Origin of the sequence: Bacillus sp. FSL K6-0268 (assembly GCF_038005425.1) — a bacterium.
Lineage (GTDB): Bacteria > Bacillota > Bacilli > Bacillales > Bacillaceae_G > Bacillus_A > Bacillus_A thuringiensis_S.
Map to the genome: position 1 here is coordinate 2421839 of NZ_JBBOTF010000001.1, position 230686 is coordinate 2652524.

Genomic DNA, 230686 nt, shown 5'->3' on the forward strand with positions numbered 1-230686 from the left:
TTAAAAGAGTTTATTATCACAAATACTTAACCTAGTAAAATGTTTCAAATCGAAGGAAGACACCTTACAGGTTGTCTTTTCTTTATAAGTAAAAAAAGCCCACCTATTTCCGTAGGCGGGCTTTATCTTTATTACACAATATGAAAGTATACTCTCTTTTTCTCTGAAATTTTATGTAATTTTACATATTCATGAACATACATGTCTTGATGGACTTTATCTATATACTCATGGCAGTAATCCATTGAAAATGTATCTTCTTGAAAGCAAAACTCTCTTTTAGAAAAAAAAGACACCCTAAAGTTCATTCCTCCGACTTGAACCTCTTTAATTTTAATAATATGTATTGGACTCTTATCTAAAAAATAATCTAATGTATTCCAATAAGAGAAAGATAATGATAAAATAAAAGTGCAACAAGATGTTGCTTAGTTTTTAAATTTTATGGGAATAACACAAAAGCTAGGTTTGGTCGCCAAGTTTTTTCATTCCTATCGGTCATGAAATACCCCGGTTGGTCGCTGGGGTATTTCTTTTTTATTAACGTATATATAGGTCTATTATGGACAAAATAAAATATAATCTTAGTAGAAGATAGAACACTGACATCTTTGCCGCTTCTAAATCACTTTGGTCTTGTGCGAAGAAAGTATGGTCAGTACTTTCAGCTCAGTGTTCGATCTACTTTAGTTTTTGAGTTGAGTGTTGCTAATCATAGCAGCACTTTTTTACATTCCAATTTGTTCTTTGATGAATTGAATTATATGTTTTACAAACTGGCTTTGCGTGAAGAAGTAATGAATATTTCTCAGTACTGTCGTCCACGATGCTAGATTACTTACGAAAGACTGGGATTCTGTCTTTTTGGTCGCCTTTTTTTACGTTTTTTCATTCCTGTCCCTCCCTTCATAAGGGAAGGGCAAAGATGGCACATTTTATATTTTAAAGAGTTATATAGAAGAGGACAAGCTATTCATTAGCAAAATAAAGAAAAGACACCCTAAGGTGCCTTCCTCCGACTTGAACCACTTTAATTTTAATAATATGTATTAGACTCCTATCCAACTATTATTTTACTATGTTAAGTTATTTTTTTTTATTGAGAAATACAATAATTTATTTATGTTGGTCGTCTGTATGGTCCATGCAGCGATTAACAAGAGGACAATAGCAGTGATGACACCTAAAAGTCATTGCTTGAGCCGATGGCTAGAAACATAAGCATTACTGTGTATTTATGAAATCTCATTATAAGCAACCTCCTAGTGGAACTACACATTGGTAGAAAAATATATATACTTCTACTTGATAAGTTCTTATTTTAATCATATATAAAAGGAAATGAAACCGGCTATAACAATCAATGGAAGGATTACTGCGAGTTTATTTTTTAGAGGGACACGCTTGTCTGGGACGCCGGGGATGGATAACAAAAGCTAGTAAAACAATTACCCCAATAATACCTAAAAGTGTATGAATGATGATCATCCTCCTAAGTAATATTATTATTAAAATTATATCACATTCAAATGTTTATAAAGTAAATATTTTACAATATAACCCAGATGTTGCATTTTAAAATTCAAAAAATCCCCTCAAAGCATCAGCTTTAAGAGACCCCATCCTATCATCTTCTCTCTTCATACAATCGATTTGCTTTATACGAGCAAACGAAATACATACATGTCACAACGGGGATAAATGTCAAAAAAAGTCCTCTCATTAATGCAAATGGCGTTTCAAATAACAATGACCATAGAAATGATACACCTTGCTTATCCCATAATCCTGGCGTCAAGTATAGTTCTTTCGGATTTACAAAGGCTCCTAAATTCATTGTATTACTATACATAAATAAAAATAATATCGGCAAATAACAGATCGCTAATTCTAAAAATGTTTTAGATAGACGCTTATACTTCCCTGCTCGTGACATTGGATCTGAAAAAATGTCATCTTCACTTTCTTCATCTACCTTTTTAAAATATTGCGTACCTGACCACCTATTACCAGCTATATGCTCCCAGCCACTATCTTCAAATAATGTGCAGTAATTAATAAAATCACTTTTTCTACTAAATACTCTATGGTCTATTTTAATCGTCGCATCTTCCGGTTCTGTATATCTAAATGTATAACCAAATGTATTGCTTTCTAGTTGATAGCCTTTCCAAGCCATCTCCTCTAACCATTTTTCCTCTTTCTCAAAGTCTAAAAAGAATTTCAATCTCCACATCATCGTTTCCCCCTAACTATACGTGTAATAAACTTTTTGTAACCGCAATAATGTGCTGCATTCTCATAAAGTCTAAGTGTAATACTTCTTTCCCTCGTTCCGTAATGACATACACTTTTCTTCGTTTATCTTCACTTTTTACCGATTCTATTAACCCTTGTTTTAATAAATTTTCAACCGCACCATACAATGTACCCGCTGCGATTTTTACTTGATGATTACTCAGTTCCTCCACCTTTTGCATAATTAAATATCCATGAGCTGGCTCTAATAAAGCTAAAAGAACGTAATACGTTGTTTCCGTTAATGGTAAATTTTTATCTCTATTCATAAAGACCTCCAATCTAACGATAACTATATAGCCAAACTATATAGTTGAACTGTATAGTTAAATTTTATACAGTCAGACTGTATATGTCAAATGTAGGAATAACTTTATAACCCAAAACAAAAACGCTACCTTTTTAAAAGATAGCGTTTTTGTTTTACCCTTGCTTATTCTTCGCCTTCATTTGCTCTTCATAAACAAACTTCGCGGTCATAAAGTCGTTAGAAAAATCTTTCAATGCATTCTTCATTACATTTAATTCTTCTTGTGATTTAATTTCAATACTGTTTAAGAAATCAAATGCTTTTGATTGTTCCTCCGCAACAAAGTTTTGTGTCATATAGTCATCTTGGAAGTCTTGCTTCGCCTTTTCTTTTACTTTATTCATTGCATCTGTTTTGTTTATGCTTTTCATAGGGTTTTCGAATGCTCCAGTAGGTTGTTCCGGTTTTGGCTCTTCTTTCTTTTCCGGCTGTTGCGCTGGTGCTGGTTGTTGTGGTTCTTGCTTTGGTTGTTCTTGTTGAACCGGCTGCTGCGCTACTTGTTGCTCTTTTTTCGCTAACTCATCTTTTAACTTCTTCACTTGCTCATCAAGAGATTTTTTTTCAGTTTCTAACACACTCATATCACTTTTCAACTTTTGCGTTTCTTCAAAATGTTCATCTACTAATTTATTATATTCTTTCTCAGAGTACATTTTTTCACTGGTTGATGTCGTTTTCTCTTTCATAACAACTACATTAATAATTATAAATAAGGCTACAATTCCTATTAACGCAGCGGAAATCTTCTTTTTGTTCATGATTAATCCTCCAAAATGTAAAATTTAAAAAATTATCATAACAGACCAATTCGCTTTCAACTGTCATATTTTGTCGAATCAATATAATAAAAAAAAGCATCTGAAACAGATGCTTTTTCTCATTCTTAATACGTAAACGTAATCGTCACTAAAGAATACCCTTCTTTCGCATTGTAAGGCTCCGCTTTATAAGAAACTCGGTTTGCCCCTTGCGGATAATCGATTTCGCCAATTACCTTTTTCACATCTTGCAGTGCACCATTCATTGATTGCTTGTACAGCACTTCAATTTTCTCTGGTTTTGCACTATAACGCTGCTGCATTTTATTTTTTAATTCGGTATAGTTATTTGCAATATATTCATTTCCTAAATAGTTTAACTTTGTATCTTTTAATATTTGCTGATATGCAGGCGTTTTCTTACTACCTGCCGCAATTTTATTTGTCAGTGTACTATAATAGTTTGTTGTAGCTTGCGGGTAATCTCCGCGGTTCCACTCATGATTTCTTGTTATTTGCTCATCTGATAAGTTAAAATACGAATACGTTACGCGGCCCTGCTCATCTGGCACCGGATCATCGAATGTTGTATCAAGGTGATACCATTTGTTTTCGATTTTCACTAAATTCCAAGCATGAGGTTGTCCGTCCCCAGTTCCTGTCACGAAATGATTTTCAATTCCTGCTTCTTTTAACAATTGATAAGTTAATAGTGCGTAACCTTGGCAAACCGCAGAACGATTTACAAGTGCCTCATATGCTGTGTAAGCTTTATAAGACGTATCATAAGAAACATGTTTTACTACGTAATCATGAATCGCCTTCACTTTTTCGTGATCATCCATTCCAACTTGAGTAATAGAAGAAACGATTGCTTTCGCTTGTTTCATGACATATTCCGTCTGTTCTTTCGTTTCACGATATGTAATCTTAAGCGTAAATGTATAATTTCCAGGTGATCCAGAAAGTCCATATGAAACATTCGATCTATTATAATTTGTATACTCATTTTTACTTGCAACTTCTTTATATGCGTTAAAAAGTGTATTCATCACTTCGTCTGTATTATTATTTTTCGTTTTATATGGAAGTGTAATAGTCGTTTCATACGTATTAATACGCTTTTGTACTTCCTCTTTAAACGCTGTTAATAATGCCGCATCTCCTGTATCTTTCACATCGGCATTTTTATATTTCAAAGTTTTATATAAAAACTGCGCATACTGTTCACGTGTTACTGTGCCATACGGTTCAAAATTCCCGTTCCCTGTGCCATCTGCGATTCCATTTGACTGCACCGCACTAATTGCATTTTCTGCCCAAAATGGATTTGGAACATCCTTAAATGTATGTTTTTGTTTAGCCGCAAGATGGAAAGCATTTGTAAGAATTTGTGCCATTTCCGCACGACTCACAGAAGCTTTCGGTCTAAACTGGCCGTTTTCATCACCTTTAAAAACTCCTAAATTCGTTAAAGTTAATACCTCTTCTGGGAACATTGTAGAACTTTGATTAATATCACCGTAAGGATTTTTAATCGTAGATCCATCCTTTAATACGTAACGAGTTCCATCATTACTAAACGAACCACCTTGTTTATTCGGTACTAACACTCGATAAATTAAAGCCGCAACTTGCTCCCTTGTCGCAACATCTCCAAAACCAAATATCCCATTTCCATAACCTGAAATAATATTTTTACTCGCTAAATCTTTAATCGCAGGATATGACCAATGTGATGTCGGCACATCAGAAAAAACACCCACTTCAGCAGCTTTTACATCGCTACCATTTGTATATAACAACGCACCACCAATAAGTGATAATGATGTAATTGATTTTAATAGTTTTGTATACATAATGTCTTCTCCCAATACATTCTCTATTTTTGTTGGTTTATGTCGAAAAATCTAAAAATATGACAAAATATATTATACAATTAAAAGTTTTTGATGGATATATTGAATTTTAAAATATGCAAAAATTCATATTAATATATTTTTCCGTATTAATATTATGTTGTTTTTCTTTTGAATATATAAGTAGTCAAACCAACACAAATAATAAAAAGACAGCTATCCGTAGATAACTGTCTTTTATTGAATCCAATTTAATTATTTTGAAAATCTAGCATACCCCAAGAAATGCTTTTGAGTGTATGGACTATTTATCTTACTTTTAATTACACCTGTTGTTTCGTCAGCAGCATGAATATATTCACCATTTCCTAAATATATTCCTAAATGAGAAGGACCAGCTTTATATGTATTCTGTAAGAATACTAAATCTCCTGGCTGAGGGTCATTTATTTTAGTAACCATGCCCCAGTATCCTGCAACACTTGTTCTCACAATGTTATATCCATTATTTTTAAATACGTAATAAATAAAGCCACTACAATCAAATCCATTTGGTCCTGTCCCAGCTTCAACATACGGCTTTCCAAGTTGTTTTAAAGCTAAATCAATTACTCCAGAAGAACCAGAATCTGTTTGGCTTAGATTCATCCACTTGTCGCCTTCCCATGTTTTAATCTTTAACCATCCACTAGGTGTCCCATCTATTACTCTAAAATTCTGCGGACTATATAATGCTCCGGCATTTGCTTTGCCTGAACTAAATGAAGGCTCGTTATACGCATAGAATGATTGATTTATGAATCTTTCTTCTCCATCTAGATTCAGCCATTTCTCGCCTTCCCATGTTTTAATCTTTAACCATCCACTAGGTGTCCCATCCACAACTCTAAAATTCTGTGGACTATATAATGCCCCAGCATTTGCTTTTGCTGCATTAAATGAAGCTTCATTATATGCATAGAATGATTTGTTTATAAATCTTTCTTCTCCATCTGGATTAATCCACTTATAACCTTCATAAGTACCTACCTTCATCCAACCATTTTCTTTTTTTTCTACTACTCCCCAGTTTTGTGGGTTAAATGGTGCTCCATAATTTGCTTTCTTTGCATTAAATGAAGGCTCATTATATGCATAAATCGTTTTGTTGACAGTAATTTGTTCAGCCGTAGGATTCAGCCATTTTTCGCCTTCCCACGTCTTAAATTTTAGCCAACCATCTGTTGTTCCATCTACTATTCTAAATGTTTGTCGCCCGTACTTCGCTCCAGCATTCGCAACCTTTGATGAGAAAGAAGGTTCATCATATGCATAGAAATCTCCCATAACACGTTCTTCCCCATTTAAGTTAATCCAAACTGGACCTTCCCATGTTTCAATCTTCCACCAGCCATTATCTCTTTTTTCCACGACTCCTACATTTTGAGCACCATACTCTGACCCACCATTTGTTTTAGCTGAATTAAAAGATGGTTCTTTATACCCATAGAATGATTGATTCACGTATTCTGAACTATTAGCAGCGTGAGTTACCATACCAAATGTCGAGATAGATAGAATAAAAAATAATAAGATTCCTATACTTTTCTTAAACATAAAAATATCCTCCCTTTTATTTTGTCTAATATATAATTTTCGAAGCAAAGAATGGATATATCCTATTTCATTATTTTAATCTTCACTTTTTTACGTCCCCATTCACGTGCTTGCTTTTCTGTAGGAAACAGAACATCAATTTTATTGCCTTTAATAGCCCCACCTGTATCTCCAGCAATTGCATCACCGTATCCTTCAACATGAACCTTTGTTCCTAGTTTAATAACTTTAGGATCAACTGCAATTAACTTAATGTTAGGATTTTTTCCTATATCTATTCCAAACGCTGTAATTCTTTCATGTGGTGGACTACCTTCTACGCTGTATGCAGTAGCTTCCACGTAGAATTCTATACCTGTATCTTCCGCACTTAAATTAACCCACTTGTCGCCTTCCCATGTTTTAATCTTTAACCATCCACTAGTTGTCCCATCTATTACTCTAAAATTCTGCGGACTATATAATGCTCCGGCGTTTGCTTTGCCTGAACTAAATGAAGGCTCGTTATAAGCATAGAATGATTGATTTATGAATCTTTCTTCTCCATCTAGATTCAGCCATTTCTCGCCTTCCCATGTTTTAACCTTTAACCATCCACTAGGTGTTCCATCTACAACTCTAAAATTCTGTGGATTATATAATGCTCCAGCGTTTGCTTTAGCTGCATTAAATGAAGCTTCGTTATACGCATAGAATGATTTGTTTATAAATCTTTCTTCTCCATCTGGATTAATCCACTTATAACCTTCATAAGTACCTACCTTCATCCAGCCATTTTCTTTTTTTTCTACTACTCCCCAATTTTGTGGGTTATATGGTGCTCCATAATTTGCTTTTGTTGCATTAAATGACGGCTCATTATACGCATAAATCGTTTTGTTGACAGTAATTTGTTCAGACGTAGGATTCATCCACTTGTCGCCTTCCCACGTCTTAAATTTTAGCCAACCATCTGTTGTTCCATCTACTATTCTAAATGTTTGTCGCCCATACTTCGCTCCAGCATTCGCAACCTTTGATGAGAAAGAAGGTTCATCATATGCATAGAAATCTCCCATGACACGTTCTTCCCCATTCAAGTTAATCCAAACTGGACCTTCCCATGTTTCAATCTTCCACCAGCCATTATCTCTTTTTTCTACGACTCCTACATTTTGAGCACCATACTCTGATCCGCCATTTGTTTTAGCTGAATTAAAAGATGGCTCCTTATACCCATAGAATGATTGATTCACATATTCTGAATTACTAGCAGCGTGAGTTACCATACTAAATGTAGAAATAGATAAAATGAGAATTAATAGCAATGATACGCCTTTTTTAAACATATAAATTTTTCACCTCTCCCTTTTTATAACAATATATCGCCATAAGTACATTAACATAAATTTCTTTATTTATCTATAATTTACCATATTGATTGGTAAGCAATTTAGATTACTATATTTCTTTTAAACCCTCTCCATTCAAGGCATGATTGGGTTCAATGTAATATGAAATACAAAATATGCAATATTGCATATTTTGTATTTTTTATATTAAATTATTAATCTATTCCTTTCTTATACATCAGTATCTAATTTTTGCTAGTTGCTCTTCTTTTTAAAATAACTATTTTGTTCACTTTTTTGATAAATCTACGAAACATTTCTCTGTTATCTTCATTAAGTTCTTTTCTTTTTATAATGTTGTGCGAGATATACCAACATAGGAAGCTCTAGCCCCCTAATCCTAGGGCTTCTTTTTTAATAAGGATTTTATGCATTTTATTATTCCCACCAACTTTTAAATTTTATATTCAATATATAATTATATTCGGTTTAAGATATATCGATGAAACGTCACGTTTTTCAAATACAACATTTTTTGATGACCTTTAATACATAAAATGTTGTTATCAAGTCGGAGTAAAGCAACTTTGGATGTCTTTTCTTTTGTACATTATATCCATTAGGACTCATTTATTTTTTACAAAACCCACCCTTTTGCTTACAACGGCGACGAGGAGCGGGGTTTTTGTTATCTTTTTCTAAAATTTGTTTCCTAAAAACATACGCAGAAATTTTACGTACAATGGTTTTCACAAATACTTTTAGAAGTTCAAACAAAACTCCATTAGAGATAGTTTTATTAAATTTTTCACTACTAGCCGTAAAAATATCTTATAATCTCTATATAACAAATTAATGTATTAGGGGTAGATAAAATGCCAGTTACACTCGAACTTATTCTTTTCATTCTTATAGCAATTAGTGCTGTTGGCTATTTAATAAAAGAATTTCAAAAAACTAGGAAACGAACACTTGGAATTTCACTAGAATTTTTAGTTCTTTTCTGGTCAATATGGAGAATATCAACTATTATAATCTAATTTATAAAACATAAATTCCTTCGAATGAAGTGAAACTCTAATCAGCGGGAGTTTTATGGGATAAATTTACCAGTATTTTCACCACAACATTCATGTTAAAATCCCTTGTGAGTACGACATAACTCGACCTTATGAAGCTCCGCAGCTTTTATCGCGGAGCTTTTTTTATTAAAATTAACGCTTTTGTTCACTTTTTTGATACATTTACGAAACATTCATATGTTACGTTATATAAGTCCTTTTTTAAATCATATTCATTCTAGAAAAAAGTCCTAGTCCCCCTAGGGCTTTTTTCATTCAAATAAAGAGTTTTATTGTTTCTCAATAACCGCAACTATTTAATGTGGTAAAATAATAATTGGATTGGCATCCAATACCATATTACGATGGATCAAATCGCAAGAAGGCACCTTAGGGTGTCTTTTTTATAGAAAATCAGTTTAAAAACTAAAAATAAAAGAACCTCAATAAATGAGGTTCAAAAAATCTACTATTTTAAATTACCTTCGTAAAAAGCAACTCCATTTTGAACATGTTTTAAATACCACGTAATCGTCCCGCCACAAACATTTTCATTAAAACTATTAGCATATACTCCATTTGAGTAATAAAGAGTTCTTTTGAACTTACCGTTAGAATACTCATAAGGAATTGAGCATGTTGCTTGTTTCGGAGAGCTCACAGCTTTTTGCGTATCAGCTGAAGCTGCCCCAATTCCTCCTGTTAATGCAATACCTGTTGCCAATAGCCCTACTACTAATTTCTTGAACATAATAAATCCCCCTTTAATAGTTTTTATAACTTACAACTTAAATGTACCACTTTTGTAATTTATGTAAATATATTGAATATGTAGAAATATTTATTTAATTATTGGTAATATTAGGATTTTATTTTATCAAATGGAAAATAGAGGGATTAGGAAGGTTTGTAAAAATCCATACTAAGTAAACTAAATATCACGATATATCATTTATGGGCTGATCCAAAATTTTTTCTGATTGGAAAACTATAGTCTCATATATCAATTGCGAGGATACCTTAAGGTATCTTTTTTGTACATATAAAAGTCTCAGCATCTTATTCCTTTAAAACAATAATTGCAACTATATTAATTTTACATTACATTAAGGTTAGGGAATATTCTTATATTAATAAAGTGAAAGTGCTAAATAGTAGGTGGAAGAATGGAATTTAACGATTTGGGTATTACCATTAAAGAACTTAGAATCAAAAAAAATATATCACAATCCGAATTATGTCATGGAATATGTTCACAAAGTCAAATTAGCAAGATTGAAAAAGGTATGATTTATCCATCTAGTATATTGCTATATCAATTATCAGAAAGACTTGGTATTGATCCAAATAATATATTTGCACTAACTCAAAATAAAAGATTAAAATATGTAGAAAATGTAAAATACGTAATAAAAGATTGCTTAAAGCAAAAACAATATAAAGAACTTTATGAAATAGTGAAAAAAGAGAAAAACTTAAATAATTTTCAAACAAAAGAAGAGAAACAATTTCTAATATGGCATGAAGCAATTGCTATATTTATAGTGGATAAATCATTAAAAACTGCTTTAGATTTTTTAAATAATGCATTAAAACTGACTTTAACTAATTCTGATTTTTTATCAGAAAGAGAAATAGATATTATGCAAACAATGGCTATATTTTATGCGGAAAATAAAGAATATGAAAAAAGTATTAATATATTAAAAAGATGTTTAAGTAATTTTAATAAGTTAGATTTTCCTAGAGATAAAGAAATTAAGTTGAAAATCATGTTAAATTTAGCAAAATCTTTGGACTTCACATATCAACATGAAGAGGCAATAAAATACATTGATAAGGGCATCAAATTAGCAATTAATCTAAATACGTTATACCTATTAGGTGAACTATTCTATTTAAAAGGTCAGTTGTTATTAAAAATTAAACAACATAATGTAGAAGATGTTATTTATAACTGGAAAAAAGCATTATTTATATTTGAACTAACAGAAAAAGAATATTATACAAAAATGCTACCAGATGAACTTATTGAATTACAAAATAAAAAACACTCATAATTTCGTAAAAACTACTTACAAATCCCACAGAAAAAATCCCTATAGCTTTTAAACTTAGAACGATAATATTAAAATAATTTAAGTCGGCAGAAGGCACCTTTTGGTGTCTTTTCTTTATTTTTACAAGGACCTGCTCAATTAATTCTTAAAAACATAATAGGAAACATTGTTTTATTTATCCCATTTTCATTCATGCTATATATAAAATTCGTTAATAAATCCACCTCAAACATACCTATATGCATAGGAGTATGTTTGAGGTGGAACTCCTTCAAATACTAGTTCCTTTTATAAGCCGTTTTTTTGATGTAGATGACATTATTCTCAATACAATAGAATGAATTATTGGAACATATTTAGCAATATATATCAAAAAACAATATTAAGAAACCCCCTCCACCTTAAGGTAGAAGGGATCTTTTAATTTCTATTTCAAACTACCTAAAATTTCCGTAAAGATAACCCCAAGCGCATGTGCACCTGCATCTGGATATCCTAAACTTCTTTCACCAACTACCGCTCCTCTGCCGAATGATCTTTCAACGATAGATTATATGCCTTGAAGTGCTACTTGCAACATTCAATTCAGATATACGACAGTAAAGAATACATCATCACGGTGTCAGCAAGCAAAAGTGTATTCTGCATTTCTGAAAACAGTAGATGGCAGATTATGCCCTACTGAATCTGCTAAGAAAGAATATACAAGAACATCCTTAACATCATCTTTATTTCCACTAATGATGACATCAAGGAAATCTTCTATTTGGAATTCTGGAGTAAACAACACAATCTTAGTTGTTCTGTTTGGTTCTAAAGAAACAAAAGTACGAGAGATTTCAACTAATTCATTTTGAGTTGGGAAAAAAGTGTTTCGGCTTCTCTTAACAGTTACCGTTACATTACTAGTATGGCAGCGTGAATCATTGTTTAACATAATGTTGAGAGCAGTTGGAATAATCCCATTTTCAGAAACTGGAACTCGAAACACCCCAGTAGATTTATGAGCCATATAATCACATCCTTTCAAAATAAAATATATTTACAATATATTAGATGCAAAAAACGTTCATTTTGATATGGACAAATTATATGATTAATATATCTATAATAACCCTCGGTATTACTAAGCTAATGTTTTAAAAGATTAACAAATATCGCGAGAACCAATCGAATGTATATTAAAATTAAAAAGAATAAGATGTCTAACCCACCCCTATTTTGTGCCAATAATGAGACATTATGTTAATCTTATATGTATAGCTGCACAAAATTGAGAAACTTAAGGAGACAGATAAATTTTATGAGAAAATTATCTATATTACTTACTTTCATTCTAGTATTAGTCAGTGTTACGGCTGCTTGCACACAAGATAAAACAGATAGTGCCGTTGAAAATGCTCCAATAGAAGAACCAAGCGCAAAAAATGTAAATGAAGAATTAATAAACTTTGAAGAAAAGGAAGATATGAGCCGCTTGGAACAAGGTATTTTATTAGTTGGCGAGAGTGTTAAGGGAGGCTATTACTTGGCCGCTGTTCAAAGTGCATATTTAAATGCTAGCAACGATTCCGTCATGGTTAATGTCTCTGTAAAAAATGTACGAGGTCAAACGATTGGACTATCAGAATTAAAATATAACTTAAAAGATGAAAAAGACGGAAAGATCTATAAAGGAAAGGTGCTTGATCAAAACCCTTCTGATATACAAGTTAAACCAAATGAAACGGTAGAATTGAAAATAGCTTTTGAAGCACCAGGTACCGTAGATGAATATATGTTTTATATTGAAAGCTCTTTAGACCCTCTACAAACATACTGGAAAATTGATAAGCTGCAATCACAAAAAAACTAAGTCTAAAATACAATTTGATTGAAGAAATCTCTCAAATAAGCAAAAAGTACCGGAAAATTTGATATAGATACAAATGAATAATATATAAAGTGAAACTTTAATCAGTGGGGCGTTTACGGGCAGGTGATCCTCCACCTAACTTCTTTGCTTCCGCTGAATTTTGAGGTGTGGGTCTTACTGCCCGTTAATGCGGGATAAACATAAAACCATCGATTTAATGAATCGTTGGTTTTTTTCAAAAAATGCTCCATTAAAAATTAAGAGACAAAAAAGAACTAATCCCTAGAAGAGATTAGCTCAATACATCAAAAGCTATTATAGTACATAGTTTTATGAGCAAACGTTATATAATGTTGTATGGGATACATAACCTGTCATCCTTTTATATGTAACTTTTAACCACTGTTTAGAATTACTGTAATGACCTTGAACATATTCACCGGTTACCCATGTTCCAGTAATTTTCGTACCATCATTAAATGTATGTAAGACAGGTGATCCAACAGTGTAACCACTGCGCATCTTTGCACCATATACACCTACCGTACCTCCCTTTGCACAAGCTGCTACTACCGTTTCATTTTCAGTAGCATTCGTAGCCGCGAAAGCAGAGCCGTTAAATGTAAACAAAGTAAACATAAAAGCTGTTAGTACTGTACAAATAGATAAACGACGTAACAAAATAAATTCCCCCTTTTTTTATAATATATTTCTTCATAAATGATCACCTTGAATATTCTAACTATTTTCAATATATTAATGTTGAGAAATATTAGTTGTAGTTTTGAAATAAGATTTTATCAAAAATAGTAACAAACTCATATTTTACAGAGAGAGCACCGAAAGAAGTCTTCTACATATCAACTATATAAAAATCCCTCCACCTTAAGGCAGAGGGACTTGCTAATTCCTATTTCAAACTACCCGCAATCTCCGTAAAGATAACTCCAAGCGTTTTATCACCAACTATCGCTCCTCTACCGAAAGATCTTTCACCGATAGATTGTATGCCTTGCAGTGCTACTTGCAGTATTTCAGTGAACTCTTTCACTGTTAGCTCACGTTTTTCGCTTACTACAAGATAATCAAATGAATAGAATGCTTTTCATTAAAAATCCCCTTATATTCTACAAACTATAGTTAATAATAAACTTATTTAAATTACAGCCGTTATACGGATTAAGGATTTTTAACATACCAAAAGGTACAGGAAATCAATTGAAATATGTCAAAAACTTGCCTAAATTGTGACACAAGGTACAATTTTATACTTTTGATGACGTGAACCCATGCCCATCAACTTAAGCATTTTTACTACCCCCAAATACAAAAAAACGTTATTCTTTCTTAATAGACTATAAGGAAGGGTGACGTTTTTTTATGAATCGCTCGATTCAAGAGGAGTTACAGCCATTTGCAGAAGAATTACAGCGCTATATCACACCTGATTTTTTGGAAAAACTCGCAAGAGAGATGAAATTTGTAAAGAGAAAACGCAAATTTTCAGGATCAGATTTAGCTACTATTTGTGTTTGGATTAGCCAAAGAGTGGCCAGTGATCCTTTAGTCCGATTATGTAGTAGGCTTCACGCAGTTACAGGTACTGTACTTAGCCCCGAGGGCTTAAATAAACGCTTTAATGAAAAATCAGTGTTATTTTTAAAGCATATTTTCTCTTTGTTGTTACAACAAAAAATCTGTGAGCAAACTCATATTTCTAATCATCTTTATAATTATTTTAAACGTATTCGTATCATGGATGCCACCATGTTTCAAGTGCCTAATACTTTAGAACATATCTATCCTGGTTCAGGTGGTTGTGCGCAAACAGCTGGGATTAAAATTCAATTAGAATATGATTTACATAGTGGACAATTTCTGAATTTCCAAGTGGGGCCTGGAAAAAATAATGATAAAACATTCGGAACGGAATGTTTAGATACGTTACGACCAGGAGATTTATGTATTCGTGATTTAGGGTATTTTTCATTAGAGGACTTAGATCAAATGGATCAACGTGGGACCTATTATATTTCTCGATTAAAGTTAAATACGAATGTATATGTAAAAAATCCAAACCCAGAATACTTTAAAAATGGGGACATCAAAAAACAAACAGAATATATGAAAGTCAATTTAGAAATGATGGTGGGACGCTTGTTACCTGGTGAAACTTATGAAGTAGGTAATGTTTATGTTGGAGATCAAAAAGTTTTGTTTGCCCGATTGGTCCTGTATCGTCTAACAGAACAGCAATTACGAGAACGACAGAAAAAACAAATAGAAAGTGAAAAGAAAAAAGGAAAACCGTATTCACAAAAAAGCAAAATATTATCTGGGCTAAATGTATATGTAACCAACACTCCGTGGGAGTGGGTTTCGATGAAGCAAGTCCATGAACTCTACTCCTTACGTTGGCAGATTGAAATTGTTTTTAAAACGTGGAAATCATTATTTGATATTGATCATTGTCGCACTGTCAAACGAGAACGAATAGAGTGCCATTTATATGGGAAACTGATTGCTATTTTCTTATGTTCTTCTACGATGTTTAAAATGCGTCAACTGTTGTTACAGAAGAAGCAAAAGGAATTAAGTGAATATAAAGCGATTGGAATGATTCAAGATCATCTATTTCTTCTCTATCAAGCTATACAGAAAGACACCCAAGAGATAACAAAGCTTTTAATCCGCCTGTTCCACCTTCTAGAGAAAAACGGGCGGAAATCTCATCGATACGAGAAGAAAACCGTCTTTGATATCATGGGTGTTATCTATGAGTATAGTGGATGTTGCAAGCAAAAGAAAGTTGCATAAGAAAAAAATGAAACCCGTTAGGGGTTATTTGGCGTGCTGAAATTTAATAACTGGCTCCCTTGTGGGGAAAGTTTAAGTTCAAATGAACAAAAGTTAATATTGTGTCTATCCTTAAGTTGATGGGCATGTGACGTGAACCCTATTTACTTTATATCGTTATTTCTATATATTCTAATAGAGCTCTTATAAGTCGTATCAAAATAATAACATCCAAATTTGGTTTGTATTTTTTATGAGGAGGAAAAAAATGAAAAACAAAAAAAGATTTGCATTAGGAAGTAGTGTATTCGTGGCATGTCTACTAGCAGGAAGTCTTGTAGCTTCAGCTAGCTCATATTCTTCAAGTTTAGATATAAGCTCAAACTCAACGGTAACCGGAGCAAAAAGAAGTTTTTCTGCAGGAACTCATAATATAAAAATGACACCAACTAGTTATAAAGAAGGTGGAAATCATACTAGTGTAAGCACTAGTGTTCGCACTGGTGGTTCATGGTCACATACTACACACGCTAGCGGCATAGTAAATCTAACTGGATATTACACTAATAATAAAAATTTAGGATATGTAAAAAGCGGCAAATACTTCTACCACTTTAGTACATCCGATAGAGAAGGATTGACAGCTGATCCTGTAGTAATGTCTTCAAGATAAAATAAACCAAAAACCAAGTATTTGTGTTTTAAATACAAATACTTGGTTTTTAATCTATACTAAGGAGTATTTTATGAGTAATACATTAATTTATGCAAATAACATCTATAAAGAGTATAAAGATAATTTAGTCATACTAGATAATGTGAATTTAGAAATTAAAAAAAATAATTTTTATTCTATAGTTGGGAAATCTGGCGCTGGAAAAAGTACATTGTTGCACTTATTAGGATTACTCGATATCCCAGACAAAGGAGAAATATATATAAATGGGAAACAAACTTCTAACTTAAAACCTAAAGAAGCAGCATTTTTAAGAATGTCTACTATAGGGTTTGTTTTTCAATCATATCACCTAAATAATTTATTGAAAGCTAATGAAAATGTAATGTTACCAATGTATGTTAATCCAAAATACAATTATCATGATATGGAAATAAGAGCTGATGAGTTATTAAAATTAGTTGGTTTAGAGCATAGAAAACATCATTTCCCAAATGAATTATCTGGAGGAGAACAGCAACGTATAGCAATCGCAAGAGCATTAGCTAACGATCCAGATTGTATTTTAGCAGATGAACCAACAGGTAATCTAGATAAAGAAAATGAATCAAATATATTTAATATATTCAAAGAATTAGTGAATATAGGAAAATCAGTTGTTGTTATATCTCATAATGAAAGCGTGAAAAATTATACCGATACAATTTACGAGTTAAAAAATGGGGAATTGGAGGAAAAGCATTGAAAATAAAGCTTTATATAAAATTAGCTACAGTTAACTTATTAAGAAGAAGAAAAAAAAATACAATCAATATATTAATTACAACAATTGCTTTAATATTATTAACATTAACCACTTGTATATCAAACGGACTCAACAACTTCATACAAACAAAATTACTTAATACTGTTGATTTCAAAACTTTAATTGTAGAAACAGGAACACGCGATGATAACAAAGAGAAAATTTATGAAAAATTCAATAACCATAAAGATATTATTAAAATTTATCCTTGGATTAGTAATAATGGCGGAGAAGTTCAGATTGAAAAAAATCAAAATCTAACCAAGGGAGAGATATTCCTTAAACCCGCATTAGATAAAATTTCACCCAATATAGTAAAAGGAAATGGAATATATGAAAACTCCAAGAACGTTGCCCTTATACCAACTGAATTTTCCTTAGATCCTCTAGGTTATGAAATAGGATTAACTAAAGAAAAAAACAATTTTTTAAATGGTGCAGATTTTATAGGGGAATATATTACATTAAAATATAAAATATACAATCAAACTGGTCATACATATGGGGAATATAAATTCAAAGTAGTAGGTGTATATGATCCAACAACTACATTTGATACACCTGACACATTCTATATTCCTTATTCTGATTTACTAAATCTAAATACTAGTTTCCAAAAAGAAACTAATGTACAAAATATGGCTGTAGTAGTTAACAAATATGAAAATTTGAACAACATAAAAAGCATAATTGAAAAAGAAAAATTTAACGTTATTTTAAAATCAGAGCTTGGAGACATAAAAGATATTCATTCTTATATAAAGATGATAGGTTTCTTGCTTTTGTCACTAACATTAATAATTTCTATATTTAATATAATTTCAAATACTTTAGAATCAATACGAGAAAGAATGAATGAAATTGGTATCTTAAAGACCGTAGGATATTTAAATTTAGATATTTTAAAATGTTTCTCGATAGAAACTCTATTTATTAGTGGTTTAAGTGTATTGTTAAATCTAATTATTTCTGGGTCACTACTACTAATAATAAAATTTCTCTCAAATAAATTTCTTACTATATATTTTGCTGATTTTAAAATTGATATAAACGATTTTATATTATCTAATATCATCTGTCTTATATTAGGTATAACAATACCAATTTTAAGCAGTCTGATTTCCTTGTTTAAAATCGCGAAAATTCAACCGACTAAATTAACTAAGACGTAAGATTATGACATACAAAAAAATGTTTACGCTTATCAATAAACAAATCAAAAATTCATTTATAATCTCTAACGAATACATTTGGATTATTATATATAATACAATTGGAACGATTGGATTATATTTCAATTTTAAATTTATTCTATTTATACAAAATTATTTTTATCGAATACGCCATGAAGAAATAACAAATTTATTCTTAATAATTTTTGTAACTACTCAGCTTCTTCAAATAAAAAAACAGGCCAAATACATGTTTCCGATTCGAAAACATGAAAAGAAAATACTCCAATCAGAGAAAGAATCTATGCCAAATAGAGAAATTCTCTTATGAAGTCGTGTTATTCCAAGGAACCGTTCTAGTTTCTATGACTTGGTTTATCGCTTGTAAGACCGATTGTTTTTGTTTTTTCATGGTACTCATAAAGCTTCGTATCTGACAAAAAGATTCTGCGCCTTTCTTACTTCGGAAAGTCCCAGACACTTTCTGTTTTACTTTCGTCATCCGAATATCCCGTTCTGCTTGATTGTTATCAAATGGAATGGCTGGATGTTCTAAAAACGCTAGAATTCTGTCAGAATACTTGACGAAGCGATTCCATAAATTTTGAGAAGGCGTCTGCTTTCCTTTCTTCTTTTGTTTCGTGGAAAGAATCTGTTGTTCTTTCAATATGGATTGATACATAATAAACAGATTCTTTTGCGTCGCTTTTGGCATGGTACCTTCGGATTGCTTTTTCATCGTCAACGCTTGCGTTAGAAATTTCTGCATCTGTTGTGCCCATTGTTCTCCAGTACTATCTATAATTCCTTGTAAATCTCGTAAGAGATGGGCATTACATAAAACGTGACGACAATCTGTATACGCATCATACGATTTCCAACCATCATGCATCGCAATTCCAGAAAAAGATGGCAAGATTTCTCCAGCATCCATTGCTTCTTTTCCACGTTTTTGATGAATATGTTGCAATGTCACCTCCGGTGTACTGGCAGTATGTAACCATTGTGTTTTGTTTTCTACACGCATACCAGTTTCATCAAAATGGACAACAGGAGACTGCAGAATCTTTTCCTTTACTTCTTTTATGAATGGCTGCAATTGAGAAGCGAAAGCCTGTGTATGATTTACCAGGGTTCCTTCGCTTATAGAATGTCCAAAACAATCCTGAAAGAATTCTTTTGTTCGCTTCAAAGAAATGCATTGATAATGCGTTAAATAGGGAATCAGTCTTTTTATATTTGGACCATATTGAACAGGACGAGATACTGTCGAAGGAAATTGGGCTTCTTGGATAGAATGGCAATGTGGGCATTCTTTCTGTTCTACTTTATGTTCTGTCACTTCGATCTGAATAGGTGGTAAGTCATACACTTGGCGAATGCGATACCCTTTTACAGGCTCGTGGTTCAAGGAAGTATGACAACAAGTACAATATGTAGGAGAATGTGTAATCGTATGATCTGGAGTCGCTGTCAAACCAAGAGTATGTCCCTTGTGGCCCAACTGGCCACCCGTTTGACGATGAGACGGTTTGCGCAAACTTTTTGTAACGGGCTTACCCAAACCATCTGTAGAAGGTGGCTTATGACTATTTTTGGAGTTTTTTTTTGAAGCATTTTCTAGTTCTTGTATACGTTTTTCTAACTTAGAAAATGTTTCTTCAAATAAAGAAATAACAGCTTCAGGTCCTTTTTTATATGTATCTAAAATAATTTTTCGATCGACCATAAGATTCACCTCCCCTGTTTGATATACTCAGTATTTACAAATGGGAGGCATATGAAACTAGTAAAATTTAAAAAAGACACCGAAAGGTGGCTGAGTAGTTACTAATTTTTATTATAGTTAAACTTTCAATAATCATAAGCTTATACTTTTTTATCCAAAGAAATATGCAAAAAAGAGTTAAAGAAATGATAATTTATTATATATCCGGGTTTATTTGGAAGGAAATATTTTTGACATTCTTAATTCAATATACCTTATTTGCAACTATCGGATTTCTTCTAGGAATTATTTTTTCAAACTTAATTATGAAATTAACAACAGTCTTTATCCCTATCACTTTGAAAATTATGAACTTAGGAACAATACCAACTTTTAATTTACCTCTATGGTTTAGTTTAACTTTAATACTAACAATCAATATTTTAGTACTGTTTATAATGGTATTCAGTAAAAAAAGAACAAAAATAATTGATCTATTAAAAAATTAATTAGCGAATGATCATTTTGGAGATGAAAATAATGGAATTAAAAAACACAGGTTTTATAACATTGTTTCTCATAATTTACTTTTTATTTATTAGTTATAAAATAATAAATAAAACTAAAATTGAACATAAAAAAGAGATTCTTAATTTCACTTTCTATAGTTCAATTATATTTATAATAAGTTTAACTATATTCCCAATAAAACTAGATCCAGAACTATATACTATAAATAGAATACATAACTATATACCTTTTTATAGTATGTTTGATTTTGTTGAAAACAAATCAATATTTATCTCTTTCAAAAATATAATAGGGAATATTGTTTTATTTATCCCATTTTCATTCATGCTATATATAAAATTCGTTAATAAATTAACCATAAACATACTTATATGCATGGGAGTAAGTTGTTCAATTGAACTTCTCCAAATACTAGTTCCTTTTATAGGTCGTTCTTTTGATGTAGATGATATTATTCTTAATACAATAGGATCAATTATTGGAACATATTTAGCAATATACATATCAAAAAACAATATTAAGAAGATCCCTTCTACCTTAAGGTAGAAGGGATCTTCTTAATCCTATCTCAAACTACCAGCAATCTCCGTAAAGATAACTCCAAGCGCATGTGCACCTGCATCAGGATATCCTAAACTTCTTTCACCAACTGTACCGGCGCGGCCCATGCGAGCTACGATTTCTTTCGTATACTCCGCTCCTTTAACTGCTGCTTCTGCTCCTTTTTCAAAAGCAGTTTTCATGTCTTCTTCGTTTGAAGCGCTATCTAACCAAGAATCTACACATGGAGCAAGCGCGTCAACAAGTGTTTTGTCACCAACTACCGCTCCTCTACCAAATGATCTTTCTCCGATAGATTGTATACCTTGAAGTGCTGCTTGCAACATTTCAGCGAATTCTTTCACTGTTAGCTCACGTTTTTCTCCTGCTGCTTTGCTAGCTGCGCGGAATGCACCACCCCAAATTGGACCAGATGCGCCGCCGCAATGTTCCATAATAATCATTGAACAACCGTCAAGGAATGACCCAATCGTTACGTTCTCTTGATCTACAATAGAATGCCACTCACGTTTTAATTGCTTAAATCCTTTTGCCACACTCATTCCGAAGTCGCCGTCACCTGCGTGTGTATCTAACTCACAGAACGGTACTTCGTTTTTAATAATAACGTCGCTCATTTTATCAACGAGATAAATCATGTTGTTTAATGTAATAACATTATCCTTAATAACAGCGTGCTCTTCCGCCGTTTCTATTTCAAAGGAAACTTCCTTCTCTTCTGTCTCTTCAAGCACATTCACGTACTCTACACTTTCAACTGGCCCATCTACTTTAAACGCTGGTGTATTACACTCTTTTGATAGTAATGTTTTTAACTCATCATCTAACTTCATCACTGTTAAAGACATGCCAGCCATATCGATACTTGTCATATAGTTACCGACGAATACTCTATTGATTTTAATGTTTCTAGCAGCTAATTCTCTCGTCACTGCGTTGTTAAATAAGTAAAGTTCTTGCAGTGGCGTTCCGCCAAAACCGTTAACTAGAAGTGCGATTTCCTCGCCATCTTTTACTCCTAAATCTTTTACAAGATCATTTGTCATACGGTTAGCTAGTTCATCTGCTGACAGCATTTTTTCACGCTTAATTCCTGGTTCGCCGTGAATACCTACGCCGTATTCCATTTCATCTTCCGCAAGTGTGAAAGTAGGTGATCCGCTCGCTGGAACTGTACAAGAAGTTAACGCTAAACCGATTGTGCGCACGTTAGCCGCTGCTTTTTCCGCTACAGCTTTCACCGCTCCTAAATCCATACCTTCTTCCGCTGCTGCGCCGGCAATTTTATGAACGAGAATAACTCCCGCAACGCCGCGGCGTCCTACTGTATATAGGCTATCTTCTACCGCAATATCATCATCCACTTTTACGTAGTCGACTTCAATTCCATCTTCCGTCGCTAAATGAGCTCCGTTTTTGAAATTCATAATATCGCCGCTGTAATTTTTAATAATTAATAACGTTCCTTTTTTACTAGCTGTCTCTTTAATCGCTTGATACACCTGAATTTGTGAAGGTGACGCAAACACATCTCCGCACACCGCCGCATCTAACATTCCTTTTCCGACTAATCCTGCATGTGCCGGCTCATGGCCACTACCGCCGCCACTAATTAACGTTACTTTGTTTTCGTTCATTTCTTTCTTCTTAATAACTTTATATTTTTTCAAAAGTTCAAGCTCTGGGTGAGCCATAACCATTCCGTTACACATTTCCATTACTAATGTTTCTGGTTTGTTTATAATCTTTTTCATTGTGATTATCCCTCAATTCCTTTAATATATTGTGATATATTTGAAATCTTCTTCTTACTACTCATGTTAAAATGAAAGCGTTTTATAGTAAACGGACAAAATGGACAATCTGTCTAAAGACACCGCTCTCATTTATAGATAGGATTTTTATATTACTAACATTCTAGGGATGATTCAGATGACCTCTTCTATAATTTCTAAAAAAATAATCGCGAACTCATTGAAATATTTAATGGAAACAGAGTCGTTTCATAAAATATCAGTGAGCGATATTATGTTACACTGTCAAATGCGTAGGCAAACTTTTTATTATCATTTTAAAGATAAATTTGAACTATTAAGCTGGATTTATAGAGAAGAAACGAAAGAAAACATTATCGACTTTCTCGATTATGAAACATGGGAAAACATTTTCGATTTATTATTTGATTACTTTTACGAAAATCAAAAATTTTACCGAAATGCTTTTAAAGTCATTGAACAAAACTCGTTTAATCACTATTTATTTGAGCACACGAAAAACTTATATATGAAGATTATTGATGAACTATCCGTGAACTGTGGCTTAACTCTTTCTATTGAAACGAAAAATACGATTGCCTCCTTTTATAGTCACGGCTTCGTTGGAACGATAAAAGATTGGATTGAAAGCAAGTGCGAAGTAAATCCATCCATTATGTCTTCTCTCATGAAAAATATGATAAACAATCAATTACTACTATTACTGGAGCAGTCAGCAAAGTAATTAAAGGGTGGCAAAAGCAATGAAAAAGATTATGAATGATGTACAAAATATTGTTCAAGATATGATGCATGGCTTTTATTTTGAACATAACGACAAAGTAAATTACGACGAAACAAATAACATCATTTATGTAAAAGATATTGAAAAACTGAAGCAAAACGTTGCTATAATAAGCGGCGGTGGTAGCGGACATGAACCCGCTGATATTGGCTATGTAGGAAAAGGAATGCTTACGGCAGCAGTAAACGGAAGCATCTTCACTCCGCCTACAGTGGAACAAATTGTGGCGGCAACTCGCCTCATGCCGAAAGATAAAAATATTTTATTCATCATTAAAAACTTTAAAGATGACGTTGAAAACTTTCTAGCGGCAAAGCAAATTGCTAAAGAAGAAGGAAGAAAAATTGACCACATCATCGTAAATGACGACGTTTCAATTAAAGATGATGCTTCTTTTAATAAAAGAAGACGCGGCGTAGCTGGCACTGTTTTCGTTCAAAAAATACTTGGTGCGGCCGCTCTTGAAGGACATTCTTTAGAAGAACTAACAGCACTCGGCCGTTCTATTACTGAAAACTTACACACATTAGGAGTTGCCCTTTCCCCTGCCAACGATCCAGTGAAAGGAAAAGCTTCATTCACATTAAACGATGATGAAGTGTTTTATGGCGTCGGCATTCACGGAGAAAAAGGTTACCGTAAAGAAGCACTATCCTCTTCTGAAATATTAGCGATTGAACTGATGAACAAACTAAAAAGTATTTACCGCTGGAGAAAAGGAGACAACTTCGCTATCCTTATTAATGGACTCGGCGCAACTCCATTAATGGAACAATACATTTTCGCAAATGACATTCGCCGTTTGTGTGAACTGGAAGGATTACATGTGGAGTTCGTAAAGGTTGGTACGCTGTTGACTTCTTTAGATATGAAGGGTGTTTCTCTCAGTTTGCTTAAGGTAGAGGATTTGGATTGGGTGAAGTGGTTGAAGGCGGATGTTAGAGTGGGTAATTGGTAAGTAAAAATTATGATGATAAAAGCCTTTAACTATAACAAGTTAAAGGCTTTTTACAAATTGAAATATCGCTCGAGCGTTCAAAAGAAATTCATACTCACCTGTTATGAAGTGACCTTTGTCAATAGTTTTTCACCCATAATATTTTTCTTGATGGCATACAAAAGCTTCAGAAATAAGATCTATCGACAGTTAACCACTCTGTTATTCGTGGATTGGTTACCTCAGGTTAATGGTTCGTCGTTAGGCTCTTATAATCTCACTGCGTGGATCACACCTTTTCAAATTCTAATAAATAGCTTGTTTATCAGAATTTCAGCCATGCCAGAAGAGGTGAGTCATAGATAGCCAGACCTGTAATTCACTATCTCTGAAGCTCATCTATGCCATCAATTGATACCTTTGATTTCTAACTATGAATCAATCAACTTCATATCCTTCCCTCTTTATTTTCGGTGAATTTTACCTGTTTCTAATCCCCATATAAAACACCCCAGTTCTCTTGCGATAGCTGTAACGGCAACATTTCTAGGCTTCCCTTGATATATCATGCGATAATATTTTCTTTGTAACCTTTCTACAGCCTGATCCGCATAAGCAATCACTTCGCTTCGTTGCCCTTTTTGTCTTGCTTTCACTCGCTTCGATTTTAATCCGATTGCTCCTTTTACCAACGCATTTGCACATTCTACAAGAGTAGACCTAACGGTCGAATTTCCTTGTTTTGTAATCGAACGTCGACTGATTTTCTCTCCACTTGAGCTTTCGCTTGGCGTCAATCCTACATAAGCCATAAATGCTTTAGCCGTGGGAAAACGAGTGAAGTCTGCAATTTCCACATGAACAGTCATTGCCGATGTTGTATCTATACCTTTTAAGCATCTTAACTTTGCGATTGGTTCTTCGTACCTTTCACGATGAGATAATTCTTCTAATCTCAAACTGAACCGCTCAATTTTATCGACTAGAACATCATACTGTAATAGGTATTCGCCTAACGTTTCTTTGAATAATCCTTGTAGATCAAGATTCTTTAACCATTTCATATAAGCGATTGTCCAGCTTGATTTCCCTTCATACACATAGCCATGTCTTAAAAGGAATGCTTTTATCTGTTGTTTTATTTTTTTCAAAGATGTTTTAAAATCACCTAACATGCGGATATACTCTTTCACGGCAACATCCTCTTCTTCTGGAACATATACTTCTTTATAGGTGCCATTTGCTAAATTAAGAGCAATCATTTTGGCATCGAATTTATCATTTTTCACCATTTTGTTTTTTGATGAACTGTACATTGTTGTGGGAGCTAAAATATCACAATCAATTCCATTTTGTTCAAGAAGATTATGAAGTGAATACCCTAAACAACCAGCCTCATATCCAGCTTTAATTTTTATATCTTCACCATATTTTGTTTTCAGTTTCTCAACGAATTTTTTTACGAGAGATACATTTGAAGCACATCGTGCTTCTCTTACAATTTCCCCAGTTGTTCCGTGTAGTGCACATAAGCTAAAACTTTCCTTGTGGACATCCATCCCAATATATATTATATTTTCCATAGTGGCCTCCTATTATCATAGGGTATAACCCCATTCATAATGTTTTCATTCATTATTATGGGTTAAAATCCCTGACTTGATAATCTAGGAGGTCACTTCATATTATCTCACTGAATGATTACAGGTCTTCCAAATAAAGCTGGATAATAAATGAACATCGCACCTACAAATGAACACACTAAACAAAAAACAGCCTCGTATTTTATGACTAGAGACGAGTTTGTATCAAGCTTTTTTTCCTCTCTTTTCAATATCAATTTAAATAACGCTGTATATAATACTTTATATAAGACATACCCAATAATTGCCCCAAGGGTATTCGTAAATAAATCATCAATATCTGTAATTCTATTATTTAGTAATTGATTTAACTCAATTGCCAATGAAAAAAAGAATCCCGCGCATACGGTGTTTTTTATCTTTCTAAACTGCGGCCAAATAGTCGGTAATAAAAAACCTAACGGCATAAACAGTACAATGTTCAAAAGATACGTAGTACTACCTACCGTATCAAATAGAGTCAAGTTGATTTGACTTACACGAATCCACGTTTCATATCTACTTATATCCCATACAGTCGCGATTTGCGTCACCTTATACACTAGCGAAAGGTAGAATAGAAAAACATACACCCATAAAAAATGCCGAATAGATATATTGTTTTTCGCTTTAAAATAAAATCCAATTTGAAACACAATACAAAAAATTATAGTAAAAAAATACGTATACAAATAACTAATCAAAACTCCTGTATGCATGTAGAATCCCCTAACTTTACATTTTCATCTATGACTTTGTCTTTTTTAGTCTCCTTCATGATGTAAGTCATTTATAGGATAGGAAAAACTTTTAAAATAAAGAGTGGGATAAACATAAAATTTTTCTTAAATCTTCAGTTGGGTTTTATTATTACTCTTCTTAGGAATCCGCCATTGATAGCTAGGCAACAACATGCTTAAACCTAACAATACTATCATTTTTACCTGTAATACTTTAACCGATGCAGCATATATAAACTCATGTGAATCGTTTGTTCAGTTAACACATGAAATTAAGAAATATATGACGTACTATAATCACTCTTGCTATCAATAGAATTTAAAGAAAATGACTCCTGTTTGCATACAGAAATCATCTTTTTTAGGTTGCCTAACTTTTTTTAGAATGTCCTTTACAAAAGGTACAGATCAAGAGCACCCTGTTCCTATTCGAGGGGATCAACTATACCTTCTTCCCTTAAAATCACACAAACCCATTTACAAATCTATAAAAGTAGATATAATATCCTTATGGAACCTTTATTAATTTATAAAGCATTGTCAAATGAAACAAGATGTCAAATTTTATCATGGTTGAAAAATCCAGAAAACCATTTCGATGAAAAAGCTTATCTAGAGCAAGGCCTTAGTTTTCAAGTTGGAGTGTGCGTAGGAGATATCCAGCTTAAAACTGGCTTAGCCCAATCGGTTATTTCTAGTTATTTATTAACTATGAAAAAAGCAGGTTTACTACAATCTGACCGAATTGGAAAATGGACCTACTATCGCCGAAATGAAAAAACAATACGAGAGTTTTCTGAATACGTTCAAAACGAATTATAAAATGAAAGCAAATAATCAACCTACCAATCGATTATTTGCTTTCACACATTCTACTTTTATATAGCTGTCCAATACATTCTTTTTAAAACTTCGCTACCTATAAAAGTAAGAAACATAGAAAGGAGCATTTTTTTAACATATCATATCTAGTTATTTAGATATCTGTCTTTGTATTTAACATTACATAATTCTAATACTATTGACATCCAATCATGCTCATTTCTTTTTTAATAAATCGATTTTACTTTCAAAATAATAATAAGAATGGAGAGTTTTACAAATGAAAAAAGTAAGTCTTTTACTTATTCTTACACTAGCAATAGGGGTGTTTGGAATTATTACTACCGAGATGGGTATTGTCGGCGTATTACCACAAATCACTCAGAAATTTGGCATTTCAACTGCACAAGCAGGATTTTTAGTAAGTATATTCGCACTAGTCGTTGCTATTTCTGGTCCGTTTTTAATTCTGCTCATTTCTAGTATTAATCGCAAAATAATTTTATTAACAGTCATCTTTGTTTTTGTTATTTCAAATATAATCTACGCTTATACAACACAATTTGAAATCATGCTTGTTTTTCGTATTTTACCAGCAGCACTTCACCCACTCTTCTTTTCAATCGCTCTTGTAACAGCTGCTAAACTTGCCCCTCCTGAAAAGAGTGGTCAAGCGGTTACAAAAGTTTTCATGGGAATTACGGTTGGCTTTGCACTAGGTGTACCATTAACCTCTTACCTTGCAGATCAATTTTCATTAGAAATTGCTTTCTTATTCGGAGCGCTTATTAACGCCCTTGCATTCATTGGAATGCTAATCTCACTTCCTTCTATGCCCGTTAAAGAAAAAATGTCTTTCGGCAAACAAATTCGTATACTCGGCAAACCAGGATTATGGTTAAATATTTTAACCATCACATTCCTTTTTGCAGCTATGTTTTCCGTATACAGCTACTTCGCCGAGTACCTTGCAAAAGTAACTTCCATGAATGGATCTCTCATCAGTGTCATGCTATTCATATTTGGTATAGTTATGATTTTAGGCAATCATTTATTTGGTAGTCTCTTGCAAAGAAGCATAGTAAATACAGTAATATCGTTCCCTATTTTATATTCTATTGTTTACATATTGGTTTATTATTTAGGTTCTTATCTTGTTCCAATGATTTTTATGGTATTCATTTGGGGAATCGTGCATGCTGGTGGATTAATTGTTGGTCAAACATGGTTAATAAGTGAAGCAAGAGAAGCACCCGAATTTGGTAATAGCCTATTCGTTTCATTCTCAAATCTCGGAATTACTCTAGGAACAACTATTGGAGGCTGGTTCATTTCAAACTTAGGTATTCATCAACTTATTTGGAGTGGATTTATATTTACACTACTTTCATTTCTATTAATTATAATAAAACTAAAATTTTTCACTTCTAATAACCTAGCTTCATTATCAAGCTAGTACATTTTCAATTCCAAATTGGATAAAAAACATTATAAAGTGAAACTTTAATCAGCTCTCACCACTTGGGCGTTTACAGGCAGCCCGGCAAATAGCGGGATAAATTCTATATAAAATACTGGTTATTCTTCTTATAAGATTTTATAAACTATAAAGTATGACACTTAGAGCCTTTAGCTATAATTACAAGTTAAAGGCTTTTTATATAAAAACAGCTTTAAAAGGTGCTAATCTTATGGAACATCATCAAAATAGAATACTAAAAAAAGGCTCCATTGCTGGAGCACTCAAAAAATAATATAACTAAACGAATTAAAACAAGGAACAGACAATTAAAATATACAAATAAAATATAAATAAATCTATATATATGTAATATTACATATAAAAACCCTATTTATCGCTGCTATAATAAACTTACTCGATGATTGTTATATTATTCATAGGTTATACCTTCTTAACACCAATTTTACAAAGAAAAAAGGACATCTTAATTGATGTCTTTTTTCTTATATGATAACGACGCAATACAATTAAGATGATTCCAATCGAAAGAAGGCACCTTAAAGTGTTTTTTCTTCATTACACAATACGAAAGCATACTCTCTTTCGCCTTCAACTTTATGTAATTATACATATTAACAAAAAATACACTTAATGAATATTAAATATAGTAAAATATAAACTGTGGACACGTTCTATAAAGCAGATTCTTTTGATAGGCGTAACATATCAATCATTTTAGGGGATGTGGCGTTACTCCGATACTAATCTCAAATTTCTTGTATTTTATGAACTAACAATCTGGTGTATATAGATGATTCTGTTTTATAGGGTGTGTTTACATTTATAACAAAGGGGTAATACGGATAGATTCGTATTAAATGAAAATGGTTCAAGTCGAAGGAAGGCACCTTAGGGTGTCTTTTCTTTACTCCTCCGCATCCCTCATACTGTAATACCCCAAATTAATAATAACCAAGAAATATCCCCCCATGATTCCAGCAGCAAATGTCCACATGAATTCATGGTGTTCTATTTCATACATAATAATCGCACCTAGTATTGCGGCTGCGAACCGATTCATCATTCCGAGCATCGGTGCTTTTTCTTTTTTTACAATGCTATCTCCGAACTTTTCAATACGCCTTCCTAAAATCCAGGCGCAGTACATACTCACCAAAAGGCCAATACTTATCCCTACAAACTGGGCTGAAAAAGGTGTCATCAACCATCCCAATAACATTACGCCTAGCAAACAATACATTTGTATGTTGAACGATCTTAGTGCCATACGAATCATGTTATTCTCCTTTATCTTTCTCATTGTAGTTCCGTATCATCAATCCAATCTTTCAGGCTTCAAGCTTTCAGCTATATCTTTTTTAAAATGAGGAAATTTGATTTTGCTCACCATTAAATAAGCGAGTACGCATGTACCAAATGCCACGGAAACTGGATTATTTAGGCGGCATAAAATGAGGATACACATCGCCGCAAATGGAATGGGCATTCCGATGAATGTTGGGAGTTTGCTTTGCCGTGTGTTAAACCTCGCAAGCCGAAGCATTCCACAAATACTATACGCGAGGGCACATATCATCCCGATAGACTGTAAATCTTTTAACGAAGCACTATATGCAAGAATAGACGGTGCCACACCAAAAGTAACTAAATCCGCAAATGAGTCTAGCTCTCCGCCTATTTCCGAAACAGAATCCAATTTCCGAGCGACCATGCCATCAAACAGATCAAAGACCATACCTGTAATAATGAACATAACTGCACCATACATATCGTGAACGAAAACAGCGTGAATAGCCAAAAGTCCACACACAAAATTTGCTATCGTAATCATATTTGGTATGTAACTCATAACACGCTTCTCCTCCTTTCTACTAAATGCTTCATCTCGAGTCTTACTCATTACAATCAATATCCTTCTGCTTTTCTTCTAATATCACTTTATTTATTTTCGTTAACGTATCGGTCATTTGCTCTAGGGCATTTATATCGATTTTGGAAAAGTATTTCTCAATTAATACATCATCTAACTCAGACAACCGCTCTATATACTTACTACCTTTTGGACCAAGTGTAAGAAAATACTCCCTTTTATTATTAGGGTTTACTTGTTTTGAAATCATCTGTTGTTTTTCCAATTTCGATAAAACTTGGCTCACAGCACTTTTCGTTATATTAAACGTACTCGCAATGTTATTTGCTGTCGTGTTTTCATTTAAATGAATATGAAATAACATGCTCTCTTGCTGCCCAGTAAGACCGAACTCATCCTTTAAATCTTGAAATAGTAAAATATAGAGTTCCGTATAGGCTCGATTCATTTCATTAATTACTTCTTTATACGTTCTAGTCATAGCATCCTCCATGCTTTTATTTCGTTTCACTTAATAGTTAAGTTTACTTAACTTAACTATATTATACCGTTATGTTCGTGTAAAGGGAAATATAACTCTACACTTTATCAGCTGTGCTTTTAATGTATGTAAAACTTTCTCTCTTCATAATCTTCTACATCAGCTTCTTCCCAAAGCTCACGATTTTCCCCTCGCTCGATTAATGCAAACCTCCCCTTTCTCCAGTTGTATTGCCGCAAGACCAATGTATAAGACATAGCACCTATATCAAGTTCATCTAAATACTCTTCTAAAACAAGCTTAGTTCCTTCATCTAACACTTAACAAATAGTTATGAATAATCAAAATTAAAATCAAATAAATTCCATATAGACCCATTACTGGTTAAAATGTTATAATGAAATCACCCTACATAGTTACTCATAGCCAGACTGAGGAACTAGCGTCTTATTAAGTAATGCGCATAACTAAAATAAAAAAGACACTTTTTTGAACTGACCCCAAAAAGTTAGACAAAGAAGTTAAGCGACTGATTGGATGTGAGTCCGGTATTGTACTGGACTCATTCCATTTAACTTCACTTTAATTCTTTTGTGATTATAATAATGAATATAATTCTCTAATTCTATCTTAAAATGCTCCATACTTTCAAAATCTTTAAGATAGAATAATTCAGATTTTAATAAGCCAAAGAAGTTTTCTATGACTGCATTGTCCAAACAGTTTCCCTTACGGGACATACTTTGGATAACCTTATGTTTTTTTAGTGATTGTTGATATATCTTCATCTGATAATGCCATCCTTGATCTGAATGAAGAATAGGAGTTTCTCCATCATTTAAGCGTGTAAAGGCTTTATTAAGCATTTTTGATACAAGTGAATACACAGGTTTATTTTCTATATTGTAAGCTATAATCTCCCCGTTATATAAGTCTAAAACAGGAGATAAATATAGTTTTTTACCATGGAGATGAAATTCAGTGACATCTGTTACCCACTTTTCATTAGGCTTAGATGCATTAAATTCACGCTTCAAAATATTCTTTGCGAATTTCCCTACTTCTCCCTTATATGAACGGTATTTTTTTATACGAACCATGCATTTTAATCCAATAATATTCATTAAACGACGAACTGTTTTATGGTTTAATATATATCCACGGTTACGTAATTCTAATGTGATACGACGATAACCGTATCTACCATAATTCTCTTCAAAAATCTCTTGGATTAATTCTTTAATGTTCTTATATTTATCTGGACGTTCCATTTGTTTAATCCAGTAATAGTACGTACTGCGGGCAATACCAGCGATTTTCACAAGATCGATGATTTTGTATTCGTGCCTTAATTCATAAATTACCTGTGCTCTGTCTTGATCTATGATTTGTTCTTTTTCTGAACTAAGGCATTTAACTTTTTTAAATAATCATTTTCCATACGTAAAAGTTCATTTTCTGCTTGTAGTGCTTCTATAGACCCCTCAACTAGCACTGTATCTTTTTTGGGTTGCACCTTAACCTTCTTATTTTTCATAGCTGGACGTCCCTTCCGCTTTGAACGTAGGGCATCCACACCATTTGAATCATAAGCTACTTTCCATCTACGAATTATTTCAGGAGAGGAAATATTAAAAATTGCCGCTGTTTCTCTAATAGATGTCCCTTGCGTATCCATATATTTAAGCACATCTAGTTTATACTGAAGCGAATAAGTTGTATAGCGTTTTTCAAAAGCTTTTTCTCCAAATGCCTCATATTGTTTGATCCACTGATAAATTACACTAGAATGAATCCCTAGAGATTTAGCAAGCCTTTTTCCACCATCTATTCCATTAAAATATTGTTTTACTATCTGTATCTTTTCTTTAGGAGAAAACTTTCCCATAAAAAAATACACCTCCAATTGTTAATTGTGTCTAACAATTGGGGTGCACATCATTTAAAGTGTCTTTTTTATTTATATTCTATTCCTAGGAATTATCTCTTTTATAAACAGAATCTATCAAACAGTAAAGGAGACTAACAGATGGAACATCCTGTTGCAAGAGAATTACGTTTTATACGTGTATGTCTTATCGTTTTGATTATTGTCATTGCATTCTGGGATCGTGAGAAAACTGTGGAAATCACTGATCACGGTAGTGAACCTATCGTAAACACGAGCAATATGACCCAAGTTGGTGAGAATACATTTGCATACAAAGACGAATCTAATCAAATTAAAATATTTAAGTTTAATCCAGATACAAATGAAATAAAATTAATAAAAGAGTTTTATGCTAACGAATATTAATGAAATTACATTGGACAAAAGGCACCTCAAGGTGTCTTTTTTATTTTCAAAAGGACCCGCTCATGTTTATACTTCAAAACATAAAGTAAATGGAATCCGTTAAAAAACACGAGTGACCCTTTGTTTTCCCCTCTTATTAAAGGAGGAACTATTATGGGATTTGGCGGTAGTTGCGGTGGAAGCTGCGGTTTTTCTGGAGGATTTGCACTATTAGTTGTATTGTTTATTTTATTAATCATCGTTGGAGCTTCTTGCTTCTGCTAAAAAACTATTGGAAAAGACACTCTTATATGGGTGTCTTTTCTTTGTAAACTAAAATGTATGTGAAATGAAAACATAGTAAGAATAGAATACTCACTTAAATTATTTTTCACTTCACAAACTACATCCAAAAAGTTGGATAATTTCTTTTACTACTCATATTATTAATGAATAAAGCAATAACTACAATAACAACGGAGCCAATTAAAACTGGTGTTACTAAATAACTCCAACTATTTGCCCCTAAAATAACGATAATCGGATCGGCGCCTGCTGGAGGGTGCGTCGTTCTCGTTAACATCATAACGGCTATTGCCATCCCCACCGCTAAAGCAATTGTCCAATATTCATTCCCAAACAAATGATATATTGATAGACCGATGAAAGTTGAAATCAAATGTCCTCCAATAATATTACGCGGCTGAGATAATGGCGCATTCCAAACTCCAAACGCTAATACACAACTCGCCCCAAATGGAGCCATTAATAATTCTGTAGAGGTTATGCTCGTTAAATATGTTAAGGTAAGAATTGTTAAAAATCCCCCTAGTAGTCCCGTTAAAGAGTCCTTTACATTTACTTGTAATGGGCTTCTTCCTTTCCCTTTCATTTTTGTAAAATATCGTACACTTATTGGTTGAGGATTTTTCTGCTTAGTTGCTGTTATATTATCCATCGTTCTCCTCCTTTATTTACCAACAATTATAACCTGACATAACTAACCTGTAAACGTTAATTTTAAGGGTTAGTTCAAGAATACAAAAAAAGAATCAACTGTTATAAGTTGATTCCCTAAACTTCTTCACATTTTCGATTCTGGAATTTTGCTACCTTTTTCCGGTTCCCACATATTTTCATAGAACACCATTTTCGTTTTCCACTCTTATCTATAAATAATAAAACACAGTCAGGGTTTGAACACCTTTTAAGGGAAATAAGCTTATTTTCTACTATTAAAGTTAAAGCATCAAATGCAATTAACGATGTGAGTACATCCTCGATTTCTCCAACCGGGATAGGTACTAGCTGCTGTTCAATGATTTTATATGTAAACGGTGCTTTCTCAATTTGTTTTTCTAAATACGTAATAAAATCATTGGAAATTTCGTGCTGATCAGCAATTGCCTCAAACTGCTTTCTCATTATATTTCTTATTTCTAATATACTAGATGTAACCAGCTTCATTCGCTCTTGAATCCCTATAAATGTTTTTCCATTCAAAAAAGGAAGATTAACCTTTATTACATATAGCCATTCTAATACATCTTCATCTGTTATTAATAAATCATAACGTTGTCCACGCTTAACTAACTCTGTATTTACTAAATCTAATGAGAGATTTCCCGATATAAGTGGGAATTGTTTTGTTTCCTGCATGTACTCATCACCTTCTCTTTAAATAATCATATTCCAAATTAATACAGAAGTACAACTTTTTTATAAACTACAAAGTATGAAGATTAAAGTCTTTAGCTATAATTACGACTAGAGGCTTTTGTATGTAAGTAAATGAAAAAGGAGCTAATTTTATGGAACATAATAAAAATGGAGTGCTTGCTTTAATTGTTTTATTTTTAGGATTAGTGTTTTTTGTTAGTGGAATGGTTTATCATTTATGGGGCTCATTTTAATTTCAACTTTTAGACAGATAAATAATTCGAATCAGAGAAATGCACAACATTTTCCCTTTTCCTTCCAAAATCAATATAATAAGATATAAAATGTAATACATATAAAGATAAATATATATAGCACTCATTAAAAGTGCTTCTATTTTGGAAGGAAGAAACAAACGATGAACAAAAAGTTATTAACATCATTATTATGTAGCACATTCTTGTTTGGAGTATCAGCTTGCAGTTCACATGATACATCTGCGAAAAACGAGCAAAAGACTTCAAAAAAACGGAGAATAACGAACTTAATCGCAAGGTTCCGCAAAAAGAACTTCCTACCAATGTAGATTCCTCTGATGTATACATGTCAATGGGATCTGCCGAGTCATTAGATGTTCTAGGGACTGGAGAAGTTAAAGCACAAGGTGTCTTTAAAGTATTAGATATCGCAGTTTATAATCACAAAGAAGAACCCATTACACTAGATATCAACAACTTTAAATTAATTGATGGATTTGGAAGAGAATATCACATTTCCAATGAATATCAGTCAGTACTTAAAGCTGCAAATATCTCCACATTCAAATTTAATATTGTTAATCCTAATGAAAGTTCGGAAGGAAACATTGTATTTGATGTACCGAAAAACACGCAAGGATTAACTTTAAAAATTAATAATGATAAGTTAGATAAAGAACTCCAATTAAAAGTGGAATAGGCCAAATAAATACGTCTACCTTAACATTCTCTACTGACATAAAAAAGTACAGTCTTTTCTACAGCAGACTGTACTTTTTTACTTATCATTTCACATAACATTCCCTAATTTTTTTGACTAGATGCTCTCCAATCACGAAAAGATGTTGGGCGTCCAGAAAAAGCTCTTTGCTTTGTAACAGATGGTTTTTCTTCAGGAGTCATTGTTTTTTCTTTAAGAGTCGCTGGTTTTTCTTTAAGCGTCACTGATTTTTCTTCAAGAATAGTCACAGCTGTTTGCATTTTTTCTAACTGTTCTTTCAACAATTGTTGTTCAATCTTTAAATCTGTAAGTAAACGTAAAATCATCTCAGAATTAGCCATAAGATCCTCCTTCCCCCAATACACAGAATAAAATACAATATGTAGAAGACAAAATACCGGTGACAAAAATAAGGTCGTCAACTCTTTTTAACTTCCAAAATCCTTTTATTTTTTTAAGGACCTGCTCCATTCATCCTTAAAAACATAAATTAAATTAAATCCATTAATAAATGGTCTTTATGGAAGGAGGAGTTAATATGGGCTATGGCGGTAGTTGTGGTGGAGGCTGTGGTTTCGGCGGCGGATTTGCCTTACTTGTTGTGCTCTTCATCTTATTAATCATCGTTGGCGCTAGCTGTTGGGGCGGCGGATTCGGCTGCTAAGGAGAGGCACTCTTGAGAGTGTCTTTTTTTTGATATGCGGCTCGTATACATATTGTTCAAATCTATATATTTTTTAAAAATATAGATTTAAAACATATTTCTCAATGAATAAAATAACTTAACATGGTAAAATAATATTTGGATGGGAGTCCAATATATTATTAAAATTAAGATGGTTCAAGTCGAAGGAAGGCACCTTAGGGTGTCTTTTCTTTTTTATAAATAATTATAAATTAAAATCGCAAAAGATACTTACTACTTATAAGGAACATTTTGTTTAGTCCAACTATCCCCATATTTATTTGAAACTAATTACTATCATAAATATAAAGAAGTTATGGATAAAATAGTGAGGTAAATAAAACAAAATATAGATTTGATTCATATTCCTCAACGAGGTACCACCAGCGTTTTTTTTAAAATAAGCTAAGCAAAAAAATAATCAGCTGCCCATATGGACAGCTGATTTACATCATTACATTTCTATTATTTATCTTACCACCTGAACAGATGCTGGTTTCCACCCCTGATTTTCTACCCAATCAATATTAACCTTATATTTTTTATTATTTTGCTTATCTCGTACATTACCGTAGGCTTTATTATTACCATTATTCCCAATAAAATCGAAAATCAATTGGCTCTCTGGAACATCAACAGCATAAGAAATTGCTTTTTTCATCTCACTCCAATCTACTGTTCCTTCTTTAAATTTCATTTCAGGTTTTGCTCCTTGCTCGGTACCAATTGGCTTCCAAGAAGGATTAGTTTGAGAACCCTTTTCTTGAGATGCCGCTTTTTCTTCCTCATTATTTTCATTTCCGTTTGTTTTTACCGATTTTTCTGCTTTTGATTTCTCTTCTAGCTGTGCTGCTTCTTTATCTTCAGTTTTCTTCTCTTCTATCTTTGCTGTTTCTTTATCTTCAGTTTTCTTCTCTTCTATCTTTGCTGTTTCTTTATCTTCAGTTTTCTTCTCTTCTATCTTTGTTGCTTTCTTTTCTTGAGCAATTGCTTTCTTTGATGTATTAGAAGCGGTAAATAACTGGTATGTCACTATACCAACTGTCACTAATATTAAAGTAAATGCAATATTAAAAATTGCCTTTTGACGACGATTCTGTTGTTTTTCTTGAAATCTACTTACTTGTCCCATTCTTCAAACCTCCGCGTTTACTTTCTCCTCTACTCTTTATGTATTATCTCTATAATTTTCTTAATATTTTATTAAATAATAGAAATAAACTACACTTTCCTACAGGATCTCATGTCATAATAAAATTTATTTTTTTCAAGCATCTGACATATGTCATTCAAAATAGTTTAATACATTAAAAATTGATAAGCTTCCGCACTTAAGAAACCTTCAATTTTATTCAAAGGTGATTCCGATTATGTCCACATTAGATCTCCTGTAGAAAGCTTTTTAACAATTAAACCTCTTCTTCCCTTATTTATAATTTTTAAATTAAATTTCCCTCTATAGTATAATAAAGATGTTTCGTTTTCTAATGGGGTATGTCGTAAAATCAAAAGGGATTTTATCTCTTTTACCTTCTTTTCAGAGTAAATTTCACCACTAGGAAATTCTATTATTCCTAATGTAATCTTTAATTCGCTCTCATCGAAAGGCCACTCCTTATTAAGTTCCCTTATCTTTTGTATAAAGCTTCTTTTGGTTTGTCCTATATATAGCAATGTTACATTCTTAGCACATACTCTAGAGATTGCAAATATCCCCTTCTTAGAAGCTTCTTCCCTATTATAAAAATCATTTATACTATACATTCCATACCATTTAATATTTACTGTTTCTATGAATCTCACCTCATTTTTAGACAATATTATAATTTCTGAATGTTCAAATTATAATAGACGCATAGTCCTGATTACTTGAATTATAAATTGTGCTTTTCAATAATACATTTTATTATTACTAATTTCAATAATACAAAAAAATACAATATTATAGTTTAATTACAAAACTTTATAAAAAAACAAAGTGATGTCGTACCAAATATTATATTTTTTCAATATCAGACTATCGTGAACAAAAGTTAGAGAGTTATGGAATAAAATATAATTTGTATGTACATACATTTCTTTAAAAAGAAGTTTTGTAGTTTGCAACTGAATTAAAAAAACATAGATTTTTATGACTCTTTTTGGGGATATAGCAAAGTGGGATCTTTTATATGCACGTTACTATACCGAACTAAATTTCGGTATAGTATTTTTTTGCAGCTCCTTGATTTTTCACCAAATACGCATAAAAATCAATAGTATGAAAATAAACTACTGGCTAAAAGTTTACTTTCGATAAAATAAAAAAGAACCTGCTCCATTCATTCTTAAAAACATAAGGTAAAGTGAACCCGTTAAAATACACGAATGAACCTTAGTTTTATCCTCTTACCTAAAGGAGAAACTATTATGGGCTATGGTGGTAGTTGCGGAGAAGGCTGTGGTTTTGCTGGTGGATTTGCTTTACTTGTTGTACTCTTTATACTATTAATCATTATCGGATGCAGTTGCTTCTGCTAAAAAACTATTAGAAAGGACACTCTGATATGGGTGTCTTTTCTTTATGGAAAATATCTACTATCAACCTAATTAATTTTGCCTTATAACTTCTATCATCAACAAAGGGTGATACAAACTATTACATATGTTTGTACCACCCTTTGTTGATGCGTTTAGACTTCACAAGTGTTGAAGTTTTAGACTTCTCCCTTAGTGCACCCATATTATTAGAACATCCTGTAATCTGTAGACAAAATGTAGCTAATAAAAACAATATTAATAATTTCTTCAATAAATCCTCCTACATACATAAAACACCATATGTTACAAAACAAACATAACATCAACTCTTTATAAAAACAATATAATCCTCGGTCCTTAAGCTATCTCTTAACATAGGAGTACCGTCACATATCCATCAAGCTAAGATTTTAAAATATCCCCTGCTTAAGGAATTTGTAAGTATCAAGTAAGAAAAACGAGAGCTTTGTTTCCTATAACCAAAATAGAAAGTGAAGAAAGATTATTACTGAAGTTTATATGCATGTGGAAAAGGAGAAATCTACGTTTGTTTAGAGTAATAATATAAATGTGTCCAAATTTTGGAGATTGCTTGCAAATATTTTGAAGTTTTCGCACCAGAATTCTAATTACCATACTTGTTTTTTGCCATCACATATTGGAGGTTAAAACATGATTAAAAAAAAGAAAATACAAAGATTAGCACTTACCTTTATCCTACTCTTTTCTTTAGGCATTTCATCTTTCTCGCTTACAACAACTATTCACGCAGATACAAGCGAGGAACAATCTGCTGAAAAGAAACTAGTCTCTTTAACGGAGCGTACATCATTATTTTTTGAATATCTCCAGCAAGGTAAGTATGCAGAGGCCCTACAGTTGACGTCTACTACTTTTCAATCCAAGTTTACAGCAACCACATTACAAAACTGGTGGACACAAAGTGGTTGGAGCGGGATAAAAAGCATGGGAATCCCCGTGATAAAAAAACGAAACTTGGTCCATCAGACGGTGGAAATTCCAGCAGATACCGAAGGAACTACCATACCGCTACTCCTTAAATTCACACCTGGCGGGAAAGTAGATGAAATTGGAGAAAGGCCACCCGAGGAATCTTATACCATCCCGCATCCTAGCTATGATCAACCTGACTCCTATCAAGAACGTGAAATCGTCATTGGAAATTCTACCTATCCGTTACCAGCGACATTAACAGTTCCGAAACATAAGCGTGGTGAAAAACTGCCCGTAGTTGTTCTTGTTCATGGTGCTGGCATCCATGATCGCGATAGCACATATATGGGAACAAAAATCTTACGAGACATTGCGGTGGGCCTTTCATCCAACGGAATTGCAGTGTTGCGCTATGAAAAGCGCACCTTAGAACATGCATTAAAGATGAGTGCAGAACCTGTTACATTAGACCGTGATACTACAGATGATGCCATATATGCAGCAAAATCAGTAGCGCAGCAGGAAGGCATTGATCCAAATAATATTTTCATTCTTGGACATAGCCTAGGAGCTGGCACAATGCCACGTATACTAAGCAAAGCACCTTCCTCACTTGTCCGAGGAAGCATCTTACTCGCACCACCTGCACGCCCTTTGACTGACATTGCCATTGATCAGTATGAATACCTTAGGAAACCAAAGGAAGAAATCGATGAACTAAAAAGACAGGTCGCTTTTATTCAGGATCCTACTTTCAATCCTGACCATCCTCCAGCTGGCTACAATTTTGGGTCACCTCATTTTATGTATGATGTTTCTAGGTGGCGTCCAGTTGAAGAGGCAAAATCACGAAAAGAGCCTTTACTCATTCTGCAAGGAGCACGTGATTATCAAGTAACAGTAAAAGATGAATATACAAAATGGCAGAAAGGACTTTCAAACCGCGGGAATGTTCAGTTCAAAAAATATCCGAAATTGAATCATTTCTTCACGGAGGGTGACGGAGAATTAAGCCTCCCTAGTGAATATGAAATCCCTGCTAACGTTCCCGAATACGTCATCCAGGACATTATTACATGGGTTAACGAGACAAAAAAATAAGCAAACATCAAAAGCCTTCATGCAATCATCATTGCGTGAAGGATTTTTGAAACTAGTGATTCAGACATATCTATTATAATTATATTTTTCTACGCACTAAATAAAACGCTAAGGACCCCATAATGACAGGTGCAGCGAAGTCAAAGAAATGTGAAAAAGTAAAAGTAAAAGTAAAAAGAAATGGTATAAGTGTATAGATAAATGCTAGTCCTATAAATAAAGGAATTCCAAATTGAAACTCTCGACATCGTTTAATTTTCCTATATAAAACTTCCCCAAGTAAACAAGCTATGAGAGCTGGTATACTACCATAAGTGACGATAGTTTTTATGAATCCATGTAAAACGTCCGGGTGAATAAAGCTAGGATTAAAAATATATGAAATTAAGAACCATCCAAAAATAAAAGCAAACAGACTTGCAGCATAACTAACTACAAATTTTATCAAAGTAAGCAACGTAATCATCCCCATAATTTCCTAATATTATCTTCATTGTATCATTTTCTCTTAAAAAGACTCCAAAAGGATATACTTGCCCTTCAGCTTTCTTTTTTAATACTTGTTCAAGACGTATTTTTTGATGTTATTTTGTATAAAAAACTTTTGGGAGCAACCTGTTCGAAAAATTGATAAAGAATAAGCGATTGAAGGATGAAAACAGAAGACTACAAGGAAAACTGTATGAACAAATATAATGAAACAAGGCTCTTATTTTGTAGCGGTATCCACGAAGTAAGAGCCTTGTTTTTTCTACTCATTTTTTATATCAGTCTTGATTTTCCAATGGAAAGGCACAGAAAATCTACTACAGAAGTTGTGATACCTCTAGGATTAACAAATTCTTTAAATTTCTGTGTACTACGTACAAGCCCTCTACTTTTGGCATGTGCCTCTAATTCAGCTCGAACTTGTATTGTATCCGGAGCCATGCTTTCTAAAGCATGCGCAGAATATTTACGATCATTAATTTCGAGTTTTTAAAACTCATTTATTGTAACTGTAAAATGTGGTTTGAATTTTACTTCGATTGTTTTGTTTTCTACGCCACCTTGGACATATAATGAGTCATTACGGGTATAGATTCGTTTCGCCGAATGCATCTTGGTTTCAAAGATGCGTTTATTTTTATAATACAAATTTAATTCAACAGTTTCCTCGTAATAACACATAATCATTACTAATTCAAAGCCTAATTTATCTATTTTATTATATCTATATGCACCTGCACCTGGAATAAAATAATCTTCTGGTTCACTCTCGAATATTTCTAATAATTCATATTCATCATATTGTATATTCAATTTAACAACTCCTTACGTGAATGGGCTCAATCCACTTTATTTATAATATTCACGATTTATTAGGTACAACGGATACAACATCGCCATTATCATTCAATACGACTCTAACATCTTTCCCATCGTATTGCCATAGACCAGGTTTATTTCCAGGTTGTTTAGTAGCATGCTTAATTGTTTCTTCTACTACACTTGGTGTTACACCACGTGGATCAACTTTTTTTAATTCCTCCATGTATTCTTTTGATCCGAATGTGTAACCATTCCTTTCAGCTCTTTCACGTGCACGCTTTGTAAGTTCTGCTCGAACCTGAATTGTATCAGGCGCCATTCTTTCAAGCGCATGTTCAGTATACTTACGCCCATCAATGACGCCGCCACCTCTTGGCATACTCCATCCAATTTCTTCTGTTACCTTTGATACTTTCCCTAAATCCTTCGCTTTTTGTTCTAGTTCTCCATATTTACCAAACACACGGCCAACAACTTTAGGAGACCCACCTACTAGTGTAGAAACAGTTCCCCAAACATAATCATCTGGACCATATTCTCTCTCTGTGAAAAATTCTCTTCCGTTAATGAGTTGTAACCCTTGTTTGATTTGTCCTACAATTGGAAAGAAATCAAGTGACATGGATCCAAGCTCATTAGTACGTTTCTGCTCTTCCAGATATTCTTTCATTTTTTCAGGTGGTACACCAAAATCCTTAAGACGGGTTGTTAAACCATCCATATTACCAACATTTTTAACAACATTAGACGTATCTATTTTGTAGCTTGAAATTTTATTAGCAGAATCCATCATATTATTAGCAGCATCTAATCCAGACATAATATCTGTATGTAGTGTTGGAAATGCTTGTTGAGCTTCTGCAACATGCGTTGAAACACTATTAATTAGTCCATTTTTGGTCATATGATAGATAAATTAGATTACAAAGATTGTCAAACCTTTGAATCCCTTGAGCTCAACATAAAGGATTATATAGAAGAGTATAATTATAATCGTTATCAGTGGACATTAAAAAAGATGGCCCCCGATCGAATATCGGAACCATCTTTTAAGTGCTTGATTTTTTAGAGCTTTTTTATTAAACTGCCCATTTTATAGGGTACAGTTCACAAAATACCGTAGCTATTTTAAAAGCAACATAAGAATATCGACAGTTCTAAAAACACTGATAGTTAGCTGCCTCATTAACCCGTACTTATAAATGGGAGAAATGATCATTATTATAGATAGGGTTGAAAACCTTATTAAAGTTCACATAAAAAAAGTAGGGGAAGCCCCTACTTTTTTCATTCACTCCTTATTCTAAAATCTCTTTCTTATTACCAATACGTACTTCACCTTCATGATAAAACTCTATTGCATATCCTAGATTTGGAGAATAGAGCCAAGTATCAAAACTTACTGCTGTAACATCATCAATTACCTGTAGTATTTGATGTAAATTCGTTTTTATGATTGGTAAGGATGCTTCATCCCAAATAATATAAATGATATAAGAGTCTAAACCGTATTGTTTATTTAGATATGCTTCTATATCATCCAAATAAACGATATTTTGGAAATCACTGAATTTATCCCAATCAATTCTGGCCCAACTTGTAATTGGAAATGAGTTTTCAAAGCTATCTAAGATTTTTTCTCTCTCTTCACCTTCAAAAACTACTATATTTTCTCCTAATGCCTCGATACATTCGTCTAACAAAGTTGCCATTATATTTATCACCTTACTTGTTTAAATGTTTTAATAGTGATTTAAATAACTCTTCATCACCTTCTATTGGAATTGCATATTTAGTAGATTTACTTCCTTTACCGTTTCTAAAATCGTCTACATTCATATGTAGACCTTTTTCAGGATCATAATCTAATCGCCATCTTGCTTTTTTATCAGCAGTTTGTCTTCCAATTACTTTACCATATCCTGCACTTTTTTTCATTGTTCCAACCATTGGAATAGAGTCGCTACCTAAATTCCCTAAAAGATCCATTGCTTGATTTCTAGCTTGTTCATAGGTTTTGACTTTATCAAGAACAATTTCACCCGATTGAGCACCTTTTGAAACCTTGCCTAGTTTCTGTGCATTTTTCTCAAGATCGCCAAGTTTACCAAATGTACGGCCAATTATTTTTGTTGTACCGCCAGTAACTGCAGCAAGTGTTCCTGTTACAAATTCACTTGGACCATATTTTTCATGAGTAAACATATCCTCGCCCGTAAAGAGCTGGATACCTTGTTTTAGTTCTCCAAATCCAGGAGTAATATCAAGCAGGAATGAAGTTTGTTGAGCAGAACGTTTTTCTTCTTCCAAATACTCCTTCATTTTTTCAGGTGGCACACCAAAATCACGTAACGTGTTTCTTAGTCCATCCATATTCCCTATGTTTTTGGATGCCGCAGGCACATCAATTTTATAACTCGCAATTTTATTAGCAGAATCCATCATATTATTAGCAGCATCTAATCCAGACATAATATCTGTATGTAGTGTTGGAAATGCTTGTTGAGCTTCTGCAACATGCGTTGAGACACTATTAATTAGTCCATCAGCCATTACTGCTTGTTTATGAAGTGATGCACCAGCTTTTTGTACAGAATCTCCAAACTTATGGAAACTTTGATTTACTACGCGTAAATCACTGGCCATTTGTTTATATTCAGGCAATCTGCTTTTAAAACCTTCATGCATAGCTGTAACTTGTTGTCCGTAGTCCCGAACCCCATCAGCAAATTTACTGATTTCATCTTTTGGTAATGTACCAACCCATTTTTCTGCTGGCTCAACAAATGTGTCATTGATTGTTAGCCAGTAAAGACTTGTTTGGTCAATAAGCGATACCGTTAGATCCGTTACTGCAGTCAAAGTATCAGCATACCATTCGACCAATTGTTTTTTATACGCCGTCATATCGTTAGCATAGTTTTGAAGCTTAATTTTATCTTGTTGTGCTAGGTTTTTACCATTCTGAATTTGTTGAATAATATTACCTGAATCCTGATTCGCTTTATCTAAAACCATTATGCTATCTTTTAGTAGCATTAATTTGTGGATCTTGCCAAAATCCTCATTCATCATCTCTAAAGTAGCGATGGTAGAATTGTATTTTTCTTTTATAGCTGGATCAGCTTCTTTTTCGTAGATTTTATTCACTAAATTCGTCATATCAGAATTTTTTATGGTAGTTAGAAATCCTGATAAGCTTGCTGCAAGTTCACTTGAATCTACTAGAGCCATATCATAATTTTTAGTTTCTTTTGCTTTTTTAAAGCGTTCGGAATATATTTTTACCAAATTTGCAGTAGTTTTTAAATCTGCAATGTCCTGACGAATTGTATCTATTTTATTAGATAGAGATTGATCAAACACGACTGCAAATAATTTTTGCACAACGTATGTTTGACCATTGTAGTTCACCTTAAACCATAGAGGACCGTCTTCCCCTACTACTTCAAGAATTTCATCCTTTCTAACTTTTATTGGGTCAAATCCCCTTACAACTGTTCTGGATTTGTAGATATTTTGGTCGAGGGATTGGATTGTTATCCACCCTTTTATCATTTTACCTGTTCTATCAAATTGGAATTGTTTTCCTTTGTAGGTTACATTGCCTTTTTGAATCACACCGTTATCGTCTGCATAATACCAATGGGTAGTTTGAGAGAACCATCCTTTTTGTGCAGCTCCACTTACCGTATCAAAATAGTAGTCCTTTCCGTCTACGGTATTCCATCCTGAAGCTAGATTACCATTTTTATCGAAGAAATAGGTATCCTCCCCTGAACGTAATAATCCAGTATGTTTCACGCCTGGTTTGTCATAATAGTATTTCTTTTCTCCATCTACAACCCAGCCAACCGATTCATTGTTTTTTATACCTGATGTTGCCATGATTGTCCTATATAAGAACACAGAAAATTGCTCTCTTGTGACAAGTCCATTTGGATTAAAATTGCCATCACCAGTACCATTTGTGATTTTATTCCCAGCTAATATTTTGACATATTCGTTAGCCCAATGACCTTTCATATCCGTAAAGTCAAAATTCCCTTTCGCTTTTAAATCGAATGTTCTGACCAGTACTGCAGCCATTTCAGCACGCGTCATATTATTTTTCGGATTGAATTGTTTCTCTACATTTACGCTAAATATGCCCCGTGCAGTAAGTGCCAAAATTTCCTTTTTAAAATTGCTATCACCAATATCAACAAATGGATTATTGGTACTATCTTGCGGTTTTAAATATCGATACAAGAATGCAGCAAGATGTTCGCGAATAATAGGATCCGTAGCACCGAAATATCCATTTCCGTATCCTGTTATAATCTTATTTTCAGCCATATACATCATTTCTTTATATGCCCAGTGGGTTTTAGGAACGTCAATAAAAGATGATGAATTCACTTGACCATTTTGTTCTGCATACGCTGTTCCTACTGTACTGAATAATAAAATACATATCACAGAACTTAAAAATAATTTCTTAATTGTATTCATAATAGATCTCCTATTCAATTTTTAAAAATATAATTGCAAAATCAGCACTTATTTTATCCTTCATTTACGGCGTTTTATATAATTATCAAATTTCTATTCATACTAATATTTCGCATAAGGACAACCTAAGTCATTCTGTCTAAACAATAATTAGTTCATAAGATGTTTCATGTTTTAAATGTAGTAGCCCGTTTATGGAACCTTCTTAATAAACAGTAAAACCAAGTTTTTTAATTTGAAAATCCCTTAGTCTAAAATTCGCATTATGTTGAAGAGATCCATAATAATACTAATCTCCTTTCTCTTTGACGCGGCCTATTTGATTTAAAACTTCGACTTCCTCTGTAAACATTGGTGCATAGGTAGAAAGTAATTAAAATAATGATAATATAAGTCCTATGGTTTTCTTCATACTCGCATCTCCTTATCAATTCGTAAAAAACTTTTTAATTATATATTAGGTTTAATTACTATTAAAATAAAAAAATATAAATATGCATAATTACATATTTACCTTCTCAATAGAGTGTACTTCGCGAAACACTTCCAAATCTTGAAGAGACTGCTTATGTAATTTAATAAAATTATATTGTCCAATTAACTCCTCATTCTCCGCTTTTACAAACGTTCTAGAAAGGATCTTATTTACAAACATAGAACCTAAGTAATGATTTTCCATAGGATCAAGTAGCCAAGCAATCATATTAGAATGTCTAATCTCAAACTTATCTACCTTCAATATTTTAAAAGGATTAAAACGATTAAACTTACTATGTAGCTTCTCAAACTCAATTGAATTATCTAACAATGATAAAATCTCAAAATTATAATCCATTCCACACACCGCCGTTTATAAATTTGTAAATCAATTCTCCTGAATAATCATTTTTATAAATTTTTATAAGTAAATTATAACTTATAATGTGGCATTATTTATGTCACATATCCTATTTCTTACAAATAAATATGCATTAATTACTAAACTTAACCATCCCCCCATACCAACCACTACTCTCCTCCAAAAACCTCCTCGTCTCCCCACTCCCCTTATAAAAACTCTCCCAACCCCGCTCCCTCAAAATCCCCTTCCAACTATCACTCTCCACCATTCTTTTAATCACATCATCCCAATAAGCAATCTCTTCCTCCTTCATATCTTTTGGGCCCATAATTCCTTTCCAGTGCTGGAAGATGACGTTGATTCCTTGTTCTTTCCATGTTGGGATTTCTGGTAGTCGATCTAGACGTTTTGGTGCGGATACGGCTAGTATTTTTATTTTGCCGGCTTTGTATTGTTTTTCGGCTTCGGATAGGGTCATGGTTGCGGCGCCTATTTGTTTGTTCGTTAGGGCGTTTATGATTTTTTCTTTGTTTTCGTAGACGAAGAATTGTAGTTCGGCAGGGTTTATGCCGAATGCTTTGCTTACTTGTACGAAGGATAGGTGATCGTCGTTTCCTAGGCCTGGGGCAACGCCGATTTTGAAGTTTTTCTTGTTTTGTTTTAGTTGTTCCATGAGTTGTTTTGCGTTTTCTATGTTTGAGTCTTTTGATACGACAACAACTTCCCAATCTGATGCAAGTGTTGCGAGCGGTGTGAAGTCTTTATATGTTAGTTTACTGTGGCCTAGTAGGTTGTTCGTTATGAGTAAGCTTGAGTTAATCGCCAGTACGTGACCGCCTTTTTGTTTCGTATATTTCCATCCGACATCACCGCTGCCACCTACTTTGTTTGTGACTGTGATTGGTTTTGTGAAGATTTTTTCTTCTGTTAGTGTTTTTTGCATTGCTCGTGCTGTTAAGTCCCATCCTGCTCCTTGAACGTTTGGCGCAACGATTTCTAATTTGTCGATGTTCACTTTATTCGTATGGGATTTTTCCGAGGAACAACCAGCTATTACTATTACTCCTGTCATGATCCATATACATAGTAATAATCGTTTTTTCATAGTCCTCTTCCTATTCGGTATTTTCGTTCTGGTCGTCCGATAATGCCGTATGTGTACTCTACTGTGCATTCGCCGGTCGCTACTAAGTATTCTAAATATCTTCTTGCGGTTGTTCTGGAGGCCCCCATTTGTTCTCCCATTTCTTCTATTGTAATTCCCTCTTCGAACCCTTTTATAATGCCTTTCACTTTTTGCAGTGTTAACGGATCCACACCTGTCGGTAAGTTTTTTATGTCTTGTGTTTGCGAAATGCCGAAGAAGTTATCGATGAGTGCTTGATTTATTTCATTGTTACTATGTAATAATTGCTTCTTTCTTTTATAGTCTTCAATTGTGCGAACAAATTTTTCTAACGTGACCGGTTTTATAAGGTAGTTGCTTACGCCGTTTCGAATTGCTTTTTCTAACATATGATTTTCATTCGCCGCAGTAACCATAATGACGTCAACGTTTGGAAAGTCAGCATGGATTTTCGGTAATAAGTCTGTTCCGATTCCGTCTGGTAAATAATTATCTAATAGAAGCAAATCGATTTCTTCCCTTTGTAGTAGTTCCATCGTTTCTTTCGCGTTCAATGCTTTTCCAATCACTTTTACGTCTTTTATTTTCGATAAAAACTCTTCTTGAATTTGCGCGACGCGGAAATCATCTTCTGCAATTGCAACCTTCAACATATGCCCATCCCCCTGTTTGTCATGTACTTTCTCTCAATGTTTTCGGAAGGTAAATTGTAAAAATAGCTCCCCCATTTTTCTCGTTTTGAATTTCAATTGTTCCCCCTAGTAGATCTACCATTTCTTTCACGTTTGCTAGTCCGTAACCACGATCATTTCCTTTCGTTGAAAATCCTTTTTGAAAAATGGTTTTGATTTTTTCAGCTGGTATTCCTGCTCCACTATCTATCACTTCAAACACAATGTCGTGCCCAATATCCGTAACAAAGAAAGAAACATTCTTTTCCTCTTGCTCACTCACCGCATCAAACGCATTGTCGATTATGTTTCCAAGTATTGTAATAAGGTGAGAAACTTTTATATGGTCTGGTAACGGATGAAGCGCACTATCTCCTTCAATATGAAAATCGATTTTCTTCTCAGACGCTGTTCCGATTTTTCCTAATAAAATAGCTTGTACTTTCGCATCATGAATTTGATGAAATAAAATTTGGTTTTGACTTTGATGAACATTAGATTCTTGTTGGATAAATTCAATCGCTTCTTTGTAATGTCCTAACTGAAGTAATCCTGATAAGACGAAAAGTTTATTTGTAAATTCATGCGTTTGAGCACGTAAATCCTCTGAATACTTTCTTACCTCAGATATCGTATTCACTAAGTTTTGCAGTTCTGTTTTATCTCTAAAACTACATACAACGCCTACCGTACTATTATTTTCAAGTATCGGTGTCATGTTTAAAATAAACACTTTATCTTGAAACGCGATTTCTTGATCGGTTTCTAGCACTCTTTCCATATTAAAATTCGGTAAAACTTTTGAAATGTGCTGCTGCATATAATCACCATTTACATGTAACATTTCTTCTGCTGATGTGTTCATCATCGTAATAAAACCGTTTTGATCGATAGCGATGATCCCTTCTTTTATAGATAGTAGTATTGCGCTTCGTTCCCGGTATAGCGCTGCGATTTCATTCGGTTCCAAACCGAGTGTATCTTTACGAATGCTACGTGCTAAAAGAATGCCGCCAATAATTCCGACTACTAATACAGCTAAGGAAAAGAGTATAATTTCTTTCGTTCTGCTCAGTATGTTAGATTCAATACCTTTTATTAAAAACTCTACTGTCACAACGCCTACGACTTGATCGTATTCTCCGTTATGAACAATAATGGGCGCCTTCGCCATTAAAGCAGGACCACTTTCACCATTTCCTTCGAGCGTATAATAGCCACCAAAAGTGAGTGCTTCATAGTTATATGGATTGTTACTCTTTGTGCCAATTAACTCCGAATGAGAATGGGAATACATCACCCCAAAGCGATCTTCTATAATGACATAATCTGCACCAGCTTGCTCACGAACTTGTTCCGCAATGGATTGAATCGTACTTTTATGTTCGTTATTTTGAAAAGCATCTTTTATAGCTGGCATAAAAGAAAGCGACTTCGCTGTTTGCAGTGCTAGTTGCTCCACTTGGCGCTTCGTATCAACGGACTGAATGTACACAAATATTCCCGCTAATAGGAGAACGACAAATAAAATTAACGCGATAATTAAGCTTACTATTTTCGTTTGTAATGACACTTTGCGTGATTTCTTCATACTTCATATCCTTTGATAAAATATTCAAAACTATCAATCTCCTTTTTTCTATTATTATGACAAAACGAATAATGAAGCAACTATTAAAACTCTCCGTGTACATAAAGTACAAAAAGAATAAAATTGTCATAATATTGAGATTTTATTCTACAGACAGTACAATTCAACTATAATGAACACGCTTTCATAATTATCATTTTATTTATAAGCAAGAGGAGGAATGATTATGGCTCAAGCAAAATCTAACCGAGTCGCCGGCAATATTTTCAAAGGTTCTGTTGGCAATTTAATTGAATGGTACGACTGGTACGTTTACTCTGCTTTCGCTGTTTACTTCTCAGCAGAGTTCTTTCCTAAAGGCGATCCAACGAGTCAGTTACTAAACACAGCGGCTATTTTCGCAGTTGGATTTTTAATGCGCCCTATCGGGAGTTTATTAATGGGACGTTATGCGGATCGGCACGGACGCCGGGCAGCATTAACGCTTTCCATTACGGTTATGGCCGGTGGTTCTTTAATTATTGCCTGTACACCGAGTTACGAAAGTATCGGTATTATGGCACCAATTATTTTAGTTCTTGCCCGTTTACTACAAGGATTATCACTCGGCGGAGAGTACGGAACTTCCGCAACGTATTTATCTGAAATGGCTAGTAGTGGACGCCGTGGCTTTTATTCAAGTTTCCAATATGTAACGCTCGTTGCTGGGCAAATGGTTGCGTTAGGCGTTCAAATTGTTCTTCAGCAATTACTAAGCGAACCAGATATGAAAGCTTGGGGATGGCGTATCCCGTTCATTATTGGAGCGATGGGCGCAGTAGCTGTATTATGGCTTCGCCGCACGATGGATGAGTCGGAGCAGTTCTCAAACATAAAATCACAAAAACGCGAAAGCGCAGGAACCGTTCGCGCGCTTATGAAACACCCGAAAGCAGTATTAACAGTAGTCGGCCTAACATTAGGAGGCACTGTTGCATTTTATACGTACACAACATATTTACAAAAGTTCATGGTAAACACAGTCGGTCTTCCGAAAGAAGTTGTAAGCTGGATTAACTTTGTCGCACTACTTATTTTCGTCGTACTTCAACCGATTGCAGGGCTACTATCCGATAAAATTGGACGCCGCCCACTATTAATGGCATTCGGTATTCTCGGAACATTACTAACAGCGCCGATCTTCTTCTTCATGGAAAAAACGACAGAACCAATCGTAGCATTTTTACTCATGATGGTCGGTCTCATTATCGTTACTGGTTACACATCAATTAACGCAATTGTAAAAGCAGAACTCTTCCCAACTGAAATCCGCGCACTCGGCGTAGGTTTACCATATGCACTAACCGTCGCGATATTCGGCGGAACAGCTGAGTTCATCGCTTTATGGCTAAAGAGTATCGGAATGGAATCACTATTCTACTTCTACGTAGCTGGCTGTATCGCGATAAGCTTTATTACGTATTGGCGTATGGATGAGTCATCGAAAACTTCGCAGATTGAGGCGGAGCTTGGTGGTGGGGACAATTTAGTTAATAATAAATCTAGTTAAAATGATGTATTCTATAATCTTCGTTTATCTGAACTCGATTTACTTTATCTAAGAAGGCATAATTCATTAAGATATAATTTAAAAACCTCTACTTATGAAGTGAACCCCGAAAACGGGACACCAATCAAAACACCTAAACCACTTGTTCCCTAAATTCTTTAGGGGATAGGTGGTTTAATTTTTCTTGAATTCGCACACAATTGTAGTAATGAATGTATTCTAGCACAATCTTTCGCACAGTTGTGTTGGATACTTTTGTTATCTTTTGTGAATAGAAAGCTTCACTTTTTAAATGACCAAAGAAGCTTTCCATGACGGCATTATCATGGCAATTTCCTCTCCGGGACATGCTGGTGATCATGCCGTTTTCTTTGGCATACGCTTGAAATTCTTTTGCTGTATAAATACTTCCTTGATCCGAGTGAAGAAGGACATCTTTTACTTTTCGCCCTCTCATTGCTTGTTTCAATGTTTTCATCGCTAATGTCAGTGTTTGTGATTCGCTGATGACACAACTAATCATTTCACGATTAAAGGCATCCATGATCGTTGATACATACAAGGTACGCTCTCCAAATAAGAGATACGTCACATCCGTAAACCACTTTTCATTTGGTTTGGATGCATCGAATTGGCGCTCCAATCGATGAGGGGCTACCATTGGTTCCGCACCATTGATATATTTCTTTTTCTTTCGACGCACTTTTGAAAGAATATGATTTTGTCTCATGATTCGTAATACTTTTTTATGATTGACACACAGTCCCATTTTTCGAAGAGTAGCGGTCACTCTTCGATATCCATACCGGAATTTATGCCTAAGACAGACGTCCTTTACTTTTTCTTCTATATCATCTTTCAGATCTTCCGTTCGTTGTAACCAACGATAAAATGTAGAACGGGGTAATTCTAATACGTTACACAAGTCTTTTACCGTTATTTTTGTTTGTACATTTCTCCATAAAGTAACTACAGTTTCTGGTTTCAGCCCCTTTCGATTTCCAGATACTTTCCCCATACAAGTAATTTTGTTTTTAGATGTTTATTTTCTAAACGTAGCTGTTCTAATTCACTGAGCTCTTTTGGTCCTTTTCCATAAGAATATTGTTTTCCTACAGGTTGTTGAAAACGGTACGTTTGATCGGTACGATACCACTTCATCCACGTCTTAATTTGGGAAACATTTTTAATTCCAAGCTTCTCCATAATTGTCCAATTGGAATATCCATCCTTTTTCATTTCAATCACTTTCCACTTTACTTCTTCTGGGTAATGAACTCTTGTCTTCAAACGAAAAACACCTCCAATGAATTTGCATACTTAGTATGCGAATTCAGGAGGTGTTTTTTTCATGTACCACTATTCGGGTTCACTTCATTATACATAAGCTTTTTTACTCATGATTAGATATTTTTCAAATGCTACACCTTAATGCAAGTCTTAAAAAGATTAAATATAATAGTCAGGATTTTCATCCATTTTAATTAAAAATTCTTCTAAAGAATCCGCTATTTTCTCATCTTCAGAGTAAGTAGGACATTGACCTAATTCATTTTCCTCTTTAAATTTAATTGTTAAAAAGTTAAGTTCTGTTACTTCAAAAAACACTAATGAATCATCATCTAGGTTTGGATTATATTCATAAATATCTTGCCTTAAACGGAAATCTGCAACTGAAATCGGGTCCATAAATCTGTTGAAAAACGTTCTTGTATCAGACTTAAAAAAAACACAACCTATTTCTTGATAAAAGCGTTTCAGTTCTTTTGGAAGTTCCATTTGTAATAAGCTTTCTGCCTCATCTATCTCATCTTGATATATAGGATAGAAAATAGGTTTTTGTTTAGAACGGACACTTCTGTCTGCTACAACATATTCTTTTAAAAAATTAAACATAATTTTTAATACCCCCTATTAAAGAAGGGTTATTTTTAACGCTTCCTCAAGCATTGTATTAAAATCATTATATGTGTTCATTACCGTACCAGATGGTTTATCAAGTTCTAAATAAGTACCGTCTGATAAGCTCTTACAAAACCACGCAATATTTGAATCGCCAAAGAAAAGATACTCTTTTTGAAATTCATTTTCATACCAAATCTCATTGGTTTCTATAAGCCCGCAAATTGATTCGTCCCTTTCTGTATCTAACAAATAAGAGTCAACTCCATAAAGTACTAGCCCGTTAAAATCTAATCCATTTACAGTTTTAAGAAACTCCTCATATTCACTCGGTAGGTCAACATTATAACTCTCTTTCATGCGTTCTCTTAATTTCTGAACTTCACTATCTGTTGCTGGTGTATTCAGTTTATCATTAAAACTTTTCTCTATTTTTTCAATTTCTAAAACCATATTTTTCTACATATAAATTTCACCATTGCTTCAGCTTGAATCAGTTCAAAAATTTCTTTTTCATTTCCCTCATAATTGTTTAACATTCTTAGAATTTTTAAATCCTTTACATCCATGTCACTAACTCCTATCAATTATTTTAGGACTTTCTTTTACATGTTTGCTTCTGAATCCCATACCTCGATAAATTCAAAACCTTTTAAATCACTTTCTAACACTGTATTTCTAAATTCATCTGATACAAAAACGGAAGGAATATGTAATATTTCATTTAAGTAAACTTTAAATATTGTTTGGTTCTTAACCATATTAGGTAAGAATGCGTATTTTTTGAAATCTATTACTAAGCCAGAACGTAGTTTCTTTAGTATAGCTTTCTCATAGTTAATAGCATCTAGTGCATTTAAAACGTTAATTATATAATACACTTCTCCCGTCACATCATGAATTAGGGGAAGAAATTCTACATTATCACCAAGTATAGACTCTAAAAATTTTTTAGCTTTCCCACTAACCATTGGCGTACCAACTTCTCCCCAAAAATGAGGCAAATCACTTTGATTTCCTTCTTCTACACATTTAATACGTATTTCTCCCCATGAATCAGATGCTTTTACTGCCGAGTCAATTTTCCCTTCAAAATACTTTTTAGAATCTTCTTCTAAGTTCAATAGTTGAAAGGATTCATAGTCATCAAATGAACTCTTTAATTCCCAAATTTTCATTTTTACTCTCCTTTGTTATTTTTCTATTATAAGATTACTCTTTCTTCGGTTTATTTAATTTTAATTCACCATTCAATAAACGTTCTCTTATATCATGTAAGGCGTCAACAGCATCTTCTTGAGTACCGCCCCGTTTCTTAACAAGACTTAATACTCTCTCTACTTCAAGTATATACTCTGAACTATGCTTTCCTATGTGTAAGACTTCAGTAGTCACGTATTTATTAACTTTATAAGGTAAAAATACTCCATTAGCCGCCGAATCATGGTCTATCCCAAATTCCTTTAATAATTTTTGTGCCTTTTCTGCCCTACTATCATTCCAAGGTGTTAGATGATGTGCTGCATTAGAATATGGGGGTGGTTCAATCCCTGCATCCTTAAGTTCTTCACGTAATATTTTAGATGCTGTATACGAATCAGGATACTCATTTTTCACTTCAACTCTATCAAGAACTTTATCCGCATAATCTTTTATTACTTCTTGTACACCTTTAACTCTACTTCTTCCACCAGTTTCAGAAAACATAAATGTATCACGGGCTTCTTGTAAAACTTCAAATGTTTTTATCTGATTGCTACCAAAGCCACTAGTACCTGCGAATGCAAATCGTTCTTTCAATGGTAAATGATTCGAAACAGACGAAATACCTTCTGAGAATTTTGTTAGATTTGCAGTAGTTGCTACCTTCGATACTTTACTTAATCCTTTATCACCAATAAGTCCTAATCCAACTTGTGTTAAAGCATAACTTCCCCATTTAGCACGACTTTCAGCATCTCCATTTATTACATCATTAATAAATGAATCTGACAATGCATTATACATCGTACTAAGGGTATCAATAGGGTGCAAAGCAGCGTTCCCCATGTTTTCCCACGTTTCCCAATCTCCTAAAGCTTTTATTCCGTCTATTGTATCGCTAACTGCTTGTCCCGTACCATCTACAATACCGTCCCATATTTTTTCACCAGTAGATTTTTCTGGTAGCTTACCACACATTTCACCTTCTTCAATTGAATTGGCAGCTTGTCGTGCCCTCTCTTCTGTAATCGCTTGAATTGAAGTTGTCCATTCCATATTCAACCCTTGCATACTAAATGTACCACTTGCAGGACTAAACCCTTTCCCACTTTGGACTTCCGCAAGACCTGCAGCAATACTCGCTGCTAATTGAATTGCTGTACTATAATTATTACTAGAGGTCTGATTGAATTGATACAAATGATCCAGCTTTTCTTGCAGTTTTTTCCTCATAACAATAAAAAGATTTACCATGGCATCCATACCCGGCATTGGCATAGCTTGATTGACAGCTTCCATACTTGTTTTCATTCGGTCAATTTCCCGAATTTGTTCTAATATCTCGTGTTCAATTACATCTGCCTGAGCTACCTGTGATTGAAAGTCACTTGGAAAAGCATCATTTTGACGGATTAATTCTTCACACAAATAAATGATTCCTTGTGCCAAAGGTCGAAAGGTTTGTACAAAAAATGCTTTTGCACTACTATATGTTTGCCCTTGTAAAACAGTATCAACTGCAAAAGCGTCAATCGACTGAATGGCTTGTTCCATACCTTGAATAGTAGCGGTACATACAGCATTCATGCTTTGAGTTTGGCTTCGTACCTCTCCCAAATACATATTTAAACTCATGCATTGACCTCCCTTGTTAATTGTTGTTGTTGATAGGAAAGGGCGTTTTCTAAATCATTAAGGTCTCGTCTTTCTTTAAGCAACGTTTCTTTTTTGTTTTCCAATTCAAATGTGACTTTTCGTTCAATATGTTGTGCATCTTGATACGTATTCATAAAAAACTGGGACATTTCTCTATCACCATGCCAAGTTCCTAAAATTCGATCAAACAAACGACGATTTCGACTTCTACATTCATAAAAATCTGCTTCCGCTTGTTCTTGAGCTTGAATCGCAGATTGATTTCGGTCTTGTTCTTCAAATACACTTCGTAACTTTTGATTTACTTGATTAATTTGTTTTTCAATATCTTGACTCATCTTTTTCCTCCTACTATTTTACTTTACGTAGGTTGTCACATTAGCGAAAAGTATTGTGAAGTTCGTTATCCATTCTCTCAAATTCATTAGATACCGAATGAATATTATCAACCGCTTGTTGAAAGGCAGCGGAAAATTGTTTCGTCAAGTCTAATATTTGTTGATTCGCTTCTTGTGCTTTGAAGTTAACAGATAATGTTGTACGCGTCGCCTTTGTTATAGAACGAGTTGTTACACTTTGAATCCTATCAGAGGCTGATTCCATTTTCGTAGCAATTTGCGTTGCTGTTTGTAAATTACTTTGAAATTGTCCCATTCTTTCAAACCCTTTCTATAAGTTTTCCAAACGCATCAAAGAAATCTCATAAAATATATATCCCTATCAATATCACTCGCTCTAGGCATGCAATCAAATGAGCCATACAATATAAGCTGTATGGCTCATTTGAAATGCTTGTTATATAGAGTATGACAATTTTTATTTCAAACCGAAATTACGTGATAATTCTTCATCATGAGAAGCAACAGCTTCTGCAGTTTTATTCAGCTGCATATTAATTTCTTGTAATAGCTGTGCAAAGTTTTGTACTTTTGGCTTTAATTCATTGAACTGTTGATCAAAACCTTCGAAAGCACGACCTTCCCATTCTCCTCTTAATTCATTTTGCAAGTTTTGTAGTTGACTTAAAATGTCCTCAATTTGATTTGCACCTTGTCCATATTGAGCCGCTTTTGATTTAAGCTCCTCTGGTGACATACGAATTTGTCCAGCCATTTTCATTTCCCCTTTAATACATAATAAGCAAAATATATTTTGGTTAATTTTACTAAATAGATTATAATGTATTATTTTGAACTTTTAAACACTTTATCTTTCTATTGAATATTAGAATATTAATATTCTACTTTTTCTTGCTTTACAAGATTTTATGCAAAAAAGACCACCAAAAGGCAGTCCCTCAAAACTCAATCCCATCCCTGAACTGACCCCATAAAGTTAGACAGGTCGTTTCATTAGGCAGCCTTTAGGGCATGAGTTCGATATTGTACCGGACTCATGCCTTTTAGTTTTGCCTTAATTCTTTTGTGATTATAATAATCGATATATTTTTCAAATTCTTGTTTAAAGTGTTCTATGCTTTCAAAATCTTTTAGATAAAGAAATTCAGTTTTCATAATACCAAAGAAACTTTCAATAACCGCATTATCGTAACAGTTCCCTTTACGAGATATACTTTGCGTAATCTTGCGTTCCTTTAGGGCGTGACGATACTTCTTCATTTGATAATGCCAGCCTTGATCAGAGTGAATAAGGAGTTCGTCTTCTTCTGTCAATTGTTGAAAAGACTTCTCCAACATCTTCGATACAAGTGAATAGGTTGGTCTTGAATCAATTGTATAAGCGATTATCTCTCCATTAAATAGATCTAACATCGGTGATAAGTAGAGCTTCTCGCCACATAATTTAAATTCTGTTATGTCTGTAACCCATTTTTCGTTCGGCTTTTCAGCTTTAAAATTACGTTCTAAAATATTTGGCGCAATCTTACCTACTTGTCCTTTATACGAGCGATATTTTTTCATACGAACTAGACTCTTTAAACCTAACTCTTTCATAATTCGTTGAACTTTTTTATGGTTGATTTTGTGTCCTTCGTTCATTAACTCATCGCGAATACGGCGATATCCATAACGACCTTGGTGTTCATCGTAAATGTTTTGAATTAAGGATCTTTAGCTCTTTATCTTTATCTGGTCGATTAGAATTCTGTATCCAGTAATAATATGTACTTCGTGGGAGTTCTGCTAATTTTAAAAGTGCCTGCACCGGAAATGCTTTCCTTAGTTCATAGATTACTTGCGCCTTATCTTGTTTGGTGATTTTTCCTTGTTTTGAACTAAGGCATTCAACTTTTTTAAATAAGCATTCTCCATACGCAAACGCTCCAATTCAGCTTGTAATGTTTCTACTGACTCTTCTGTTTGTGTTTGTTTCTTAATTGATTTTTGACTGTCCTTAGTCATAGATTGACGCCCCTTTTTCTTCGATTTAAGGGCGTCTACTCCTTTTTGATGTAGCTGAATACGCCATTTTCTAATAAGTCCAGGTGAAGAAATATTAAAAATGACTGCCGTTTCGTTTGGAGACGTCCCATTTTCGAACATATAATTTAGTACGTCTAGTTTATACTGTGCAGAATACGTTGTATAGCCTTTTTCAAAGGCCCGGATTCCATGATATTCAAATTGTTTTATCCACATGCGAACCACTTCGTGATTCGCTCCCAATGATTTCGCAATATCTTTTATACTCTCACTTCCATCTTGATAATGTATTACTGCATTCATTTTGTCTTCTGAAGTAAATTTAGTCATAAAAAAACTACACCTCCAATTGTTAGACTGTGTCTAACAATTGGGGTGCAGTTTTTTTATTGTTTCTTGCAAGTGAATTATTTATATTCCTGTCTATATAATTTAAACGAATAAATAGCTCCAATAAAAAATACAAAAGCTTCAAATAATATAAAGATTTGACGGAAATTCTCAATATCTTTACCAACTAAAGAAATAAATATAGCATTCATTAGAATTTGAGTAGTAAACATACGAGAAGTAATTTTTAAATAAATAGCATTTGTGCTTTCATCTGGTTTACCAATTTTTTTGTAAATAATAATAAGTGCAATTACTGAACCCAAAAATAGAAGTGCTGTAATTCCTACAACGATATTGAAATTGCCTGTACTTTCTAACATCCATTTATTTAATAGATCAATCATTATTATCTTCCTTTCCTACATAAGAGAATATTTCGTCCTTCTTTTTCACTATAATAAAAAAAGAAAAAGGAAAACATCGAACTTTCTTACAAACATTCGTGTATTCTTACAGTTTTGTCATTTTGTAAATGTATTCATCGCCTTGCCTTTCACTATTTTCTTTGGAAAACATAGTGAATTACGAGAAAGAGCGCTACAAGATCAACTTCCAAGGAGTAGTGCACTAAAACTCTTAATTAATGCAATTAGTTTGTTTTAAAGTAGTAAGTGGACAATACTTCTTAGTTGTAGAAAGTATCGAGATCCCTGTGCCAATTCCAGCGTTTGCTGCAGCTCTATTAATTGGTTTAGGAATAATCCTGCTTTGTTCTTAATTTAAGGAACTCCAAACAGCCCTACCTTTCAATTGATAAACCCTCAAGTGTATGAATGCTTGGAGGTTTCTTATAAAAAAAAGACGCCATAAGGTGCCCCCACAATTGGGTAGATAAGACTTTAGTTTTCCAATCTAAAGAAGTTTTGTATCAGCTCTTTGAGAGTATATCATAATATTCGGTTCATTTATTATGTATTTTTACATACCTATAAAAATCCCTCTATTTTCCACTTAATAAAATGAATTACCAATATTAATAAGATTCAAATAAACTTTTCTACAAATTCAAAACATTTACAAAATAAGAAAAGTGATATATTTAAGGTGCAAGTTATAAAAAATATTAAGGGGGATTTATTATGTTCAAGAAATTAGTAGTTGGAGCATTAGCAACTGGTATTAGCTTAATTGTTAGTGCATTTGGAACACCGTTTAATAATAGGATGCAGGTGTTAGCCATGTTACATAGTAAATTCGTTGAAGATTCGGTTCTGGTGCAAAAATGTTAGTTGAAAACATAGAATAGCAATTTTCTCTTCATTTCTATCTTATGAAGCTAAGCCAAACCATTTAGGAATAAATTCTTTCTGATTTTGGACAGACTTATCCGGTAAAACAAGTTGCCCGTTTTTTATCATATGCATAGATTCGACACCACTCAATATAGAGATTGCTGTTTTAGATGACTTGAATCTCTACAGGATAGGCAGGGTTCTTATCTACTGTTATCACACGAGGTTTAGAAACATGCGAAAAAGCCAAGGCTTTCTTGAAAAAGCGCTTGACTGCTGGTTTATCTCTTGATTTACTTAGATAAAAATCAATTGTATTACCCTCTGAATCAACTGCACAATATAACTATATCCATTGACCTTTTACTTTTCTTTCAACTTAGGTCTTATATCTTTCTGTAACGTTTGTGAGGGATTTAAGTGTCAATTCTTTGTACGATAAATTTCAATGTTAAAATCCGCTTTTTTCTTTTTTCTTTTTTCTTTTCTTCAGACCCTCTTATTGATTCTTCTAAACACTTCAATAATACGTCTTCACTTTTGCATCGAATAGCTTCATAAATTTTAGGTCCAATGTTCTCAGGCAATTGCCTAACTGCAACATAGAATCCACTAAACAACATTTCTAATTCACTTGCTGTAAACTCATACTTCTTTAACTCGCCTTCCGATTTGCGTACAGATTCATTCACCAGAGCATTCTGTGTTATATCTAACAAACATATTAAATAATCGTATAAACTTGCATTTTCTTATATATATTCAATAACTTGCAAACGTTCATTAGGAAATCTTCTCAACGCTTCCATTTTTATCTGTCTATAACTCGGAGTGTGCTCATGAATATCTGTTAAAAACTCTTCAGTGCTCATAACTCTTCCCCCTACATACTCATGTTATATATTTTAACATGTATAACTCGTCAGAAATAGAAACATTTATTTAGAATGCTAACGGATAACCATTTTTAATTTAATCCCATAGATGAGGTCTTTTTAAACCTAAAGCCCTCATATCTCTTAATAATTGCCCTGTATGTACGGCTTCATGATACGCCATTCTCATTAACATATCTCCAAGGTTTCTAGTATATCCTACATCTGAGCGATCTATTTTTATATTTTCAAGATCTTCCTCATTTAATCCCATTATAAAATCTAAGAAATTTTTTCGATAAGGTTTTGCAAAATCAACCTCATCTTGAATGGTTGTAAAATCGCGTGTATTGAAAGGATTTGGTTCATCATCGCTATAGGGCAAACTTTTTCTAGTCTTTAAAATTTCAAGATATAAATATTCAGCTTCTAAAACATGCCGTACTTGTTCTAATATAGTCATTGAAGATGAATCAACCCTATGAAATAAAACCTCACTGGGAATAGAACTCCATAAATTTAAACTTCTCCGGCGTACTTCATTAGAATTCATAATTATTAGTTCAATTTTGTTCATAAAATAACTCCCTTTACACTTAACTAATTACAATGCTGTATCATTTTGAATCTTATCTAATCTTTTTCTATCAAATAAACCAAGACTTACACCTACGATTGATGATACTATCGCGAAAGCACCTGCAACTAAGAAGATTGACAAAACATTTATTGACTCAGCCAAAAAGCCAGCTATCATAGCACTAAAAGGTAAAGCTAAAAATGCTACCATTCTAGTAGAACTGATAACTCTTCCGAGCAACTTGCTAGGTACAGTCTCTTGTCGCAATGTAAACCAATTAATAGCTAATAAAGTAACTGATCCTTTAATAAAAATTTGACAGAATACTAAAATTACTAAGCTGAATTGAGAGAAGTACAGGAGCATCTGGGCAAGTCCTATAACAATCCCTGAATAAATAATAACATTTCCTCTTGGAATATGTTTAAATTTACTTGCAAAATAAACAGCCAAAATTGGTCCAATTGCCTGTAATGAAAAAATTAATCCAATATTTATAGGACTCAAGCCTAGATAATCTTTCAAGTAATACATAAAAAGAGATTCTACAGCTCCAAATCCTATATTAATACCAAAAATAACTAGAGAACCAACTAAGATAATTTTCGTTCCAAAGACATATCTTAGTCCTTCAACAATAGGTTTTACTAATTCAGGGCGTTTCTTCTCTTCTTCAGCAAAATCTCTAAATTTTAAAAATAAAAATATTGTTCCTGATAAAAAGAAGGCCACACTTGTTATTAATAAAACATTCGAATTCCCAAAAAGCGCTATTGCAATCCCCGCTACGGCAGGTCCCAAGAATGTGATAATCGTTTCGCTTAGTCTAAAGAATGAGTTACCTTGAATAAGATCCTCTTTAGATAAGATTTCAGGAACTGCAGATTCAAAACTAGGATGATGAAAAGCTGCTAAAGCAGATAAGGTAAAAGCGGCAATATATATAACTATTATGCTGTTATAACCACTTAAAAAAAGTATAGGAACTACGAGTACAAAAAGCGCTGAAGCATAGTCTCCTATTATCATTATCTTCTTTTTAGACATTTGGTCTGCTAATGCCCCACCTATTAAACTAAAAATAACTTGGGCTCCAAGCTCTAATGCTAGTACGAAGGCCATTTTACTTGGAGAATGGGTTAAATCATAAACAATTAATGGAATTGCTATAGTGAAGAACCACATTCCTAATTTACTTATTGTCATCCCAGAAAAAAGTATTACATAATTCTTATTTAAAAAAACTTTAGGTAGCATATCAAATCACTTCACTTTTAACTACTTGACCACAGAGAGGACAATCTAACATTTTTTCCCACGAAGAAACAGTATTAGTTTCTAGGGTTAAAAAGTCCACTTCCATAACTTTCCCTAAAGAAATAGGTTGTGCAATCTGCGTTAAAATTTTTAATGCTTCATTAACAATTGTTCCAGCTACAATAGCTACGTTTGGACTTATAGCAGCATTGTTTCTAGTAAACTCCATGTTATTCATAGCTTCTAATTGCTCGTCTTGTTTATCGTTTAATTGTCTTGCATAATTAATGTGACATTGTACACAACCTGTCTTAGAAGGAATCATAGAAAAGAATCTACCACGAGTATTTAATACTCCACCATAAATCATTGGCAGATTACATTTAACCACACCTTCGTTTACCCAGTTTGCAATATGTAATGTTGGCTTATCTGCAACACATATCACAAGCTCAGTTCCTTCAATATGTTCAATCACATCTTGAGGTGACTCTATTTTCTTATTTATAATTTGAAGATCCACATTAGGGTTGAATTGGGATATTCGCTTTTTAGCCATTTCAACCTTACTATTCCCTATATCTGATTCCGAATAAAGCAACTGTCTATTAAAATTACTTAATTCAATATTATCAAAGTCCAGAGCTTTTATATTATGAAATCCTAATGCTGCCAAATGATACAGTACTTGTGTTCCAAGTCCTCCTACACCAAGAAGTGCAATAGGCGTTTCTAAAATCTTTTCTTGAATTTTATATTTATCTTCTCCGAATTTCGTGAATAGTGAAAAATAATTTATATTCGCTTTATATCTTTCTAAGGTGTAATCATTGAGTTCTGGTACAATTGAATTATCTTCTAAATAACCTTCATTTCCTAAAACTTTTATAGCCTCAATAATTTCATTTGAACTAATATCAGGAAATTCTTTTTGTACTTCTTGAACGATGTTTGGAATGTTTCTCTGGCCATCTAATTTATTTATTAGAAATGAGATGCTACCAGTAGGGTCTGGAATTATACCTGCTAAACCTTCTTCTTCACCAATTTGAATTTCTTTATTTAGGAAAAAATAAGGGATAGTTTCTTTAAATTTTGGTTTCATTTTATAACATCTCCTTAATTAATTGATTAATTAAAAAATTAAGAAGAACCGGAAATCCGGTTCTTCTTAATGACTTAACCTGGTACATTAGTAAGTGCATTAGCAGCAACTACTTTTTTAGAAGCTTTTTTTACTTTAACGATCATATGTAATCACCTCCTACATTTGATAAATCTAGCATAACACACAAAAAAGAGAAATTACATAATAGTCTGATAGTTTCAGGTTGAGAAACTTTTTTTTGAAAATTATAGAAATAACTATTTTTAGTAGTTTATTCACCTGTAAAAAATCAATCCATAAGCAAGTTTAAGTCTTGATAGGTTAAGTTTCCATTTGAATGTAATAATTTCCCCTGTTTAAAGGTGCTGCTTATCTTATCAAGGTTTGTTAGAATATTCCTAAAAGCTGAAGATCCAAGACTCACTCTCTCAATTTTTAGTGTCTTTATGTTTTGCATGGAATTTAAGTTTTCACTTTGAAGCAAATTTATAGGTAACTCTATATTTTCTCTAAGTACTTTTATTGTCTCAATATCCTTAACTCCAGGAATAAAAATACAATCTGCTCCGGATTTTTTATATTCTTCTGCACGAACGATTACATCCTTAATACGATCTTTTAAATCGCCAATATCTAGCCAAAAACTATCAATTCTTGCATTTATGAAAAGATGAGGCGAATAAGCTTTAATAAAGTCTAAAATGACCTTTTGCTCATTAATTTCTCTTAAATACGTACCTCTCCCATCCTCTATATTTATACCTACCACTTCAAATTTTTCTAACTCATTTAATATTTTTCGTAAATCAAAAATATTAGCGGCATATCCTCCTTCAATATCAGCTGAAACAGGAAGTTTGGTATTTTTCGAGATATTACTAATGGAATTTAACATTAACTCTAAAGGAATCTTCTCGCCATCTGGATAACCTAAGGTTGCTGCGATACCAGCACTAGTAGTCCCAATCGCTTGAAAATCGTTTCTCTCAAAAATCTTAGCACTTGATGCATCCCATGCATTTGGAAGCATTAATGGATTGTTTTGATCATGTAACGTTCGAAATAACTTAATTTTCTCTTTAAATTCCAATTTAAACACCCTTTAGTAAATTATTTTTTTAGTTTTACACTTGACTTTTTTTGCACCTACTAGTTATGTTGTTTTACATAACGGATTAAATTAGATCTTGCAGAAAGGATAGGTGTGAGTATATGAAAATTGCGATAGTAGGTTTAGGACCAAGAGGTATATCAGTATTTGAAAGAATAGTCTCTAATATTTTATCTGAATTAAAATCAGAATCTTATGAAATTTCCTTGGTTGATCCACATCCTCCAGGTGGAGCTGTATGGAGAACAGACCAGTCACCTCAACTTTTAATGAATACAGTGGCTTCGCAAATCACTTTATTTACTGATGATAGCGTCCAGTGTCGGGGTCCTATCGTTAATGGGCCTAGTCTATTAGAATGGGCAAATGAATTAAGGGATAAAATTGACACTTTGGATATGCCCACCGTTATTACAGAAGAAATTTATTCCTTAGAACCTAACTCTTACCCTACAAGAGCTCTATACGGCTATTATCTTAAAGATTCATTTAATACTATTCTTGAAGAATTACCCTCAAATATTAAGATTAACTTAATTCAAGACACATTAATTAATCTCTATCCGAACAATGAAGATTATACTTTATTTCTTAATAAGTCTTTAACACCAATTAAAGCTGAAAAGGTTATCTTTACAACTGGGCACTCAGATCAGAAATTAACTTCAGCTGAAGAACATTTCTTTGAGTTTGCTAATAGTAACAACCTAAATTACTTCCCACCATCCAATCCAGCAGATGTTAATTTAGATTCAATAGAACCTAAAACTCCCGTAATAATAAGGGGATTAGGCCTTAATTTTTTTGATTACATGTCACTTTTAACAAGTGGGAGAGATGGAAAGTTTGAAGAAATTAATGACAAATTAAATTACATTCCCTCTGGTAAAGAACCTTTATTAATTGCAGGTTCTAGGCGAGGCTTACCTTATCACTCTAGGGGACAAAATCAAAAAGGTTCTTCAGAAAGACATATCCCACTATTTCTAAAAAATGAAGTTATCGAGCAGTTAAAACATAAAAATAACCTAAGCTTTAAAAAAGAGATATGGCCTTTCGTAAAATTGGAAGTTGAAAGTATCTATTATACAACTTTAATTCGCAATCTCTATGAAATAGAAAAATCTTGTCAGTTCCTTTACGAGTTTGTTAATTGTGCCATAGAATACCATAAGGATCTTTTAATCAACTTTGGAGTAAAATCAGAACTATTTTTTGATTGGCACAAAATTAGTTGTCCTTATGGTGATAAAAAATTTAATTCAATAACAGACTTTCATAATTGGTTAGATACTTACTTACATAATGATATTAACGAAGCAAACCTGGGTAATAAAAACAGTCCACTAAAAGCCGCATTAGATGTTTTAAGGGATATCCGAAACGAAATAAGAATACTTGTTGATCATGGAGGAATAAATGCTGAATCTTATAAAGAAGAGTTACGCAATTGGTATACACCTTTAAACGCATTTCTTTCAATTGGCCCTCCTGTTCAAAGAATCAAAGAATTGAGGGCATTAATAAGAGCCGGAATTTTAGTTTTAGTTGGACCTGAAGCAACTGTAGCTACTTCACCTATAAATAAAGATTTTAAAATTAGCTCTAACCGTGTTAAGGATTCGATATTTCATGCAAAGAACCTAATTGATGCTAGACTACCCTCAGTTAATATAAATCAAAGTAAAAATATTTTAATCTCAAATATGTTAAAAGCAGGTCTAGCCTCAGAATTTAAGATTGCAACGAACAATAATTATATTTTTGAAAGTGGAGGTTTAGCAGTGACTCCCCCCCAAATAGATTAATAGATAAAAACGGTAAAGTTAATCCTAATTTATACTCCTTTGGAATTCCAACAGAAGGCGTTCATTGGGTAACTGCTGCGGGAGCGCGACCAGGGGTTAATTCTGTAACACTCCTTGAATCCGATTCAATTGCAAGAGATGTTCTAGGCTGCAATATTACAATTAATAATGTGTATAAGCAGACCATTAGCTGAGGAATTATTCCTCAGCTAATGGTCTTAAATTGGTTTTATGTATAACTCAACCACTTGTTATAAACATCATCAACAAACTTTTCACTCAACCCTGTGTATGATTCTGGATTAGTAAGGGAATTTATCTCTTCATCGCTAAAATACTTCTTAATTTCATTGTCTTCTAATAAAATATCTTTTAAATCTTTGTCTTCTTCAAAAGCTCTCATTGTTAATTCGTACAATAAATCATGGGCAGTAGTTCTACCAATTATCTTCCCCAATTCTAACATTACGTTCTCAGATACTATTAAACCTTTGGTAAGAAAAAGATTCTTTTTCATTTGTTCTTCATTTACTATTAAGTTTGTTAAGACATTTTTAAGTTGTTCTAATGCGCCGCTTAAAGTTATGCAAATTTCCGAAATATAAGACCATTCAGATTGCCAAAATGTAACATCTCTTTCGTGTTTCTGAATCATACTGTCAATAGCTAAAGTTGATTTTCTATTGACTATTTTAGTTAATCCCACAATATAAGAGCAAGTCATAGGATTTCTTTTATGCGGCATAGTGCTACTTCCTACTTTACCAGAATGGTACCCCTCTTCTACTTCTCTAATCTCTGTTCCTTGAAGGCTTATTATTTCTTCTGCAACTTTAGCTGTAGTTGCTCCAATCATATTTAAAATCATGCTAAATTCTGCAAATCGGTCTCTAGACGTGTGCCAAGATACTAAGGGTTCAATTAGGTTTAAATTTTTTACATACTCTTTTCTAACAGCTAACCCTTGCGCTCCTAATGAAGCTAAAGTACCAACTGCACCTCCCAGTTGCCCCACTAAATATCGGTCTGCACCTTGTTGTAACCTTTCTAAGTGACGACCAAGTTCATCTGACCATATAGATATCTTATATCCAAAAGTAATCGGTAAGGCATGCTGACCTAACGTTCTGCCTGGCATTACTGTTGACTTATATTGCTGGCTTAATCTCAAACATATCTTTAATATTTCTTGAGTTTGATTATAAATAAGTTCATGAGCACCTTTAATTTGCAGGTAAGTCCCGTGTCAATTATATCTTGTGTTGTTGCTCCCCAATGAATGTACTTACGTGATTCTTCATCACATAAACTCTCGAACTCATGTAGGAATGCTACAAAGGGGTGTCCAGTTTTTTTCATTCCTTCTCTAATCTTATTAAAATCAAGTTTATTTTGGTCAGCTGCATTTGCAATATTAGTCGCTGCATTTTGAGGTATAATACCTAATTTAGCTTCAGCTTTTGCTAAGGCAACTTCTGAATTAAGCCACAATTGTATTAAATTCTCGTCTGAAAAATTTGTTCTCATTTGTTTTGTACCAAACTGGTCCTTAAAGATTTCAGAATCAATTGGTGTCGAATTCATTAGTATCACCTTTCTTTTTCATTAATTTAAGATAAAATATCTACTATTGATATTAGCATATTAATGTAAGTAATTTGTCTTAAAATTGATTTTATATATTTTTGAAACCTAAAATGAAAAGGAATACGGGAACAAAAGAACAAAAAAACACAACAGATAAAAGATTCTTTTCGTAACAAACGAAGGGATCTTTTATCTGTTGTAAGAACCATGGGTTCCCAAGAATACTTCACCTATCATTTATTCATTTCCTGTTCCCAATTATCAACTTAAATATCCGCTACTCCCTGTTCCAATGGCTACACATCTCCTTTTGTTACTGTAGCTTGTTCATATAACGTGTTTAACGATGTTATTCCCCATAAAGAAAAAGATAATCCACTTAAAATTGTAATCTCGATGACAGTTTTCCCCTTACCTTATATAACGTAGAAAGCTGAAAAAGTACTTGTTATATTGTTATTATTCCTTCATACTCGTCTCTACATAGTCTAAATTCAATTCATTAAATTCTTCTAATGTATCTAACGCTCTAACGTATTCTATGGGGGTATTTCTTTCTTTGTTGGATAATAGCTTGTTGTATTTTCCCATCTGTTTGCAATTTTTCGACAGCAATGTCTCATACGATATGAAAAACTCTACTAGGGTGTCTTTTACCCAATATTCAAAAGGTTACATGTGTTTGCTGATTAAAAATTATTTCCTTATAAAGGATAGAATCACAATAATTATGCATATAATTCCGCCTAAAAGCTTGTCCTATTTCAGTGATTTTGTCTAAAAAATTTTGCGTATTTTTTTAACTGTGTTCCTTTAAAATTTCTCATTTCTCATGAGTCTGTTCAGTTTTTTAAAGTGTAACTTTGTTTAAAAAGCTTTGCAACAGAATTACTACCAGTAACACTCGTCATATAATTAATAATTTGTTGTATATATTCACTATTAATAATAGGCCATTGAATACCTAATAATTTTAGTGTTTTTTGAGTTTCAGTCGAATCAAGATTTATTGGTTTATAACAATTATCTTTTGGTTCTTCAAATGTCATGAGGTTTTGAATATCTTCCTGTTTCTTTTTATCTTTAGAAAGTTCTAAAATAAATTGTTGATACTCTGTTTCAGAAATTACTTTAATTGGATATCCCATTGAATTTAGTAATTTTACAAGTACATTTAAATTTAACGTAAGATGATTGTATATATGATTTACGCAATTTTTGCTATTTTCATGTATTTCATTTGAAGTTACAAACCCTGTGATAATTTTGCTGCAATAATCTACAGGTGTAAACTCAACTTCACTTGATAATAATACATCTGTCACGATACCATATTGTAATATAAATTTTAATTTGCTCATAAATGCATTTTCGGTGAAGTTATATTGATGTTGTCCATCGATATATCTATTTGTAAGATTTCCTACTCTATAAATAGTAGCATCTGTTCCCGTTAATATTGCCTTGAATATTTCATATTCCGCCAAAAATTTACTTTTCACATACACATTATCTTTGTAATTTTGTTTTACATAAAAATCGCTTTCTTTAAATATTGTTTCCGTTTCATTTAATGCAAATTGTCCGGCTACACCAGTTGTAGATATATGATGTAAATCCTTAGTATCACCAACAAATGCAAGAAGTTCTTTTACCGCCTGGACATTTGCTCTTTCAAATTCACTATACTCGCCAAAATGTTTTGTTAAAGCTGCAGCATGAATAACAGTTGATATTTGTTGATGAAGCTCCTTATATAATTCGTTTTCTAATCCCATATTTTGTTTAGCTAAATCACCTTGTACAATAAAGATACGTTGATTTACTAAAGATTGATAGCTTACAAATTTATTTTTAAAATAAAATTTTAACATGTGTAATAAACGATTATTTGCCTCTTGTTTATTTTCCCCACGAACTAAACAATATATCTTACATTCTGTAGTATCCAATAGTTGTTCTAGTAGGTGAATACCTAAGAATCCTGTAGCACCTGTTAAAAGTATTTTGCTATTATTACTAAATTCGTGTCTTTTTGTTTTCTTTAGCTTCTTTGGAGGAGTTGTCAATTTAATATCTAATGTATCTGAATGTGAATTTACTTTATATCCATATTGAATTTTTTTAGCTATATTATTAATTGTTTTTAATTCAAAGTAATCTTTAATAGTTACATTCCAACCTTCAGAAAATGTTTTTACTAAAGTACTCATAATTTTTAAAGAGTGCCCACCTAGATCAAAAAAATTATCATTTATCCCAATGACAGAGGAGTCAATCCCTAATACCTCTGACCAAATTTCTACCATTTTTTGCTCTACTCTATTCCGAGGTGCTATATATCCCTCGTTCGTTTGTATAATAGAGGCCCATGCAGGTAAAGCATCTTTATCTACCTTCCCATTAACAGTTAATGGCAATGATTCTATCTTGATAAAATGAGCCGGGACCATATAATTTGGAAGATGTACCCCTACATGTTTTCTCCACTCTTGTGTATCTCCTTCGCCCACAATATAGGCTACTAAGATGTTATCTCCAAATGAATCTTCTTGCGCTACCACAGTAACTTCTTTAATGTCTGGATGATTTCCTAATATTGTTTCAATTTCACCTAACTCAATTCGAAATCCTCTAATCTTAACTTGTTTATCAGCTCTTCCTATATATTCTATATTTCCATCAGGTAAATATTTAACTAAATCACCAGTCCGATATAATCTATCATTAGAGCTATTCTTGAATGGGTGTGGGATAAATGAGGCCTTTGTTAATTCAGGTTGATTCAAATATCCTCGTGCTAATGCGATACCTCCTATATAAAGTTCACCTACTGTCCCAATAGGGACAAGTTTTTTAGCTTCATTTAATACATATACCTCTACATTGGGAATAGATCGACCAATAGGTGGTGTCCCTTTGCCGCTATAAATGTCTATAGTAGCAACCGATGCTTCTGTTGGACCATATGCATTTATAAAGAGGTGATTTTTCACCCATCGTTTTGCCACTTGTTCACTACAGACTGAACCCGCAGAAATAACAGTTTGTAATTCCTCAAATTTAGATTCATCTAACAGATTTAGTACCGTAGGTGGTAAAAATGCATGCGTAATTTTTTTTTCTAGCAAAAACTGGGTAAGTGGCTCGACTGGCATAATATCTTGTTGACCACATACATATAAAGTTCCACCAGACACCAGAGTTGCGAAGATATCATATAGTGAAACATCAAATGCAATTGAAGAAAACTGAACTACCTTACTACCCGTATTTAATTTTGTAAAATTAATGCTGGCATTAATAAAATTACATAGACCTTTTTGTTCATAAAGGACACCCTTTGGATTTCCTGTGGATCCAGATGTATAAATTACATATGCCAAATTATCTGGTTTAACTTCAATTGTAGGATTTATATTTTTTTCTCTCGAAATATTCATTTCATGTTCTTTTATATCAATACAGTCTATTTCTTTAGGTATCCACTGTGTTAGATGACTTTGTGTCAGCAATACTTGTATGTTGGCATCTTTCAAGATATATTCAAGCCTCTTTGTTGGATATGCAGGATCTAGTGGGACATATGCGCCACCAGCTTTTATTATTCCTAATATACTTACAATCATCTCTAAAGAACGTTCTATATAAACCCCTACCATACTTTCAGGGCCTATGTTTCGTTTTTGTAGATAAAAAGCTAATTGATTTACTTTTTCATTTAATTCCTTATAAGTTAACTGTTGATCTTTATATACCAACGCAACAGAATCTGGATTCTGAATTACTTGCTGTTCAAATAACTCTTGAATCACCACATCTTTTTGATAATTGCCCTCTATGTTAGTCCATTCATGTAATAATTGCTTTTCTTCGTTCTTAGTGAGTATTCTTAGATTCTCAATAGGTTCCTCCGGAAATTGTAAAATTTCATCTAGCCAAATTTCAAAAGATTGAGCCATTCTTTTTATTGTAGAAACCTTAAATAAGTCTGTATTATATTCAAAATCCACTTGTAATCCTGTTGGTATCTCTTCCATTGCTATAGTTATATCAAACTTTGCACCATTCATATGTCTAGGGATTTTTTCTACGCTATGATCTAATAATTTTGGTAACTCTTTTAATTGATTGTGAAAAACAAACATTGTCTGAAATAATGGAGAATAACTCATATCACGTTCTGGTTGTATAGCTTCTATAACTTTTTCAAAAGGAACGTCCTGGTTTTCTTGTGCATCTAACATTTTTTTCTTTATTTGTTGGACCAATTCTTTAAATGTTATATTATTTGAGCAATCTGCACGATAGACTACAGTATTTGCAAAGAATCCAATAAGATCTTCAACTCCTGGATAATTCCTATTTGCAATCGGGCTGCCTACTAAAATATCTTTTTGATTGGTATAACGAGAAAGAAACCCTTGATAACTTGCTAATAATGTGGCGAATAATGTAACGCCTTCCTTAGAATTGAATACTTTTATTTTTTCTAACAATTTATTGGGTATGACAATTTGATACGTATCTCCATTATAGCTTTGTATTATTGGACGAGGATAATCCAATGGGAGTTCCAATATAGGAAGTAAACCGCGTAATTCTTTCCCCCAATATGCTATTTGTTTTTGTATAATATCTTCTGTTAACCAACTTTTTTGCCATTTTGTAAAATCAATATACTGAACAGGTAAAGGGGGAAGCTTTTCAGTTTCGTTTTCTAAAAATGCCTGATAAAAACTCATCCATTCATTGATAAAGGTATCTAATGACCAGCGATCAAAAATAATATGATGGATGGTACAAAGAAGTACTAACTCTTTATTGTCCATTATTATTAAATGAGTACGTAATAAAGGTCCTTGGCTTAAATCAAATGGCTTTTTAGCTTCTATTTTTGATATATTTTCTATTTTAGATGTTTTATCTTCAGGAGAAAGATAACGCAAATCAATTACTGATAAGGGAACTGTTATATCTTGTTGAACAATTTGCACTGGTTTTCCGTCAACTTCATGAAATACTGTCCGTAGAATTTCATGGCGATGTATTATTGCATTATATCCTTTTTTTAACATCTCAATGTTCCATTTTCCTTTTAAACGCCATGCAATCGGGACATTGTAAAGCGCACTATTTGTTACAATTTTATCCATTATCCATAAACGCTGTTGAGCGAAAGATAATGGTTCGTATTGTTCACGTTTAACTGATTGTAATGGTGTAAAAACATCGATCTCCCCCATTTTTCCCAATAAAAATGTTAAACGTTTTGAGAAATGTTTAATGGTAGGGTATTCAAATATATCACGTATTTGTACTAGAATCGAAAAATCAACACCTAAACGTGAAGTTATTTTAGTTGCTAGGAGAGAGTGTCCACCTAACTCAAAAAAATTATCGTTTATTCCAATGGCAGAGGAGTCAATCCCTAATACCTCTGACCAAATTTCTACCATTTTTTGATCTACTCTATTCCGAGGTGCTATATATCCCTCGTTCGTTTGTATAATAGAGGCCCATGCAGGTAAAGCATCTTTATCTACTTTCCCATTAACAGTTAATGGCAATGATTCTATCTTGATAAAATGAGCCGGGACCATATAATTTGGAAGATGTACCCCTACATGTTTTCTCCACTCTTGTGTATCTCCTTCGCCCACAATATAGGCTACTAAGATGTTATCTCCAAATGAATCTTCTTGCGCTACCACAGTAACTTCTTTAATGTCTGGATGATTTCCTAATATTGTTTCAATTTCACCTAACTCAATTCGAAACCCTCTAATCTTAACTTGTTTATCAGCTCTTCCTATATATTCTATATTTCCATCAGGTAAATATTTAACTAAATCACCAGTCCGATATAATCTATCATTAGAGCTATTCTTGAATGGGTGTGGGATAAATGAGGCCTTTGTTAATTCAGGTTGATTCAAATATCCTCGTGCTAATGCGATACCTCCTATATAAAGTTCACCTACTGTCCCAATAGGGACAAGTTTTTTAGCTTCATTTAATACATATACCTCTACATTGGGAATGGACCGACCAATAGGAGGTGCTCCATCTCCTTTGTATATTCCCGCAACGGTATAAACTGTAGTTTCTGTTGGACCATACGCATTAATAAAAAGGTGATTTTGCATCCATCGTTTTGCCACTTGTTCACTACAGGCTGATCCCGCAGAAATAACAACCTGTAAATCTTTAAATACAGATTCATCTAACAAATTAAGTACCGTAGGGGGTAAAAGTGCATGTGTAATTTTATTTTTTTGCAAGAACTGAGTAAGTGGTTCAACTGGCATAATATCGTGTTGACTACATACATATAAAGTTCCACCTGAAACTAGGCTAGTAAATATCTCAAATACTGAAGCATCAAATGATAATGAGGCAAATTGAATATTTCTACTGTCTGAATTCATTTTTGTTAAATTAATACTAGAAATAATAAAGTTACATAAGCTTTTTTGTTCAATTAATACCCCTTTGGGTTTTCCTGTAGATCCAGATGTATAGATTACATATGCCAAATTATCTGGTTTAACTTCAATTGTAGGATTTATATTTTTTTCTCTCGAAATATTCATTTCATGTTCTTTTATATTAATACAGTCTATTTCTTTAGGTATCCACTGTGTTGGATGGTTTTGGGTTAGCAATACTTGTATGTTGGCATCTTTCAAGATATATTCAAGCCTCTTTGTTGGATATGCGGGATCTAGTGGGACATATGCGCCACCAGCTTTTATTATTCCTAATATACTTACAATCATCTCTAAAGAACGTTCTATATAAACCCCTACCATACTTTCAGGGCCTATGTTTCGTTTTTGTAGATAAAAAGCTAATTGATTTACTTTTTCATTTAATTCCTTATAAGTTAACTGTTGATCTTTATATACCAACGCAACAGAATCTGGATTCTGAATTACTTGCTGTTCAAATAATTTTTGAACAGTGTGTTCTGGTCTGTTTGATAATTTAAGATTAGTATTCATTATATCACTCCTTGAATATTATATTTAACAGTACTCATAGCGGTCCCAACAACAAAGCGCGAATTTCATACGCTCAGGAATTATAAAGATTATAGCCTTAGCGTACAGAATCTATGAAATGTTGGTGCTACCCCATAAGGAAAACGTAAACAATCTCATTAGGCATATTAACTTTTAGGGGCAATGCCTTAATAAGTCAATTATATAACAAGTATTAACATTTGAAGGTTTAAATTTTAAAAATTTAGTCAATTAAGAAAACAGAATGATTCATTGTATTTGCATCCCTAAAAAAATCCCATCTGTTCATTTTGTACAAAAAACTTTAAATCAACATTGATATTATAATGAATTAGTTAAATTATAAATATAAGTAAATAGCGAAGAATATTGCATTCTTACTGAAAGATATATATATTTATCTAAAAATAATATATGCATTAAATATATACATATAGTTATACGCATCTATTAATAAATCCATCATCATCTTTTCTTTTTAAAGTGTTCCAAATATAAATTAATGTATAATTTATATATAACAAAGAAAAAAGTACCTACTCTTATAGGTACTTTTTTCTATTTTGATTAATTGTGCATCTAGTTACAATTGCGACTTCATTTCTATTTGAACAAAGGTTAACTAAAATGAGTGGGTCTATAAAAGATTACTATTTAAATAATATAAAAATAGATTGTTCAAATTAAGAATTCTAAAGATCCTAGATTATGCCTAAACAGATAAGTAGCTAACCATCTCTACACTCGATACCACAGAAAGACTGCCAGTAATGGTGGTCTTTTTAAATTGGTGAGATTGTACTAGGTTGAGCAAAAAAATGGAACCGAAAAAGTTATTTCTAATGAGGATAGCCTTCTTATGATGAAGTTTAATTCAGTGGATCTGCAAGCAAACATAAAAGAAGGAAAAAATTACAATTTTACTTTACGTGGATATAGAGTACCTATACTTTCATGGTTTCCAAATTTAGATGGTGCCGAACCACAAAATTAGCACTATTCTTTAATAAAAAATCCTACTCATTTTTTACTGAGTAGGATTTTTTATTAAAGAGCTATTTCGTATTAATTTGTGCCATCATTTAATATGCTATTTTTAAATGATTTCCAAATTTAATAACTAATTATCTAAATTTCTAAATTCTATACAGCACTATCAATTAAAAAATTATTAAATATATCTTCTATCTAAAACATCGTATTATCATTAGCTGCTTCACTTGGAATCTCTTGAATTACATCCCAGTGTTCGACAATCTTTCCATCCTTGATACGAAATATATCCACTATAGCAACTCCCTTATCTTGAGAATTAGTACGAGAATGTACATGAAGAGCAACCGTATCCCCTTCAGCTACTACACGTTTAATCTCTGCAGAGGAATTAGGATTTTTAACAAAATCCTCCTTAAAGAAATCCATGAAGGCTTTTCGTCCATCAGCAACAAAAGGATTATGTTGCTTATACTCTTCACCTACATATTTAGGGATAATATCGATATTATGTTTGTTAAAAACTTCATTATAGAAATCAACTACCATCTTTTTATTCTTTTCATTTTCTTTTACTTCTTTTGATACAGAAGCAACATTTTCGCTCTTAATTGAGTTCCCTTTGTTATTACCGGTGGAAGCTTGATATACCAAAGTCGAAACTACTCCTAAAATAAATACAGAAATAATTGTTATGATTAAACTTTTCTCTAATTTCATATATACCTACCTCTTCTACTTAAATAAGTTTTCTTCTATAAAAAGTTTGAAGAAGGAGAAACCTTCCCAAAAATGTAATGTCAGGGGTAATGTTAGGAATTTCATTTATCCTCCCCCTATACAAGGCATATTAGAAACGATTAACTCTAACTTAATACCTCATTAACAGTTGCACTGTCCACAATTTGTATAAACTTCTTAACCTTATCGTTCTCATCAAACTTATAAAGATGACAAAAATCTGCTACAAATGACTTCCCTGTAGCTTTATATGTTCCACTATATTTTCCATACACAATAACAGTATTGTTATTAAAAGCATAAATTTCATCTTTTGCACTATAGTTATCCCATTCCGTACCAAGACGTTCATGTACGTTCTTCACTACTTCATCTGGACCAATATAAGTACCCGCATATGGAAACCCAGCAGCTTCTGTCCAAGATACATTTTCACTTAAATACGTTTTGAACGCATCCAATTTCCCTTCGCCAGTTAACACATACGTTTCATGTAATAGCTTTTGATATTTATTCATATCATTAACCCCAAGGCATTTCTTTTGTTACAACTTTTGCACTTAATTCTAATACACCTTTATTTGCATAGCCTGGATATGCTGCATCAAGTCTTGCTACAAAATCTTTTGAAGTTTTACTTTCCTCAGAAGCTTGAATCGCAGTTCTTAGATAATCCATTGTCGCAGTAAGTGCTTGATTATTTAAGGATTTTTCAATTGATCCATGGCTAGGTACAATGATGTCAGCATGTAATGCTTGTAACACTTTCAAGTTTTCAATCCAAGCCTCCATTGCCGCTTTTGAGCTAGTATCAGCTAAGAATACATGGATTTCGTTAAATACATCAATACCACCAATTAATACTTTCAGCTCTTTATTAAATAAGCTAGTTCTGTAATGATCTAAGCCTACTAGTTCAAATGTTAACCCCTGAAAATCAATTGTTTTTTCTTTAAACACTTGAGGTAATACCACGTTATTCGGTGCATTTTCTCCAAGGGCGTCTTTCCAAACTTTTAATTTCCCTAAGACAGAATGAACGATATGTTCAACAGTAGACTCTGTTGCATACGCTATAGCTTCTGGGTAAACGGCTTTAATGCTCTCTAATCCAAAGTAGTAGTCTGGATCCCCATGAATAATAAAGATTTTATCTAAAGATAAGTCGTTTTTTTTCAGATACTCAACAATTTCTTTCGAATCAGATTGAGTAAATTTTGAGTTTATTAAAAATGCATGTCCTGCTTTCTCAACTAATGTTGCTGTGACCATAAAGCTTTTTTCGTCCGAACTAAACACCGTTAATTTCACATCTTTTTGATTTGTATCGATTGTTTTAAACATAGTATGTTATTCTCCTTTTGTTAAAGTTATTAACTAATCATCATATTTTTATCTTGTTCCGATAAAGTGAAACTTTAATCAGTGGGGGTTTTGTTCATCCCCCACTGATTATTAGTTGAACCAATCGGACTTTTACGGACAGTTGATCCCCCACCTAACTTCTTTGCTTCCACTGAATTTTGAGGTGGGGGTCTTACCGCCCGTTAAAGCGGGATAAAATCTCCCACTCCCATTTATCTGAAAGTGTAATAGTACTGGCGAATATTCCGGAGATGAATGTCAGGTGGCCTAAGATAACATGTTTGCTACTATATCCTAAATTTTCTTAATATAAATTTTTAAAACGCGCTTCAATTTTACCTGGCGTCATTACGCCACCACCAATAGGAATAATTTGAGTATCCTTTTGTAAAAGTAATGAAGGATAGCTATTAACACCAAGCTGTCGAACTTTATTGAAATCATTTTGGACATCTAATATTGTTTCTTGAGCGTTTAAACGTTTTAATACTTGTTCAGGGTCCAAACCATGCTCGATTGCAATTTTGCGATATGTTTCAGGATCACTCAGACTTTGGCCCTCATAATAAAACGCTTTTTGCATAGCCGAAGTGAATTCTAATAAACGGTCTGGCGCTAATGAGCGTAAAGCTGAAAAACCAATTGCAGCATCTTTCGAATTCATTTTAAAAGTCCCTTCCTCCACCAATTTTTGATAGGAAGGACCAAATTCAGCACCTGTAAGTTGATTAATTCTTTTATTTCCCTCTTCTATATATGAGAAGTTTTTCATTGGTAAATTATCTAAAAATAACCCTCCACATAAAACTGTTAATGGCACTTCAGTGTGGTTTTTGTAAAATCCTTTAATACTTTCTGAAAAACCATAGCACCATCCACAATATGCATCCCATACGTAAATAAGGTTATCTTGTTTCGTCTCCATTTAAATCTCCTACCTTTTTTTTATTATCCAGCTCAACTAAATTTTTGGTTTATATAAGTACATCTTTTTATACCTTGTTCTTTTTTAGATACCTTACTATATTTCCCCAAAACTAATATTTCCAAAGAAAGATCTACCAAGGTTTTTAACAAAAGATAACGTTGCACCTTATTGCCCCGTAACAGAAAATACTAAAGCTTGGAATATGCATTGATTTGAATGTGTTAGTAACTTTCTACACCGGGTGGCAACGTATGGACCACCATCCTTAATTAAATATATAAATCATATTTTTAGCAGATATTAGTTGTAACTAAATTGATTACATCTTTATGTAACTATTTTAGTTACAACTAATATAGAAGTCAATTCTTTTTTTCAAAAACATTAAATTTCTACATTAAGTTACAACCAATCCCACTCTTTACAAAAATATATCAACGTTTATTCAATTATATCAATCGTAACTCCGAATATATCAACGTTTCGACACAACATATCGATTTACCGACAAATTTCGAGCGCGCTATCTCCTAAACTAACAACCAATCCCACACCACGTCCACCTACAAAGAAAAAAGCACCAGGTCCCCCCTAGTGCTCTCCCTCTAAAACAAATGACAAGCCACCTCATGCCCCTTCTCAATCTCCACCATCTTCGGTACTTCCTGTGCACATTTTTCAGTGGCGAATTTGCAGCGCGTTCTGAATTTGCAGCCGGATGGTGAGTTTAGTGGACTTGGTACTTCTCCCTCTAGGATGATCCGTTCTTTGCCTGTGTTTGTTGGATCTGGTTCTGGCATAGATGAAAGTAGTGCTTGTGTGTATGGATGTGCCGGTTTTGTGTATAGGTCTTCACTGTCGGCAATTTCTACTATGTTTCCTAAGTACATGACTCCGATTCGGTCTGATATGTGCCTTACCATAGATAGGTCATGTGCGATGAATAAGTATGTGACGCCTGTTTCTTCTTGAATGTCTTGCAGCATGTTTACGACTTGTGCTTGGACTGAGACATCGAGTGCTGAGATTGGTTCGTCACATAAGATAAAGTCTGGTTTTACAGATAGTGCCCGCGCGATGCTAATGCGCTGGCGCTGGCCTCCGCTAAATTCGTGCGGATAGCGATATAAATGTTCTTCTTTTAAACCTACCTTTTTCAGAAGGTCTAAAATGATTTCTTTTTGTTCTTCTTTTTCGTAGGAACCGTGAATGTTCATTGGCTCGCTAATAATTTGGAATACATTCATTGCCGGGTTTAATGATGCGTATGGATCTTGGAAAATGATTTGCATTCTTTTTCGATATTCTTTTAGTTCACTTTCCTTTAAACTTGCGATATCTTTTCCGTCAAACAAAACGTTACCTGAAGTGACATCATGTAAGCGAATGATACTTCTTCCTGTCGTTGATTTTCCACAGCCAGATTCCCCTACTAACCCGAATGTTTCACCCTTTTTAATAGTGAAGCTTAAGTCATCGACTGCTTTTAATTGCTCTGTTTTTCTGCCGAATAGTCCTTTTTTAATAGGAAAATACTTTTTTAAGTTCCGAACTTCAATTAAGTTTTCTTCATGCATGTGAATCACCTACTGTCTTATCGTTTAACCAGCACATGGAACGTCTTTCGTTTCCGATTTCAAAATATGGCGGACGTTCTTTTTCACAAATGTCCATCGCATGCGGGCAACGCTCTGCGAATGGGCAACCTTGTGGCGGGTTTAATAAGTTTGGCGTTACACCTTGAATAGGAGCGAGTCTTTCTTTTACGCCGTTCGCTATTTTTGGCAAAGAGTTTAATAGCCCTTTCGTATATGGATGATTCGGCGATTGGAAAATATCAAGTACAGGTCCTTCTTCCATAATAAGCCCGCCGTACATAACGATAACGCGCGTACAGTTTTGCGCGACGATTCCTAAGTCATGCGTAATAAGAAGTAACGCCATATTCGTTTCGTTCTTTAAGTTTTTCATTAAATCTAGTATTTGCGCCTGTATCGTTACATCAAGTGCAGTCGTCGGTTCGTCAGCAATAAGAAGGTCCGGATTACAAGACATCGCCATTGCGATCATAACCCGCTGCTTCATACCACCGCTTAGTTCATGCGGATATTGTTTTACCCTTTCTTCTGGTGACGAAAGGCCGACTTGTTTTAACAAGTTGATCGCAATCTGCTCTGCTTCTTTCTTTTTCACTTTTTGATGACGTATAATTACTTCCGTCATTTGTTTCCCAATTTTCACGACTGGATTTAGCGCTGACATTGGGTCTTGAGAGATAAGTGAAATTTGATTTCCTCTAATAGAACGTAATTCTTTTTCAGATTTAGAAAGTATGTTTTCATTATGAAAAAGGATTTCCCCTTCTTTCACTTTTCCTGGTGACGTAACGAGAGACATAACAGACTTCGCCATTACACTCTTCCCGCTTCCAGATTCCCCAACGATACCAACTACTTCTCCTTTATGTAAACGAAATGTAACGCCGCGAACCGCTTCTACTTCTCCGCTTTCTATGAAAAAAGAAGTCTTTAAATTATTCACTTCTAATAGTTTTTCAGACACGTTTCTCACTCCTTTCACGTAACACTTTAGTTTTCATTTCCAGCTCCTTTTGGCGCGAAAGCTTTCTTCAATGCTTCACCAATTACGTTAAAACTAAGTACCGTTAAAAGGATAAGGAATCCTGGGAAGAGCGTTAAATACCAAGCTTCGCCAATATACCCTTGCGCATTGTTTAGCATGCTGCCCCAAGAAGAATCTGGTTCTCTAATACCTAATCCTAAGAAGCTAAGTGATGATTCCATTAAAATCGATGTCGCAATTGTTAATGTCGCAGCGATAATAATGGTTGATAAAATGTTTGGAATGATATGTCTTACAATAATTGCAAGTGATTTCTGTCCAGATACTTTTGCATACAAAACGTACTCACGCTCTTTTACAGATAGCGTTTCTGCCCTTACAATACGAGCGGTGTCCATCCATGTTAGTAATCCAATAATAAGAACTAACGTCGTAATCCCTGGTTTTAAATAAGCATTTAATAACAGCATTAAGAAGAATGATGGAATTGACATAAGTACTTCTACAATTCGCATTAAGAAGTTGTCTAACTTTCCGCCATAATATCCACTAATTGTTCCAACTGCGGTTCCGATTGTAATAGATACAACCATTGCAAGAAAACCGACCGCAAGCGAAACGCGTCCGCCATATAATGCCCTCGTTAAGTAATCCCTTCCGTAATCATCCGTGCCGAAAGGATGACTCATACTCGGTTCTTGTAAACGATCTGGAATCGACATTTTGCTAGGATCGTATGGCGATACGAATGCAAAAATGGATGCGATCGTTAAAACCGCAAGTATAATAACTCCCATTAGTACAAACTTATTTTTCGTAAAACTACTTTTTATCGTTTGAAATCTCCTATTATTCATTCCAAATCACCCCCTCATTCGAATGCGCGGATCTACTACGCCATATAAAATATCAGCAATTAAGTTACCGAGAATTAACATGAATGATGATAATAATGTAATTGCCATGATAATCGGATAATCAAATCTAAAAATAGCATTTACCCCGAGCGAACCAAGTCCTGGCCATGAGAATACTGTTTCCGTAATAAACGCCCCGCCTACTAAACTTGGAATAGATAACCCGAAAATTGTAATGATCGGTATTAATACATTTCGAAGTACGTGATTAAATAAAACGGTCTTCTTTGAAGCACCGTACGCATATTGAATTTGTACGTAGTCTTCTTCTAATTGCTGAATCGTACTTGAACGAATATATCTCATATAAACAGAGACGTTTTGGAACGCAAGCACCATACAAGGTAAAATGCCGTGTTGGACAATATCCCAGACGGAATCTTGACCGACTGTGCGCATACCCATGCTCGGAAGAAGGTTCAACTTTAAAGAGAATAAGTAAATTAATAGTAAAGCGAACCAAAAGACTGGCATTGAAATTCCCACATAAGAGATAAAGTTCACAATGCGATCAAAGATAGAATTCTTTTTCACACCTGTAAGTAGTCCAAGCGGGATTGCGATTACAAATGAGACGAGTAAAGACGATCCCATTAAGCCGATTGTCGCAGGTAACCTTTCTACAATAAGATCTAGAACAGGACGATGGTTTTGAAGTGAATAACCAAAGTTCCCTGTTAAAATATTTTTTAACCATAAAATATACTGCATATAAATTGGTTGATCTAGCCCTAAACTTGTGCGAATACGCTCAACATCAATTGGACTCATATTCGGCGTGACAAAGTTTCGAACCGGATCGCCCGGTGCTAGTTTTATTAATAGAAAAGAAATAATAGAAATAACAAATAAAAGCGGAATTGCATTTAAAAGCCTCTTCCCAATTACTTTATACACAAACTTCCCCCCTCAAGGTAAAGTGAAACTTTCATTAGCCTACATCAATTAGGCTTTAACTTGATAAAGAAGCTGATTTCCACCAGCTTCTTTATTGTTTCTTATTTCACTTCATAAATCTTAGATAGATCTTCAAACATTGTGACAGGAATTGCTTTCGCTTCTTTTAATCCGTCAAACTTTTTATCTACTGCAATAACTGCTTTCGGATACGCGATTGGTAGATAAGGTACGTCTTCTCTAGCTGTCTCTTGAATTTTATGGTATAGCTCTGCGCGTTTTGTTTTATCTGTCTCAACTGCAGCTTCTTCCCATAACTTATCGAAATCAGCGTTTTTATATCGTGCATAATTGTATTCAGCATTGCTTAAGAATAAGCTCTTATATGAATCTGGCTCAGGTCCCATTATGTAACCACCAAATGTAATGTCATATTCTTTATTCTCTTTATCTAAGCCTTTTTCACTTGCCGCACTAGCATCTAATGCATTTAGTTCAACTTCTAAGCCAACTTCTTTTAATTTTTGTTGTGTATAAAGCGCTAAGCTTTCCATAATTTTATTATTCGTTACATACATCACACGTACTTTTTCCTTATCTTTCACGCCAGCTTTTGCTAATAAATCTTTCGCTTCTTTTTTATCATACTTATAGTCTTTAATATCTTTCGCATAATACATAGCGTCTGGCGTTAAGATTGAATTTGCTGGTTCTGCAAATTCACCCGAAACGAATGCTGAGTTAATCATTTCTTTCTTATCTAACGCATGTGCAATTGCTTGGCGCACTTCTTTTTTCTTCATAAGATCAGTATTCATGTTATAAGATAAGTAGAATAATCTACCTTCAGGGAATGTCACCATTGAGAAGTTCCCAGTGCTATCTAGTTTCTTAAAGTCTTGCGGCTCAATCATCTTCATGTTGATTTGACCATTTTGCAGTGAAACATTTGCTGTATTACGGTCTTTTACAACGCGGTATACGATAGAGTCTAATTTAGCTTTCCCACCTACATAATCATCAAATCGATCTAATGCAACGTACTCATCTGATTTATACTCTTTAAACTTAAACGGCCCTGATCCTACAGGCTGTAAGTTTTTCTTACTCTTCGCTAAATCTGCTTCCCCTTCAAATACATGTTTCGGAATTGGGAAGAAATCATTCATCACACCTTCGAAAGATGCGCTTACTTGTGGTAAAACGAATTGAGTTGTTAACTCATCTACCTTTTTCACCTCAAGCGGCTTTCCTTTAAAAATAAAGTTTTCACGACTTGAGCTATTTTGCTTCTCATCCAAAATAGATTGGAATGTAAATGCTATATCGTCTGATGTAATTTTCTTACCATCATGCCATTTCAAATTATCTTTTAATTTCAATGTCCACGTTAATTGATCTTCTGAAGGCGTAAAGCTCTCAGCAAGGACAAACTTTTTCTTACCGTCTTCCATATGATATAGCGGCGCATATAAAGCTTGCTGCACAGTTAATGACACACGATCATTCGCATAAAGCGGATTCATCGTATCTGGGTTATCGCTAACACCAATCGTTAACGTTCCTCCATCTTTCGGAGTCCCTGATTTACTAGTGCCCGCTTGCTTCGAAGAATCTTTTTCCCCAGAACAAGCCGCTAATGCAATAAGTAGTATTAGAACAAATGGTAATGCAAATAACTTCTGTTTCATCTTTCGGCCCCCTCGAACTGTTTATACCCATAAGAAAACTCGGAATTAATCCCGAGTTTTCTTATAAGTTTTAAATTACCACTACCTGTATGTAAAGTCAAACTTTTTTGTAAATGTGGAAAGTTTGCAATCTACTAATACATTCTTGCCATAAAATATATTTATAAGGATGATAAAATAAAAAGACCACCAAAAGGCAGTCTCAAAACTCAATCTTACTCCCTACTCCTTGCTCCACCGCTCTCTCATACAAATACTTCGCAACGATAATATCCACTACTGCCAAACCAACTGATTTGAAAATAGTAATCTCTTCATCGCTTTCGCGGCCTGCTTTTTCCTCGCTTATAATTTGACCAAGTTCAGCGTGAATGGCGTTCGCTTTGAATAGACCTTCTTTTATCGGAACTTGGAGATCGCCTGTTTCGTCTAGTGCTGCTTCTTTTGATTCGACTACTACTTTGTTTGCGCTTGTGATGGCGTGAGATGGTAGTTCTTGCATGCTCGGTCTGAATGAGCCGACGGCGTTTACGTGGACGCCTTTTTGTAGTGTTTCTGAGAAGACTGGTGTGGATGCGTTCGTAGTTGTGACGATGATGTCTGCTTCGCTTATTGCTTCATTTGGATCTCTATAAACGTATGCTGGTTTACCTAATTTCTCTTGTATATATTGCGCAAATGCATACGCTTTTTCTTCTGTTCGATTGTATAAAATGACCTTTTCGATATCTCTAACTGCAAATATTGCTTCGGCAATCCCCTTTGCTTGTTCACCCGTGCCGATAATGCATAAAGTTTTTGCGTTATGACGAGCTAAATATTTTGTCGCTACTCCTGATAAGGCACCTGTTCGAATCATCGTTAAGTACGATCCTTCTAAAAGTGCGAGTGGTTCTCCCGTTTGAAAGTCTGATAGCATCACAATCCCATTGATTGTTTTCTTTCCTATCTGTTTATTTTGCGGGACTACCGTTACTATTTTTACTCCAAGTGCCTCAAGCCCTTCCGCTACTGAAGGCATAATTAATGCCGTATTTTGCTCATTCGCAAATGGTAATGAGCCTCTTATTGGTGTAATCGTTCTTTCTGCGGAAAATTCTTTTAAAGCAAGCGCCGCGTATTCAATAACTTCATTCATATTTACTAAGTTTCTTTGTTCGTTCGCGCTTATAACTAGCATATCTTTCCACCCCCTCCTTCTACCCTAACAAAAATCCCCGTTTCAAATCATCTCTCGGATCTACAACGAACTGATGAAACCCTGTAATAAATGCATGCCCCGTTACTTTCGGAACGACAGCTTCATATGTACCTACCGCTGTTACGGATAATACTTCTCCCTGGAATTTCCCATCAGTAATGCATTCATGGACGAAGATTTCTCCTTTTTGTAAGGCATCTTTTTCAAAAAGAGTTGCGATTCTCGCTGAAGTTCCTGTACCGCAAGGAGAACGGTCTACTTGCCCATCAGCAAAAATCGTTACATTTCGTAGCGTAGCACCTTTGTCTTTCGGTTCATCTGAAAAGATAACGCCGTATATTCCTTTCAATCCTTCTTCAAGTGGATGTTTCACTTCTATTTTGCTCTCTATATAATGTTTAATTTTACCGCCCCACGTTTGAATAGCGGGCAAGTCTTTAAAATCAACTTTCAAACCAAATTCTTTACAGTCTACAACAGCATAAAATGCTCCTCCAAACGCGATATCTACTTGAAATTCATAGTTATCTATTTTAATAGGAACGTCTTTTTTGTATACAAATGAAGGAACATTTTCAAATGATACAGATTCTACTTCACTCCCGTTATATTTTGCATACGCAACAACTTCTCCGGCCGGGCTATCAATAATGAACTTTTGTTTTTCACCCTTTACTTCAAACATGCCTGTTTCAATTCCAACTGTAATGACAGCAATAATGCCATGACCACACATCGTACTCCATCCTTCATTGTGCATAAATAACACGCCAAAATCAGCATGAGCACTTGCTGGCGGTGTAATGATACAACCGTACATTCCGTGATGCCCTCTCGGTTCATACATCAGAACTTCACGAAGGTAATCCAAATGTTTCATACAGTATGCGCGTCTTTCCAACTGCGTTTCCCCTTTTATTTCTGGCACTCCGCCCGTAATAATTCGAAGCGGTTCCCCAGCTACGTGTGCATCAATCGTTGTATATATTTTACTAACCTTCATTTCTATCTCTCCCCTATACGTTGATACTATTTCCAACGCAAGTATCATGCCAAATCGTATAGCATTCCTTTTTTCAAATCCCCTGGACAATGTGTATTCTTTTTTCAACAAATTCATATACAACTGTCTACTTTTTTATACACGGCTTGGACGTTACGCTATAAAACACCTCGATAACTTTGCAATTTCACTGGTACACACATGTAGGATTCCTTTTATCATTATTATTTTCAATGTAAAGTTACTTCGCTCCCAAACATATACTGTTCAAAAGCAAAAAGGAAGTGATCCAATGTACTACGGAACAAAAGGCTGGTACGTAGCTGAACTAAAAAAATTAGGCGTACGCTATCATGAAGGACGAAAACTAGAAAGTTACCGCGGGCACATATTACGCAATTTATTAATTGCACAACAAGAGAAATTAAAAGAACAGTAATAGATTCTCCTATCACAATATCAACTTATCGCCGCCTACAAACTGCCAATCAATCACACATTAAACTACACTAAAAAGGTCACCCAAACGGGTGACCTTCCTTTCTTATTCACAAACAAGAATTTGTCTAGTAAATGACCCTTTTCTTGTAATACAGCGATCTGTAATTTCAAATCCTGCTTCATGGATCATGTCATCCATTGTCTCCATCGTTACAACGACTACCTTTTTAGCAATGCGGCGCGCACTTGAAAGAATGGAGAGCTGGTCTTCTGGTGTGGCATGCGTAAATAAGTCATACGGCATATCGATAATTGCAACGTCGTAGTTCTCAGTAATTTCTTCAATTGGTCCTTTTGTTACTGTTCCTTCAAATCCAAAATGTGCGATGTTTTTTCTCGTTCCAAGAACTACAAGTGGATTAATATCTCTACCAACGATATTAATCCCCATAGAAAGTGCTTCTACTACTACTGTTCCAATACCGCAGCACGGGTCAATTGCTCGTACTCCCTCTGGATTTGGTACAGCGATATTTGCAACTGATCTCGCAACACGTGTGCTAAGTGATGTCGAATAGCTATGCGGTTTTTTTATGTGATGATACCAAACTGGTTCGCTTTCTACATAGTGCCCGAAGTACCAGCGTCCTCCAAGAGGAACAATCCCGAATACACGCTCTGGATTACGAACATCCGCTTCTCCTTCGATATGCATGCCAAGGTCTCGTTCAATAAGACGTCTTTCTCCATATTCAATTTTATTCTCCCCAACGAGGTCATTGATTTTAACGAAAATAACTTTAAATGTCACTCCCGCCAAATCAATTTGTTCCACTTGTTTTAAAATGCTTTCTAAGTCGTCCCCTTCATACATAACCTCAACGCGCTCTTTCATAAACGCACTTCTACTCGGGTCAATTTTTACATCACTTTTTAAAATATTAACGTGGGACTCCATTCCAAAGAACGAGCGCATTTCCAAGTAACATAAAGCACGCTCCTCCTCACGAAATGCATACGTATATATACAGGCAGGTGTTTTACTATGATTATTCAATCTATTATCATCCTCTATCGTTTAAAATTGTTATGATTACAATTACTCAATACTTTTCTTTTGTATATAAAATTAAATGATATCATATGCCGGAAATAAAGAGAAACGTTAATAAATAAAAGAGACTGCCAATGGCAATCTCTTATTATTTATTAACGGAAAGAAGACACGTTGTTACCCATTTCTTCATAGTAATCTAAAATACCTTGATAAATAGCTTCCGCTGCATTTTGTCTTTGCGCTGGTGTAGCTATTTTATCTGCATCACTTTTATTATCTACAAATGCTAATTCTGCTAATACAGCTGGCATTGTATTTTCTCTAATTACGTATAAATCGCCTTTTTTCACACCACGATCTTTTGTTCCCAGTGCATCTACAAGACGCTCTTGAATTTTTTCTGCTAGTAAACGACTTTCTGATACGTTAGGATTTGTTCCTCTTGCTGTCGCTGATTCATAGTAGAACGTTTCTGTACCTTGTCCATTTTTCTCTTCCGTGCCATTACCATGAATGCTTACAAAAATATCCCCATTATTTTTTTGAGCAAATTCTACACGTTTCTTTAAAGAATCAGAAGCACTTGTTCCTGGACGTGTATCATCTGTACGAGTGAATAACACAGTAAATGGTGTCTTTTTCTCAAATATCTTCTGTAATCGCAATGATACATCTAATACAGTTTCACTTTCTTTCTCATAATAACCTGGATTACCTGAATCAACTCCGCCATGACCTGGGTCAATGATAATCGCTTTTCCTTCTAAGAAGTTACCCTGCTTCACTGGATTTAATTGATTTTTATTAACCCATTGGAAACCAGCGCCCATGCGGATACGAATCCAGCTGCCGTTCTCTTCAATAACAGTTACTTGTTGTGCGCTATGTGTTCCCATTACTTTTGAAGAAGAAGAAGCTTCTGCATAAGTAGTGAATCCTTCATTAATAACTTCTGTTTTCTCTACTAAAGGTGTCCATTTATCACCTTTACTTGTTGCAATTTTGATCCATCTATCTCGTTCTTCTTTAATTTCAACCATTTGTGGATTATGCTGATTTGCACTAATCCCAGAACTTAATGATGGTGCGTGATATGTAATGAATTTTCTATCTATGTACATTTTCTTTGTTTCTACTGGACGATCACTATTCTTGCTAAATTTATCTGTTTGCGCAGTAAGCTGAGCTGCTTGTTCACGCGTAATAGAATCATTCGGTTTCCAGCCATTCTCTGTACCTAAAGAAAGTTTTAATTCTACTAAAATATTAACTTCTTCTTTACCCCAATGATTCTCTAAATCAGCGAATTTTGTAGGAACTGGTCCTGTTACTTTGCTCTTCAGATTATATGCTCTTACAAGCATAGCTGCCATTTCAGCACGAGTTACTTTTCCTTCAGGATCAAATACTCCTGGTTCTCGCCCTTTAATAATATTCTCTTTTTCCATGGCTGCAATAAATGAAGCTGCCCAACTATTTTTTGCATCATTATAAGACGGCTTTGCATTTGGATCTACTTTAGCCCCAATTGCTGTTGCGATAATCTTTGCTGCCTGGGCACGTGTTAAATTTCCGTATGGCATAAAGTTACCATCTGGCATACCGTTAATTACATTTCTCTCTACTAAATAATAAATTGCGTCTTTCGACCACGCACTATCTGAAACATCAGGAAATTTCTTCGTTTCTGCTAAACTACTAATTGGATGTGCTAGTAAATTTGCTGCTAATAAACCTGCGGCTATTGCTTTGTACTTCATGAAAAATAAATCTCCTCTCAAAACTTCATATTCATACATTTTTTTTAATCAAGCTAACTAAAACATATTAACTATTAATTAATTCCTTTCATAGTGTATAACATTATATATCTATAGTAAACACGTTTCCGGCCGTATAACAAAAATCGCATATATATAACTTATAATGAATGTATATAAAATAAAACTTTAATCAGCCCACAAATAGCGGGCTAAAAAAGCGATTAGAACATGTCTCCTAATCGCTTCGCCAAATAAAAAGCTGATTAAAAATAATATTTTTAATCAGCTCTCTATTATCTATGAAATTATTCTTCAATTAAATTAGACATTACATATGCATACACTAATGATTCTGTATGCGCAATAGAACTTTCATGTGTACGTTCAAATGCGTGAGAAGAATCAATACCCGCTCCAATTAACGCATGTTTCACGTCAAATCCCGCACGAATCGCAGCTGATGCATCAGATCCGTAGTACGGATAAATATCTACTTTATATTCAATATGATTCGTTTTCGCAAGCTCTACTAAATGTTTACGTAAAGCGTAATGGTACGGGCCGCTAGAGTCTTTTGCACAAATAGATACTGTATATTCATCAGATGTTTGTCCATCACCTAACGCTCCCATATCAACTGCTAAGTATTCAACAGTTTCTTCTGGAATATTAGAATTACCACCGTATCCAATCTCTTCATTATTAGAAATTAAGAAATGCGTCGTATATGGTAATGTTACGTTTTCATCTTGTAATCTTTTAATTAATTTTAATAAAATCGCAACACTTACTTTGTCATCTAAATGACGTGATTTTATGTATCCACTCTCTGTAATTTGAACGCGCGGATCAAATGAAACGAAGTCTCCTACTTCAATTCCTAATTCGCGTACTTCATCAGCTGAAAATACGCGCTCATCAATACGAACTTCAATATTTTTCTCATCGCGTTTTGCTTCACCTGCATCTTTATATACATGTACAGATGTTTGATGCATTAAAATCGTTCCTGTATACGTCTTGCCACTTGATGTTTCAATTTCGCAATATTCTCCTTCTACAGAGTTCCAGCGAAATCCACCAATCATAGAAAGACTCAGGCGACCATCAGGCTTAATTTCTTTTACCATCGCACCTAACGTATCAACGTGTGCCGTTAATAAGCGGTGCTGCGCATCATTCTTCCCTTTTACCGTTAAAATAAGAGCGCCTTTATTATTACGTTTCGTTTCTACGTTCCACTCACTGACATAGTTTTCAATGAAATTAATAATTTTTGCTGTATTTCCAGACGGACTCGGAATAGAGACAAGCTCCTTAATAAGTTCCATCGTTTCTCTCGCATGATGTGCCATTGTCGTTTCCTCCTCATTTTCTCTACTATTCAGTATACAAAATTCACCAGAAAACCTCTACTTATATAGCTTAATTTTCTAAATTGTAGTAAAATTCTTTTTAGTATACAAAAGGAGTCCTGAAATATGAATATATCAAAAAAATATATACACATTGCACTCATTTGGTTTTTAGCATCATTATTTTGTTTACAAGTTTCTTATGCCGTTCATACTACTACTTCTATTACAATCGGCTGGATATTAACAGCTATTTTCTTCATTATTAGCTTCATTGCAACAAAAAAGCATAGCGTTACTCATTAACGCTATGCTTTTCCTATTAAACTATTCTTCCGAGACATCTAATAAATAAATCCCTCTTTCAAATCCACCGCGCTCTACTTCTTTTTTCTTACGAAGGCGTTCCACATCTTCAATTGATGCACCTTCCGCACGTGCTAATGAAATGATTACTTCTAGTGCATCCGCAAGAGAATCTAGCGCATGTTCGCGTTCTTTCATAGAAGCAAATTCACGAATTTCTTCCGTTCCAATTTTCGCTAAAGCTTGTATGTATGCTTGACCTGTTAATTTTTGTGCGGTATACGTTTTTCCAGACATTAAAATCTTCTCTGGAACACGATCTCTTACTAACTTGTTATATGCTGACATCATTCATCCTCCTATATTTAATAACACCCGAGCTCTGCTTTATAGAAAAACCATTTTTTCTTCACGCATGCACTTAACATATCAATTCCTGATTCATGTGCTCTTACATGCGGAAAGAAATAGTGCTCTGAGTTTTCTTCCTTACCATATAGAGTTTGGTACTCATCTGGAATCGCTTCTTTTTTCACATCTTTTTCTTTCGTCACCCCACCAGAAAACGCAACACTTGGATGTCCCTCAAAAAATAACGCAGTCCGAACTGCCAAAGATGGTGTACTATGCAAAGCAGAATATGTAAGCAAAATAATAGTGATAACACCGATCATTCTCTTCATGTATTACTCCTTAAAAAAAAGTGCTAACACAATTATACTAAAATGTGTTAGCACTTTCTCCCCTTTATCCCGAATTAACGAGCTACTCATGAGGAATGGACAAACTTTATTCCCCTTTAAATGCTGGTAAACGTTTCTCTAAAAACGCAGCAATTCCTTCTTTATGATCCGCTGTTTGTCTCATTGCATATTGACCACGCTTTTCTAATTGCAATGTTTGCTCTAAATTAGAGCGATTTACTTCACATAAAATTTGCTTCGTTTGAATCATTGCTTTAATCGGTTTTTGTGACCATTCATTAATTTTTTGCTTCACAGCCGTTTGGAAATCTTCGCCGATTACTTCATCAATTAAGCCGATATCAAGCGCTTCTGTCGCTGATAATTTCTTACCTTCCCAAATAATTTGCTTCGTCATATTTTCACCGACGCGCTTTTGAAGGAAGAAATGACCGCCTCCATCTGGAATTAAAGCGATTCCAATAAAGTTCATCGCAATAACAGATGATATATCCGCCATTACATAATCAGCTGTTAACGCAATACTTAACCCAAGACCTGCAGTTGGTCCATGAATTGCACTAATAACAAGCTTTGGCATCGTATATAACGTCACGACAACTTCAGAAATGGTATTCATAATGCCATCAAACTTACTTTCATCATTACTTGAAAGCATCGATTTAATATCCCCACCCGCAGAAAAACCACGGCCGTTTCCGCATAACACAACGATATGCGCAGAACTTTCCGCTACTTCTTTCAACTTTTGTAATAACTCTTTTAATGTCGGCTCATCTAACGCATTTAACACCTCTGGGCGATTGACCATAACCGTTGCAACGTGGCCTTCATATTTCACAACGACAGATTCTGTTTTACTTGTTATTTCCATTATATATACCCCTCTCGTATATTAATATTTAAGCCCTATCTCAGGCTTAGTTTTTCTCTCTAATAAGAGTCCAGTAATAAAGAAAATACTTGGACGTCTCAAGATATTTCTAGATAATGGTCTTAGGATCATTTGGGACAATTCTGTATTCCCCTGTGGATTTACCACACGAAAAGAGTGTTTCTCAGTGAACGCGCGGGGCTCCCTACTCGCAGGCTGAGCAGCCTGATCCTCGAACCTAGATGTTAGTAGCTCTAGGGCGGCTTTCGATTCAGGACTAGCTCTTATACACGAGGTTGTTGGTCGGCGTACACACTAGAGATATCTCGAGACGTCCAAGCAATGATTCTAAATCGAAAGGAGGTCTCTTACGTGAGATTATTTGTTGGTCTAGATGTAAGTTCGTTTGATATGAAAGTTTGCTTTTTAAATGGTGAAGGAGAAAAGCTAGATTCTTTTTCAGTCAGTAATGACTTACCAGGTGCACAGGTACTTAAAGAACGATTATTACAGTGCACAACCAATCAAGAGGTTGAAACTTTAAAAATCGGCTTAGAATCTACATCTGTTTACAGTTTTCACCCATCCATGTTTCTCCATCATGACGAAGACTTAAAAAGATTTGGCACAAAGGTATTTCTTCTAAATCCAAAACAAGTCGCAAACTTCAAGAAAAGTTATTCAGACATGAATAAGACTGACGAAATTGATGCCTTTGTCATCGCTGATTATTTACGATTTGGGCGAAATCAAATGTCCATCGTGAAAGAAAGTCAATACGTGGCATTACAGCAATTAACAAGAGCTCGTTATCAACTCGTTAGAATGTTGACAAAGGAGAAACAACATTTTCTACAACACCTAAGTTATAAATGTAATACGTTCTCACAAGAAGTCGATTCTTCTATATTTGGTAACGCCATGATGGAATTGTTCCTTGAAAAATTCAGTCTAGAAGAGCTAGCTGACATGCCTTTAGAGGAACTCGCTGAGTTCCTACAGGAAAAGAGTAAAAATCGATTTGGTGACCCGAAATGTGTCGCATCAACCATTCAAAAGGCTGTTCGCACGTCGTACCGTTTAGATAAGGTGGTAGAAGACTCAATCGATATTCTTTTAGGAACATCAATCGAAATCATTCGTACCTATCAAAGACAAATTAAAGAACTAGAAAAATCTATTAAGCGGATCATGGCTGGATTAACGCAAACATTAGAATCCATTCCTGGAATCGGGCCTATATATGCCGCTGGTATTATCGCTGAAATTGGCCAAATCGAAAGATTTGACGATGAAACCAAAATCGCAAAATATGCCGGGTTATATTGGCGTACATACCAGTCTGGCCGGTTCACCGCTGAAAATACTTCATTATCTCGTAATGGGAATCATTACTTGCGGTATTACTTAGTTGAAGCCGCCAACTCTGTAAGAAAGCATGTATTGGAATACCAAGAATATTACGCAAAAAAGTATAATGAAGTACCAAAACATCAACACAAACGTGCACTCGTTCTAACCGCAAGAAAATTTGTGCGATTGGTGGATGCGCTACTACGTAATCACCAACTCTTTACGCCTGAAAGGTGTGTGAAAGTGTGACATAAAACTTGTCATCGCTACCTTTCAATCAATTCCAGTATTTTACATGCGGTGCTGGTCTAGTTTCGTGATGTCTTTTTTAAGCAATTTGTCCTTTGATAACTTCAAAATATATTATTTTTCAGTTGACATACTACCGCAGGTCTTTTCTCCATAAAGATTATACTTATATAATTATAGAAAACCATTGAAAAATCCTTCTTTTTTCTCAATTTTCTGTCTAATAATCTCGCAATTTGTACATATACCGTATAAAACATACAATTCCGTTGAAAAATATAGAAATTAAAGTCGGTTTATCCATGCTTTTCATCTATTTACCATTACAATGAAATGGTGTATTCTTAAGTTTGATAAAAAACAAATATTGAAATTCATTCGCCTTACTATGTAAAAAAGGCTTTATACCCATCTTTTGGGTGTTGTAATAAAGGAATGAAGAACTGGAGGAACATATGGTTACTAAGTTGAAACAAACGGATAACTACTTCCCACATTTCCTATTGCTATTCATTGTGTTTCAACCAATTTTAGATTTATTAACATCTTTTTCAATCTATATATTACACATGAACGCAACAGTTGGAGTTGTAGTCCGTTTCGCCTTTATGCTTCTTGCATTAGGATACCTACTTCTTCATCACAAACAACAAGATGCGAAAAAGTACATCCTCTATTTATGTTTACTCGGAATCGCACTCGCAATCGGTCTTGTAAATAATATGATGGTTAAATCTCCAGTTTCATTTGGAGAAGAAGTTAAATTCATCTTAAAGAGCATATATCCAATTGTGCTACTGTTTGGATATATTATCGCCTTTAAAGAGCTAAAAAATAAAGAGTATGTATTTCATAAAATCATTACATATTTCTTATATGCAACTTTAATTTTAAGCATTACAATGATTGTCGCAATGCAAACTGGAACAGATTTCCCAAGCTATCCTCACTCAAAAATCGGTTCAAGAGGTTGGTTCTTCGCTGGAAATGATTTAAGTTCTCTTTTCGCCATTATGTTCCCAATCATTGTCTTATATTCGATACATAAAACAACTTCTTTCTCGAAAATATATTACTGGATTCCAACAATACTTGCGATGTATGCAAGTATTATGGTCGGAACGAAAGTCGGATATGGCGCAATTGTTATTACATTAGGCGTAGCACTTTTCTTCTCATTCATTGAATACATGATAAATCGTAAAAAAGAAGGAAAGGGATTTACACATATTGTAAATACCATTATTGCCGCAGTTATACTAGGAGGTTTAATTGCTCTTACACCGCATACTCCTATCGCAAAAAATATGGGCATTCACATGCAAATATACGAATACAAAAAATCAGTACAAGAAGAGAAAGATCGAAAAGAAGGAAAAGTAATTAAAGAAGATCCAGAAGATGCAAAAAAACATGCAAAAGGTGAACTTACAGATTCTGAAGTGAAAAGTTTAATTTATAGTGATCGCGACAAATTCTTAAAAACATACAAACAATACTATAAAGACGCACCGCTTTCACAAAAACTATTCGGAATGGGTTACGCTGGTAACTACACAGATAAAATTAAATTAATTGAAATGGACTTCCATGACCTATTTTTCGCCTTTGGCATTGTCGGTTTCCTTCTTTACTTACTACCACTTCTATACTTTGGTATTAAATTATTCATCAGCATGATCACAAACTTTAAGAAAATCATGAAAGTAAAGTATATGCTATTAGCGAGCACACTCGTTCTATCACTTGGCATTGGTTTTATGTCTGGCCACGTATTAACAGCGCCAGCCGTTAGTATTTTCTTCGTTGTTATACTCGCTTATATCATTGTTGATTTTGAAATTGAATAGAAAGAAGGTGCTACGAAATGTCAGTAGCACCTTCTTTTTTATTTAATTAATGTTTTACGTACTCTAAGCTTTCTTTTGCGATATAGGCTTCAGTTACAGTAGGATTATCTGAAATAACTTTAATCCACGCTTTTCCATTTATTATTTCTTCACCAGTAACTGTGACAACTACATTTGTATTTAAACGATACAGTCGCTCATTTGATATACTAGGATTCTTTTTCACTTCTACGTTATTCATCACACGTGCAAGTTTATACTTGTTGTATTCTTTTTTACCTAAATAAGAATCAAAACGGTTCATATGCCCCGCTACTTTTTTACCCCAGTTCGCATCAGATGCATATTTCGCATTTAAACCAGCAGCTTTATCACCTGTATATGTTGCTGTATAACGCCAATGTCCTGGATTTAAATATCCTTCATTCATGTATAATTTTGCTGCATGTTCAATACAATCTTCTTTTGAATTAAATGCTTCCCCGTTACCATATGGACTATCGTCTGTTGCTTTTAAACCAAATAAATTATTTTTATCTTTTGCAAGAGCGCTTGTTCCATAATAACTTTCATGGATTGCTAATGAATATAAGAATAATGCATTTACATTATACTTGCTTTCTACTTCTTTAAATTTCTTTCCTAAACCAATTAATGGAGAGTCTGGCTTAATCGATTTCACATAACTATCTAGTTGTTCAGCTGTATAATTTGTTTTCGAACGTAATGATAAATAATTGAAATATTGATAGAAAGTTTCATCTCCAAATGTTTTTCCATCTACACTATACATTTGCTGTCCTTGCTTCATGAAAGAAGGTGCCACACCATATCTAAATTCTGTATATCCAGGTGAACTTGTATTATATGTATAATATTTATGGTATAAATATCCATCTGATTTCACATAATAAGACGACTGTTTCATTTCATTTGTAGGAATTAAAGTGATTTCATTCTTCTTCACATAACCTGTCAAACCAGAAAGTTGAACTTTCACACGATCTTCGCCAACTTCTAACACTTTCAATTCTGTTCCATACTGAATATACGTATATACTGTTGACAAATTCTCATCATAAATATTAATGATGTTTTGCCCAGTTATTCTTTTCGCACTTGCAAAACCATCTTTAATCCATAAGAATTCGTTCTCGTATTTTACCGCATTCATACCTTTATTTTGAGCAGCCGTAACTGCCTCTTTATACGTATTATAGCGCTCTACTTCTTGCTCTGTTCCGTTTTCTCTTACATTTGTCACAACATATTTCTTAGTTTCTACAGGATTGCTATTTCCGTTTTTTTCAATCGTCTGAAGCATACGATCCAACATAGCTGAAGCCATCCCTCTTGTAGCTGATAAATGTGGTCTAAATGTATTATCTTCTGGATACCCTTTAATAATTTGAGTAGCCACCATAACTTGTACATGCTCTTTATAGTTAATACTATCTTTATCAGTAAAGGTAAGCGGACTTACAGCTACTTTAATATTTTTATAGTCTAACGCTCGCTTTACCATTATCGACATTTCTTCACGTGTAATCACATCATTTGGTGAGAACGTCTCGTTCGTACGACCATTAATAATTTTCGCTCCATATGCTCTACTTACACCATCATATAAACCGTAAGTCTTCGGCACATCCTCGAAATTCGAATCAGCTTTCGGTAAATTTAAAGACCTTGCTATGAATGTAGCAAACTCTGCTCTTGTTACTAATTTATCAGGCGCATATACATTGTCTCCATACCCCATTAAAACTCCTTTAGTAATAAGTGAGCGCATATGCGTCTCAAACATATGTCCTGTAATATCATCATTTGCTGCATAACTTGAAATAGGAGTTAAAAGTAATGATCCCGTTAATGCCACTGCTGTTATACCTTTTGAAAAAGTCTTCAAGGTTATCCTCCTCGTAATCTACGAATTTATTATCACAAATTTGATTATATAATAATCACAATCATTTTAGCATAATAAATAGGAATTAAAATAAAACGTTTTTTAATTAGAATTTTCATTACATTCAAAACAAAATAAAAGACACTTTACTTTTTTAATAAAGTGCCTTTTTCCATATGATCAATGAGTTTCTTTGTTGCCTGTTTGCCTTGCAACCGAAGCTCATCTATTGTCAATTGTAACTCTTGCTGCACAGTTCCTTGTTGCATTAATTGCTTTTTCGCAATTTCATATAAATATTCAGCACTCCATTCGCCATCCACACTTCCTATAACTGGCTGATTCACTTGACTTAAAAACGAATCAATTTTCGGATCGTATGAAATCCCGACCATTGGAGTTTTGGCTACAGCAGAAAAAACAAGTGCATGAAGACGCATACCAATTAATAATGAACATTGTGATAAAATGAATATTTTCTCGTCGATATCCATTTTATATGGAAGCATATACGTCTCTTCTCCCATTAAGTCTACTACTTCACGCGAAGCTTTTTGATCAAATGGCTCATGCATTGGAACAAATAGAATTTGGTATCCTTCTTGCTTTAATTTTTTTAATGCCGTAGCTAATTTTTTTACATAATCTTCTTTTGAATTCCAATAACGCACACTAACCGCGATTACTTTTCCATGTATCGAATGCTTTTGCAACCAATCCGATTGTTTTGTCCGTTTCCATGTTAAAACAGGGTCTGGAACAATTTCAATATCGTTTTTTATGCCAAGTTCTTTTAAATATAAAAACGAATCTTCATCTCGAACTGATACATAGGAAGCTTTTGACAAGTTCCATTTTACTAATAGACGATTATATCCTTTTGTAATTGGACCTATTCCTTGTGAATAAATATAATACGGCTTTTTTAATAATCGAGCGAGTCCCATAATACCCGTATAATATAGAATACTCTTCGTACTTGTCTGATCTTGAAGAAGGCTCCCGCCACCGCTAATAACTCCATCACTGTTTTTGATTGCATGATAAACAGCTTTTATATTCCAGCGATCTACCGATTCTACACCATACCTTTCCTTTGTATATTTAGAATCATTTGATAGTACTACTAGTTCTATATCCGGGTTCTCTTTACTTAACGATTCAATAATTGATTGTAGAATCGCCTCGTCTCCAACATTATAAAAACCATAATATCCTGATAAGACTAAACGCACCCTAAATCTCCTCCAAAACTAGGTAACCGTTTATTTCATCTAACATAAACTGGTACCCATTCCTTACCTAAACACTTAATACCCTACATAGTTTCCTCTTTATCAGCTCATATGAATTTTAATAAAAAATTAAATTTTTATATTTATCTTTTCAAAAATGGTATTTTTTTTATTGATATCCATTTTAATTTCAAAGCACATACACCATACAAAATGGTTGTAATACTTAATGCTATACCACTGAATAATAACGTCATAATTCTTGAAGATGTAACATCTATCACATTACATAGTTCATACAATCCTAGTCCGAAAATACATGCTATTGCTAGCACACCGAAAAAGTTTTTGAAATGAATAGAATAGGCAATATAGCTTCGAATATACAAATGATTTACAATACAAATCAATACGTAAGTAATGAATGTACTATACGCCGCTCCATCTATGCCAAACTTCTGCACTAACATAATGTTTAACACGACTTTCACACAACTCGCGCCAATAACAATCCATGCAGCTTGTGCAGAACGATTAATCCCCTGTAAAACACCTATTGATAATACCATAACCGCAGTAAAATACGAACTGCCAATCATAACTGTTAACATACTACTGCCTTTTACGTCTGTGAACAATCCGACATTTAACGGTACTGTTAATGCCATCAACCATACTGTTAATGGTGCTGTCAAAACATGCGCTAGTCGATTTGTATTTTGAATTGTTATTTTCGCCAAATTTATATCTCTTTTGGCCAATGCGGAAGTTAAGAGTGGTATTAACGGAAATACAATTGCACTTGCAAAAATAACAATTATTTGCGTGAATGCAAAACCGCGACTGTATATTCCAAATTGTTCTTGAATTTCTGTTGATGATCCTTGTAATACATGCGGTATTGTAAGCGAGTCTACTAAATTTAAAAGCGGCATTGATAAAGCTCCGATAGCGATTGGGATCGATACCCGCAATATCTTTTTGCCGTTTTCTCTTAAATCTCGGAGCGAATAGGAATTGCTTTTATTGTAGTATGGACTTCTATTATATTTTATACGCAAATATATAAGCGAACTAATGACTCCAAGAAAAGAGCCAACCATCGCACCACTAGTAATAACAGTATTACTCTTATCCCACGATACTAGTATGTAAGCAATTATTAACATAAAAAACACACGGACAAATTGCTCAATGACTTGTGATACTCCTGTTGGTTTCATATCACCGAAACCTTGGAAATACCCTCTATACACCGCCATGTATGGCGCAATGAGTAATGCTAATGAAGTAATAAGCAACGGCATTCTAGTTTCTTGTCCACCGAGCATATTTGCAATTTCAATAGAAAATAATACAATGACTAAACAGCCGAAAACGCCAAATGCTATCCCTATAATTGACGCTGATTTAAATAATTTCGCAATTTCCTTTTGCTTATTTTTTTCGTTCAACTCTGCAATTAGTTTCGAAATTGCAAGTGGAACTCCGGCTACCGATAATGTAAGAGCAATCATATATACAGGAAAAACAAGGCGGAAAATACCTAGCACTTCATCTCCTGCAATATTTTGTAATGGAATTTGAAAAAAACTACCAAGCAATTTCGACAAAAAAGTTGTAATGGTTAAAATTGCTGCTCCTTTTACAAATGTTTTATTCATATTTTTTCTCTTTTCTTTTATACATATACTCTCAAACATATTGTTTTAAACGATAGGGATTCACTTTATCCCATTGGTTATCATAACAAATTTATTATAGGTTGAATACTTGGTTTTTTTTTCAAAATAGAAAACAGAACCAATTCAAACCTATCTCTTCACAATTTTTTCTAATTCCTTCCATTATATATGTACACATTATAACCGTTTCTGTTACGCAAAAAGAGCTCTTCCTCTCTATCACTGCGATACATATTACTAAAAACATTATAAGAATATCCCACAACTCTACATTATAATTTATGTAAAGTTGTGAGATATTCTAATTGCCATCTAAACACTTAAGATTTTCAATTGCTCTTTCTGTTCATCGCTTGCCATTACTACAATTGTTTTTTCAATACTTGGATGTACTTGCTCAAGCTTTACACTTGCCCCTACTTTATTTGATTGCTCAACAAAATTTAATAATGCCATAGCTCCTGATACATCCATATAACGCACATCTTTCATACGTAATACAACTGGTGACTTCACATCTTGTAAAGTAGAGAAAATACGATCTACTGATAGGAAAGAGAGCGGTCCTTGAATTGTATACGTTTCTTCTCTTTCTTTTACGATAGAAGTTTTACGTTCTTTACATTTCACCATATATATGATGAACGAAAGAATAATACCGAATGCAACGGCAATCATTAAATCGAACTTCACCGTTACAATCATCGTTACGAGCATAACAACGACATCACCTTTAGGAGCGACATGCATCTTTTTCATGCTTTCCCAATCGAACATTCCAATACCAGTTAAAATTAAAATACCTGATAATACAGCAAGTGGAATATATTGTACGACCGAACCAAGACCCATAATAAAAATAAATAAGATAACACTATGCATACATGCCGAAAGTGCCGTTTTACCACCACTTCTTATATTCACGATAGATCTTACAGTCGCACCTGCACCTGCTAATCCGCCAAACAATCCGCTCATCATATTACCGATACCTTGTCCAACAAGCTCTTTATTACTTTTATGACGCGTACCTGTCACATTATCCATTACGACCGATGTTAACAACGAGTCAATCGATCCTAATAAAGCAATACTAAGCGCTGGTAAAATAAGTGCTGCTATTCCTGTTCCACTTAAAGATGGAATATGAAGCGTAGGCATCGCTTCTGGAATGGTTCCAATCTTTTCAATTACTTTATTTAGTGAAAGATTTCCGATAATCGGTAACTTTACTGCAAGTCCTTCGAGTAGAGAAGAAAATAAAGGAAGCAAAGCTGTCACACCGACTAGTGCTACTAAACTAGACGGAATCGCCTTAATCCATTTGCCAGAAACAATCATTACAATAATCGTTAACACAACAAGTAGAAAACTATTTTGTACATGCTTTATTTCACCTAAAATAATGATTAATGCAATACCATTCATAAATCCTGAAACGACAGGATACGGAATATATCGAACGTAAGAACCGAGCTTACATACACCGAATAAAATTTGAAATAATCCTGCCATCATAAAGGCAATAAAACTTGCCTCTAACCCGTGCGTCGCAATAACTCCAGTTGCGATAACGGTAATTGGTCCAGTTGGCCCCGTTACTTGCCCAGGTGTCCCGCCAAATAACGCTGCGAATAAACCTGCAAAAATCGCACCATATAATCCAACAAGCGCTCCCTCAGACGTTCCTGTCGCAGCAATACCAAATGCAATCGCAAGTGGTAACGCAACAATCGCAACAGTAAATCCTGCTAAACATTCCTTTGCTATTTTTTGAAACATAAAAAACCCACCTTTGTATAAAGTCCATGTTCCATTGTACACCTAAAAAGATACATTCGTTAGCTCACTTTTTACATTCTCGTGACGTAAACGGATTTAATGAAAAGTTTCCCCCTTATCTTTGGAAACAATTGCAACTATGCTATAATGAACAAATTAAATCTTTTACTATATACTTGGAGGCACTATGCTAACTTTTGAAGAAAAATTATCGATTATTGAATCTTTCCCAGAACTAGAAAGAAAGAACGTATCATTAAAACGTGTAAACTTCCACTTTGAAGAAAGTCGTTTAGATAAAAAGAACGTTGTATTTCATTTACACCCAAATGGAAATGGATTTGTGTATGCAAGCGGTATTAAAGGTTACAAAACGGATGATAAAGGTATGGTTAACATCCGCGAGTTTTCAGCAGAAGAGTTACGTTCAGTAATTGAGAAATCAATTGACCTTCTATCACAAGAAGAAGTAGTAGCACCTGTAGAACCTGCGAAAGAAGAAGAATGGCAGAACGAAGATGGTCATATTCTTACTCTTATTTCAGAGGATGACATGTGGAACGTGTACGCTGGTGTAAACTTAGACGGTACATTCAACTCTTATCCAGAAGCTGCGGAATACCTTGATGAAGAAGGTTTTTCACGCAAATAAAAATAGAAAGTGGGTATCCCCCACTTTCTATTTTTTTGTCCCTTTCAATGACTCCCTCAGCACAAACTTCTGCAACTTCCCGCTCGCATTACGCGGAAGTTCATCTACAAATAAATAATGACGCGGACGCTTATAATCTGCTAATTCGTCACTTTCTTTGCAATACGTTTCTAAATCAGCTTCTGTTATTGTTTCATCTTTCTTCACAATAACTGCCACCACACGCTCTCCCCATAATTCATCTGGCTCACCAAGTACCGCCACATCTAATATACCGTGATGACTATGAAGGAAATCTTCAATTTCACGAGGGTAAATATTTACACCACCGCTAATTACCATATCATCAACGCGATCTGCAACGAATAAATAACCATCTTTATTGAAGTATCCTAAATCACCAGAATGATACCATCCTTTATACATCGATTTTTTATTTGCCTCTTCGCGATTATGATAGCCAGCCATCATAGTTGGGCCACGTAAAATAATTTCTCCCACCTCATAAGGAGGTAATACATCATCTGGTTCTGCCGGTGCCTCCTCGTTCGGTTTCACAATACGAACTTCGTGGCTAAAGCATGGCGTGCCTGCTGAACCAGCTTTCGTAATTTGATCCTCCTCTACGAGAAACGCAACAACTGGTCCCATTTCTGTCATTCCGTATATTTGAACAAGGTCAATATAAAGACGTTCTTTACATTCCTTCACTAACGCCGGCGCCATTGCCGCTCCGCCATATATACCAATTTTCATTGAAGTTAAATCATACTGAGTTAAATCTTTTTGCAACAACATATTCCACATCGTCGGTGCTGCAAAGAACGTCGTAATCTTTTCTTCTTGAATCGTATGTAATACTGTTTCTGTATCAAAATGATGCAAAATAACATTCTTCCCGCCAACTTGAATGCGTGGTATGATTCCGGCATTTAATTCACCACAGTGATATAAAGGCGCAACAACAAGCCCCACACTATCTCTATTATATTTTAGGAAATACGTACAAATCATACTATGCTCAGCCATTTCACGATGACGATGTAACACACCTTTCGGATGACCTGTCGTACCGCTCGTATAAAGCATAGAACAAAAGTCCATTTCATCAATTTCGATATTTACTTTCTCAGAAGATGCTGCATTCACTTTTTCATGGTAGGAACTTGCATAGGAAGGTTTATCGTTTTCTATAGACCAAAAAGATGTATTTGGAAAATCTCGTTCAATGATAGCAACAGTTGACTCAACTGCTTTTTCAAAGACAACGACTTTCGAGGATGCGTCCTGAAGAATATAAGATACTTCTTTCGCCTTTAAACGAAAGTTAATTGGGTTAAAAATCGCACCAATTTTCGCACAAGCTAAGTAAACGTTTACAAATTCATGGCAGTTATATAAGTAAACAGATACCGTATCTCCCTTTCTTACTCCGTCTTCTAATAAAGCGTGTGCCGTTTTATTTATTTGTTCGTCCCACTGTTTATATGTCCAGCGAATATTTTTTTCAGGTTCCACTAACGCCTCTTTATTCGGATACTTACCAACAGATAAATCAAAAATTCTCCCTATCGTCATGTACATGCCAACAATTTCCCCCTTTTCTCTTTCATAAATCTATCATTTCGTCCATAAGTAGACATTGTCCTTCAATGTTTTGACTAATTTTTCTGATTATTATCGACATAGTTTTACAACACGTGCAAACCTTTGATACATGAAATTATATTGGCGATTTTTCAAATATATCGACCGCAATTCAATTTATAGCAGCGATTTTTCGAATATATCGCCTTACTGACAAAAGCTGACAATATAAAAAAGAGAGTGTTCCGATTTGGAACACTCTCCCTCTTATACAAATAGCTCTTCTAAAATTTTCAGTTTATCTTCTGTATATTTTACAAAGCCATCGTTATATGATTTTGGATCTTTCGGATTTGCGAAGTGCGTAATTGCCCCCGTCTTCGGATGAACAAATTTACTTGATGCACCGCAACCAAGTCCGATAATTGATTGTACTTCTTCCATAATGACAATGTTGTAAATACTCTCTTGCGTCGGCATTGCATAACCAACGTTCTCTAAGTTACCTAAAATATTCTTTTGACGATATAGGTAATATGGTACGTAATTATGCTTTTGCGTCCACTCTTCTGCTTCGTGCATCATCGCTGTAATCTCTTCGCGACCTGCTACTTTATATTTACGTTTGTTTTGCGTCATTTCAGAAGCACGTTTAAATGATAACGTATGAACTGTTAATGATTCTGGCATTAACTTTTCTGTTTCATCTAACGTATGCTTGAAGATATCTAACCCTTCACCAGGAAGACCAATAATTAAGTCCATATTAATATTGTTCATTCCCATTTCACGAGCTAAATGGTATTTCTCAATTGTTTCTTCTACAGTATGGTGACGTCCAATTGCTTTTAGTGTCTCTTGATGATATGACTGCGGATTAATACTAATACGGTCAATGTTCCATTTATTTAACACTTCTAGCTTTGCTGGCGTGATCGTATCTGGACGACCTGCCTCAACTGTTACTTCACGTACATTTTTCACGTCTGGGAACGCTTCGTACATTTCTTCATACAGCATATCCATCTCTTCTGCTGTAATACTTGTAGGTGTACCGCCGCCATAATAAATCGTCGTAACTTTCACACCTTTTTCTTTTAAAAACTTACCAATTTCACGAACTTCATAATGTAAACCACCTAAGAACGAATCAACAGACCCTTGGCGTCCATTAATCGCATAAGCCGGGAATGTACAGTATGCACATTTCGTTGGGCAGAACGGAATACCGATATAAATACTTACTTCTTCTTTCAAACGGTATAAATCCGGAACAACTGCTAATTGGCAATCAACAATGCGCTGAAGAAGTTCAATTTTCTCTTCATGAATTAAATAACTTTCACGAAGTTCTTGATGCGCTTCTTCCTTTGACATACCATTTTGAAGCATTTTATGAAGAAGTTTCGTCGGACGTACTCCCGTTAAAATACCCCAGCTTTGTTCAAGTCCAGTTAACTGCTGAAGAACAGAAAGATATACATAAGAAACAACGTGCTTCACTTGCTTCATACGCTCTTTTTCATCTGTGAAAGCAGATAAATCTTTCGAGAATGTTTCTTCATACACATTTCCTGTGCTAACATCCGTTAATCGAGCGGATGCTTTCACATTATCCTCAATGTGTATATCAACGATCAGATTCGCTTCCTCTTGTTCAAATCCAATCGTACTATCTTCAAAAAATAAGCCGCCAATATTTTGTAGCGGACGTAAAAAACGATCATCTTGTAACGTTTTAATTGAAATTAACACATTATCACCTTTTCATTTGCAAACTCTCTTTAGTTTACTTGAAGGGCGTTTACAGGTCAATACAGAAGGTTTTACCTGTTTCTCTTACATTTTTTCAAATAATTCTTTTTATGAATATCGCTCATGTATATAGACATCCTGATTTTCTCTTGTTAAAATTTATTAGTACAAAAAATCGTTACATAGCGAAAATACAATATATAAAGGAGGAATGTTAACACTAGATTCCATAATCTAATGTGTTAAAAAAAATATGAAAAAGAAATTTTATAGTGTATTAACTCTCTCTCTTGCATTACAAACTGTTCTTGCACCTACTTATTCATTTGCAGAGAGTGCTGAAAAATCCGCCGAAGTATATACGGAGGATCAAGTTTTTAAAAGTATTAAAGAGCATGTTAATGAGCATAGTACTCATGAAGAAGATATCGAGGTTACTGGTCAATTCCTACTATACACTTCAAAAAAACATTCATTATATACCGCGAATGATTTAAAAAACAAATCGAATATGGAGATTACAGAACAAGTCGTAACGGCGACAAAGAAAAAAGGAAATGCTTACTACATAACGACGTCAACTGGCGCTGGATGGATAGATAACAATGATAATAGCTTAGAAGTTCAAGAGATTCATAAACTATCTAACCAAAAATTAATCGTAAAAGAAGAAGCTTCCATACATGCACTTCCGTTCCAATCGTTTAACGAAGAAGGGAAACTACAGCCACAAGTCATTACTCCTACTGAACAAGCTGGAAATTGGTTTAAAGTCCAAATAAATGAAACAGCAAAATGGATTTATGCACCTTCTGCTACATTTGAAGGTACAAAAGCTTCATTACTAAAAAACGTTCGTTCTGCTAAAAATAGTTTATTAAGAGCTCCAGATGCTCTACAAACAAACAATATTTATGGCGTTACATTTAAAGAAATGATTGTCCCTAAAGGAAATGACGATATTCGCCCTGGCTACCCGATGGTACCTAAATATATTACGATTCACGAAACGGCTAATACAGCGAAAGGTGCTAATGCTCTAAATCATGCAAAATTCTTAGATAATCAAGCACGCGGAACAGCTGATCGCGCCGCATCTTGGCATTTCACAGTAGATGATAAAGAAATTTATCAACATCTTCCAGTAAATGAAGTTGGATGGCATGCTGGAAATAAAACTGGAAACTATGAATCTATCGGAATTGAAATTGCCGTTAATCAAGATGGAAACTATGAAAAAGCGGTAGAAAATGCCCGTAAATTGGCAGCTTATTTAATGAACGACTTAAATATTTCTCTAGATAAGGTCCAAAAACATCAATTTTGGTCAGGGAAAAACTGCCCTGCGTTTATGATTCAACGCGGACAATGGAATGCTTTCTTAAAAGGAACTGAAACATACTATAAGGAAAACCAAAAAGATCCAGTAACTGATGACATTACAGGTGGATGGTATGAACAAGACATTCGTCAATTAGCAGCTAGAGGCATTATGCAAGGAGAAGGGAACGGCAAGTACTTCCCAGAACGTCTTGTAACGCGTGCTGAATTCGCTACACTAATTACTCGTGCTTTACAATTACCAAGTGGAAATGCTAAGTTCACAGACTTAGAACAAGTACACCCATCTTTAAGAGACGGTATTAATCGTGCAGCAAGCGCAGGCATAATCCGCGGACGTGGTGATAATACATTTGATCCAAATACCACAATTACACGTGAAGAAGCTGTTATTATGATTGATCGTTCTCTAAAACACGCTGGTATTTTTGCAAAACAAGTTGAACTACCATTTGTAGACCAAAACTTAATTTACGCTAAACAAGAAGTACAAAGAGTGTATGGATTTGGAATTGTAAAAGGTAATGAATTCAATCAATTCGTACCAAAAGGACCATCACAACGCGCTCACGCAGCTGCATTTATAAACAGAATGCTTAGCGTAATTGAAGCTTAAAATATTTATCATTCCATATAGATATTTACATTTTATCTGTATTCACTTAAAAGGCATCAGAGACTATATATCTCTGATGCCTTTTATACATCTGTTAGCTATTTTTAGCCATGAATCTTAATCGTATTCCTAATAACAGAAGCATAAAACCGATGAATGGAACGTAATTCGTATTGTGTCCTGTAGCTGGAAGTTGTTGATTATTAGAAGAACCTTGTCCTTTTTCTGGTAAATTAGGTTTTTCTACTCCCTCACCTGGTTTTTCTGTTCCTTCACCCGGCTTCTCTGTTCCTTCATCTGGCTTTTCTGTTCCTTCACCCGGCTTTTCTGTTCCTTCACCCGGCTTTTCTGTTCCTTCACCCGGCTTTTCTGTTCCTTCACCTGGTTTTTCCGGACCTTTTTCTGTATCTTTTTTATTTGTAATTTGAAGCTTTACAACTTCAATTTTTTCATTAGAAATCGTAAATTTCATTTCCTTATTGGATAAAGTGTATCCTTCTGGCGCTTGGATTTCTTTTAAAGTGTAATCTCCTGGTTCTAACTTCTTAGAAGTCGCTTTACCGCTCTTGTTTGTTGTTAATGTGTCGATTTTTGTTCCGTCTTTCCAAATTTCAAACACTGCGCCTGCTAAAGTTTTATTTGTATTATTGGCATCTACCTTTGTAATTTCTAATTGACCTGTAATTTCTTCTTTCACTTTTTCATTCATAACTTCTTGTTTTACTACTTCGTTCGCTATAACATTTACTTCTACTGTTACTTCTAACGCCTTATAACCTTCTGGCGCTTTTGTTTCCTCTAACGTGTACTTTCCTGGCACTAAGTTTTCGAATTTCACAACACCTTCTTTATTCGTTGTTTTCGCTTCTTCAACTACTTGACCAGCTTCGTTCTTTAATTTAAATTCTGCACCCGCTAGAACTTTTCCACTCTCTGCATCCTTTTTGATTACTTGTAAGCTTCCTAGTTCTTTTGCGTTTTCTACTTGTACTTCTACTACTTTGTTTGCTTCCACAACGACTTCAATTTCTTCTTTTAACAACTTATATCCTAGTGGTGCTTTCGTTTCTTTTAATGTGTACTTTCCTGGTTCTAATTTCTGTGAAACTACTTTACCAGTTTTATCTGTTCGTAACGTATCTACTTTTTTACCATCTTTATACACTTCGAATTCTGCACCTGATAACAATTTCGTTTTATCATTCGCATCTACTTTCATGATTTCGAATTGACCCATTACTTTTTCATTCATGACTTCTTGTTTTACTACTTCGTTCGCTACAACGTTCACTTCTACTGTCACTTCTAGCGCTTTATAACCTTCCGGCGTTTTCGTTTCCTCTAACGTGTACTTTCCTGGCACTAAGTTTTCGAATTTCACAACACCGTCTTTATTCGTTGTTTTCGCTTCTCCAACTACTTGACCAGCTTCGTTCTTTAATTTAAATTCTGCACCTGCTAGAACTTTTCCACTCTCTGCATCCTTTTTGATTACTTGTAAGCTTCCTAGTTCTTTCGCATTTTCTATTTGTACCTCTACTACTTTGTCTGCTTCCACAACGACTTCAATTTCTTCTTTTAACAATTTATATCCTTGTGGTGCTTTCGTTTCTTTTAATGTGTATGTTCCTGGTTCTAATTTCTGAGAAAATACTTTACCAGTTTTATCTGTTCGTAACGTATCTACTTTTTTACCATTTTTATACACTTCGAATTCTGCATCTGATAATACTTTCGTTTTATCTTCCGCATCTACTTTCACGATTTCAAATTGACCCGTTACTTTTTCGGAGATCTTTTTATTCACCACATCTACAGTCACTACTTTATTAGCCTCTACATCAACAGAAACTGAACTAGATGATAATTCATATCCTTTCGGTGCTTCTACTTCTTTTAATGTATAGCTTCCAACTGGAAGTTGTTTCGATAAGGCTTCACCTTTATCATCTGTAACAATTGTTTCCACAACTTTCCCATCTTTATCGATAACATCAAATTTTGCACCTGGTAGAAGTTGACCAGATTCACTATCTTTTTTCAATAATTTAAATTGGCCATTCTCTACTTTTCTCGTATTCTTCATAACAAGTTCAATTACGTTTGTATTATCAATTGTTACTTTGACTGGTGTATCAACTTTTATATATCCTTCTGGTGCATTTATTTCTTTTACAAAATAGTCACCAAGTGGTAAATCTTTAACTTCCGCAATACCCTTTTCGTTTGTTGTAACAGTAGCCACAACGTTATTATCTTTGTCTATAACATCAAATTTTGCGTCTTTTAAAACAATGTTTTCATCGTTTTCATCAACTTTTTTAATTTGTAAATGTCCTTTTTCAGTTGCTGGCTTATTCCACTTTGGCCAGTTAAATTTAAAGTTATGAACCTCAAAACCATCTCTTTGGTGTAATCCTCCAACATAGGCTTGTCCATTAATAGAACCACCTTTTGTTTCTACAACTGCATTAGGTGCAAACACACTACCTACTACACCATAACCTTTAGTTGTTATCTTTGTAGCATTAGGAAATACCCAAATTACCTTACTAGCTAACTCAGTAAAAGATGAATTAGGATCGTATGCTTGAGATGTATTAATTAAATCCGTCGCCATCCCAGTATTTCTTGTATCATACAAAATTGCACCGCCACCAAAACTCACTTCTTCTGCATCTGAATAAATAACAATAAAGTCTTTATTCTCTACATTCGGAAGAAAAACGTCTTTTACATCAAATGTTTTCTTTCCAGTTTGGCCTGAAGAGACATAAATATTAGGGTTATTTACATCTTCACCGATGCCAAAGCTCATATTAAGTTTTGGCTTATCAGTCTGTAGTTTACTTGCATCCCCGATTACACCATCAACGTCTTTTCTAAATTCTTTAAACTTAGCATCAATCTCCGCTTGCTCTTTATAAGAGATACGGTCATATGATGTTTTCATTGCTCCATCTGGGTCACCGTCTTTTGTCATCGCCACTGTTCCATCTTGAATAATTACCTGTCCTGCTCCCGCTTTCGTAAATTGACCGCCTAGTAATAATGATGGATATCCTTCATCTACCCAAGTTGCTCCAGCTAAGTTATTTGCTCCAGTTGCAGCCGCTACGACTGTATAACTTGATGCGTTCATATTTTTCTGAACAGCCATCGCACCTTCAATATCCGCACTCGTTGCACTATGATCTCCAAAAATGATGGCGTTGTAATAAGATACATCACCTAAACCCTTTAATTCTTTTGTAGCTGCCTCTGCTTTAAATGGTAAGTGGATTAAAAAATTCATACATATTAGTAATACAACTATTAAACTACTACTTAACTTTTTAATTTTTTGATTAAATGATTTCCTCAAGAAATTCATTCCCCCTTTTAAACTTCCTAAAACCACAAAAAGAAGTACATATCATATGTACCAAACCTTACTCACATTAACTTAAAATAATCCATTTAAATAAAACAAAGAAACACTACAACTACTTAATAAGATTGCTACAATTCATTTTTGAAATAATACGTGAACTAAACTGTCATGCGGAAATACTTTTACGTATGGGAGCCCAATAAAATTAATCTGAAGAATATTTCATGTGGTGTAACTATTTTGGCAACATCATTCACTTTACATTAGTTTTCTAAAGGATTCAAGTGAATTGTATAGATTTCATACACAATTCATATTTTAAAACGCTTTCACTGTTTTTAATAAGATAAACAAAAAAACGTAGCCAAAAAGCTACGTTTTTCTGTCATCGTTTCGGTGTATTTTTATGATTCTTCAAAAACGGAAGCGGGAATTGCTTACGGAAATGCTCTTTAATCATATACTCTACACCGTTTTCACTATTTGAACGTGTGATCCAATCTGCTGCTTGCTTTAATTCTACAGGCGCGTTCCCCATCGCTACCCCAAGTCCCACGTTTTCAATAACCTCTAAATCTTCCATACTATCTCCAATCGCAACCATTTCATTTAGCGAAATATTTAAATGCTCTCCAAGCAATTGTAATCCGCGTAACTTTGATACATTTTGCGGCAAGATTTCTATTCGTTTTGAATCACATTCAACATACTCTACATCTTGGAATGCTTTTCTTAATGTGTTTAGCCCGCGTTCTTTTTCACCTTTAGTTTGGAAAAGAACATCAATTTTTGGCGCCGCCACCGGATGATCACGAAGCGCGTCACCTAACGAATCTACAAATTGAACTGGATAAAATAACGGATCTGCGCTTGATAATACAGTGCGCGCAATTAAGTTTGGTGTAGTTCTCTCACGATTTCCTATCGAAAACCGTTCATGAGAAATACGTACGTTACAATCAAAGTGCTCTAACACTTGCACAATGTTAAAAGTCTTCTCTTCGGACAATCTTCTTTGAACGTACGGCTTATCTAACGTTGCTGAAACGAAAGCACCACCATGTGTCACTAATATAGAATCTAATTTTAAAGCCTTTGCTACTTTATGAGCGGATTGAAAATTACGGCTCGTAAATAACGTAACGTATACATCTTTTCTTTTCACAAATTCAATTGTTTCTCTTAATCCTTTTGCAATTTTTCCATTGTTGTATAGTAGTGTCCCATCTATATTAAGAGCTAGTAAGCGATAAATCATGTCGCACTCCCCCTCTTCGCTGTTGTACTCTATCCATAATTTATGAAATAAATGTAGCAAATAGAACGAGTTAGAATTACTACTGAAAATTTGGTTTACTATATACATATACACTTAGTAAAGGAGATAGTACAATGCAGGCACCTCCTTCTTTTTATGAAGGCGATACGTTAGAAGTCGCAAAAAAATTACTCGGGCAAAAACTTGTTCATATTGTAGACGGAATAAAGCGAAGCGGAATCATTGTAGAAGTAGAAGCATATAAAGGCCCAGATGATAAGGCCGCACATAGTTACGGCGGCAGACGGACAGATCGCACAGAAGTTATGTTTGGCGCACCAGGGCATGCTTACGTATATTTAATTTACGGTATGTACCATTGTTTTAACGTTATTACAGCACCAGTTGGCACCCCGCAAGGTGTTCTCATTCGAGCCCTTGAGCCGGTAAATGGGATAGAAGAAATAAAACTAGCGCGCTACAATAAGACCGAAATTACAAAAGCACAGTATAAAAATTTAACGAACGGTCCTGGCAAACTATGCCGTGCCCTCGGAATTACTTTAGAAGAACGTGGCGTATCATTACAAAGTGACACATTGCATATTGAACTCGTCCCAGAAGATGAACACATATCATCACAATATAAAATAACAGCAGGACCTCGTATTAATATCGACTATGCAGAAGAAGCTGTACATTATCCGTGGCGTTTTTATTATAAGGGGCATCCGTTTGTTTCAAAGAAATAAACGATATCAATGATCTTTCAAATATATCTATCGTAACTTACAATATATCAACGATTTTTCAAATATATCTATCATAACTTACAATATATCAACGGTTCGACAAGAAATATCGATTTATCGACAAATAATAACATTACGAATAAAAGAAGACTGTTCCAAAATGGAACAGTCTTTCCCTCTTACTCTGCACCTTCCGCAGTTGCAATATTATCCTCTAAGTTTTCTCTTGATAATTCAGCCGCCATAAAATCTGCTGTTTCTGGAAGTGCTAAATGCATATGAGCTTTTTGACAAATTTGGATCGTACAGTTTTCTATAACATAGTCGAAAACATGTCCACCCCCGCTTCTTTCATCATCAATATAATGTAAGTGGAATCCAGCTACACCAATACCTTGCGCATAATCTGGTGTCCAAAATCCAGCAAGCGTACCTTCTGTATTTTCAAATGAAAAGATTGGTTGTGATTTCGTCACTTCAACGAGCGGTGTATACGGTTTTTCTTGTCTTGGAACAGTTCTCGTTCTTACTTCACGGAACGTACCGTCCATTCGAATAGCGTAAAATAAGTTTTTACTTGGCATTAATTCATGTAATAACGCTTCAACTTCTTCACGATTCATCGGATGCTCTACCGTATAACTCATTTCTTTTTCAAAAAACGTTACAGTAGCAAATGGTGTTGTTTCTTCTGGTTCTACTTTTTCTGCTGAACCGTCTGAACGTAAATGATAAAATTCATTATCAAATGCAATCATTTCACCATCTAATTGATCAAATGTGCCGATGCCAAAATCACCATGTTTTTTCAAATCTTCAAAGCTAATCACACCATCATATATACCATCTAATAGCGCAAGCATTGTAGATGTTTGATATACTTCATTACTCGTTTTCGTTTTTTTTGCATCAATATCAATTAATTGCGCAACAGTCATCTCAAATCTGCCTCCATTAGTTTAATTGGTTTGGTAATAATTTTTCGCTTAATTTAATATTGTCACGATAGTCAATTGGAATATCAATAATGACAGGACCATCTGCTTCTAATGCTTCTTTTAATACCCCTTCTAATTCATCAGGCGTGTTAACACGAAGACCTAACGCTCCGAAACTTTCTGCATATTTCACAAGATCAACATCACCAAACTCTGTAGCTGATGTTCTACCGTATTTCATCATTTGTTGGAATGCAACCATATCATATGTGCCGTCTCTCCAAACAAGATGGACGATTGGAGAATTTAAACGTACCGCCGTTTCTAACTCCATCGCTGAGAATAAGAAACCACCGTCACCTGATACGGAAACTACTTTTTTACCTGGTTCTACTAAAGTAGCTGCGATTGCCCAAGGAAGTGCAACACCTAACGTTTGCATGCCGTTACTAAATAATAATCTACGTGGTTCATAAGAACGGAAACATCTCGCCATCCAAATAGAATGGGAACCGATGTCACATGTAACAGTTGTATCGTCACTAATTAAAGAACGAAGTGTACGAATCACTTGAAGTGGATGCGTAACACCCTCCGAAGCACGGTTCGGAACTTCTGCTTGTTCTGATAATTTCGCGCGTAATCGTTCTAATACCGCTTCTGATTTCGTACTTAATACAAGTTTCGGTAATTTCTCCGCGATGCTATTTACCGTTAAGGCAATATCACCAATTAATTCACGCTCTGGTTGGTAATCATGGTCGATATCTGCTTGATGGTCGTCAAGATGAATAATCGTTCTGTCGCCAAGTTTATTCCAGAATTTTGGATCATACTCGATTGGATCATAACCGATAGAAATAACAAGGTCTGCTTCTTCTAGTAAAATATCACCTGGTTGGTTACGGAATAATCCAACGCGGCCGAAGAAATGATCTTCTAACTCACGTGAAATCGCACCAGCTGCTTGATATGTTTCAACGACAGGAAGTTCTGTATCCGCAATTAATTTACGAACAGCTTTCGTCACTTCATTTGTGCTTGCTCTCATACCGAGTAAAATAACTGGTAATTTCGCTGATTTTATTTTTTCTACTACATATGTAATATCATTTGTGGGAGCGATTCCAAGCTGTGGCTTAGAAAGCGCACCGATAGACTCTACAGTTGTTTCCGCAGTCATAACGTCTTGCGGAAGACTTACTAAAGTAGCTCCCGGATTTGTGGAAGTCGCACTTCGAAATGCATTACTAAGTGCTTCTGGCACATTATCAGGATGCTCTACTTCTACGCTATATTTTGTGATTGGTTCGAATAGTGCAGCATTATCATTCCACACCAGATAATAGATGATAAAAAAATTAAAACATTTATATAATAAGCTCCGAGTTTCACCTACATTTTTTCTTTATTGATACAAAACGATATAAAAAGAAAAATATGTGGGCGAATTGTGGGCACAAACAGCAAATATAACAAAAGAGCACAGCGTGCATATAAAGTGCGTCAACACTGTATATACCGTCCACCTGAAATGCCCAGGTAAACACTTGCCATACTCTCTTGAATTATTGTACATCATGTAGGGTTTCTTTAGCAACGTTTACCAAATGATTGGTGACGTTGCTTTTTTGTTTCCAAAAAGGGAGACATAGAATATGAGAAAGAAACACATAGATGTAATAGCAACGAAAGAAGCCTTTCACAATCTTTCTACGTTTAAAAAAGTGGAAGAACTAAATAAAACTGTACGTACATACAGAGACACGATCCGTATGTCTATTAAGCGTACCGATGTACAATCTAAACTAATTGAATTACTTGAAATTTTAAAGCGCCACAGCTGCAAATATGTAGGCGTTAGTTTCCTTTGCAAAAATTCAATTGCTGACATGATAGGAGTTTCATATAAAACTGTACAACGTTTAATGAAGAAACTTGTGGATCTAGAGATGATTCAGCAAGTAGCGATGAAACGTAAAAAAGATATGCTTCAAACTTCTAACGCTATTATCATTCAACCAATTGTGGAAGAAGTGTCCAACAAGGTAGATGCAAAAAGTCCTACAAAGTGTCCTACCATTAAAACAAAACCTGTTTCCTTAAAACAAAATATAAAAGATATAAACAAACGTAATAGTAATGAGAATAGCAATGCTCTAGGAGAGAATATTGAACAAGCTGATTTCGTTGCCCACTGGGTACCCGAACGTTTTGTTTCTTTCACTCGCTCTTTTTATCACGATTCAAAAACCATTCAAGAACTGTGGAAGGTCGTAAGACAGTGTAATAGGACCGTGAACTATACAACAGGTGAACAAGCCTTTACGAAAGACCAAGAACTAGTCATCGGCTTACAAGCAATAAAAGAATTTGTGATGAAAGTAAAATCGGGTATACATATGAAAAAAGGTCCATTTGCGTATTTCAATGGCATTGTCAATAACCTCATGGACAAGTTGTATTTTGATGAAACTTTCACGCACAAAGCGTTCCTATGAAAAAGCCTGTCCTACTCGTGGAGCGAATTAACCCTTTTTCTTATGTTGGGATATCAAAAAATAACTTGCACCACGCATATCGATTCTACATAGGATTGTCTATTTGCCGGACACTGTTTCGTTTTCGTACAGATAACATATGCAACTTACGATACAATGTGGATTGAGATATTTGTGTCTGTGCACAAATTTGATGAATGGTCATCTTTCTCTGTGCATAAAGAGCAAGGGCTTGCTCCAAATTAGGATGCTTTTCATGGTACTTTTCTACTCGCCCCACATACTTCCCTTTTTGTTTGGCAAGCTCAATGCCCTCTCGCTGCCGCATGCGAATGAGGTCTCGCTCTAACTGATTGACGCCGCCCATCACAGTCAGTAAAAATTGACTATACGGATTTTCAGATGTTAAATCCAACCATGTATCTTTTACGGATTGTAAGTTGGCCCCCTTCTTTTGGATGTACGCGACCAATTCAAACAACTCCGCCGTACTTCTTGTAATGCGAGTTAAGTCTGTTACCCAAATCGTATCCCCCTTCTGTACATGTTGTAATAGCTGCTGGAGGATAGGCCGATGGCGGTCCGCCCCGGACGCCTTTTCTTGATATAAGATATCCATTCCTATTTGCTGTAACTGCTCGATTTGCCTCGCTAGATTTTGATCAACGCTACTCACTCGTACATATCCTATTTTTCTCATTTGTTTCTCCCCCTTACTCCGTAGCAAATGAAATTCGTGCTACGCAAGATCCTCTGCTGATTGCCTCTTCTATCGGGTTCTCTGTATACCCCATTCACTTTTCACATGATATGTCATCTATACAACAATCTGTTTTTGATGTTGTTTGACGTACGAACGGTTCTTGATATTCCCTCTATCCCCACCCTTTATAAGTAACCTTGACTGTTCCTCCGAAAAGAATCTCCCTATACACCCCTATCCCCATCAAGTTCTCATCCGAACCAATCACGCATGAATGTGCCGATATAACGTAGATTGAGATATCTGCGTATCTTTATAATGCCCTCTCGCAATAGTCTGAATGGTCATCCTTCTTGCATGAAAAAGAAATTTTTATGTATTCAACTTTGAATCTCTATATTTTTTTACAATATCCTCCCAAATATGTAAAAATCTAATCACGCTTACTTAGCTAACAGGTCGCCTCTTTATAAAAGTGTCTAAAAATCAATTCTAAACGATTACTTTTTACATATAGTAGACGTAACTACAACGATATAATTTGAGAAAAGGGTGAATGGTTTGGTTACAATTAGTTTATGCATGATTGTAAAGAATGAAGAAAAAGTATTAGAACGATGTTTACAGTCCATCAAAGGCATTCCAGATGAAATTATTATTGTAGATACAGGATCAACGGATTGTACAAAGGAAATTGCAAAAAAATGGACACCCCATGTGTATGATTTTAAATGGATAGATGATTTTTCAGCTGCGCGTAATGAATCCTTTCGACATGCGACGAAAGACTACATTCTATGGCTAGATGCAGACGATGTTTTACTAGAACAGGATAAGACCGCATTACAAAGTTTAAAACATTCTTTACACGCCCAAATTGATGCCGTATCTATGAAATATCATGCTCATTTTGATAAACAAGGGAACGTAATTAGTAGTGCCTTTCGTTTCCGTCTTCTGAAACGAGAGCGGCAGTATCGTTGGATAGGGGTTGTCCATGAACATATTCCAGTGACCGAACAAGATCAAACCTATCAAAGTAATATTGTTGTGACACATCAAAAAGAAAATCCGCAACGTTCCGTTCGAAATGTAACCATTTATGAAAAATATATAGCACGGGGCGGTACACTAACGTCACATGATTTATTTCATTATGGAAGAGAATTAATTTCCAATCATAGATATGAAGAAGCAGTGGATGTATTTCACAAATTTTTAGATTCTCCGGATGTATCAGATGAGATGCGGCTCTTTATTTTTAATGAGCTTGCCTCATGCTACTATTTCTTACAGAATATAGAGCAAGAGCATCAAATCACACTCCAATCTTTATCCTATGATATGCCGCAACCTGTATTTTGTTGTCGACTGGGCGAACATTTTTTACGTCAAGGGAAAGTGGAGGGAGCCATTTTTTGGTACAAACAGGCGACACAGCTACCCGTTTCGTATTCTTGGACCGTGGATAAAAAGCCGTTTTATACGTGGTTACCCCATAAGCAATTGGGGGTTTGCTATGAAATGAAGAAAGAAAATCGACAAGCACTGAAGTATTATCAAAAATCCTTAACATTCCTTCCAGACGATACCGAAGTACAACAAAAGATTCAGCATCTAAAAAAACAAATGAAAAAAAAGTAATTCGTTATCTTTCATTCACTTGGTCATACCTATTATTGCATACAGCGTATGCTAGGACATGAGATTTTTGATACGAGGAAAAATAATATCGTCTTAGAATTTTTACTTACAATTGAACAAGTATAAATTCCGGCTATTGTTTTAACATTCTATTATTCACATGCAAATTGTATACTTTTCACACTCGTTTACCATGTTTTCTACTGGGGTTTTGTATGTTTGTAAAAGAAAACATGAAATGAAACGGAAAAACCCCACTACATTTGTGCCGTTGAACGGTAAATTGTAGTGGGGTTCTTTTTCCATGTATCCGTTGCAATTACATAGATAATTTCTATCTTCTTGTCTGTAAAGGATTACTAAAATCTTTCTTGCTTAAATGAATTATTGGGAAATAGAGACGCCTAAAGGCTGTGTACCTACAGGGATCGTTGCGATGATTGTATCTGTAACTGTATCAATGACATTAACTGAAGCAGCACCCATTCTAGCAATATATGCTCGATTTAAGTCCACATTTACAGCTATTCCACGAGGGTTAGAGGTAACAGGAATCGTACCAATTACAGTATTAGATTCTGTATTAATTACTGATACATTGTTACCAGCATTATTTGAGACATATAACTTATTGTGAACAGGATCTAACCCCATGTTTACTGGATTTGTACCTACAGGAATCGTAGTAATCGAAGTGTTTGTGATCGTATCGATGACAGAAACATTATTATTACCCACATTGGCCACATATAATTGATTGTGTTCAGAATCGATCGTCACACCTTCTGGCCTAGTACCAACAATAATCGTCCCGATAACAAGATGCTCGTCAGTATCAATGATAGTTACGGCATTGGCGTCAAAACCTGATACATATAAACGCTTCGTAACTGCGTTTATATCCATTCCTAACGGATTTTGGCCCACAGGGATGGTCGCAATTACAATGTTCGTTGCCGCATCGATAACGGAAACGGTAGCATTGCCGTTAGCAACGTAAACTTGATTCGTAATTTGATCCACTAAGACGTAACGGGGATTTGTAATACCAACGGTAATCGTAGTAATGACGACATTGAAAGAGCCGCTTATAACGGATACATTGTTGGCCGATTGATTCGCGACATAAATACGATCGAGACTAGGATTTGAATCTAGATAACGTGGGTTATTTCCTGTTTGAATCGTGGCGATAACTGCATCTAAATCACTGTTAATAACGGATGCGTTAGCAGATCCATAATTAGAAACATAAATATTCCCAATTTGTGAAAGAGAAGGCGTACCTGGACCCGTCGGTCCACGAGCACCCGTAGCTCCTGTTGCACCAGTAGCACCGGCTGGTCCTGTTGCTCCTGTCGCTCCATTGTCACCCTCCACACCTTGAATCCCTTGCGGTCCTTGCGGCCCTTGTAATCCTTGGATCCCTTGCGGTCCTTGGTCCCCCTCTGGTCCTTCCATTCCCTGCGGCCCGGCTGGACCTTGCAACCCTTGCGGTCCAGGAATGCCCTGTGCTCCAGGCGTACCTGGGGGTCCCGTCGGTCCCGTTACACCCGTGCTTGGTCCTGTTGCTCCTGTCGCTCCCTGAGGCCCTGCTGGTCCCGTCGGTCCTGTTGCTCCCGCACCACTACTAGGAACAGCTGCTGTTCTTGTCACTAAAGTAGATAAAATATTGAGGATTTGGTTGCGTGTGACATTGTCCATAATAAATTCTGCTATTAAAATTGATAAAGTAGTATACAGTGATTGTAGCATCGTCGCGATTTGACCAACTTGTGCTGCAGTAGCTGAGGGTAAACGATTGTTAACAAATAAGAGAAGAAATAAACTATTCCGTGTAGCGTTTCTTCCTGTTACAGTAGGAAATTCGTTGAGTAAAAAATTATATAAATTCATTAGACTATTCTGTAAAGCTGTATTATTGATTTGATCAGGATTATTCAAATACGTATTAATAGCAATTTGTAATTGTTGGATTAAGGCTAAAAGTGCTGCTTCTTGCGCTGGGGTAATAGGAACCGTAGGTACTAGCTGGGGGGCGATGAGATTATCAAATACATTTTCGTCCTTACTCATATAGATACTCCTCCTTGTTGTAACGTACCATACATCTGATGAGAAACTCGTAAGTTATTCATCATACACGTCCTCCTTTTTTAAGTGCGTGCACACACTGCAGCCACGGCTTATGCCCGCCCAGTGCTTCCTCGAGCCACGCTAGGCGCTGGCGGTCAGGTGTGAAATAATACATCTGCGGAACGGGCGTTCCTCGTTTTTCCGCCTGTTTAACCAGCCCCTCATAGCGGCGCAGGTTGCCAAGCGTTGTATACAAATTCTCCCCCGTATCGATTTCCACGACATGTAGACGCTGCCGATTATACCAATAGGCTGCCGGCACAAGCGGTTCCCGTTTACCAGCAGGTAATAATCCCTCGTGCCACCGCCACTCGGGATACCCGCACCATTCCCAAATGTCATTGCGGTAGAGGACATCGTAGATGTCATGCAAATCACTGAGCATCGTAACATGAGGTGTGCCAAGTAACGACCCGCCTTTACTATTGATTCCAAAAATATGACGAGACGGTTCGACAATACTGTGAAGATACGGACGCAGGTGCTCGAGCTTACGCAGAATACTGCGCCTACTATACGATCCCAAATAGGCAACGAGTTGGCCTGTCGTCGTCCATCCAAACTTCTGAATAACCCCCAACAATTCCAAATCTGTCACCATTTGTTTCACAATCACCTTTTTCGTCATGATCCAACCTCCTTTTTTACAAAATAGAAACAAACGAACAAAAAAGAATCCAATACACACAAGGATTTCTACGAAAAAGTTCCCAATAGGGTGTACCCTAATGAATAAACTGTAAAACGTTAAGAATAGGGATATATTAGAATTATATAGAATATATTGGATATCTCTCTTGTTCGCTGCGCACACAACGCGTGATAAAAAGAAATACCTATCTTGTTCCAAGAAAAGTAAAACCTCTCTATCTCGTTGCTTACTGTATTCTATACAACCCCCAAGCACTTCGTGCTAGTTTTTTTGATTATTTCACCAAAAAAATGTGGTAATATCCAGAGAATATAAGAAAAATCCCCGAATATATGGTGAATTAAGCCAATCGCTCTATTCCCCAGTCAATGGAAAAGGGACTACTTTATATTTACAAACAAAAATATTATGTATAATAAACATTATGATTATGTATCTCCCGTTTCGTTTTACGAGATGCACACGAATATACCGATACAAACCATTTTTTATGCTTCTCATTGAGGTACACCCTATTGGGAACTTTACACCTCATATCAGCAGAAATACATGATACATATACCCAGAAAACGCATGATAGATTCCTATTTTCCTAGCTTTCAAACCATACAAACTCCCCTTCTGCTAATCTCCCTTTTTCAGTACCCCCATCCACCAAAACAGACACAACCTGCCCCTTACACCCGTACATAGCCACTCCCCTCTCACCCATTCCTCTACATCGGCCAATGCTTGCCCCACCTACGTTTTCCTCCCGACCTATTTCTTGTCATACAATAAGAATGGCCACCAGTTCTCTCCACTGCGCCATGATTTTCCCATCATTTCCTAACAAAGAGAAATTCTTCTTTTCCAACCCATCTATCGCCCCTAGTTTCCTATCTTGCAAGATTTCCTAACAGTGATAACGGCTACTGTGGAAGATTTTTTATGTGATAGCATATATTGCTTCTATCTTACATAATATAAAGTGCTCCTGGTTTATGATATGCCTGACAAAAAAACACGTCCATCAAAAAAGCAAGCCAGACCACTCCCCTGGCTTGCTTCTTCCTGTTCCACAGACTTGTTTCCTCCTGTTTTACCTGCATGGTGATTGAAACCAACATATAAACATACATTTACACGTATTCTTATTTGTAAGGAAGTGTCATACCTGCAAATTTGGTCACATATACTAAAAATGATTCAGCATCGCTTCACATAGATGGTTCTTCCATAAAACAGCGTACTCCAGTCAAGAATGCTCTTTTTTTATTTTTATCGTTCATATTCATTTCTACTGTTACATATAATACTATTGGTAAACCAACAATGGGAGATAATATATCTTTATAATGTCAAAAAAGAGCGTTCCTCACACTCGCCAGAGGAATGCTCTGCTTTTGCTTACCTCACATACACGTAGGCTTCACTTGCTGTTACATAGTATGTTTTTCCTTTGCTATTGTGTACTTTATATTGTGGTGAACTATTTACATTTACTTTCGCCTCAATTGTAAATCCTAACCCCTCATCCACAGTTCCCGCAACATCTCTATCTAACCAGGAAGGCTTTGAATAGAATCGTAAGTCATTCACTTTAGAAACTACACGTTTACCTTCCACAGATGACGATTCTTCTTTATAGCGAATGTATGAGGAATCGTTATAAATCCACTGATTTCCTCCAAGATTCAACCAGTTGCCTACTTTACCGCAGACTTTATATGCTTCACCTTTTTGTAATTTACGAATAACACTATTTATTGTGGATGGACCAGAACGAAGGTTTATATTGTATCCATCAATATACGCTACTCCCACTTCATTCATAACACCAGGTACTTCACTTGGTTGCTTTGGTTTCGCTTCAACTGAAATAGAATTTCCATTATATGCTTTTAATACATCAGTACGAAACTTTGATTCTGATACACCATGACTGAGAAGATAATCAATCGGATCTTCGTGATCTGTGCCACCAAGCTTATACGTAATGTCTTTATGCGTCCACAATCCAATGGATGGATCAATGTTTCTATCACGTAAAATCTTAGCGAGTAGCTTCACATATCTCTCATAGGATTTTTTAAATTTAATAGAGTCACTCGTTTCAGAGAGCTCTACATGAACAAATCGTTTATTGGCTGCTAAGCCCGCTCCCCATGCTTGATATTTTGTGGAAGCAATTTGAACTGTTTCATCCCAGTCTGTTACATAATGTACAAATGCCGAACGCCATGTTCTTGCTTCATAGTTTCGAATATTAATAGCAGGCGCTTCAGGAGTTGCTGTAGAATGTGCTATTACACCTTCATATGCTCCATATCCATTGCGATATTCGACTTTAGGTAACCCAGGAATAATCATTTCTCGATCAGCAAAGACACTACCTATTGAAGTAAATGCAATGATAGCTGCAGTAGAAATTGAGGCTAATAATTTAATAGATTTTTTCATTTGTCGTCACCATTCCCCATAATTTTTTGTTTAATATCTGATACATCCTTTGAAAGTGAACCAAATGCTTTTGCCTGTTCTTCGATGACTGCTTGGTTTTTTTCGATTACTTTTTGATACTGTTCTTCACGCTGTTCATTCTTTTTTTGCGTAGTAAAAAGCATCCACACAAATAACGCTGCGAATGCTCCTTGTTGAATCATTGAATTGAAGATTTGTTCCTCCACTGTTCTCATCCCCTTGAGCAAAATAAATAAGCCTGCTTATGCACGCTTAACTTGTACGATTTAAATTAAAAAGTTCATTGCAATATGAACCGTACTCCCGCTCGGAACACCATTCACGAAAATCCCCCCATCAGGTTTTATTGTCACTTCACACGCTGCGGGTGTATATCCATATGCCAGCGCTGGAAAAGCAATGTGTTGTACCGGTCTAAATCCAACTGGTAATGTAGCGAATACTGCCTCATTTTGAGGATTTCGAACTGAACCAATTACACTCATGTTTTCACCACTTCTCTTGTATTTCATATCTCTGTTAGCAACATTTTCCACCCCAGTTGTAGCAAGCTTAATCCATCCTGTATCATTTTCAGCGGTTGCTATCTTTTTACCTTTCAAGGTTGCTGATCCATCAGGTCGAACTATTAACCCACTTTGAGAATCCCAGGGAGTAGCACCGAATCCCATGTACAGATATTCTTCACCGTTGTTAGCCCCTTTGAAACGTCCCATTCCGCCACGATTAACGCTTCCGTCTGTGTCTTTATCCGCGTAGTGTAACCCACGAGCAGAAGGACCTGTCGCTGAATCAGGTTGAGTCATCAACATTTGACCCAGAGCATGGAACTTTAAAAGCCCTGTTATAATATCTCCTGTTTTCTTTAAGAGGTTCGTGTTAGATATAACTGTGAAAGTATCCGTGTCACTGAAGTAATCCCAAATAAACTTATTTGACGTGATATCTGAGAGTACTAGCTTATTCTGTCCCGCTTGACCTCTAAGAACATAATTATTATTAGTACTTCCACTTGATTTAAACTGAACTGATTTACCTGGGTCCATCCCTAGGTCACCTGTCATGGTGTCTCCGCTTTTCTTAACAACATCCATAGCATTTAATTTCTTCTGCAGCTCGTCTAACGTTTTCTTAATAATCTCAAACTCAGAAATATAGTTTTCGATTTTAATATTTCCTTCTTTCACATCACGTCTTAATGTAATACGAATATCTGGTGTACTCATTCGTTCTGTACTTTTTTCCATCACAAAATAAGCTGTCCAATCATCCGATGTGGAAACAGCTTGAGATGTAAACGTATAGGAAAACACACCATTCTTTGCATCAACTATTTGAGCATCATCTCGAATGAATACTCCTGTGTGATTTGTCGCCTCATATTTAACCACATATCCTGTTAAATCCACCTTCTCCCCTTTTTCTCTTACGTACACCGTAAGCTTCAACCCATTTTTGTCATTCTGCCGAGAACGAATTGTTTTTGTAAACACAGGATCTGCTAAATCTATAATAATTTCCTCATTTCGCATGACTACACCTCTCTCTAACTATTCCTTTTCACACGTCTAGGCGGTCTTCTTTGACGTTTTACTTTGTTCCTATGTTTTATATTCCCTTTAGGCTTTATCGGCTCTATTTCCTCGAATTTAGCCCTAGTTTTAGTTACATACTCTTGAAATGCACTTGTTAATTGTGAAAGCATTCCGTATAAGCCTACACCATTTTCCTCTGATTCTTTTGGAATAACTAAACCATAATGTGTAGGAATTGCATCTGTAGTAATTGTTGGCTCTCCTTCCTTACGATTCATACGCATTTCATACAGTTTTGGAATGTCGGTTTTCAAATTGTATTGTTTAATTTCCCATTCCATTACCTTTTCCAGTGCGCTGAATGCAACAGGACGGATATTGGTTTTATAGGTTTCTTTTGAAGAAACTTTGAAGTCTGAAGCAATTACTCCTTGATAATATGTCCCAAGAGCGGTTTTCACTTGGATATACCCATTGTCCCAACTCGAATTTCGTATTATCGCATTTGGGAGCATGATATCTGTATCCCCTCCAGATGCAACCCCGATACTTGCAATCCAATTGTCATTACGATAAAAGCGGAATTGATCTTTAACCTTAAATCTCATCTCACTTTGGGCATCTAGGACAATCATTTTATCAGCGTCAAGCATTGCGTTACCTGTTTGTGAAAAGTATAAAGATGCTGCATTCAAGTATCCATTGCCCTCGAGTCCTTTTGTAATTCCGATTCCACCAGACTTAACGCTCGTATCTGAGAATTGGTACACCATAATAGCACCATTTGCCCCTGTGGAATCTGAATCTCCGCCTAAAATAAGAGTTGGTTGTATTTCATTTCTACTATTTTTGTAATACCCTACAAACACCCTTGTTTTAGATGACTCATACAAGCGTATGAATTGCTTTGAAATATTTACATAGTTGACACTATCTGAAGTTCGTAATGTTGCACCTGTTATTTCTCCACCTTGCACAAGATTTCCACTCAACGTACCTGCAGTAATAAAATCAGCAACAATTCTTCCGTCACTTGTAATGGCAGTTCCATATGGGCCATTCACACCTGTGGAAGAATACCCTAATCCATTCAAGTTCCATTGCCAAACCTTTTTCGCACTCTTTTCATCTTTCGTATCCATAATTAAAATACGATCTGGATAAACACGGACATGCCCTCCGAACCCAGAATTAATAAGGCTTGTAGCATTTGTTTTTGCTGCATCCAAAATAGAGCCTGGCATATTGGACAACTCTTCTTGTACCAAATCAACCTTACCGGAAACGTCTGTAAAGGATTCTTTGAAGTTACCAATGGTTATATCCAGATACTCTTTTTTTATTGGATCATATTTATATGCAATTACCTTCGCCTTTATATCAATACCATCTTCTTGATGTTCGACCGTAACCGTATCCGCCATATAAACACTTTGTAAATGCTTATAATCCTTATACTCTTCCGTTTGTGATAACTCCTGAAACTTAACGTTATAAGTTGCTTTAGGCTGGTCAATTTTTTGAATCGTAAACATATCTTTTGCGGCCTGACGTAATAATTTATACGCTTCTTCTAACGGAACTGCATCTTCATCGTCAGCATTTTCACCAATAGCTGCTTTAATATGTTTAAACTCAATCACTCTAATTTTCGGATGAGGATACTTATTTATAAGTGGGCTATCCACATACTTTTCAGGAAGAAATAATTCCTCAAAACCTTGTGGCATGATTCTAGTTATGGGACTTTTCCAATCAACATTTCCCTCGTATCCAAGCAAATCTTTTTTATGCCGAATCACTACTCCACGATCCATACCGCGATTTAGTAGCATCTTCACATCAAAATTATCTCGTTTTAATTCGCCGCCCCAACGATTAACAAATGAATTGTCTTGACTAGAATCCAATAATGCTTCCACAGGATTTTTACGGACAATACGTGCACTGGCTATCTTTGGTACATCTGAATAAAACTGAAAAGGATGCTTGTATTGGCATCCTGCTGACATACGATTCATAGCTCCATTGCCATTTGTTGTTTCAGCAAAAATATCTTCAATCAGATTTTCTGTTAAATCATAAAAGATGTGATAACATTGCGCTGTAATCTCACCCATGCTGACTTTAGGAGCTGCTACTCGAAATAGTTGTTCACCATCAGGAGTTGGAACTTTAATGATGCTCATTCCCTCTATTTCCAGACCGTGCGGCGCAAACAATGGATAACGAAATGAAAATAAAAATAAACCATTAAGTTCTTCCTCAACAGTCGCGTTATACATATTTTTATCTAAAGCTCCTATACCATTGTGTGTAAAATCAGTCTCATTTGGTTTATATAAAGTAATCATGCATATCTCCACCTAGGCCTAATTTCCATAAATTGAATTGCTCCTGACCACTCTATTGTATTTTCCCCCACGCCCAATATAGGGAACTGCCCAACCATTTTATGATTCATTGATATGGTATCGGTATATGCTTCAAGTACTTCTGAGTCTATAACAACAGAACCATTCACATCTTTTATTTGGAAAGAGACGTCATTGATTGTTATACGGAAAGTACCATTTCCCACAATCCAAAACTTAGGATCAGATTCAATTGTACCTGGATTATAAATGACACCAGGTTCGGTGAGCTTTAGGTTTACATCTTCTGTATATTCAAAGGGGCCTAGCGTAAAATCTACCTCGAATTCACCATGCTCCTCAATCTCAGTTATGATGTCTCCCATTTCAACATGCTTAATCTTCCGATACACATCTTCATCTGTGAAAAAGAGTGTTTTCCCTTGTAATAACCAAGGTTTTGCACGTCTTATGAAAGGTTTAATATTTTCTCTTTCCAACATATTAAATTTCACCTTAAAAGAAACATTTTCATATGTCCCTTTCTTTGTAAGTGAACCATGTCGTCCTGGTATTTCTATATGTTCTACCTTTTGTTTTGCGGTAGAAATCACAGGACGACCTACTACACCTAATCCGTAACTGCTTGCTAATTCATTATCGATTCCTATATCCAACAATTAAGTCGTCCTCCCTATTCCTATTTTTGAATTACGCCCTTTTTGAGCAAGTGCATCATCTATTTTTCCGACCATGCGGTCAACATCACGATCATCCCTCACTGAAGGATTATAAATATTAATTACAGTTGGTTCAGTAGACATCGTTGCTGCAATCCCTTCACCAATCTCACCTAATGTCTTTTTATTCAACGGTAAAACTGCTTCTCGCCCCGCTTCACCTGCACCTTGCAACTGACCATTACTCATACCGAAAATGGTAGGTCTAGTAAAGATACCTCCTTTTGCACGCCATTGCACATCAATCCCAGATGGGAAAGTAATGTCTTTACCCAAAATATTTTTCGTACTAGTCTGCAGACTGAAGTGTGGCATTTTAGGCATTTCCGGTTTCGGAATCTTTAATTTCAAATCGCTAAAGAAACTTTTAATTTTATCAATAAATCCCTTTACTTTGTCTACCGCATCTTTTATCGGATCAACGATAAATCTCTTTGCTGCATCAAACTTTTCTTGCGCTGCATTTTTTACAGAATCAAATTTTTCTTGTGCTGAATTATATAAGTCAGTAAATTTTTGCTTAGCTGAATTGTAAGCCTCTGTTACTGGATCAATCACGTATTTTTTTATCAAATTCCAAGCTGTTAGCGTATAGGATTTTATAGTATCCCAGTTTGTTAATATCCAATTTGCTAAATCTGACAGTTTTTGTTTCGTTGTATTCCACAATTCCTGAACTGGTTGGATAACATACTGTTTTACCAAATTCCAAGCTGCAAATGTATAAGATTTCGCTGTTTCCCACTGTGAATTTAACCAGAAAACGAGATCACCAAGCTGATTTTTACACCAGTTGTACGCTTCAGTAATCGGATCAATAATATATTTACTTATTAAAGCCCAGGCAATTTGTGTACCTGCCTGTATGAATAACCAACCTGCTTCTAAAACGACAGATATCGCCGAAATAATTGGATCTAAGACGGTAAGTATCGTATTCCAAGTTTCTTGCCAGGCTTGAGTCAGTTGACTCCACAATTCAGATGCAGTCGTAACAAGATTCGACCACCAGGAAGATACTGTTTCGACAATTTCCGACCATAAATCGCTAAAAAACTGACCTATCGGATCAAAAAATTCATGCATCATCTCAATAAATGAAGACCACGCTTCCGAAAAATATGCAACTGTGGCAGACCATCCATCGCTACATGCCTGAACTATACTAGACCACAATCCACCAAACCAGGATGAAAATTGTGACCACTTTTCAGAAAGCCAGTCAGTTATGGCACCCCAGTTTCTTATTAACATGATAATACCAGTTATCACCAAGGAAACTGCTACAATGGTAGCTATCACAGGTAAAAACGACAGATTCAACGCACCAAATGAAACAGCGAGAGCAGCTACAATTGGAGTTAGAATAATAAACGCAGCACTCAATGCACCCATCACGATTAAAAGCGTTTGATCAGCTTCAGACAATTTACTAAACCAATCCATTACAGCTTTAACTCCATCGACAATTGGAGGTAACATGTCTTTCGCTAATTCTGCAAATTTCTTTCCAAGTGGTTCTAACGCAGCCTGCGTTTCTCTTACTGCTTTTTGGAATTGCTGCCCCAAAGATTCTTCCTGAAGTTTCTTCATTTCATCCATACGTCCAGTTACATCACCAAGACCACCATGTACATGATTTAGACTAAGTACAGCTTCAGCGCCCATGTCTTCCCATTTAGTACCAAATAAAGCGACACCAATCTGGTTTGCCTTTACTTTATCATCCATTTTACGTAAATCACCTAATACAGCATTGAATACATCAGCTGCCGTTCCCTTACCTTCATTAAATGATTTCCACACTTTTTGTGTCTCTTCAGATAAATCGCCAAATCCTTCTGATACACCTTTCGAACCATCTTGTACACGTATACCAAATTCCTTCACCAGGTCATTGATATAGTCTAAGTTATACGAACCGCTTTTTGTTCCATTTGCTAAAATTGTAAACATTTCTTGCGCACGAAAACCACCTTGTTTGAATAAAGGCGCATATTCAGATAAATTATCAAATAATTCATCCGAATAATTTAAACCTTCTTGAGCACCGGCAGCAAGTAAATCAAATGTTTCTTGTGTCGATAGACCAAACTGTGACATTAATTGCCCTGCGCCACGTGTTGCTTCGTTTAAATCCACATCATAAACTTTAGCTAGTGTTAGAACATCTTCCGACGCCATTTGAAGCTCGTCATACGGAACATCACGCATATTTTGATAGACTTTTATCAATGCATTATCTACCTCTTCAAGATTTTCACCAAAGCCTTTTTTCCATGTATCGACTGCAATCTTTTGAAGATTTTCGGCACCTTTCCCAGTCAATCCTAATGACGCCTGGATTTTCCGCTGTGATCCATCAAACTCTATTGCTGTATTTACAATCGACTTTCCCATTTCAATCAATTTTTCGGATATTCCTTGTAGAACTTCAGCGGCTTCCATTACATTGTTCATATCAAGTTTCTTATTGATTTCCGCCATTCCATCCGCCGCTTGTGAACCACTTCGCCCAACACTCTGTAATGAGTTTTCAAATTGCTTTAATGTCGTTTTTGCTTGGTTTAATTTAGCTTCAAGTTGCTGCACTTCAGTAGAGTTTTCACCATACACACGCTTTGCTGCACTTAATTGTTGTTCTAAGTTGTGAACGACCCTATCCGTCATTTCCATTTGCTGACGTAGTTGTTTCTGCGCTAATTCCAACTTATCCGCTTCACTAGCATTTTGACCTAATTCAGCATTTTGAAGTTTGAATGAGCTTGTCAAACGTTTCTGTTCAGCTTCAAGTTTCTTAGAATTCTCTTGTAAATCCAGTAAAGTTCCACGTGCTTCCCTAGCTTCCATTGCTTGTTCGGAAAGACCTTCGTTCACTCTTTTCATTGCGTTATCAAGAGAAGTCTCAGCACGTTCTGCATCAAGCAACTTCCCGTACATCTTATTGAGTTGTTCGGCGGTTGTACTTGTGTCCTTAGACATCGCTTGATATTCAGCACGTAACATAGCTGTACGTTTCTTGGCTGCTTCCATTTGAATTTCAAGCTTCTTCTTTTCAGCAAGAAGTTTATCAGTCATTGTCGCATCTTGGCCCATTGCTGCAATATGATTTTTATATTCTTTCGCTGCATTATTCATAACCATATTGATTTGTTTCAATGTATTTGCATACTGAACTTGGCCATCCATTTTAAAATGAAGAACAACATTTCTTTCTTTACTATTCCCAGGCATTTTTTCACCTCATTTCTTATAGGAATGGTGTTTGATCTAGCGTGTAAATTTGTTTCGGTTTCTGCTCATGTAATGCATCTGGATTGTTGTATCTGAGATGCATAATGAATTGTTTTAGAAAATGTGCCGGTGTGATTTTCCAAAAGTCATCCATACTTAAACCAAGCAACGTATTACCGACATAAAAATAAAAATCCCAGTCCAATTCGGACTGAGATTCCTCGTTTTTAGTCAGTATGTTTTTTACTTTTTTTCTTGCTTCAACTTCTCCATATCAGAATGTTGGAAAGTTTGACCACTGAAAATTTCGTATACAACGATGAAAATATCAGGTAATTCATTCATAGGAATAGCACCTTTCAATTCATCTACTGTACATTCCGTACCACCACTACGTACCATCGCATAAATTAATGCACGCATCAATTTCGCTTCATTTTCTCCCAGGCTAAATTGACCTTTTCTTAACATATCATTCATTTCTTTTTCAAATTCATGATAAGGTGTTCCAAATGCTTCTTCCACATAAGGAAAAGATTCAAAAGTAAAAATAACAGGGATTGAGACACCCTGTATCTTAATGCTATTTCTAGTTATATTTACATTTACTAAATCACTTAAACGTGCCATATTACCACTCCTTATTTCCCTGGTGTCGATGTTCCACCAAGTTGCGTTAATTGAGATTCATCACAAATGACTTGTTTTAGGAAATCTTCAGCTTTCATTCCTTTTGCCTCTGGATCGCCAGTATCCAATTCAGCTTGTGTTACATCGTTACATAACAATGGATCTGCTGTAATTGTGTAAGCAATGTCATCCACAGTCATTTCATCACCTTGTGTTTTCCAAGATTCTTCTACTGGAGCAACCGTACATTTTGGATACCAACGTACTATTTTTGTTCCATCATTTAAAGGGAATACAACACCTACTGCGAACTTTGGATACGCCTTCGCCTTCGCTGTTTCAAAAGACACACCTTTTTTACGTGTTTTAGCAAAGATTTTATCTTTCACTTCACGATTTAGACCAGCAAGATTAAAAGCTAATCCAAATGCTGTATTTTTGACAATATTTATGATTTTTTTATTAGACGCCCATTTTGTAAAGTTGGTAGATGTCGTCGAAATTGTTAAATCTGTAATGTTTGTTTGCTTATAAGTTATGTCCTCATAGGTTGGTAAGGCATTTGTCGATTCATTACCTTTCATCATACATAGATATAAATCTTCGATACCTACCGTGTATTGAATTTCTTTATTTTCAATTGGCATGTCTATCATCCTCACATTCTATCAATTATTTTTTGTGCCATCATATCAGCAATTTTGTCACCTTCTGCATCAAAGGTATTCTGGACAAAGTGTTTTCCTTTCACACGCCCCTTACCTTTTGCTTTTTTATGACCATGTTCAACTAAATACCAATACCAAGCTTCCTCTTTAAATTCCACAGATACACGATCATCTTTCACAACAACCTTTAGGCTATCACTTAAATGTGTCCGCTTGTTTTTATTGGATGCTTTGATTTTTGGTTTTAATTTACTCGCAAAATACTTGGCTGCTTCGTCCAATACATCCAGTTCGACCTTTTTATTCACACGTAATAGCGTATTAATATCTTCTAAAGCTTCAGAAAAGCCATTGTTATTGGAAGCCATTACTGGATACACCTCACATACGTGATAAACTGCGTGATAGTGTCGTCATTCTCGTCATAACCCATTCCATCAAACTGAGAATAAGACACGCCTACTGCATTAAAAACAGCCTTTAACGGCTCATAATCTTTTTCAGTTCCATTTGTAATAACAGAAATTTGATAAAGTGGCATATCTTTTAGAACCTTATTTGAAGCCCGTTTATGCTGTTCATTCACAAATTCATACACAATGTAAGGATATTTTGCTGTTGTAGGTGCACTATCACGATAAACTGGTATACCAGATTTCCTCATGATATCTCGTAACTCTTGAAAGCTAATTTGCATAGGACAATGACACCTCCATTAATCGATCTTCTTCACGTACATAAATACGCTCAATATTATAGATACGGCCACCAACTTTTACACGATAATCCTTTTGATTATTTTCAATGTCACGATCGATACGGACTTCAATTTTCTTTACAATTTCATTCGTATCTTTCGTTGTAAATTTATCAGTGGCTGTAACCCCAATATTATTATAACGAATGTTACGTTCTAACGGATATCCCATCACAACACGGTCATTTTCCGAATCAATGGTTTCTCCTAATTTAAGTAGCTCACCCATCCATTTGAGTTTATTCGTCTTTCTCTTCATCAGCATAAACCTCCTGGACAAACATCGGCGTTAAAGCATCAAGAGCTTGTTCTAATTCTTTTTCAGCAATCCTGTAATCATAGTAAATACCGGCGACCATAATAATTAAATACTCGGTCTGCTTGCCTGTCGCATTTCTTACATAAGTCTTTGCTTGATTGATATAAAAAGAGAGCATAGAATCATCCATGCCCTCTTCCCAATGAATATGCGATTTTAATTTCTCAGTTAAATCACCCATATTAAGCGCCCACACTAGTTATTTATAGCAATAGCATTCGATTTATCATCCGTTCCAATCCATGTTCCACCTGTTAATTTTCCAGCACCATCAACAGTTAAAGAAATAGATTTCACACCAACACCATTGGCACCGTTCGTTCCATTTTTTCCATCAGCGCCTTTCGCACCAGTATCACCTTTGTCTCCTTTCAGACCTGGGCTTCCCGTTTCGCCTTTATCTCCTTTAGGCCCTTGGACTCCTGCTACATCAATTAAATCTGTAAAATCTTGTTGCGTCGGCTTATATCCCGTCACAAATAACATTTTTAATTCTTCTTTTGTTTTTCCCATTTTGTCATCCCCCCTATGAAAGTATCAAACTCTTCTCAATTACCGCTTCTCCAATCGGAAGCGGTTCATCAGGGTTTCGTCGGCGTACCATCCTGCAAGACGTACTTATAAACTGGTACTTCAAATGGAGAATAAATTAATTGAGCATCTAGTAAGTTCCAGATGCGGAAACCTACTCGGTTTGTACGCGAGAATAACTCAACTAATTTTTGTACTTCTAATGATCCAATGACATCTTGAATATAGAACTTAGAGAAGTCACCGAAATAGAATACTGGTGTATCTGGTGAATCAGGAATATCAATTGCATCTTCTTCCTCAACAGGGAAGCCTAACAATGTATAACCAATGCCGCCCTCTGCTTGATTAAATGGACGAAGTAATGGGAAACCATCATCAGTTTTCATTGTTTCAATTTTTGTTAGTGCTGCTGTATTTAATACCCATCGTGCTTTTTTACGTACTTCTTTAACAGGTGTATTTTTCATTTTCACTAATGCATCATAAAGATTCTTTTCATCAGTTTTAAACTCGACAGCTTTCTTTGCTAATGCACCATCATTGATGTTATTCGCTTCATCACCATTCACCATATATTGCGTTTCCTTACGAACATAAGCTTTTTTCAACTCGTCCATAACAATTTGTTCAATTGGTAAACCTGTACGCGCTAATAATTTTTTCGTTACAGTTGCAAGTGCATCGAACTCCGTTGGTGATAATTCGATTTCATCAAATTCAATATCCGTTTCCGGAATTTCGTTATTTGTTCGCTCGTTTTTATGACCCTGAGCTTCTGCCTTTTTAACTAAAACAGGGTACTTAATGTTCTCTTTTGTTTTTACCCCTGTCCCTAATCGGCGTAAGAAGTTTTCTTCTTGAGCATACGTAATAATTTCTTTACTTAAGAAATCTGGAATCGTAACAGAACCATTTCCAGTAACTAATCCTAATGCACGAGCTTCTCTTTCATCAATATTACCCACAATATAATTAGCAAAGGCTGAACGAGTTTCCTTTTCTTTGTTTTTAGTAGATTTATGACCTTTAGTAGAAAGACCTGTTGCAATAGCTGCCATGATTTCAGAACGTTCTTCTTTTGGAATTTCATTTGTTTGATTTGGATCTTCTTTTACTTCTGGATCTTCTTTTTTATCTGGATCGTCATCTTTCTTTTTGTCTGGATCTTCTTCCTTTTCGTCTGCTTCTAATTTTGCTAATTCATCAGCAAGAGTTTTCGCTTCTTCTGTTAATGCTTCCACTTCAGCCTTAACTGCTGCTAATTCTTCCGAACGAACTTCATTTTTTTCTACTTTTCCTTGTAATTCTGCTAATCGAGCTTTATTTCGTGCTTGAGATGCTTTTAAGATTTCTTTTAAGTTCATTTTAATTTTCCTCCAGGACTTTTTTTATTTGTTTAATAATGTTGTTTCTTTCCTCTGTATCATCTTCCACAACTGTTTTTATAGCTGCTTCTTCACTTCTCATTTCAATCACGGCAGTATTTTCGCCCCTAGTTTCAATAGAAGTTGCAACATAAGCTGGCGTCATGTCCAAAATAGAAACTTCTAAAAGCTCTAATTCTTCAATAGATCGTTTTTGAACACCAGATTCACCTTCTTCCCATGAATCTTTTTCAGAAACAAAACCAAATGACCAACCACGTAATTCTTTATTCCTTGCCTTCTTAATCACTTGTTCATCTGTAACCGTAGCAATGGCTCTTAAACCAATATTGTCTTCATATAATTCCAGATTTCCGTTTTCAATAGAGCCAAGCTTTCTATTTTTATCGTGGTTAAAAAGTAAATCCACATTCTTTGCTTTCTTTAATGCCCTTTCAAATGTTTTAGGAACAATTCTCTCTTTGAAATATCCCCTTGGAGAAGGCAACATGCGACTTTCTCTGTCCACAACATTCACATAACCATCAAGTATGACTTGATTCCCTCGGACCTCAATTTTCATTCTCTTCACCTCCTCCCAATGAACCATCGTTCGCTTCTTTCTTACCGATTTCAGTTACATCATTTGAAATATAAATAGCTTGTGATTCCTTTGTATTTTGTTTAGGGAATCCAAGCATATCAGCGACATTATCAGGTGAAGTAATAGCTGTACGCACAAGGTTGTAACCAATATTCGTTTTGTTGCTATACGTAACAAAATCAAGAATATTAATCTTGAATTTAATTCGTTTCCCCGAATTTTGACCATAAAAAAGAAGACTCAAATGGTCTTCAAAATTTTTCATTATTGGTCTAACTGCCTTGTTGTGGATATACATCATTGCTTTCTCAATATCTTCTTTGATTAGCTCTGTGTATGTATCCACATTTATGCCTAAATACTTACCTAAATCTTTTTTATATACATTTAGGTATGCTAGGGTCTTTTCGTCGTCTAACGGGCTTTTAAGTGTGTCTATTAATACCCTTTTCCAAGAGGAATCATTTTTACAGACCTTGCTTCATCGATTGATTCCAGTTGATCTAAAATGGCATTGATTAATTTTGACTGCGCTCCATTCTGTGGATTGATATGGGCATCTAAATGTAACAAGAATGCTAATAGTCCACCCTTTTTATATTTGTCAGTTAAAGTTTTCTCGGCTGACATAACACCCTCAAGTGTATCTCTTCCCAAATCAAGAAGGCCTTTTCCTCTTAAATGATCTGCGCCAATATTTTTCACATGACGAATCATAAACGGAGGAATTTCGTGACCACCAATATTAAAATGCTCTACTAAATTATCATCTAACTCTGTAAATACATTTGAAGCTACATGTATTTGAGCACCATTTAATACAGGGAACGTTTCTCCCTCGAGTAAATAAGTATTCGTCATTAATTTAATGAATTCAGATTGTGTAAGATAATCATTCGGATTCTTTAAAATACGAAGTGCAATATCATCTTTAGTTTCATTCCCGAATTCATCTTCCACAACGATATCAGCCAATACCATTTGATTACTGATATCTTGTAACAACTCGTAAACATCGCTAGATTGTAAGATGTTTGAATCTGTAACATACACACCACCATAACGAATACTCTTTCCTAAAACATCATCAAGATAACCACGCTTTTCAGCCTTTTTAAATAAGTAATTTGAAAATCTATCCCTTAAACCCAATTTTTCACCGCCTCTCTATCGATAAATATCACCAATCAATTCATCCATACCTTCTTCAGTTATGCTATCCATAACCATCATTGTTTCTTTATGAGCAACTAAAAAAGCCACAAATCCATCAATCTTCTTTTTGGACTGTCGCTTACTTGGGGCTTTCATTCCGTTAATATTCGTTACTACTACAACATTAAGGGCGCAATAAACAAATAAAGGATTGTCTGTAATTAAACGCTTTTCATAAATTAGTATTTCTGAATCATCAATCATCGCATTCATAACATTAGGGAATTGATTTACAGCAATACATTCAAGACCCATGTTCTCAAGTTTTTCAATTAATTTTTGTGACATTGCTGGATCATAGTTTATTTGTCGTACGTCATATACATTCATACATTCCACAATGTAGTCCATAACCTGGTCTTGGTTTATCATCTTGCCATCACAAAATGTAACGAAACCACGTTCAACCATATCGGTATAGGGAACATTATCTTCTTTTTCTCTAAATTCAATATTATCAGTGGGAATAAAGTACATTTGTTTCACTTTTAAAATTGAATTGCCTTCCTTATCATGAGTAGGAAAATTCAAACTTACACAAGTTAAATCCGTTGTTTTCGATAAATCCAATCCTACATAACATATTTCTCCTGTGAGATCATCCAAATCTTCCACAAGCACATGTTGAACTTGATCATGTTCAAAATAATTGTCTGCACTATTTACAAAGACATTTAGATGCTTGGAAAGAAATTCCGCTTTTGAATGTGCGGATTGTTGCGCTTTTTTATACTCATTCTCGAGTTGCTCCATCGTAACAGAAACACCAATATTCGGATTCACCATCTTCCATACTGTTCTATCCGTCCAGTCATACCCTTTGTTTGGCTCCCAAATTGCAACAAATAAAGGATCATCATTATCTTTTTCCAACGCTTCTTTTGCAAGTTTATATACACGCATTCCGACGCTCGATGAGCCTTTACCTGCCGTTGAAATATTCAGCATCATGGGCTGTTCACGAGATACCTGGGCAGATTTTAAATTATCGTACATGTCCATGTTTTCTTGTGCATGTAATTCATCGTTCAATACAAAATAAGGGTTCTTTCCCTCAAGACCCTTCGTGTTTTTCGTTAATACCTTAAATTTATTCTGATAAGCAATACCATTTTTATGATATCGGTACATGGCACCACTCACTGTACCATTGATTCCTTTATACACCTGTGTATGTCGTGCCAACGGTTCCGAGTTTTCTATTGCTTGCGCAATAGGTTCCGCTGCATTTTGTGCTTGTTCATAATCAGATGCTGCACAATAACAATCCGCTCCCAGTTCCAGTTCTCCATACATCGCATAGAGCAGTGCACCTGCGGCAATAATTGTTTTCCCATTCTTTTTTGGCACTTGCACATAGGCCTCTCGAACAACACGGACATCTTTCCCTTTTTCATTTTTACGATACCAACCATACATATTAGCAAAGACAAACATTTCCCACAATTCTAATTCCATCAATTGACCGGCCAGTGGTCCTTTCACATGGCGGATGAAAGATTGAACGAAATCTAACATTTCATTTGCTCGATCTACTTCAAACCAAATATCTTTTCTTTTTTTCCACTTCTTATATCGCTCTACCGCAAGAATGATCGATTTCGGGTATTTCTTTTTATGCTCCATGACGTGACTTGCATACTGATCCGCATAGTTCACGCCTAGTTTAATCATCATGTAGATTTCCGCCATTTGGCTCGATGAACTGCTAATTCATCTTTTGGTTCATTAGATTGCATATTTTCATTGTTTCTTGGTGTTTTTTGTAAACTTTTCCCCTTATTCGTCATTCCGAGAGCTTCTAACATTTTATTCTTCTTATCATTCCAAGTTTCAACTTGTTGAGCGAGCGGATGTTTCATTTCATTTACTGCTCCAGCCTTGTTTTTATGCGTTTTTGTAGGAGCAAAACCATCAGCTTTCCATTCTTCAAACATCGTTTTATAAATGATAAAAGCATCTAAATAATTATCAATTAATGGTTCTAAGGAAGGTGTGAAATTGTCATCTTCAGTCAATAATTTTATGATTCTATTTCGTTCTTCATCCCTTGCAACATCTAGCATTTCCAACTTTTTCTTCTTTGACATGCGAGCCATTTTCACACCCCCCTTCATTTTAAAAAAATGGCGCAACTATTAATATGCCCCCCAAGCTACCTATCCTCCCCAAAGAGGAAATTTTAATTTTTGATAGGGGGGCTTCCAAAATAACTCGGAAAAACTTTTTTCGGTTTATCTTCATTTTCTTCGATTGTATGACAAACTGGACAAAGTAATCTGAGGTTATCCTCTTCTAATTTAAGAGTTGGATCTTTTTTGATTGGTATTACGTGGTGAACATGAGCACTTCGACCAAAGACGAACCTTCCACATCGTTGACAGCAACCATTCTCTCTTTCGTAAACTTGAGACCTGACAAGCTTCCATGCATCCGTACGATAGAATGGTTTGTTCTCATGATGGTAGATGTTCTTCTTATCCTTCTTCTTCCTCGGCTTGTTACGCTTATGTTCTTCGCAGTAACGCCCTTTGCTTATCTTGTTATGGCAGCCATTGAAGTCACAATATTTCATTCAGTATCATTCGTTAATTGCTCAACGACATAGTTACGAATTGTTTCTTCTTTCTTTAACTTGCCTGGTACATCGATGCCATTATCTTTAGCAAAGGATAGTAACTGTTCAGCATTCATATCATTCAAGTTAATTTCAGTATTGGCATCAATTACTTCCACACCAATTACTTTATTATCAGCATGCTTAATGATCATACTCTCTGGATTAACAGTTACTTCGAATCCTTGTTCTTCACCAGTTGGTACAAATAGACTTCGTTTTTCTTTGTTATCCCAATACTCTATACCCGATATTGTTTTTCTATTTTCAATAATCATTTACTTGCACTCTCCTTTTCAAAGATATAATCTTTTGTCACCCACCATGAAATTGATACTGTCCTGTGAAGTATCTCTTGCCAACTTATTCAAATCTCCACTATGCAACGTTAAAGGCATCTCTACAACACCTATATAATTTTTGTATAATAAAAGAGCAACCGTGCACCAGTTACCCTTTCGTCAATTTCTTATGTTATTACTATAATCGATATTTTCAAGAGTTTCGATTCACTTTAGGAGTGAATCTAAATGATACCTTCGCGCTCTACGAATTTAATCAAACGAACTATTTCAGCATGTTTCTTTTTAATATGGCTAGAGCTATAACTAATTTCTTCAGCTATTTGTTCCAACGTCATACCATCCACATATTTCATTTTAAGTATTTTATTATCCAACCCGCTAAACCTACTAATTAATTTTTTCAGTTTGTACATATCATTCATCTTATGTGCTAACTCATATTCAATTGCTTCAATACGTTCTTCTACCTTTGCACCTTCCGATTCAGCAGTTAAACGGACGTCTTGTAAATCACCATGAATCCAGCGTTTTAATTCTGTTTTTGTTTTATCTAGATTATATTCTAAATAGGCAATCTCCTCTTCTAACCTTTGATATTCTTTCAGCCAATTGAACAATGACGATACACCTACTCTCGTTCCTGTTATTTCTACCTCACCACATCTACACTTTTATAATTTTGTAATTCTATACACACATCGGTTTCATGTTTACTTTAGCCCTCTTTTTTTAAGGTGATGATACAAACTGTTCCGACTACACCCTAATTGCTGACAGATTGCTTGATAAGTAAGTCCTTTTTCACGAACATGACAGCTTGTTTACATCGTTCATCCCATCTTTTATGAGCATTTTCTTGTATTTGTTTTCTGCTTGTTGACTGCCATAATCCCATTTTTTTGAGTTGCTTCTGCAACGTGTTCACTTCACAGTTTACTTCTATAGCAATTACATACATCGGTAGTTCTCTTTGTAACATTTCTAAAATTTTCGGCATCAATTCTTCCCAATTTTTCCGTTTCGGATTTTCTCTGACTTGTCCTACACAAGGAGCTAATTTTTTTCCTAATCTATACAATTCTTCTCCAACCTTACAATTCTTCAAACAATACTTCGGAGACTGATTTGCCCGATATTCACACGTTGCGCAATGCTTGTCTTGCAAATCTAATATATACATTCTTATTTCTTTTGCATTCATGGTGTGGACTCCTCAAATTTCTCTATTTTTCATGATGACAAGGTAGGTTACAGATAAGCCCTTCAAAAACACACCTTGCATTCTCAAAACTCATTAAACATACTTAGCATCCATTTACAGATACTTTACCCTTCTAGATACCTATGGTATTCAGAAAGAATTCAACCCCCGATTTCCTAGGTTTCTGTCAGTCTTTTTTCTTCAAAACATACTTTTGTTTCACTTTATACTCGTATACATGATGTACCTAGCCTGCTATATGCTTTCATGTTTTCCTTCCTGCATAAAATTCTAATTTCTGCTCATACTATCCATAAGCTGGTGAATAGCTGAATCTATTGAAAACTGAGACCTGATTTAACGAAATTTCTCTTATCAACTGGGCAGTTAGCATTTGCTAGCTGCTTTGTTGTATATATTTTTATACTTTGGATATACTATTCATACGCCAATTTTTTGAATTTGCGATTCACCTAATTTCCTCTCAGGGCTCTCATATAAGAGTCCTCTTTTTTATCTCCTAAAAAGCCCCCAATTTAAAGTAATGTTTCGCTTGATAATAAAAATGATGATAAATCCAATTCCCACTGAATTTCTTATCCAAATACACGATTTCAAAACCGTATTTTGCTTTAAATGTATTTAGCCTTCCCAGTAACGCTAGTGGATTGTATTTGGAATGATACTTCCCTTGCAACATCTTCTCATATCCATGTAGGTCCTCCACAATTAAGGTGAAGGGAATCTCTTTTGATCGAATTAATTCATTCTCAAATGCTGTTTGCGTATTTTTTTGTAAATTTCCTGTGATTTCATCCATATGGGCTTTCCGTTCTACTCGGCTATCTAAATAGATATCACGAAATATGCCCAGCTCTTCATTTTTCGGTATCATACAGCCGTAATCGCCAGTATCTAATTTTTGATTTTTTATCGATATTCCCTTTTGATGTAAATAATCTCGAATATGAGTATTATCTTTCTCTCTCGTATCCATCACGATGGTGAGTGTTTTAAGAATGTTATTTATTTCCGTATCGGTATAACGATAACTGATCATGCTCCTACTCCTTTCTTCGCATGCATAACTGCACGTTCATATATCTTCCTTGCCATCGCATTCGATTCATCATTTTCAAATGGTCGATAATCTTCATACACGTCTGTCCATCCATTCTTCGCAAGCACAATCGTCCAGTCATAGAACATTTGTAATGAATCTGTATCAGCAAGCAACCAATCATGTAACTTTCGGGTATGTTTCCAACCAGAAAATTCATAAAAAATCTTCAAGATTGTAATCTTTTCGTTGTTTGCATCCTTCCAGGACTTAAACCAAGTATCAATACCATTGAAATTTTTCTCCGCAGCTTGCATTACTTCCACAGGAATTAAGTTCTGTCGTTTTATTCCGATTCGTCCATCACTTGGATCAAGATAGATATTTGCACCCGATTTCCAAATTAAACTTATAATTTCTAATACTTGCATGGAAGTAATCTCACTCCCCACCTAGCTGATTTACCTTTTGATTTATGCAATACTCCAATTCGATTTTTAGTAAATCTATAAGTAAATCCATTCCTACCAATAGGTTTCAAATTATGAGCTTTGCAATATATTAAATAACGCTTATATAAGTTTTCTAATAGCTCAAAACTCTTACTATCTCGTTCAATATTTTCCTCAATAAATTTTTCAAACATTTTCATTCATCCATTCTTGTTATCAAAAGTTATTTTAAAGTGTTACTGAAAAACACCTAAAATAAGCGATGTGTTACTTTTTGAAATCAACACGAGCCTTACAGCCCCAAGGGATTCGAGAATTTTGTTACCCATGTTACCGTATGAGACCTTTAGCGCTCCTAATAAAGAATATATATATATTTATTTTTTGTTTATGGTTGTACTTAGTAACAAAAGTAACAAAAAGAGTATAAAAAGCACCTTGAACCATTGGTACATAAGGGTTTTAAGAGATTTTAAATGTGTTACTTTTAGTAACACTTTCGCTATTTTCATCGTTTTTCAGTAACTCTGACTGCTTAAAAGTATTTTTTCGGTCTGCTAAAGTAACACCTTTGATGTAATACTTATTTCGGTTGCCACGTTCTCTCTTGAAACCTTGCGTTTCTAAAATTCGATAAAACGCCCTGTTTTTCAATTGATGCTCACCATTTCTGAAACACCAATTAGCGTAAACTTCGTACAATTCTTTTGCTTCAATCTGATAATCTTCTCTTTTGAAACAACATTCGAACATGAACGTACCAAGAATATCCATTTCCTCTTTATAATCACCTGTTGCTTTCCTAACAATCGCTGGATCGCTTAATCCTGACTGCTGCCACTTCAGACAACCTTCAATCGCCCAGTTCAGAATACCCGGCATTTCCAAGCTAAGTTTCTCTGGCAATTTCTTATCACGTTTTTCTTTAGGTAGCTGTAGATTGAATGGAATCAAACGAATACGTCTCCAAATCCCTTCATCCACACCTTTTATAACCGGCTTATGATTTGTAGTGAAGAAAACTTTAAATTCAGGTATGAACTCGAAAAACTCTTGTCTTAAGAACCTTGCTAATACAGGCTCACCACCTGTTATTTGCTTGACAAAGGTCTCTGAGAGTTGCTCCCCATCTTCACTTTCGATGGCGGATACAAACCGGGCCCCAGCCAACCTAGCAATATCATTATTCGCTCCTGTTTCTTTCTTCTTGATAAAAGTATCGGACTTCGCTTGTCTTCCATAATCACCCATAAGGTCCTTAATGATATTGATAAAAGTTGATTTTCCGTTGGAACCTCCACCGATTAAGAAGACCATGATTTGCTCTGTAATTTCTCCAGTAAGAGAATAACCAATTAGTCGTTGCATATAATCCGTCAACTCTTGATTTCCTTGGAAAATTTGTTCTAAAAACTTCTGCCACTCTGGGCATTTTGCTTGCTCATCAAATGTAACATTGGTGATTTTTGATAGATATACCTCCCGATTATGTGGACGAAGCTGACCCGTCTGTAAGTCTACCATTCCATTTGCAACATTGAATAAATATTTATGGCTATCAAAATCTTCACGCGCTCCTGGGACCAATGGCATAAGATCTTTGATACTATTCATTCTTACATTTCTACGCTCACACATACGTGCCCATTTTATTTCTGATTCATCTTCTGATTTAGAAAGACTACGGAGAACTTTTGCTGTAATTCTTTCAATTTCTTTCTTCGTATCCACTCTCCATCGTTTTCCACCCCATATATACCAACCGATATCATGAACAAATTTAATTACATGGCCGTATTCGTAAGCAATACGTTCCGCATTTCCAAGTTCCGTTAGTTTAAATTTCCTTTTTGGTTTGTCTTCCACAACTTCAGCTACATCTTCACTTATAAAATCAAATGAAAATTCATCGAATGGTTGCTTATAATCTAGAATTGTGGAAGAAGTAGATGAAATAGCCGTTGCTATCGTTCTTTCCCCATATGTTTCGTTTGTATCTCTGAAATGGATAACGTCCCATTTATCACGTATTAAGCTCGTCTCACGAAACATGGAATCCATTCGTGTTGCTGATTTCCCTGTCCAAAATGCTAAATGGTTACATAGAGAAAGGTCACTTGCCGAATGATCTTTATTAATTAGGCTTCCATTGTATAATGAGCGAATTTCATCGCCATTTTTACTACGGAACATTTTCTCCCATAAAGCATCATTTGAAATTTTGATTTCATCTTTTTCAAATTCTGCTAAATTCACGCGACCTTGTATGTCACTATCATCGAAATACTGTTCAAACACTTCTGCTAATTCATCCGTACGATCATACACATTATTAGAATTTTCTCGATTTCCAGTGAATGTGAAGAATCGTCCGTATGAGTAAATTTCTAAACCATGCTTGGTATTCTTCCTACCAGTACCTAAAACAGATTGTGGAAGGTTCCCTTTGATAATGATGTGGATACCTTTTCCTGATGGTGAAAACTCTGTATAACTGTCTACTGTATCGATAATTTCTGTTGCAAAAGTATTTGTTTTTCCGGCCACAACACACTTATCAATGTCTATTCCTATATAGTTATCCTGCCTGCTGAACACGAACCCTATTCCGTCATAATCGCCTTCTAAATAAAACTTGACCGCTGTTGCAAATGTCGACCATGTACGCCTATTATTTGCTTGCGCCATTTCGCCGTTGGCTTGATACGGTATCTTCGTCGGTTTTCCATTTCTCTCTTCTTTGCGCCAAAGCACCCACTGCGGTAAGTTTTTCAGCTCTGTTGGTATCTCATTAAAATTGTATGGATTCTTTTTCATTACAACCTCCGGTTAGCCTTTTAAGATATAAAAAAGAGAAGTCGGTACAAACCAACCTCTCTATGTAGTTATTTAAAACGGTAACATATCATCACCGACTGTTACTGCTGGACCACTTATTATCGGATTTACGTCTGACACATCATAATATTTTGCCTTGGCTACCGTACGTTTTTGTTTTTGACCATCCACAATCTTATCGTACTCTTCATGTTTTACTGTGATTTGTAGATTCTTATTGAGAAGTTGTTTCCCCATATCTTCAGCAGATACGAAAGCATGATGATTTCCAAAACCACATGCTTTTAATAAAGAATTGACGATTCTAACCGAAACCTCATGTTCGAACGTAAACATGTTATACAGCACTTTTGCTCCTTGATGATGTTGTGTTACATCACTTCGAATTTCAAAATCTATTGATAATTTCTCTTTACCAGCTTGTGTTTTGCCAGCTTCCGCATTTACAATTACCGCTTCATATTTACCTTCAGCAACTAATTCAAAACCTGTATTTACGTTTGTTTCATCAAATTTAAAGAAACTCATTATTTATTTCCCCCTGTTTATTAGTTTGCGGATGACATGATTAATTCTTCTTGTATACAGCCTTTCCGCACATCAAGATGGTTCTTAGCAAAAACACTTTGATTACCTTCTAAAACAAATCCTCTTGTACCATCTGTCTTTTTAACCAATTGACCAACCACATGAACAATTCCCATAATATGATTGACGATTTTATCCCGAATATCTGGAATGAATTGTGTATATTGCTGCCCATCATCATGAATGATATTTCTTGTTGTTTCCCAAGCTGTAAAAATAACATTTGCATCTAATGAGTTAAACGTTTCTACTACCTTTAGAAGATGGTTATCTAGTAAAGCGTAATCCTTTAATTCCGGCATACCACTTTTCGTATTTTCACCTTTTTTAAGTAACCATAACTTTTGGTAATGCGTTAAATTATCAACAAAGATGTTATCGTATTTAGCGATATTTGCTTTTGCTAATGCATAAAATTGTAGGATGCTATCATGTGGATTTTCACCATCAATTTTAGCTACATCTACATTTTCATATCCTTCTAAAACTTGGCTTGTCCCATCAATATCCAAGACTAATGTTTTGCCTGGTAACAATCCAGCAACCGTTGTTTTACCGTTACCTGGCTTTGAATAGATAATGATTTTTGCTTTTTTACTTTTAGTAATGGCAGCACCGTTTGTGATTTCCAATTGATTCACTCCTTCGCCATGCTTTTCAAAACAAAAATAGAAGCTTCCAAATCAAAAATTTTACTTTCTGTGTTCCAAATACTTTGTTCCACAATCGGTTTCTTTTCTATTAACCTTTCTAACTCTCTTTTGTGTTCACTTAACCTTCGTTGTTCCACACTTAATGACTTTTCTAGTTCTTCAATTCCACCATTCAAAACGGCAGCACCTCTTTTTGTTTACTCATTTCATATACTTCTATCAACATCTGCAATCCATATTCATAGGCAATCACCATACAAATGGATTCCGAATCATCACAAAGTTTGTATCGATCAATTAGACGCCTTAAAATGGATATCTCACTTTCAATCTTTTGTTGTAAGTTCATTTCATTCACCTGCTATCTTTTGGGTAGAATGTACAACAACGTATTCCTTAACGCATTCTGTTGAATTGTGTATACAATCACCTTCAAAATCCAAGTACTCTTCACCGCAGTAGATTTCCTTATTGCAACTCGCACAATGCCCCATAACATTCGTTATCGCTGAATCATTTGGATTTCCTATAATCATTGGATTTTCAATTATGATCGTTCACTCCTTTACATGCATTCATTTCATGCTATAATGACGTTGAAAATTGATTTTATCTGGATCACCTGTTGGCGCAGGTGATTTTTCTTTTTATCCAACTCGAAAACATACAACGTTTTGTTGCTCAATTAGGTATTCTGTTACATTTTCTTTCAGTACAAGATCCTGTCCAAACATAAAATACTTATCATCTTGCTGAATTTCACAGCCATAGAAATCTTCGATTGGATGATCCGGTTCTTTAATCGATTCCTCTTCAGCAATGTCTTCCACAAATATTGCATCGATACTACTAATCCCAATATGTAATGGAATCTTTCCAACAGCACCTTCCCATTCAATTGTTGATAAAAAACCAAAGCTATTTTTAAATGTTTTAAATTGTTCTCCTGTAAAACTTGCTGTTTTGCCTGATTTAAAAATTAGTGTTACTTCCTTCAATAAACTCACTTCCAATCTATTATTCTGATATAATCCTTCACAGGAGATGTTACGTTTGCTAACTTATAAAGAATGGTTATTAAAATTTAATAGTCTTGATACTTTCTACGACCAGTACTTAGATTCGCAAGACCATCTTGATAAGGCACATTTCTTTCTTTTAATCTTTGAGATGCTTCTTTCGCTACTGCCGCCAACAGTTCTGAACGTTGTATCTCGTCTACGTTGCATGCACTCATACTATTTATCACTGTATATTCAACAGCTTCTTCAAAAGCTTGCTCTACATGTGTAAATACATCGTTTCCATCTTTCAATTCATCTCACTATTAGCATTATTAATAAATCCTGTTTTTGTTCAACTGATATAGACATCCATGTTTTCACTTTGATTGTCATTTCTTTTCCTCCTACTGAACTTCCACCATATTTATTTGTGAGTTTACAAACGTGATTTCTTCACTTAATACAATTGGTAGTGTATATTCTTCAACAATTTTTGATGCTAACTCCAAATGACCACGTTTAATTGCTTTATGACTTGTCACTCCAAATTGTCTATATAACTGTCGGTAAATGTCTTTATAAACTTTCGATCTCAATCCACGATTTTGATAGGCATTAGAATTTTTACCACCCATTAATACAACGCCATAACGTTTTACTGCATTAGAAATTTCATCACACTCAACAGCGAATAGTGGTACATTCTCCCGCAAGTCTTCCACATCTGATTTGATGTGCTGGATTTCTTGTTTTTGTCCTTCTAACACAACAAATGTTAGTTTTAAAATACTCATTGGATCTGTAGGAATTTGTTTCTGTTCTCTCATGTTGAAATACCCGTCCACAAACTGATCGTATAATTCCCATGCTGTATCATCTTCAAGGATTTTTAATAGCTTGGCGTATCCTCGTTCGGATAGAAGGTAGATGCTATTTGCCTTTGCAATTTGCATATTTGAAAAACCAATATTTAATAATTGTGGTTCGTTAAAAGCACCACTTTTTAAATCGATAATATCAACGCCTTTTTTAAATCGAGTGCAATTTTCATTAATACGACGATTGATTTGTTTTAATGGTTGCCCATGAATTTCAGCAATTTCTTTCACTAACATCGCTTTCTTACCTTCACCAAAACCACCCTCAATTCCAGTGAATTCACATCCTGCAATATTTCGTTTCCCTAAAATATGTAATTCGTTTGCTACTGTTAATTTATCCATGTTATTTCCCTCCGTTTATGCATTTGGAATTACTTTTATTTTATTTGTATAACGATGTAATAAATGTAATTTATTACTTAACTTTTTAAAGATTAACCAATTATCAGAATTTAAATTATATGACTCAATATGAATCCTTTCTTTTTTGGTTGGCTGTTTACCATTTTTCATTAACATATTATCTCCCTATAATTCATCAAAATACTTTTCAAGAAATTCTTTCATTTCTTTTGCTTTAAATAACCATCGATTATTTTTTTGTTTCGCAAATACTTGAACACGTGGATCGGCAACTACATATTCCATTAACCAGTCGTAACTTCTACTTGTTTCATATTGAAGTCTTTTCATATCCCACCAAGTACCGACTCCCATATCTACTAATCGTTCATTGACTTGACGAACAACTTCTTTTTGCAAGTAGTTATCATCTATGATGATTTGTACTGTCGCTGTCATTAGGACACCTTCTCACTTTCTAAAATCCCTTTAATTTTTTCTTTCACTTTTTTTCCTTCACGCTTTCCTAGAAGAATATCTGATAAGTATGGACCTGATATATTTAGCATTTTCGCTAGTTCTCCTTGCTTCATATCATTAACGAAAAGCCAAACTTTCACTCTTTTTCCAAATGTTTTATCCATAAAGAAAACTCCTTTTAAAATTTATAAGCTAAATTTTTAGCTTTTTATTGACTTTTACTAACTTATTGAATAAAATAAGGTCATAGCTAAATAAATCTAAACTTGTAGCACTTAAACGTTGTGGAACTTGATTTCCCTTCTTTTCTTTGTAGTGTTGCAACGGCTAAATAAGTAGCTCATGTACAAAGTATATTATTCAATTAGTTAGTTGTCAACGTTTTTATCTAACTCATTGAATAAAACGACTTTGTGCTAGTTGGAAGGGTTGATTTAATGGAAATCACAGAAATCATAAAGCAACTTTGTCAAAAGAGAGGTATAACTGTATCTAAATTAGAAGAAGAGCTAGGATTTGGGCAAAACACCCTTTATCAATGGAAAAGAAGAACTCCTTCTGTTGAACGTGTACAAAAGGTTGCTGACTACTTCGACGTTTCAATAGACTATTTAATAGGTAGAACCAAAAAACAATATTGGGAGCTTACCGAACAAGATGAAAAAGACATCCAAAAGAAATTAGAAGAACTAATAGAAGATATGAGTAGCGCTGACGCTCTTGCATTCTCTAAAGAGTCTGAACCAATGTCAGAGGAAACGAGACAATTATTAATTATATCGTTAGAAAATTCTCTTAGATTAGGAAAACAAATGGCTAAGAAAAAATTTACACCTAAAAAATATAGAAACGAAGAGTGATTGGAGTGGATCTGGTTGGTTTCAAAACAACAAATCAATTTAAAAATAGACGAACTACTTAGACGATACAACACCAGAGATCCGTTTATTATCGCTGAAGCAAAGGGTATAGTCATTATCACAGAAGCCTTAGGGGATATTTATGGATACTACCACAAAGTATCTCGTATCCCTTTTATACATATTAACGAACGACTTTCATATCAAAACCAAATCTTTACTTGTTTTCACGAATTGGGCCATGCTATATTTCATCCAGATGAAAATACTCCTAAATTATCCAAGGTGTCTCTTTGTTCTGAAATCCGTATAGAAGCTGAAGCAAACTATTTTGCAACAAGATTTCTTATCGATGGAAGTCATCATGATTACTACATACAAACAAAGAAAGAATTATTACAGTTTTATGGAATACCTAAACAAATGGATAGATTCATTTAAAATCCACAATATATTTTCAAGCAAAAACAAAAAAACATTCATATAAAATATAGAATGGAGTGATTGAAAGTGGCTAGTTTTAGAAAACGTAATGATAAATGGGAATATCGGATTCGATATAAAGACATGGGGAAATACAAAGAAACTTCCAAAGGTGGGTTCAAAACAAAGAAAGAGGCACAATTAGCGGCAGCTAAAGTCGAAGCGCAACTTGCGAAAGGTACGAATGTAAGTAACAAACAGCTCACATTTAATGATTATATGTATGATTGGCTTGAAACGTATAAAAAAGACATCGTCTCGCCTCGAACATATAAAGCATACGAAAAGAACATAAGGCTGTATATATTACCGACATTCGGCAGCATCAAACTCCAAGATTTGACTAGAGTCCATTATCAAAAATTCATCAATACCTTATTACAAAAGTTTAGTAAAAAAACTGTCGAATTAATCCATATTACTATGCATAACGCGGTGGAAACTGCAATAACTGAGCTAGAGATTTTAAGCAAAAATCCAACAACTAAAGTACGAATGAAAGAAAAACAAATAACAAACAAATCTGAGAATATAAAATGCTATGACATAGATGAATTGGAATCAGTTTTAAATTATATTCTAAATAAAAGAGGCAGTATTAAATATTACTCACTATTTACTATCTTATCTCGAACAGGCTTACGAATAGGTGAATGTTTAGCATTACAATGGAGCGATATAAACTTTGAAAAAAAGAATCTTCATATCAACAAAACCTTGCTTTCAATCAAAAGAAATGAGAGTATTAAATTTGGGCCTCCTAAAAATAAAAGTAGCATCCGAATCATTAGTTTAGACGATTCTACATTAACCCTTTTACAAAAAATGAGAATGGCACAAACAAAGAACATTTTAAGAAGCGGAAAATACTATAAGGATTATGATTTTGTATTTACCAATGAAGACGCCTCTTGCATACTACAATCAGCAGCGTTATCTTTTTTTAAACAAATATGTAAAGATAGTGGATTCAAATACATCACATTACATGGATTTAGACACACACACGCTGTACATTTGCTGCAGAGTGGGGCAAATATTAAATATGTTTCTGAACGTTTAGGACACTCTTCCATTAATATGACCGCAGATGTTTATTTACATGTAACCAGATCCATGGAAGAAACAGCTGTAAACCAATACAATGAATTTTTAAATGCACGTGGGCAAATTGTGGGCGAAATATTTTAAACGCTCCTAAACCCCTTTAAAATACAACATTTTAGCATGTTTTTTAAATAATGCAGCATTATCCATAGATTGATGCGTACGTTTTAATCGATCCGTACGCGGTACTGCACCAGCTAAAGCAACAACGGGATCACTCTCCGCATTCGCAGTAACAAGACCTGTCGCTAAATTTGATGTCCCTGGTCCTGAAGTTACAAGACATACGCCCGGTTTCCCTGTTAATCTACCAATAGCAGCTGCCATAAATGCTGCATTTTGTTCATGACGACAAACGATTAACTCTGGTCCTCTTTCTTGCAATACATCAAATACAGAGTCAATCTTTGCTCCTGGAATACCGAAAACATGTGTAACGCCTTGTTTAATTAAACAATCAACAACAAGATCTGCTCCTTTTGTTTTTGTCTTCACGTCGTTTGCTTTTACACCTGTACTCAAACTAATCATCCCTTTATTTCATAATGTGTGTAATAAAGATTTTAATTTCACCTAGTTAATTAAGCTGGTGAAGTATCTTTATCATTATATTACAAATGCATTATTTTTCCAACAATATGAATTTGAAATTATTTTGACAAGTTTTAAAGAATGCGCTTACAACCTTTTGTTTATCTTAAAATAACATTTTTATATCTCTTCTAAAAATACGCAAAAATATTTTCACCCATTTATAATATTAACAATCTTATAGTACCTTGCAAAGAACAATAGTAAGTGATATATTTGTAAATAATGGAATAACCATTATTTGGAATGTTATTCGCAATTAGTATATCTCCTTTCAAAAAGTAGATATAGATTGTGTGTGCTGTTTAGAAAAAAGATAGGATTTTCAGCCATAATTCATCATTTTATAAAGGAAAGTGATCGTTATGAACAAAAGTGAATTTTTAGAACAACTTAGTTCTTCCCTACGGAATATGCCTAATTCAGAAAAGGAGGATATTATCTCGGAGTACGAAACTCATTTTATTAGTGGTAAACAAGATGGAATATCTGAAGAGGAAATTTCTAAAAAGCTAGGAAATCCTAAAACTATCGCTAAAGAACTTAATATTTCATATGTAATAAGTAAAGCTGACAAGAAACGCAGCCTAAAAAATATTATGACAGCACTGTTTTCTGTTATGAGCTTAAGTGTTTTAAACTTTATATTTATCATTATCGCCTTTTTCGTATTACTCTTTCTATTACCGCTTCTTCTAGCACTTATAATTGCTACACCATTATTAATTATTTCACCTATCTTATTAATAGGATTAGGATTCTTTAAAGGGTTTCATCAAATCAGTTATTCCGATGTTTATAATGTATTTATAGCTTTTTGCATCGGCTTACTAATATCCGTCATATCTTATCAATTAATAAAACATATATACTCACTTTTAGTTAAGTATTTAAAATGGAATTTAGCTATTTTACAAAGATACTAATGAATATAAAAGGAGATTAATATGAAAAAGTATATTTTATATCCACTCATGTTACTTACAATGTTATTTCTATCAGCTTGTTCAAACAGTGTACAACCTAAGGAAGAAAACGATGTCCAATCTATTAAAGATGTTGCTATTAAAGTTCCAGAAAATATATTTAGTTCCTCAAAGAAAAATGAAAATATTAGTGAAGACGAAATGAAACAAAATATAAAAAGTTATTTAAATTATAGCGGAGAGTTAGACGAAAATATCGTTCCACTTTCATCCACTACATCCGATGAAAATATCACTGAATCTGACCGAGAAAAATTACAAAAACTAATAGAATTAGCGAAACAAAATGATACAAACTTCCATAATTTTATTAGTAACAATACAATCCCTGATGATTACAAAAAGCCTTCAAAAGAAATATATGAATTTATTTCATCATCTACAGCACTTTCAGTAGAACTAGATCAAGAATTAGACAAACTCGCTCAAGATCGTAACTTATTCAAAACTGATTTCTCTTTTACAAAGCGCTTTGAGAAAGCTAATGGTAGGAAGCAAAAAGAAATTGAAAAGTTTTTGAAGGAAAAGAACATTAAAACTGAGTATTTCAGTAAGTGATAATACATGTTAGATCATACATTCCTCTTTAAAATATTCACCAACATATAGGGATTTTAAAGAGGCTTTATTATGTGTAAGGATGCACTTCATCCGTTTCCCATAAAAAAAGGCCTCCTTAAAGGAGGCCAAAGCAAAAACAACAAACGCAAAATAACAACAAATAATGGACGATAAAATCACTATATTGACAAAGTATAGGATTTTTATCAATTGGAGTAACTCAACCCTAAATTACTCTTTTAACAATGCAATACTAATAACTTATTACAGCAATTTTTTACCGTGTCTTAAAATAATTGACTGTCTTTCAAGTAATTTTCTTTATATTGATTGTTATTAATTAGTATATACTTGAATACGACTATACACCCTAATAAAAGGCAATATATTAAGCTGCTAGTCCTCGCGAGTTTATTTTGCCTTTAATGTAACTATACTATATTCTTCCATTTATATCACCGAACATTCCTCTCGCATTCACGCATTTTTTCTTGCGTGAATACCGCGTTATATCGGCACATCTGCTAACACCCACTCTAACTTTCCTTTATATTCCATACCAACTTTAATAAGCGGACTAGGCTCAATAAATAATCGGATACCATTCGTTTCTTCATTCCAAGCTACTTCAGTCGGTTCGTTATTCCTTGAAATAGACGCAGCCACTTCTACAGCCGTTTCACCTAACGTATATTGTTGACTGCCCTTTACATACCTCATAGCATTAATTAGCGGTTCTTTTACACCTCAACCGCTAGTACATTGAGATTAGAAAATAATAAAGAAATATTAATAATTGCTATTATCATAACAATTATCACCTTTTTTCCAATTCGCATCTTGTATCGCCCTCTTTTCCCATTCATAACGCAGTGCACATTTTAAAAATCATATAATAATATTGTTATATTACATACCCTTCTCTTTCACACCCATATATTATACACACTTTCCAAAATCACGTAATTTTCAAACCTGTTAATTTACGACCTTGCGAATCTATAAATTGGCCATTCTGACTAATATTCTCTTTCTTTCAAATACTTTATAAAAAAATACAAAACACTATTTCTTAACAGTGTTTTGTATCATGCTATCATTCTCTTAATAGTACTTACATCATCAATATATATCGTTTACTATTCTTGTTCGCCATCTTTTTTCTTAGAGCGTCTTCCTAGCAAGAATACTAAAACTAGTAGTGCTACAAGTAATAAAATTCCACCGATAATATAGTACAGAGTATAATCCTTTTTGGCCTCTACAGCTGTATCATTTAACTTCTGTGCTTCTTTTCCTTCAATCGTAAATTTTTTGGTCCACTCCCATTTCTGGTCACCGTCCGTTGCTTTCATTTCTAGACGGTATGTTCCTGGCTCTAAAGCTTTATTGTCCCAACTAATTGCATAATCGAAGTTAGAATTTGGTGCCATTCTTAAATTTTCTTTTTTCGTTTCATGTAGTATATCTTTACCTTTTTCAGTGTATACCTTTGCATCTACGCTTAAATTCTTTAACATTGCTGGTTTTATATTTTGTAAATTCGCTGTCACTACATTACGCGCATTCACTTGACCTGGTTTTACTTCATTTAATTTCATATCTGGTTTTACTTCTGCATCCGTTTCTCTTAATACAACACCGATAGCATATGCATACTTATTTTTGATTTGCACACCTTCTGATTTTTTCTTATCTTCTTCATCTTCTTTTTCTTTAAAGTATAAACCACCTAAAATCACACCATCATATGATTCTGTAGGCATTTCAATATTCACATTTACTACTACTGTACTTTTCGCTGGAATTTTTGTCTCCTTTTGTACTTTAGCAATTTTTGAAAATGGTGTCTTTAATGTAGTATCAAACTCTGGATTCACTACACTGTAATCAGTGATTCCATTATTATTTGTAATTGCGGTATTCGCATTTGTCTCTACTTCTACTTCTTTATCTGTATCATTTTTCATTTGTACTTGCAGCGTTTGTTTTTGTCCTGGTTCCATCTTCAAATCAAAATATGTTTGGTTTTTATCCACTTGATTTTCTGGAATGACCGCGGTTACCGCAAATTTCATTTCAGCTGCTTCTACTTTCACATTAAAAACAGTTATACAAATCGCTACAGCCAATAAAAAACTCATAATTTTCTTTACATATTTCATACTATATTCCTCACATATTCCATAGTTTAATATACAAACGAAAGAGATAAAGACTGAAAAACAGCTTTATCTCTTTCGTTATCTCTCTTAAATGCTTCTATTACATTGGTGCGTCTTTTAATTCCCAAGTTAGAGAAGTTGTGTACTGAGCTTGTTCTTTTTTCGTTTTACCCGGTACACTTAACTCAACGCTCTTCTCGCCATCTTTTACTGATTCACCGAACGAATTCGTCCATGTTCCCATACCTTCTTCTTCTTGGGCTGTCGCAACATCAAAAGCTTGACCTGGAGTTAAAGCGATATTTTGTGCAGCTGTTGGTGCCTTACTACCAGCTGCGGAATTTAACGTACCGTTCTTCAGCGTTAAAGTAGCTCCCGTTAACTCTTTAGCATCTGCAGTTGTAAATTGATCGTTTTGTTTTACTGTTAATTTCCACCCTGCATTTGTACCACGATTATCTGTTACTTGTACAAAGTTTGGAACTTCACTTTCAGCACCTGTTTTTTTATTTTTCACATTATCTAATTTTGCATAGTACACCTCGTTATTACCAGATGCTTTTTGTTTGTCAAAATTAAAGTTAGATACATAGTCTATACTTAACGGGCCGTTGGTTCCTGGCTCATGTGTATCATCTGGATTTTCTGGATCTACAATTGGCTCTACTACTTCATCCGGATTAATTGGATTAATTGGATCTACCGTATCTGTATTTTTTTCAAACTGAATAAAAGCTTTTGAATTTAACGTTCCACCATCTTTTTCTGCGAAAGCTGATGTTCCTCCCGCTAATGTTGTTAATGCGAATGCTCCTACTACTGCTACTTTTGTAAATTTCATATTAGTTCTCCTTTTATGTTATTTTTCTTTTTCAATATTCAGAAATTATTTCGGTGTATCCTCTAAAGTCCAAGTTAATGTCGTTTTATACTTTGCATCTTTTACCTTTTCTGTTGTACCTGGTACAGATAAACTAACACTGTTTTTAGCTTGTTCAATATCTTGACCATATGCAGTTGTCCATGTTCCCATACCTTGACCTTGTTGTGCACTCGTTACATCTTGTGCTGATCCGTCTGGATTTAACGTTACAGGTTTTGCCGTTGGCGCGTATTTTTTATCTGTTGCAGAGTTTACAACTGAATTCATTAATTTAATCTCAGCACCATCCAACTTTTTACCGTCTGCAGTTGTAAATTGATCATCTTGTTTTACCGTCAGTTTCCACCCTACGTTTGTACCACGGTTATCTGTGATTTGTACATAATTTGGCACTTTTTTTGTTTGTCCTGATGCTGTTTTTACATTTTCTAACTCAGCATAGTAAACTTTATCATGACCAGAAATCGATTGTTTTCCGAAATGGAAATTAGATACATAATCAATACTTAACGGTCCATTGGTTCCTGGCTCATGTGTATCGTCTGGATTTTCTGGATCTTCAATCGGCTCAACTACTTCATCTGGGTTCGTTGGATCAACCGGTCCCGTAATACCTTCATTTTCTGTAAAGATTACATCCGTTACAGACTTCATTGAAGCTGCTTCTTCTGCAAATGCTTGTGTTCCCCCTGCAAGCGCTGCAAGTGATACCGCTCCTGCTAATGCTAATTTTGTTAATTTCATCATTTACCTCCACTAAATTAATTTATTTAATAGAAACTTTTGTTTCTATTTTCCTAGTTTGAAATAATGTTATACAGGCTGCTATCAATAAACCTACCCCTGCATACTGCAAAATAAGTGAGGTTTGTCCGCCTGTTTTTGGCAACACCTTATTAGTAATCCGGTCGTCTGATATATTGACGACTATTTTAGATCCATCTGGAATCAATGGATCCTCAATTTCTGACGGATTATAACTATTTGAAAAAGTAATTCCTGCTTTTGAATTCATACTATTTGCCAATACTTCTTCATAAAAGAGAAACACCGGTACTACTAGTATCATCAGTAATAGGACGTATTTCTTCACCATTACACTATCTCCTTTCTAAATTTAATATCTACATTCTAGCTTCTAGATATTTCACTTTAAATTGGAGCATTCGTTAACGTCCATTCAAGCTCACCTTTATAGCTCTTATTTACTTTTATATTTGGACCTGAAGTAACCCGTAAGCGAATCCCTTCGTCATCCTTCCAATCAAACGAAACATCTTCATTATTCGTTGAAGTATGAGTAGTAACTAAGTAAGACTGTTCATTTAATACGGTATCAATACCATTTGTACTATATACAATCGAATCAGGTAATATATCATTGTCCGTATTCATTAATGGGCTTGTTTGCTTTACATAAACTTGCCACTCAGTCTTATCTTTACGTTTATCAGAAACAATTAATTTTCCTTTCATACCGTTACGGTTAAAGACTTTCTCCCTTGATTGAACTTTTACATTACCAAACGAAATACTTTGTGGCACATCAATTAGCTCAAGATTCCCACCAATTACACTTACTTTAATCTTTCTTTCAACATCTTTAACTTTTAAAGTTACAGTGTAATCACCAATTTGATTTGTTAAACCACCTATATCTACAATTTGAACTTCCTTCGTAACATCAGCTCCGCCTGGAAGTTCCCACGCCTTCACTTCTGCTTCTTTCAATATAAACTGCTTTAACTGTTCCACATCTGTCGGCACATCATCTACAACAGATACAAAATCCCTCGCCTGTATGGCAGCTTCATTTCCAATCGTAACCTGATCATCTTTTATGAATACAGGAACAATCACTTTCGTTGCGTTTCCAGCCGCATCCGTTATTGTAACTTCAGCTTCAACATATCCTATTTTCGATACATCTGGTTTTTTCGTAACTTTGTAAGAAAGATTACTATCAGAAATACCTGCATTATCATTTACATTCGTTACATAATCTTTCGCATTATCCGATAAATCATCCCCAATTTTGATTACTTGAGTAACCGGACTAGCTGTCGGTGGCATTGTATCTTTCACGCTAACGAGATCAGATTTCTCACTTACGTTTCCTGCTGCATCTGTAGCTGTTGCATAATATTTAGTTCCAGGAACTAAAGGTCTTTTCTCTTCTGGTATTACAAATGTATATATTCCGTTAGCATCTGCTTTCACCGATCCAATTAGCACATCCTCACTATAAATATGTACGAATGAATTTGGTTCAGCTTTTCCTTGAAACTTTTCGGATATATCTTTAATTGGTTCCTCAAGAATAGGCTTTTCTGGAGCTGTTTCATCCTTAACAATTGTTTTTGACTCAGCAAATTTACCATTTAAATACGAGAAAGCTTTTACTGTATTTCCAGCCGTTAAATATTTCCCTTTAGGCAAAGTAAATGAATATTTCCCTTCACTATCAGCAACTACGTGATACTTTTCAGAAATATTTATATCAGAAGAATCAATTGTTGGACTTGGAATTGCATCGTCTCCTGATAAACGCACTAACGCACCTGGATTTGTAACACCCGTAATAATATGACTGTTTTCTTTATTCTGATTATCTGTTAATTCATCAATAGAAACTGCTACATTTGGAATATATTCAAATAGTACTCTTTTAAAGTTTTGCGTTCGGAAGTTTTCTCGGAAATCATTTTGTACTTTTTCAGTTAATGAATTCCCTACTGCTTCTCTAACGTCACTATAATTATATTTAACCTGCATTCCATACATCGGATTCCAGATGTAACTTGGTTTATCATCATCATCGATTGACACACCATTTTTCCAAGCTTTTACACGCTGTACATCTACATCTAATACTCCACTTACACCATACATATAAATTAGCCTACTTGATGCATGAGAATTATCTAATGCCAAATTTACTCTTTCAGCATTTGCGAATTGGAACTTTGCATTTGTACCAATATAAATAAGGTTTTTTGATCCAGTTCCATCGGAATGTACATCGAACGTTGATTTTTCACCAATTATAAAAGAGCTTCCATTCCCTGCATATACACTTGCTTGCGTAGAAGTTGATGTGTTTTCTGATTTCACAGTTAATTTCGCACTATCAGCAACTTTAAGATTTGCACTTGGTCCTAGATAAAGCGCATTGTAACCTAGATTACCTTTTGTATTAATGTTCAACTCTGCATTCTTTTTTACAGTAATCCCCGAATTTGTTCCTTCAACACGTATTCCGCCTCGATTGCTAGTTGAAGTTGTATTCACGTTAACTTTTGCACCGTCATGGATTATAAACTGCCCTTGCGTTACAATTACTGCCTGCGGATTTTCTCCGCCAGTATCAGATGCTGAAACATCAATAATGGCATCTTTCCCTACATCTACTGTTCCACCATTAAATAGCCCAAATACTGCTGATTTTTTAGTACTACCAGTATAATGAGTACCTTCAAGAAATTTCACATTTGTCGCTTCAACATTTTGCTGTGTATCTGTACCGATAGTTGGAATAGATTTTCCGTCTAATGACGTGTATTTTTCAACCGATTGAACATTCAGCTTACCAGCAAATATAACATCCGCATTATAAGAACACGTTAACTGCGGTCCTATATAACTCAAGTTTTCATATTTTATAAAAGCAGAGTTAGAATTCGGAGGTGCATCCATCCGAAACGGTCCATAATAGTTACTTCCAAGAATGTTTATATTTCGTATAGTAAGATTCATTTTATTCGCCACAGTAGCTGTGAAAACCCCACATAGCCCTCCAAAGTCAACAGTATGACCATTTCCTTCAATCACCAAATCTGATCTAACTGGAAAAGTGAGAAAACCATATGCAGGGTGATTTACAGTAAAGTCGTTTTTGATGTTAATCTTTGAAACACTCTTATCATTCAACGCTTCTCTAAATGTTTTATCATCATAAACATCTACTGTGCCATTTACTACAGCATGTTTAACTTCCTGATTCTCTAAGCGCTCTTCTACCTTTTCTATAGTCGCTTTTTCATTAGACGCTTTTTCTTCATTTTTCACTTCTTCAACATGTGTTTTTTCTGAATCAATTATTTTTTCTATTTCTGCTTGAGTTGTTTCTTTCTGTTTCACGACATTTTCTTTGCTTTCTTCAGAGCTTACTTCTTTTAGCCCAGTGCCTTCTTCATTATGGATTTCTACATTTTTTTCGCTTTTTTCTTCTTTATCACTTTGATGAATGATGTCAGACTTCTTCTCTTCAGAAATCCCTTTCACCATTGGATTTTCAGTAATATATACTATTGGATTTATTTTCGATTGAACTTCTTGATTCCCTTGCTTTAGCTTCGTCTCGAATTTATAAGTTCCAGGCCTTTTTCCTTTCACCGACAAACGTACTACATCTAAAGCTTTACTTTGTGAATTTTTCTCAATTTGAATTACCGCATTTTCTATTAAACGAATTCTTTCAGACGTGCCATTTCGTTCATTCAATAGTTTAGTCGCCTCTTCATCAAATTCCATACCTTCTGGCACTACAATCTCAACTTTGTCACCAGTTTTTTTCAATTCCATTATTCTTAATACTATTTCTTCATCTACCTGCGCTTTATTCTTTTCAGATTGTAACAATAATTTTATTTCTTGATTATCTTCAATTGCATAAGCTGTACTTGATAAAGCATCTAATGTACTTAATTGTGTAAAAATAATCGTACTTGCTAAACAAATACGCCCTATTTTTTTTCTTTTATTCAATATCTTCATTTTCCTCCTTTCTTTATTCACTAAAGTACTTAAAACACATATAATTAAATACTTCAATTTATCTTTTTTTAGTCTATATCCATTAAGTAAGACAACTAAGTTTTCAACTCTACATATAATGTTAACCATTTTCTTGAAATACATAAACGAAAAGTACGCACGGGGGAACGCATTTATTTTTGCGGGAAACCGTGTGAAAAACCAAAATTATCCATATAACATAAATAAAAAAGGCATAAACCAATATTATATTGAGCTTATGCCTAGCGAAATAAACCTTATTTTGTTTTATATAAATCTTTCTCTTTCATAAACAAGTTACACTTATACACATATAACCAATCCTAATTGCTTCATATTGTTAAAGTATAAATAATCCCTAGTTCTTGCGCCTTTTGTACTGCTTCCATCCTTGATGACACCTGTAACTTATGAAATATGTCAGTTAATTTATATTCTACCGACCTTTGACTTAAATTTAATATTTCGGCAAGCTCTCTATTTGTTTTCCCCTTACTTACTTCAACTAGGATTTTTTTCTCTTCTTCATTTAAAGATACTGCCCTTTCGGGTCCATCTTCTATGCTTATATTTGATATATTTTCTGTTATTCTCAATTGCCTAACTAATTGATAAGGTAAAACAACTTCTTTTTTCACTGCATGGTGTATTGCATTTATCACTTGCTCCTCAGAAGAAGTTTTACTCAATACACCAAGAATCCCATTATCTATTAGCAAATTATAATGTGCAAATACATCAAATCCTGTAAAAATAAGGATCGATGCCTCTGAATGTATCTTTAATATTTTCTTAGATAACTCTAAACCGTTTATATTCGGCATTTGTAAATCAATTAAGTAAACATCATATTTTTGATTCTTAATTATTTTTTCTACTTCTATACTATTATGAACTACATCTACATTCATCTCATCGTATTTTTCAATTAACGCCTTCGTCCCTAATCCTACTGCAACATGATCATCTACTACAAGTATTGAAATCATATTCTCATCCTTTCAATATCATTACACACAAAATCACCCTATCATCTGATGACTCATCAAAAGCTAATTATCTTTAAATTTAATAAGTATTTGCAAACCAAGATTAGGTTTTGATTCAACAGACATCTCTCCATTCAAACTTTGTATCCTAGTAACAATCCCAGACAAACCTAATGTGTTATAAGAATAGTTTACTTCATCTAACTTAATACCGATCCCATTATCTACATAAGTTAAATATAGATAATCATCTTTTTGAAATAATCTTATCGTTACATTTGTCGCTTTTGAATGTTTCATCGCGTTACTTAATAGCTCCTGTACAATTCGATAAATCGCTTGTTCATGTTCAATACTAGGCACAACAATTCTTTCAGGAATATCATAATAGAAGAAAAAGGTCGCTTTTAAATTAATCTGCTTAAATAAATTCAGTAGTGCTTGTTTTAAACCTACTTCATATAAAAATGGCGGCCTCAAATTATTACACGTTTCACGAATTGTATAAATATGATCTAATAGCTCTTCATGTATTTCATTAAGTATATCTTTCATTTCCTCATCTTTAACAAGTTCATTATAACTCTCAAATTTTCTAGTTAAACGTATTTGATCTTGCAAAACTCCATCATGTATATCACTTGCAAGATTTGTTCGTTCTTTTTCCGATAGTTTGAACATAAGTCTCGCCAACCACATGGGTGGGTGCTCTAAACTTTTTATTTCCTGTAATTGCTTTAATAAATCTTCAATTTGATTAGAACACTCTAATAACAAATCTGCATAATTACATAATGTTTCAATCCAAACTACTTCATCTACATTTAAATTTTCTTTTCCATTATAATTACACAATAAAATAAGCATTTTATCTGCTGAAGCAGATAAAACAAATCCAAAGTGTTTTTCTAACTGTACGATGGAACCAACCTTGTACGTATCTAGTTGATGATTAAATAACGTTTCTATCGTCCGGTGAGGAACATATTCACTATCCAAAACAAGGACAGACTTCTCAATTTTATTTATTTCTACGCAGCACGTCTCTTCAAGTTTTAAAATATCCGCTATTTCTCTTCGCATACTATAAATTAAATTTGATAGTTTATATTCATTTTTTGCTTGATGTAAAAACCGATGCAAACTGAATTGATAATTTTTTTGATGATGATATAAACTTTTTCTCAACTTAAAATCTATATAATCCTTAATATATAAAAAACAAATACAGATAATAATAGCAATAATTCTAAATTTTATCCACTCTAATAGACTTGCCTCACTCTCTTCAAAAATTACCATAGTTAATACTGCCAAAAATATGTTAATCCCTACAGATAAAATAATATAATGCGGTAGTCGCTGAATAATAAATCTAAAATTAAACAACTTCCCTGCAATTACTAAATAAAACAAGCACACTGGGATAAATAAAAAGAAAATCCCCGTTGTTTCACTGCTTATAAACTCTTCTCCATAATATAAATTTGGAATTAAATATAAACAAACAAATGGGGTTGCCGACACAAAAAAACTAATAATAATAATTTTTAAATATTTAATGTAACTACTATTTTTACTTTTAAAATAAAATCTTACTAAAAGGTATACTGTACAACAAAATAATATCAAACTTAAAATGATCGTAAACAAATTAGCCCATTCATTATGTTCTATATATACGAAAATACTCACTATAATAAGGAATATCGATATTGCATTTAAAACTTTTGATTGCTTTGGTATCAAAAACTTTATTTGATTATTCAAAAAATACAACATCATGAACCGAATAAAGAAAGTAAATGAACATACTAATGAAATTGAAGCCACAATAAAAGAGAATATATCATCTCTTTCAACAGCCATAATACTAATAAAGTTCACACCAAGAGAAATTAAAAAATATACTAGATTAGTGGTACTACGATTCATTTCAGGAACAAACATTAAAAGATAGAATGCCATCAAAAAACATACTACATAAAACCCAACTGGAATGAACAAATGATAAAATAATTGCTTACTATAAGGTGTATATTTTATCTCATACTCTTTTATTTCCCCATTCCTATTTAATGTGATTTTTTTCGCTTGTTCAATTGAATGATACGATCCAACTGTAAAATGTTTAGATGGTGACTCGTCATCAATTTTTTCTATAATATCTCCTATTTGGAAATCTCTTTTTCCTGCCCAACTATATTTTGATAAGTCATATATAACATATTGGTTAGAATCTTTTTTTACAGATATACCCATCTCAGGATATTCTTTTATTAAACTAGCGAAATAAACACTAACTATAAGTGAAAATAATAGAATCAACAACTGCCACTTAGATTTCCACATTCTTGCTATCATTGCATAAATCCTTTTGCAAACGCAACCATATACATTGCCCCCCCTAGGTATTATCCAAGGAAATTTTTTTGTTTTTCATTCCTCAATAAATATAGAATTATTTACCTTATACTTTCACATTGAAAATAAATCCGCATTTTTTCAAAGGTAAATAAAATATATATTGCCCTCCCTAGGTATTCTTAAAATTTTTTTGTTTTTCATTCCTCAATAAATATAGAATTATTTATCTTACACCTAAAACATTAAAAATGGCTCTATATTTTTCAAAAGCACATAGATTAAACACACTTCTAAAAAATCAGAATCCCATAAAAATATATACTCACCATCGTTAGATTAGGAAAAAATTATAACACAAATTTTTGAGAATTATAAGCTACTTTCCCACTATATATACTATATTAATATAATATTACTTTAGTACTATCTGGCTGACGTGTTAAATAAAATTCATTATTCTTTTTATAAATCTCAATACCTTTTGTAAGTATCTTTACGTTATTTATAAAAATAGTTGAATCATTTACCCAAATATTTTCAACCAATTGCGATCCTTGATAAAAGAAATCATTTTCTATCATCATATGAAGTACATGTTTCGCTAATATTTCCGTTTTAAAACTATGTAAATCTATAAGGGTCTCCATCTATTCTAACCTCTTCCATTTATCTCTATTAATTTTCTCCGCAGCACATACATTATATGTAAAAATTACAATTGTTTCACCGAAATACTAATGCGCCTCTACGAAATAGATAGGAGATGGCTGAAAGAGAATTCCCTCAATATGCTCTATATTCATATAAATTTCAAATAATAAACAGTGAGTGGCGATGAAAAAACACTGATTATTAGCTGAATCAATCGAGCGTTTATAGACACCGCAATACAAATGCGTGTAAACGAAAATATAAAATCGCACCTTTTATATACGTAAAAGATGCGATTCTCTGTGTCATAAACAATAAAAAGACGCCCCTTTAGGAGCGTCTTCCACTATTACGCTTGTTGTTGCGCGCTATATAATTCTTCAAGTGGCTTCATGATAATTTTGTTAACGTCACCGATTACAACGTTTAGGCGTTGCTCAGTTTCCATTAATTTTGTAATTTTAGCATCTTGTTGAATGCGAGCTACAACTTCTTGTGCTTGTTGGTTGTCTTCTTCAGTGATTTCTTGGCCTTGCATCATTTTTTGTTGTAGGCTAAGTTGCATTGTACGGAACTCATCAAATAAGTTCTTTGAAGCCGCATCGGCTTGAACTGCTGCGTAGCTCTCTTTTAAAGTTTTGAAGTCTTCGTTTTCAGCGATTGCTTTTTGTAATTCATATGCAACATCATGAATGTTCTTTGTCATTTTATTTTTCCTCCTTAGAAGGCTAGCGCTTTTCATACGCACTGCCTTTTCAGTGCATTTACATACGCACCTCTTCTTACCATATCAAACTATGCAAGAGATGTGAAGAAATTTCACTTTTATTTCTATGTACTCACCTTATTATCTAAGAAACAATAGTAACAATCCTTGTACGAGTCCGATTATTCCACCTAATAATGCTCCTAAATACGTAATCATTTTCAATTCATTTTTCGTAATAGACAGAACTAAGTCTTCTAATCTTTCTGTTGAGAATGTAGACACTTCTTGCTGGACAATTTCCGCAAGATGTAGATTGTTTAGTATACTCTCTACGTTTTCTGTTCCCCACTTCAAGCCTTTCGTTACTGTGCTTGGAACCACTTTTTCAATAATTGTTTCTCGAACTGGCTCACATACTTGCTGAACAGATTGATTTAAAAACTTACTCACTGTTTCCTCTACTTTAACTGCTGACAACACGGAGCTTACAATCATTTCTTTCTCTACAAACGATTCTAATTCTTTTACATCTCTTCCTTTTAACTTTTCCCACTCTTTTTGCAGTACGTCAGTTAAAAGCTGCTTTGTACCATCTTGCCCTAAAAACTTAATAACTTCTGGCTGCACACGATCCACTACACTTACATTTCCTAAAAACATTCCGACTAAGTTAAGTAGCGTTCCGCGAGAAGCAAAGAAATCATCAATCATTTTTGAAAGACGGCCTTTCCCTTCTTCACTTTCAAAAAAGCTAATTCCTCGCTCTAAAATAAACGCCGAGACATTCGGAATCGCATTCTCTACTTTTTCATTTACAGAATGAGGTAAAGCCTGTTCCCATGTATATGTATAATACTCAGCTAAAAATGCCTGTATTTTTTCTGTAATCACATGTTCAATTTTTTGAGTCACTTCTTCTTCTACATGCGCTACATTCCATTTTTCTAACATATGTCGCAGTGATTGTTCATTCTTAATTACTTTATCCACTTCCACTTGCGCCCAGTGGATTAAACCTTTTTGAAACTCTTCATTTGTTAGCTTTTTTCCGATTCCTTCCGGTGTTAACAAATGTTCTACGACCATTTTCCCTAATTGAACAGCAAGTTCATCACGACGTTTCGGAATTAATCCTGGTGTAAATGGAACTTGAAACTTTCCGATATAAATAGGGCGATGAGGACGAAATAACATTTTTATCGCTAAATGATTCGTGTATCCCCCAATAATTGCTCCGAGTCCTGTCGTCGTTAACATATTTAACCATATATTCATTACAATCAACCTTTCACTTCTCCAAAACTATAGCATATCATCATACGGACAAAAGTATAATGGTATAAAAACGTATTTGCAATATATAGCTTCGCCTATTATGCAAATAGTAGTAAAGGAGTGATTTCGTTGGTTCTCGGTCTTTTAGCTTCTAAACTTCATTATGAGCAAACATATTACACCGAAATCGCTAAACGCGCTCGGCTTTATCATAATGTCGTTGCCCAGTTTACGCCATTTTGTATTGATCCTAAAACAGACCTTGTTTCTGGTCTTATTTACGATACAGATACAGGAAAATGGAAAGAGCAAACATTCCCTATTCCTTCTTATATATATGATCGTTATTCTTTTCACGAGGAAACAGACTTTGAAAAAGCAAAATCAATTATTCACTCTTTGCACAATCGTCCTTCCACTACCTTTTTAAATAACACACTTATTAACTTAAGTGAACTACATGATTTATTTCTCACTAATAAGAAACTGTCTCCTTATATACCAAAATTTGAAATAGCAACGATACAAAACATTTTCAAACTGTTGTTAAAAACTAAAGATATTATTATACGCCCCACTAATATACATTCTAAGGATAACTTATATCGAATTGCTTACAAAAATAAAATGTTTCATATCGATACAGTAAATGAAAAATACCATACTTCTATTACAATCAAACGGACAGACGAATTTATATCTTGGTGTAAATCTAACATACGTTCATCCCGTTACATAGCGCACACTATGCTACAACCACCAAATCAATTAACATATCCACTCCACATTCGAACCATTTTGCAAAAAAACAAAGAACAAACTTGGAATGTTATCGGTCAATTTATACAAAAAAGCTCATTTCCTAATCAGCTTTTACCCTCAACAACGGACGATGATTCATTACATTCATTTTCAAAAATTAAATACGTACTATCTAGTACGGGTGTGCAACTATTGCAAGATGCTTTACACGACATTGTAAATGAAGTATTCCAAACACTAGATCAGTCTTATTCTTCGTTATTTGAACTAGAACTTTCCACCATTATGGATCAAAAAGGCGCAATTTGGCTTATGTATGTCAACACGATTCCCCCTTACGAACAATACATTCGTCATAGTGATTCATTAGCTGAAAAGATATTTCACGGACCACTTAAATTCAGTCGCTTTACACCATAATGAAAGGAGGTAAACCTATTTTGAAAGAACATATATATACATTAAACATTTCAGATGAACATCCAAATAGTATTACTTTACCTTACGTTTTTTCTATTACGCCACCTATTACATCCCTCTCCTTCGGTATACGTCACATTGCAAGTGAAGAGGTGAAAATTCATTATTCCTTTACTCGCGAAATTATTATCGGAAAACATATTGCTGAAAAACTTTTACTACCTCAATCAACCACTATTCATGCATTCACACAAAACCAAACAATTATTTTCGGACCATTAATCGGCATTTTCACAACTGGCTTTAACGATGATTCTTCTATCCCTTTAGGAAATCGTTCAATTGCCCTCAGTGAGTTGTTAACACCACCATTCTCATTACGACCGTTCGTATTCGTCTTTGGCGTTCAACATATAAACTGGGAAGAAGAAACGATTGAAGGATATTTCTTTCAAGAGAAACAATGGATAAAGAAAAAGGTTCCTTTACCAAATGTCATTTACGATCGATTACCAAATCGACAAGCAGAAAATTACAAACCAATCGTCAGAGCAAAAAGAAAGTTAGAACAAGACTACTCCATTCCATGGTTTAATCCAGGTTTTTTCAATAAATGGGAAGTTCATCAACTTCTTATGAAAGACGAATCAATTAGACCCTTATTACCAAACACAGAAGCATTTCAGCATTTTGAACAAGTAGAACGGTTTCTTGGCACGTATAAATCAGTGTACATGAAACCAATACACGGGAGCTTTGGTAGAAATATTCATCAAATATTTTATTCTCAAACAGAGAATTGCTACTACTGTCGTTATCGCGAAAATGAAGAAAATAAACTGAGAAAGTATCAATCATTAGAAACTCTTCTAAACCACGTATTAAAGGGACATGATTTAAAAAAGTTTATCGTACAGCAAGGTATTTCGTTACTTCGCTTCGATGGGCAACCTGTTGATTTCCGCATTCATACAAATAAAAATCATTTCGGTAATTGGATAGTTAGTGCAATCGTCGCCAAAATCGCCGGCAAAGGCAGTTTAACAACGCACGTAAATAGCGGCGGTGATACAAAATTGCTACAAGAGCTTTTTCCAGATTCAACGAAACAAGTTCAAATTGAAAACAAATTAAAACATACTGCCTTACAAATAAGTTACGCGCTCGATGAACAAGTAACCGGAAATATTGGAGAAATCGGTTTTGATATCGGTTTAGACACAAAGGAAAATCCGTGGCTCTTTGAAGCCAACTCTAAACCTGGGCGAACTGTATTCCAAGATGAAAAATTAAAAGAGCAAAGTGAAATGACGCGCCAGTTATTTTACGAATATGCCGTCTACTTAACTGAACATTCTTTACGTGATACAAAAGAAAAAATGTCTCAAATAAAATCAGGGGCTTCATCAAATACCGAACATATCCCTTCCCCTATGATTCACTCACAAATACAAAAACAAAAACTTCCACCTAGATAATAAGGTGGAAGTTTTCTATTTACACAAGTTTTACTACAACCTCTGTTTCCACGTTACATACTCCGCAATAAAAAATATGATTGCAATATTCATTTGAATTATTATGCGTTAAACCATCTACTGCATTTAATAATTCTTGATCCATATAGGCACTATAATCGTCTATGTAATCTACAGACTTCCCATAATCTTGGAGTATACTTTGGCAATTTTGACAAGAATATGTTTGTGATTCTAATGCGTTGCAAAGCGGGCAAATCCCCATCATGATTCCTCCATACGTTATCGTTTAAAGCCTCTCTTTTTTAGATTGAAGAGAGCACCTACCCATGCATAGGAGCGGTCACTCCATCCCTACTTAAAAATAGAACTATGAAGTTGCTACCGATTTCATTTCAATAAATCATAAATAAGAAGCTAATGATTAGCCTACAAGTAGCAGGCTACAATGAGAAAATTATATTTAATATCCTCCTTAGTTTGGCCTGTTTTCTTAAAAATACAACGATTACTCTTATTTCATAATTTACGAAATCAATAAGTTTTTTTGACAAAATTTACAAATTATTATTTTGTATATCTTTCTAGGTAACATCCATACTATGAGTACAAACTTAATTACCGATGGATTAGCGCCAACCGGGGCGATAATCTGGTTCAACTCCAGCTAGTCCAACCAAAAAAACTTTTATAACTCTAAGGAGGATATATTCCTATGGCAAACCAAAATTCTTCAAATCAATTAGTAGTACCAGGTGCAACAGCTGCAATCGATCAAATGAAGTACGAAATCGCTCAAGAATTTGGTGTACAATTAGGAGCAGATTCTACGGCTCGTGCTAACGGTTCAGTTGGTGGAGAAATTACAAAACGTCTAGTTGCAATGGCTGAGCAAAGCCTTGGCGGATTCCACAAATAAATATATATGGCAAAAAGGTCTCAAGGCATATGCCTTGAGACCTTCCTTAATTTATTGCAACATTTGTAAAAACTTCTTCGTACGTTCTTCTTTTGGATTTGTAAATACATCTTCTGGTGTACCTTGTTCAACAACGACACCGCCATCCATGAAAATAACACGGTTCGCAATTTGATGTGCAAAACGCATTTCGTGCGTTACAATGACCATCGTCATACCTTCTTTAGCAAGTTCTTTCATTACTTTCAGAACTTCTTGAACAAGTTCAGGATCAAGTGCTGACGTCGGCTCATCAAATAGTAACACTTCCGGCTCCATCGCAAGCGCGCGCGCAATTCCAACACGCTGTTGTTGTCCGCCTGATAATTGAAATGGATATAAATCCACTTTATCTGCTAAACCAACTTTTTCAAGGAAGTAGTTTGCTTTTTTCTTCGCTTCTTCTTTCCCTACTTTTTTCACTGTAATGAGTCCTTCCATTACGTTTTGAAGTGCTGTCAAATGAGGGAATAAGTTATGGTGCTGGAATACCATACCTGTTTGCGTACGAAGATTTACAATATCTTTCTTCGATACTTTTTGAGCAAAATTAAGCTCTTTATTGCCGATGCGAATGCTACCGGCGTTTGGTGTTTCTAGTACGTTAAGACAACGTAAGAATGTCGTTTTACCAGATCCAGACGGTCCAATAATAACAACAACCTCGCCTTTCTCAACTGTTAAATCTATATGCTTTAGTACGGTATTATCTCCGAAACTTTTTTGTAAGTGCTGAATTGAAATCATAAAAACAAAAACTCCTTTTGTAAAAGGATTATTTTAATGTGTAGCGTTCTGAACGCTTCTCTAACATCTGTTGTACGATTGATAATAAGAAACAAATAACCCAATAAATAAGACCTGCTTCAAAATAAACAATTAAAAACTCGTAGTTCATCGCCGCAATCTCCTGCGCTTTTCGGAACATTTCTGTTACTAAAATTAATGATGCTAATGAAGTATCCTTCACTAAGCTAATAAATGTATTCGAAAGCGGTGGAATTGATACGCGCGTTGCTTGTGGTAAAATAACACGTTTTAATGCTTGTGGATATGTCATCCCAATTGTGTAAGCTGCTTCCCACTGCCCTTTCGGAATGGAAAGGATAGAAGCACGAATAATTTCAGATGCATATGCACCGACATTTAATGAAAATCCAACAACTGCTGCTGTATATGGCTCAACTTCAATATTAAGAGTTGGAAGACCATAGAAAATAATAAATAACTGTACAAGAAGTGGCGTTCCGCGAATGATAGATACATAGATACGAGCAATCCATTGTAAAATACGACTACCAGAAATACGTGCGAGCGCTGTTAACGTTGCCAGTATAATCCCGATAATAAATGTAATAAGCGTTAATGGAATTGTCGTAAAAACAGCTTCCTTCAGCATAGGCATGAAGGAAGACTGCATAATATCTATCCAAGTAGACAATCGATCTGAAACCAATGCACTACTTAGATACATTTTCACCGAACCATTTTTTCGTTATTTTGTCATACGTACCGTCTTTTTTCATATCTTCTAACGCTTTATCTACTTCTTGTACAAGCTTAGTGCTACCTTTACGGAATAAGAATCCACTTTCTGAAGCTTCTTTTTCAGTATCTACAATTTTAATTTTCGCATCTTTTTTCGTTTCTAAGTAGTTTAGTACTGATAACTTATCATTGATTGTGAAGTCAACGCGTCCTGAAGCTAATAATTCTGCTGCTTGGCTAAATCCTTCTACACCAATAATTTCCGCACCATTTTTCTTAGCGATATCTGCATAGTTACTCGTTAAAGATTGTGCTCCTTTTAGTCCTTTTACATCAGCAAATGTAGCAGGCTTATCTTTATCTTTTGCAATAACTAATGCCGCTGAAGATGAAACGTATGGCTTAGAGAAATCGTATTTCTTTTGACGATCTTCACGAATACCAACTTCGTTTGCAACCATATCGAAACGTTTTGCATCTAGGCCAGCCAGTAAGCTATCCCATTGTGTTTCTTTAAATACAGGTTTTACACCTAAACGTTTTGCAACTTCTTCTGCTAATTCAACATCAAATCCAGTTAATTTATTGCTTGAATCGTGGAACGTAAATGGTGGGTATGTACCTTCTGTACCAATTACAAGTTCACCGCTTTGTTTAATCTTTTGTAACGCGTCTTGACTAGCTGTATCTTTTTTCTCTTCTTTACCGCAGCCGGCTACAATCCCGATCGCTAATGTAGTTACTGCAAGCACTGAAAATAATTTCTTCATGATTGTAATCCTCCAAGTATTCTGATAGGAATTTAAAAACTATATTGATTGTATGCAATCTTGAACAATTTTTCAATGAAAATGTTCTTATTTAGTTTATCCTTTTTCTTCATAATCAAACAAAAGGGAAAAATAACGCCACATACAAAAAATAAGTAACATTTTTTAATATAGCATTTATAAAGAAAAAGGTAAAACAATACTTCTTATTTAACTGTCGTAATTCGCTAAAGAGTCGACATGTTCATCAATAAAAAAGAACTTGTGAAAATCACAAGTTCTCCTCCATACCTATTAAGCACTCTGATTGCCTTCCATTTGCGTTTTATACATATCATAATAACGCCCACGCTTTTTCATGAGTTCATCATGAGACCCTTTTTCCAAAATTGTTCCTCTATCGAGTACAATAATTTGATCCGCACTTTTAATCGTTGAAAGACGGTGAGCAATAATAAACGTCGTTCTTCCTTTTTTCACAACTTCCAGCGCTTGTTGAATCATCGCCTCTGTTTCTGTATCAATACTAGATGTTGCTTCATCTAAAATTAAGATAGCTGGATCAAAAGCAAGCGCCCTAGCAAACGAAATAAGCTGACGTTCTCCAGTGGAAAGCGTACTTCCCTTTTCTGTAATTTCTTCATTTATATTGTTTGCAAATCTTTCAGCACCAACATCACGTAGCGCCTTTACAATGCGCTCTTTTGAAATTTTTTCGTTTTCTAAGCTTACGTTGGAAGCGACCGTCCCGCTAAAAAGAAACGGGTCTTGCAGTACGATTCCCATATGCTCACGAGTTGCTTGCTTCGGCATTTCTCTTACATCATGACCATCAATCGTAAGCTTTCCTTTTTCAAACTCATAAAATTGAAAGAGTACATTCATGATAGAACTTTTTCCTGATCCAGTATGACCGACAAGTGCCACTGTCTCGCCTTGTTTCGCTTCAAAAGAAATATTTTTTAACACTTCATCTTTTCCATTATAAGAAAATGATACATTATCAAATTTTACATTTCCTTTTAAACGAGGCATACGTTCTTCTTCTACCGCTTCTCCTTTTTCCTCTAACAATTCAAAGACACGTTCTGATGCAACGCGCGCTTGCTCTAAGTTTGCAAGCTGGTTCACCATATTCGTAATTGGCGAGAATAATCGTGTTAAATAATCGACGAACGCATACAGTACCCCAAGTGAAATAATACCTGTAGCACTTAATGACGCACCGCCGAAATACCAAATCACTCCTGTGAAAGCGATATTTCTTAATACAGCTACTAAGTTATGCGAAGTTGCTGCATTTAAATTTAAAATTTTATTTTGATACTTAAAATAATCGCCGTTTAATTCTTCAAATTCTTTTTTCGTTTCACGCTCTTGACGGAACGCTTGAATAATTGGCATCCCTTGAATGGATTCATTCACTGTTCCGTTAATATCGGATAAACGTGAACGCATTTTATGATTATATACAGACGCATATTTTCTATAAAGAATCGCCCAAACAATTAAAATTGGGATAATTAATAAACATAATGAAGCGAGCTTCACATCTAATAAAAATAGCGCAGCGAATATCCCAATAATATAAATGATACTAGAAACGAATGTTGCAAGTACAGTTACATATAAATCACGAATGGCCTCTGTATCATTCGTCACACGCGAAACAATTTTCCCCGCCGGTAAATGATCGAAATAACGAATCGGCAACGTTTGAATATGAGAAAACACATCTTCCCTCATAATTTGAATAATTTTGTTCGCTGCCTTCTGCAAGAAGAACTGCTTTCCGTATGCAAATAATGATACGACTACTAATAAAGCGAAATAGCCACCACCAAGTAATAATAGACGGTTTATTTCTGGTTTATAAAATGCAAACACTTCTTCTTTCGTTAATGCCTTCGCTTTATACACTTGCACCGCCTTACCATTTTGAACGGTAATCATATCACCTTTTACAGTACGTGACCCTTCAATATTCACTTTATTCGGTACAAAATAATATTGAAAACCGACTTGCATCACACGTACTTCTTTACCTTTTGTCTCGCCTTGTTCAAAGCGATCACTTCGCTTATAAAAAGCGCCATTATATGAAACAGCTTCTTCACTCTTTTCTGTTTCATACCAAGGTTTCTCTATCCCGACGATATGATCATCAATCATCGTTTTAGCGACGAAAGGACCAGCAAGCTCTGCAATGACGAAAATAAATAACATTAGCATCGCTGCAAAAATCGTCCCCTTCACTTTCATCGCATATTGAAACAATCGTTTTGAAACGCTCATATTTTCACCCCACTATCCGCACTTTCACTTTCACCTTGTTGTCTTTCAAACTGCTCAGCATACCAGCCTCCGCTCTGGATAAGCTGAGCATGTGTACCTTCTTCCATTACTTGCCCCTCATCCATAACGAGAATCCAATCCGCATGTTGCACTGCAGATAAACGGTGCGTCGTAATAATCGTCGTCTTTCCGCTTCTTTCTGTTCTTATATTTTCAATGATCGCTGCTTCCGTACGAGCATCTACAGCTGATAAAGAATCGTCCAAAATTAAAATTTCTGGATTTTGAATAACAGCTCGCGCAATCGAGATCCTTTGTTTTTGCCCTCCTGATAAAGAAACACCTTTCTCTCCAACGAGCGTTTCTAATCCTTCTGGTAAAAACTCTAAGTCTTTTTTAAACGCAGCAATTTCAATTGCTTTCTCAAGTTCTTCTTCCGTCGCTTCCCTATTTCCGAATAAAATATTTTCTCTCGCTGTTTTTGAGAACAAAATATGTTCCTGAGGTACATACCCAATCCATCCGAGTACATTTTCATTTGTTATTTTATCTAATGTCACATCAGAGACCGCAATATCTCCATCTCCAAGCGGATATTGACGAAGAAGCTGACGTACAAGCGTCGTTTTCCCGCTTCCTGTTTTTCCGACAACCCCTAGCGTTTCTCCTTGCTTTAATGTGAAAGAAACCTTCTTTAAATTTTCTTCAGTTGATGAAGGGTATGAGAAAGACACATCATCAAACTGAATATAATCCGGATCTTGCACAAGCTTTGGATGTTTTGGATTCTTTACATCTGGCTCATACGCTAACGTTTCATTCACACGGTCAAGCGAAGCATTTCCTCTTTGCATAACATTGATTAATTCACCAATTGCAAACATCGGCCAAATCATCATCCCTAAATACACGTTAAAAGAAACGAGTTCACCAAGCGTCACCTTTGACTGGAACACAAGGTATGCACCGTACACTAAGCCGATTAAATAACTAAGACCGACAAGCATTTTCACAGTTGGTTGGAATAATGCATCAATCCTTGCTACCTTCATATTTTTTTCGTAGACGTCATCTCCTAAATGATGAAATCTTTCCTCGTCTGCATTCTCTTGTACGTATGCACGAATAACACGCACACCAGCAATCGATTCAAGTACTTTATCATTCATATCTCCGAACGCATCTTGCGCGACTGTAAATCTCTCATGCAATTTCTTTCCATATATGTTCATCGCATACGCCATAATCGGAAGCGGTATAAGCGCCGCAAATGTAAGCTCCCAACTAATTGTAAATCCCATCATAAAGACAATCGTAAGCATATATAAACTCGAATCCACGAGCGTTAATATACCGAAACCAGCTGTCATAGCAATTGCTTTTAAATCATTTGTCGCTCTCGCCATTAAATCACCCGTACGATTTTTATGATAAAACGTCGGTGTCATTTTAAGTAAGTGCCCCATAAATTTAGAGCGCATCGTTTTCTCCAGTACGAATGCTCCCCCAAACAGCTGGTGTTGCCAAACGAAAGTAAGACCATATCCAATTACCGTAACCCCTATTAAAATGAGAATAAATTGCATAATCTCCGCATTCGTTAACGTTCCTGTTTTTATATTATCTATCGTAACCCCTAACACTTTCGGGGGAATGACTTCAACTATATTTACAATTAAAAGAGCTCCAATAGCGATACTATATCTCTTCCAATGCTCTTTAAAAAACCATTTTAGCTTTAGTAATACTGATAACAATGTAACCTCTCCCTTCTCGTTCTCGTTTAACTCTCACTTCTTTATCCACTATCCAGACCCATCACATTTACATTTCGTAACCCATACAATCTCATCACATTTTTCCACCTTCCAAAATTTTCATCGTAACCATACAAGGAAAAATAAACAAAAAAAAGCATACCGCCGCTTGACGATATGCACAAAAATGCATAAAAAGCGTACGTTACGATATACGCAACGTACGCTTCTTATAAGACAGAGAATGCCTTATATATCCGCACGGGTTGCGTAATGATATGAATGTTTTCTGCCATTTAACAGAGCTAAGCCCATTACATTTACGATTACAATCATTACGCACACCCCTTTCATTTATTTTCCATTTATAATCTTACAACTTTATTGAGTATTCTGTCAATTATTTTTTTACAAACTGAATAAAAATATACGCTACATCATTTTGAAATAAGAGAATATTCCGTAAGAAAGGGCATACAAAATAAAAAAAGAATAAGAAATCGTTTTCACAAACATTTCATTTGAAAAATGTTATCAAACCCCCTACAATCACCTTATACTCACTCTTACAAGTTGCTATTTTAGGAGGACTAATCATGACAACTAGCAATACGTACAAATTTTATTTAAACGGAGAATGGAGAGAAAGCTCTTCAGGAGAAACAATCGAAATTCCATCTCCATATTTACACGAAGTAATTGGACAAGTACAAGCAATTACTCGCGGAGAAGTAGATGAAGCAATTGCATCTGCAAAAGAAGCTCAAAAATCATGGGCTGAAGCTTCCCTACAAGATCGCGCAAAATACTTATATAAATGGGCTGATGAGCTCGTAAATATGCAGGATGAAATTGCCGATATCATTATGAAAGAAGTCGGTAAAGGCTATAAAGATGCGAAGAAAGAAGTTGTTCGTACAGCTGACTTCATTCGTTACACGATCGAAGAAGCTTTACATATGCACGGAGAAAGCATGATGGGCGATAGCTTCCCGGGCGGAACGAAATCGAAACTTGCGATTATCCAACGTGCACCACTTGGTGTTGTATTAGCAATCGCACCATTTAACTACCCAGTAAACTTATCTGCTGCAAAACTTGCACCAGCATTAATTATGGGTAACGCTGTTATTTTCAAACCAGCAACTCAAGGTGCAATTAGTGGTATTAAAATGGTGGAAGCACTTCACAAAGCTGGCCTTCCAAAAGGTCTTGTAAACGTAGCTACAGGACGCGGTTCTGTAATTGGTGACTACTTAGTAGAACACGAAGGTATCAATATGGTATCGTTCACAGGTGGTACAAACACAGGTAAACATTTAGCGAAAAAAGCTTCAATGATTCCACTTGTATTAGAACTTGGTGGTAAAGATCCTGGTATCGTTCGTGAAGATGCTGACTTACAAGATGCTGCAAACCATATCGTAAGCGGTGCATTCTCTTACTCTGGTCAACGTTGTACAGCTATTAAACGTGTACTTGTACACGAAAACGTAGCGGACGAGCTTGTTAGCTTATTAAAAGCGCAAGTAGCTGAACTATCAGTTGGATCTCCAGAACAAGACAGCACAATCGTTCCATTAATTGACGACAAGTCTGCTGACTTCGTTCAAGGTTTAGTTGACGACGCTGTAGAAAAAGGTGCTACAATCGTTATCGGTAACAAACGTGAGCGTAACTTAATTTACCCAACATTAATCGATCACGTAACAGAAGAGATGAAAGTTGCTTGGGAAGAGCCATTCGGCCCAATCCTTCCAATCATCCGTGTTTCTTCAGATGAACAAGCAATTGAAATTGCTAACAAATCAGAGTTCGGTCTGCAAGCAAGTGTCTTCACTAAAGACATTAACAAAGCATTTGCAATTGCTAACAAAATCGAAACTGGTTCTGTACAAATTAACGGACGCACAGAGCGCGGCCCTGACCACTTCCCATTCATTGGTGTAAAAGGTTCAGGTATGGGCGCACAAGGTATTCGTAAGAGCCTTGAGTCTATGACACGTGAAAAAGTAACTGTATTAAACTTAGTTTAATCTTATAAAAAGAAGCTGATCTATAAATAGATCAGCTTCTTTTCTATATAAATACTTCCAAAAACGGAGTATTTCGTTCTACTTCTGATTTGGTTTTCCAAATCGAACTAAAACATGCCATAATAATTTTAATTCCTGAAGCACTTCTTCATAAGTTCCACGATCACTCCAAGATAATGGATTGCGTTTCAAATCCACTACAGCAGAGCCAATTATATTTGCATCGATACAATGATTCCGTGCAATACGTCTTGCTAAAGATGGCATTTTTGAACCTCTAAAATCCATCGGAACTTCGTCTACCGCAAGTACAAAACCGATGTGCCAATACAAATCAATAGCATACTTCAGGCAAATTTCTTCTAAAACTCTTCCTACATCCGTACCCTTAAATGAAGGATCTGCAACAAGCACCTCTACGTCTTCTTTAAGAGAAATCTCTCCATGAATCTGCGCTTCAATATAATGATTAAGATTACGGGCTGGCTCTTTGCTTACTAAATCTATAAACGGCCTTTTCAGATTAGCCAATAAATGATTAATTATTATTGTTGGAGTCAAATTTCCTTCACCAATTGCAAAATCTCTTACGAATGCCTCTTCCAAAAGAGCAGCTAAAATCATATCAAACTCCTCATAAGTCCCCTTTTCTTTCGGATCTTGATGTGAATCTAAATATGTATATGTAGAGCGCGAAGAAACTTTTGGAGATAAGAGAAAATAACAGGATCCAAAACGCGGAGCCGGCCCATCTGGATGTAACATCAAATTTAGCGCTCCGTATTTTGGACGTTGATCATTCGTTACGCCTTCTAATTGATATGCCCCTCCAAATATTCTCTTTTCCCAAAGGTCACGTTCACCACCAGGGTAAGCAGATACGCTTCCATTAGATAGCAACGTTTCAAATTGACTTTTATATACTCCTTGTTCAAACAATGCTTCAGCAACACTTTTCATACTCGAATCTAGTCTGTCTGGATGAAAGTGTAAAGCGATCCTTGCATGAGATTTTAAATTAGCGACAGCTTCTTCAAATATTTCATCTGTAATATTAGACATTTTAAGTATATGATTAATCGTTGCTTTAGCCCCACGTTTTTCGTTCTCTGCATATTTTGAAATATACTCTAAAGCAAATAATTGAGATCTTGATAATTCCATAATCAAACCTCTCCTTTAATTAAAATGACCTTAATCATTTCAATTAAAAGCTTATTCTTTCCTTCTTATGAAACGAACCTGATTTATTTAAAAAAGTAATTTACTAAATCTTAATTATGCATACACGCATTTTTCATAGGCAAATGTACACATTCTACAGAAATTTGATACCCTAGCCATCGCTCAGCAATATGTTCAAATGATAAAACAGATCCCGTTGTAAAAAAGCGATGCTTCGGATTCAGATTGTCAGACAAAATTCCTTTGTGCTGTAAAATGGTACTTAACTCTATCGCTGTTTCTTCTGCAGAACTAATAATCGTTACATCTTCTCCTAACCCCCTTTTTAATCACAAACTCTTCTCTATAATCTGATTATTACTATATCCATTGACGTATAAAAATACATTTGTTACTCTTAAAGACGTTAATTTAATATTTAAATCCTCATTCGTATCTCGGTGAGGTAGAGGTTGCAATCATTAAGAGTATCATTTCAGGAGATGTAGTGGCATTGATGAAGGAATGAGAAAGGAATGGTTGCCGAAGTAAGTCGTGTCCACCATGCACGCTTGCTGGGTCTGCATTTAATAAGTGCAGAACTGTCACAAACGTTTCGTTTGTGGAGAGCTATCGAGAGGTATGTCGTGGGTTTCTTATAAGATAGAAAGCATGTAGCGGCAGATTACGTGCTTTTTTTGTTTTGTTTGGGACTTCTCTTCTCTACTAAGAAGACATACATATCTCCTCGCTTGACTTGGTTATACTAACTTTGGAGGTATTTTCTATGCAACAAAAAAAATGGGGCTTTTGGGTACTAACAGCTTTCGTTGTCGGTAACATGGTTGGCGCCGGTATTTTCATGGTGCCAAGTACGTTGGCACAAACAGCAAGCCCACTCGGTGTCACTTTAGCTTGGTTAACAACAGGGTTTGGTGTTTTAATGCTAGCTCTTGTTTTCGGTAATTTAGCAATTCGTCGTCCTGATTTAACGACAGGACCACAAAGTCATGCATATGCTTTATTCTCAACACCAAAAAAGAAAAAAATGGCTGGATTCAGTATGGTATGGGGATATTGGGTTGCAAACTGGGCAAGTAACGTTGCCATCATTACATCATTTGCGGGATATTTATCACTCTTCTTCCCAATTATGAAAGATACGCGACTACTATTTTCAATCGGTTCTTTTAACATAGAAGTCGGAAAACTAATTACATTTACGATTTGTTCCATCTTACTTTGGGGAACTCATATTATATTAACAAATGGTGTAAGCGGAGCTGGAAAACTAAACTTCTTAGCAACAACAACGAAAGTAACTGGATTCCTTTTATTCATCGTCGTTACGTTATTTGCATTCGAAGCTTCTAAGTTTGGACAATGGTACACGCCGATGATTGATAAATCAGGTGTATCACATGGTCTTCTTTCACAAGTAAATTTAGCTGCTCTTACAACGCTTTGGGCGTTTATCGGAATTGAATCAGCCGTTCTTTTATCAAACCGTGCTGTTTCTCCAAAAACGGTAAAACGTGCAACAGTTGCGGGATTACTTATTACAGTTGCGATTTACTTAGGAATTACAATTTTAACAATGGGTGTACTTCACGTTGATAAATTACAAACTTCTGAACGTCCATTAGCAGATGCACTAAACGCTGCAATGGGTCATGGCGGCGGGAAACTGATGGCATTACTTGCTCTTACTTCCCTGTTCGGTTCTATCTTAGGCTGGATTTTATTAAGCTCAGAAGTACCATATCAAGCAGCAAAAGAAGGTTTCTTCCCTTCCTTCTTCACGAAAACAAATAAAAAAGGAAGTCCAATTTACTCATTACGATTAACAAACATTATGTCGCAAGTATTCCTATTCTCAACATTATCAGGAACCATTGCGGAAGCTTATACATTCGTTATTACCGTATCGACACTGGCCTACCTCATTCCATATCTCGTTTCACCAATCTTCCAGTTAAAACTAGTCGCAACTGGTGAAACATATAAAAATGAAATGCGGGCAAGAATTACAGATGGCATAGTCGCAGTTATCGCACTTTGCTACGCACTGTGGGTTATTAAAACCGGCGCATCCGATATAAAAACGTTCCTTCTCGGAATTGGTTTATTCGTAATCGGATTTGCTTTCTATCCATTAATGAATCGTGATCAGAAAAAAAATAACGAAAAGAAAAACGGGCAAGTTGCATAACGCAATTTGCTCGTTTTTTCTTTTGTAAAACATATATAATAGAACAAAGAGGTGAAAAACATGTCAATCGAATCGCTATGGAGCAGTCGCTTCCAACAACATATTCAAAATATCATTACATACTTTGCACGTATGATTAACGGTTTACTATATAGCTTTATCTTTATTTCATGCGTTGGCGCATACTACTATGCTCAGTTTCTAAAAACATCTCCTTCTAAAGGAATATCTTTACTACTCATCACGATTGTACTTACATTCATTATAACGAGATGCCCTATCCGTACATTTATTCAAAAACCTGATGCTGTCTATTTACTAGCACTAGAAGAGAAATTAACATCTTATTTCAAAAAATCTCTTCTATACAATTACATCATTCAGCTTTTCCCATTGTTATTTACGTTCCTTATTCTCGTTCCACTTGCTATGCAATCATTGCAATTAACGGTTCCTTTTTTATGTACAATCTTTATCATGTTAATGATTACGAAAGCCTGGAACATGTACATACATTGGATGTGGCGTGATAGTCACGAAAAAAACATATGGCTAATCATTCGTATTACTTGTAACGCCCTAATCATTTTCATGCTGTTTTATTCCGCAAATGTTCTCATATTGGGCGGACTACTCTTACTACTTGCTTTCCTACTTCTATATACGAAAAAACAGCCTACAAAACGAATACCTTGGGATTACATAATCGAGCAAGAAGAAAAAATGAACGTTCGTTTTTATCAATTTGCTAGCATTTTCACAGATGTTCCGCAACTGAATAAACAAGTAAATAAAAGAAAATGGCTTACAAATTGGATTGAACCTTTATTACATAAAAAACGAGCAACTTTCTTCTACTTACATACACTAGCATTTTTACGTGGAAATGATTATTTCGGCATATATATTCGCTTAGGATTGATCGGTGCTTTCGCCTTATATTTCATACCAAATATATACGTAAAAGGCGCTATCGCTTACATCGTTCTATATATGATTTCTCTGCAGCTCCGTTCACTGTGGAAATATTTTTCAGGAAATATTATTGTAGCATTATATCCGATTGGTACTGAAGAAAGAATGAAGCAATTTCTTCGCTTAATCTTTATATTGCTAAGTATTCAACTCATTGTATTTTCAATTGTTATACTCATTGCTACAGGTCAATTTTTACATAGCCTTATCATTATGATTGTCGGGTTACTCTGGATCAAATTTATTATTGTACCAAAAACGAAGCAACGCGTTTCTTCGTTTTAACGAAAAGAAATATCTTAAAAGCCAAGGAGCAAATAAATTATCTCCTTGGCTTTTTTATTTTTTAATTTTAAACCTATCGTTCATACTTAATTAAAAACTTTAGGTATGTTACTCCTGTTTTTCTTAAGCATAGAGTGCTATACAAACTCCCTGTCTTCCCCTTGATGTTTTAGGGTTTAATTATGATTTTTACATACAAAAATCATAATACATGTTTACATACTAATAAAAAGGGTATCTATTAATTAACAGAGTAAAGGAGGGGCCTATATTGTGAATAAAAAAACGGAACAATTGAAGCATCACGTTACTGACAATCAATGCAAACATGCTTTAACAACAAATCAAGGGGTAAAAATAGCTGAAGATGAATTTTCTTTAAAGATGGGCTTAAGAGGCCCAACCTTAATGGAGGATTTCCACTTTCGCGAGAAAATGACCCATTTTGATCACGAACGAATTCCCGAAAGGATTGTTCATGCACGCGGAGTTGGTGCTCATGGTTATTTTCAGCTTTATGAATCGTTAGAAGCATATACGAAAGCAGATTTTCTTACTAATCCTTCAAAGAAAACACCTGTATTTGTACGGTTCTCAACCGTTCAAGGTTCTAAAGGATCCAATGACACAGTAAGAGATGTACGCGGATTCGCCACAAAATTTTATACAGATGAAGGAAACTATGATTTAGTGGGTAATAATATGCCAGTATTCTTTATCCAAGATGCTATTAAATTTCCTGATTTTGTCCATGCAGTTAAACCAGAACCACATAATGATATTCCTCAAGGAGCTAGCGCTCATGATACCTTTTGGGACTTTGTCGCGCATAATCCTGAGTCCACTCATATGGTCATGTGGCAAATGAGCGACCGAGCTATTCCGCGTAGTTTACGAATGATGGAAGGTTTTGGAGTTCACACATTTCGACTCATTAACGCAGAAGGAAAAGCCCATTTCGTAAAGTTTCACTGGAAACCTACCCTCGGGGTTCATTCATTAGTATGGGATGAAGCTCAAAAGATTGCTGGGAAAAATCCTGATTTTCATCGTCAAGATTTATACGAAGCAATTGAAAAAGGAGATTATCCTGAATGGGAACTTGGATTACAGTTAATTCCAGAAGAAGATGAACATAAATTTGATTTTGATATTTTAGATCCAACGAAATTATGGCCAGAAGAAAAAGTTCCCGTAAAATTAGTTGGTAAAATGACATTGAACAAAAATGTTGATAACTTCTTTGCTGAAACAGAGCAGGTAGCTTTTCACCCTGGTCATGTCGTACCAGGTATTGATTTTTCAAATGACCCTCTTCTGCAAGGAAGATTATTCTCCTATACAGATACACAATTATCTCGTTTAGGGGGCCCTAATTTCCATCAAATCCCTATCAATCAGCCCGTATGTCCTTTTCATAATAATCAACGTGATGGTATGCATCAAATGCAGATTCATCGCGGTCAAACAAGCTATCATCCTAATGGATTAAATAACAATCAACCTGCAACCGTCCAAGCCGAACAAGGAGGATATGAACATTATCAAGAAAAGATTGATGGGCATAAAATTAGAGGTCGCAGTAAAAGCTTTCTTAACTTTTATTCTCAGGCTAAACTTTTCTACAATAGTATGAGCCCTATTGAAAAGCAGCACATAAAAGAAGCTTTTTGCTTTGAAGTTGGGAAGTGTAAATCAGACATGGTGAAGGCAAATGTAATTGCTCTCTTAAACCACGTCGATCGTCAATTAGCACAAGAAGTCGCTAACATTATTGGAGCTCCTTTACCTAAGGAAAATCACGAAGTAAATTCAGATGCAAAATCACCTGCACTAAGTATGTCCAATACTATTTTTAAATCTGATTCCAAAAATGTTGCAATTCTATTAAATGGTGACCCAAGCGTCTCACTTCTGTCCGAATGGATTCAAGCTTTTGTACAACACCGAATTAACTATAGCATCATAGATAATAAAATTTATCAGTTCAATGATTCCATTAAAGTAACTGATACTTATACAACAACAGACTCCTCCCTTTTTGATGCAGTATTAGTGTTTAGTAGTGAGTCTGTCATTCACCCCCCTGTTTTAGAATTTGCAGAAACTACTTTTAAACATTTTAAACCGATAGCTCATGTTCTTAGTAATCCTCATGCTTTGGACCATAGTAAGATTAAACTGGATGGAGCAGGAATTTACAACTTAACAAACACTTCAATTGAGTCATTTATAGAAGGCATTGCCCAAGGACGATTCTGGAACCGATAATATAATGTAAGGAGCGGATTAGAATGAGTAAAAAAATTGCTATTTTAATAACGGATTATTTCGAGGACACAGAATACACAGAGCCAGTAGAAGCTTTTAAACAGAAGGGATATGAATTAACAACTATTGAAATGGAAAAAGGTAAAACGGTACACGGTAAACAAGAAAAAAGCGAAATCGTAATTGATAAAAATATTGATGGTGTTTCTCCAGAAAACTTTGATGCACTCTTCATACCCGGTGGATTTTCTCCAGATATACTTCGTGCAGATGAGCGTTTCGTTCGCTTTAGTAAAGCATTTATGGATGCAAAAAAACCTGTTTTCGCTATTTGTCACGGACCTCAGCTACTCATCACTGCACAAACACTTGAAGGACGTGATGTCACTGGATATAAATCTATTGAAGTCGATTTAAAAAACGCCGGCGGAAACTTTCATGACACAGAGGTTGTCGTATGCCAAAACCAGCTAGTCACAAGTAGACAACCAGAAGATATACCGGCGTTTATTAAAGAATCATTGCGTATATTAGGATAACTACTTTGGTTAACTAACCTCCTTTTATTTACATGAAAATAATGAATCAGTGGGGTTTTATTCATCCCCCCACTGATTCATTAGCCCTCACCAACTGGTCGTTTGCAGGAAATCCGACCACCACAAATAGCAAGATAAATAAAAAGAGGGGAATCCAAAAGTTCAGTTTTAATAATCTTTTGGATTCCCCTCTTTTCTCGCCCAAAAATTCCTTATCACTTTTCATAGGCAGTTCTCATATAGTGAAAATGACTATATAATTCCTATCCATAAGTTAAATAATGATTTCGCACATATATAAATACAAAAGATGGGAGCCCTATTTATGAATAACAATCCACCTTCAACGCCCCAAGACAACTCCGAAAACAATAGCCGTGATATCACACTGCAAACATTAAGGGTCATCGGACTCGTCGTCCTTATTAGTGGTTATATCCTCGTTGCGCTCTCTGAAGTAGGTGAGCTGAAAGTCTTATTAACAAACCCAAATAGCAATCCTGATTTAGCTGAAGTTGATCCGTTTTAAAAAGAATAACATATCACCCTTCCTAAAAAAACGTAACAACTGATTCATTCGGCTGGGCAAATTTTGCGAAGTTATGGATAGAGTCATCCCCGCATTAAATACGGGGATGACTCTAATTATTGAATGACTTCTTCTAAATGATTCTTCAAGTTCCCTAAATACTTCTCTATATCCGGATTCTTCACCACATCATAACAAGCAAAACTCTTTAACGGACTCATACCGAGAAACTTCTGCACGCGGTGTAAATGACTAAGCGCTGATTCTAAACTTTCTCCTTCAAAGAACTTCGTCTTATCTCCAAATGCTTTTTCAGGTGCATTCCAAGTTGTAGAGAACATATACTCTTTCTCTTTTAATAAACCACCTGTTCCATATTCATCTGCACCTTTAAAGAACAAACCGTATTCATATACTTCATCCATATACGTTTTAAATAAGCCTGGAACACTAAACCAGTAAATTGGTGTTTGATAAATAACAACATCGGCCCATAAAAATTTATCCTGTTCTTCTTTAATATTGTAACCATCTTGAATCGTTGTTGTTTTCACATAATGATTCTCGCCTAATACAGTAACCATATAATCTACTAACGTTTTATTTAATCGTCCTTCCTTTGTACCGTATTTTTCATGTCCATTTATAATAAATATATTTTTCATCGCTTTCCTCTCCCTTATATGATCTACTCTTCAGCTATTAAGCCGAGTTGCTGCTGTAGTGTAAGATTATCTTCTAAATGCCAATCTTCTGTTATCTTTCCGTCTTTCACATGTAAAATATCAATTGCAAAAAAATTAATTTTCTTACCATTATGCGTTCCTGTAAAAGAAAGACGGGCCGTTACTTTATCACCAACAACTAATAAGTCTTCAATCTCGCAATGTATATCAGGCACAACTTTACGAAAATTTTGCGCTGCAAACTTTAATCCTTCAATACCTTGTGGTCGCCCTTTCGGCAATGTATTATCGAAGAAATCTTTAGTAACAGTCTGCGGAATAAGTTCCTCCTTACCTGTATCCCAAAATGCATAAAAACGCTGCGCCGCATGAACCATTTCTGTCGCTTCTTTTTTACTTAGTGAGGGATCAATTGTCATTGCTTTTGGCTTTGGCATTTCTTTTAATAACTGAACTTCAGTTTTTTGTTCCACACCACATGCTACAAGCACAATACAAATAACAAACAAACTAAGAAACCCAAATAACTTTTTTATCCCCATGGAAATCACCACCTCCTTATATAAATCCTTTTTGTTTCGTATTGCTATTGTATATGCACTAACTTCCTTTATGGAAGTAGTGATATTTTTTTCATATAGTTACCAAAAGTATAGTTTTGTGATACTATAAAGCAAATTCATCCAAAAAAATTTTATGGAGGCTAGTTCCATGAACGATATAAATCCAGTTGAATTAACGAAAGGTTTACCTGGCATACCTTGTCCCATCGCTAAAACGCTTGATGTAATTAGTACAAAATGGACGTTTTTAATCATTCGTGATCTTCTTATCGAAGGAACATTACGCTTTAGTGATTTACAAAAATCAATGGATGGTATTAGTCCAAAAACATTATCGCTTCGACTAAAAGAATTAGAGTCTCAAGGCATTATAACGAGAAAAGTATATCCAGAAGTTCCGCCTCGTGTAGAGTACACATTAACGGATAAAGGAAAGCAATTAGAGGGGATTTTTATTGAATTAAAACGGTTTGGGTTAAGTTTATAAAATGAAACTTTAATCAGGATAAAACAAAAACCCCTTACCGTCGTAAGGGGTTTTATTACTTCGCAAAACTTTCAGCCAACTGTTTCTCTCTCCACATAAATGTAATGCCGAGACCAACTATTAAAACAACGCCTGAAAATGCATATGGATAATGAATATTCATATCAAATAATATTCCGCCCATCGCTGGTCCTGCGATATTTCCTAAACTCGTATAAGTCGAGTTCATACCAGCAACGAATCCTTGCTCTTTTCCAGCTGCTTTTGATAAAAACGTCGTTAAAGCTGGACGAAGTAAATCAAATGCTAAGAAAATGAAGCAAGTAACGAGAAGTACAATCCAATAATTAAAGACTACAGTCGAGACGAATGCTAATACTGCCCCTACAATTAAACATATTTGGATTAATACTTTCTCACCGAACATGTCTACCAATTTGCCAAACATAAATACCTGTACAACTACCCCAAAGATTGAACTAATTGTAATAATCGCTGCAATATCTTTCGGCGAGAAACCAAATTTATGATCAGAGAACAAGCTAAACACTGTTTCATACGCTGATAATCCGAATGCGAGTACAAATACAATAATAAATGCAATTGCATACATTGGATGTAATGATTTCTTTAAATCACCAATAAAACTTGATTCTTTCGTATTAGAAGAAATCTCTGCAAGTTCTTCTTTCGTTAACGGTTCTTTTAAAATAAAGATCGAAATCACACATGCTATAAAAGCAATTACTGCTGCAACGAAAAACGGCACACGTATACCGTATTCTGCAATAAATCCGCCGATTCCAGGCCCTATAATGAATCCAGTACTAATAGCCGCAGATAAGTATCCCATCGCCTTTGGACGTTCCTGAATAGATGTAATATCCGCAACATATGCCGTAACACCAGGCATAATAAACGCAGCACTAATTCCGCCTAATACCCTTGCTACATAAAGCATCCATACATCTTTTCCTAATCCAAAAAGAAGTTCTGAAACACCAAAAATAAATAATCCAATGATGATCATTTTCTTCCTACCGTAAAGGTCAACCCATCGGCCTGTAATAGGTGAAGTAATGAGCTGGGCCATTGCAAACACTGCAACGAGATATCCCATCGTCTTCCCTGTTAAACCCATATCATTCATAAAGGACGGCATAACCGGAATGATTAATCCAATCCCTAAAAAAGCGATAAATATATTACTCAAAAGAATGACCAATACCATCTTTTGTTCTTTTATCGGTTTCTTCACTTTTTAACACCTCTTCCCGTAAGCTCCTCTCAAAAAATAATGCCCAAGAAGCTTTTTCTTTATCCTGCTATTTGTGGGCTAATCATGAGTAGAGATGCCTCCACTCATTAGAATTTCACTCTATCCTTCCACACATACATAAATATTAGGTGAATGACTATCATTCATTTCCCCTCAAAAATAAACCTACCTTTTCAGACAGGTTCATCTCACTATTTCTTTATATGTAGTGCATGTGTTAAAAAATCTAGTACTTCTGCCTTTTGTAGCTCGACCTGCTCATCATCTTTATGATCATATAAATAAACTTGTTCCGCTGCTGATTCAACAAGAGCAATAAATAACTTCGCTGTTCGCTCTGCGTGAACTGAATCACGAATTTCACCGGCTTCTTTCGCCCCACTTAAAAATTCACTTAGCCACATATAAAGAGGCTCATACACAGCTTCCCATTCTTTTATATGTTCCGTAGATGCAAGACCTGCATACATTAAAGCTTGTATTTCACGATATTCCTCTATAAAGTGAAACACCGCATCGATTACTTGTGCCACTTTATTTGAAAAAGGTACATCTTTTTGTACTTTTTCTTTCACTGCAAGTATCATCTTTTCAACCATCACTTCTGCTATTGCAGGCATAACAGATAGCTTAGAAGGAAAATATAAATAGAAAGTTCCTTGCGCAATGCCAGCTAATTTCACGATATCAGAAATCTTCGTTTTTTCGACGCCCTTTTCCTGAAACACTTCAATAGCTGCATAGACAATTTTCTCTTTTTTATTCATCATCTAAACCCTTTCACACGCGTATTGAATGACTGTCACTCATTTTATAAAATAACTAGCTGTACTGTCAATTATCGTGCACTTTTTATAATAAAAATCTCCTAACGACTTGTTAGGAGATACAGTATATCTTTAAGAAAGTGCCTTTAATCCTGTCACTCCACATACAATAAGAAACACACTAATGATACGCGCTTTACTTTTCGACTCACCAAACAAGAACATGTTTAACAAAACTGCACCTGCTGTTCCGATACCAATCCAAACCGCATATGCGACACTTACTTGTAAAAATAAGAAGGAAGTATACAAAAATGCGAAGGATGTAGCAAACCCACCTATATAAATCGCACCATTGGCTAATGTCTTATCTTTACTATACATTTTAAGTCCTATCACACCGACTATTTCACTAATTGCAGCACAAAATACGAAAAACCAACCCATTTTTAAGCAACTCCTTCCACAGTTTCTTCTTTATTGTCAGCTAACTTTAAACCGATAACGCCGGCTACTACCATAAGAATGAAGAATAGTTTGCCTGCGCTGAAACTTCCACCGAAAAGAAATACATCCATTAAGAAAGTACCTACCGTACCAGCTCCAGCGAAAATAGCATATACAGTTCCTGTTGCAAGATGTTCACACGCTTTAGAAAGGAAGTGAAAATCAACAGCGATAACTCCTAAAATAATAATCCAATGCCACCAAGTATTAGCCGTATTAAAACCAAACACCCAAAAAATTTCAAAGATACATGTTAATATGACATATAACCAAGCTCTATTTTTCATACCTCTCACCTCTTATGACTGACTATCAGTCATTTTTGTTTTAAAAAAATATACTCTTTCATCAATACTATATAAAAACAACTATCATCCTCATTTACCATTGTATTTGTTCCATTTCTAAGCTAAATGCATCCTGTCACATAAAAATGACTGAATGTCATTCATATGTATTGTACATGAACATTTTAAAAATTGTCAATGCCGAAAGTTTATTTAAAATTTCTATCATCAGATTTGTATATTTCCTAATAATCTGTCAATAATGCTAGTAACATAATATTTTCTCCACTCCCCCTTGGAGAGATCCCTTGAATGGAGCAGTTAGCTTTTGCTAGCTGCTCTTTTTTATTTATCCGCACACTATGATGAAATACTCATAGATCAAATCCATTTTTCATCACATAATAACATCTATTTATTTTCCAATGAGCCTTTGTATGCACTAATTTTATTCTCGAGCATCTTCTCTGTAACTTCTAAGTTTTCTCTTTGAATCTGAATAGATTTCCTATGATCTTCTAGAAGCTGTAAACGAGCTTCTGTTGTATGCTCCCCTTCTGTATATAGTCTAGCGTATTCTCTTATTTTCGCTATTGGCATTTGCGTTTGTTTTAATTTCATTACAAACTGCAACCACTTTATATGTGACTCTTCGTAAAGTCGATTTCCATTTGTATCACGATTTGCAATTAATATACTTTCCTTTTCATAATAGCGTAGTGTATGTGTGCTCACTCCTAATAATTTTGCTACCTCGCTAATTGTGTACATACTCAAACTCCCTCCATATGCTTACCCTCATATATCTTATGACCGAATCAAATTTATAAAAAACATTTGACTTAGAGTATACTCTAACAAATACAATCTAACCATAAATGAATTTGAATTTAGGGGGATTTTATATGAAATACACGGTTATTACTGGCGCAAGTTCCGGAATTGGTTATGAAGCAGCTTTAGCATTTGCATCTCGCGGAAAAAATTTAGTACTTGTAGCTCGAAGACAAGAAGAATTAAACGGATTAAAATTGAAAATTAACGAAATGCATCCTGAGTTGGATGTTGTCATTCGAAAAACTGATTTATCTGTGACTGAAGATGTTTATAAACTTTATGAAAGCCTACAAGCTTTTCAAATTGAAACGTGGATTAACAACGCAGGTTTTGGTAATTTCGCCTCAATTGCTGAACAAAATTTAAATAAAATAGAGACGATGTTGCATGTCAATATAGAAGCACTAACAATACTCTCTTCTCTTTTCGTTCGAGATTATTCAATGGTTGATGGAACACAGCTTATTAACGTTTCATCTGGCGGCGGATACACGATTGTTGCTGATGCTGTTACGTATTGCGCTACGAAATTTTATGTAAGTGCCTTTACAGAAGGGCTGTCTCACGAACTGAAAGAACAAGGCGCAAAACTGCAAGCAAAAGTTTTAGCTCCTGCTGCAACTGAAACAGAATTTGCGAAACGTTCATTTGATATTGATGAATTCCAATACGATAATGTTGTACCAAAATTCCACACTGCAAAACAAATGGCACAATTTATGCTCGATCTTTATGATAATGATAAAGTTGTAGGGCTTGTCGATGGTTCTACTTATAACTATGAGCTTAAAAATCCCATTTTTAATTTTGCAGTACGAAAAACGAATTCAAGTTCTTAATTCCCCTAAAATATAGATGCCCACTATTACATAAATAATAGTGGGACTTTTCTCTCTCTGAAACTTTCACCCAACATACCGAACCATCGCCACTTCATCACAATAATCAACCTTTGGACAATGTCTACAATCAATCCATACTTTCTCTGGTAACGCCTCTCTATTCACAAAATCAAACCCGCACTTTTGAAAAAATTCCGTTTCATATGTTAAAGAAATGACTCTATTCACTTTTATTTTCGCTGCTTCATTTATTACATGGTTCACTAACATACGCCCTATCCCTTTTCCTGCATATGTATGCGAAACTACTAACGATCGTATTTCTGCAAGATCTTCCCCCAATACATGCAATCCAGCAACTCCAACAATTTTCTCGTCCTCTTTCATAACATATAAACATTGCAAATATTGATAAAGAGACAAAAGAGATCGCGGTAAAACAACTCCCTCTTTTGCATAAACCTCAATAAGACTATAAATTTCTTTCACATCACTCGTCACCGCATTACAGATTTTCATATTACATCCCCTTGCCCTCGATATTAATATTTATAACTTCAAATGAATTTTAATTCATAATTTTATATAATAATACATCTCTCTTTTCTCCTCGTCAATCAATTTATACAAACAAAAAACCAAGCAATCTAATCGATGCTCGGTTCCTCATTTCGTATCGGCAATACTGTCGAATATTTAATTTCACGAAGTGCTAAACTTGTCTGTATCCTTGTAATACCAAGCTTATTCAGCTTTCTAATAAACTGCTCTAGTTCTTTACGATCACGATTTGCAACCTTTAATAAATAATCGTACTCTCCTGTTAAACAGTGACATTCTAACACTTCCGGCATCGATTCTAATTCTTTCTCCAACACTTCCAACTTGTCAAATTGATGAATATTCGTACTCATAAAAATAAAACATAATAAATCAAACCCAAGCTTTTCTTGATTTAAAATCGCGACTTGCTTATCGATGAAACCTTCCCCATCCAATCTTTTTATTCTTGCATGCATCGCAGCCGGTGATAAATTAACGCGACGTGCCAGCTCTGCATTACTTACTTGTGACTCCTTCTGCAATATATCTAAAATTTGTACATCCAAATCATCCAACACTTTAATAACAGACGACTCCATTACAATTCCCCCTTTTTTCTTACCGATGATTATTCGAAAAAACACCTTATACCTTACACGAAACTGAATATCATTCCGTAAATATCACTCATCACTAAAGATTTTATCGAGTTTTCACCATTATACAAAATAATATATTACACAATAAAGAAAAATGCTAAAATTATTTACAATAAGTATTGATTACAAAAAAGGGGATTTTATCATGCCTTATTTTTACGTCTTTTTACTATTACTAACGAGCTTATTATGGGGAGGAAATTTCGTCGTTGGAAAATCACTCGTCGATCATGCATCGCCGATGACACTGACAAATTTAAGATGGATGATTGCGATTGTTTGTTTATTACCAATGGTATGGTTTAAAGAAAAGAAAATCCTTCCACCACGTACCGCAATACTTCCGTTAATATTGATGGGAATTTCAGGGGTCGCTCTTTTTAACATCTTTCAATTTTTAGCATTAGAAAAAACATCCGCTACGAATGTAGGTCTTATCTCTACTTTGAATGCAATTTCAATTGCATTATTTTCAGTATTATTTCTAAAAGAAAAAGTAAATACACTTCAAATCCTATCCATGATTCTTTCATTCTTCGGGGTTATCCTCGTCCTATTAAAAGGTGATTTCTCGCTTTTATTTTCACTACATTTTAATAGTGGCGATTTATGGATGATTGCAGCAGTTTGTATTTGGGGAATCTATTCTGTTTGTAGTAAATGGGCAACAAAAACAACTACACCACTTATGGCAACGTTGTACTCTGGTATTTTCGGCGTTATTTTATTACTACCGTTTAACATAGGTAGCTTCACTGTTTCAAATATAAATACTTCTTTCATCACATCACTTTTATATACTGGGCTTATTTCGACAGTTCTTTGTATGGTATTTTGGAATATTGGCGTACAAAAATTAGGCGCAACTACATCAGGTATTTTTCTAAACTTCAATCCAATTTTCACAGCCATTTTAGCATTCATATTCCTCGGAGAAGAATTAACGTGGATACAAATTTTAGGAACAATTGTCGTTGTAACAGGATGTTATTTATTTTCTCATTTCAAAACTGTCGCTGTTCAGCCTGTTAGACCTTTAATGCGAAAACATCCTTAATGAAAAAACATCGTCATCTGGGTTGGCGATGTTTTTATTTACTCTTCATTTCTTTTATATACTGCTTTTCCTCTTCTGGCGATAAACGTTCCGTCGCCTTGCCAGTATCTCCACCTTGAAGGCTCCATAAAAAGTTATGCTCCTCAACAGTTTGAGAAAAATCTCCTTTTTCCCATCTATTTATAATAGAAAATAACTTCATTTTATATTGAAAACCTGTACTATTTTCAATATCTCTTTTTACATTAGAAATTTCCTTTTTTGTCATCTCTACAAATCCCCATTTTTCAGAGGATTTTACCTTTTGGTGCACCATTTTATGCATGGTAGAAATAATTTCACCTTCACTAATTTGCGGGGCTTCTTCTGCAGCTTTTTTCTCTTTTTCGTTTGCCGCTCGCTCGGTTTGAATATTTGTATTTTCTTTTTCCACATATGCAAGCAATTTCTTTCCGCCAACTATAGAAGAGATGATTACCATAATGGTAATACATATACCTACAATCCATTTAAAAAGCATTAGCTCTTCATCGCTTCCCTAACAATATGACTATCTACATATTGCTTAAACTTCACGATTTTTCCATCTTCAAGCTGCCATACATGAACAAATTCTGCTTCAAATGATTTTCCTGTTTCTTTATAAACTCCAGAATACATACCTTCTGCAATAATTACATCTTTTCCGTCTACCTCATGATATGTATTTACACTTGCTTTATAATCATCCCAGTCTGATCCTAAACGGCTAAATACATTTTCCATTATAGCTTCTACGCCTTTATATGTTCCGCCGTATGGGAAACCTTCTGCCTCTGTCCATTCCACTTTTTCAGAGAAGGCTTCTGCTAAATGCTTTGCATTCGAAGAAGCTGATCCTTCATACGTGCTTTGAATAATTTCTAAATTTGATTTAGGCATATTACTTCCTCCCGTTTATTTATTTTTACACAAGACGTAACCAATGTAGTTACACCTTGTGTAAAAAAATATTTAAATTGTTTCATTCGTAATTCATTAGTTGTAATCATTATAGTTACAATAATTCTTCAAGTCAACAATTTATAAATAAAATTTACTTCGTTTTCATTACTTTCTCTTTTAAGAAACGATCTACATATCCTTCTGCTTTTACTACGAATAAATACGCACCCATTGATAATAATGCAAGATCTAATTCATATCCTGGATTCTTTCCATCTCCTAATAAACCTGCTGCTCCATTTACCTTTACGATAGCTGCAGCTAAAATAAGAGCGAATAACAATCCTACATATCGTACACCTAAACCGATAATTAATAATATACCACCAACTAATTCTACAGTTGCTACGCCGTATGCAAGGCCACCTGGTAAACCGATGCTTGTAAACCATCCTGCTACATTATCGATACCTGATTGAAACTTTGCTAAACCGTGTGCAAAGAACGTAACTCCTAACACGATACGAATAATTAAATTCCCAATATATTGATTCATTTTGAACTCTCCTTTTTGTTTTGTTATGGTGAACTTTTATTTACAAGTCAAAACAATACGGTATTTTATTTCATTCGTCAAATACTTTTTTAAAGAAAATAAAAAACATTATCCGTTTTACGGATAATGTTTTCCTACAAAATAGCGCTAATTCAAGCTTTTATTCTATCGCATAGAAAAAGTTGAAACATTTTTCCAGCGCCAATATAAGGCAGTAAAGACACGTCCTCTTCCACAACCATTCCCACAACATTCACTTTCTCATCTACAGGTAAATCATGTGTAGCAACTTGCATCTCCCCTGCATATCTACCGTACAATTCATTATCAATTGTAATGCTGCCTTTCTTTCTTACAATTGTATGCATCGGCTGTAAAACCACTCTATTTCCTTCCCTTGATTCTACAGATCGAATAACATCACGAGCCGGATCTAGTCTATTTGTATGCACTTGCTCCACCACTTTTAATACTTCTTTATCAGTTATAAATGATTTGTAACGCAATGGAATAATCCCCCTACTCGCACTAGCTACTTCTTGCATACTTTCCAAACTTGCGCTTATATCTCCAATCAATACTTTATCAACACCACAATCTTGAACAAGTTCTAAGTACGCTTCAAGCGGGCGCATATTGCGATGTTTTTCTAACGTTGGTAACCCTTCATATAACGGACCACGTTTTTCCGCGTCTCCTGGAATAAATGCCATCGTTTTTATTCCGCACTCCTGTAAATATTGATTTTGTTTTTGTAAGAAGGACTTTGCTAGTCCTGTCTCTGGACGTGGGTAAAAATTATGCAACGCTTCTACATTCTCTACTCGTATATGTTCTGTAAGTAACTCTTTCCAAAATGGCTTTGTAATCGTACTCGCATTTAAAGCTACTTTCATCTTATGAGATACGCTTGCAATTTCTTTTGGCGCAATGCCGTAATCCATTCTTAAACCGGTAATGCCCCAGTCCAATAGTTCTTCCACATTTTCATATGTTAGCCCTAAATGATGTAACGATTTTGGAGAAACATCAACCATTAACTCCATTTCATTTTCAAGAGCCTGCTTCCCAAGTATCTGAATTAACTCTTTATACGTACCAGGATCATCCTCTGGTATATGAAGTGATGTAAAAATAGACAAAAATCCATTTTCCTTCGCCACTTTTAGCCACTCTTCTTGTTTCTCTACTCGTTCTTTTGAAAGATAAATGGAAACTCCGATCATATAAATCTCCCTTTCTATTAATAGAAAAAGAGAAAGGAATCCCTTTCTCTATATGTTTTCTGCCATTTCTTCTTTAAATCCGAAGAAGTACGTAAAGATAAATCCGAAAGTATATGCAATTACTAAACCTAAGAAATATAGTAAATATTTATTGTCAGCAATTAACGGAATTAAAGATAGCCCTGATACGCCAATTCCAAGTGAAGCCGTTTGCATAACTGCTTGGAATGCACCACCGACAGCCGCTCCTAAACAAGCAGTAATAAACGGTTTCCCAAGTGGTAATGTAACCCCGTATAATAACGGCTCACCAATTCCTAAAAAGCCAACTGGCAATCCACCTTTAATTACATTTCGAAGTCGTTTGTTTTTTGTTTTCACATAAATCGCAATTGCTGCGCCCACTTGGCCAGCACCAGCCATTGCGAGCACTGGTAATAAAGGTGTTACGTGTGTTTGATTAATAAATTCCATATGAATTGGTGTTAAACCGTGATGCAATCCGACCATAACGAGAGGTAAAAATGTTCCCGCAAGTACTGCGCCAGCAAATGCTCCGCCAATATTTAAAATAGCATTAATTCCGCTCGTAATACCATCTGATAAGAAACCTGCTAATGGCTGAATGGCTAACATCGTTACGATACTTACAACTAATACAGTAATGAGTGGTGTCACGATAATATCAACTGCATTTGGCACTGCTTTTCGAACTTGTCTTTCCACTACAACCATAAGCCATGCTGCAAAAATAACTGCAAACAATCCGCCCCGTCCGGGCACTAATGCTTCACCAAACAATTTTACGTTTGCCATCGCCGGGTTGAAAATTAAAATACCAGCAATTGCCCCAAGAACCGGTGTCCCGCCAAATTCTTTCGCTGTATTCCAGCCGACTAAAATTCCTAAGAATGTAAAGATACCGCCGCCAATGAGTAGTAACATTTGTAACCACGTTGCATTTGGATCAGCACCAGCATTTTTCGCAAAGTTAGCAACCCCGTTTATAATTCCTGACGCAACAAGCCCCGGAATTAATGGGATGAAAATACTTCCTATTTTTCGTAAAAAGTTTTTCACCGGTGTATTATTTTTCTTCTTAATCTCTGATTTCATCTCTTGCCCAATATCTTCAAGGTGATGATCTGCTACCTCACCAATTCGTAGTCCTGTCAAACCTTCCATTTCAGCTGCTACTTTATTTACTGTTCCTGGACCAACGACAACTTGAAGCGTCTCATCTTCTATAACACCCATAACGCCTTCAACTTTTTTCAAAAGGTCCATATTTACTTTACTTTCATCATGAAGCGTTAAACGTAGTCTCGTCATACAATGAGCAATACTACGAATATTTTTTATTCCCCCAAGTTGCTCCGAAATTTCCTTGGCCATTCTCTCTTCTTTCTTCATAATAGAATCCCCCTTCCTATTACTTTATAGTGCTTTCTTCACAAACCCTTTTGCGTATTTTAGTTTCTCCAGTGCTTCCCCATACTCACACTGCAACAACACCATAACAATGGCAGCTTTTACGTTACGTTCTGCCTTTTCATAATACTCTGCCGCTACTTCATAACTAGCGCCTGTTGCTTCCATAATAATTCGTTTTGACCGTTCTACTAACTTTTCATTTGTGGATTGAACATCTACCATTAAGTTTTTATATACTTTTCCTACACCAATCATCGAAGCTGTTGAAATCATATTCAGCACTAATTTTTGTGCTGTACCAGCTTTTAAACGCGTTGATCCTGTTAATATTTCTGCACCTGTCTCTACTTCTACATTTAACTTTGCATATTTACTTATTTCAGCATTTTTATTACAAGAAATACTCGCTGTACTCGCTCCTACGCTCTGTGCGTATTTCAAGCCGCCAATTACGTAAGGAGTTCTGCCACTTGCAGCAATTCCAATCACTGTATCTTTCTCATTTAATCCAATACTTTTTAAATCTTCTTCTGCTAACTCTTCGCGATCTTCGGCACCTTCCACCGCTTTAGTAAACGCTTTCAACCCACCTGCTATAAATCCTTGCACCATTTTATCATCCGTGCCAAATGTCGGCGGACATTCCACTGCATCTAGAATACCTAAACGACCACTCGTACCAGCACCAATGTAAATTAAACGTCCCTCTTCTTCAAAAGATTTAATAACAGTCTGTACAACCTTTTCAATTTGTTCTATCTCTTTTTCAACTGCTAACGCAACAGTTCGATCTTCTTCATTCATACTTTGCAATACTTCTTTTATGCTCATTTCATCCAGATTCATTGTTTTCTCATTACGATGTTCTGTCGATAAATTTTCTAACATATTGTCACCCTCTTTGAAATTATATTTCACACTTTTATTATAACTTTAAGAAACTAAAAATCAATATCCCTTTCTTATTTTATGAAATAAAATTTCACAACATGACATATTTGTGTCAAAGATAATAAAAAAGATGAGTCTCCTCATCTTTTCTTCTACTTTAACTTCCGTAACCGCAACGCTTCTTCTCGCGTCTCCATAAATTGATCCAATACTTTATTACCAATTCGGTTGAAAGTAATCACATATAAAGCATCAATCATATTCAGTTGCGTCATTCTCGACGCAATACTTGCAATACGATGATCTTGTTCTACATCTGGCATACAAAGACGAATGTCCGCTTCTTTATATAAGGGGGATGATTGATCTAGCTTCGTAATTCCAATAACAGTTGCACCTTGTCTCTTTGCATACTGCGCCATTTCAAGCACATCTCTCGTTCGACCAGATGTTGAAATCGCAACAAATATATCGCCTTCTTTTAAATTCGTCACAAGCGGCAACATCATATGAAAATCAGATAGCATCATCGCTGTAAATCCAAGCCGTGTAAATTTATACGCCCCATCCATTGCTGGCGTAGCTGATCCACCTACGCCGTAAAATATAATTTTGCCCGCATTGACAATACGATCTGCAGCTTTCTCAAGTTCCTTCTTATCTATCGCAGTAACGCTCGCCTCAATTGCAGCTTTATTCACATAAGTGACTTTATTAAACAAATCGTACGGTCCATCTTCCGTATTCATCACTGAAAAATCGTTAATATTATAATCAGCAATCGTTAATTCACGAACGAGTGCTATCTTAAATGCTTTAAAACTTCCGATCCCAATCGACTTACAAAAACGAACGACACTCGCCTCACTTGCGCCTGCATTCGTTGACACTTCTTTCGTCGTTAAGTTCGGAACAATCTCTGCATTCTCCATTATGTACATGGCAACCTTCTTTTCAGCTGGTGAAAATTGATCCATATTACTTTCAATTTTAAATAGTAATGTTGAAGCTTTCACTATTTAACCTCCACTTCTTACGGTTGCGTTCACTTATTTTCTCTTGCTTCAAGAAGGTAAAAACCATCATCGCCAGGAGGATGAAACACATTTACAATGCGATTCCCTTTTTGATAAACAGTTCTTTCTCCTTCTGTCCACTTCTCTTTCCAACCGTTCATCCAAATCGCAACATCAGGTAAAAAAGCAGTATATTTCAGCTTCTGACCGTACTCACCATCTGCTTCTTCCGAAAAAATAGAAACCGGAAAATCTTTCACTTTTGATTCTTTCCATGCAGTAAATGGTATACATACTGCAATAAGTACGATTACACCGATAACCTTCTCCTTCGTAATCTTCACACTTCCCTCTCCTTGTCATATCACATACATAGATTTTACCATAATTACAAACCCTTCATGCTATATGACCATTGCTTTTTGGAATAAAAAAAGAGCTTACCTACATCAGATAAGCCCTTCCTCTCTATACAAAATATTTCTTCAAAAGTGGCGGTGTAATAATCGTCGTCAATATAACAACAATAACAATCGCTGTGAAATTTTCTTTCGCTAATAAATTCGCCGTAAGTCCATTTGCTGCGATGATAAGTGCTACTTCACCACGTGATACCATCCCCGCGCCAATACTAATAGAAGATTGGAGATTAAAACCTGTCAATCTCGCTCCTAAACCTGATCCAATTAACTTTGTGAAAATCGCAATGAGGGTCATAATAATAATGAACCAAAGCTGGCTTCCAATGCCTTGAAATGTAATTTCCATTCCGATACTTACGAAGAATACTGGAACAAATATTGCATAAGCAATCGGTTCAATTTTATGTTCCACTTCATGCTTATACTCTGTTTGAGAAATAGCAATTCCTGCTGCAAATGCTCCAATAATGCCTGCAATTCCCATCATTTCACTGTAATAAGAAAAAGAGCAGCAAATAATAAGAGCCGCGCTAATTAACGCTTCTGTTACACGAAGCGGGACAAGCATTTTCATAATCCAAGGAACGACTTTCCAAGCAATAAAAACAATACTTACAAAGAAAATAATTTTCTTTGCAATGACAAGTGTTATATTTACATCTTGTGTTCCTAAAAAACTCATTACAAATGCCAATAAAATAACGACAATGACATCATCAAATACGGCAGCACCTAAAATTGTTGTACTTTCTCTCGTATTCATTTTTCCTAAATCACGTAGCGTCTGCACCGTAATACTAACCGATGTTGCGCAAAGTAATAATCCTAAAAAAATGGCATGGGACTGCATTAATCCAAACAGCAATCCTGTTACATAACCACCGATGAAAGGAAAAATAATTCCACCAGCCGCTACTGCAAATGACGATTTCAAATTCCGATTTAACTCTTCTAAATCTGTTTCAAGTCCCGCCATAAACATAAGTAACAAAACACCAATCTCACTCAGTTCATCAATTAGTTCAGAACTATTAATAATACCGAGTACAGCTGGACCGATAATAATACCGACAATTAACTTACCAAGTACAGAAGGCTGACCAAGTCTCACGCTAATGTCACCAGCTAATTTCGTACAAAGTAAAATGACGACAAGTTCAAAATAAAATAACATAGCATCTGCTCCTACTTTAACTTTAATCAGTGGGTCGTTAACCCCCGTTCATTTCTGCAAGTAGTTTCCCCTATTGATCCGAATTTTATTTTTCATATTTTTATTTGACAAAATATTCTGAATTATATTAAGATTAATCCAGCAATTTTAAAAAACTACATACCATAACTGTACCTCCATTTCCTTACATACTCTTTTTTAATGGGCTCATACTATAGTCGCAGTTATGGAAATGAAAAAACGGGGGGAGAGTCCAAAGTGAAGTCATTATTACGAAAAAAAGCGCTTAGTACTGAATCACCAAAGCAGCTAGATAGAACATTAACTGCACTCGATTTAACGTTTTTAGGGATCGGCGCCGTAATTGGGACAGGGATCTTTGTATTAACAGGTATTGTTGCAGCAAAACATTCTGGTCCTGGTATTATGCTATCATTCCTTATTGCTGCATTTACTTGTGCTTGTGTAGCCTTTTGTTATGCTGAATTTGCTTCTTCTATTCCTGTCTCAGGAAGTGTGTATACTTACGCATACATGACAGTCGGAGAAGTCGTCGCCTTCATCGTCGGATGGTGTTTAATGCTCGAATATTTACTTGCCGTTGCAGCAGTAGCTGTCGGTTGGTCTGGTTATTTGCAATCATTACTACAAGGGTTCAATATACACCTACCCGCCATAATCGCCTCGGCCCCCGGCGTAGGAAAAGGTGGTCTCATCGATTTACCAGCTGTCTGCATTTTACTTCTTATTACTGGTCTTTTAAGTTTTGGTATACGTGAAAGTGCACGCATTAATAATATTATGGTTCTTATTAAACTAGCTGTTATCATTGCCTTTATCGTAGCAGGCGCAAAATATGTAAAACCTGAAAACTGGACACCGTTCATTCCATTCGGATACGACGGTATTATTACCGGAGCTGCCACTGTATTCTTCGCCTTTTTAGGTTTTGATGCAATCGCAACCGCTGCAGAAGAAACGAAAAAACCGCAGCGTGACTTACCAATTGGTATTATCGGTTCTCTTCTTATTTGTACTGTTTTATATATGATCGTATCTTTCGTTTTAACAGGTATGGTTCCTTATACGCAATTAGACGTTTCTGATCCAGTTGCATTTGCATTGCATTTCGTTGGTGAGGATGCAATTGCAGGACTACTCGCTGTTGGAGCGATGACTGGAATGACAACCGTTCTCTTAGTCGTTATGTATGGACAAGTTCGAGTTTCGTATGCGATGAGCCGTGACGGTCTACTTCCAAAAGCGTTAGCACGTGTAAATAAAAGAGTAAAAATCCCTTTATTAAATACGTGGATTACTGGCGTTATTGCCGCTTTATTAGCAGGACTTTTAGATTTACATTTGCTAGCAAATTTAGTAAACATCGGTACGTTAACAGCCTTTACATTCGTTTGCTGCGCGGTACTTATTTTACGAAAAACACATCCTGATTTAAAACGTGGATTCCGTACACCTTTCGTACCTGTATTACCAGTTGTCGCGATTCTTTGCTGTTTATATTTGATGGCTAATTTATCTAAAACGACATGGATTAGCTTTATAGCTTGGCTTATAGTCGGTTTATGCTTCTATTTCTTCTACTCTAGAAAGCATAGCCATTTAGCTACCGAAAAAACGAATGATGAACAGAAAAAAGCATAACAAAATAGCTCGCCGTTTTAGCGGCGAGCTATCTTTCTGTACAATTATATTTTTTCGTTAACGATTGTAAAATGAAAAATATGCCGATGCAAGCTGTAAACCACGCCCAATTTCCTATTGGTGTAGAATATTTAAAAACGCCAATACCTACAAGCACTATGAAAATGATTACTTGATATATGAGCTTCCACTTTTGCATATATTCCCTCCTTTACTTCGTTCCCTTCTTTTTATTCTTCCAGGCATTCAAACTATCAAAGAAAAAGTTAATAAATAACGTTCCTAGTCCTGCTAATAAGAAAGTCATTAAAAATAAAACCCAAATACTTTTCTCTTTTAAGAAATAATATCCTACAAGGAGCACAACCGCGATCCATACATATTCAAGAATTCTTTTTAGCTTTTTCTGTTCCAAATTATTCGCTCCTTCTTTCTATGCTACTTTTAGTATAACAAAAAAGAAGCCTATCATGATAAGCTTCTTTTCTTCTCTCTTATTTGTTCATACTTTTTTCAACGAGTGAAATCGCATATTCTAATGTACGATTCATCGTTTCTACCTGTGCATCTTTTACCTTCGCATCTTTTAATACAGCTTCTGCAACTGTAATTTTTTGTTGCAATGATTTCACTGAACCATCTGTTACATTTACAGCTTGCGCTTTCTTCACTACTGCTTTTGCAGATTCAATATTGATCTGTAATTTTTCTTTCGGTGTTTTTGGTTGTTCTTCTGCCACTTTTGATTGTACGAATGTTACATTAGCTGTTTTTAATTCGTTATATGTTTGAATAATTTGTTCCCCAGTACTTCCTACATTTTCAAATGCTTGCTTAGCAGTGTTATAGCTTTTTTCTAGTTCTTGAAATGCTTCCTTTGAATATTGACCTGGCTTACCACCAAACTCATACGTACCATCTAACACTTCCTTTACTTTTCCTAGCTCCTCATATAATGCATTGACTTGCTCTAACTTCGTACGGTTAGAAAATTCATTGTACGCTGCTAATACTTCTGAAGAACTTAACGCTTTACTATATAATTTTGCAAGCGCGATTTGACCGTTTAATGGAATGCCGCCATTTCCATTGCTATCAGGATCCGCTCCAAATGCAAATGGTACGTTCGGGCTATAAACTTTTCCTTGAGCTAACTGACTATTTACTTTTTTACCATCTACGTAAATTGCCACTTCGCTTCCGTTATATGTTCCTGTTAAATGATACGTTTTGTTCGCTTCCAATTGAACGCCAACACGTTTGTAGCTACCGCCAATGTGAGCCCATAATTCAACATATCCACTTCCTGTAGACTCAAAACCAATTCCGCCGCTCTCTGTATTTTGCAAAATACCTTGTCCGCGAATTTCATTCATTGAAAACACAGTTTCTAACGTAAACGTATTTGCTATTTTCTCTTTTTGTGCTGCTGAAAATGGAATATATCCAAATGTATTAGCTTTTCCATTTAACTTCATAACATTCTTTTTCAATGCTTTATCATATTCAATAGTCACATTACCCTTCAATTCACCTTTTGTACCAAATGGTGAATTGTCTTTAAATGTACCATCTGAGAAATTCACATCAAAAATATCAGCCTTTGGTACTTTCACATTCGGATCAATGTTATCTTTTTTCGTAGTAATTTCTGCCGTTAACGGTTGCACACTTTCATTACCAAATGAATCAATCGCGACTACTTCAAACGTATATGTTCTCCCGCCATCTAATCCTGCAAGTGTAAATGTCAGTTCTTTCGGCACTGGGTCACGATAAAACTCTGAAAATGCTAGTAATTTATTTTTTATTTCTCCAGTTTGCTTATCTCTAGCTTGTACGCGATAAGAATGAACAAGAAGGTTGTCCAATGCTTGCATGAATGTTACTGTTGCTGCATTTTCTGTTACATTCGATACTGATAACTTTGCATCTTTTGCAAAAGATGGCTTTTCTTTATCACGATCTTCTACATGTGTAAAAGTTTCTTTCTTTGATGGCAACTGAATTTTCCATGGCTCGCCTGTCCAAGAATTCGTATGGAAATCGCGTCGATTAATCGTTACTTCTTTATCGTCTACTTCTACTAATAAACCTTGGCTTAATGCACGCGATTCTGAAGGAATATTCCCTTGCACTTTGCCACCCTCTACCTCCATATAGCTTACAGAAGAGGTACCAACAGATGTAAAGTCCTTTTGATGAATCGATCTTGGATCATCTAATGGATAATGCGAATGACCTGAAAACGTAATGACTTGTGGATATTCTTTTAATACTGCATTAATTTTTGCACTATCCTTCGTTCCCCATTCTTGGCTACCGTACACTGTATCTTTAATATGTTGATGTAAAAATACAAAAATCGGTTTTTCTGGATCATCTTTTTGCGCCTTTGCCATTTCTTCTTTTAACCAATTAATTTGTTTGTCCGAATAATACCCATGTGTCGTTTCATTTTCTGGAGACATTACGATAAAATGATACCCTTTTACCACTTTATGATAATAAATTGATTCCATTCCTGTTTTTTCTAAGAAACGCTTCTGTGCTCCCTCTACTGATAAACCGTTCCAATAATCATGATTACCTAGAGAATTCATTCGTACCGCATCTTTATTTGCATTGTCATTATACACTTGCATGAAACGATCATATTGCTGCACAGACCCTGAATCAGTAAAATCTCCTACAATTACGAACGCATCTTGCTTTGGTGCAAGCGTATTGAACTGTTCAATCGCTCTTTTCCAGCGAAACATATCATCTGTTCCACTATTTTTAATATGAACATCACTTACAACGGGGAAAACTATTTTCTTCTCACTTGGTGCCTTTTCTTGCTTTTTCTCTTCCGCTTTGACTGATGTACTCCACGGAAATGATACAAATGCTAATACAAAAACCATCAATAATCCAATAAGACCTTTTACTTTTCGTAAAGCAATTCTTTCCACGTGAATCCTCCTCATAATAATTGATTCATTACAAGGGCTATTTTATCTAATACATGTTAATGTCGTTTAAATAAAAAATGAAGTTTATTAGATTTTTGTAAATATACAGTTAATTAGAAATTAAGTCCAACATTCCTCGTACTATTGTATACAACCACCTTTTGTCTAAAAGAGTCTGATCATTCTTTTCCTATGACTATTCACATATAATCTTTTCTATAACACTAATGATAAGTTAAGGTTTAAGCCTATTAGACAATCTTAATTTTTAATATTTCCTTCTTTTTTTAACACATCGGCCATGCTTTTACATTTAATAGTAGTAAAAGACCACTTAAAAGGAGGGGTTGTATTGAAGAATAAAAAAAATATCGGCTGTTTCCTCCTTTATCTATTATTTGTCCAGCCCCTTGTCCACCGCCCCCTCCTCCAAATCCAAATTGCGAGCGAGTAACAAATGAATTTGCAGGGAATTTCCTTATAACTAATAACACCATTCCTTCTACCAAAGATGCATCACAATCAATGATACTGTGGCAAAGTGATGGGATACTACTTATATCAGGTACTGTTTCGGTTTACAATAGTACTAGCAGCACAGAATCAATTACAATTCAAATCGTTGGAGCCACAACCAATATTTTCACTGTGTTTCCTGGTAATACAATATCGTACACAGGAAAAAACTTACAGTCAGTCAGTATTATCAATATAACAAGTAATCCTTCACTATATTTAGAAGGCAAGTACTGTTGCGAATTTACATGTTGCTTATAGAATACCAATTTCATTACTTTCTCAAAAAAAGCATACCGTTCACGGTATGCTTTTTATGAGATTGGATAACGTACTGTAATACAAAACTCACCTTGATTAACAGTCGTTCCTGTCGTAGTAATTCGGACAGTAGTAAAATATCGGACAGTGAAAGTACCACTACTTTGTGGTTGTACAGTAATTGTATCAACTACTGTTGCCCCTACTAAAAAATCAACTGTAATCGGGTTGGCTCCCACATCGTATTTCACGTAACCTGAACCATATACTTCTTGCGTGATATTATTTGTATATACAATTTGAGTACCAGCACCTGTAATAGACCAGTCTGTACATACTTGGTCTTGCACAAGTGTTTTATTAGAACAACAAGACAAACTGGAACTTCTCATTCCCATTTTGAACCTCTCCTATTCTGCTATGAAAGTGGATAACGTGTTGTAATACAAAATTCTCCCTGATACGTTCCAGCAGGTGTTGCAGGTAACACAACTTGTATACTATCAAAGCGGCGATACGTAAAAGCAATACTCGTTCCTGGGTTTAATGTTTGTGTATCAATTGTACCCCCAGCAGAATCAAGTACCTCTACAGTAATTGGGCCTGGTCCAACATCATATTTAACAAAACCAGTACCAACTACGTTTTGGTTAATATTATTTGTATAGAGAACATTATCAATTGCTGTTGCAACTACAGTAGCAGACCACGGACTACACACTTTATCTTGCACATAATTTTTATCTGGACAACAAGTTAATGCTGACCCTGAGCACTCACAAGACATAGTTGTTTCCCCTCTCTCTTTTATATTCCCTATATGTGTATGTCCCTCAGAGTCTTTTGCCTGTACTATTCATCTATTTTCAAAAAATATTCAAATGACTAGATAGATTCCGTTTTATTTCTTTTCTTCATATATTTATAGACAAAGATACTAGCAACGATAAGAATAACGCCTCCTAATATCGGTAGCATATATTGCCCAACAACGTCCGCTGCTTTTTCCCAATGAGGACCTAATTTCATTCCAAAATAAACATATAAAGTCGTTAATGGGAACATTGCTACAAATGTATATATACTAAATTTCCATATGTTCATTTTCGCCATACCACACGGAACAGAAATAAGCGTTCGAACTCCTGGCACAAAGCGTCCAACAAATGCTACAACCGGTCCATATTTCTCAAAGAAATCATCTGCTTTTTGAATTTGTTCTTCTTTAATGAAGAAGTATTTCCCGTATTTTATTAATAGAGGACGACCGCCGTAATAACCGAGTGCATATAACGTTAAAGGTCCTGTCGTTCCGCCAAGGGTTCCGGCTAGTACAGCAAGCCAAAAATTCATATCTCCCTCGTACACCCAATAACCAACCATGGGCAAAACTACTTCTGCTGGAATAAATTCAAACGTTAATGCTAACACAACTCCAAAATAAGAAAACTGCTTTAAAAACTCGATTATATCTAAAATAATTTGCTCCATATTTTTAACTCCTATCCTACGTTTACGTTATGCTTTTCTTGTAATTGAACTGGCGCCATTTTTACAATTCGGTTCAAAATAAATAACACAATTCCAATATCATCTAAAATACCGATAAACGGTAAGAAGTCTGGAATTAAATCGAGCGGCATCGCAACATAACCAACTAAAAACGCAATAGATAAAATTTTCTTCTTTATTGAAACCTCTTTTGAAGTGAAAAAGTCAAATAGAAATGGAACAAATCGGCGAACATGAAATACAACTCTTAATCTACTAATAAGTTTTTTCATTTTTATATCTCCTCTCTTTGTATACAAAAAGGACCCTACCAAACATGGTAAGGGTCCTAAAAAAGACAATAAGGGGCCTTTACCATTGCTGGTAAAGGTCTCACTAACAACGGAACGTTGCCAATAAAGCCGAGGGTTTCTCCCTGTAATGACGACTTTACTGTAATAAGTTACTCCCCTTTATAGACAATTTTATACACTCACATTAAAATATTTCGAAGGGCTTGTCAATATATTTTATATCTCAGGCTCTCCCGCTTACTCTTCACTAAAAAAGCAAATAAACGTATAGGAAATTTCTTACTATCTCATAATATACATAATCATTTGTAAGGAAAGGAGAGACTTCATTTGCATACCGTATGGAAAGGTGCACTCTCACTTGGATTATTAAATATAGGAATTAAACTATATAGTGCTGTAGAAGAAAACGATATAAAATTTTTAAGTCTCCATAAAGAATGCTTAACACCTATTAAATATAAAAAATTTGCTCCCGATTGCACGGATGAAGAAATCGATGATACAGATATTGTAAAAGCCTATGAATACGCACCTCATAAATACATTATTATAGATGAAAAAGAATTGGCTGAATTACAAAAAGCTCACGAACCACGCTCCATTCGTATTATATCTTTTGTCCAAAATAACGAAATCGATTCTGTTCTTTATGACCGTTCTTATTTTATAGGCCCTACCCCAGGACATGAAAAATCATATTTATTATTAAAAGAGGCTCTTGAACGTACAAATAAACTTGGGCTTATTCATATTTCTATTAGAAAAAAACAACATTTAGCTATTATCCGTAACTTTGAAGATGGGCTTATGTTACAAACTATTCACTATCCTAATGAAATTCGCGATATAACAAATACACCTAACTTACCAAGTAATGAAAATTATCCTATTCAAAAACAAGAACTCACAGCAGCAATTAATTTAATCCACCACCTTACAAATCCTTTTGAACAAGAAATGTATACAGATGAGTATAAAGAAGCACTTACCGAACTAATCGAAAACAAAATTGAACAACAGGAAAAAACCGAAACAATCTCTCCAACTCCAAACATCATCAATATTATGGAGACATTACAGGCAAGTATTGAACAAGCGAAAATAAAAAGAGAAAATAAAACAGAAAAAGAGGCCAAATAAAATTGGCCTCTTTTTTCTTTAAAGCGGATTACATTTTGGTATCTCAAGTCCAGATGATTGCGCTAATTTTAATAAGTAATAACATTCTTCTCTTGCCATATGATCCGCCATTCTAGCAGATAATGTACTTAATATTTCATTCGATAACTCTAGCTCTTCAACTTCATGGAGAAAATGTGAAAATAATTTTAACTCAAGTGAAACATCTTTTGTAAACTTCTTTAATGCAGGAAAATGATGAAGCTCTGTCCGTAAATACCCTGTCATCTCAACTGCCTTTAAGTAAAATTTTTCAAAGTGCTTCGTGAATTCTTCACTTTTCTCTTTTAATCTTTTTTCAACAAGATCTAGTCCACCAGAAATAGATCCTGCATGACCAGCCGCATCTGTTAACCAAACAAGGTGATAATGTAATTCATGAAAAACAGGCGGAACTTCTCCTTTCTTTAAAAATTCTAACACTGTTATATACTCTTCTACTTCGTTTACCATATGATTGATGAAAGTTGGCGTAAAATGAATAGTGATTTTTCCCTCGAGTTGTTTCTGTATAATACTTAATTTAAACATTCTTATTTCCTTTGCGGCTCGTTCTGCCTCTTTTGAAAATGTAATGAGATTCACATTATGTACTTTATTTAAAAGATTCGTAAATGTTTCAAGAAAATAAGCGGCCTTCTTTATATCCTCTTTTTCCTTCGGAGCTAATGCATCAAGTAAAAATTGCGAATGATCAGTAAGCACCTTTAGCCAAAATTGATGCTCAAACAACGCACTTTCTTCATAATTTCTCTCCACTAAATCCCCTCCTTTTATTCGGCCTTCTCTATCACTTGAAGTTTGTATCCATCTGGGTCTTGTACTACAATACTCTTCTCACTTTTGTTTTCCATATATAAAATTTCATAAAACGCTAGCTTCTTTTTTAACTTCTCTATGTTAGAAATCGAAAATGTTAAACCATCGCATGAATTCGTAACACTCTTCTCTCTTCCTCCTAACATGCGATTCATAACAAAACTAATTCTCGTTGAATCGGCATCATACCAAACACCTGTAATATCTAATTGTGGTCTTTCTGAACTAGGTGTTATTCCTAAAATTCCTTCGTAAAAATACAGAGTTTCCTTTAAGTTCTTTACTTCTAACACAATTAAATTTTTTACATTCTCCACATTCATTCCCCCTGCACTTATTACTTTTTTATATGTGTCATAAAGGCCTATTATGTCTGAATATAATACGTAGTAATGAACATTTAAGGAGGTTTATTCGTGAATAAATATATGAGATCATTCGTGCCCTATCATAGTCCTCTCGATCCTTGTCCTCCTATCGGAAAAAAATATTATTCTACTCCTCCTAATTTATTTTTAGGCTTTCAACCGCCAAACTTACCGCAATTCACGCCAAAAGAAGCACTACAAAAAGGGACTTTATGGCCTGTTTTTTATGACTATTATGAAAATCCTTATAAAAAAGGGCGGTGACTACTGACGTGACTCAATCGCTACCAGAAGAATACTATCAGCTTTTACTGGAGCTTCAAGAACTGGACTTTGTACTAGTTGAACTCACTCTTTATTTAGATACACATCCAGATGACACCGCTGCGATTAATCAATTTAATGATTTTTCCTATAAACGGAGAGTATTAAAACAAAAGATGGAAGAAAAATACGGACCACTCCAACAGTTTGGAAACAGCTATTCTAATGCCCCTTGGGAATGGAGCAAAGGTCCTTGGCCATGGCAAATATAAAGGAGAGAAACTATGTGGATTTATGAAAAGAAATTACAATACCCAGTTAAAGTGGGAACTTGCAATCCAGCACTTGCAAAATTATTAATTGAGCAATACGGCGGTGCAGATGGCGAGTTAGCTGCTGCACTACGTTACTTAAATCAACGTTATACAATTCCTGATAAAGTCATTGGCCTTCTTACTGATATTGGCACAGAAGAATTTGCTCACCTTGAAATGATTGCTACGATGGTTTATAAGCTGACGAAAGATGCGACTCCTGAACAGATGAAGGCAGCTGGTCTTGACCCTCATTACGTCGACCATGACAGCGCTCTTCATTACCATAACGCTGCTGGTGTTCCATTTACTGCAACCTATATACAGGCTAAAGGTGATCCAATTGCCGATCTATACGAGGATATTGCAGCTGAAGAAAAAGCACGCGCAACATATCAATGGCTCATTAACTTATCAGATGATCCAGATATAAATGACAGCCTACGCTTTTTACGTGAACGAGAAATTGTCCATTCACAACGTTTCCGAGAAGCAGTTGAAATTTTAAAAGAAGAACGTGATAAAAAAATATTTTTTTAAAACATGTATCCTAGCGGTATGTGTTTTTTTATGTTAAAAGTTAAATCCTTCCTATTAAACATATAAATAGTATATTTATTCGATTTAATGCATTATTTTTTAATATTTTCAAAATTCCCTATTGCTTTCTAATCATCAGACCTTTAAAATAATAACAGTTACTCGACAAATTATTTGAATTTTCGACAAAAAATACTCATTAGGAGGATTTTCTTTATATGCGTACAACTTTAAAACCAGCGCAAATACTTTCGATTAGTTTATTACTATTCGCAGTTTTCTTCGGTGCTGGTAATATGATTTTCCCGCCCCTTCTTGGTCTTTCTTCCGGAGAAAATATGTGGGTTTCCATTACAGGGTTTATTATTACAGACGTCGGTTTATCTTTACTTGCTATCGTTGCTGTTGCCCTTGCTGGTGGTAGTTTTAACACTTTAGCGAGCCGTGTTCATCCAAAATTCGCAGCAGTATTCGCTATCATTATTTATCTTTCAATCGGCCCACTATTTGTTATTCCACGAACTGGATCTGTATCTTATGAAATCGGGATTGCACCACTTTTCCCAGATCAATGGTATTCTATGTTAGTTTTTAGTGCGATTTTCTTCACAGTCGTTTACTTCTTATCATTAAATCCATCCAAGCTAGTAGATCATATCGGTAAAATATTAACGCCAATTTTACTTGTAATTATTGCAATTATGGCAACAAAAGCGATTCTTTCACCAGGGACGTTTGCAGAACCTATCGGTGACTATAAAGACATCCCGTTTTTCAAAGGATTTCTTGAAGGATTTTTAACGTTAGATGCAATTGGGGCTCTCGTACTATCAACAATTGTTGTAAATGCAATTCGTCAAAATGGTATACAAGAGAAGAAATCTATCGCAAAATATACAATCATTTGCGGAAGTATCGCTGCTCTATTCTTAACAATTGTTTACTTCTTACTCGGTTATATTGGAGCTTCAAACGGAAACTTAGGACAATTCGAAAACGGTGGGCAGCTATTAGCTACTGTTATGTATCAATTCTTTGGGACAAGCGGTAATATTTTATTAAGTATCGCCATTATCTTCGCTTGTTTAACAACGGCAATTGGTGTTGTGAGTGCATTTGCAAATTACTTCACAACAGTGCTAACAAATGTTTCATACAAAAAGCTTGTACTATACGTTTGTATCTTTAGTTTCGTTATTTCAAACTTAGGATTAAGCTTATTAATTAAAATCACATTACCTGTATTAATTATTTTGTACCCAATTACGATCATTTTAGTTTTCGTATCATTTATCGATAAATATACGAAACGTAAACCTTCTGTCTACATTGGAGCGATGATCGCAGCGTTTATTATTAGCTGTATTCATGCACTTGATAATGTGGAAATGATACCAGATTTTATCGCTAATATCGTACACACCATTCCTTTTTATAACTTAGGAATTGGCTGGATCATTCCAGCAATAATCGGTGGTATAATTGGATACTTTATTCCGCAAACAGAAGCTGCAGGTGAAGTTTCTACAAAATAAAAAAAAGAAGCAAGCATGAAATCCATGCTTGCTTCTTTTTCTCTTCACATCGTATGTTTAAAAGTAAATAAATCTTCTTTTGACTGCACAACAGATTGTTCCGCTTCTACTACGTCCTTCTTTATCTCTCCTCCTAATCTTACTTTCAACATCGCCTCTTCTATACTTTTTACAATCATATTTCCTGAAAAAATAGTAAGTCCAAAAAATGTAATCGGAACGAGAGGGATCCACGGATTCACTGTTAATGATCTAAAATAGACTCCAATTAAGCCTGACCATTCATGTGTGTATGATTCTATTTCTTCTATCGGTCCTAAAAACTGAACTGTTCCGCCAAAGAATATTTCTAGTAACCCTAAGTGCAGTAAAATAGTAAGAGTTTGCGTAAACTGCTGAAAAAATACAAGTATAAACGTCATATAGAGATGCGGGAAAATATGCTTTATAACAATATGCCTTCTCGATCCACCTAATATGCACGCAGCTTCAATAAATTCTTCGGTTCTCAACTTACGGACTTCCTTCGCAACATACAGTGCAATAACTGGCATCACAAGCATTACAAGTAATAAAACTTGAAACGAAGCCCTTTCAAAAAAGGTTGTTGTTTCCTCTCCACTCCCAAATGCATTTGCAAAGTGAAGAAAAAAGTACGCAATCATAACTGTTGGAATAACTGTAAAACTATCAAAGAAAGCCTCAATTTTTGAAAAACCTCTTTTTACATATGTTCCAAGCACAACACCAAAAAACACACCTATCACCATTCTAAGTGCCGCAATTAAAATAGATATACCAATCGTCCACTTCGCACCTTCAATGACTAAATGTAACAGGTCGTATCCTTTCCGGTCTGTCCCGAGTAAAAATTGTAATGAAGGTGAAAACGGTGGCACTTGTGGATTTTCATCTGCATCATATTGCAATGTAACTTGCCTAATGTGTCCATCATTCCATAACGTATTTCCGATGCTCAAAAGAACTAATATGAGAAGAAACCCAATACTTATCCAAAATCTTTTATCGCGTTTTATATACATCCACATATTATAATCTCTCCTTCATCGCAGTTGGAATGAAATAATGAAACAGCTTGAATAAAATAAATATCGGGATATATATAAGCAGCATACTAACGATGAAAACCTCAACTCTAATACCCTCATACGATTTCAAAAACATAAAAATACCACCCGTATTAAAAATCCATTCTATAATATATAAATTAGATAACATAAAAAAGATATTCGTTTTCGCAAAGAATAATGTACTAAGCAACACATTTCGTAAAATATGACGATTTAAAATATGAAAACGCCCCAGCCCTTTCGCCTTAGCAAATAGTACATAATCTTTTTCTAGTTCATTTTCAAAACGAATCACTACCATTTTTACAAACATAATCGTAGTCGGGATGCTCAAACACAATATTGGCAACCCTCTAATCGACTCGCCTCCAATTGACGCAATTTGAAAAGGTAAAAAACCTGTTTGTTTAAAAAACCATACAACTAAGATTTGTGATACTAAAATAAGAAGAATATCTGGAATGGATTCTAGGAAGATAAGAAATGATTTAATTCGATGTTGTATACGCGGTGAACTACTCATAATTACATAAACAATGCAAAATGCTACAAATAATGAAATGAAAAAAGCAGCCAAAAAAATAAGAATCGTTTCTTTATAATGGACGAACAACTGTGGAAATAAAAATTTACCTCTCACATATTGCAAATTGGAAATATCCATTAAGTTCACAAACACTTCTTTTAAAGTCTGTATGTACTTTGATACATCCATCTTAAATCCATAAAATAATTTCGGCAAAGCCCCTAAAATAATAATCCCCAAAATCGAAATAAGAAATTGAATCGTCACTTCCATTCCATTTAGAAAAACTTTTTTGACCACGTTTTCCCTTCTCTCTATATATAATTTACCCCCTAATTTTATTCTTAATTTTCAGAATTGTAAATATTTTAAAGATAAAAAATCACTAGGCTATGATCCTAGTGATTCTTTATGCGCATGCCTCTCTCTTTTCGCAAACGGCATATACAAAGTGTAACATCCAATAAGCGCAGCTATTTCTAATGAAATAATATAGTAAGGATGCGGCCCTAACATATCGAGTAATGAAGCAGTTTCTGGCTTATGAGCTAAAAACATATAATTACCGCCTGTTTTGTAATTTACAAACGAAACAATCGGAATCAATATGTTTAAAAATATCATCGTACGTTTAATAGATTGTAATGTAGGACGATACCCTTCTACCCAAGTCATAAAGAGCGGTGCCCAAATGAGCAATACATGTGCGATGAAATATTCAATGAAACGAAAATGTGGAAAAGTATACTGCAAGTTCGGCGTTAAAATGGCTTGTGATGCACCAATAATTCCTGTAAAAAATACAATCTCATATATGCGATAACTTTTCGTTACAATCATAATCGACGCTAATAATAAACTAATCGTACATAACTCAAACGGTAATGAAGTAGCTAGCTCAAAAATCCCCGCTTTCCACTCCCACATATAGAGCCCAATTTCACTACCTATAAATAAAAATGCAATCGCATATCGAACCGTTATATTCCACTCACTTTGACGCAATAAATCTTGGTATTGATACAGAAAAAATATCCCCACCAACATAATAAATAATATAAGGACGTGTTGTCTTGAGTATGGAATAAACGATTTTAATGGATGCGCACTAAAATAAGCTTCCATCTTCCTTCCTCCTCTCCTTCATACAATATTATTGTAAGAAAGAAACAACGAGTCAATTCATTTGCTTATACTAGGACAACCTCTACCTTACATTTACATATTCATACCTTACAAAACTGTAAGGTTATTGTAAGCTAAAACGATTTGTCAGATTCTTCACCTCTTCTATACTTAATGTAGATACTAAAACGAACGAAAAGGTGATAAATAGATGAAAAAGAAAAATAAAGTGTTAATTACTAGTGTAGTAGCAATTGGAATTGCAGCTGGATCATACTTTGCATTTGCTGGTGGTGGCGGTTCAGAAGTAGCAATGGCATATAGCGGATATAAAGTAACTGAAAAACAAATCCAAAACGCGCAAAAATTTGGTGGCGAAGTTATTCCAAACGGAATTGAAACTATTTCATTCGATCCAACAAAAGGAACATATGAATTAGCTGTAAAAAAAGGCGATGAAGTGAAAAAAGGTCAGCTTCTGTTTAAATACAATGACCCTACTGCTAAACAAGGTGTAACAGAAGCAGAAATGCAAAAGAAAATCGCACAAAAAGAAGTAACGTTGTTTCAAAAACAAATTGATGCAGCGAAACAAAAATTACAAAAAGATAAAAATGCAGGCCTTCCTTCTGAAGCATTAAAAGCATCAGAAGTTGAAGTTGGGCAATTAGAATCACAACTTGAAATGAAAAAGTTTGAAGTTGAAAAAGCTGATGAAATGATTAAAGCAGCAAAAGAAAAAGTAAACACACTTTCTGTAACAAGTCCTGCTGATGGCGTAATTGATGATATCGTGAAAACTGCTGACGAAAAAACAGGTATGAGCGGAATTACTCTTCGTCACGCTGGTCAATTCAAGGTAAAAGGTCAACTTTCTGAATATGAGCTTGCTAGTATGAAAGTTGGGCAAGAAGTAACTGTTTCCTCAAAAACTGTCGCTGGTAAGACTTGGACAGGAAAAGTAACAGAAATCGGTTCTACACCATTAAAGAGCATGGATGAAAATAAAACTGTTTCTAACTATCAATTCACTGTCACATTAGATAATAGTGACGAACTACAAAACGGCTTCCACGTATACGTAACAAGTAAATCTGGCGAAGCAACTGGTACAATTGTTCCGAAAAGCAGTATCGTGAAAAAAGGTGACAAAAATGTTGTCTTCGTTGTAAAAGACGGTAAAGCGAAAGAACAAGCAGTTACTGTTGAATTCGAGACTGATAGCGAATCAAAAGTTTCTGGAGTGAAAAAAGGAGAGGAAGTTATCTCTAAACCTGAAAAAGACTTAAAAGATGGTATGGAGGTTGTCGCCCAGTGATTAACTTAAAAGGCATCACGAAATCCTTCCAAAATGGTGCAGAATCCGTTCAAATATTACACGGAATTGACGTAACACTGAATCAAGGAGAATTCACTTCTATTATGGGACCTTCTGGTTCTGGTAAATCAACATTAATGAACATTATTGGTTGCTTAGATAAACCGACGACGGGTACGTACGAACTAGCTGGACAAAACATTTCAAACATGTCTGAAACAGAACTTGCACATGTTCGTAATAAAGAAATCGGATTCGTATTCCAAAACTTCATGTTATTACCGAGACTTACAGCACTTCAAAATGTAGAGCTACCTCTTATTTACGCTGGAGTTGATAAAAAAGAAAGACGCGAACGCTCATTAGCCGCTTTAACAAAAGTCGGTTTAGCTGATCGCGCTACTCACTTACCAAACGAATTATCCGGTGGTCAAAAGCAACGTGTCGCCGTTGCCCGCGCAATCGTAAATAACCCAAAATTCATTTTAGCCGATGAACCGACGGGAGCACTTGATACGAAAACAAGTACACAAATTATGGACCTCTTTTACGAATTAAATAAACAAGGCTCAACAATCATTATGATTACCCATGACCGTGAAATTGGGGAAGCTGCAGCACGTCAAATTGTAATTCGTGACGGAAATGTCGTCCAAGATTGGAGAGGTTAATTTTGAATACGAGTGAAAATATACGCATGGCCCTTTCCTCTATCTTTGCTCATAAAATGCGTTCCATCTTAACGATGCTAGGTATTATTATCGGTATTAGTGCCATTATTACTATCATTTCAATGGGTGATGGTACAAACGCAAAGTTTAAAAAAGAATTAGGCCAAGGAAAAGATAACGAAGTAACGATTTACTACAACAATCCTGATTACGGAACAGATAGTGCCAAAATCACACCTGATATGCTAAACCGTCTGCAAACTGTACCAGGCGTTAAAGATGTATATCCAGACGTAAGTATGAAAGTAAAAGCATCTGCTGGTTCAAAAGATGTAAATCTTGATTTAAAAGGTGGAACAGGCGCCTTTATGAAAGATTCGAAAATAAAATTAGTTCACGGTCGTGAATTAAATGACAGTGAACTAAACCAAGCAATCCCTGCTGTTATATTAAATGAAGAAGCTTTCAACAAATTATTTAGTGGTTGGGAATCAAACCAATACACAGATATAAAAGGAAAGCCTTATAAAATAGTCGGTGTATACGAAACGAAAAACGACTTTGGAATGCCTATGCCTGAAGGTTATACATCACTTGAAAATGCACCTGTAATTTCAGGAGTAAATGAGTATGACTCCGTAAGATTAACAATGACCTCTCCGACAGAACGTAAAAGTGTAGAAAAACAAGCCGTTTCTGTCTTAAACGAACTGAAAGCTCCTAAATTTGAGCACAAATTCGAAGCACAAGACTTAGGTGAATTTACGAAACAACTAGACGAATCAATCGGTATGATGAAAATGGTATTCGGTGGTATTGCTGCTATCTCCTTACTTGTTGGTGGTATCGGTGTAATGAACATCATGCTCGTATCTGTAACAGAACGTACACGTGAGATTGGTATTCGTAAAGCTCTTGGTGCAACACGTGGTAAAGTATTAACACAATTCTTAATCGAATCTTGTATTTTAACAGGACTTGGTGGTTTCATCGGATTCATGCTCGGTATTTTCTTCGCTTGGATCGTCTCAATCTTTGCTGGATGGCCACTCGTTGTCTCAAAAGAACTTGGACTTCTTGCAGTAGGTATTTCAATGCTGATCGGTATTGCATTCGGACTACTACCAGCTAACAAAGCTGCAAAACTTGATCCAATTGAATGTTTACGATATGAATAAACAAAAACGTAGGAGTTTACACTCCTGCGTTTTTTATTTACCTATTAAATCGAGTTTCTTCTATTATATATGTTTCACGTTACAACTATCATTCTATTACTCTTCATTATTTATAGGTACTAAGGCTATTATCTAATCCTATTATTGCAAAAATACTATGTAACAGACGAAAATCAAGGCGTAATTTTTTCCATACATCGACTGATTTTGTAACAATTATATCGATATTTTATTAAATTTCACCTCGTTTATATGTTTTCACACCTAAAAACATTATCATTTCATAACTAATTTTTCATTCAAACAGTAAAATACATCATTCTTGTAACACTACAGACATTCAAGAGAAACATTACTGTAATATTATTAATGTTATAGTAATTGAAATGCTACTCATTTTGTGTTTTATATGCCCTGATACGCCAAAAAACAACAAGGAAGCGCTATCAGGATATTTATGGAATTGTTACAGAATATTAATGCTCCGTTACGAAAGCTTTGTAATTATATGTTTTTCGCAAATAAGAAAATAATGGTTGCTATAATGAGGTCAACGAAAACAAATGCAATGGAGGCTATTATGAAAAAATTTATGGGTATAGCAACAGCAGCGGTTTTTGGTCTTGGGATTTTCACAACATCTGCTAAAGCAGAAACAATCGTAACGACTGACGTACTAAACGTACGAGAAAACCCAACTACTGAATCAAAAGTTGTAGGAAAATTATTAGATGGATATAAAGTAAATGTTTTACATACAGAAAATGGTTGGTCAAAAGTTCAATTGAATAGCGGTAAAGAAGCTTTCATAAGCGCTGACTATACAAAAGACACTTACTACGTAACAGCAAACGTATTAAACGTACGTGCTGGTGCAAACACAGATTCAGAGATTCTTGGTAAGTTGAAAAAAGATGATATAATCGAAACAACACACCAAGTACAAAATGATTGGATTCAATTTGAATATAACGGAAAAACAGCTTATGTTCATGTTCCTTACTTAACAGGTAAAGCTCCAATTAAAGTTCAGCCAGTAGTTAAAGTTGAAAAAACAACTACAGTTCAAGATACAGCTAAAGTTCGTGAAGCAGTTAAAGCTCAAGAAGTAGCTGAAGCTCAAGCAAAAGCTAAGGCCGCGGAAGCAACTAAAGCTCGCGAAGCAGCTGAAGCTCAAGCAGAAGTTAAGGCTCAAGAAGCGGCTAAAGCTCGTGAAGCAGCTAAGGCTCAAGAAGCAGCTAAGGCTCAAGAAGCAGCTAAAGCTCAGGCAGATGCTGAAGCTAAAGCTCAAGAGGCGGCTAAAGCTCGTGAAGCAGCTAAAGCTCAAGCAGATGCTGAAGCTCAAGCAGCGGCTAAGGCTCAAGAAGCAGCTAAAGCTCGTGAAGCGGCTAAAGCTCAAGAAGCAGCTGAAGCTCGTGAAGCAGCTAAGGCTCAAGAAGCAGCTGAAGCTCGTGAAGCGGCTAAGGCTCAAGAAGCAGCTAAAGCTCGTGAAGCGGCTAAAGCTCAAAAACCAGCTACACAACAACCTGCTGCAAAAGAAACTGAAACAAGTACACCATCATCTTCTCGTGAGTTACGTGTTGTAGCAACAGCTTACACAGCAGATCCACTTGAAAATGGCTATAAAGCAGGCGACCAAGTAAAATCAGCTATGGGTCATAACTTAACAGCTAATCCAAACATGAAACTAATTGCAGTTGATCCAAGTGTCATTCCATTAGGTTCAAAAGTATGGGTTGAAGGTTACGGAGTAGCAATCGCTGGTGATACTGGTGGGGCTATTAAAGGTAATAAAATCGACGTTTTAATGCCAGATAAAGGCACATCAAGTAGCTGGGGACGTAAAACAGTTACAGTTAAAGTATTAAACTAGTTATAAAAAAGAGTCAGTCTCATCGTTGAGGCTGGCTCTTTTTTATGATTCTTACATGCTTTCTTTCTCTTGAAAGTAAGTAATATTATGTCGAAGCCACTCCCTCTCCGACATAAACAAGTTTCCACGTTTTTTGTACACTTTATCAAATATCTTTAAAACTTCTTCATGATTAGCAAACTTATGTAAGAAACGAAGAGCAATGATAATCTCTGCTTCATCCGTAGGCTCTACTTCATTTTTACGTCTTCTAGCAACAATTTTATTCACACGTTCGCAAATTGCTCTCATTGCCATTTCGTCGCCATACGTATAAATAGCTCGAACAGCTTCATATTTCACCATCACATTTCTATCATGTAAAGCTTCAATATAAACTATTTGTAAGTCCGATCCCCCTATTTTTGCTAAAACCTCAATAACGGTTGAACGAACATAGACACTATTACCATATAAAAGCTTTGTTAACGGCAGAATCGATTGCTTCGTTCCAATCTCAAGCAATGTATAACAAATATGTGTAATCTCATCTTTATTTTCTTCAGTATCCAGCAACTTTAGCAACGCACTTTCCGCTTCTAACGATTTATATAACTTTAAGGAAGCAACTGCCCAATAACGAACACTATCGTTTTTATGATAAATATACGGAATGATTTTATTTGTACTACTTACTTCTGGCAATGTATAAATATTACTAAGCAGTTCACTTAACAAAGTCGGGATTTGTTCACATTCCAAACGATCTATAAGATAATCAGCA

224 protein-coding genes, 14 pseudogenes and 1 riboswitch (1 of these 239 only partly in view) are annotated in these 230686 nt (G+C 34.9%); of the genes and pseudogenes, 62 read left to right on the top strand and 176 right to left on the bottom strand.

Annotated elements, in window-relative coordinates; all coding sequences use genetic code 11:
* Positions 1–1627: 1627 nt before the first annotated feature.
* The 7 genes from MHI28_RS12510 to MHI28_RS12540 all read right to left on the bottom strand — a co-directional run bounded on the left by MHI28_RS12510 (position 1628) and on the right by MHI28_RS12540 (position 9964).
* Entirely contained in the window at positions 1628–2239 is a 612-nt protein-coding gene (locus MHI28_RS12510; RefSeq protein WP_002162900.1) for a DUF2812 domain-containing protein, read from the bottom strand.
* A 13-nt stretch (positions 2240–2252) separates the two neighbouring features.
* Positions 2253–2567 (bottom strand): PadR family transcriptional regulator, encoded by a 315-nt coding sequence (locus MHI28_RS12515; protein ID WP_001078063.1) that lies wholly within the window; start codon positions 2565–2567, stop codon positions 2253–2255.
* A gap of 154 nt (positions 2568–2721) precedes the next feature.
* Positions 2722–3366, bottom strand: coding sequence for a hypothetical protein (locus tag MHI28_RS12520; protein WP_086413403.1), 645 nt, complete (start codon positions 3364–3366; stop codon positions 2722–2724).
* A gap of 125 nt (positions 3367–3491) precedes the next feature.
* Complete coding sequence (locus tag MHI28_RS12525; protein ID WP_081143649.1) at positions 3492–5225, bottom strand: S-layer homology domain-containing protein; 1734 nt, start codon at positions 5223–5225, stop codon at positions 3492–3494.
* A 255-nt stretch (positions 5226–5480) separates the two neighbouring features.
* Positions 5481–6821 carry a C40 family peptidase gene (locus MHI28_RS12530; protein ID WP_086413401.1) on the bottom strand — a complete coding sequence of 447 codons (1341 nt, stop codon included), beginning with the start codon at positions 6819–6821 and terminating at the stop codon, positions 5481–5483.
* A 62-nt stretch (positions 6822–6883) separates the two neighbouring features.
* A complete protein-coding gene (locus MHI28_RS12535) occupies positions 6884–8149 on the bottom strand; it encodes a 3D domain-containing protein (RefSeq protein ID WP_086413400.1) in 1266 nt (421 codons plus the stop codon).
* Between the two features lie 1533 nt (positions 8150–9682).
* Positions 9683–9964 carry an LCI fold-containing protein gene (locus MHI28_RS12540; protein WP_000473837.1) on the bottom strand — a complete coding sequence of 94 codons (282 nt, stop codon included), beginning with the start codon at positions 9962–9964 and terminating at the stop codon, positions 9683–9685.
* Positions 9965–10379: 415 nt separating this feature from the next.
* Here MHI28_RS12540 and MHI28_RS12545 point away from each other — a divergent pair, with 415 nt between their 5' ends.
* Complete coding sequence (locus tag MHI28_RS12545; protein ID WP_086413399.1) at positions 10380–11273, top strand: helix-turn-helix domain-containing protein; 894 nt, start codon at positions 10380–10382, stop codon at positions 11271–11273.
* Positions 11274–11700: 427 nt separating this feature from the next.
* Here MHI28_RS12545 and MHI28_RS12550 read toward each other — a convergent pair whose 3' ends face one another.
* Complete coding sequence (locus tag MHI28_RS12550; protein ID WP_082180170.1) at positions 11701–11820, bottom strand: DAK2 domain-containing protein; 120 nt, start codon at positions 11818–11820, stop codon at positions 11701–11703.
* A gap of 75 nt (positions 11821–11895) precedes the next feature.
* Positions 11896–12285, bottom strand: a complete 390-nt coding sequence (locus MHI28_RS12555; protein WP_000940658.1) for a hypothetical protein — start codon at positions 12283–12285, stop codon at positions 11896–11898.
* Positions 12286–12576: 291 nt separating this feature from the next.
* On the opposite strand from MHI28_RS12555, the gene MHI28_RS12560 reads away from it, so the two are divergent.
* On the top strand, positions 12577–13128 hold the full coding sequence (locus MHI28_RS12560) for a hypothetical protein (protein WP_001228900.1): 552 nt from the start codon (positions 12577–12579) through the stop codon (positions 13126–13128).
* 330 nt (positions 13129–13458) lie between these two features.
* Here the strand turns inward: MHI28_RS12560 and MHI28_RS12565 are convergent, their stop codons facing one another.
* A complete protein-coding gene (locus MHI28_RS12565; protein WP_000946196.1) occupies positions 13459–13809 on the bottom strand; it encodes a hypothetical protein in 351 nt (116 codons plus the stop codon).
* A 229-nt stretch (positions 13810–14038) separates the two neighbouring features.
* The gene (locus tag MHI28_RS12570; RefSeq protein ID WP_000657807.1) at positions 14039–14179 is read right to left on the bottom strand and encodes a hypothetical protein; all 141 of its coding nucleotides are present in this window, start codon (positions 14177–14179) and stop codon (positions 14039–14041) included.
* Between the two features lie 329 nt (positions 14180–14508).
* On the opposite strand from MHI28_RS12570, the gene MHI28_RS12575 reads away from it, so the two are divergent.
* The 4 genes from MHI28_RS12575 (at position 14509) to MHI28_RS12590 (ending at position 18577) form a co-directional block, all read left to right on the top strand.
* Positions 14509–15945: an IS4 family transposase gene (locus MHI28_RS12575; protein ID WP_340828013.1), complete on the top strand. Its 1437-nt coding sequence runs from the start codon at positions 14509–14511 to the stop codon at positions 15943–15945.
* A gap of 247 nt (positions 15946–16192) precedes the next feature.
* Positions 16193–16597: a hypothetical protein gene (locus MHI28_RS12580; protein ID WP_000791393.1), complete on the top strand. Its 405-nt coding sequence runs from the start codon at positions 16193–16195 to the stop codon at positions 16595–16597.
* Between the two features lie 73 nt (positions 16598–16670).
* On the top strand, positions 16671–17345 hold the full coding sequence (locus MHI28_RS12585) for an ABC transporter ATP-binding protein (protein WP_000072424.1): 675 nt from the start codon (positions 16671–16673) through the stop codon (positions 17343–17345).
* Positions 17342–18577, top strand: coding sequence for an ABC transporter permease (locus MHI28_RS12590; protein WP_002162901.1), 1236 nt, complete (start codon positions 17342–17344; stop codon positions 18575–18577). Before MHI28_RS12585 ends, MHI28_RS12590 begins: the two co-directional genes overlap by 4 nt.
* Before the next feature lie 325 nt (positions 18578–18902).
* On the opposite strand, the gene tnpC is transcribed toward MHI28_RS12590, so the two are convergent.
* A complete protein-coding gene (gene tnpC / locus MHI28_RS12595; protein WP_100910632.1) occupies positions 18903–20306 on the bottom strand; it encodes an IS66 family transposase in 1404 nt (467 codons plus the stop codon).
* Positions 20307–20419: 113 nt separating this feature from the next.
* Between tnpC and MHI28_RS12600 the strand changes: the two genes are divergently transcribed.
* A complete protein-coding gene (locus MHI28_RS12600) occupies positions 20420–20794 on the top strand; it encodes an FtsX-like permease family protein (protein ID WP_327898941.1) in 375 nt (124 codons plus the stop codon).
* Positions 20795–20825: 31 nt separating this feature from the next.
* Positions 20826–21362 carry a VanZ family protein gene (locus MHI28_RS12605; protein ID WP_000421102.1) on the top strand — a complete coding sequence of 179 codons (537 nt, stop codon included), beginning with the start codon at positions 20826–20828 and terminating at the stop codon, positions 21360–21362.
* Positions 21363–21379: 17 nt separating this feature from the next.
* Here the strand turns inward: MHI28_RS12605 and dhaK are convergent, their stop codons facing one another.
* Positions 21380–23131, bottom strand: coding sequence for a dihydroxyacetone kinase subunit DhaK (gene dhaK / locus MHI28_RS12610; RefSeq protein ID WP_000720763.1), 1752 nt, complete (start codon positions 23129–23131; stop codon positions 21380–21382).
* A 178-nt stretch (positions 23132–23309) separates the two neighbouring features.
* Between dhaK and dhaS the strand changes: the two genes are divergently transcribed.
* Together dhaS and dhaQ are read left to right on the top strand one after the other, a co-directional pair.
* Positions 23310–23876: a dihydroxyacetone kinase transcriptional activator DhaS gene (gene dhaS / locus MHI28_RS12615; protein WP_000204218.1), complete on the top strand. Its 567-nt coding sequence runs from the start codon at positions 23310–23312 to the stop codon at positions 23874–23876.
* Positions 23877–23895: 19 nt separating this feature from the next.
* A complete protein-coding gene (gene dhaQ, locus MHI28_RS12620; RefSeq protein WP_000723389.1) occupies positions 23896–24894 on the top strand; it encodes a DhaKLM operon coactivator DhaQ in 999 nt (332 codons plus the stop codon).
* A gap of 443 nt (positions 24895–25337) precedes the next feature.
* On the opposite strand, the gene MHI28_RS12625 is transcribed toward dhaQ, so the two are convergent.
* The gene (locus MHI28_RS12625) at positions 25338–26456 is read right to left on the bottom strand and encodes an IS110 family transposase (protein ID WP_277548338.1); all 1119 of its coding nucleotides are present in this window, start codon (positions 26454–26456) and stop codon (positions 25338–25340) included.
* 107 nt (positions 26457–26563) lie between these two features.
* Complete coding sequence (locus MHI28_RS12630; protein ID WP_000556849.1) at positions 26564–27214, bottom strand: VanZ family protein; 651 nt, start codon at positions 27212–27214, stop codon at positions 26564–26566.
* A 235-nt stretch (positions 27215–27449) separates the two neighbouring features.
* Here MHI28_RS12630 and MHI28_RS12635 point away from each other — a divergent pair.
* The 3 genes and pseudogenes from MHI28_RS12635 to MHI28_RS12645 all read left to right on the top strand — a co-directional run.
* A pseudogene (locus MHI28_RS12635) lies at positions 27450–27551 on the top strand (TetR family transcriptional regulator); the annotation flags it as partial.
* Positions 27552–27745: 194 nt separating this feature from the next.
* The gene (locus tag MHI28_RS12640; RefSeq protein WP_000433538.1) at positions 27746–28057 is read left to right on the top strand and encodes an ArsR/SmtB family transcription factor; all 312 of its coding nucleotides are present in this window, start codon (positions 27746–27748) and stop codon (positions 28055–28057) included.
* Between the two features lie 280 nt (positions 28058–28337).
* Positions 28338–29513, top strand: a complete 1176-nt coding sequence (locus MHI28_RS12645) for an MFS transporter (RefSeq protein ID WP_340828014.1) — start codon at positions 28338–28340, stop codon at positions 29511–29513.
* Positions 29514–30444: 931 nt separating this feature from the next.
* Here MHI28_RS12645 and MHI28_RS12650 read toward each other — a convergent pair.
* From MHI28_RS12650 to MHI28_RS12670, 5 genes and pseudogenes are all read right to left on the bottom strand, one after another.
* A complete protein-coding gene (locus tag MHI28_RS12650) occupies positions 30445–30816 on the bottom strand; it encodes an ATP synthase subunit I (protein ID WP_086396963.1) in 372 nt (123 codons plus the stop codon).
* 39 nt (positions 30817–30855) lie between these two features.
* Positions 30856–31440, bottom strand: coding sequence for a CDP-diacylglycerol--serine O-phosphatidyltransferase (gene pssA / locus MHI28_RS12655; RefSeq protein ID WP_000047835.1), 585 nt, complete (start codon positions 31438–31440; stop codon positions 30856–30858).
* The gene (locus MHI28_RS12660; RefSeq protein ID WP_000198951.1) at positions 31433–31891 is read right to left on the bottom strand and encodes a MarR family winged helix-turn-helix transcriptional regulator; all 459 of its coding nucleotides are present in this window, start codon (positions 31889–31891) and stop codon (positions 31433–31435) included. The genes pssA and MHI28_RS12660 overlap by 8 nt, the downstream gene beginning before the upstream one ends.
* Positions 31892–31960: 69 nt before the next feature.
* Positions 31961–32205: pseudogene (locus MHI28_RS12665) on the bottom strand (hypothetical protein); the annotation flags it as partial.
* Between the two features lie 207 nt (positions 32206–32412).
* Positions 32413–33779 (bottom strand): IS3 family transposase gene (locus MHI28_RS12670; RefSeq protein ID WP_327947199.1). Its coding sequence is split into 2 segments (ribosomal slippage): positions 32413–33317 and positions 33317–33779, totalling 1368 coding nucleotides; the frame shifts between segments, so codons are not numbered across the junction.
* A 141-nt stretch (positions 33780–33920) separates the two neighbouring features.
* Between MHI28_RS12670 and MHI28_RS12675 the strand changes: the two genes are divergently transcribed.
* Entirely contained in the window at positions 33921–34187 is a 267-nt protein-coding gene (locus MHI28_RS12675) for a YmzC family protein (RefSeq protein ID WP_000400973.1), read from the top strand.
* 153 nt (positions 34188–34340) lie between these two features.
* Complete coding sequence (locus tag MHI28_RS12680; RefSeq protein WP_000505686.1) at positions 34341–34451, top strand: YjcZ family sporulation protein; 111 nt, start codon at positions 34341–34343, stop codon at positions 34449–34451.
* 118 nt (positions 34452–34569) lie between these two features.
* On the opposite strand, the gene MHI28_RS12685 is transcribed toward MHI28_RS12680, so the two are convergent.
* Both MHI28_RS12685 and MHI28_RS12690 read right to left on the bottom strand, forming a co-directional pair.
* The gene (locus MHI28_RS12685) at positions 34570–35124 is read right to left on the bottom strand and encodes an HPP family protein (RefSeq protein ID WP_000368846.1); all 555 of its coding nucleotides are present in this window, start codon (positions 35122–35124) and stop codon (positions 34570–34572) included.
* 116 nt (positions 35125–35240) lie between these two features.
* Positions 35241–35825 (bottom strand): CGNR zinc finger domain-containing protein, encoded by a 585-nt coding sequence (locus tag MHI28_RS12690; protein ID WP_001158427.1) that lies wholly within the window; start codon positions 35823–35825, stop codon positions 35241–35243.
* Positions 35826–36243: 418 nt separating this feature from the next.
* Here MHI28_RS12690 and MHI28_RS12695 point away from each other — a divergent pair.
* Positions 36244–36782: pseudogene (locus tag MHI28_RS12695) on the top strand (DUF4352 domain-containing protein).
* Between the two features lie 104 nt (positions 36783–36886).
* On the opposite strand, the gene MHI28_RS12700 reads toward MHI28_RS12695, so the two are convergent.
* Positions 36887–37144, bottom strand: a complete 258-nt coding sequence (locus MHI28_RS12700; protein WP_000013694.1) for a hypothetical protein — start codon at positions 37142–37144, stop codon at positions 36887–36889.
* Between the two features lie 197 nt (positions 37145–37341).
* On the opposite strand from MHI28_RS12700, the gene MHI28_RS12705 reads away from it, so the two are divergent.
* Positions 37342–37467 carry a YjcZ family sporulation protein gene (locus MHI28_RS12705; RefSeq protein WP_000540377.1) on the top strand — a complete coding sequence of 42 codons (126 nt, stop codon included), beginning with the start codon at positions 37342–37344 and terminating at the stop codon, positions 37465–37467.
* Between the two features lie 490 nt (positions 37468–37957).
* Here MHI28_RS12705 and MHI28_RS12710 read toward each other — a convergent pair whose 3' ends face one another.
* Positions 37958–38620, bottom strand: a complete 663-nt coding sequence (locus tag MHI28_RS12710; protein ID WP_043333439.1) for a YrrS family protein — start codon at positions 38618–38620, stop codon at positions 37958–37960.
* A gap of 236 nt (positions 38621–38856) precedes the next feature.
* Positions 38857–39291, bottom strand: a complete 435-nt coding sequence (locus MHI28_RS12715) for a hypothetical protein (protein ID WP_002162905.1) — start codon at positions 39289–39291, stop codon at positions 38857–38859.
* Positions 39292–39897: 606 nt separating this feature from the next.
* Here MHI28_RS12715 and MHI28_RS12720 point away from each other — a divergent pair.
* Positions 39898–40008, top strand: a complete 111-nt coding sequence (locus MHI28_RS12720; protein WP_000540371.1) for a YjcZ family sporulation protein — start codon at positions 39898–39900, stop codon at positions 40006–40008.
* A gap of 672 nt (positions 40009–40680) precedes the next feature.
* Positions 40681–42063: an alpha/beta hydrolase family protein gene (locus tag MHI28_RS12725; protein WP_000592100.1), complete on the top strand. Its 1383-nt coding sequence runs from the start codon at positions 40681–40683 to the stop codon at positions 42061–42063.
* A 79-nt stretch (positions 42064–42142) separates the two neighbouring features.
* Here the strand turns inward: MHI28_RS12725 and MHI28_RS12730 are convergent, their stop codons facing one another.
* The 4 genes and pseudogenes from MHI28_RS12730 to MHI28_RS12745 all read right to left on the bottom strand — a co-directional run bounded on the left by MHI28_RS12730 (position 42143) and on the right by MHI28_RS12745 (position 44278).
* A complete protein-coding gene (locus MHI28_RS12730) occupies positions 42143–42529 on the bottom strand; it encodes a hypothetical protein (RefSeq protein ID WP_086413397.1) in 387 nt (128 codons plus the stop codon).
* Positions 42530–42554: 25 nt separating this feature from the next.
* Positions 42555–42710, bottom strand: a pseudogene (locus MHI28_RS12735) (GNAT family N-acetyltransferase); the annotation flags it as partial.
* A 331-nt stretch (positions 42711–43041) separates the two neighbouring features.
* The gene (locus MHI28_RS12740; RefSeq protein ID WP_001025898.1) at positions 43042–43365 is read right to left on the bottom strand and encodes a hypothetical protein; all 324 of its coding nucleotides are present in this window, start codon (positions 43363–43365) and stop codon (positions 43042–43044) included.
* Positions 43366–43414: 49 nt separating this feature from the next.
* Positions 43415–44278, bottom strand: a complete 864-nt coding sequence (locus MHI28_RS12745; protein WP_000164570.1) for a hypothetical protein — start codon at positions 44276–44278, stop codon at positions 43415–43417.
* Between MHI28_RS12745 and MHI28_RS36140 the strand changes: the two genes are divergently transcribed.
* Positions 44279–44443: an IS3 family transposase gene (locus tag MHI28_RS36140; protein ID WP_139213188.1), complete on the top strand. Its 165-nt coding sequence runs from the start codon at positions 44279–44281 to the stop codon at positions 44441–44443.
* Between the two features lie 229 nt (positions 44444–44672).
* Here MHI28_RS36140 and MHI28_RS12750 read toward each other — a convergent pair whose 3' ends face one another.
* From MHI28_RS12750 to MHI28_RS12775, 6 genes and pseudogenes are all read right to left on the bottom strand, one after another.
* The gene (locus MHI28_RS12750) at positions 44673–45086 is read right to left on the bottom strand and encodes a CDI toxin immunity protein (protein WP_000212599.1); all 414 of its coding nucleotides are present in this window, start codon (positions 45084–45086) and stop codon (positions 44673–44675) included.
* Between the two features lie 13 nt (positions 45087–45099).
* Positions 45100–47868, bottom strand: a complete 2769-nt coding sequence (locus MHI28_RS12755; RefSeq protein WP_340828015.1) for an S-layer homology domain-containing protein — start codon at positions 47866–47868, stop codon at positions 45100–45102.
* 523 nt (positions 47869–48391) lie between these two features.
* Positions 48392–48703: pseudogene (locus tag MHI28_RS12760) on the bottom strand (PD-(D/E)XK nuclease family protein); the annotation flags it as partial.
* A gap of 136 nt (positions 48704–48839) precedes the next feature.
* Positions 48840–49814, bottom strand: coding sequence for a tripartite tricarboxylate transporter substrate binding protein (locus MHI28_RS12765; RefSeq protein ID WP_000746670.1), 975 nt, complete (start codon positions 49812–49814; stop codon positions 48840–48842).
* Positions 49811–50488, bottom strand: a complete 678-nt coding sequence (locus MHI28_RS12770) for a response regulator (RefSeq protein WP_000921549.1) — start codon at positions 50486–50488, stop codon at positions 49811–49813. Before MHI28_RS12770 ends, MHI28_RS12765 begins: the two co-directional genes overlap by 4 nt.
* 19 nt (positions 50489–50507) lie before the next feature.
* Positions 50508–52097 carry an ATP-binding protein gene (locus tag MHI28_RS12775; RefSeq protein ID WP_000749627.1) on the bottom strand — a complete coding sequence of 530 codons (1590 nt, stop codon included), beginning with the start codon at positions 52095–52097 and terminating at the stop codon, positions 50508–50510.
* 226 nt (positions 52098–52323) lie between these two features.
* On the opposite strand from MHI28_RS12775, the gene MHI28_RS12780 reads away from it, so the two are divergent.
* Complete coding sequence (locus MHI28_RS12780) at positions 52324–53646, top strand: MFS transporter (protein ID WP_000035841.1); 1323 nt, start codon at positions 52324–52326, stop codon at positions 53644–53646.
* Between the two features lie 133 nt (positions 53647–53779).
* On the opposite strand, the gene MHI28_RS12785 is transcribed toward MHI28_RS12780, so the two are convergent.
* The 12 genes and pseudogenes from MHI28_RS12785 to MHI28_RS12840 all read right to left on the bottom strand — a co-directional run bounded on the left by MHI28_RS12785 (position 53780) and on the right by MHI28_RS12840 (position 61528).
* Positions 53780–54936, bottom strand: a protein-coding gene (locus MHI28_RS12785; protein ID WP_340828016.1) for an IS3-like element ISBt2 family transposase whose coding sequence is annotated in 2 segments (ribosomal slippage) — positions 53780–54684 and positions 54684–54936 — 1158 coding nt in all. Because the reading frame shifts where the segments join, the coding sequence is not laid out codon by codon here.
* 159 nt (positions 54937–55095) lie between these two features.
* Positions 55096–55542 (bottom strand): SMI1/KNR4 family protein, encoded by a 447-nt coding sequence (locus MHI28_RS12790; protein WP_340828017.1) that lies wholly within the window; start codon positions 55540–55542, stop codon positions 55096–55098.
* An 18-nt stretch (positions 55543–55560) separates the two neighbouring features.
* Positions 55561–56001 (bottom strand): YrhA family protein, encoded by a 441-nt coding sequence (locus MHI28_RS12795; protein WP_002162911.1) that lies wholly within the window; start codon positions 55999–56001, stop codon positions 55561–55563.
* Complete coding sequence (locus MHI28_RS12800; protein ID WP_340828018.1) at positions 55992–56117, bottom strand: hypothetical protein; 126 nt, start codon at positions 56115–56117, stop codon at positions 55992–55994. The genes MHI28_RS12795 and MHI28_RS12800 overlap by 10 nt, the downstream gene beginning before the upstream one ends.
* A 36-nt stretch (positions 56118–56153) precedes the next feature.
* A complete protein-coding gene (locus MHI28_RS12805) occupies positions 56154–56726 on the bottom strand; it encodes an imm11 family protein (RefSeq protein WP_000707085.1) in 573 nt (190 codons plus the stop codon).
* A 34-nt stretch (positions 56727–56760) separates the two neighbouring features.
* Positions 56761–58386 (bottom strand): AHH domain-containing protein, encoded by a 1626-nt coding sequence (locus MHI28_RS12810; protein ID WP_086413384.1) that lies wholly within the window; start codon positions 58384–58386, stop codon positions 56761–56763.
* Positions 58383–58745, bottom strand: coding sequence for a DUF3958 family protein (locus MHI28_RS12815; protein ID WP_000076127.1), 363 nt, complete (start codon positions 58743–58745; stop codon positions 58383–58385). The genes MHI28_RS12810 and MHI28_RS12815 overlap by 4 nt, the downstream gene beginning before the upstream one ends.
* Positions 58746–58785: 40 nt before the next feature.
* Complete coding sequence (locus tag MHI28_RS12820; RefSeq protein ID WP_086413383.1) at positions 58786–59061, bottom strand: TIGR04197 family type VII secretion effector; 276 nt, start codon at positions 59059–59061, stop codon at positions 58786–58788.
* Positions 59062–59223: 162 nt separating this feature from the next.
* On the bottom strand, positions 59224–59520 hold the full coding sequence (locus MHI28_RS12825; protein WP_086413382.1) for a WXG100 family type VII secretion target: 297 nt from the start codon (positions 59518–59520) through the stop codon (positions 59224–59226).
* A 111-nt stretch (positions 59521–59631) separates the two neighbouring features.
* A pseudogene (locus tag MHI28_RS12830) lies at positions 59632–59733 on the bottom strand (ornithine cyclodeaminase); the annotation flags it as partial.
* A 26-nt stretch (positions 59734–59759) separates the two neighbouring features.
* Positions 59760–61121, bottom strand: a pseudogene (locus MHI28_RS12835) (IS3 family transposase).
* Positions 61122–61198: 77 nt separating this feature from the next.
* Positions 61199–61528, bottom strand: coding sequence for a hypothetical protein (locus MHI28_RS12840; RefSeq protein ID WP_000566275.1), 330 nt, complete (start codon positions 61526–61528; stop codon positions 61199–61201).
* Positions 61529–61667: 139 nt separating this feature from the next.
* On the opposite strand from MHI28_RS12840, the pseudogene MHI28_RS36145 reads away from it, so the two are divergent.
* Both MHI28_RS36145 and MHI28_RS12845 read left to right on the top strand, forming a co-directional pair.
* Positions 61668–61784 (top strand): annotated as a pseudogene (locus MHI28_RS36145) (transposase); the annotation flags it as partial.
* A 479-nt stretch (positions 61785–62263) separates the two neighbouring features.
* The gene (locus tag MHI28_RS12845) at positions 62264–62413 is read left to right on the top strand and encodes a hypothetical protein (protein WP_000473828.1); all 150 of its coding nucleotides are present in this window, start codon (positions 62264–62266) and stop codon (positions 62411–62413) included.
* A 39-nt stretch (positions 62414–62452) separates the two neighbouring features.
* Here MHI28_RS12845 and MHI28_RS12850 read toward each other — a convergent pair.
* From MHI28_RS12850 to MHI28_RS12875, 6 genes and pseudogenes are all read right to left on the bottom strand, one after another.
* A pseudogene (locus MHI28_RS12850) lies at positions 62453–62786 on the bottom strand (DDE-type integrase/transposase/recombinase); the annotation flags it as partial.
* Between the two features lie 46 nt (positions 62787–62832).
* Positions 62833–63108, bottom strand: coding sequence for a hypothetical protein (locus MHI28_RS12855; RefSeq protein ID WP_001005922.1), 276 nt, complete (start codon positions 63106–63108; stop codon positions 62833–62835).
* 280 nt (positions 63109–63388) lie between these two features.
* Positions 63389–63868, bottom strand: a complete 480-nt coding sequence (locus MHI28_RS12860; protein ID WP_001033113.1) for a DinB family protein — start codon at positions 63866–63868, stop codon at positions 63389–63391.
* Positions 63869–63895: 27 nt separating this feature from the next.
* Positions 63896–65128 (bottom strand): MFS transporter, encoded by a 1233-nt coding sequence (locus MHI28_RS12865; protein ID WP_000937089.1) that lies wholly within the window; start codon positions 65126–65128, stop codon positions 63896–63898.
* A gap of 1 nt (position 65129) precedes the next feature.
* Complete coding sequence (locus MHI28_RS12870; RefSeq protein WP_086413211.1) at positions 65130–66233, bottom strand: HesA/MoeB/ThiF family protein; 1104 nt, start codon at positions 66231–66233, stop codon at positions 65130–65132.
* A gap of 292 nt (positions 66234–66525) precedes the next feature.
* On the bottom strand, positions 66526–67326 hold the full coding sequence (locus MHI28_RS12875) for an isocitrate lyase/PEP mutase family protein (RefSeq protein WP_000394562.1): 801 nt from the start codon (positions 67324–67326) through the stop codon (positions 66526–66528).
* A gap of 122 nt (positions 67327–67448) precedes the next feature.
* Here MHI28_RS12875 and MHI28_RS12880 point away from each other — a divergent pair, with 122 nt between their 5' ends.
* Positions 67449–69155 carry an FAD/NAD(P)-binding protein gene (locus MHI28_RS12880; protein WP_340828019.1) on the top strand — a complete coding sequence of 569 codons (1707 nt, stop codon included), beginning with the start codon at positions 67449–67451 and terminating at the stop codon, positions 69153–69155.
* A 229-nt stretch (positions 69156–69384) separates the two neighbouring features.
* Here the strand turns inward: MHI28_RS12880 and MHI28_RS12885 are convergent, their stop codons facing one another.
* The 3 genes from MHI28_RS12885 to MHI28_RS12895 all read right to left on the bottom strand — a co-directional run bounded on the left by MHI28_RS12885 (position 69385) and on the right by MHI28_RS12895 (position 77749).
* Positions 69385–70326, bottom strand: coding sequence for a class-II fumarase/aspartase family protein (locus MHI28_RS12885; RefSeq protein ID WP_340828020.1), 942 nt, complete (start codon positions 70324–70326; stop codon positions 69385–69387).
* Positions 70327–70334: 8 nt separating this feature from the next.
* Positions 70335–70739, bottom strand: a complete 405-nt coding sequence (locus MHI28_RS12890) for a lyase family protein (RefSeq protein ID WP_340828021.1) — start codon at positions 70737–70739, stop codon at positions 70335–70337.
* Positions 70740–71584: 845 nt separating this feature from the next.
* A complete protein-coding gene (locus MHI28_RS12895; protein ID WP_340828022.1) occupies positions 71585–77749 on the bottom strand; it encodes a non-ribosomal peptide synthetase in 6165 nt (2054 codons plus the stop codon).
* 880 nt (positions 77750–78629) lie between these two features.
* Here MHI28_RS12895 and MHI28_RS12900 point away from each other — a divergent pair.
* Complete coding sequence (locus MHI28_RS12900) at positions 78630–78764, top strand: hypothetical protein (protein ID WP_000975316.1); 135 nt, start codon at positions 78630–78632, stop codon at positions 78762–78764.
* A 194-nt stretch (positions 78765–78958) separates the two neighbouring features.
* Here the strand turns inward: MHI28_RS12900 and MHI28_RS12905 are convergent, their stop codons facing one another.
* From MHI28_RS12905 to MHI28_RS12955, 11 genes are all read right to left on the bottom strand, one after another.
* A complete protein-coding gene (locus MHI28_RS12905; protein WP_000764209.1) occupies positions 78959–79483 on the bottom strand; it encodes a nuclear transport factor 2 family protein in 525 nt (174 codons plus the stop codon).
* 146 nt (positions 79484–79629) lie between these two features.
* On the bottom strand, positions 79630–80022 hold the full coding sequence (locus MHI28_RS12910; RefSeq protein ID WP_001046370.1) for a nuclear transport factor 2 family protein: 393 nt from the start codon (positions 80020–80022) through the stop codon (positions 79630–79632).
* 4 nt (positions 80023–80026) lie between these two features.
* The gene (locus tag MHI28_RS12915; protein WP_098505542.1) at positions 80027–80848 is read right to left on the bottom strand and encodes a cytoplasmic protein; all 822 of its coding nucleotides are present in this window, start codon (positions 80846–80848) and stop codon (positions 80027–80029) included.
* Positions 80849–81173: 325 nt separating this feature from the next.
* On the bottom strand, positions 81174–81794 hold the full coding sequence (locus MHI28_RS12920) for a DsbA family protein (protein ID WP_063675018.1): 621 nt from the start codon (positions 81792–81794) through the stop codon (positions 81174–81176).
* A gap of 608 nt (positions 81795–82402) precedes the next feature.
* Positions 82403–83374 (bottom strand): ABC transporter ATP-binding protein, encoded by a 972-nt coding sequence (locus MHI28_RS12925; protein WP_000544137.1) that lies wholly within the window; start codon positions 83372–83374, stop codon positions 82403–82405.
* Positions 83367–84359: an ABC transporter ATP-binding protein gene (locus MHI28_RS12930; RefSeq protein WP_086402842.1), complete on the bottom strand. Its 993-nt coding sequence runs from the start codon at positions 84357–84359 to the stop codon at positions 83367–83369. Before MHI28_RS12930 ends, MHI28_RS12925 begins: the two co-directional genes overlap by 8 nt.
* Positions 84360–84385: 26 nt before the next feature.
* Positions 84386–85237, bottom strand: coding sequence for an ABC transporter permease (locus MHI28_RS12935; RefSeq protein ID WP_001065307.1), 852 nt, complete (start codon positions 85235–85237; stop codon positions 84386–84388).
* A 6-nt stretch (positions 85238–85243) separates the two neighbouring features.
* Positions 85244–86194 carry an ABC transporter permease gene (locus tag MHI28_RS12940; RefSeq protein WP_000278807.1) on the bottom strand — a complete coding sequence of 317 codons (951 nt, stop codon included), beginning with the start codon at positions 86192–86194 and terminating at the stop codon, positions 85244–85246.
* A gap of 101 nt (positions 86195–86295) precedes the next feature.
* Complete coding sequence (locus MHI28_RS12945; RefSeq protein WP_000810663.1) at positions 86296–87885, bottom strand: ABC transporter substrate-binding protein; 1590 nt, start codon at positions 87883–87885, stop codon at positions 86296–86298.
* Positions 87886–88087: 202 nt separating this feature from the next.
* Positions 88088–89065 carry an ornithine cyclodeaminase family protein gene (locus MHI28_RS12950; RefSeq protein WP_017762836.1) on the bottom strand — a complete coding sequence of 326 codons (978 nt, stop codon included), beginning with the start codon at positions 89063–89065 and terminating at the stop codon, positions 88088–88090.
* A 19-nt stretch (positions 89066–89084) separates the two neighbouring features.
* Positions 89085–90089 carry a proline racemase family protein gene (locus MHI28_RS12955; RefSeq protein ID WP_086413209.1) on the bottom strand — a complete coding sequence of 335 codons (1005 nt, stop codon included), beginning with the start codon at positions 90087–90089 and terminating at the stop codon, positions 89085–89087.
* 208 nt (positions 90090–90297) lie between these two features.
* Here MHI28_RS12955 and MHI28_RS12960 point away from each other — a divergent pair, with 208 nt between their 5' ends.
* The gene (locus tag MHI28_RS12960) at positions 90298–90528 is read left to right on the top strand and encodes a YflJ family protein (RefSeq protein WP_074790672.1); all 231 of its coding nucleotides are present in this window, start codon (positions 90298–90300) and stop codon (positions 90526–90528) included.
* 105 nt (positions 90529–90633) lie between these two features.
* Here MHI28_RS12960 and MHI28_RS12965 read toward each other — a convergent pair whose 3' ends face one another.
* The 3 genes from MHI28_RS12965 to MHI28_RS12975 all read right to left on the bottom strand — a co-directional run bounded on the left by MHI28_RS12965 (position 90634) and on the right by MHI28_RS12975 (position 94705).
* Positions 90634–91587 (bottom strand): TRM11 family SAM-dependent methyltransferase, encoded by a 954-nt coding sequence (locus tag MHI28_RS12965; RefSeq protein WP_086413208.1) that lies wholly within the window; start codon positions 91585–91587, stop codon positions 90634–90636.
* 152 nt (positions 91588–91739) lie between these two features.
* Positions 91740–93347, bottom strand: coding sequence for an N-acetylmuramoyl-L-alanine amidase (locus tag MHI28_RS12970; protein ID WP_086413207.1), 1608 nt, complete (start codon positions 93345–93347; stop codon positions 91740–91742).
* 308 nt (positions 93348–93655) lie between these two features.
* Positions 93656–94705: a M42 family metallopeptidase gene (locus MHI28_RS12975; RefSeq protein ID WP_151524937.1), complete on the bottom strand. Its 1050-nt coding sequence runs from the start codon at positions 94703–94705 to the stop codon at positions 93656–93658.
* Positions 94706–94831: 126 nt separating this feature from the next.
* Between MHI28_RS12975 and MHI28_RS12980 the strand changes: the two genes are divergently transcribed.
* Positions 94832–95011, top strand: a complete 180-nt coding sequence (locus MHI28_RS12980) for a hypothetical protein (protein WP_001027087.1) — start codon at positions 94832–94834, stop codon at positions 95009–95011.
* 21 nt (positions 95012–95032) lie between these two features.
* Here the strand turns inward: MHI28_RS12980 and MHI28_RS12985 are convergent, their stop codons facing one another.
* From MHI28_RS12985 to MHI28_RS12995, 3 genes are all read right to left on the bottom strand, one after another.
* Positions 95033–95359, bottom strand: a complete 327-nt coding sequence (locus tag MHI28_RS12985) for a nucleoside triphosphate pyrophosphohydrolase (protein WP_001277348.1) — start codon at positions 95357–95359, stop codon at positions 95033–95035.
* A gap of 17 nt (positions 95360–95376) precedes the next feature.
* Positions 95377–95694, bottom strand: a complete 318-nt coding sequence (locus tag MHI28_RS12990) for a hypothetical protein (RefSeq protein WP_000827125.1) — start codon at positions 95692–95694, stop codon at positions 95377–95379.
* A 106-nt stretch (positions 95695–95800) separates the two neighbouring features.
* Positions 95801–96589 (bottom strand): enoyl-CoA hydratase, encoded by a 789-nt coding sequence (locus MHI28_RS12995; protein ID WP_000406892.1) that lies wholly within the window; start codon positions 96587–96589, stop codon positions 95801–95803.
* Between the two features lie 372 nt (positions 96590–96961).
* On the opposite strand from MHI28_RS12995, the gene MHI28_RS13000 reads away from it, so the two are divergent.
* A complete protein-coding gene (locus MHI28_RS13000) occupies positions 96962–98191 on the top strand; it encodes an IS110 family transposase (protein ID WP_100909797.1) in 1230 nt (409 codons plus the stop codon).
* A gap of 455 nt (positions 98192–98646) precedes the next feature.
* On the top strand, positions 98647–100041 hold the full coding sequence (locus MHI28_RS13005) for an O-antigen ligase family protein (RefSeq protein WP_340828023.1): 1395 nt from the start codon (positions 98647–98649) through the stop codon (positions 100039–100041).
* 46 nt (positions 100042–100087) lie between these two features.
* Here the strand turns inward: MHI28_RS13005 and MHI28_RS13010 are convergent, their stop codons facing one another.
* The 4 genes from MHI28_RS13010 to MHI28_RS13025 form a co-directional block, all read right to left on the bottom strand.
* Positions 100088–101950: an S-layer homology domain-containing protein gene (locus tag MHI28_RS13010; protein WP_086413130.1), complete on the bottom strand. Its 1863-nt coding sequence runs from the start codon at positions 101948–101950 to the stop codon at positions 100088–100090.
* A gap of 146 nt (positions 101951–102096) precedes the next feature.
* Positions 102097–103185: a polysaccharide pyruvyl transferase CsaB gene (gene csaB / locus MHI28_RS13015; RefSeq protein ID WP_086413131.1), complete on the bottom strand. Its 1089-nt coding sequence runs from the start codon at positions 103183–103185 to the stop codon at positions 102097–102099.
* A 143-nt stretch (positions 103186–103328) separates the two neighbouring features.
* Positions 103329–104849, bottom strand: coding sequence for a putative polysaccharide biosynthesis protein (locus tag MHI28_RS13020; protein WP_086413132.1), 1521 nt, complete (start codon positions 104847–104849; stop codon positions 103329–103331).
* A 333-nt stretch (positions 104850–105182) separates the two neighbouring features.
* Entirely contained in the window at positions 105183–106652 is a 1470-nt protein-coding gene (locus MHI28_RS13025; RefSeq protein WP_000486648.1) for a SulP family inorganic anion transporter, read from the bottom strand.
* 187 nt (positions 106653–106839) lie between these two features.
* Here MHI28_RS13025 and MHI28_RS13030 point away from each other — a divergent pair, with 187 nt between their 5' ends.
* A complete protein-coding gene (locus MHI28_RS13030; protein WP_000954998.1) occupies positions 106840–107304 on the top strand; it encodes a hypothetical protein in 465 nt (154 codons plus the stop codon).
* A 27-nt stretch (positions 107305–107331) separates the two neighbouring features.
* Here the strand turns inward: MHI28_RS13030 and MHI28_RS13035 are convergent, their stop codons facing one another.
* Together MHI28_RS13035 and MHI28_RS13040 are read right to left on the bottom strand one after the other, a co-directional pair.
* Positions 107332–108888, bottom strand: a complete 1557-nt coding sequence (locus tag MHI28_RS13035) for a fatty acid--CoA ligase (RefSeq protein ID WP_340828024.1) — start codon at positions 108886–108888, stop codon at positions 107332–107334.
* 270 nt (positions 108889–109158) lie between these two features.
* Positions 109159–110646, bottom strand: coding sequence for a coproporphyrinogen III oxidase (locus tag MHI28_RS13040; RefSeq protein ID WP_000908777.1), 1488 nt, complete (start codon positions 110644–110646; stop codon positions 109159–109161).
* A gap of 253 nt (positions 110647–110899) precedes the next feature.
* Here MHI28_RS13040 and MHI28_RS13045 point away from each other — a divergent pair, with 253 nt between their 5' ends.
* On the top strand, positions 110900–112603 hold the full coding sequence (locus MHI28_RS13045; RefSeq protein WP_000726534.1) for an S-layer homology domain-containing protein: 1704 nt from the start codon (positions 110900–110902) through the stop codon (positions 112601–112603).
* 94 nt (positions 112604–112697) lie between these two features.
* Here MHI28_RS13045 and MHI28_RS13050 read toward each other — a convergent pair whose 3' ends face one another.
* Both MHI28_RS13050 and MHI28_RS13055 read right to left on the bottom strand, forming a co-directional pair.
* Positions 112698–115967: a SpaA isopeptide-forming pilin-related protein gene (locus MHI28_RS13050; RefSeq protein WP_340828025.1), complete on the bottom strand. Its 3270-nt coding sequence runs from the start codon at positions 115965–115967 to the stop codon at positions 112698–112700.
* 394 nt (positions 115968–116361) lie between these two features.
* A complete protein-coding gene (locus MHI28_RS13055) occupies positions 116362–117234 on the bottom strand; it encodes a Cof-type HAD-IIB family hydrolase (protein ID WP_000640437.1) in 873 nt (290 codons plus the stop codon).
* A 134-nt stretch (positions 117235–117368) separates the two neighbouring features.
* On the opposite strand from MHI28_RS13055, the gene MHI28_RS13060 reads away from it, so the two are divergent.
* Positions 117369–117986: a DNA-3-methyladenine glycosylase gene (locus MHI28_RS13060; protein ID WP_001148799.1), complete on the top strand. Its 618-nt coding sequence runs from the start codon at positions 117369–117371 to the stop codon at positions 117984–117986.
* 179 nt (positions 117987–118165) lie between these two features.
* On the opposite strand, the gene alsD is transcribed toward MHI28_RS13060, so the two are convergent.
* Positions 118166–118924, bottom strand: coding sequence for an alpha-acetolactate decarboxylase (gene alsD, locus MHI28_RS13065; RefSeq protein WP_000215017.1), 759 nt, complete (start codon positions 118922–118924; stop codon positions 118166–118168).
* A 16-nt stretch (positions 118925–118940) separates the two neighbouring features.
* Positions 118941–120254, bottom strand: a pseudogene (gene alsS / locus MHI28_RS13070) (acetolactate synthase AlsS); the annotation flags it as partial.
* 328 nt (positions 120255–120582) lie between these two features.
* On the opposite strand from alsS, the gene MHI28_RS13075 reads away from it, so the two are divergent.
* Positions 120583–121425 carry a helix-turn-helix domain-containing protein gene (locus MHI28_RS13075; RefSeq protein WP_340828026.1) on the top strand — a complete coding sequence of 281 codons (843 nt, stop codon included), beginning with the start codon at positions 120583–120585 and terminating at the stop codon, positions 121423–121425.
* An 85-nt stretch (positions 121426–121510) separates the two neighbouring features.
* On the opposite strand, the gene MHI28_RS13080 is transcribed toward MHI28_RS13075, so the two are convergent.
* Positions 121511–122125 carry a recombinase family protein gene (locus tag MHI28_RS13080; protein WP_340828445.1) on the bottom strand — a complete coding sequence of 205 codons (615 nt, stop codon included), beginning with the start codon at positions 122123–122125 and terminating at the stop codon, positions 121511–121513.
* A 564-nt stretch (positions 122126–122689) separates the two neighbouring features.
* Between MHI28_RS13080 and MHI28_RS13085 the strand changes: the two genes are divergently transcribed.
* Positions 122690–123772, top strand: coding sequence for a glycosyltransferase (locus MHI28_RS13085; RefSeq protein WP_340828027.1), 1083 nt, complete (start codon positions 122690–122692; stop codon positions 123770–123772).
* 384 nt (positions 123773–124156) lie between these two features.
* Here MHI28_RS13085 and MHI28_RS13090 read toward each other — a convergent pair whose 3' ends face one another.
* The 40 genes and pseudogenes from MHI28_RS13090 to MHI28_RS13290 all read right to left on the bottom strand — a co-directional run bounded on the left by MHI28_RS13090 (position 124157) and on the right by MHI28_RS13290 (position 155562).
* Positions 124157–125848, bottom strand: coding sequence for a collagen-like repeat preface domain-containing protein (locus tag MHI28_RS13090; protein ID WP_340828028.1), 1692 nt, complete (start codon positions 125846–125848; stop codon positions 124157–124159).
* Positions 125849–125909: 61 nt separating this feature from the next.
* Complete coding sequence (locus MHI28_RS13095) at positions 125910–126536, bottom strand: hypothetical protein (RefSeq protein WP_340828029.1); 627 nt, start codon at positions 126534–126536, stop codon at positions 125910–125912.
* Positions 126537–127949: 1413 nt separating this feature from the next.
* Positions 127950–129002 (bottom strand): N-acetylmuramoyl-L-alanine amidase, encoded by a 1053-nt coding sequence (locus MHI28_RS13100; protein WP_078187359.1) that lies wholly within the window; start codon positions 129000–129002, stop codon positions 127950–127952.
* Entirely contained in the window at positions 128999–129229 is a 231-nt protein-coding gene (locus MHI28_RS13105) for a BhlA/UviB family holin-like peptide (RefSeq protein WP_000392440.1), read from the bottom strand. Before MHI28_RS13105 ends, MHI28_RS13100 begins: the two co-directional genes overlap by 4 nt.
* Before the next feature lie 60 nt (positions 129230–129289).
* The gene (locus MHI28_RS13110) at positions 129290–130555 is read right to left on the bottom strand and encodes a BppU family phage baseplate upper protein (protein ID WP_340828030.1); all 1266 of its coding nucleotides are present in this window, start codon (positions 130553–130555) and stop codon (positions 129290–129292) included.
* Positions 130556–130569: 14 nt separating this feature from the next.
* A complete protein-coding gene (locus tag MHI28_RS13115; protein WP_340828031.1) occupies positions 130570–132912 on the bottom strand; it encodes a phage tail spike protein in 2343 nt (780 codons plus the stop codon).
* Positions 132909–133592 carry a phage tail protein gene (locus MHI28_RS13120; protein ID WP_340828032.1) on the bottom strand — a complete coding sequence of 228 codons (684 nt, stop codon included), beginning with the start codon at positions 133590–133592 and terminating at the stop codon, positions 132909–132911. Before MHI28_RS13120 ends, MHI28_RS13115 begins: the two co-directional genes overlap by 4 nt.
* On the bottom strand, positions 133593–136886 hold the full coding sequence (locus MHI28_RS13125) for a phage tail tape measure protein (RefSeq protein ID WP_340828033.1): 3294 nt from the start codon (positions 136884–136886) through the stop codon (positions 133593–133595).
* 16 nt (positions 136887–136902) lie between these two features.
* Positions 136903–137091 carry a hypothetical protein gene (locus MHI28_RS13130; RefSeq protein ID WP_006927278.1) on the bottom strand — a complete coding sequence of 63 codons (189 nt, stop codon included), beginning with the start codon at positions 137089–137091 and terminating at the stop codon, positions 136903–136905.
* 38 nt (positions 137092–137129) lie between these two features.
* Positions 137130–137516, bottom strand: a complete 387-nt coding sequence (locus MHI28_RS13135; RefSeq protein ID WP_000113345.1) for a hypothetical protein — start codon at positions 137514–137516, stop codon at positions 137130–137132.
* An 11-nt stretch (positions 137517–137527) separates the two neighbouring features.
* Complete coding sequence (locus MHI28_RS13140) at positions 137528–138163, bottom strand: major tail protein (protein WP_340828034.1); 636 nt, start codon at positions 138161–138163, stop codon at positions 137528–137530.
* 11 nt (positions 138164–138174) lie between these two features.
* Positions 138175–138552: an HK97-gp10 family putative phage morphogenesis protein gene (locus MHI28_RS13145; RefSeq protein WP_340828035.1), complete on the bottom strand. Its 378-nt coding sequence runs from the start codon at positions 138550–138552 to the stop codon at positions 138175–138177.
* Positions 138552–138881 (bottom strand): hypothetical protein, encoded by a 330-nt coding sequence (locus MHI28_RS13150; protein WP_340828036.1) that lies wholly within the window; start codon positions 138879–138881, stop codon positions 138552–138554. Before MHI28_RS13150 ends, MHI28_RS13145 begins: the two co-directional genes overlap by 1 nt.
* Positions 138871–139200 (bottom strand): hypothetical protein, encoded by a 330-nt coding sequence (locus tag MHI28_RS13155; RefSeq protein ID WP_340828037.1) that lies wholly within the window; start codon positions 139198–139200, stop codon positions 138871–138873. Before MHI28_RS13155 ends, MHI28_RS13150 begins: the two co-directional genes overlap by 11 nt.
* Positions 139181–139441 (bottom strand): head-tail connector protein, encoded by a 261-nt coding sequence (locus MHI28_RS13160; RefSeq protein ID WP_078188244.1) that lies wholly within the window; start codon positions 139439–139441, stop codon positions 139181–139183. The genes MHI28_RS13155 and MHI28_RS13160 overlap by 20 nt, the downstream gene beginning before the upstream one ends.
* 14 nt (positions 139442–139455) lie before the next feature.
* Entirely contained in the window at positions 139456–139773 is a 318-nt protein-coding gene (locus tag MHI28_RS13165; protein ID WP_340828038.1) for a collagen-like triple helix repeat-containing protein, read from the bottom strand.
* A gap of 68 nt (positions 139774–139841) precedes the next feature.
* Positions 139842–141158: a phage major capsid protein gene (locus MHI28_RS13170; protein ID WP_340828039.1), complete on the bottom strand. Its 1317-nt coding sequence runs from the start codon at positions 141156–141158 to the stop codon at positions 139842–139844.
* Position 141159: 1 nt separating this feature from the next.
* A complete protein-coding gene (locus tag MHI28_RS13175; protein WP_139362598.1) occupies positions 141160–141741 on the bottom strand; it encodes an HK97 family phage prohead protease in 582 nt (193 codons plus the stop codon).
* Positions 141731–142914 (bottom strand): annotated as a pseudogene (locus tag MHI28_RS13180) (phage portal protein). The gene MHI28_RS13175 and the pseudogene MHI28_RS13180 overlap by 11 nt, the downstream one beginning before the upstream one ends.
* 15 nt (positions 142915–142929) lie before the next feature.
* On the bottom strand, positions 142930–144654 hold the full coding sequence (locus MHI28_RS13185; RefSeq protein ID WP_340828040.1) for a terminase large subunit: 1725 nt from the start codon (positions 144652–144654) through the stop codon (positions 142930–142932).
* The gene (locus MHI28_RS13190; RefSeq protein WP_340828041.1) at positions 144651–145076 is read right to left on the bottom strand and encodes a P27 family phage terminase small subunit; all 426 of its coding nucleotides are present in this window, start codon (positions 145074–145076) and stop codon (positions 144651–144653) included. Before MHI28_RS13190 ends, MHI28_RS13185 begins: the two co-directional genes overlap by 4 nt.
* 83 nt (positions 145077–145159) lie before the next feature.
* The gene (locus MHI28_RS13195; RefSeq protein WP_078188181.1) at positions 145160–145552 is read right to left on the bottom strand and encodes an HNH endonuclease; all 393 of its coding nucleotides are present in this window, start codon (positions 145550–145552) and stop codon (positions 145160–145162) included.
* Positions 145549–145872 carry a hypothetical protein gene (locus tag MHI28_RS13200; RefSeq protein ID WP_078188182.1) on the bottom strand — a complete coding sequence of 108 codons (324 nt, stop codon included), beginning with the start codon at positions 145870–145872 and terminating at the stop codon, positions 145549–145551. The genes MHI28_RS13195 and MHI28_RS13200 overlap by 4 nt, the downstream gene beginning before the upstream one ends.
* 248 nt (positions 145873–146120) lie before the next feature.
* Positions 146121–146516: a hypothetical protein gene (locus tag MHI28_RS13205; protein WP_078188183.1), complete on the bottom strand. Its 396-nt coding sequence runs from the start codon at positions 146514–146516 to the stop codon at positions 146121–146123.
* Between the two features lie 93 nt (positions 146517–146609).
* On the bottom strand, positions 146610–146678 hold the full coding sequence (locus tag MHI28_RS13210; RefSeq protein WP_254849831.1) for a hypothetical protein: 69 nt from the start codon (positions 146676–146678) through the stop codon (positions 146610–146612).
* Positions 146663–147100: a zinc-finger domain-containing protein gene (locus MHI28_RS13215; RefSeq protein ID WP_340828005.1), complete on the bottom strand. Its 438-nt coding sequence runs from the start codon at positions 147098–147100 to the stop codon at positions 146663–146665. The genes MHI28_RS13210 and MHI28_RS13215 overlap by 16 nt, the downstream gene beginning before the upstream one ends.
* A 520-nt stretch (positions 147101–147620) precedes the next feature.
* Positions 147621–148160, bottom strand: coding sequence for an ERCC4 domain-containing protein (locus MHI28_RS13220; RefSeq protein ID WP_340828042.1), 540 nt, complete (start codon positions 148158–148160; stop codon positions 147621–147623).
* Complete coding sequence (locus MHI28_RS13225; protein WP_340828043.1) at positions 148157–148591, bottom strand: hypothetical protein; 435 nt, start codon at positions 148589–148591, stop codon at positions 148157–148159. Before MHI28_RS13225 ends, MHI28_RS13220 begins: the two co-directional genes overlap by 4 nt.
* A complete protein-coding gene (locus MHI28_RS13230) occupies positions 148579–148806 on the bottom strand; it encodes a hypothetical protein (protein ID WP_033692981.1) in 228 nt (75 codons plus the stop codon). The genes MHI28_RS13225 and MHI28_RS13230 overlap by 13 nt, the downstream gene beginning before the upstream one ends.
* Positions 148807–149074: 268 nt before the next feature.
* Entirely contained in the window at positions 149075–151429 is a 2355-nt protein-coding gene (locus tag MHI28_RS13235; protein WP_340828044.1) for a phage/plasmid primase, P4 family, read from the bottom strand.
* Between the two features lie 72 nt (positions 151430–151501).
* On the bottom strand, positions 151502–151978 hold the full coding sequence (locus tag MHI28_RS13240) for a DUF669 domain-containing protein (protein ID WP_340828008.1): 477 nt from the start codon (positions 151976–151978) through the stop codon (positions 151502–151504).
* Between the two features lie 20 nt (positions 151979–151998).
* Positions 151999–152670, bottom strand: coding sequence for an AAA family ATPase (locus tag MHI28_RS13245; RefSeq protein WP_340828045.1), 672 nt, complete (start codon positions 152668–152670; stop codon positions 151999–152001).
* Positions 152671–152675: 5 nt separating this feature from the next.
* Positions 152676–152867 carry a hypothetical protein gene (locus tag MHI28_RS13250; protein ID WP_340828046.1) on the bottom strand — a complete coding sequence of 64 codons (192 nt, stop codon included), beginning with the start codon at positions 152865–152867 and terminating at the stop codon, positions 152676–152678.
* Positions 152864–153040 (bottom strand): hypothetical protein, encoded by a 177-nt coding sequence (locus tag MHI28_RS13255; protein WP_167332609.1) that lies wholly within the window; start codon positions 153038–153040, stop codon positions 152864–152866. Before MHI28_RS13255 ends, MHI28_RS13250 begins: the two co-directional genes overlap by 4 nt.
* Before the next feature lie 298 nt (positions 153041–153338).
* Complete coding sequence (locus MHI28_RS13265) at positions 153339–153689, bottom strand: YqaI family protein (protein WP_340828047.1); 351 nt, start codon at positions 153687–153689, stop codon at positions 153339–153341.
* Between the two features lie 86 nt (positions 153690–153775).
* A complete protein-coding gene (locus tag MHI28_RS13270; RefSeq protein WP_340828048.1) occupies positions 153776–154006 on the bottom strand; it encodes a hypothetical protein in 231 nt (76 codons plus the stop codon).
* Between the two features lie 93 nt (positions 154007–154099).
* The gene (locus tag MHI28_RS13275) at positions 154100–154918 is read right to left on the bottom strand and encodes an ORF6C domain-containing protein (RefSeq protein WP_340828049.1); all 819 of its coding nucleotides are present in this window, start codon (positions 154916–154918) and stop codon (positions 154100–154102) included.
* Between the two features lie 15 nt (positions 154919–154933).
* On the bottom strand, positions 154934–155089 hold the full coding sequence (locus MHI28_RS13280; RefSeq protein ID WP_340828050.1) for a DUF6906 family protein: 156 nt from the start codon (positions 155087–155089) through the stop codon (positions 154934–154936).
* Positions 155090–155104: 15 nt separating this feature from the next.
* On the bottom strand, positions 155105–155377 hold the full coding sequence (locus tag MHI28_RS13285; RefSeq protein ID WP_340828051.1) for a DUF771 domain-containing protein: 273 nt from the start codon (positions 155375–155377) through the stop codon (positions 155105–155107).
* The gene (locus MHI28_RS13290; RefSeq protein ID WP_078187635.1) at positions 155377–155562 is read right to left on the bottom strand and encodes a transcriptional regulator; all 186 of its coding nucleotides are present in this window, start codon (positions 155560–155562) and stop codon (positions 155377–155379) included. The genes MHI28_RS13285 and MHI28_RS13290 overlap by 1 nt, the downstream gene beginning before the upstream one ends.
* A 273-nt stretch (positions 155563–155835) precedes the next feature.
* Between MHI28_RS13290 and MHI28_RS13295 the strand changes: the two genes are divergently transcribed.
* The 3 genes from MHI28_RS13295 (at position 155836) to MHI28_RS13305 (ending at position 157932) form a co-directional block, all read left to right on the top strand.
* On the top strand, positions 155836–156258 hold the full coding sequence (locus tag MHI28_RS13295) for a helix-turn-helix domain-containing protein (protein WP_340828052.1): 423 nt from the start codon (positions 155836–155838) through the stop codon (positions 156256–156258).
* Between the two features lie 15 nt (positions 156259–156273).
* A complete protein-coding gene (locus MHI28_RS13300) occupies positions 156274–156699 on the top strand; it encodes an ImmA/IrrE family metallo-endopeptidase (protein WP_340828053.1) in 426 nt (141 codons plus the stop codon).
* Between the two features lie 69 nt (positions 156700–156768).
* Entirely contained in the window at positions 156769–157932 is a 1164-nt protein-coding gene (locus tag MHI28_RS13305; protein ID WP_340828054.1) for a site-specific integrase, read from the top strand.
* A gap of 30 nt (positions 157933–157962) precedes the next feature.
* Here MHI28_RS13305 and MHI28_RS13310 read toward each other — a convergent pair.
* Positions 157963–158379: pseudogene (locus MHI28_RS13310) on the bottom strand (thiamine pyrophosphate-binding protein); the annotation flags it as partial.
* A 425-nt stretch (positions 158380–158804) separates the two neighbouring features.
* Between MHI28_RS13310 and MHI28_RS13315 the strand changes: the two are divergent.
* Together MHI28_RS13315 and MHI28_RS13320 are read left to right on the top strand one after the other, a co-directional pair.
* The gene (locus MHI28_RS13315; protein ID WP_001042971.1) at positions 158805–159365 is read left to right on the top strand and encodes an HAAS signaling domain-containing protein; all 561 of its coding nucleotides are present in this window, start codon (positions 158805–158807) and stop codon (positions 159363–159365) included.
* 21 nt (positions 159366–159386) lie between these two features.
* Entirely contained in the window at positions 159387–159983 is a 597-nt protein-coding gene (locus MHI28_RS13320; protein ID WP_000760030.1) for an NDxxF motif lipoprotein, read from the top strand.
* A gap of 510 nt (positions 159984–160493) precedes the next feature.
* Here the strand turns inward: MHI28_RS13320 and MHI28_RS13325 are convergent.
* The 11 genes from MHI28_RS13325 to MHI28_RS13375 form a co-directional block, all read right to left on the bottom strand.
* Complete coding sequence (locus MHI28_RS13325; protein ID WP_001271090.1) at positions 160494–160706, bottom strand: hypothetical protein; 213 nt, start codon at positions 160704–160706, stop codon at positions 160494–160496.
* A gap of 419 nt (positions 160707–161125) precedes the next feature.
* Complete coding sequence (locus tag MHI28_RS13330) at positions 161126–162151, bottom strand: DUF916 and DUF3324 domain-containing protein (protein ID WP_000878340.1); 1026 nt, start codon at positions 162149–162151, stop codon at positions 161126–161128.
* A 100-nt stretch (positions 162152–162251) separates the two neighbouring features.
* Positions 162252–162992: a WxL domain-containing protein gene (locus MHI28_RS13335; RefSeq protein WP_000673256.1), complete on the bottom strand. Its 741-nt coding sequence runs from the start codon at positions 162990–162992 to the stop codon at positions 162252–162254.
* A 45-nt stretch (positions 162993–163037) separates the two neighbouring features.
* Positions 163038–163778 (bottom strand): WxL domain-containing protein, encoded by a 741-nt coding sequence (locus MHI28_RS13340; RefSeq protein WP_000778940.1) that lies wholly within the window; start codon positions 163776–163778, stop codon positions 163038–163040.
* Between the two features lie 22 nt (positions 163779–163800).
* Positions 163801–164130 (bottom strand): LPXTG cell wall anchor domain-containing protein, encoded by a 330-nt coding sequence (locus tag MHI28_RS13345; protein ID WP_000239723.1) that lies wholly within the window; start codon positions 164128–164130, stop codon positions 163801–163803.
* 56 nt (positions 164131–164186) lie between these two features.
* Positions 164187–167810: a pectate lyase-like adhesive domain-containing protein gene (locus MHI28_RS13350; protein WP_002162920.1), complete on the bottom strand. Its 3624-nt coding sequence runs from the start codon at positions 167808–167810 to the stop codon at positions 164187–164189.
* A 353-nt stretch (positions 167811–168163) separates the two neighbouring features.
* On the bottom strand, positions 168164–168820 hold the full coding sequence (locus MHI28_RS13355; protein ID WP_000623551.1) for a response regulator transcription factor: 657 nt from the start codon (positions 168818–168820) through the stop codon (positions 168164–168166).
* A 63-nt stretch (positions 168821–168883) separates the two neighbouring features.
* Entirely contained in the window at positions 168884–171184 is a 2301-nt protein-coding gene (locus tag MHI28_RS13360; RefSeq protein WP_000561710.1) for an ATP-binding protein, read from the bottom strand.
* Between the two features lie 404 nt (positions 171185–171588).
* On the bottom strand, positions 171589–171834 hold the full coding sequence (locus MHI28_RS13365) for a hypothetical protein (RefSeq protein ID WP_000449033.1): 246 nt from the start codon (positions 171832–171834) through the stop codon (positions 171589–171591).
* A 353-nt stretch (positions 171835–172187) separates the two neighbouring features.
* Positions 172188–172544, bottom strand: coding sequence for a YlbF/YmcA family competence regulator (locus MHI28_RS13370; RefSeq protein ID WP_000164612.1), 357 nt, complete (start codon positions 172542–172544; stop codon positions 172188–172190).
* 141 nt (positions 172545–172685) lie between these two features.
* A complete protein-coding gene (locus MHI28_RS13375) occupies positions 172686–173822 on the bottom strand; it encodes a DUF445 domain-containing protein (RefSeq protein WP_003281617.1) in 1137 nt (378 codons plus the stop codon).
* A gap of 129 nt (positions 173823–173951) precedes the next feature.
* On the opposite strand from MHI28_RS13375, the gene MHI28_RS13380 reads away from it, so the two are divergent.
* Both MHI28_RS13380 and MHI28_RS13385 read left to right on the top strand, forming a co-directional pair.
* Positions 173952–175004 (top strand): YheC/YheD family endospore coat-associated protein, encoded by a 1053-nt coding sequence (locus MHI28_RS13380; RefSeq protein WP_340828055.1) that lies wholly within the window; start codon positions 173952–173954, stop codon positions 175002–175004.
* Between the two features lie 20 nt (positions 175005–175024).
* Entirely contained in the window at positions 175025–176482 is a 1458-nt protein-coding gene (locus MHI28_RS13385) for a YheC/YheD family endospore coat-associated protein (protein ID WP_000658095.1), read from the top strand.
* A gap of 19 nt (positions 176483–176501) precedes the next feature.
* Here the strand turns inward: MHI28_RS13385 and MHI28_RS13390 are convergent, their stop codons facing one another.
* Positions 176502–176747 (bottom strand): hypothetical protein, encoded by a 246-nt coding sequence (locus tag MHI28_RS13390; protein ID WP_000510472.1) that lies wholly within the window; start codon positions 176745–176747, stop codon positions 176502–176504.
* Positions 176748–177197: 450 nt separating this feature from the next.
* Between MHI28_RS13390 and sasP the strand changes: the two genes are divergently transcribed.
* Positions 177198–177401, top strand: a complete 204-nt coding sequence (sasP, locus tag MHI28_RS13395; protein WP_000013338.1) for a small acid-soluble spore protein, SasP family — start codon at positions 177198–177200, stop codon at positions 177399–177401.
* Positions 177402–177452: 51 nt separating this feature from the next.
* Here sasP and MHI28_RS13400 read toward each other — a convergent pair whose 3' ends face one another.
* The 5 genes from MHI28_RS13400 to MHI28_RS13420 form a co-directional block, all read right to left on the bottom strand.
* Positions 177453–178187: an amino acid ABC transporter ATP-binding protein gene (locus MHI28_RS13400; protein WP_000623613.1), complete on the bottom strand. Its 735-nt coding sequence runs from the start codon at positions 178185–178187 to the stop codon at positions 177453–177455.
* A gap of 28 nt (positions 178188–178215) precedes the next feature.
* Complete coding sequence (locus MHI28_RS13405) at positions 178216–178914, bottom strand: amino acid ABC transporter permease (protein ID WP_000281496.1); 699 nt, start codon at positions 178912–178914, stop codon at positions 178216–178218.
* Positions 178901–179698 (bottom strand): amino acid ABC transporter substrate-binding protein, encoded by a 798-nt coding sequence (locus MHI28_RS13410; protein WP_000732844.1) that lies wholly within the window; start codon positions 179696–179698, stop codon positions 178901–178903. Before MHI28_RS13410 ends, MHI28_RS13405 begins: the two co-directional genes overlap by 14 nt.
* A gap of 294 nt (positions 179699–179992) precedes the next feature.
* Positions 179993–181993 (bottom strand): ABC transporter ATP-binding protein, encoded by a 2001-nt coding sequence (locus MHI28_RS13415; RefSeq protein WP_000116622.1) that lies wholly within the window; start codon positions 181991–181993, stop codon positions 179993–179995.
* Positions 181990–183750, bottom strand: coding sequence for an ABC transporter ATP-binding protein (locus MHI28_RS13420; protein ID WP_000953777.1), 1761 nt, complete (start codon positions 183748–183750; stop codon positions 181990–181992). Before MHI28_RS13420 ends, MHI28_RS13415 begins: the two co-directional genes overlap by 4 nt.
* A 596-nt stretch (positions 183751–184346) precedes the next feature.
* Here MHI28_RS13420 and gapN point away from each other — a divergent pair.
* Entirely contained in the window at positions 184347–185786 is a 1440-nt protein-coding gene (gene gapN / locus MHI28_RS13425) for an NADP-dependent glyceraldehyde-3-phosphate dehydrogenase (RefSeq protein WP_000213634.1), read from the top strand.
* 78 nt (positions 185787–185864) lie between these two features.
* Here gapN and MHI28_RS13430 read toward each other — a convergent pair whose 3' ends face one another.
* On the bottom strand, positions 185865–186950 hold the full coding sequence (locus MHI28_RS13430; RefSeq protein WP_000423705.1) for a DUF3626 domain-containing protein: 1086 nt from the start codon (positions 186948–186950) through the stop codon (positions 185865–185867).
* A gap of 110 nt (positions 186951–187060) precedes the next feature.
* A pseudogene (locus MHI28_RS13435) lies at positions 187061–187300 on the bottom strand (glutamate racemase); the annotation flags it as partial.
* Between the two features lie 109 nt (positions 187301–187409).
* Positions 187410–187591: riboswitch (Lysine riboswitch) on the top strand.
* 146 nt (positions 187592–187737) lie between these two features.
* On the opposite strand from MHI28_RS13435, the gene MHI28_RS13440 reads away from it, so the two are divergent.
* The 4 genes from MHI28_RS13440 (at position 187738) to MHI28_RS13455 (ending at position 193232) form a co-directional block, all read left to right on the top strand.
* Positions 187738–189162 carry an amino acid permease gene (locus tag MHI28_RS13440; RefSeq protein ID WP_001186293.1) on the top strand — a complete coding sequence of 475 codons (1425 nt, stop codon included), beginning with the start codon at positions 187738–187740 and terminating at the stop codon, positions 189160–189162.
* Positions 189163–189222: 60 nt separating this feature from the next.
* A complete protein-coding gene (locus MHI28_RS13445; protein WP_086413283.1) occupies positions 189223–190422 on the top strand; it encodes an ABC transporter permease in 1200 nt (399 codons plus the stop codon).
* Positions 190423–190695: 273 nt separating this feature from the next.
* Positions 190696–192693: a catalase gene (locus tag MHI28_RS13450; RefSeq protein ID WP_340828056.1), complete on the top strand. Its 1998-nt coding sequence runs from the start codon at positions 190696–190698 to the stop codon at positions 192691–192693.
* A 23-nt stretch (positions 192694–192716) separates the two neighbouring features.
* Entirely contained in the window at positions 192717–193232 is a 516-nt protein-coding gene (locus tag MHI28_RS13455; protein WP_000037534.1) for a type 1 glutamine amidotransferase domain-containing protein, read from the top strand.
* Between the two features lie 61 nt (positions 193233–193293).
* Here the strand turns inward: MHI28_RS13455 and MHI28_RS13460 are convergent, their stop codons facing one another.
* Positions 193294–193458: a hypothetical protein gene (locus MHI28_RS13460; protein ID WP_017762826.1), complete on the bottom strand. Its 165-nt coding sequence runs from the start codon at positions 193456–193458 to the stop codon at positions 193294–193296.
* A 99-nt stretch (positions 193459–193557) separates the two neighbouring features.
* On the opposite strand from MHI28_RS13460, the gene MHI28_RS13465 reads away from it, so the two are divergent.
* Positions 193558–193761 (top strand): hypothetical protein, encoded by a 204-nt coding sequence (locus MHI28_RS13465; protein WP_001063872.1) that lies wholly within the window; start codon positions 193558–193560, stop codon positions 193759–193761.
* A gap of 116 nt (positions 193762–193877) precedes the next feature.
* Here the strand turns inward: MHI28_RS13465 and MHI28_RS13470 are convergent, their stop codons facing one another.
* Together MHI28_RS13470 and MHI28_RS13475 are read right to left on the bottom strand one after the other, a co-directional pair.
* A complete protein-coding gene (locus MHI28_RS13470) occupies positions 193878–194426 on the bottom strand; it encodes an NAD(P)H-dependent oxidoreductase (RefSeq protein WP_000789186.1) in 549 nt (182 codons plus the stop codon).
* 23 nt (positions 194427–194449) lie between these two features.
* Positions 194450–194989 carry an ester cyclase gene (locus MHI28_RS13475; protein ID WP_000511560.1) on the bottom strand — a complete coding sequence of 180 codons (540 nt, stop codon included), beginning with the start codon at positions 194987–194989 and terminating at the stop codon, positions 194450–194452.
* Positions 194990–195158: 169 nt separating this feature from the next.
* On the opposite strand from MHI28_RS13475, the gene MHI28_RS13480 reads away from it, so the two are divergent.
* A complete protein-coding gene (locus MHI28_RS13480; protein ID WP_000997917.1) occupies positions 195159–195497 on the top strand; it encodes a winged helix-turn-helix transcriptional regulator in 339 nt (112 codons plus the stop codon).
* Positions 195498–195552: 55 nt separating this feature from the next.
* Here MHI28_RS13480 and MHI28_RS13485 read toward each other — a convergent pair whose 3' ends face one another.
* From MHI28_RS13485 to MHI28_RS13505, 5 genes are all read right to left on the bottom strand, one after another.
* Positions 195553–196755, bottom strand: coding sequence for an MFS transporter (locus MHI28_RS13485; RefSeq protein ID WP_000742945.1), 1203 nt, complete (start codon positions 196753–196755; stop codon positions 195553–195555).
* A 212-nt stretch (positions 196756–196967) separates the two neighbouring features.
* Positions 196968–197546 carry a TetR family transcriptional regulator gene (locus MHI28_RS13490; RefSeq protein WP_002162922.1) on the bottom strand — a complete coding sequence of 193 codons (579 nt, stop codon included), beginning with the start codon at positions 197544–197546 and terminating at the stop codon, positions 196968–196970.
* 129 nt (positions 197547–197675) lie between these two features.
* On the bottom strand, positions 197676–197990 hold the full coding sequence (locus tag MHI28_RS13495; protein ID WP_000539671.1) for a DMT family transporter: 315 nt from the start codon (positions 197988–197990) through the stop codon (positions 197676–197678).
* Positions 197991–197992: 2 nt separating this feature from the next.
* The gene (locus MHI28_RS13500) at positions 197993–198337 is read right to left on the bottom strand and encodes a DMT family transporter (RefSeq protein ID WP_000796019.1); all 345 of its coding nucleotides are present in this window, start codon (positions 198335–198337) and stop codon (positions 197993–197995) included.
* A 411-nt stretch (positions 198338–198748) separates the two neighbouring features.
* The gene (locus MHI28_RS13505; protein ID WP_000288075.1) at positions 198749–199108 is read right to left on the bottom strand and encodes a MerR family transcriptional regulator; all 360 of its coding nucleotides are present in this window, start codon (positions 199106–199108) and stop codon (positions 198749–198751) included.
* Positions 199109–199242: 134 nt separating this feature from the next.
* On the opposite strand from MHI28_RS13505, the gene MHI28_RS13510 reads away from it, so the two are divergent.
* Positions 199243–200013, top strand: coding sequence for an SDR family NAD(P)-dependent oxidoreductase (locus tag MHI28_RS13510; protein ID WP_000878080.1), 771 nt, complete (start codon positions 199243–199245; stop codon positions 200011–200013).
* Between the two features lie 66 nt (positions 200014–200079).
* On the opposite strand, the gene MHI28_RS13515 is transcribed toward MHI28_RS13510, so the two are convergent.
* Together MHI28_RS13515 and MHI28_RS13520 are read right to left on the bottom strand one after the other, a co-directional pair.
* On the bottom strand, positions 200080–200535 hold the full coding sequence (locus MHI28_RS13515; RefSeq protein WP_000686659.1) for an N-acetyltransferase: 456 nt from the start codon (positions 200533–200535) through the stop codon (positions 200080–200082).
* A 128-nt stretch (positions 200536–200663) separates the two neighbouring features.
* Positions 200664–201158 (bottom strand): Lrp/AsnC family transcriptional regulator, encoded by a 495-nt coding sequence (locus tag MHI28_RS13520; RefSeq protein ID WP_000446097.1) that lies wholly within the window; start codon positions 201156–201158, stop codon positions 200664–200666.
* Between the two features lie 205 nt (positions 201159–201363).
* Between MHI28_RS13520 and MHI28_RS13525 the strand changes: the two genes are divergently transcribed.
* The gene (locus MHI28_RS13525; protein WP_001146241.1) at positions 201364–202275 is read left to right on the top strand and encodes a DMT family transporter; all 912 of its coding nucleotides are present in this window, start codon (positions 201364–201366) and stop codon (positions 202273–202275) included.
* A gap of 34 nt (positions 202276–202309) precedes the next feature.
* On the opposite strand, the gene MHI28_RS13530 is transcribed toward MHI28_RS13525, so the two are convergent.
* From MHI28_RS13530 to MHI28_RS13570, 9 genes are all read right to left on the bottom strand, one after another.
* Positions 202310–202795, bottom strand: coding sequence for a PRK06770 family protein (locus MHI28_RS13530; protein WP_000897996.1), 486 nt, complete (start codon positions 202793–202795; stop codon positions 202310–202312).
* Positions 202795–203196 carry a nuclear transport factor 2 family protein gene (locus MHI28_RS13535; RefSeq protein ID WP_001126695.1) on the bottom strand — a complete coding sequence of 134 codons (402 nt, stop codon included), beginning with the start codon at positions 203194–203196 and terminating at the stop codon, positions 202795–202797. Before MHI28_RS13535 ends, MHI28_RS13530 begins: the two co-directional genes overlap by 1 nt.
* Before the next feature lie 154 nt (positions 203197–203350).
* Positions 203351–203755 carry a DoxX family protein gene (locus MHI28_RS13540; RefSeq protein ID WP_001077746.1) on the bottom strand — a complete coding sequence of 135 codons (405 nt, stop codon included), beginning with the start codon at positions 203753–203755 and terminating at the stop codon, positions 203351–203353.
* A 152-nt stretch (positions 203756–203907) separates the two neighbouring features.
* A complete protein-coding gene (locus MHI28_RS13545) occupies positions 203908–204981 on the bottom strand; it encodes a DUF871 domain-containing protein (protein ID WP_000580615.1) in 1074 nt (357 codons plus the stop codon).
* A gap of 48 nt (positions 204982–205029) precedes the next feature.
* Entirely contained in the window at positions 205030–206394 is a 1365-nt protein-coding gene (locus tag MHI28_RS13550; RefSeq protein WP_000711295.1) for a PTS transporter subunit EIIC, read from the bottom strand.
* A 24-nt stretch (positions 206395–206418) separates the two neighbouring features.
* A complete protein-coding gene (murQ, locus tag MHI28_RS13555; RefSeq protein WP_000892343.1) occupies positions 206419–207303 on the bottom strand; it encodes an N-acetylmuramic acid 6-phosphate etherase in 885 nt (294 codons plus the stop codon).
* 155 nt (positions 207304–207458) lie between these two features.
* Complete coding sequence (locus MHI28_RS13560) at positions 207459–208322, bottom strand: MurR/RpiR family transcriptional regulator (protein ID WP_000648168.1); 864 nt, start codon at positions 208320–208322, stop codon at positions 207459–207461.
* Between the two features lie 29 nt (positions 208323–208351).
* Positions 208352–208666, bottom strand: a complete 315-nt coding sequence (locus MHI28_RS13565; RefSeq protein WP_000704960.1) for a hypothetical protein — start codon at positions 208664–208666, stop codon at positions 208352–208354.
* A gap of 124 nt (positions 208667–208790) precedes the next feature.
* Positions 208791–209918: a cation:proton antiporter gene (locus MHI28_RS13570; protein ID WP_340828057.1), complete on the bottom strand. Its 1128-nt coding sequence runs from the start codon at positions 209916–209918 to the stop codon at positions 208791–208793.
* Between the two features lie 201 nt (positions 209919–210119).
* Between MHI28_RS13570 and MHI28_RS13575 the strand changes: the two genes are divergently transcribed.
* A complete protein-coding gene (locus tag MHI28_RS13575) occupies positions 210120–211580 on the top strand; it encodes an amino acid permease (RefSeq protein ID WP_003276830.1) in 1461 nt (486 codons plus the stop codon).
* 28 nt (positions 211581–211608) lie between these two features.
* On the opposite strand, the gene MHI28_RS13580 is transcribed toward MHI28_RS13575, so the two are convergent.
* The 3 genes from MHI28_RS13580 to MHI28_RS13590 all read right to left on the bottom strand — a co-directional run bounded on the left by MHI28_RS13580 (position 211609) and on the right by MHI28_RS13590 (position 214537).
* A complete protein-coding gene (locus tag MHI28_RS13580) occupies positions 211609–211779 on the bottom strand; it encodes a hypothetical protein (RefSeq protein ID WP_001174833.1) in 171 nt (56 codons plus the stop codon).
* Between the two features lie 12 nt (positions 211780–211791).
* On the bottom strand, positions 211792–211995 hold the full coding sequence (locus MHI28_RS13585) for a hypothetical protein (RefSeq protein WP_000435797.1): 204 nt from the start codon (positions 211993–211995) through the stop codon (positions 211792–211794).
* 79 nt (positions 211996–212074) lie between these two features.
* Positions 212075–214537 (bottom strand): LamG-like jellyroll fold domain-containing protein, encoded by a 2463-nt coding sequence (locus tag MHI28_RS13590; RefSeq protein WP_000439563.1) that lies wholly within the window; start codon positions 214535–214537, stop codon positions 212075–212077.
* Between the two features lie 352 nt (positions 214538–214889).
* On the opposite strand from MHI28_RS13590, the pseudogene MHI28_RS13595 reads away from it, so the two are divergent.
* Positions 214890–215314, top strand: a pseudogene (locus MHI28_RS13595) (S-Ena type endospore appendage).
* A 53-nt stretch (positions 215315–215367) separates the two neighbouring features.
* Here MHI28_RS13595 and MHI28_RS13600 read toward each other — a convergent pair.
* The 4 genes from MHI28_RS13600 to MHI28_RS13615 all read right to left on the bottom strand — a co-directional run bounded on the left by MHI28_RS13600 (position 215368) and on the right by MHI28_RS13615 (position 217098).
* Entirely contained in the window at positions 215368–215712 is a 345-nt protein-coding gene (locus MHI28_RS13600; protein ID WP_000525819.1) for a DUF3992 domain-containing protein, read from the bottom strand.
* Between the two features lie 20 nt (positions 215713–215732).
* The gene (locus tag MHI28_RS13605) at positions 215733–216101 is read right to left on the bottom strand and encodes a DUF3992 domain-containing protein (RefSeq protein ID WP_001277542.1); all 369 of its coding nucleotides are present in this window, start codon (positions 216099–216101) and stop codon (positions 215733–215735) included.
* 98 nt (positions 216102–216199) lie between these two features.
* Complete coding sequence (locus MHI28_RS13610; RefSeq protein WP_000435017.1) at positions 216200–216805, bottom strand: DedA family protein; 606 nt, start codon at positions 216803–216805, stop codon at positions 216200–216202.
* 11 nt (positions 216806–216816) lie between these two features.
* Positions 216817–217098: a YkvA family protein gene (locus MHI28_RS13615; RefSeq protein WP_000733844.1), complete on the bottom strand. Its 282-nt coding sequence runs from the start codon at positions 217096–217098 to the stop codon at positions 216817–216819.
* A 351-nt stretch (positions 217099–217449) separates the two neighbouring features.
* On the opposite strand from MHI28_RS13615, the gene ku reads away from it, so the two are divergent.
* Positions 217450–218262, top strand: coding sequence for a non-homologous end joining protein Ku (ku, locus tag MHI28_RS13620; RefSeq protein ID WP_000557750.1), 813 nt, complete (start codon positions 217450–217452; stop codon positions 218260–218262).
* Positions 218263–218280: 18 nt separating this feature from the next.
* On the opposite strand, the gene MHI28_RS13625 is transcribed toward ku, so the two are convergent.
* Together MHI28_RS13625 and MHI28_RS13630 are read right to left on the bottom strand one after the other, a co-directional pair.
* On the bottom strand, positions 218281–219060 hold the full coding sequence (locus MHI28_RS13625) for a DUF2935 domain-containing protein (RefSeq protein ID WP_000440984.1): 780 nt from the start codon (positions 219058–219060) through the stop codon (positions 218281–218283).
* A gap of 14 nt (positions 219061–219074) precedes the next feature.
* Positions 219075–219443 carry a VOC family protein gene (locus MHI28_RS13630; protein WP_003257386.1) on the bottom strand — a complete coding sequence of 123 codons (369 nt, stop codon included), beginning with the start codon at positions 219441–219443 and terminating at the stop codon, positions 219075–219077.
* Positions 219444–219536: 93 nt separating this feature from the next.
* On the opposite strand from MHI28_RS13630, the gene MHI28_RS13635 reads away from it, so the two are divergent.
* The 4 genes from MHI28_RS13635 to brnQ2 all read left to right on the top strand — a co-directional run bounded on the left by MHI28_RS13635 (position 219537) and on the right by brnQ2 (position 222141).
* Positions 219537–219752 carry a spore coat associated protein CotJA gene (locus MHI28_RS13635; RefSeq protein ID WP_001046257.1) on the top strand — a complete coding sequence of 72 codons (216 nt, stop codon included), beginning with the start codon at positions 219537–219539 and terminating at the stop codon, positions 219750–219752.
* Between the two features lie 8 nt (positions 219753–219760).
* On the top strand, positions 219761–220024 hold the full coding sequence (locus tag MHI28_RS13640) for a spore coat protein CotJB (RefSeq protein ID WP_000194492.1): 264 nt from the start codon (positions 219761–219763) through the stop codon (positions 220022–220024).
* Between the two features lie 12 nt (positions 220025–220036).
* Positions 220037–220606 (top strand): spore coat protein CotJC, encoded by a 570-nt coding sequence (gene cotJC / locus MHI28_RS13645; protein ID WP_000265275.1) that lies wholly within the window; start codon positions 220037–220039, stop codon positions 220604–220606.
* Positions 220607–220824: 218 nt separating this feature from the next.
* Positions 220825–222141: a branched-chain amino acid transport system II carrier protein BrnQ2 gene (brnQ2, locus tag MHI28_RS13650; protein WP_001260933.1), complete on the top strand. Its 1317-nt coding sequence runs from the start codon at positions 220825–220827 to the stop codon at positions 222139–222141.
* Between the two features lie 44 nt (positions 222142–222185).
* On the opposite strand, the gene MHI28_RS13655 is transcribed toward brnQ2, so the two are convergent.
* From MHI28_RS13655 to MHI28_RS13665, 3 genes are all read right to left on the bottom strand, one after another.
* On the bottom strand, positions 222186–223190 hold the full coding sequence (locus tag MHI28_RS13655; RefSeq protein ID WP_000266973.1) for an ABC transporter permease: 1005 nt from the start codon (positions 223188–223190) through the stop codon (positions 222186–222188).
* A 1-nt stretch (position 223191) separates the two neighbouring features.
* Positions 223192–224058, bottom strand: coding sequence for an ABC transporter permease subunit (locus tag MHI28_RS13660; RefSeq protein ID WP_000239683.1), 867 nt, complete (start codon positions 224056–224058; stop codon positions 223192–223194).
* A 90-nt stretch (positions 224059–224148) separates the two neighbouring features.
* Positions 224149–224883 carry a YwaF family protein gene (locus tag MHI28_RS13665; protein WP_000388717.1) on the bottom strand — a complete coding sequence of 245 codons (735 nt, stop codon included), beginning with the start codon at positions 224881–224883 and terminating at the stop codon, positions 224149–224151.
* A gap of 211 nt (positions 224884–225094) precedes the next feature.
* On the opposite strand from MHI28_RS13665, the gene MHI28_RS13670 reads away from it, so the two are divergent.
* The 4 genes from MHI28_RS13670 to entC all read left to right on the top strand — a co-directional run bounded on the left by MHI28_RS13670 (position 225095) and on the right by entC (position 229923).
* Positions 225095–226201, top strand: coding sequence for an efflux RND transporter periplasmic adaptor subunit (locus MHI28_RS13670; RefSeq protein ID WP_000728803.1), 1107 nt, complete (start codon positions 225095–225097; stop codon positions 226199–226201).
* A complete protein-coding gene (locus MHI28_RS13675; RefSeq protein ID WP_000609101.1) occupies positions 226198–226872 on the top strand; it encodes an ABC transporter ATP-binding protein in 675 nt (224 codons plus the stop codon). The genes MHI28_RS13670 and MHI28_RS13675 overlap by 4 nt, the downstream gene beginning before the upstream one ends.
* A 26-nt stretch (positions 226873–226898) precedes the next feature.
* Positions 226899–228050, top strand: a complete 1152-nt coding sequence (locus tag MHI28_RS13680) for an ABC transporter permease (RefSeq protein ID WP_003309116.1) — start codon at positions 226899–226901, stop codon at positions 228048–228050.
* Positions 228051–228507: 457 nt separating this feature from the next.
* On the top strand, positions 228508–229923 hold the full coding sequence (gene entC / locus MHI28_RS13685) for a cell wall-binding protein EntC (RefSeq protein WP_340828058.1): 1416 nt from the start codon (positions 228508–228510) through the stop codon (positions 229921–229923).
* Between the two features lie 51 nt (positions 229924–229974).
* On the opposite strand, the gene MHI28_RS13690 is transcribed toward entC, so the two are convergent.
* On the bottom strand, positions 229975–230686 hold the 3' portion of the coding sequence (locus MHI28_RS13690) for a HEAT repeat domain-containing protein (RefSeq protein ID WP_000393375.1). Its footprint extends 212 nt past the window's final position; only the last 712 of its 924 coding nucleotides appear in the window; its start codon lies off the right edge, out of view — the gene reads right to left on this strand; its stop codon occupies positions 229975–229977.

Excerpts from the sequence above, each read along its gene's own strand:
- MHI28_RS12510 (WP_002162900.1), bottom strand. The coding sequence starts at position 2,239 with ATGATGTGGAGATTGAAATTCTTTTTAGACTTTGAGAAAGAGGAAAAA.
- MHI28_RS12515 (WP_001078063.1), bottom strand. The coding sequence starts at position 2,567 with ATGAATAGAGATAAAAATTTACCATTAACGGAAACAACGTATTACGTT.
- MHI28_RS12520 (WP_086413403.1), bottom strand. The coding sequence starts at position 3,366 with ATGAACAAAAAGAAGATTTCCGCTGCGTTAATAGGAATTGTAGCCTTA.
- MHI28_RS12525 (WP_081143649.1), bottom strand. The coding sequence starts at position 5,225 with ATGTATACAAAACTATTAAAATCAATTACATCATTATCACTTATTGGT.
- MHI28_RS12530 (WP_086413401.1), bottom strand. The coding sequence starts at position 6,821 with ATGTTTAAGAAAAGTATAGGAATCTTATTATTTTTTATTCTATCTATC.
- MHI28_RS12535 (WP_086413400.1), bottom strand. The coding sequence starts at position 8,149 with ATGTTTAAAAAAGGCGTATCATTGCTATTAATTCTCATTTTATCTATT.
- MHI28_RS12540 (WP_000473837.1), bottom strand. The coding sequence starts at position 9,964 with ATGTTCAAGAAATTAGTAGTAGGGCTATTGGCAACAGGTATTGCATTA.
- MHI28_RS12545 (WP_086413399.1), top strand. The coding sequence starts at position 10,380 with ATGGAATTTAACGATTTGGGTATTACCATTAAAGAACTTAGAATCAAA.
- MHI28_RS12555 (WP_000940658.1), bottom strand. The coding sequence starts at position 12,285 with ATGGCTCATAAATCTACTGGGGTGTTTCGAGTTCCAGTTTCTGAAAAT.
- MHI28_RS12560 (WP_001228900.1), top strand. The coding sequence starts at position 12,577 with ATGAGAAAATTATCTATATTACTTACTTTCATTCTAGTATTAGTCAGT.
- MHI28_RS12575 (WP_340828013.1), top strand. The coding sequence starts at position 14,509 with ATGAATCGCTCGATTCAAGAGGAGTTACAGCCATTTGCAGAAGAATTA.
- MHI28_RS12580 (WP_000791393.1), top strand. The coding sequence starts at position 16,193 with ATGAAAAACAAAAAAAGATTTGCATTAGGAAGTAGTGTATTCGTGGCA.
- MHI28_RS12585 (WP_000072424.1), top strand. The coding sequence starts at position 16,671 with ATGAGTAATACATTAATTTATGCAAATAACATCTATAAAGAGTATAAA.
- tnpC (WP_100910632.1), bottom strand. The coding sequence starts at position 20,306 with ATGGTCGATCGAAAAATTATTTTAGATACATATAAAAAAGGACCTGAA.
- MHI28_RS12605 (WP_000421102.1), top strand. The coding sequence starts at position 20,826 with ATGGAATTAAAAAACACAGGTTTTATAACATTGTTTCTCATAATTTAC.
- dhaK (WP_000720763.1), bottom strand. The coding sequence starts at position 23,131 with ATGAAAAAGATTATAAACAAACCAGAAACATTAGTAATGGAAATGTGT.
- dhaS (WP_000204218.1), top strand. The coding sequence starts at position 23,310 with ATGACCTCTTCTATAATTTCTAAAAAAATAATCGCGAACTCATTGAAA.
- dhaQ (WP_000723389.1), top strand. The coding sequence starts at position 23,896 with ATGAAAAAGATTATGAATGATGTACAAAATATTGTTCAAGATATGATG.
- MHI28_RS12625 (WP_277548338.1), bottom strand. The coding sequence starts at position 26,456 with ATGGAAAATATAATATATATTGGGATGGATGTCCACAAGGAAAGTTTT.
- MHI28_RS12630 (WP_000556849.1), bottom strand. The coding sequence starts at position 27,214 with ATGCATACAGGAGTTTTGATTAGTTATTTGTATACGTATTTTTTTACT.
- MHI28_RS12640 (WP_000433538.1), top strand. The coding sequence starts at position 27,746 with ATGGAACCTTTATTAATTTATAAAGCATTGTCAAATGAAACAAGATGT.
- MHI28_RS12645 (WP_340828014.1), top strand. The coding sequence starts at position 28,338 with ATGAAAAAAGTAAGTCTTTTACTTATTCTTACACTAGCAATAGGGGTG.
- MHI28_RS12650 (WP_086396963.1), bottom strand. The coding sequence starts at position 30,816 with ATGATTCGTATGGCACTAAGATCGTTCAACATACAAATGTATTGTTTG.
- pssA (WP_000047835.1), bottom strand. The coding sequence starts at position 31,440 with ATGAGTAAGACTCGAGATGAAGCATTTAGTAGAAAGGAGGAGAAGCGT.
- MHI28_RS12660 (WP_000198951.1), bottom strand. The coding sequence starts at position 31,891 with ATGACTAGAACGTATAAAGAAGTAATTAATGAAATGAATCGAGCCTAT.
- MHI28_RS12675 (WP_000400973.1), top strand. The coding sequence starts at position 33,921 with ATGGAACATCCTGTTGCAAGAGAATTACGTTTTATACGTGTATGTCTT.
- MHI28_RS12680 (WP_000505686.1), top strand. The coding sequence starts at position 34,341 with ATGGGATTTGGCGGTAGTTGCGGTGGAAGCTGCGGTTTTTCTGGAGGA.
- MHI28_RS12685 (WP_000368846.1), bottom strand. The coding sequence starts at position 35,124 with ATGGATAATATAACAGCAACTAAGCAGAAAAATCCTCAACCAATAAGT.
- MHI28_RS12690 (WP_001158427.1), bottom strand. The coding sequence starts at position 35,825 with ATGCAGGAAACAAAACAATTCCCACTTATATCGGGAAATCTCTCATTA.
- MHI28_RS12700 (WP_000013694.1), bottom strand. The coding sequence starts at position 37,144 with ATGGCTAATTCTGAGATGATTTTACGTTTACTTACAGATTTAAAGATT.
- MHI28_RS12705 (WP_000540377.1), top strand. The coding sequence starts at position 37,342 with ATGGGCTATGGCGGTAGTTGTGGTGGAGGCTGTGGTTTCGGCGGCGGA.
- MHI28_RS12710 (WP_043333439.1), bottom strand. The coding sequence starts at position 38,620 with ATGGGACAAGTAAGTAGATTTCAAGAAAAACAACAGAATCGTCGTCAA.
- MHI28_RS12720 (WP_000540371.1), top strand. The coding sequence starts at position 39,898 with ATGGGCTATGGTGGTAGTTGCGGAGAAGGCTGTGGTTTTGCTGGTGGA.
- MHI28_RS12725 (WP_000592100.1), top strand. The coding sequence starts at position 40,681 with ATGATTAAAAAAAAGAAAATACAAAGATTAGCACTTACCTTTATCCTA.
- MHI28_RS12730 (WP_086413397.1), bottom strand. The coding sequence starts at position 42,529 with ATGATTACGTTGCTTACTTTGATAAAATTTGTAGTTAGTTATGCTGCA.
- MHI28_RS12745 (WP_000164570.1), bottom strand. The coding sequence starts at position 44,278 with ATGACCAAAAATGGACTAATTAATAGTGTTTCAACGCATGTTGCAGAA.
- MHI28_RS36140 (WP_139213188.1), top strand. The coding sequence starts at position 44,279 with ATGATAGATAAATTAGATTACAAAGATTGTCAAACCTTTGAATCCCTT.
- MHI28_RS12750 (WP_000212599.1), bottom strand. The coding sequence starts at position 45,086 with ATGGCAACTTTGTTAGACGAATGTATCGAGGCATTAGGAGAAAATATA.
- MHI28_RS12755 (WP_340828015.1), bottom strand. The coding sequence starts at position 47,868 with ATGAATACAATTAAGAAATTATTTTTAAGTTCTGTGATATGTATTTTA.
- MHI28_RS12765 (WP_000746670.1), bottom strand. The coding sequence starts at position 49,814 with ATGAAAAAACGATTATTACTATGTATATGGATCATGACAGGAGTAATA.
- MHI28_RS12770 (WP_000921549.1), bottom strand. The coding sequence starts at position 50,488 with ATGTTGAAGGTTGCAATTGCAGAAGATGATTTCCGCGTCGCGCAAATT.
- MHI28_RS12775 (WP_000749627.1), bottom strand. The coding sequence starts at position 52,097 with ATGAAGAAATCACGCAAAGTGTCATTACAAACGAAAATAGTAAGCTTA.
- MHI28_RS12780 (WP_000035841.1), top strand. The coding sequence starts at position 52,324 with ATGGCTCAAGCAAAATCTAACCGAGTCGCCGGCAATATTTTCAAAGGT.
- MHI28_RS12790 (WP_340828017.1), bottom strand. The coding sequence starts at position 55,542 with ATGTTTAATTTTTTAAAAGAATATGTTGTAGCAGACAGAAGTGTCCGT.
- MHI28_RS12795 (WP_002162911.1), bottom strand. The coding sequence starts at position 56,001 with ATGGTTTTAGAAATTGAAAAAATAGAGAAAAGTTTTAATGATAAACTG.
- MHI28_RS12800 (WP_340828018.1), bottom strand. The coding sequence starts at position 56,117 with ATGGATGTAAAGGATTTAAAAATTCTAAGAATGTTAAACAATTATGAG.
- MHI28_RS12805 (WP_000707085.1), bottom strand. The coding sequence starts at position 56,726 with ATGAAAATTTGGGAATTAAAGAGTTCATTTGATGACTATGAATCCTTT.
- MHI28_RS12810 (WP_086413384.1), bottom strand. The coding sequence starts at position 58,386 with ATGAGTTTAAATATGTATTTGGGAGAGGTACGAAGCCAAACTCAAAGC.
- MHI28_RS12815 (WP_000076127.1), bottom strand. The coding sequence starts at position 58,745 with ATGAGTCAAGATATTGAAAAACAAATTAATCAAGTAAATCAAAAGTTA.
- MHI28_RS12820 (WP_086413383.1), bottom strand. The coding sequence starts at position 59,061 with ATGGGACAATTTCAAAGTAATTTACAAACAGCAACGCAAATTGCTACG.
- MHI28_RS12825 (WP_086413382.1), bottom strand. The coding sequence starts at position 59,520 with ATGGCTGGACAAATTCGTATGTCACCAGAGGAGCTTAAATCAAAAGCG.
- MHI28_RS12840 (WP_000566275.1), bottom strand. The coding sequence starts at position 61,528 with ATGATTGATCTATTAAATAAATGGATGTTAGAAAGTACAGGCAATTTC.
- MHI28_RS12845 (WP_000473828.1), top strand. The coding sequence starts at position 62,264 with ATGTTCAAGAAATTAGTAGTTGGAGCATTAGCAACTGGTATTAGCTTA.
- MHI28_RS12860 (WP_001033113.1), bottom strand. The coding sequence starts at position 63,868 with ATGAACAAAATTGAACTAATAATTATGAATTCTAATGAAGTACGCCGG.
- MHI28_RS12865 (WP_000937089.1), bottom strand. The coding sequence starts at position 65,128 with ATGCTACCTAAAGTTTTTTTAAATAAGAATTATGTAATACTTTTTTCT.
- MHI28_RS12870 (WP_086413211.1), bottom strand. The coding sequence starts at position 66,233 with ATGAAACCAAAATTTAAAGAAACTATCCCTTATTTTTTCCTAAATAAA.
- MHI28_RS12880 (WP_340828019.1), top strand. The coding sequence starts at position 67,449 with ATGAAAATTGCGATAGTAGGTTTAGGACCAAGAGGTATATCAGTATTT.
- MHI28_RS12890 (WP_340828021.1), bottom strand. The coding sequence starts at position 70,739 with ATGAATTCGACACCAATTGATTCTGAAATCTTTAAGGACCAGTTTGGT.
- MHI28_RS12895 (WP_340828022.1), bottom strand. The coding sequence starts at position 77,749 with ATGAATACTAATCTTAAATTATCAAACAGACCAGAACACACTGTTCAA.
- MHI28_RS12900 (WP_000975316.1), top strand. The coding sequence starts at position 78,630 with ATGATGAAGTTTAATTCAGTGGATCTGCAAGCAAACATAAAAGAAGGA.
- MHI28_RS12905 (WP_000764209.1), bottom strand. The coding sequence starts at position 79,483 with ATGAAATTAGAGAAAAGTTTAATCATAACAATTATTTCTGTATTTATT.
- MHI28_RS12910 (WP_001046370.1), bottom strand. The coding sequence starts at position 80,022 with ATGAATAAATATCAAAAGCTATTACATGAAACGTATGTGTTAACTGGC.
- MHI28_RS12915 (WP_098505542.1), bottom strand. The coding sequence starts at position 80,848 with ATGTTTAAAACAATCGATACAAATCAAAAAGATGTGAAATTAACGGTG.
- MHI28_RS12920 (WP_063675018.1), bottom strand. The coding sequence starts at position 81,794 with ATGGAGACGAAACAAGATAACCTTATTTACGTATGGGATGCATATTGT.
- MHI28_RS12925 (WP_000544137.1), bottom strand. The coding sequence starts at position 83,374 with ATGCATGAAGAAAACTTAATTGAAGTTCGGAACTTAAAAAAGTATTTT.
- MHI28_RS12935 (WP_001065307.1), bottom strand. The coding sequence starts at position 85,237 with ATGAATAATAGGAGATTTCAAACGATAAAAAGTAGTTTTACGAAAAAT.
- MHI28_RS12945 (WP_000810663.1), bottom strand. The coding sequence starts at position 87,885 with ATGAAACAGAAGTTATTTGCATTACCATTTGTTCTAATACTACTTATT.
- MHI28_RS12950 (WP_017762836.1), bottom strand. The coding sequence starts at position 89,065 with ATGCTAGTTATAAGCGCGAACGAACAAAGAAACTTAGTAAATATGAAT.
- MHI28_RS12955 (WP_086413209.1), bottom strand. The coding sequence starts at position 90,089 with ATGAAGGTTAGTAAAATATATACAACGATTGATGCACACGTAGCTGGG.
- MHI28_RS12970 (WP_086413207.1), bottom strand. The coding sequence starts at position 93,347 with ATGAAGTACAAAGCAATAGCCGCAGGTTTATTAGCAGCAAATTTACTA.
- MHI28_RS12975 (WP_151524937.1), bottom strand. The coding sequence starts at position 94,705 with ATGGCACATCATGCGAGAGAAACGATGGAACTTATTAAGGAGCTTGTC.
- MHI28_RS12980 (WP_001027087.1), top strand. The coding sequence starts at position 94,832 with ATGAATATATCAAAAAAATATATACACATTGCACTCATTTGGTTTTTA.
- MHI28_RS12985 (WP_001277348.1), bottom strand. The coding sequence starts at position 95,359 with ATGTCAGCATATAACAAGTTAGTAAGAGATCGTGTTCCAGAGAAGATT.
- MHI28_RS12990 (WP_000827125.1), bottom strand. The coding sequence starts at position 95,694 with ATGAAGAGAATGATCGGTGTTATCACTATTATTTTGCTTACATATTCT.
- MHI28_RS12995 (WP_000406892.1), bottom strand. The coding sequence starts at position 96,589 with ATGGAAATAACAAGTAAAACAGAATCTGTCGTTGTGAAATATGAAGGC.
- MHI28_RS13005 (WP_340828023.1), top strand. The coding sequence starts at position 98,647 with ATGGTTACTAAGTTGAAACAAACGGATAACTACTTCCCACATTTCCTA.
- MHI28_RS13020 (WP_086413132.1), bottom strand. The coding sequence starts at position 104,849 with ATGAATAAAACATTTGTAAAAGGAGCAGCAATTTTAACCATTACAACT.
- MHI28_RS13025 (WP_000486648.1), bottom strand. The coding sequence starts at position 106,652 with ATGTTTCAAAAAATAGCAAAGGAATGTTTAGCAGGATTTACTGTTGCG.
- MHI28_RS13030 (WP_000954998.1), top strand. The coding sequence starts at position 106,840 with ATGCTAACTTTTGAAGAAAAATTATCGATTATTGAATCTTTCCCAGAA.
- MHI28_RS13035 (WP_340828024.1), bottom strand. The coding sequence starts at position 108,888 with ATGTACATGACGATAGGGAGAATTTTTGATTTATCTGTTGGTAAGTAT.
- MHI28_RS13045 (WP_000726534.1), top strand. The coding sequence starts at position 110,900 with ATGAAAAAGAAATTTTATAGTGTATTAACTCTCTCTCTTGCATTACAA.
- MHI28_RS13055 (WP_000640437.1), bottom strand. The coding sequence starts at position 117,234 with ATGATTTATCGCTTACTAGCTCTTAATATAGATGGGACACTACTATAC.
- MHI28_RS13060 (WP_001148799.1), top strand. The coding sequence starts at position 117,369 with ATGCAGGCACCTCCTTCTTTTTATGAAGGCGATACGTTAGAAGTCGCA.
- alsD (WP_000215017.1), bottom strand. The coding sequence starts at position 118,924 with ATGACTGTTGCGCAATTAATTGATATTGATGCAAAAAAAACGAAAACG.
- MHI28_RS13075 (WP_340828026.1), top strand. The coding sequence starts at position 120,583 with ATGAGAAAGAAACACATAGATGTAATAGCAACGAAAGAAGCCTTTCAC.
- MHI28_RS13080 (WP_340828445.1), bottom strand. The coding sequence starts at position 122,125 with ATGAGAAAAATAGGATATGTACGAGTGAGTAGCGTTGATCAAAATCTA.
- MHI28_RS13090 (WP_340828028.1), bottom strand. The coding sequence starts at position 125,848 with ATGAGTAAGGACGAAAATGTATTTGATAATCTCATCGCCCCCCAGCTA.
- MHI28_RS13095 (WP_340828029.1), bottom strand. The coding sequence starts at position 126,536 with ATGACGAAAAAGGTGATTGTGAAACAAATGGTGACAGATTTGGAATTG.
- MHI28_RS13100 (WP_078187359.1), bottom strand. The coding sequence starts at position 129,002 with ATGAAAAAATCTATTAAATTATTAGCCTCAATTTCTACTGCAGCTATC.
- MHI28_RS13110 (WP_340828030.1), bottom strand. The coding sequence starts at position 130,555 with ATGCGAAATGAGGAAATTATTATAGATTTAGCAGATCCTGTGTTTACA.
- MHI28_RS13115 (WP_340828031.1), bottom strand. The coding sequence starts at position 132,912 with ATGATTACTTTATATAAACCAAATGAGACTGATTTTACACACAATGGT.
- MHI28_RS13125 (WP_340828033.1), bottom strand. The coding sequence starts at position 136,886 with ATGCCTGGGAATAGTAAAGAAAGAAATGTTGTTCTTCATTTTAAAATG.
- MHI28_RS13135 (WP_000113345.1), bottom strand. The coding sequence starts at position 137,516 with ATGGCACGTTTAAGTGATTTAGTAAATGTAAATATAACTAGAAATAGC.
- MHI28_RS13140 (WP_340828034.1), bottom strand. The coding sequence starts at position 138,163 with ATGCCAATTGAAAATAAAGAAATTCAATACACGGTAGGTATCGAAGAT.
- MHI28_RS13145 (WP_340828035.1), bottom strand. The coding sequence starts at position 138,552 with ATGGCTTCCAATAACAATGGCTTTTCTGAAGCTTTAGAAGATATTAAT.
- MHI28_RS13150 (WP_340828036.1), bottom strand. The coding sequence starts at position 138,881 with ATGCAAATTAGCTTTCAAGAGTTACGAGATATCATGAGGAAATCTGGT.
- MHI28_RS13155 (WP_340828037.1), bottom strand. The coding sequence starts at position 139,200 with ATGAAGAGAAAGACGAATAAACTCAAATGGATGGGTGAGCTACTTAAA.
- MHI28_RS13160 (WP_078188244.1), bottom strand. The coding sequence starts at position 139,441 with ATGGGTGATTTAACTGAGAAATTAAAATCGCATATTCATTGGGAAGAG.
- MHI28_RS13165 (WP_340828038.1), bottom strand. The coding sequence starts at position 139,773 with ATGGGAAAAACAAAAGAAGAATTAAAAATGTTATTTGTGACGGGATAT.
- MHI28_RS13170 (WP_340828039.1), bottom strand. The coding sequence starts at position 141,158 with ATGAACTTAAAAGAAATCTTAAAAGCATCTCAAGCACGAAATAAAGCT.
- MHI28_RS13175 (WP_139362598.1), bottom strand. The coding sequence starts at position 141,741 with ATGAAAATTGAGGTCCGAGGGAATCAAGTCATACTTGATGGTTATGTG.
- MHI28_RS13185 (WP_340828040.1), bottom strand. The coding sequence starts at position 144,654 with ATGATGATTAAACTAGGCGTGAACTATGCGGATCAGTATGCAAGTCAC.
- MHI28_RS13190 (WP_340828041.1), bottom strand. The coding sequence starts at position 145,076 with ATGGCTCGCATGTCAAAGAAGAAAAAGTTGGAAATGCTAGATGTTGCA.
- MHI28_RS13195 (WP_078188181.1), bottom strand. The coding sequence starts at position 145,552 with ATGAAATATTGTGACTTCAATGGCTGCCATAACAAGATAAGCAAAGGG.
- MHI28_RS13200 (WP_078188182.1), bottom strand. The coding sequence starts at position 145,872 with ATGATTATTGAAAATAGAAAAACAATATCGGGTATAGAGTATTGGGAT.
- MHI28_RS13215 (WP_340828005.1), bottom strand. The coding sequence starts at position 147,100 with ATGAATGCAAAAGAAATAAGAATGTATATATTAGATTTGCAAGACAAG.
- MHI28_RS13220 (WP_340828042.1), bottom strand. The coding sequence starts at position 148,160 with ATGATCAGTTATCGTTATACCGATACGGAAATAAATAACATTCTTAAA.
- MHI28_RS13225 (WP_340828043.1), bottom strand. The coding sequence starts at position 148,591 with ATGCAAGTATTAGAAATTATAAGTTTAATTTGGAAATCGGGTGCAAAT.
- MHI28_RS13230 (WP_033692981.1), bottom strand. The coding sequence starts at position 148,806 with ATGTTTGAAAAATTTATTGAGGAAAATATTGAACGAGATAGTAAGAGT.
- MHI28_RS13235 (WP_340828044.1), bottom strand. The coding sequence starts at position 151,429 with ATGAAAAAGAATCCATACAATTTTAATGAGATACCAACAGAGCTGAAA.
- MHI28_RS13240 (WP_340828008.1), bottom strand. The coding sequence starts at position 151,978 with ATGAGTTTCTTTAAATTTGATGAAACAAACGTAAATACAGGTTTTGAA.
- MHI28_RS13255 (WP_167332609.1), bottom strand. The coding sequence starts at position 153,040 with ATGAACTTACAACAAAAGATTGAAAGTGAGATATCCATTTTAAGGCGT.
- MHI28_RS13275 (WP_340828049.1), bottom strand. The coding sequence starts at position 154,918 with ATGGATAAATTAACAGTAGCAAACGAATTACATATTTTAGGGAAACGA.
- MHI28_RS13280 (WP_340828050.1), bottom strand. The coding sequence starts at position 155,089 with ATGAAAAATGGTAAACAGCCAACCAAAAAAGAAAGGATTCATATTGAG.
- MHI28_RS13285 (WP_340828051.1), bottom strand. The coding sequence starts at position 155,377 with ATGACAGCGACAGTACAAATCATCATAGATGATAACTACTTGCAAAAA.
- MHI28_RS13290 (WP_078187635.1), bottom strand. The coding sequence starts at position 155,562 with ATGGATAAAACATTTGGAAAAAGAGTGAAAGTTTGGCTTTTCGTTAAT.
- MHI28_RS13295 (WP_340828052.1), top strand. The coding sequence starts at position 155,836 with ATGGAAATCACAGAAATCATAAAGCAACTTTGTCAAAAGAGAGGTATA.
- MHI28_RS13315 (WP_001042971.1), top strand. The coding sequence starts at position 158,805 with ATGAACAAAAGTGAATTTTTAGAACAACTTAGTTCTTCCCTACGGAAT.
- MHI28_RS13320 (WP_000760030.1), top strand. The coding sequence starts at position 159,387 with ATGAAAAAGTATATTTTATATCCACTCATGTTACTTACAATGTTATTT.
- MHI28_RS13325 (WP_001271090.1), bottom strand. The coding sequence starts at position 160,706 with ATGAGGTATGTAAAGGGCAGTCAACAATATACGTTAGGTGAAACGGCT.
- MHI28_RS13330 (WP_000878340.1), bottom strand. The coding sequence starts at position 162,151 with ATGAAATATGTAAAGAAAATTATGAGTTTTTTATTGGCTGTAGCGATT.
- MHI28_RS13335 (WP_000673256.1), bottom strand. The coding sequence starts at position 162,992 with ATGAAATTTACAAAAGTAGCAGTAGTAGGAGCATTCGCATTAACAACA.
- MHI28_RS13340 (WP_000778940.1), bottom strand. The coding sequence starts at position 163,778 with ATGAAATTAACAAAATTAGCATTAGCAGGAGCGGTATCACTTGCAGCG.
- MHI28_RS13345 (WP_000239723.1), bottom strand. The coding sequence starts at position 164,130 with ATGGTGAAGAAATACGTCCTATTACTGATGATACTAGTAGTACCGGTG.
- MHI28_RS13350 (WP_002162920.1), bottom strand. The coding sequence starts at position 167,810 with ATGAAGATATTGAATAAAAGAAAAAAAATAGGGCGTATTTGTTTAGCA.
- MHI28_RS13355 (WP_000623551.1), bottom strand. The coding sequence starts at position 168,820 with ATGATTTCAATACTTGTAGTAGATGATCATGTTGCAGTAGGATTAGGG.
- MHI28_RS13360 (WP_000561710.1), bottom strand. The coding sequence starts at position 171,184 with ATGATAGCAAGAATGTGGAAATCTAAGTGGCAGTTGTTGATTCTATTA.
- MHI28_RS13365 (WP_000449033.1), bottom strand. The coding sequence starts at position 171,834 with ATGGAGACCCTTATAGATTTACATAGTTTTAAAACGGAAATATTAGCG.
- MHI28_RS13370 (WP_000164612.1), bottom strand. The coding sequence starts at position 172,544 with ATGACAAAGAACATTCATGATGTTGCATATGAATTACAAAAAGCAATC.
- MHI28_RS13375 (WP_003281617.1), bottom strand. The coding sequence starts at position 173,822 with ATGAATATATGGTTAAATATGTTAACGACGACAGGACTCGGAGCAATT.
- MHI28_RS13390 (WP_000510472.1), bottom strand. The coding sequence starts at position 176,747 with ATGGGGATTTGCCCGCTTTGCAACGCATTAGAATCACAAACATATTCT.
- sasP (WP_000013338.1), top strand. The coding sequence starts at position 177,198 with ATGGCAAACCAAAATTCTTCAAATCAATTAGTAGTACCAGGTGCAACA.
- MHI28_RS13400 (WP_000623613.1), bottom strand. The coding sequence starts at position 178,187 with ATGATTTCAATTCAGCACTTACAAAAAAGTTTCGGAGATAATACCGTA.
- MHI28_RS13405 (WP_000281496.1), bottom strand. The coding sequence starts at position 178,914 with ATGTATCTAAGTAGTGCATTGGTTTCAGATCGATTGTCTACTTGGATA.
- MHI28_RS13410 (WP_000732844.1), bottom strand. The coding sequence starts at position 179,698 with ATGAAGAAATTATTTTCAGTGCTTGCAGTAACTACATTAGCGATCGGG.
- MHI28_RS13415 (WP_000116622.1), bottom strand. The coding sequence starts at position 181,993 with ATGAGCGTTTCAAAACGATTGTTTCAATATGCGATGAAAGTGAAGGGG.
- gapN (WP_000213634.1), top strand. The coding sequence starts at position 184,347 with ATGACAACTAGCAATACGTACAAATTTTATTTAAACGGAGAATGGAGA.
- MHI28_RS13430 (WP_000423705.1), bottom strand. The coding sequence starts at position 186,950 with ATGGAATTATCAAGATCTCAATTATTTGCTTTAGAGTATATTTCAAAA.
- MHI28_RS13440 (WP_001186293.1), top strand. The coding sequence starts at position 187,738 with ATGCAACAAAAAAAATGGGGCTTTTGGGTACTAACAGCTTTCGTTGTC.
- MHI28_RS13445 (WP_086413283.1), top strand. The coding sequence starts at position 189,223 with ATGTCAATCGAATCGCTATGGAGCAGTCGCTTCCAACAACATATTCAA.
- MHI28_RS13455 (WP_000037534.1), top strand. The coding sequence starts at position 192,717 with ATGAGTAAAAAAATTGCTATTTTAATAACGGATTATTTCGAGGACACA.
- MHI28_RS13460 (WP_017762826.1), bottom strand. The coding sequence starts at position 193,458 with ATGAAAAGTGATAAGGAATTTTTGGGCGAGAAAAGAGGGGAATCCAAA.
- MHI28_RS13465 (WP_001063872.1), top strand. The coding sequence starts at position 193,558 with ATGAATAACAATCCACCTTCAACGCCCCAAGACAACTCCGAAAACAAT.
- MHI28_RS13470 (WP_000789186.1), bottom strand. The coding sequence starts at position 194,426 with ATGAAAAATATATTTATTATAAATGGACATGAAAAATACGGTACAAAG.
- MHI28_RS13475 (WP_000511560.1), bottom strand. The coding sequence starts at position 194,989 with ATGGGGATAAAAAAGTTATTTGGGTTTCTTAGTTTGTTTGTTATTTGT.
- MHI28_RS13480 (WP_000997917.1), top strand. The coding sequence starts at position 195,159 with ATGAACGATATAAATCCAGTTGAATTAACGAAAGGTTTACCTGGCATA.
- MHI28_RS13490 (WP_002162922.1), bottom strand. The coding sequence starts at position 197,546 with ATGATGAATAAAAAAGAGAAAATTGTCTATGCAGCTATTGAAGTGTTT.
- MHI28_RS13495 (WP_000539671.1), bottom strand. The coding sequence starts at position 197,990 with ATGGGTTGGTTTTTCGTATTTTGTGCTGCAATTAGTGAAATAGTCGGT.
- MHI28_RS13500 (WP_000796019.1), bottom strand. The coding sequence starts at position 198,337 with ATGAAAAATAGAGCTTGGTTATATGTCATATTAACATGTATCTTTGAA.
- MHI28_RS13505 (WP_000288075.1), bottom strand. The coding sequence starts at position 199,108 with ATGTACACAATTAGCGAGGTAGCAAAATTATTAGGAGTGAGCACACAT.
- MHI28_RS13510 (WP_000878080.1), top strand. The coding sequence starts at position 199,243 with ATGAAATACACGGTTATTACTGGCGCAAGTTCCGGAATTGGTTATGAA.
- MHI28_RS13515 (WP_000686659.1), bottom strand. The coding sequence starts at position 200,535 with ATGAAAATCTGTAATGCGGTGACGAGTGATGTGAAAGAAATTTATAGT.
- MHI28_RS13520 (WP_000446097.1), bottom strand. The coding sequence starts at position 201,158 with ATGGAGTCGTCTGTTATTAAAGTGTTGGATGATTTGGATGTACAAATT.
- MHI28_RS13525 (WP_001146241.1), top strand. The coding sequence starts at position 201,364 with ATGCCTTATTTTTACGTCTTTTTACTATTACTAACGAGCTTATTATGG.
- MHI28_RS13530 (WP_000897996.1), bottom strand. The coding sequence starts at position 202,795 with ATGCTTTTTAAATGGATTGTAGGTATATGTATTACCATTATGGTAATC.
- MHI28_RS13535 (WP_001126695.1), bottom strand. The coding sequence starts at position 203,196 with ATGCCTAAATCAAATTTAGAAATTATTCAAAGCACGTATGAAGGATCA.
- MHI28_RS13540 (WP_001077746.1), bottom strand. The coding sequence starts at position 203,755 with ATGAATCAATATATTGGGAATTTAATTATTCGTATCGTGTTAGGAGTT.
- MHI28_RS13545 (WP_000580615.1), bottom strand. The coding sequence starts at position 204,981 with ATGATCGGAGTTTCCATTTATCTTTCAAAAGAACGAGTAGAGAAACAA.
- MHI28_RS13550 (WP_000711295.1), bottom strand. The coding sequence starts at position 206,394 with ATGAAGAAAGAAGAGAGAATGGCCAAGGAAATTTCGGAGCAACTTGGG.
- murQ (WP_000892343.1), bottom strand. The coding sequence starts at position 207,303 with ATGTTAGAAAATTTATCGACAGAACATCGTAATGAGAAAACAATGAAT.
- MHI28_RS13570 (WP_340828057.1), bottom strand. The coding sequence starts at position 209,918 with ATGTTATTTTATTTTGAACTTGTCGTCATTTTACTTTGTACGAAATTA.
- MHI28_RS13575 (WP_003276830.1), top strand. The coding sequence starts at position 210,120 with ATGGGCTCATACTATAGTCGCAGTTATGGAAATGAAAAAACGGGGGGA.
- MHI28_RS13580 (WP_001174833.1), bottom strand. The coding sequence starts at position 211,779 with ATGCAAAAGTGGAAGCTCATATATCAAGTAATCATTTTCATAGTGCTT.
- MHI28_RS13600 (WP_000525819.1), bottom strand. The coding sequence starts at position 215,712 with ATGGGAATGAGAAGTTCCAGTTTGTCTTGTTGTTCTAATAAAACACTT.
- MHI28_RS13605 (WP_001277542.1), bottom strand. The coding sequence starts at position 216,101 with ATGTCTTGTGAGTGCTCAGGGTCAGCATTAACTTGTTGTCCAGATAAA.
- MHI28_RS13610 (WP_000435017.1), bottom strand. The coding sequence starts at position 216,805 with ATGGAGCAAATTATTTTAGATATAATCGAGTTTTTAAAGCAGTTTTCT.
- MHI28_RS13615 (WP_000733844.1), bottom strand. The coding sequence starts at position 217,098 with ATGAAAAAACTTATTAGTAGATTAAGAGTTGTATTTCATGTTCGCCGA.
- MHI28_RS13630 (WP_003257386.1), bottom strand. The coding sequence starts at position 219,443 with ATGAATGTGGAGAATGTAAAAAATTTAATTGTGTTAGAAGTAAAGAAC.
- cotJC (WP_000265275.1), top strand. The coding sequence starts at position 220,037 with ATGTGGATTTATGAAAAGAAATTACAATACCCAGTTAAAGTGGGAACT.
- brnQ2 (WP_001260933.1), top strand. The coding sequence starts at position 220,825 with ATGCGTACAACTTTAAAACCAGCGCAAATACTTTCGATTAGTTTATTA.
- MHI28_RS13655 (WP_000266973.1), bottom strand. The coding sequence starts at position 223,190 with ATGTGGATGTATATAAAACGCGATAAAAGATTTTGGATAAGTATTGGG.
- MHI28_RS13665 (WP_000388717.1), bottom strand. The coding sequence starts at position 224,883 with ATGGAAGCTTATTTTAGTGCGCATCCATTAAAATCGTTTATTCCATAC.
- MHI28_RS13670 (WP_000728803.1), top strand. The coding sequence starts at position 225,095 with ATGAAAAAGAAAAATAAAGTGTTAATTACTAGTGTAGTAGCAATTGGA.
- MHI28_RS13680 (WP_003309116.1), top strand. The coding sequence starts at position 226,899 with ATGGCCCTTTCCTCTATCTTTGCTCATAAAATGCGTTCCATCTTAACG.
- entC (WP_340828058.1), top strand. The coding sequence starts at position 228,508 with ATGGAATTGTTACAGAATATTAATGCTCCGTTACGAAAGCTTTGTAAT.